The organism is Brevibacillus laterosporus (assembly GCF_030489605.1).
GTDB lineage: Bacteria > Bacillota > Bacilli > Brevibacillales > Brevibacillaceae > Brevibacillus_B > Brevibacillus_B laterosporus_E.
Map to the genome: position 1 here is coordinate 1 of NZ_JAUKFY010000003.1, position 230,686 is coordinate 230,686.

At 42.4% G+C, this 230,686-nt stretch carries 201 protein-coding genes, 2 tRNA genes and 1 riboswitch (1 of these 204 cut by a window edge); of the genes, 27 read left to right on the forward strand and 176 right to left on the reverse strand.

Annotated features, from left to right (window positions below):
- Positions 1-355 precede the first annotated feature (355 nt).
- From hisIE to uvrB, 12 genes are all read right to left on the reverse strand, one after another.
- Entirely contained in the window at positions 356-1,009 is a 654-nt protein-coding gene (gene hisIE, locus QZ995_RS03695; protein WP_301803223.1) for a bifunctional phosphoribosyl-AMP cyclohydrolase/phosphoribosyl-ATP diphosphatase HisIE, read from the reverse strand.
- Complete coding sequence (hisF, locus tag QZ995_RS03700) at positions 972-1,763, reverse strand: imidazole glycerol phosphate synthase subunit HisF (RefSeq protein WP_301803226.1); 792 nt, start codon at positions 1,761-1,763, stop codon at positions 972-974. Before hisF ends, hisIE begins: the two co-directional genes overlap by 38 nt.
- Entirely contained in the window at positions 1,757-2,503 is a 747-nt protein-coding gene (hisA, locus tag QZ995_RS03705; protein ID WP_301803228.1) for a 1-(5-phosphoribosyl)-5-[(5-phosphoribosylamino)methylideneamino]imidazole-4-carboxamide isomerase, read from the reverse strand. Before hisA ends, hisF begins: the two co-directional genes overlap by 7 nt.
- On the reverse strand, positions 2,500-3,120 hold the full coding sequence (gene hisH, locus QZ995_RS03710) for an imidazole glycerol phosphate synthase subunit HisH (protein ID WP_301803230.1): 621 nt from the start codon (positions 3,118-3,120) through the stop codon (positions 2,500-2,502). The genes hisA and hisH overlap by 4 nt, the downstream gene beginning before the upstream one ends.
- Before the next feature lie 4 nt (positions 3,121-3,124).
- Positions 3,125-3,724 (reverse strand): imidazoleglycerol-phosphate dehydratase HisB, encoded by a 600-nt coding sequence (gene hisB, locus QZ995_RS03715; RefSeq protein WP_437124710.1) that lies wholly within the window; start codon positions 3,722-3,724, stop codon positions 3,125-3,127.
- Positions 3,725-3,785: 61 nt separating this feature from the next.
- Complete coding sequence (hisD, locus tag QZ995_RS03720) at positions 3,786-5,057, reverse strand: histidinol dehydrogenase (RefSeq protein WP_301803232.1); 1,272 nt, start codon at positions 5,055-5,057, stop codon at positions 3,786-3,788.
- Positions 5,058-5,079: 22 nt separating this feature from the next.
- Complete coding sequence (gene hisG, locus QZ995_RS03725) at positions 5,080-5,697, reverse strand: ATP phosphoribosyltransferase (protein WP_437124716.1); 618 nt, start codon at positions 5,695-5,697, stop codon at positions 5,080-5,082.
- 35 nt (positions 5,698-5,732) lie between these two features.
- Positions 5,733-6,905, reverse strand: a complete 1,173-nt coding sequence (locus tag QZ995_RS03730; RefSeq protein WP_301804075.1) for an ATP phosphoribosyltransferase regulatory subunit — start codon at positions 6,903-6,905, stop codon at positions 5,733-5,735.
- A gap of 244 nt (positions 6,906-7,149) precedes the next feature.
- A complete protein-coding gene (locus QZ995_RS03735) occupies positions 7,150-7,632 on the reverse strand; it encodes an acyltransferase (RefSeq protein WP_301803235.1) in 483 nt (160 codons plus the stop codon).
- Between the two features lie 47 nt (positions 7,633-7,679).
- Positions 7,680-8,612, reverse strand: a complete 933-nt coding sequence (gene hprK / locus QZ995_RS03740) for an HPr(Ser) kinase/phosphatase (RefSeq protein ID WP_301804077.1) — start codon at positions 8,610-8,612, stop codon at positions 7,680-7,682.
- A gap of 182 nt (positions 8,613-8,794) precedes the next feature.
- Complete coding sequence (gene uvrA, locus QZ995_RS03745) at positions 8,795-11,683, reverse strand: excinuclease ABC subunit UvrA (protein ID WP_301803238.1); 2,889 nt, start codon at positions 11,681-11,683, stop codon at positions 8,795-8,797.
- Between the two features lie 12 nt (positions 11,684-11,695).
- The gene (gene uvrB / locus QZ995_RS03750; RefSeq protein WP_301803240.1) at positions 11,696-13,672 is read right to left on the reverse strand and encodes an excinuclease ABC subunit UvrB; all 1,977 of its coding nucleotides are present in this window, start codon (positions 13,670-13,672) and stop codon (positions 11,696-11,698) included.
- Between the two features lie 174 nt (positions 13,673-13,846).
- On the opposite strand from uvrB, the gene QZ995_RS03755 reads away from it, so the two are divergent.
- Positions 13,847-14,812 (forward strand): flagellar hook assembly protein FlgD, encoded by a 966-nt coding sequence (locus QZ995_RS03755; protein WP_301803241.1) that lies wholly within the window; start codon positions 13,847-13,849, stop codon positions 14,810-14,812.
- A 122-nt stretch (positions 14,813-14,934) separates the two neighbouring features.
- On the opposite strand, the gene QZ995_RS03760 is transcribed toward QZ995_RS03755, so the two are convergent.
- The 17 genes from QZ995_RS03760 to prfB all read right to left on the reverse strand — a co-directional run bounded on the left by QZ995_RS03760 (position 14,935) and on the right by prfB (position 34,803).
- Positions 14,935-16,218, reverse strand: coding sequence for a PDZ domain-containing protein (locus tag QZ995_RS03760; protein WP_301803244.1), 1,284 nt, complete (start codon positions 16,216-16,218; stop codon positions 14,935-14,937).
- 191 nt (positions 16,219-16,409) lie between these two features.
- Positions 16,410-17,891: a S41 family peptidase gene (locus tag QZ995_RS03765; protein WP_301803246.1), complete on the reverse strand. Its 1,482-nt coding sequence runs from the start codon at positions 17,889-17,891 to the stop codon at positions 16,410-16,412.
- An 82-nt stretch (positions 17,892-17,973) separates the two neighbouring features.
- Positions 17,974-19,161 carry a murein hydrolase activator EnvC family protein gene (locus QZ995_RS03770; RefSeq protein ID WP_301803249.1) on the reverse strand — a complete coding sequence of 396 codons (1,188 nt, stop codon included), beginning with the start codon at positions 19,159-19,161 and terminating at the stop codon, positions 17,974-17,976.
- A gap of 45 nt (positions 19,162-19,206) precedes the next feature.
- Entirely contained in the window at positions 19,207-20,100 is an 894-nt protein-coding gene (ftsX, locus tag QZ995_RS03775; protein ID WP_301803253.1) for a permease-like cell division protein FtsX, read from the reverse strand.
- The gene (ftsE, locus tag QZ995_RS03780) at positions 20,090-20,776 is read right to left on the reverse strand and encodes a cell division ATP-binding protein FtsE (protein ID WP_031413001.1); all 687 of its coding nucleotides are present in this window, start codon (positions 20,774-20,776) and stop codon (positions 20,090-20,092) included. The genes ftsX and ftsE overlap by 11 nt, the downstream gene beginning before the upstream one ends.
- A gap of 382 nt (positions 20,777-21,158) precedes the next feature.
- The gene (gene argH / locus QZ995_RS03785; protein ID WP_301803266.1) at positions 21,159-22,607 is read right to left on the reverse strand and encodes an argininosuccinate lyase; all 1,449 of its coding nucleotides are present in this window, start codon (positions 22,605-22,607) and stop codon (positions 21,159-21,161) included.
- Positions 22,604-23,893 (reverse strand): argininosuccinate synthase, encoded by a 1,290-nt coding sequence (locus QZ995_RS03790; RefSeq protein WP_301803267.1) that lies wholly within the window; start codon positions 23,891-23,893, stop codon positions 22,604-22,606. Before QZ995_RS03790 ends, argH begins: the two co-directional genes overlap by 4 nt.
- Positions 23,894-23,984: 91 nt before the next feature.
- Positions 23,985-24,956, reverse strand: coding sequence for an ornithine carbamoyltransferase (gene argF / locus QZ995_RS03795; protein ID WP_301803269.1), 972 nt, complete (start codon positions 24,954-24,956; stop codon positions 23,985-23,987).
- Positions 24,901-28,140: a carbamoyl-phosphate synthase (glutamine-hydrolyzing) large subunit gene (carB, locus tag QZ995_RS03800; RefSeq protein ID WP_301803272.1), complete on the reverse strand. Its 3,240-nt coding sequence runs from the start codon at positions 28,138-28,140 to the stop codon at positions 24,901-24,903. Before carB ends, argF begins: the two co-directional genes overlap by 56 nt.
- Positions 28,133-29,239: a carbamoyl phosphate synthase small subunit gene (locus QZ995_RS03805; RefSeq protein WP_301803275.1), complete on the reverse strand. Its 1,107-nt coding sequence runs from the start codon at positions 29,237-29,239 to the stop codon at positions 28,133-28,135. Before QZ995_RS03805 ends, carB begins: the two co-directional genes overlap by 8 nt.
- Positions 29,240-29,398: 159 nt before the next feature.
- Entirely contained in the window at positions 29,399-30,586 is a 1,188-nt protein-coding gene (locus QZ995_RS03810; RefSeq protein ID WP_301803277.1) for an aspartate aminotransferase family protein, read from the reverse strand.
- A gap of 24 nt (positions 30,587-30,610) precedes the next feature.
- Positions 30,611-31,447: an acetylglutamate kinase gene (argB, locus tag QZ995_RS03815; protein ID WP_301803279.1), complete on the reverse strand. Its 837-nt coding sequence runs from the start codon at positions 31,445-31,447 to the stop codon at positions 30,611-30,613.
- Positions 31,448-31,517: 70 nt separating this feature from the next.
- Positions 31,518-32,570, reverse strand: a complete 1,053-nt coding sequence (gene argC / locus QZ995_RS03820) for an N-acetyl-gamma-glutamyl-phosphate reductase (RefSeq protein ID WP_301803280.1) — start codon at positions 32,568-32,570, stop codon at positions 31,518-31,520.
- Between the two features lie 123 nt (positions 32,571-32,693).
- Complete coding sequence (gene cccB / locus QZ995_RS03825; RefSeq protein WP_301803283.1) at positions 32,694-33,044, reverse strand: cytochrome c551; 351 nt, start codon at positions 33,042-33,044, stop codon at positions 32,694-32,696.
- Between the two features lie 324 nt (positions 33,045-33,368).
- Positions 33,369-33,455: transfer RNA gene (locus QZ995_RS03830), tRNA-Leu, on the reverse strand.
- A gap of 7 nt (positions 33,456-33,462) precedes the next feature.
- Positions 33,463-33,545, reverse strand: a tRNA-Leu gene (locus tag QZ995_RS03835).
- Positions 33,546-33,692: 147 nt separating this feature from the next.
- A protein-coding gene (gene prfB / locus QZ995_RS03840) for a peptide chain release factor 2 (protein ID WP_301803286.1) occupies positions 33,693-34,803 on the reverse strand; the annotation gives its coding sequence in 2 pieces (ribosomal slippage) (positions 33,693-34,721 and positions 34,723-34,803; 1,110 coding nt in all).
- 187 nt (positions 34,804-34,990) lie between these two features.
- Here prfB and QZ995_RS03845 point away from each other — a divergent pair.
- Together QZ995_RS03845 and QZ995_RS03850 are read left to right on the forward strand one after the other, a co-directional pair.
- Positions 34,991-35,731 carry a response regulator transcription factor gene (locus QZ995_RS03845; RefSeq protein WP_301803288.1) on the forward strand — a complete coding sequence of 247 codons (741 nt, stop codon included), beginning with the start codon at positions 34,991-34,993 and terminating at the stop codon, positions 35,729-35,731.
- The gene (locus QZ995_RS03850; RefSeq protein WP_301803290.1) at positions 35,721-37,139 is read left to right on the forward strand and encodes a HAMP domain-containing sensor histidine kinase; all 1,419 of its coding nucleotides are present in this window, start codon (positions 35,721-35,723) and stop codon (positions 37,137-37,139) included. Before QZ995_RS03845 ends, QZ995_RS03850 begins: the two co-directional genes overlap by 11 nt.
- A gap of 12 nt (positions 37,140-37,151) precedes the next feature.
- On the opposite strand, the gene cls (QZ995_RS03855) is transcribed toward QZ995_RS03850, so the two are convergent.
- The 7 genes from cls (QZ995_RS03855) to QZ995_RS03885 form a co-directional block, all read right to left on the reverse strand.
- Entirely contained in the window at positions 37,152-38,606 is a 1,455-nt protein-coding gene (gene cls, locus QZ995_RS03855) for a cardiolipin synthase (protein WP_301803296.1), read from the reverse strand.
- A gap of 88 nt (positions 38,607-38,694) precedes the next feature.
- The gene (secA2, locus tag QZ995_RS03860) at positions 38,695-41,169 is read right to left on the reverse strand and encodes an accessory Sec system translocase SecA2 (RefSeq protein ID WP_301803299.1); all 2,475 of its coding nucleotides are present in this window, start codon (positions 41,167-41,169) and stop codon (positions 38,695-38,697) included.
- Positions 41,170-41,322: 153 nt separating this feature from the next.
- Complete coding sequence (hpf, locus tag QZ995_RS03865) at positions 41,323-41,874, reverse strand: ribosome hibernation-promoting factor, HPF/YfiA family (RefSeq protein ID WP_301803302.1); 552 nt, start codon at positions 41,872-41,874, stop codon at positions 41,323-41,325.
- A gap of 268 nt (positions 41,875-42,142) precedes the next feature.
- Positions 42,143-42,340, reverse strand: coding sequence for a cold shock domain-containing protein (locus QZ995_RS03870; protein ID WP_003334330.1), 198 nt, complete (start codon positions 42,338-42,340; stop codon positions 42,143-42,145).
- An 852-nt stretch (positions 42,341-43,192) separates the two neighbouring features.
- A complete protein-coding gene (locus QZ995_RS03875) occupies positions 43,193-43,948 on the reverse strand; it encodes an OmpA/MotB family protein (protein WP_301803323.1) in 756 nt (251 codons plus the stop codon).
- Entirely contained in the window at positions 43,938-44,768 is an 831-nt protein-coding gene (locus tag QZ995_RS03880) for a motility protein A (protein ID WP_301803326.1), read from the reverse strand. The genes QZ995_RS03875 and QZ995_RS03880 overlap by 11 nt, the downstream gene beginning before the upstream one ends.
- 160 nt (positions 44,769-44,928) lie before the next feature.
- Positions 44,929-46,047 carry a DegT/DnrJ/EryC1/StrS family aminotransferase gene (locus tag QZ995_RS03885; protein WP_301803328.1) on the reverse strand — a complete coding sequence of 373 codons (1,119 nt, stop codon included), beginning with the start codon at positions 46,045-46,047 and terminating at the stop codon, positions 44,929-44,931.
- A gap of 139 nt (positions 46,048-46,186) precedes the next feature.
- Here QZ995_RS03885 and QZ995_RS03890 point away from each other — a divergent pair, with 139 nt between their 5' ends.
- Positions 46,187-46,747 carry an acyltransferase gene (locus QZ995_RS03890; RefSeq protein WP_301803331.1) on the forward strand — a complete coding sequence of 187 codons (561 nt, stop codon included), beginning with the start codon at positions 46,187-46,189 and terminating at the stop codon, positions 46,745-46,747.
- An 85-nt stretch (positions 46,748-46,832) separates the two neighbouring features.
- On the opposite strand, the gene QZ995_RS03895 is transcribed toward QZ995_RS03890, so the two are convergent.
- The 14 genes from QZ995_RS03895 to QZ995_RS03960 form a co-directional block, all read right to left on the reverse strand.
- Complete coding sequence (locus tag QZ995_RS03895) at positions 46,833-47,201, reverse strand: flagellar protein FliT (protein ID WP_301803333.1); 369 nt, start codon at positions 47,199-47,201, stop codon at positions 46,833-46,835.
- Positions 47,201-47,593, reverse strand: a complete 393-nt coding sequence (fliS, locus tag QZ995_RS03900; RefSeq protein ID WP_031412974.1) for a flagellar export chaperone FliS — start codon at positions 47,591-47,593, stop codon at positions 47,201-47,203. Before fliS ends, QZ995_RS03895 begins: the two co-directional genes overlap by 1 nt.
- A 28-nt stretch (positions 47,594-47,621) precedes the next feature.
- The gene (fliD, locus tag QZ995_RS03905; protein ID WP_301803336.1) at positions 47,622-49,244 is read right to left on the reverse strand and encodes a flagellar filament capping protein FliD; all 1,623 of its coding nucleotides are present in this window, start codon (positions 49,242-49,244) and stop codon (positions 47,622-47,624) included.
- A 12-nt stretch (positions 49,245-49,256) separates the two neighbouring features.
- A complete protein-coding gene (gene flaG, locus QZ995_RS03910; protein ID WP_003334318.1) occupies positions 49,257-49,613 on the reverse strand; it encodes a flagellar protein FlaG in 357 nt (118 codons plus the stop codon).
- Positions 49,614-49,850: 237 nt separating this feature from the next.
- Positions 49,851-51,095, reverse strand: coding sequence for a flagellin lysine-N-methylase (gene fliB / locus QZ995_RS03915; RefSeq protein ID WP_301803341.1), 1,245 nt, complete (start codon positions 51,093-51,095; stop codon positions 49,851-49,853).
- A 55-nt stretch (positions 51,096-51,150) separates the two neighbouring features.
- On the reverse strand, positions 51,151-51,522 hold the full coding sequence (locus QZ995_RS03920; RefSeq protein ID WP_301803344.1) for a hypothetical protein: 372 nt from the start codon (positions 51,520-51,522) through the stop codon (positions 51,151-51,153).
- A 200-nt stretch (positions 51,523-51,722) separates the two neighbouring features.
- Positions 51,723-51,968: a carbon storage regulator CsrA gene (gene csrA, locus QZ995_RS03925; protein WP_301803346.1), complete on the reverse strand. Its 246-nt coding sequence runs from the start codon at positions 51,966-51,968 to the stop codon at positions 51,723-51,725.
- Between the two features lie 10 nt (positions 51,969-51,978).
- Positions 51,979-52,398, reverse strand: a complete 420-nt coding sequence (locus QZ995_RS03930) for a flagellar assembly protein FliW (protein WP_301803350.1) — start codon at positions 52,396-52,398, stop codon at positions 51,979-51,981.
- A gap of 13 nt (positions 52,399-52,411) precedes the next feature.
- Positions 52,412-52,990, reverse strand: coding sequence for a DUF6470 family protein (locus tag QZ995_RS03935; RefSeq protein WP_301803353.1), 579 nt, complete (start codon positions 52,988-52,990; stop codon positions 52,412-52,414).
- Positions 52,991-53,011: 21 nt separating this feature from the next.
- Positions 53,012-53,920: a flagellar hook-associated protein FlgL gene (flgL, locus tag QZ995_RS03940; protein ID WP_301803355.1), complete on the reverse strand. Its 909-nt coding sequence runs from the start codon at positions 53,918-53,920 to the stop codon at positions 53,012-53,014.
- A gap of 157 nt (positions 53,921-54,077) precedes the next feature.
- Positions 54,078-55,559, reverse strand: coding sequence for a flagellar hook-associated protein FlgK (flgK, locus tag QZ995_RS03945; RefSeq protein ID WP_301803357.1), 1,482 nt, complete (start codon positions 55,557-55,559; stop codon positions 54,078-54,080).
- A 14-nt stretch (positions 55,560-55,573) separates the two neighbouring features.
- Positions 55,574-56,077, reverse strand: coding sequence for a flagellar protein FlgN (locus tag QZ995_RS03950; RefSeq protein WP_301803359.1), 504 nt, complete (start codon positions 56,075-56,077; stop codon positions 55,574-55,576).
- Between the two features lie 18 nt (positions 56,078-56,095).
- Positions 56,096-56,374 carry a flagellar biosynthesis anti-sigma factor FlgM gene (gene flgM / locus QZ995_RS03955; protein WP_301803361.1) on the reverse strand — a complete coding sequence of 93 codons (279 nt, stop codon included), beginning with the start codon at positions 56,372-56,374 and terminating at the stop codon, positions 56,096-56,098.
- Between the two features lie 190 nt (positions 56,375-56,564).
- Positions 56,565-56,978, reverse strand: coding sequence for a TIGR03826 family flagellar region protein (locus QZ995_RS03960; protein ID WP_301803363.1), 414 nt, complete (start codon positions 56,976-56,978; stop codon positions 56,565-56,567).
- Between the two features lie 156 nt (positions 56,979-57,134).
- Here QZ995_RS03960 and map point away from each other — a divergent pair, with 156 nt between their 5' ends.
- On the forward strand, positions 57,135-57,884 hold the full coding sequence (map, locus tag QZ995_RS03965) for a type I methionyl aminopeptidase (RefSeq protein ID WP_301803365.1): 750 nt from the start codon (positions 57,135-57,137) through the stop codon (positions 57,882-57,884).
- An 87-nt stretch (positions 57,885-57,971) separates the two neighbouring features.
- On the opposite strand, the gene QZ995_RS03970 is transcribed toward map, so the two are convergent.
- From QZ995_RS03970 to QZ995_RS04035, 14 genes are all read right to left on the reverse strand, one after another.
- Complete coding sequence (locus tag QZ995_RS03970; RefSeq protein WP_301803367.1) at positions 57,972-58,523, reverse strand: ComF family protein; 552 nt, start codon at positions 58,521-58,523, stop codon at positions 57,972-57,974.
- A 264-nt stretch (positions 58,524-58,787) separates the two neighbouring features.
- Positions 58,788-60,734 carry a DEAD/DEAH box helicase gene (locus QZ995_RS03975; protein WP_301803369.1) on the reverse strand — a complete coding sequence of 649 codons (1,947 nt, stop codon included), beginning with the start codon at positions 60,732-60,734 and terminating at the stop codon, positions 58,788-58,790.
- Positions 60,735-60,811: 77 nt separating this feature from the next.
- Positions 60,812-61,192, reverse strand: coding sequence for a hypothetical protein (locus QZ995_RS03980; RefSeq protein WP_301804079.1), 381 nt, complete (start codon positions 61,190-61,192; stop codon positions 60,812-60,814).
- Positions 61,193-61,284: 92 nt separating this feature from the next.
- Positions 61,285-61,992: a response regulator gene (locus QZ995_RS03985; RefSeq protein ID WP_003334302.1), complete on the reverse strand. Its 708-nt coding sequence runs from the start codon at positions 61,990-61,992 to the stop codon at positions 61,285-61,287.
- Positions 61,993-61,997: 5 nt separating this feature from the next.
- Positions 61,998-63,176, reverse strand: a complete 1,179-nt coding sequence (locus QZ995_RS03990; RefSeq protein ID WP_301803378.1) for a sensor histidine kinase — start codon at positions 63,174-63,176, stop codon at positions 61,998-62,000.
- Positions 63,177-63,187: 11 nt separating this feature from the next.
- Complete coding sequence (locus tag QZ995_RS03995) at positions 63,188-64,198, reverse strand: polysaccharide deacetylase family protein (protein WP_301803381.1); 1,011 nt, start codon at positions 64,196-64,198, stop codon at positions 63,188-63,190.
- A gap of 161 nt (positions 64,199-64,359) precedes the next feature.
- Positions 64,360-65,565 carry a methionine adenosyltransferase gene (gene metK, locus QZ995_RS04000; protein WP_301803383.1) on the reverse strand — a complete coding sequence of 402 codons (1,206 nt, stop codon included), beginning with the start codon at positions 65,563-65,565 and terminating at the stop codon, positions 64,360-64,362.
- A 130-nt stretch (positions 65,566-65,695) separates the two neighbouring features.
- Positions 65,696-65,816: riboswitch (SAM riboswitch) on the reverse strand.
- A gap of 73 nt (positions 65,817-65,889) precedes the next feature.
- Positions 65,890-68,442: a S8 family peptidase gene (locus QZ995_RS04005; protein ID WP_301803385.1), complete on the reverse strand. Its 2,553-nt coding sequence runs from the start codon at positions 68,440-68,442 to the stop codon at positions 65,890-65,892.
- A 186-nt stretch (positions 68,443-68,628) separates the two neighbouring features.
- Entirely contained in the window at positions 68,629-69,633 is a 1,005-nt protein-coding gene (locus QZ995_RS04010; protein WP_301803389.1) for an SLAP domain-containing protein, read from the reverse strand.
- A gap of 67 nt (positions 69,634-69,700) precedes the next feature.
- Complete coding sequence (locus QZ995_RS04015) at positions 69,701-70,633, reverse strand: SLAP domain-containing protein (protein WP_301803392.1); 933 nt, start codon at positions 70,631-70,633, stop codon at positions 69,701-69,703.
- Positions 70,634-70,739: 106 nt separating this feature from the next.
- Positions 70,740-71,711: an accessory Sec system S-layer assembly protein gene (locus QZ995_RS04020; protein ID WP_301803394.1), complete on the reverse strand. Its 972-nt coding sequence runs from the start codon at positions 71,709-71,711 to the stop codon at positions 70,740-70,742.
- A gap of 98 nt (positions 71,712-71,809) precedes the next feature.
- Positions 71,810-72,775, reverse strand: a complete 966-nt coding sequence (locus QZ995_RS04025) for an NAD-dependent epimerase/dehydratase family protein (protein ID WP_301803396.1) — start codon at positions 72,773-72,775, stop codon at positions 71,810-71,812.
- A 188-nt stretch (positions 72,776-72,963) separates the two neighbouring features.
- Entirely contained in the window at positions 72,964-73,572 is a 609-nt protein-coding gene (locus QZ995_RS04030; protein WP_301803398.1) for a TetR/AcrR family transcriptional regulator, read from the reverse strand.
- A gap of 271 nt (positions 73,573-73,843) precedes the next feature.
- Entirely contained in the window at positions 73,844-75,214 is a 1,371-nt protein-coding gene (locus QZ995_RS04035) for an MATE family efflux transporter (RefSeq protein WP_301803401.1), read from the reverse strand.
- 457 nt (positions 75,215-75,671) lie between these two features.
- On the opposite strand from QZ995_RS04035, the gene QZ995_RS04040 reads away from it, so the two are divergent.
- The 3 genes from QZ995_RS04040 to QZ995_RS04050 all read left to right on the forward strand — a co-directional run bounded on the left by QZ995_RS04040 (position 75,672) and on the right by QZ995_RS04050 (position 79,446).
- The gene (locus QZ995_RS04040; protein ID WP_301803403.1) at positions 75,672-77,282 is read left to right on the forward strand and encodes an Ig-like domain-containing protein; all 1,611 of its coding nucleotides are present in this window, start codon (positions 75,672-75,674) and stop codon (positions 77,280-77,282) included.
- Between the two features lie 414 nt (positions 77,283-77,696).
- Positions 77,697-78,560, forward strand: coding sequence for a site-specific tyrosine recombinase/integron integrase (gene xerA / locus QZ995_RS04045; RefSeq protein WP_301803405.1), 864 nt, complete (start codon positions 77,697-77,699; stop codon positions 78,558-78,560).
- Positions 78,561-78,624: 64 nt separating this feature from the next.
- Positions 78,625-79,446 carry a hypothetical protein gene (locus QZ995_RS04050; RefSeq protein WP_301803407.1) on the forward strand — a complete coding sequence of 274 codons (822 nt, stop codon included), beginning with the start codon at positions 78,625-78,627 and terminating at the stop codon, positions 79,444-79,446.
- 244 nt (positions 79,447-79,690) lie between these two features.
- Here the strand turns inward: QZ995_RS04050 and QZ995_RS04055 are convergent, their stop codons facing one another.
- The 3 genes from QZ995_RS04055 to QZ995_RS04065 all read right to left on the reverse strand — a co-directional run bounded on the left by QZ995_RS04055 (position 79,691) and on the right by QZ995_RS04065 (position 88,523).
- Positions 79,691-83,560, reverse strand: coding sequence for a sugar-binding domain protein (locus QZ995_RS04055; RefSeq protein ID WP_301803410.1), 3,870 nt, complete (start codon positions 83,558-83,560; stop codon positions 79,691-79,693).
- Positions 83,561-83,695: 135 nt separating this feature from the next.
- A complete protein-coding gene (locus QZ995_RS04060; RefSeq protein ID WP_301803413.1) occupies positions 83,696-86,845 on the reverse strand; it encodes an S-layer homology domain-containing protein in 3,150 nt (1,049 codons plus the stop codon).
- Between the two features lie 511 nt (positions 86,846-87,356).
- Positions 87,357-88,523 carry a TolC family protein gene (locus QZ995_RS04065; RefSeq protein ID WP_301803416.1) on the reverse strand — a complete coding sequence of 389 codons (1,167 nt, stop codon included), beginning with the start codon at positions 88,521-88,523 and terminating at the stop codon, positions 87,357-87,359.
- Between the two features lie 314 nt (positions 88,524-88,837).
- On the opposite strand from QZ995_RS04065, the gene QZ995_RS04070 reads away from it, so the two are divergent.
- On the forward strand, positions 88,838-89,494 hold the full coding sequence (locus QZ995_RS04070; RefSeq protein ID WP_003334286.1) for a YigZ family protein: 657 nt from the start codon (positions 88,838-88,840) through the stop codon (positions 89,492-89,494).
- A gap of 479 nt (positions 89,495-89,973) precedes the next feature.
- On the opposite strand, the gene QZ995_RS04075 is transcribed toward QZ995_RS04070, so the two are convergent.
- From QZ995_RS04075 to speE, 79 genes are all read right to left on the reverse strand, one after another.
- Complete coding sequence (locus QZ995_RS04075; RefSeq protein WP_064016383.1) at positions 89,974-91,089, reverse strand: glycosyltransferase family 4 protein; 1,116 nt, start codon at positions 91,087-91,089, stop codon at positions 89,974-89,976.
- 14 nt (positions 91,090-91,103) lie between these two features.
- On the reverse strand, positions 91,104-91,844 hold the full coding sequence (locus tag QZ995_RS04080) for a WecB/TagA/CpsF family glycosyltransferase (protein WP_301803427.1): 741 nt from the start codon (positions 91,842-91,844) through the stop codon (positions 91,104-91,106).
- A 133-nt stretch (positions 91,845-91,977) separates the two neighbouring features.
- Positions 91,978-92,406 carry a 3-hydroxyacyl-ACP dehydratase FabZ gene (fabZ, locus tag QZ995_RS04085; protein ID WP_301804081.1) on the reverse strand — a complete coding sequence of 143 codons (429 nt, stop codon included), beginning with the start codon at positions 92,404-92,406 and terminating at the stop codon, positions 91,978-91,980.
- Positions 92,407-92,552: 146 nt separating this feature from the next.
- A complete protein-coding gene (locus QZ995_RS04090) occupies positions 92,553-93,080 on the reverse strand; it encodes a CDP-alcohol phosphatidyltransferase family protein (RefSeq protein ID WP_301803431.1) in 528 nt (175 codons plus the stop codon).
- A 234-nt stretch (positions 93,081-93,314) separates the two neighbouring features.
- Positions 93,315-93,557 (reverse strand): DNA-directed RNA polymerase subunit beta, encoded by a 243-nt coding sequence (locus tag QZ995_RS04095; RefSeq protein ID WP_301803434.1) that lies wholly within the window; start codon positions 93,555-93,557, stop codon positions 93,315-93,317.
- Between the two features lie 26 nt (positions 93,558-93,583).
- Positions 93,584-94,438 carry a flagellar hook-basal body protein gene (locus QZ995_RS04100; protein WP_301803437.1) on the reverse strand — a complete coding sequence of 285 codons (855 nt, stop codon included), beginning with the start codon at positions 94,436-94,438 and terminating at the stop codon, positions 93,584-93,586.
- Between the two features lie 18 nt (positions 94,439-94,456).
- Entirely contained in the window at positions 94,457-95,359 is a 903-nt protein-coding gene (locus tag QZ995_RS04105) for a flagellar hook-basal body protein (RefSeq protein ID WP_301803440.1), read from the reverse strand.
- Between the two features lie 12 nt (positions 95,360-95,371).
- Positions 95,372-96,379: a rod shape-determining protein gene (locus QZ995_RS04110; RefSeq protein ID WP_018669762.1), complete on the reverse strand. Its 1,008-nt coding sequence runs from the start codon at positions 96,377-96,379 to the stop codon at positions 95,372-95,374.
- 96 nt (positions 96,380-96,475) lie between these two features.
- Positions 96,476-96,760 (reverse strand): sporulation transcriptional regulator SpoIIID, encoded by a 285-nt coding sequence (gene spoIIID, locus QZ995_RS04115; protein WP_003334276.1) that lies wholly within the window; start codon positions 96,758-96,760, stop codon positions 96,476-96,478.
- 261 nt (positions 96,761-97,021) lie between these two features.
- A complete protein-coding gene (locus QZ995_RS04120) occupies positions 97,022-97,741 on the reverse strand; it encodes a M23 family metallopeptidase (RefSeq protein ID WP_301803466.1) in 720 nt (239 codons plus the stop codon).
- An 86-nt stretch (positions 97,742-97,827) separates the two neighbouring features.
- Entirely contained in the window at positions 97,828-98,826 is a 999-nt protein-coding gene (gene spoIID, locus QZ995_RS04125) for a stage II sporulation protein D (RefSeq protein WP_301803468.1), read from the reverse strand.
- A 100-nt stretch (positions 98,827-98,926) separates the two neighbouring features.
- Entirely contained in the window at positions 98,927-100,102 is a 1,176-nt protein-coding gene (locus tag QZ995_RS04130; protein WP_301803471.1) for an aminotransferase, read from the reverse strand.
- Positions 100,099-100,599 (reverse strand): Lrp/AsnC family transcriptional regulator, encoded by a 501-nt coding sequence (locus tag QZ995_RS04135; protein ID WP_003334271.1) that lies wholly within the window; start codon positions 100,597-100,599, stop codon positions 100,099-100,101. The genes QZ995_RS04130 and QZ995_RS04135 overlap by 4 nt, the downstream gene beginning before the upstream one ends.
- Before the next feature lie 157 nt (positions 100,600-100,756).
- The gene (gene murA / locus QZ995_RS04140; protein WP_301803477.1) at positions 100,757-102,091 is read right to left on the reverse strand and encodes a UDP-N-acetylglucosamine 1-carboxyvinyltransferase; all 1,335 of its coding nucleotides are present in this window, start codon (positions 102,089-102,091) and stop codon (positions 100,757-100,759) included.
- A 20-nt stretch (positions 102,092-102,111) separates the two neighbouring features.
- Positions 102,112-102,861, reverse strand: a complete 750-nt coding sequence (locus QZ995_RS04145; RefSeq protein ID WP_301803479.1) for a YwmB family TATA-box binding protein — start codon at positions 102,859-102,861, stop codon at positions 102,112-102,114.
- A gap of 75 nt (positions 102,862-102,936) precedes the next feature.
- Positions 102,937-103,176: a DUF1146 family protein gene (locus QZ995_RS04150; protein WP_003342326.1), complete on the reverse strand. Its 240-nt coding sequence runs from the start codon at positions 103,174-103,176 to the stop codon at positions 102,937-102,939.
- 271 nt (positions 103,177-103,447) lie between these two features.
- Positions 103,448-104,968 carry an NADH-quinone oxidoreductase subunit NuoN gene (nuoN, locus tag QZ995_RS04155; RefSeq protein WP_301803482.1) on the reverse strand — a complete coding sequence of 507 codons (1,521 nt, stop codon included), beginning with the start codon at positions 104,966-104,968 and terminating at the stop codon, positions 103,448-103,450.
- A 3-nt stretch (positions 104,969-104,971) separates the two neighbouring features.
- Entirely contained in the window at positions 104,972-106,525 is a 1,554-nt protein-coding gene (locus QZ995_RS04160) for a complex I subunit 4 family protein (RefSeq protein WP_301803485.1), read from the reverse strand.
- On the reverse strand, positions 106,515-108,431 hold the full coding sequence (gene nuoL / locus QZ995_RS04165; RefSeq protein ID WP_301803488.1) for an NADH-quinone oxidoreductase subunit L: 1,917 nt from the start codon (positions 108,429-108,431) through the stop codon (positions 106,515-106,517). Before nuoL ends, QZ995_RS04160 begins: the two co-directional genes overlap by 11 nt.
- A gap of 24 nt (positions 108,432-108,455) precedes the next feature.
- Positions 108,456-108,767: an NADH-quinone oxidoreductase subunit NuoK gene (nuoK, locus tag QZ995_RS04170; RefSeq protein ID WP_003334264.1), complete on the reverse strand. Its 312-nt coding sequence runs from the start codon at positions 108,765-108,767 to the stop codon at positions 108,456-108,458.
- 5 nt (positions 108,768-108,772) lie between these two features.
- On the reverse strand, positions 108,773-109,279 hold the full coding sequence (locus tag QZ995_RS04175) for an NADH-quinone oxidoreductase subunit J (protein WP_301804086.1): 507 nt from the start codon (positions 109,277-109,279) through the stop codon (positions 108,773-108,775).
- A gap of 3 nt (positions 109,280-109,282) precedes the next feature.
- The gene (gene nuoI, locus QZ995_RS04180) at positions 109,283-109,696 is read right to left on the reverse strand and encodes an NADH-quinone oxidoreductase subunit NuoI (protein ID WP_301803495.1); all 414 of its coding nucleotides are present in this window, start codon (positions 109,694-109,696) and stop codon (positions 109,283-109,285) included.
- Positions 109,697-109,742: 46 nt separating this feature from the next.
- The gene (gene nuoH / locus QZ995_RS04185; protein WP_301803497.1) at positions 109,743-110,750 is read right to left on the reverse strand and encodes an NADH-quinone oxidoreductase subunit NuoH; all 1,008 of its coding nucleotides are present in this window, start codon (positions 110,748-110,750) and stop codon (positions 109,743-109,745) included.
- On the reverse strand, positions 110,751-111,872 hold the full coding sequence (locus tag QZ995_RS04190; protein WP_301803500.1) for an NADH-quinone oxidoreductase subunit D: 1,122 nt from the start codon (positions 111,870-111,872) through the stop codon (positions 110,751-110,753).
- Between the two features lie 2 nt (positions 111,873-111,874).
- Positions 111,875-112,831: an NADH-quinone oxidoreductase subunit C gene (locus QZ995_RS04195; RefSeq protein WP_301803503.1), complete on the reverse strand. Its 957-nt coding sequence runs from the start codon at positions 112,829-112,831 to the stop codon at positions 111,875-111,877.
- Positions 112,828-113,346: a NuoB/complex I 20 kDa subunit family protein gene (locus QZ995_RS04200; protein ID WP_301803505.1), complete on the reverse strand. Its 519-nt coding sequence runs from the start codon at positions 113,344-113,346 to the stop codon at positions 112,828-112,830. Before QZ995_RS04200 ends, QZ995_RS04195 begins: the two co-directional genes overlap by 4 nt.
- Positions 113,337-113,708 (reverse strand): NADH-quinone oxidoreductase subunit A, encoded by a 372-nt coding sequence (locus tag QZ995_RS04205; protein WP_104031375.1) that lies wholly within the window; start codon positions 113,706-113,708, stop codon positions 113,337-113,339. The genes QZ995_RS04200 and QZ995_RS04205 overlap by 10 nt, the downstream gene beginning before the upstream one ends.
- A gap of 260 nt (positions 113,709-113,968) precedes the next feature.
- Positions 113,969-117,274 carry a S8 family serine peptidase gene (locus tag QZ995_RS04210; RefSeq protein WP_301803509.1) on the reverse strand — a complete coding sequence of 1,102 codons (3,306 nt, stop codon included), beginning with the start codon at positions 117,272-117,274 and terminating at the stop codon, positions 113,969-113,971.
- A gap of 222 nt (positions 117,275-117,496) precedes the next feature.
- Positions 117,497-118,243, reverse strand: coding sequence for a DUF6042 family protein (locus QZ995_RS04215; RefSeq protein ID WP_301803510.1), 747 nt, complete (start codon positions 118,241-118,243; stop codon positions 117,497-117,499).
- A gap of 150 nt (positions 118,244-118,393) precedes the next feature.
- Positions 118,394-118,798 carry a F0F1 ATP synthase subunit epsilon gene (locus QZ995_RS04220; RefSeq protein WP_301803512.1) on the reverse strand — a complete coding sequence of 135 codons (405 nt, stop codon included), beginning with the start codon at positions 118,796-118,798 and terminating at the stop codon, positions 118,394-118,396.
- A gap of 25 nt (positions 118,799-118,823) precedes the next feature.
- The gene (atpD, locus tag QZ995_RS04225) at positions 118,824-120,233 is read right to left on the reverse strand and encodes a F0F1 ATP synthase subunit beta (RefSeq protein ID WP_181747571.1); all 1,410 of its coding nucleotides are present in this window, start codon (positions 120,231-120,233) and stop codon (positions 118,824-118,826) included.
- Positions 120,234-120,284: 51 nt separating this feature from the next.
- A complete protein-coding gene (atpG, locus tag QZ995_RS04230) occupies positions 120,285-121,151 on the reverse strand; it encodes an ATP synthase F1 subunit gamma (protein ID WP_301803516.1) in 867 nt (288 codons plus the stop codon).
- Positions 121,152-121,227: 76 nt separating this feature from the next.
- A complete protein-coding gene (gene atpA, locus QZ995_RS04235; protein WP_301803517.1) occupies positions 121,228-122,739 on the reverse strand; it encodes a F0F1 ATP synthase subunit alpha in 1,512 nt (503 codons plus the stop codon).
- A 29-nt stretch (positions 122,740-122,768) separates the two neighbouring features.
- Positions 122,769-123,296, reverse strand: a complete 528-nt coding sequence (locus QZ995_RS04240; RefSeq protein WP_301803518.1) for a F0F1 ATP synthase subunit delta — start codon at positions 123,294-123,296, stop codon at positions 122,769-122,771.
- A complete protein-coding gene (gene atpF, locus QZ995_RS04245) occupies positions 123,293-123,796 on the reverse strand; it encodes a F0F1 ATP synthase subunit B (protein WP_301803520.1) in 504 nt (167 codons plus the stop codon). The genes QZ995_RS04240 and atpF overlap by 4 nt, the downstream gene beginning before the upstream one ends.
- Positions 123,797-123,911: 115 nt before the next feature.
- Positions 123,912-124,133, reverse strand: coding sequence for a F0F1 ATP synthase subunit C (gene atpE, locus QZ995_RS04250; RefSeq protein WP_003334246.1), 222 nt, complete (start codon positions 124,131-124,133; stop codon positions 123,912-123,914).
- Between the two features lie 35 nt (positions 124,134-124,168).
- Positions 124,169-125,011 carry a F0F1 ATP synthase subunit A gene (gene atpB / locus QZ995_RS04255; protein ID WP_301803521.1) on the reverse strand — a complete coding sequence of 281 codons (843 nt, stop codon included), beginning with the start codon at positions 125,009-125,011 and terminating at the stop codon, positions 124,169-124,171.
- A gap of 87 nt (positions 125,012-125,098) precedes the next feature.
- Positions 125,099-125,461, reverse strand: coding sequence for an ATP synthase subunit I (locus QZ995_RS04260; protein ID WP_022586153.1), 363 nt, complete (start codon positions 125,459-125,461; stop codon positions 125,099-125,101).
- A gap of 11 nt (positions 125,462-125,472) precedes the next feature.
- Entirely contained in the window at positions 125,473-125,685 is a 213-nt protein-coding gene (locus QZ995_RS04265; protein WP_301803525.1) for an AtpZ/AtpI family protein, read from the reverse strand.
- 121 nt (positions 125,686-125,806) lie between these two features.
- A complete protein-coding gene (locus tag QZ995_RS04270) occupies positions 125,807-126,997 on the reverse strand; it encodes an acetyl-CoA C-acetyltransferase (protein WP_301803526.1) in 1,191 nt (396 codons plus the stop codon).
- Between the two features lie 282 nt (positions 126,998-127,279).
- Positions 127,280-130,012 carry an S-layer homology domain-containing protein gene (locus QZ995_RS04275; protein ID WP_301803528.1) on the reverse strand — a complete coding sequence of 911 codons (2,733 nt, stop codon included), beginning with the start codon at positions 130,010-130,012 and terminating at the stop codon, positions 127,280-127,282.
- A 160-nt stretch (positions 130,013-130,172) separates the two neighbouring features.
- Positions 130,173-131,339 carry a non-hydrolyzing UDP-N-acetylglucosamine 2-epimerase gene (gene wecB, locus QZ995_RS04280; RefSeq protein ID WP_301803530.1) on the reverse strand — a complete coding sequence of 389 codons (1,167 nt, stop codon included), beginning with the start codon at positions 131,337-131,339 and terminating at the stop codon, positions 130,173-130,175.
- Between the two features lie 14 nt (positions 131,340-131,353).
- Positions 131,354-131,983 carry a uracil phosphoribosyltransferase gene (upp, locus tag QZ995_RS04285; protein WP_003334238.1) on the reverse strand — a complete coding sequence of 210 codons (630 nt, stop codon included), beginning with the start codon at positions 131,981-131,983 and terminating at the stop codon, positions 131,354-131,356.
- Positions 131,984-132,272: 289 nt separating this feature from the next.
- Entirely contained in the window at positions 132,273-133,523 is a 1,251-nt protein-coding gene (glyA, locus tag QZ995_RS04290) for a serine hydroxymethyltransferase (protein WP_301803533.1), read from the reverse strand.
- A gap of 72 nt (positions 133,524-133,595) precedes the next feature.
- Positions 133,596-134,162 carry a TIGR01440 family protein gene (locus tag QZ995_RS04295; RefSeq protein ID WP_437124711.1) on the reverse strand — a complete coding sequence of 189 codons (567 nt, stop codon included), beginning with the start codon at positions 134,160-134,162 and terminating at the stop codon, positions 133,596-133,598.
- A 1-nt stretch (position 134,163) separates the two neighbouring features.
- Positions 134,164-134,619, reverse strand: coding sequence for a ribose 5-phosphate isomerase B (rpiB, locus tag QZ995_RS04300; protein ID WP_301803535.1), 456 nt, complete (start codon positions 134,617-134,619; stop codon positions 134,164-134,166).
- A 183-nt stretch (positions 134,620-134,802) separates the two neighbouring features.
- Positions 134,803-135,282 carry a low molecular weight protein arginine phosphatase gene (locus QZ995_RS04305; protein WP_301803536.1) on the reverse strand — a complete coding sequence of 160 codons (480 nt, stop codon included), beginning with the start codon at positions 135,280-135,282 and terminating at the stop codon, positions 134,803-134,805.
- Positions 135,283-135,311: 29 nt separating this feature from the next.
- On the reverse strand, positions 135,312-135,872 hold the full coding sequence (locus tag QZ995_RS04310; RefSeq protein ID WP_301803537.1) for a manganese efflux pump MntP: 561 nt from the start codon (positions 135,870-135,872) through the stop codon (positions 135,312-135,314).
- A gap of 82 nt (positions 135,873-135,954) precedes the next feature.
- Positions 135,955-137,034 (reverse strand): L-threonylcarbamoyladenylate synthase, encoded by a 1,080-nt coding sequence (locus tag QZ995_RS04315; protein WP_301803539.1) that lies wholly within the window; start codon positions 137,032-137,034, stop codon positions 135,955-135,957.
- A gap of 186 nt (positions 137,035-137,220) precedes the next feature.
- Positions 137,221-137,988: a stage II sporulation protein R gene (spoIIR, locus tag QZ995_RS04320; protein WP_301803540.1), complete on the reverse strand. Its 768-nt coding sequence runs from the start codon at positions 137,986-137,988 to the stop codon at positions 137,221-137,223.
- An 86-nt stretch (positions 137,989-138,074) separates the two neighbouring features.
- Positions 138,075-138,974 (reverse strand): peptide chain release factor N(5)-glutamine methyltransferase, encoded by a 900-nt coding sequence (prmC, locus tag QZ995_RS04325; RefSeq protein WP_301803541.1) that lies wholly within the window; start codon positions 138,972-138,974, stop codon positions 138,075-138,077.
- Positions 138,961-140,034, reverse strand: coding sequence for a peptide chain release factor 1 (gene prfA, locus QZ995_RS04330; RefSeq protein ID WP_301803543.1), 1,074 nt, complete (start codon positions 140,032-140,034; stop codon positions 138,961-138,963). Before prfA ends, prmC begins: the two co-directional genes overlap by 14 nt.
- Positions 140,035-140,213: 179 nt before the next feature.
- The gene (locus QZ995_RS04335) at positions 140,214-140,657 is read right to left on the reverse strand and encodes a YhcN/YlaJ family sporulation lipoprotein (RefSeq protein ID WP_301803546.1); all 444 of its coding nucleotides are present in this window, start codon (positions 140,655-140,657) and stop codon (positions 140,214-140,216) included.
- Between the two features lie 77 nt (positions 140,658-140,734).
- On the reverse strand, positions 140,735-141,352 hold the full coding sequence (locus tag QZ995_RS04340) for a thymidine kinase (RefSeq protein WP_301804090.1): 618 nt from the start codon (positions 141,350-141,352) through the stop codon (positions 140,735-140,737).
- Between the two features lie 215 nt (positions 141,353-141,567).
- Positions 141,568-141,768, reverse strand: coding sequence for a 50S ribosomal protein L31 (gene rpmE, locus QZ995_RS04345; RefSeq protein WP_301803549.1), 201 nt, complete (start codon positions 141,766-141,768; stop codon positions 141,568-141,570).
- 129 nt (positions 141,769-141,897) lie between these two features.
- Positions 141,898-143,157, reverse strand: a complete 1,260-nt coding sequence (locus QZ995_RS04350; protein WP_301803553.1) for a radical SAM protein — start codon at positions 143,155-143,157, stop codon at positions 141,898-141,900.
- Between the two features lie 71 nt (positions 143,158-143,228).
- The gene (locus tag QZ995_RS04355; RefSeq protein ID WP_301803555.1) at positions 143,229-144,137 is read right to left on the reverse strand and encodes a M23 family metallopeptidase; all 909 of its coding nucleotides are present in this window, start codon (positions 144,135-144,137) and stop codon (positions 143,229-143,231) included.
- A 66-nt stretch (positions 144,138-144,203) separates the two neighbouring features.
- Positions 144,204-145,496: a transcription termination factor Rho gene (gene rho, locus QZ995_RS04360; protein ID WP_301803557.1), complete on the reverse strand. Its 1,293-nt coding sequence runs from the start codon at positions 145,494-145,496 to the stop codon at positions 144,204-144,206.
- A gap of 54 nt (positions 145,497-145,550) precedes the next feature.
- Positions 145,551-146,513 (reverse strand): class II fructose-bisphosphatase, encoded by a 963-nt coding sequence (gene glpX, locus QZ995_RS04365; protein ID WP_301803560.1) that lies wholly within the window; start codon positions 146,511-146,513, stop codon positions 145,551-145,553.
- Between the two features lie 14 nt (positions 146,514-146,527).
- On the reverse strand, positions 146,528-147,799 hold the full coding sequence (locus tag QZ995_RS04370) for a UDP-N-acetylglucosamine 1-carboxyvinyltransferase (protein WP_301803563.1): 1,272 nt from the start codon (positions 147,797-147,799) through the stop codon (positions 146,528-146,530).
- 203 nt (positions 147,800-148,002) lie between these two features.
- Positions 148,003-148,647 carry a fructose-6-phosphate aldolase gene (fsa, locus tag QZ995_RS04375; RefSeq protein WP_003334218.1) on the reverse strand — a complete coding sequence of 215 codons (645 nt, stop codon included), beginning with the start codon at positions 148,645-148,647 and terminating at the stop codon, positions 148,003-148,005.
- A 15-nt stretch (positions 148,648-148,662) separates the two neighbouring features.
- Positions 148,663-149,517: a class II fructose-1,6-bisphosphate aldolase gene (gene fba / locus QZ995_RS04380; protein ID WP_301803573.1), complete on the reverse strand. Its 855-nt coding sequence runs from the start codon at positions 149,515-149,517 to the stop codon at positions 148,663-148,665.
- Positions 149,518-149,615: 98 nt separating this feature from the next.
- On the reverse strand, positions 149,616-149,981 hold the full coding sequence (locus tag QZ995_RS04385) for a response regulator (RefSeq protein WP_003334216.1): 366 nt from the start codon (positions 149,979-149,981) through the stop codon (positions 149,616-149,618).
- A 276-nt stretch (positions 149,982-150,257) separates the two neighbouring features.
- Positions 150,258-151,859: a CTP synthase gene (locus QZ995_RS04390; protein ID WP_301803578.1), complete on the reverse strand. Its 1,602-nt coding sequence runs from the start codon at positions 151,857-151,859 to the stop codon at positions 150,258-150,260.
- A gap of 236 nt (positions 151,860-152,095) precedes the next feature.
- Positions 152,096-152,656, reverse strand: coding sequence for a DNA-directed RNA polymerase subunit delta (rpoE, locus tag QZ995_RS04395; protein ID WP_301803581.1), 561 nt, complete (start codon positions 152,654-152,656; stop codon positions 152,096-152,098).
- A 311-nt stretch (positions 152,657-152,967) separates the two neighbouring features.
- The gene (gene icmF / locus QZ995_RS04400; protein ID WP_301803584.1) at positions 152,968-156,213 is read right to left on the reverse strand and encodes a fused isobutyryl-CoA mutase/GTPase IcmF; all 3,246 of its coding nucleotides are present in this window, start codon (positions 156,211-156,213) and stop codon (positions 152,968-152,970) included.
- Between the two features lie 32 nt (positions 156,214-156,245).
- Entirely contained in the window at positions 156,246-156,878 is a 633-nt protein-coding gene (locus QZ995_RS04405; protein WP_003334210.1) for a TetR/AcrR family transcriptional regulator, read from the reverse strand.
- Between the two features lie 132 nt (positions 156,879-157,010).
- Entirely contained in the window at positions 157,011-157,952 is a 942-nt protein-coding gene (meaB, locus tag QZ995_RS04410; RefSeq protein ID WP_301803590.1) for a methylmalonyl Co-A mutase-associated GTPase MeaB, read from the reverse strand.
- A 12-nt stretch (positions 157,953-157,964) separates the two neighbouring features.
- A complete protein-coding gene (locus tag QZ995_RS04415; protein WP_301803592.1) occupies positions 157,965-159,107 on the reverse strand; it encodes an acyl-CoA dehydrogenase in 1,143 nt (380 codons plus the stop codon).
- 29 nt (positions 159,108-159,136) lie between these two features.
- Positions 159,137-160,279: an acyl-CoA dehydrogenase gene (locus QZ995_RS04420; RefSeq protein WP_301803598.1), complete on the reverse strand. Its 1,143-nt coding sequence runs from the start codon at positions 160,277-160,279 to the stop codon at positions 159,137-159,139.
- Positions 160,280-160,347: 68 nt separating this feature from the next.
- Positions 160,348-161,199 (reverse strand): 3-hydroxybutyryl-CoA dehydrogenase, encoded by an 852-nt coding sequence (locus tag QZ995_RS04425; RefSeq protein WP_301803601.1) that lies wholly within the window; start codon positions 161,197-161,199, stop codon positions 160,348-160,350.
- 78 nt (positions 161,200-161,277) lie between these two features.
- Entirely contained in the window at positions 161,278-162,465 is a 1,188-nt protein-coding gene (locus QZ995_RS04430) for an acetyl-CoA C-acetyltransferase (RefSeq protein WP_301803605.1), read from the reverse strand.
- A gap of 165 nt (positions 162,466-162,630) precedes the next feature.
- Positions 162,631-164,715 carry a (Fe-S)-binding protein gene (locus QZ995_RS04435; protein WP_301803608.1) on the reverse strand — a complete coding sequence of 695 codons (2,085 nt, stop codon included), beginning with the start codon at positions 164,713-164,715 and terminating at the stop codon, positions 162,631-162,633.
- A 343-nt stretch (positions 164,716-165,058) separates the two neighbouring features.
- Positions 165,059-166,423: a lysine 2,3-aminomutase gene (gene ablA / locus QZ995_RS04440; protein ID WP_301803611.1), complete on the reverse strand. Its 1,365-nt coding sequence runs from the start codon at positions 166,421-166,423 to the stop codon at positions 165,059-165,061.
- A 241-nt stretch (positions 166,424-166,664) separates the two neighbouring features.
- Positions 166,665-168,098 (reverse strand): sigma-54 interaction domain-containing protein, encoded by a 1,434-nt coding sequence (locus tag QZ995_RS04445; protein ID WP_301804092.1) that lies wholly within the window; start codon positions 168,096-168,098, stop codon positions 166,665-166,667.
- A 112-nt stretch (positions 168,099-168,210) separates the two neighbouring features.
- On the reverse strand, positions 168,211-168,600 hold the full coding sequence (locus QZ995_RS04450; protein ID WP_301803613.1) for a hypothetical protein: 390 nt from the start codon (positions 168,598-168,600) through the stop codon (positions 168,211-168,213).
- Positions 168,601-168,615: 15 nt separating this feature from the next.
- Positions 168,616-169,032 (reverse strand): DUF1934 domain-containing protein, encoded by a 417-nt coding sequence (locus QZ995_RS04455; RefSeq protein ID WP_301803617.1) that lies wholly within the window; start codon positions 169,030-169,032, stop codon positions 168,616-168,618.
- 199 nt (positions 169,033-169,231) lie between these two features.
- Complete coding sequence (speB, locus tag QZ995_RS04460) at positions 169,232-170,101, reverse strand: agmatinase (RefSeq protein WP_301803620.1); 870 nt, start codon at positions 170,099-170,101, stop codon at positions 169,232-169,234.
- 11 nt (positions 170,102-170,112) lie between these two features.
- Entirely contained in the window at positions 170,113-170,946 is an 834-nt protein-coding gene (gene speE / locus QZ995_RS04465) for a polyamine aminopropyltransferase (protein ID WP_003342247.1), read from the reverse strand.
- A 330-nt stretch (positions 170,947-171,276) separates the two neighbouring features.
- On the opposite strand from speE, the gene QZ995_RS04470 reads away from it, so the two are divergent.
- Entirely contained in the window at positions 171,277-173,319 is a 2,043-nt protein-coding gene (locus tag QZ995_RS04470; protein ID WP_301803622.1) for a transglycosylase domain-containing protein, read from the forward strand.
- Between the two features lie 148 nt (positions 173,320-173,467).
- Here QZ995_RS04470 and QZ995_RS04475 read toward each other — a convergent pair whose 3' ends face one another.
- From QZ995_RS04475 to QZ995_RS04500, 6 genes are all read right to left on the reverse strand, one after another.
- Positions 173,468-173,743, reverse strand: a complete 276-nt coding sequence (locus QZ995_RS04475; protein ID WP_437124712.1) for a hypothetical protein — start codon at positions 173,741-173,743, stop codon at positions 173,468-173,470.
- A 205-nt stretch (positions 173,744-173,948) separates the two neighbouring features.
- Positions 173,949-174,464: a YwhD family protein gene (locus QZ995_RS04480; protein ID WP_301803627.1), complete on the reverse strand. Its 516-nt coding sequence runs from the start codon at positions 174,462-174,464 to the stop codon at positions 173,949-173,951.
- A 180-nt stretch (positions 174,465-174,644) separates the two neighbouring features.
- The gene (locus QZ995_RS04485; RefSeq protein ID WP_301803631.1) at positions 174,645-175,154 is read right to left on the reverse strand and encodes a YwgA family protein; all 510 of its coding nucleotides are present in this window, start codon (positions 175,152-175,154) and stop codon (positions 174,645-174,647) included.
- The gene (locus QZ995_RS04490) at positions 175,147-176,445 is read right to left on the reverse strand and encodes an HD domain-containing protein (protein ID WP_301803633.1); all 1,299 of its coding nucleotides are present in this window, start codon (positions 176,443-176,445) and stop codon (positions 175,147-175,149) included. The genes QZ995_RS04485 and QZ995_RS04490 overlap by 8 nt, the downstream gene beginning before the upstream one ends.
- Before the next feature lie 52 nt (positions 176,446-176,497).
- Positions 176,498-177,436: an RluA family pseudouridine synthase gene (locus QZ995_RS04495; RefSeq protein WP_301803636.1), complete on the reverse strand. Its 939-nt coding sequence runs from the start codon at positions 177,434-177,436 to the stop codon at positions 176,498-176,500.
- A 211-nt stretch (positions 177,437-177,647) separates the two neighbouring features.
- Positions 177,648-178,760, reverse strand: a complete 1,113-nt coding sequence (locus tag QZ995_RS04500) for an aminopeptidase (RefSeq protein WP_301803639.1) — start codon at positions 178,758-178,760, stop codon at positions 177,648-177,650.
- Between the two features lie 208 nt (positions 178,761-178,968).
- Between QZ995_RS04500 and QZ995_RS04505 the strand changes: the two genes are divergently transcribed.
- The gene (locus QZ995_RS04505) at positions 178,969-179,451 is read left to right on the forward strand and encodes a TspO/MBR family protein (protein WP_301803641.1); all 483 of its coding nucleotides are present in this window, start codon (positions 178,969-178,971) and stop codon (positions 179,449-179,451) included.
- Between the two features lie 402 nt (positions 179,452-179,853).
- Positions 179,854-181,104 (forward strand): MDR family MFS transporter, encoded by a 1,251-nt coding sequence (locus QZ995_RS04510; protein ID WP_301803642.1) that lies wholly within the window; start codon positions 179,854-179,856, stop codon positions 181,102-181,104.
- A gap of 99 nt (positions 181,105-181,203) precedes the next feature.
- Here the strand turns inward: QZ995_RS04510 and QZ995_RS04515 are convergent, their stop codons facing one another.
- Together QZ995_RS04515 and QZ995_RS04520 are read right to left on the reverse strand one after the other, a co-directional pair.
- Positions 181,204-184,131 (reverse strand): DUF4855 domain-containing protein, encoded by a 2,928-nt coding sequence (locus QZ995_RS04515; RefSeq protein ID WP_301803645.1) that lies wholly within the window; start codon positions 184,129-184,131, stop codon positions 181,204-181,206.
- A gap of 64 nt (positions 184,132-184,195) precedes the next feature.
- Positions 184,196-185,371 carry a THUMP domain-containing class I SAM-dependent RNA methyltransferase gene (locus QZ995_RS04520; RefSeq protein WP_301803648.1) on the reverse strand — a complete coding sequence of 392 codons (1,176 nt, stop codon included), beginning with the start codon at positions 185,369-185,371 and terminating at the stop codon, positions 184,196-184,198.
- Between the two features lie 227 nt (positions 185,372-185,598).
- Between QZ995_RS04520 and mutM the strand changes: the two genes are divergently transcribed.
- A complete protein-coding gene (gene mutM / locus QZ995_RS04525) occupies positions 185,599-186,408 on the forward strand; it encodes a bifunctional DNA-formamidopyrimidine glycosylase/DNA-(apurinic or apyrimidinic site) lyase (protein WP_301803651.1) in 810 nt (269 codons plus the stop codon).
- A 61-nt stretch (positions 186,409-186,469) separates the two neighbouring features.
- Here the strand turns inward: mutM and QZ995_RS04530 are convergent, their stop codons facing one another.
- On the reverse strand, positions 186,470-187,474 hold the full coding sequence (locus tag QZ995_RS04530) for an ABC transporter substrate-binding protein (RefSeq protein ID WP_301803654.1): 1,005 nt from the start codon (positions 187,472-187,474) through the stop codon (positions 186,470-186,472).
- Positions 187,475-187,658: 184 nt separating this feature from the next.
- Between QZ995_RS04530 and QZ995_RS04535 the strand changes: the two genes are divergently transcribed.
- From QZ995_RS04535 to QZ995_RS04565, 7 genes are all read left to right on the forward strand, one after another.
- Positions 187,659-188,672: a FecCD family ABC transporter permease gene (locus tag QZ995_RS04535; RefSeq protein ID WP_301803657.1), complete on the forward strand. Its 1,014-nt coding sequence runs from the start codon at positions 187,659-187,661 to the stop codon at positions 188,670-188,672.
- Complete coding sequence (locus QZ995_RS04540) at positions 188,669-189,706, forward strand: FecCD family ABC transporter permease (protein ID WP_301803659.1); 1,038 nt, start codon at positions 188,669-188,671, stop codon at positions 189,704-189,706. Before QZ995_RS04535 ends, QZ995_RS04540 begins: the two co-directional genes overlap by 4 nt.
- A 14-nt stretch (positions 189,707-189,720) precedes the next feature.
- Positions 189,721-190,560, forward strand: coding sequence for an ABC transporter ATP-binding protein (locus QZ995_RS04545; RefSeq protein ID WP_301803660.1), 840 nt, complete (start codon positions 189,721-189,723; stop codon positions 190,558-190,560).
- A 389-nt stretch (positions 190,561-190,949) separates the two neighbouring features.
- Positions 190,950-191,924, forward strand: a complete 975-nt coding sequence (locus tag QZ995_RS04550) for an ABC transporter ATP-binding protein (RefSeq protein WP_301803662.1) — start codon at positions 190,950-190,952, stop codon at positions 191,922-191,924.
- Positions 191,921-192,769, forward strand: a complete 849-nt coding sequence (locus QZ995_RS04555) for an ABC transporter permease (RefSeq protein ID WP_366919676.1) — start codon at positions 191,921-191,923, stop codon at positions 192,767-192,769. The genes QZ995_RS04550 and QZ995_RS04555 overlap by 4 nt, the downstream gene beginning before the upstream one ends.
- 10 nt (positions 192,770-192,779) lie before the next feature.
- On the forward strand, positions 192,780-193,568 hold the full coding sequence (locus QZ995_RS04560) for an ABC transporter permease (protein ID WP_437124717.1): 789 nt from the start codon (positions 192,780-192,782) through the stop codon (positions 193,566-193,568).
- Between the two features lie 29 nt (positions 193,569-193,597).
- Positions 193,598-194,647, forward strand: coding sequence for an ABC transporter substrate-binding protein (locus tag QZ995_RS04565; RefSeq protein ID WP_301803665.1), 1,050 nt, complete (start codon positions 193,598-193,600; stop codon positions 194,645-194,647).
- A gap of 114 nt (positions 194,648-194,761) precedes the next feature.
- On the opposite strand, the gene QZ995_RS04570 is transcribed toward QZ995_RS04565, so the two are convergent.
- The 5 genes from QZ995_RS04570 to QZ995_RS04590 all read right to left on the reverse strand — a co-directional run bounded on the left by QZ995_RS04570 (position 194,762) and on the right by QZ995_RS04590 (position 201,136).
- Complete coding sequence (locus tag QZ995_RS04570; protein ID WP_301803668.1) at positions 194,762-195,574, reverse strand: class I SAM-dependent methyltransferase; 813 nt, start codon at positions 195,572-195,574, stop codon at positions 194,762-194,764.
- Positions 195,575-195,685: 111 nt separating this feature from the next.
- A complete protein-coding gene (locus QZ995_RS04575; protein WP_003342206.1) occupies positions 195,686-195,958 on the reverse strand; it encodes a hypothetical protein in 273 nt (90 codons plus the stop codon).
- A gap of 179 nt (positions 195,959-196,137) precedes the next feature.
- Positions 196,138-197,514 (reverse strand): aspartate kinase, encoded by a 1,377-nt coding sequence (locus QZ995_RS04580; protein ID WP_301803669.1) that lies wholly within the window; start codon positions 197,512-197,514, stop codon positions 196,138-196,140.
- Between the two features lie 277 nt (positions 197,515-197,791).
- Entirely contained in the window at positions 197,792-199,294 is a 1,503-nt protein-coding gene (gene cls / locus QZ995_RS04585; protein ID WP_301803670.1) for a cardiolipin synthase, read from the reverse strand.
- 153 nt (positions 199,295-199,447) lie between these two features.
- Positions 199,448-201,136, reverse strand: a complete 1,689-nt coding sequence (locus QZ995_RS04590) for a methyl-accepting chemotaxis protein (RefSeq protein WP_301803673.1) — start codon at positions 201,134-201,136, stop codon at positions 199,448-199,450.
- A gap of 247 nt (positions 201,137-201,383) precedes the next feature.
- Between QZ995_RS04590 and QZ995_RS04595 the strand changes: the two genes are divergently transcribed.
- The gene (locus QZ995_RS04595) at positions 201,384-202,838 is read left to right on the forward strand and encodes a catalase (RefSeq protein ID WP_301803677.1); all 1,455 of its coding nucleotides are present in this window, start codon (positions 201,384-201,386) and stop codon (positions 202,836-202,838) included.
- Positions 202,839-202,895: 57 nt separating this feature from the next.
- Here QZ995_RS04595 and QZ995_RS04600 read toward each other — a convergent pair whose 3' ends face one another.
- The 4 genes from QZ995_RS04600 to QZ995_RS04615 are packed head-to-tail and all read right to left on the reverse strand — an operon-like array spanning position 202,896 to position 208,391.
- Positions 202,896-203,543, reverse strand: a complete 648-nt coding sequence (locus QZ995_RS04600) for a sterol desaturase family protein (RefSeq protein WP_437124713.1) — start codon at positions 203,541-203,543, stop codon at positions 202,896-202,898.
- A 24-nt stretch (positions 203,544-203,567) separates the two neighbouring features.
- Positions 203,568-204,590 carry a DUF2804 domain-containing protein gene (locus tag QZ995_RS04605; protein ID WP_301803680.1) on the reverse strand — a complete coding sequence of 341 codons (1,023 nt, stop codon included), beginning with the start codon at positions 204,588-204,590 and terminating at the stop codon, positions 203,568-203,570.
- Between the two features lie 22 nt (positions 204,591-204,612).
- Positions 204,613-206,634, reverse strand: a complete 2,022-nt coding sequence (locus tag QZ995_RS04610) for an ABC transporter ATP-binding protein (protein WP_301803683.1) — start codon at positions 206,632-206,634, stop codon at positions 204,613-204,615.
- Positions 206,635-206,639: 5 nt separating this feature from the next.
- Entirely contained in the window at positions 206,640-208,391 is a 1,752-nt protein-coding gene (locus QZ995_RS04615) for an ABC transporter ATP-binding protein (RefSeq protein WP_301803685.1), read from the reverse strand.
- 432 nt (positions 208,392-208,823) lie between these two features.
- On the opposite strand from QZ995_RS04615, the gene QZ995_RS04620 reads away from it, so the two are divergent.
- Positions 208,824-210,191, forward strand: a complete 1,368-nt coding sequence (locus QZ995_RS04620; RefSeq protein ID WP_301803688.1) for an aldehyde dehydrogenase — start codon at positions 208,824-208,826, stop codon at positions 210,189-210,191.
- Positions 210,192-210,244: 53 nt separating this feature from the next.
- Here the strand turns inward: QZ995_RS04620 and QZ995_RS04625 are convergent, their stop codons facing one another.
- From QZ995_RS04625 to QZ995_RS04665, 9 genes are all read right to left on the reverse strand, one after another.
- A complete protein-coding gene (locus tag QZ995_RS04625) occupies positions 210,245-210,604 on the reverse strand; it encodes a PqqD family protein (protein ID WP_301803690.1) in 360 nt (119 codons plus the stop codon).
- A 65-nt stretch (positions 210,605-210,669) separates the two neighbouring features.
- Positions 210,670-212,562, reverse strand: coding sequence for an OPT family oligopeptide transporter (locus QZ995_RS04630; protein WP_301803693.1), 1,893 nt, complete (start codon positions 212,560-212,562; stop codon positions 210,670-210,672).
- A gap of 290 nt (positions 212,563-212,852) precedes the next feature.
- Positions 212,853-213,884, reverse strand: a complete 1,032-nt coding sequence (gene moaA / locus QZ995_RS04635) for a GTP 3',8-cyclase MoaA (protein WP_301803695.1) — start codon at positions 213,882-213,884, stop codon at positions 212,853-212,855.
- A gap of 18 nt (positions 213,885-213,902) precedes the next feature.
- Positions 213,903-215,165 (reverse strand): molybdopterin molybdotransferase MoeA, encoded by a 1,263-nt coding sequence (locus QZ995_RS04640; RefSeq protein ID WP_301803698.1) that lies wholly within the window; start codon positions 215,163-215,165, stop codon positions 213,903-213,905.
- A gap of 69 nt (positions 215,166-215,234) precedes the next feature.
- Positions 215,235-216,056, reverse strand: a complete 822-nt coding sequence (fdhD, locus tag QZ995_RS04645) for a formate dehydrogenase accessory sulfurtransferase FdhD (protein ID WP_301803701.1) — start codon at positions 216,054-216,056, stop codon at positions 215,235-215,237.
- 163 nt (positions 216,057-216,219) lie between these two features.
- Positions 216,220-216,585: a DUF2294 domain-containing protein gene (locus QZ995_RS04650; protein ID WP_003334154.1), complete on the reverse strand. Its 366-nt coding sequence runs from the start codon at positions 216,583-216,585 to the stop codon at positions 216,220-216,222.
- A 129-nt stretch (positions 216,586-216,714) separates the two neighbouring features.
- Positions 216,715-217,392 carry a uracil-DNA glycosylase gene (locus tag QZ995_RS04655; protein WP_301803706.1) on the reverse strand — a complete coding sequence of 226 codons (678 nt, stop codon included), beginning with the start codon at positions 217,390-217,392 and terminating at the stop codon, positions 216,715-216,717.
- 185 nt (positions 217,393-217,577) lie between these two features.
- Entirely contained in the window at positions 217,578-218,831 is a 1,254-nt protein-coding gene (locus QZ995_RS04660; RefSeq protein ID WP_301803707.1) for a cation:dicarboxylate symporter family transporter, read from the reverse strand.
- 456 nt (positions 218,832-219,287) lie between these two features.
- On the reverse strand, positions 219,288-220,805 hold the full coding sequence (locus QZ995_RS04665; RefSeq protein WP_301803709.1) for an exosporium glycoprotein BclB-related protein: 1,518 nt from the start codon (positions 220,803-220,805) through the stop codon (positions 219,288-219,290).
- 634 nt (positions 220,806-221,439) lie between these two features.
- On the opposite strand from QZ995_RS04665, the gene QZ995_RS04670 reads away from it, so the two are divergent.
- From QZ995_RS04670 to QZ995_RS04685, 4 genes are all read left to right on the forward strand, one after another.
- Positions 221,440-222,378 (forward strand): DUF11 domain-containing protein, encoded by a 939-nt coding sequence (locus tag QZ995_RS04670; RefSeq protein WP_301803711.1) that lies wholly within the window; start codon positions 221,440-221,442, stop codon positions 222,376-222,378.
- 237 nt (positions 222,379-222,615) lie between these two features.
- Positions 222,616-223,224: an acetate uptake transporter gene (locus QZ995_RS04675; protein ID WP_301803712.1), complete on the forward strand. Its 609-nt coding sequence runs from the start codon at positions 222,616-222,618 to the stop codon at positions 223,222-223,224.
- 521 nt (positions 223,225-223,745) lie between these two features.
- Positions 223,746-224,660 carry an ABC transporter ATP-binding protein gene (locus tag QZ995_RS04680; RefSeq protein ID WP_301803714.1) on the forward strand — a complete coding sequence of 305 codons (915 nt, stop codon included), beginning with the start codon at positions 223,746-223,748 and terminating at the stop codon, positions 224,658-224,660.
- Between the two features lie 2 nt (positions 224,661-224,662).
- On the forward strand, positions 224,663-225,442 hold the full coding sequence (locus tag QZ995_RS04685) for a DUF2705 family protein (RefSeq protein WP_301803715.1): 780 nt from the start codon (positions 224,663-224,665) through the stop codon (positions 225,440-225,442).
- Between the two features lie 88 nt (positions 225,443-225,530).
- On the opposite strand, the gene QZ995_RS04690 is transcribed toward QZ995_RS04685, so the two are convergent.
- Both QZ995_RS04690 and QZ995_RS04695 read right to left on the reverse strand, forming a co-directional pair.
- Positions 225,531-227,201 carry a glutamine--tRNA ligase/YqeY domain fusion protein gene (locus tag QZ995_RS04690; protein WP_301803717.1) on the reverse strand — a complete coding sequence of 557 codons (1,671 nt, stop codon included), beginning with the start codon at positions 227,199-227,201 and terminating at the stop codon, positions 225,531-225,533.
- 176 nt (positions 227,202-227,377) lie between these two features.
- Positions 227,378-228,178, reverse strand: a complete 801-nt coding sequence (locus QZ995_RS04695; RefSeq protein WP_301803719.1) for a TatD family hydrolase — start codon at positions 228,176-228,178, stop codon at positions 227,378-227,380.
- A 236-nt stretch (positions 228,179-228,414) separates the two neighbouring features.
- Here QZ995_RS04695 and QZ995_RS04700 point away from each other — a divergent pair, with 236 nt between their 5' ends.
- On the forward strand, positions 228,415-229,845 hold the full coding sequence (locus QZ995_RS04700) for an alanine/glycine:cation symporter family protein (protein ID WP_301803721.1): 1,431 nt from the start codon (positions 228,415-228,417) through the stop codon (positions 229,843-229,845).
- A gap of 558 nt (positions 229,846-230,403) precedes the next feature.
- Here the strand turns inward: QZ995_RS04700 and QZ995_RS04705 are convergent.
- A protein-coding gene (locus tag QZ995_RS04705; RefSeq protein WP_301803725.1) for an FMN-binding protein crosses the window boundary here: on the reverse strand, positions 230,404-230,686 show its 3' portion. 74 nt of this gene lie beyond the right edge of the window; the window shows 283 of its 357 coding nt (coding positions 75-357); its start codon lies off the right edge, out of view; it ends in the stop codon at positions 230,404-230,406.

Here is a 230,686-nt window from a genome sequence, read left to right on the forward strand (position 1 = left end):
AGATCATATTTTGTCGAACATTTGCTAGTATATCATCTCTATCAGAATGAGTCAAGCATTTTTTCGACTTATACCGAAGCCTTTCGACCTCATTTGTTGTTGCCAGTGCAATGTTCCCTGGCGACATGTATTAATCTATCACATTTACATATTTAAAGTCAATAGTTTTTATAAAAAATATCTTTTTTTCTTGAAAAATATTGTTGAATCTACTATTGCAGACATCTAACTATACATCAAATCTCTTAAAAAACCTAGTAAGAAACATATAATCTAGCGTAATTTTCTTTACTAAATTATATGCTTCTCTACCCTTTTATCATATTTTCCGCTTTTTCATTCCAACATAAATTTCTTATCTATTTTTATTTTGTCGATTCTGTAATTCTAATAATACCTGTTCGAGCGGTAGATTTTGCTCACGTAATAACACAAGAAGATGGTAAAGTAGATCGGCCGTTTCATAACGTAATTCATCTTGATTACGATTCTTTGCTGCTAGTAAAACTTCTGCTGCTTCTTCCCCTACTTTTTTCAAAATTTTATCTATTCCGTTTTCAAAAAGATACGTAGTGTAGGCTCCCACAGGCATTTCCTTTTGACGAGTAGCAATTAACGCTTCCAGCTCTTTAAGAATGAAGAAATGGTTATTTTCTCTGCTTCTTTCAGCAATCTCGCCTCCTTCTTCCTCTCGTGAAAAACAGGAATAGCTCCCGGTATGACAAGCCGGACCAGCAGGTAAAACTTTTAACAACACAGCATCTCCATCACAGTCTGCGGAGATAGAAATAAGCTTCTGACGATTCCCTGATGTCGCCCCTTTATTCCATAATTCTTGTCTGGAACGACTCCAAAGCCATGTTTCGTTTGTTTCATAGGTCTTTTCCAACGCTTCCCTATTCATGTATGCCAATGTAAGAACTTCTTTCGTCAAAGCATGCTGAATAACAACTGGCAATAAACCTTGATCATCAAATCTCAGCTGCTCTATGATTCGGTTCTTCCTCATATCGTACAGGCACCCCCTTGGTTGTTAAAAAAGACTTCACTGCAGGAATAGATGTTTCATCATAATGAAAGATAGAAGCTGCCAGTGCTGCATCTGCCATTCCCACTGTCAGTACATTCCAAAAATGTTCTACACGTCCAGCACCACCAGACGCAATCACCGGAATTCCCACCGAAGTGGAGACTGCACTGGTTAATTCGAGTCCAAAACCCGACTTCTCACCATCATCGTCCATGGAGGTAAGCAAAAGCTCACCAGCACCTAGCTTCTCCACTTCCCTAGCCCACTCCAGCACATGTAAACCCGTTGCCTTTCGACCACCGTGTGTAAATACCTCCCACCTGCCAGAATCGGTTTGTTTCGCATCAATCGCAACGACTATACATTGACTTCCAAAAAAAGAGGCTCCTTCTTGAATTAGCTTGGGGTTTAATACTGCGGCTGTATTAAGCGATATCTTGTCTGCGCCAGCTCGCAAAATTCGTTTCATATCTTCAATAGAATGAATACCACCTCCCACTGTAAAAGGAATTGTTATATGCGCGGCAGTCCTTTCTATAACATCTATCATTATTTTTCGTCCTTCATGAGAGGCTGATATATCCAAAAACACCAGCTCATCAGCACTCTCACGGCAGTATTTTTTGGCGAGTTCAACTGGATCACCTGCATCTCGCAGGCCTACAAACTGAACCCCTTTCACTACCCGGCCCTCTTTAACATCCAAACAAGGAATAATACGCTTGGTTAACATAATCGTGTGGCCTCCCTTACTTTATCTAAGGCTTCGGAAAGGGAAATAGCTTTCGTGTAAAGTGCCTTGCCAACAATAGCACCCGCTACGCCACACTCTATTTGATTGGCTAAAGAAAGCAAGTCATTTATATGACCAACTCCTCCTGAAGCAATGACTTTTTTGCCAGTAGTCCTTCCTATGTGAACAATCTCTTTTATATTGGGTCCTGTAAGCGTTCCATCCCTCCCGATATCTGTATAAATAAACAATTCGGCTCCAAGCTCTACCAAATGTTTAGCTATTTCTGTTGCCTGCACTTGGGTTGTGGATAGCCATCCTCTGGTCGCTACGTATCCATTTCGGCAGTCCAAGCCAATAGCGATACAAGGACCGTAGCGACGTAATGCCTCTTTTGCAAAGCTACGATCCTCTAAAGCCGCTGTCCCTAGGATAATTCTTGCGATCCCACACTCCATATATGCTTCAATATCGTGTAAAGTCCGAATTCCACCTCCGACTTGAATAGGGACAGATATCGATTTAGCCATTTCACCAATCAGCTCAAAATGTACAGGGGCTCCTTCTTTTGCTCCATCCAAATCCACCACATGCACCCAAGCTGCTCCCGATTCTGACCACATTTGTGCTACATCATAAGGTGACTCCCCATATACTGTTTCTTGATTGAAATCCCCTTGAAATAAGCGGACGCACTTCCCTCCACGTATATCAATAGCAGGATAGATAGTGAATGTCATGCCAGCCCCTCCTTGCATTGCTGTACAAAATTAGCTAATAAGGTCATGCCCGTTGACCCGCTTTTCTCTGGATGAAACTGCATGCCGGTAACTTTTCCAGACGAGACGATCGCCGCTACATCTTGATCGTAATCCGTGGTGGCAAGCAAATGAGCCGAGTTTTGCACCTGTACATAATAAGAATGCACAAAGTACACATACTCTCCATCTACGATTCCCTTTACTAAAGGATGCTCGCGATTTCCCAGCGTAAGTTCATTCCAGCCCATATGAGGAATTTTAAAATCTCCCTGAAAGCGCACAGCTCTCCCCGGGAGCAAATCCAACCCCTTATGCATCCCATGCTCTTCACTTTCGCTAAACAAAAGCTGCATCCCTAAGCATATCCCCAACAGCGGACGATCTGTCTGCACATATTCCCGGATCGCTTGATCTAAGCCGATTGCTCGGATATATCTCATGGCGTCACCAAAAGCACCCACACCCGGCAGCAATAAACCGCTATAGCTATCTAACTGCTCTGGTTGACTGACAATCTCATGTTCCGTCCCTAAACGTTCCAATGCTTTGCGTAAACTAAACAAATTTCCCATCCCATAGTCGATAATTCCAATCATATTTCTACAGCATTCCTTTCGTAGAAGGGACTCCTTTTACTCGCGGATCGAGTTGGGTAGCTTCATCAAGCGCACGTCCTAATGCTTTAAATATTCCTTCAATCATGTGATGGGTATTTTGACCATAATGCAAAATGACATGAACGTTCATACGTGATTCTAAAGCAAATTTCCATAAAAATTCATGCACCAGCTCAGTAGGAAATTGTCCAACCTGACATGAAGGGAAAGCAGCTCGATATTCCAAATGAGGCCGATTACTTATATCAACCACCACCTGAGCCAAGGCATCATCCATAGGGACAAATGCATTCCCATAGCGTTTAATCCCTGTTTTACCACCTAATGCCTCATGTACGGCCTGGCCTAAACAAATCCCGATATCCTCAACCGTATGATGATAGTCAATCTCGATGTCCCCTTCTGCTTCCACTTGCAATTGAAAATGGCCATGACGTGTAAATAAATCAAGCATATGCGACAAAAAAGGGACACCTGTATTCAGCTTGCTCTCTCCATTTCCGTCCACTGTAAACTGCAAAGCCACGTTTGTCTCGTTGGTCTTACGCTTTATAGTCGCTGTTCTACTCATAGCCTGTTCCATCGCTTTCTTCCTTTCAGCTGGTTTGACAGCAGTCTGTCATCCTATTTATCAGGATTTATCGCTAACACTCTTCTAATCTGACTTGAATGGCTTTGGCATGAGCCGTTAGCCCTTCTGTCTCCGCCAATCTCATAATTTTTTCTCCATGCTCAACAAGATCGGTCTTACTATATGAAATAACACTCATTTTTTTAATAAAATCATCAACCGATAAAGGAGACGAAAAACGTGCTGTTCCGTTTGTCGGTAAAACATGATTCGGTCCGGCAAAATAATCGCCTACAGTCTCAGAGCTGTAAGGGCCTAAAAACACAGCTCCAGCATTTTTGATTTTTCCTATATGACTGTGTGCATCTTCTACAAGCAGCTCTAGATGCTCAGGGGCTAAACGATTAACCACTGCAAAGCCTTCTTCTAAATCAGCCACAACACAGATAGCTCCATGAGAGCGCAGAGAAGCTTCCGCAATCTTTTTTCTTGGCAGGTTTATTATTTGCCGCTCTATTTCTAAAGCTACTTCCTCAGCTACTTTTGGTGAGGTCGTAATCAAGATAGCTGACGCCAGCGGGTCATGTTCCGCTTGAGATAGGAGGTCGGCAGCAATGTAGCGGGGCGAGGCTGTTTCATCCGCTAACACTACGATTTCACTAGGACCTGCTATCATATCAATGCTGACCGCTCCAAACACCTCACGTTTGGCTAGGGCTACATAGATATTACCCGGCCCAACAATCTTGTCTACAGCAGGAATCGTTTGCGTTCCATACGTAAGTGCACCAATTGCTTGTGCTCCACCAACCTTATAAATCTCGGTCACACCAGCGATTTCAGCAGCAACTGTAACAGCTGGAGCAATCTTCCCTTTTCGATCTGGCGGGGTGACCATCACAATTTTCTCCACCCCTGCGACTTGTGCCGGAATGGCATTCATGAGAACAGAGGAGGGATAAGAAGCGGAACCGCCCGGAACATAAAGCCCCACTCTTTGCAGGGGCCGAATCATTTGTCCCAGCATAGTTCCAGACTCTCTTGTCATAAACCAAGAGGTACGCGCCTGATGCTGATGGTATGCACGAATATTGTCAGCCGCTTCTTGCAAAGCGCTCTGTACCTCAATGGGAACGTGTGCCTTGGCAGCCAGAAATTCTTCTTCTGTTACGCGAAGCTTTTCGATGGTTACTCCATCATATTTTTGGGTAAAGGCACGAACTGCTTTATCCCCACTCTCTTTTACCGCTGCTAAAATCTCTCTGACAACACATTGCTGTTCTTTGGTTCCGCGGTCAATACTTCGTGAAATAGTAAGCTTGTGCGCATTTGTAATCCTTAGCATGCTGTCTAGTACCTCCTATTCTTCATCTGATTGCCCCTGCTTTTGGAATGACCTGCATAAATTTTTGGGCAATGCTTTCTACAGCCTTACTTTTCATTCGATAACTGGAGCGATTGGCAATTAACCTTGTAGTAATATCGCAAATATGTTCAATCTCTATCAGACCATTCTCCCGTAACGTCTGCCCTGTGGAGACAATATCAACAATCCGTTCTGCCAGTCCGATTAAAGGAGCTAATTCGACAGAACCATTTAGCTTAATGACCTCGACCTGCTGGCCTTGTTCTCGAAAATAACGCGATGCAATCGCAGGATATTTGGTCGCTACTCTAGGCTGAACCATTGACTGATACTCAGCTAAACCGGCAACCACCATGCGGCATCTGCCAATTTCAAGATCAAGCAATTCGTAGACATCCCTGTTTTCTTCCAATAAAACATCTTTGCCTACCACACCAACATCTGCTACGCCATACTCCACATAAGTCGGTACGTCAGTTGGCTTTGCCAAAATAAATTCCATCTGAAAATGAGGAACAGGAATAATCAATCTGCGGGAATCTTTCAAATTTTCACTAACCACGATGCCTGATTCCTGTAAAAAGACTAGTGACTCTTCAAATATACGCCCCTTTGGCATCGCTATCGTCAGCTTTTGCAACGATTCCGTTTCCTTCACGGTCCCTCGCCTCCCCAGATAACAACATGATTGTGTTTGCAATTTCCAAAAGCATGCTCTGCCTCTGCTGACCATCTTGCTGTAATAACGACATTTTGTTCATCACGTTTTTTCTGTGCATAGCAAAGTGCTTCTGCTCGTTGATGCTGCTTATATAAAATGACATATCGTTTTTTAGAAAATGAGGCTTCTATCTTTGCTACCTGTAATAAACAGTCAATTTCAAGCGCAAAACCTGTAGCCGCTGCTGGACGACCAAATTGCTCTAACAACCGATCATATCGTCCGCCGCTTAATAAAGACGAACCCAGTTCTGCTGCATATCCTTCAAAAACGATGCCTGTATAATAATCAAAACGGCCAATGAGCGTTAAGTCTAATAGGATATGCTCCTCTACCCCATAAGCCTCCAACGCATCCCACAATGTTGAGACGGTTTGCATAGCTTCCACCGATTTTGAATTTCGCAAGAGCTGCATGCCTTCCCCAACGATCTCTCTACCGCCGCGCAATTGAAGCAAGGAAAGCAGCTTCTCTTTTTCTCTCTCTGTGACAGATAGTCTGCCCACAACTTGGCGATATCCTACATAATCTCTGTGCTGGAGGCATTTCTCCAGGCTTTGTCTCTCCTGCTGATCACCTATGATTTCTTCTAACAGACCTGTTGCCGCATCTACATGACCAATTGTTAGTTTAAAGGCAGATACTCCAGCCTCCTGCAAGCATGAAATCGCTAAAGCAATTACCTCAGCATCCGCATCTACACTAGCATCCCCGATCAGCTCTACTCCTGTCTGATAAAATTCAGCAGGACGACCAGCTTCTTTCTCTTGCGCTCGAAATACATTCGCTTGATAAAATAACCGGATAGGACAAGGTACGTGCTTATACAAGGAGGAGACAACACGGGCTATGGGCGCCGTTACCTCAGGACGTAAAATGACAGTATGCCCCTGTTTATCTAACAGCTTGAACATACGGTCGGTCAGAGTCGCACTTGCTACCCCCACCGTTTCAAAGTACTCCAGTGCAGGTGTGGCAATTTCGTCATATCCCCACCTTGAAATGCATTGACGCAACATTCGTTCAATTACACGTTGCTTTTGTAATACCTCAGGCAAAATATCTCGCATGCCTAAAGGCTTTTCAAAAACCAAGGGTGTAGCCATCATCGTTCCCTCCTACTCCGCTGAACACTTTACTCTGCTAATAAACTAAAGCGCATGAATTAGTAGAAAATATACTACTAAATATCAAAGAGGTCAACACCTTTTTATGTCAGCATGTCCGCGTATCATGTCTTTACCTGCTTAACCTAGCAGCAAAAATTTTTTGGCACTTTCACCATCAGAGCTTTATTTTCCCGCAAAAAAACCTTTGTCTCCTGACGAGACAAAGGTCCTCTGCCTTTCTTTACTGTCGAATGGTTTGTAACGGATTTCCACCCACAAATGCTCCTGCTGGTACATCGCGGTGAACAACACTTCCTGCTGCAACCACGGCATTATCACCAATGACTACTCCTGGCAAAATCGTGGTATTGGCCCCAATTAAAACACGATCGCCAATAATAACTTCCCCAAGGCGATACTCGTCCACTAAATATTCATGGGCTAAAATAGTAGTATTATAGCCAATTACGCAATTTCGTCCAATCGTAATGAGTTCAGGATACATAATATCCATCATGACCATCAATGCTACAGCAGATTGATCGCCTACCTTGATTCCCAGAAAGGTACGATACATCCAATTCTTCATAAACACAAACGGACAATAACGCGCCAGTTGAATAACAACAAAGTTTCTGCAAACCTTCCCAAAACTCACGGTTTTATACATATGCCAAAGCGGGTTGACTCCTCCCGCTACGGGATATCGTCTGGTGTTACGCATAAGCGTCAGATTGCTCCTTTATCTCTCCCCATAGGGATCGCATCATCTTAGATAAATGAATCATGATCTTCAATTGTATCTGTCAAACGCTTGGAGAAATGTACAGCAGCATTGTAGCCCATGCGTTTTAGGCGATAGTTCATAGCTGCTACCTCGATAATTACAGCTAAATTTCGACCCGGACGAACAGGGACAGTAATGACTGGCACATCAGTATCCATTACTTTCATTTTTTCTTCATCTAGTCCCAAACGCTCGTAGTGCTTATGCTGATCCCACAGCTCCAGCTTCACGACCATATCAATGTTTTTCGTATTGCGCACAGCTCCTGCGCCAAACATCGTCATGACATTGATAATACCTACTCCGCGGATTTCTAATAAATGCTGGATTAAATCAGGCGCCATCCCTGTCAAGTGACCTTCTTGGGTTTGACGAATCTCTACAGCGTCATCGGCTACAAGACGATGACCACGCTTCACCAGTTCCAGAGCTGTCTCACTTTTCCCGATACCGCTAGCACCAAGAATAAAGACACCAACCCCGTATACATCCGTAAGAACCCCATGAATCGTAGCTGTTGGAGCGAGACGATCCTCCAGATAATTTGTCAGCTTGCTCACCAAGCTGGTCGTTGGTAAAGGAGATTGAATGACCGGTACCCCTCTGCTGTTAGATATGTCCAGCACTTCTTGCGGCAATTCCAAATTACGCGCTACACATAAGCAAGGTGTCTCCTCACTCATTAAGAAGCTGAGTCTATCAACTATGGTTTCATTAGGCAATGTATGTAAAAATTCCATTTCAGTCATGCCGAGAATTTGAATGCGTTCTCCAGGATAATGGGATTTATATCCCGCTAGCTGTAATCCAGGTCGACTTAAATCTGTAACGCTGATCGGGCGACTTAATCCCTTTTCGCCACTTACTATTTTCAGTTGAAAATGTTCGACAAGATGACTGACATTTACCATTTGTATCAAACACCACTTTCCCAGCAGAGATCGCTGTTTTCCGTTATTTCTTACCCCTATTGTAACGAACCCACCTTGCGCAAACAACTCTCTTCATGAATTGGCTTGTAACAATCATACTTAAGTAAATGAAAAGGCATCCCGAAAATTAGGATGCCTTTTCATTGTTGTACAGTAAAGCTTTTACATTAGGTTTGATTAACTAAATCTTGAATCCGTTCTTGAGTACGCTTGCGATCACGCTCAAGGATAGGTCCTAAAAACTCTCCTGTATACGATCCCTTAACCTTGGCTACCTCTTCTGGAGTGCCCGTAGCTACAATGCTGCCTCCGCGTGTTCCGCCTTCTGGGCCAAGGTCGATTATATGGTCTGCAGTCTTAATAACATCCAGATTATGTTCAATAACCAAAACCGTATCCCCATTTTCTACTAATCGTTGCAAGACTTTTAGCAAGCGATCAATGTCATAGGTATGCAATCCTGTAGTCGGTTCATCCAGGATGTACATGGTCCGCCCCGTACTGCGGCGGTGTAATTCTGAAGCTAATTTCACGCGTTGGGCTTCTCCGCCTGATAAAGTAGTGGCCGGTTGTCCTAACTTCATGTAGCCTAAACCAACATCAAGCAGCGTTTGAATTTTTCTTTGGATTTTCGGTACATTTTTGAAAAACTCAACTGCATCTTCCACTGTTGTTTCCAAAATATCTGAAATGCTTTTGCCTTTATATTTTACCTCTAAGGTCTCGCGATTGTAGCGTTTTCCATTACAAACCTCGCAGGGTACGTACACATCCGGCAGGAAATGCATCTCAATCTTAATAATACCGTCTCCTGTGCAGGCTTCACAACGCCCGCCTTTTACGTTAAAGCTAAAACGCCCTTTCTTGTACCCACGCACTTTTGCTTCATTTGTGGAGGCAAACAGGTCACGAATATCATCAAACACACCCGTATACGTAGCTGGGTTGGAACGAGGCGTACGCCCAATTGGCGATTGATCAATATCAACTACCTTGTCCAAATGCTCCAGGCCATTAATTCGTTTAAATTCTCCGGGCTTAGCCTTTGCCCGATTTAATTCACGAGCCAAAGCCTTGTGCAGGATTTCGTTAATTAGAGTACTTTTTCCGGAACCAGAGACACCCGTTACAGCAACGAATACGCCTAATGGAATCTTGACATTCACATTTTTTAGGTTGTTTTCTTTTGCCCCTTCAATCACTATCCATTTATCGCAGGCTTCTCCATTTTGAGCAGGCTTACGTCTTTCAAGAGGCACAGGGATGAATTTACGCCCGCTTAAATAGGCTCCTGTCAGAGAGTTGGGATTTTCCATTACTTCCTGCGGAGTTCCTTCCGCCACTATCTGTCCACCGTGAATCCCTGCTCCAGGACCAATGTCGATAATGTAATCGCAGGCTAGCATCGTATCCTCGTCATGCTCTACAACGATCAGTGTATTTCCTAAGCTTGTCATATGCTCCAGCGTCTTAATCAAGCGAGCATTATCACGCTGATGTAGACCAATGCTTGGCTCGTCCAAAATATATAAGACTCCCATTAAACTAGAGCCAATCTGTGTAGCTAATCTTATGCGTTGCGCTTCTCCACCTGATAATGTTCCTGCCGCCCGGCTTAATGTCAGGTAATCAAGCCCCACATCAATAAGGAAATTCAATCTTGCTTTGATCTCCTTTAAAATCATATGAGCGATCTTTATCTCTTTTTCACTTAATTCTACCTGATCAAAAAATTGATGGGCGTCTACAATAGATAGGCTGGTTAGCTCTGAAATATTACGTTTGCCGATCAAAACGGCAAGGCTCTCTTGGCGCAAACGCTGTCCTTTACAAACCGGGCAGGCTTTTTGCCCCATGAAGCCTTCAATTTGTTCACGTATATAATCAGAGCTGGTTTCCAGGTGGCGTCTTTGCAGATTCGGGATTACACCTTCAAATGCGACTGTAGCCTCACGAACTTGACCAAATTCATTCTCATAACGGAATTGAATTTTCTCGCCTTTGCTGCCATATAAAACGATTTGTAATTGCTCATCATCTAGCTCTTCCACCGGCACATCTGTAGGAATGCTAAAATGGCGGCAAGCTGATTCTAATAGTTGAGTGTAGTAGGTGGAAGACTTCGGCTCCCAGGCTGCTATAGCCCCCTCTGATAATGTCTTAGAGGAATCCGGAACAACCAGATCCGGGTCGACCTCCATCCTCACTCCCAATCCATCACACTCTGAGCAAGCTCCGTACGGACTATTAAATGAGAAGATTCGCGGCTCTAGCTCGCCAATTGAGAATCCACAGAGCGGACAAGCATGCTTTTCGCTAAATAGCAGTTCTTCCTGATCAATAACATCGACAATTACCTTACCATCCGCTAAACGCAAAGCTGTTTCTAAGGAATCAGCAATGCGCGTCTGAGAATCAGGTTTGACAACGATCCGGTCAATGACAACCTCAATGCTGTGCTTTTTGTTTTTTTCCAGACGAATCTCTTCCGATAAATCCCGGACTTCACCATCAACCCGAACCCGAACATACCCTTGTTTACGAATATCTTCTAACAGCTTGACGTGCTCTCCTTTACGTCCCTGGACTAGTGGAGCCAGAATTTGCATACGGGTACGTTCCGGAAATTCCATAATACGATCTACCATTTGTTCGATCGTTTGGGAACTGATCTCTATCCCATGAGTCGGGCAAACAGCCTTTCCGATACGTGCAAACAACAAACGCAAATAATCATAGATTTCTGTCACGGTTCCTACGGTAGAACGTGGATTGCGACTAGTGGTCTTCTGATCAATCGAAATAGCTGGAGAGAGACCATCAATGGAATCTACATCAGGCTTATCCATTTGTCCAAGAAATTGACGAGCATAGGCAGACAGCGATTCTACATAACGACGCTGTCCTTCCGCATAAATCGTATCAAAAGCAAGAGACGATTTCCCTGAACCGGATAGTCCCGTTAAAACAACAAATTTATCTCGCGGGATGACGACATCTATGTTTTTTAAATTATGAGCGCGTGCACCCTTCACCACGATTCGATCTAATGGCATGTATTTCACTCCCTACAAGTCAGCTTTCAACTCCAATATCAAATCACGAAGCTCTGCTGCACGCTCGAACATGAGATTGCGTGCGGCTTCCTTCATTTCCTCTTCCATTCGCTCGATGACTACTATGCGATCTTTTTTCGGCATCTTCTTTACATCTAAGTGCGGTAGATAATCAGCTTTCTCCTCCGCCACTTTTGTTGCTTCAATAACTCCGCGAACGGCTTTTTGAATCGTTTGCGGCGTGATGCCGTGCTTTTCATTGTAAGCAAGCTGGATACTACGGCGCCGTTCCGTTTCTTGTATGGCTTTCGACATGGAATCAGTCATTTTGTCAGCGTACATAATTACGCGACCCTCTGCATTCCTCGCAGCACGTCCGATGGTTTGAATTAATGACCGCTCATTGCGCAGGAAGCCTTCTTTATCTGCATCTAAAATGGCAACTAGAGATACTTCCGGTAAATCCAGCCCTTCCCGCAACAAGTTAATCCCGACCAAAACATCAAATTCGCCCAAACGAAGGGCACGTAAAATCTGCATGCGCTCTATGGTCTTAATATCAGAATGCAGATAACGTACTTTAATGCCAATCTCCTTCAGGTAATCGGTTAGGTCTTCTGACATTTTCTTGGTAAGAGTCGTTACTAAAACACGCTCGTCTTTAGCAATGGTTGCCTGAATTTCCCCGATTAAATCATCAATTTGTCCTTTTATTGGACGAACTGTGATGGTTGGATCCACTAAACCCGTTGGACGAATGACCTGCTCTGCCATTTTAGGCGTATGCTTCAGTTCGTATTCTCCCGGGGTGGCTGAAATATAGACAGCTTGCTTCACTTTCTTTTCAAATTCCTCAAACCTAAGCGGACGGTTATCGCGCGCAGACGGTAAGCGGAAGCCATGCTCCACCAGCACATCCTTGCGGGCTCTATCTCCATTGTACATTCCGCGAATTTGCGGGAGGGTCATGTGGGACTCGTCTATCACCATCAAAAAATCATCCGGAAAATAATCAAGCAGCGTGTATGGAGGATGTCCCTCTGGTAACCCAGTCAAATGACGGGAGTAGTTCTCAATTCCTGAGCAAAAGCCCATTTCCAGCATCATCTCTATATCGTATCTCGTACGCTGTTCTAGCCGTTGCGCTTCCAATAACTTGCCTGCTGCTTGCAATTCTAACAGCCTTAGTTCTAGCTCCTGTTCAATATTTTCAACAGCCCTCTTCATTTTTTCTTCGCGGGTAACGAAGTGAGAGGCGGGAAAAATCGCTACGTGGTCTCTGCTTCCCAGAATCTCCCCGGTTAATACATCAATTTCAGTAATGCGCTCAATCTCATCGCCAAAAAACTCTACTCGGATTGCCTGTTCACTGCGCGACGCCGGGAATATTTCCAGTACGTCTCCTCGAACACGAAACGTCCCACGAGTAAAGTTAATATCATTGCGGTCATATTGAATATCAACTAGGCGATGCAAAACCTCGTCTCTGCTTTTTTCCATGCCTGTACGCAAGGAAAGCACCATCTCTCTATATTCAATCGGGGAACCTAAACCGTATATGCAAGAAACGGATGCTACAATGATGACATCCCGTCTCTCTAATAGCGCACTAGTTGCTGAGTGACGCAATTTATCAATCTCATCATTAACGCTTGAATCCTTTTCAATATAAGTATCCGAATGAGGAATGTAGGCTTCCGGTTGATAGTAATCGTAGTAACTAACGAAGTATTCTACCGCGTTATTTGGGAAAAACTCACGAAATTCTGCTGCCAACTGAGCAGCTAAGGTCTTGTTATGCGCCATGACCAGTGTAGGTTTGTTCACCTGAGCTATCATATGAGCAGCAGTAAAGGTCTTACCTGTTCCGGTAGCACCCAGCAGAGTTTGGTGGCGTTTACCAGCCTTTATCCCTTCTACCAGCTCTGCAATTGCAATAGGCTGATCACCCGAAGGCGTATACTCCGAAACTAACTCAAAACGATCCACGGTCCCCTCATCCTCCTTTTTATATCCTATCCTTCATTATAGCACAATTATTTAAAATTTAAGCAAAAACTCGAACGTTTGTTTGTCTATTCGATATAAGTGATTTTACCGATAATAAAGAAAGATAGCAAGTCTATCTGTCTGATAATTTTTACCCATTTGGGAGGAAAATGAATGCCGACCAACAGCATACAAAAATCACTTGGAGCAGCAAGAGCAGCAGCCAAAGCGACATTACAAAGCACAACGCCGAAAACAAAGTCTTCCGTACAATCAGAATATAGCTATGCTAATACAAAAGAATTTTCAACGGGCTTGGATAGCGAATCTTTTATGAAGCTAATGATTGCCCAGATAAAGAATCAAGACCCGATGTCACCGATGGACAACTCTCAATTTATGATGCAAACCGCTATGATGACCATGGTAGAAAAAGTGACGAATATCGAGCTTCTGATGAGGGAGTCAAATAGCAGTCTGTTAAACGTAAAAGAGTACGAGGAAATCATCGGTAAAAAAGCTACCTATGAAGTGGCTCGCAAGGATGACTCCGGTCAAATTTATGTAACAACAGCTTCTGGTACCGTTGACGGTGTAAAAATGGTTGATGGTAGAATCTGGTTTATCGTAGGTAAAGATATTATCTCTCAACAGCAAATTCATGGTTTAGAATCTCTTGCGTCTCAAACCGGTGTGGACCAAACACTAAAATACGCCAATATGATTGGTTATAAAGTAACGTATACAGAGCAAGGAAAAGGCGAGGACGGCAAACCAACCTCAACTGAGTTAACTGGTATCATTCAAGCAGTCAGCATGAAAAATGGTTTGGTGGAATTTGTTCTAGCTGACGGTAAAAAGATTAAATCTACAGATATCGTTGGACTTGAGGTAGTAAAGCCTGAAGAAGAGGAAGAAGCTCCTACTAAGCCTGACGGTTCTGAAGGCACCGGCGATAGCGGCGGCACCGATGGTTCTGAAGGCACTGGCGAAAGCGGCGGCACTGACGGTTCTGAGGGTGCCGGCGATAGCGAAAATCCCGACTCTCAAAAGCCTGATGAATCAGGAAACTCTGGAGATTCCCAAACGCCTGGTGACAAGGAAAAGTCTGAGGGTAACACAGATAAACCTTCTGCATAAGTAACAAGAAGAGCAGTCCATAACCGTTCTTCTCTAACAAAAAAGATGACCTCATACAAGCATGAGGTCATCTTTTTGCTGTTTCAATGCTTTTTTCTCGGGTAAACGCAGGGTTTTCCTTGCTACATTCCCAGCTCGTGCTCGCCTTTCGGTTTATGCTTCCTTACTCCAAGGAAACCAATTTCTTGCATAGACACAAAATGCGTTGTCCGTTCATCCGGCACCACAATAATGCCAAGCTGATGATGCTGTCCCGCATAGATAGCACTCTGCGTAAATTTTATTTCTTGATCCAGTGTCAAAACTTCCATTTTACAGAAAGCTGGATTGGCTTGTAACGCCGGATATAAATCTTCCTTTACCGAGATCGGATATCCATTTACCTTAACAATTACCTCACCGCTCCTAATCCCCATTACATCGGCTGGCGTCCCTGGGAGTACAGCAAACACTTTCAGTCCCTTACCAGCAGGAACGTAGTAGGGAGGCAATTTCTCCTCTTGGCGCGAGCTTAACCAGCCTAACCATTCATGCCCGAAAAATGCAAAGAGAGCAGCTACATAAACAAGAGAAGGGACAATGACTGCTGCATAGCTTATTCCAAGCAAAATGAATGAATAGAGAAACAAATGCTTGGATAAAGAGCTCGCTTTTTCCTGTGGTGTTTTTGTTTTCGTGATAGCAGAAAAACCTGTAATTGCCGGTAAAAGCAGCATCCCAAGCGTAGCCATCGACCAATCCGGAGAAAACAACGGCCATCCCTGAAATAGAGCGGGTACCTGAAATGCCCCTTCTGTAACAGGGGTTAGTACAATGACAGGCGTTAGCCAAAAGGAATGAAGCTGGTATGCACCTATGACTCTTCCCCGTTTTCCTTCTATAAATAACGGAGATGCATGTCTGCCTCCATGACTTCTAATAAACCATGCTTCTACCATATGCAATAGGGCTACTAAAGCCAGCAGCGGCGCTGGATTAGCATGAGCAAACCACCCCCATGCTTTAGCGACACCAGATACCTCTTCGGCTACTGGAAATAGTTTGGCAAGCCCGTGTAAGCAGGTAAAAATAGCCGTTCCATAGGCCAAGCATAGAAAGCGAAATCTTACAAAGGCAAGTAATAATGCAATTGCCCAAGCAATCCACATGTCAGATACCTGAATAAAGATACCTAATAACCCGGCTGCAAGGCTGACGAACAAACCGCCTACTATCCCCAGACCGACGGAACGCAGCGTTTGTGCTAATGGCGAATGGATTCGTACGGAAAACAGTTGACGCTCCCATCGCATTTGTTTGCGATAATGCAGGTAAATAAGTATGAGAAACGCATATAGGAGCGGATTTAACAGAAAATGAACCAATGCGTACAAATAGTTGCTTATCAGGTTCCAGAGCACACTCAATTTTCTCTCCCCCTCTAAAAATATAAAAGAGAGCTTGGCAACTGCCAAACCTCTAGTGCCGGCAAAACTTATTGCACTTTTACGATCCTCTCAAACATTTAGCTTCTTAAACAAAAAAGAACCACGACCGTTTTGTTCGTGGTTCTTACTTTCTACAGAATAGAAAGGATTCCCTGCTTTTTTTGCTTGGATTATTTTACCTGAGACTGTGCAGTGATTTCCAATGCACGTTGCAATTGGCGATCGTTTTTCGGATCTCTCATTTCTTTAATTAAAGCAGTTTGCATCGCTAGACCCGTTTTTTGATCTACTTTTCCCGTCACTTCAAGCTTGTGAGCCTGTTGGAACTTTTTCACTGCCGCTTCAGTAGAAGCATCATAATAGCCATCCAAACGATCCGGCTTCAATTGCAGGCCTTCAAGAATTAATTGGAGGTTCTTTACTTCTATCCCGTTCATATCTCGTGATAATACCTTATCATGCGGGAGCTGCGTTGCCTTAAAATAATCTGGCTGCGTCACAACCACATCCGGTTGGATTCCTTTTTTATGAATCCATTCCCCTTTAGGTGTTAACCATTTAGCAATTGTCAGCTTTAATTGGCTTTTATCCTTCATTTCCATCGTGTTCTGAACGGTACCCTTGCCGAAGGTTTTTTCGCCAACCAATTTTGCGCCTGCACTCTCGGACAAGGCGCCTGCTAAAATTTCGGAGGCACTGGCAGATCCTCCATCAATTAAAACAGTGATTGGATACGGTTTTCCCTTATCCGCTTTGGAATAAAACGTCTCTACCTGTTCATTGTTGTTTCCATAGGAGATTTCAACAATTTTAGCCTTGTTAGGGATTAAGCCCTCGCTGATGCTTGTCGTCGCTTTTAGATAGCCGCCTGGGTTACCGCGAACATCAATGATTAATCCTTGAATGCCTTTTTTCTCCAGTTCGTCTAATTCTCTGTTAAAATCGTCAGCCGTAGCACTAGCGAAGGAGGTCATTTCTAATTTCCCGATCTTTTTACCGTTGCTCTCCAGGATGGAGCTATGGACGGTCTCAATCGGAATATCATCTCGAACAATCACAACAGTAATCGGTTCGGGATTTCCCGCACGCAAAATTTTCAGAGTAGCCTTCGTTCCTTTAGGACCACGAATTTTACCTACCGCTTTATGCAAATCTAAGCCTTCCAAAGATTCGCCATTAACGCTAAGCACCTGATCGTTTGGACGAAGCCCCGCTTTTTCCGCCGGGGAGGTTTTTATCGGTGATACGATGGTAAGCTTACCATCCTTCATTGTTACTTCTGCCCCAATTCCTTCAAATGAAGAATTAAGGGATGCATTAAATTCTGCTGCTGCCTCAGGATCCATATAGTCTGAATACGGATCATCCAACGCAGAGATCATGCCGTTGATGGCTCCCTCCATGAGCTTGTCATCAGCTACCTCATGCACGTAACGCGATTTGATTATTTTATATACTTCCTGTAGCTTAGCAAAGTCTTTGGGCGAACCTTGTCCACCGCCGAGAGAGAAAAGACCGTTGCTCCCGCCAGCCACTACTGCATTTGTTGCAGAGCTTAACGGAACTGTTTTCACAGCAATCACAGTTAAAAGACTGCTGGTCAACATACCGGCTAGCACAAGGGCAAGCACCTTGCGTCCGTTCCATTTCATACTATACACCATCCTTTTTGTCTGCCATGGAAAAGCTATGCAACTAGTGTATGCAAAGTGGAGCTACAATATTTGCGAGAATCTAGCGGATGTAAGGTGCCGGATCAACAGGTCGATTGTTTTTATACACGGTGAAATGCAGATGGTTACCAGTTGAGCGTCCGGTGGAACCTACCTCGGCAATCTTTTCACCACGTTTTACAGCTTGTCCGACACGAACCTTAATCCCGCCTTCGCGAATATGTCCATATAACGTACTGATTTCTTTATTATGCTGTATAACAACTGCGTTACCATATCCCCGCATCGTTGAAGCAAAAATAACGATACCATCCTCGGCTGCTTTAATCGTCGTTCCTCTTGGTGCTGCCATGTCTAATCCATCGTGCCCTGCGGCTCTGCCCGTGAATGGATCGGCCCGATATCCAAATGAGGAAGTAAGAACGAACGAGTCAAGCGGAACTCCCAATTTTCCACCTTTGTAATTACTTACACTGCTTAAATTGCGCTTTTCCAATAGCTTAGCAGATTCTGCTTGAATCACCGCTCTCATGGCTTCTTGTGCCTCTGCTTCGATTTCTATGAGATTGTTTTCTTTCTTCTTAAGCTCGGCTTTTATAACCACACTGCGATTATATTGTCGATCAAGCTCTTCTTTTAAATCTTCACTTTTTGAGAACATTGTTTTATAGGAAGCAAGTAAATTATCCACGTCTTTCTTCCGTTTTTCAATGGTTTGTTTATCCTTTTTGTTCTCCTCCAAAATCCGATTATCCTGTTCCACGATCAGCTTCATGCCGTGCATGCGCGTTAACAAATCGCCAAAATCAGAGGAGCCCATCAGCACATCCAGATAGGATACCTTGCCTCGCTTATACATTGCCTTGACACGTGTTTTTAATAGCTCATCACGCTTAGCCACTCGATCTATGGCGGAATCTAAATCTTCCTGTGCAATCACAGCCTTTTTAGCTGTCAGGTGAATTTCTTTATCCAGCTTGTCCAGCTTCTGCTGAGTTTCTTCTCGCTTTAGATCGATGGCAAATAGTTCATGATCCAAATTTTTCTGCTCATTTCTCACTGTATTAATTTGATTCTTAATATTGGTTACCTGTTGCTGTTGCTTCTTTTTCTGCGACCGAATTTGTTCTAACTCTCGATTAATCGTTTGGAGAGATTTCTTGCTGGCATACCCCGCAGGAGCTGGCGCTAGTCCCCATGCCAGCATACTGGTCGCTAAAACAGAAAGAATGAGGTTATTCTTTTTCATTTCCACGTGCCCTCCCATAGCCTTATTCTATCAATTGCTCATCAACTACACCTTCAAGAATTTGCGAACGGAAAGCATACTCCCCCAAATACCAATAAAAGCACCGATCCCTACCAATAACAGCCCTACCTGATAGGCAAAAGGATTCATTGGCAATAACGGAAGCATAGAGCTATACATACTAGCGTGTATTTGTTGCAATAAATAGTAGTAACCTACTGTAAGGATGGTAATAGGGATAATCGCTCCCAAGACACCCATAAACAGACCTTCAATAAAGAAAGGCCAACGAATAAACCAGTTGGTTGCTCCTACTAACTTCATAATTTCAATTTCACGACGGCGTGCAACAATTGTTAGTTTAATGGTGTTAGCAATAAGGAACATCGCTGTAAAAGCCAATCCAATAATGAAGAAAATGCCTACATTACGCAAAATATTGGTCGCAGCAAACAAATTGTTTACCGTGTCCGCTCCGTAGTCGACATCTTCAATGTGTTCCATCTCTTTGACCTGCTTAGCGACAAAATCTACATCTTTTGGTTCTTTGGTTTTCACCACCAATGCATCTGGCAGTGGATTTTCCTTTTCCAAGCCATCCAAAAGCTTTCCATTTTCACCCAGCTGTTCCCGCAAATCCTTTAACCCTTGAGCTTTTGGAACATAGGTAACGGTCTCTACAGCTGGCAATGCCTTCACTTGCTTTTGCAAGCTCTCCGCTACCGCCTTATCTGAGGCAACGTCCATAAAAACACGTATTTCAACCTGATTTTCCACCAATTTTGCCATGTGATTAACATTTAGTGCGAGCAGTAAAAATACACCTAAGATCAATAATGTAATGGTTACGGCACTAACTGAAGCAAAAGTCATCCAGCCATTCCGTCCCAGATTTTTTACACCTTCCCGCACATGGCGTCCGTATGTACTAATCTTCATAACCGTATTCCCCTCTCTGTTCATCGCGGGCAATTTCACCAGCTTCAATCGCGATGACACGACGGCGAATCGTATTAACAATCTCACGGTTATGTGTTGCCATCACAACGGTCGTTCCACGCTGATTGATCTCTTCAAACAAGCGCATAATATCCCAAGAAGTTTCGGGATCAAGGTTACCCGTAGGCTCGTCCGCAATAATGATACTTGGATTGTTAACGATAGCCCGCGCCAAAGCGACTCGTTGTTGCTCCCCACCCGACAATTCTCCTGGCAGCATTTTTGCTTTATGCTTTAATTTGACAAGATTAAGCACATCTAAAACACGAGGCTTGATGCTCTTCTTATTCGCCTCAATAACTTCCATTGCAAATGCAACATTTTCAAATACCGTTAAAGTTGGCAATAGTTTAAAATCCTGAAAAACAACTCCGATACTTCGGCGAACATTTGGTATTTGTCTTTCCTTAATGCGACTGACATTAAATCCGTTTAAAAAGATTTGTCCCTTGGTGGGTCTTTCTTCCCGATACATTAATTTAATAAAGGTGGATTTACCAGCGCCACTTGGACCTACAACATAAACAAATTCACCCTTATCGATTTTTACATTAATCCCCTTTAGCGCATTGGTGCCATTGGGATATGTTTTCCAGACATCATACATCTCGATCAAAAAAATCACACCCTACTATCGCTTATGTTCTTGAGGCATCAGAAAAAGACAAAAAATACTAGCATCTGATCACTTTTTCTATTATACCACTGAGTTTCTGTGTTGTTATCCCCTAATTATCGCATTTCTTGTCGGGAAAATGGAAAAAAACAACAAAAAATTGTGATCTTGTACCCACTTTTTCCTATTGACAACTATTTTCTTACTTTTTTTACATAAGTTCTTTATTTAAAGAAATCCAGTATCTAGCCCATGATTGCATGAACTAATTTACATACAATTCCCCACGCATAGATATTTATAACTGGAGAGTCACAGCAAAAAGGACCAGCTTACGATTAGCTGATCCTTAAAACGCTTGCAAGTTTGCCCTCTATTTTATCTATACCACAGGCGACTTAATGTCTACCAGCGCCTCCACCATCACCTTTTGACTATGTGTTGCCACCCAAGCTTTGTTTTCTTTACCTTTCTCTTGATAAAATTGAATCTGCTGTTCAACCTGTTGTTTCGCCGTTCCCCCTAACACATTCCGTGCATTCACTACCGTATCAATATCTAGCGCTTGGTAGACATCTCGGTCGATGAGTGGGGAAAACTCACGGAACTCGTCTAAGGAAAGGTCAAGTAAATATTTGTGACGTTCTATGCAATAGAGAACCGCCTTTCCTACGATTTCATGCGCCTTCCTAAACGGAATTTGTTTTGTGACCAGATAATCTGCCAGGTCTGTTGCATTGGAGAAATCCTGGGTGACCGCTTTTCGCATCTGCTCCGTTTTTACCTGCATAGTAGAAATCATCGGCGTTAACAAAGCCAATGCCCCATGCAGCGTCTCCACAGTATCGAACATGCCCTCTTTATCCTCTTGCATGTCTTTGTTATAGGCCAGCGGTAAGCCTTTTAGCACCGTCAGCATTCCGATTAGATTCCCGTATACACGCCCTGTCTTACCACGCACAAGCTCTGCAACATCCGGATTCTTCTTCTGTGGCATGATGCTGGAACCAGTGCAAAATGCATCGTCTAATTCAATGAAGGAAAATTCCTGACTGCTCCAGATCACTAGTTCTTCGCACAAACGGGAGAGATGAGTCATTAATAAGGAAGCATTAGATAAAAACTCAACAATAAAATCTCGATCGCTGACCGCATCCATGCTATTTTGATAAATTCCGTCAAATTGAAGCATAGAGGCAACGAACTGCCGATCTATCGGAAACGTAGTCCCAGCAAGTGCCCCTGCTCCCAAAGGCAAGATATTTACCCTTTTAAACGAATCCTGCATCCGTTCCAAATCGCGTTGGAGCATAGATACATACGCTATCAAATGATAGCCAAAAAGCACTGGCTGAGCCCTTTGCAAATGCGTATACCCGGGCATAACCGTTTCCAAATGATTCTGGGCTTGCTCTAATAAAGCCTGCTGCAGATACATGGTTAATTCGATAATTTCCATCAGTTTTTCACGCAGATATAAATGCATATCTAGCGCCACCTGATCATTTCTGCTTCTGCCCGTGTGAAGTTTACCGCCTAAAGGTCCTATTTCTTCAATTAGTAGCTTCTCAATGTTCATATGAATATCTTCATGAGCGATTTCAAATTGAACCTGCTTCCGTTCAATTTTTTCTTTGACTTTTTTCAAACCAGCAATGATTTGACGCACCTCATCCATCGAAAGAATTCCACATTTTCCGAGCATTGCGACATGCGCCGAGCTGCCCACAATATCCTGACGCCACAATCTTTGGTCAAACGAAATAGAAGCTGTATATTCATCTACGAGTTGATTGGTTGGTTTAGTAAAACGTCCTCCCCAAAGTTTCATGGTTTGATCGCTTCCTTTTCTGTTTTACTTGTAGAAGGAGAAGCCGCTGAACCAGAGTTGCTTTCAAGCTCGGCTTGGTTTTCTTGTACAGAATTGTTATTCACCTGTGAATACACCTTGGTAGGCAAGCCCCACAATTTAATAAAGCCAAGTGCCGCCTTATGATCAAATTGATCTCCGGCATTATAGGTAGCCAACTCATGACTGTACAAAGACGCATCTGATTTACGTCCGACTACAATGGCCTGACCCTTATGAAGCTTAACACGAACAGTACCTGTTACATTTGCCTGAGTCTCTTCTATAAATGCTTGCAGAGCAGAACGAATTGGGGAATACCAGAGACCCTCATAAATCACCTGAGCTATTTTTTGTTCCACGATTGGTTTAAATTGAGCGACTTCACGAGGCTGTGTCAAAAACTCTAGCTCCCGATGCGCTAAAATGAGTGTAGTAGCCGCCGGCGTTTCATATACCTCACGAGATTTAATACCTACTAACCGATTTTCCACATGGTCAATCCGTCCAACTCCGTGTTTGCCTGCTGTTTTATTTAGAGCTAGAATGAGCTCAGCAAGCGTCATTGCTTCCCCATTTAAAGCAGTCGGAACACCTTTGGTAAAGCTAATCTCGATCTCTTCCGCTTGATCGGGGGCATTTTCAATCGAGGCCGTTAACTCATATGCTCCCTCAGGCGGCGCAGCCCACGGATCTTCGAGAACACCGCACTCGCAGCTTCTTCCCCAAAGATTCTGGTCAATTGAATATGGATTATCAAGGTTAATCGGGATTGGAATATTATTTTTCTTCGCATACTCAATCTCTTCATCACGTGTCCAGCCCCACTCACGAACTGGCGCAACAATTTGAATATTTGGATTTAGAGCGGTGAATGAAAGATCAAAGCGGACCTGATCGTTTCCTTTACCCGTGCATCCATGAGCAACAGCTACTGCCCCTTCCTGATTCGCAACCTCAATCAAAATTTTAGAAATCAAGTAGCGAGATAAAGCGGATACCAATGGATATTTTCCCTCATACATGGCATTGGCCTGTAGAGCTGGCAAAACATATTCATTCGCGTAAGCTTCCTTCGCATCTATAACGATGGATTTATATGCACCAACTTGCATCGCTTTTTTTTGGATGAAATCCAAATCCTTTCCTTCCCCCACATCGAGGGCGACCGCGATTACGTCGTAGTTATAGGTATCTTGCAACCATTTAATTGCTACAGAAGTATCTAAACCACCAGAATACGCTAATACAATTTTATCTTTTTTCATCGTTGTCTCTCCATTTCGTAGTATTTTTTCTGGGTAATTATTCATATTGTACTATAAAATGACATTGATTCCATAATAATTAAGAAGGGATTTACATTACAGATGCCAACAATGCTTTTTGTGCATGGAGACGATTCTCCGCTTCTTCAAACACCACAGAATGAGGTCCGTCGATAATCTCTGCTGTCACCTCTTCACCACGGTGCACAGGGAGACAATGCATAAAGATATAATCTGAATCGGCTCTGGATACCAGTTTTTCATTTACCTGATAGGCGGTGAAATCTTTTAAACGTTGCTCATTCTCTTCTTCAAAGCCCATGCTGGTCCATACATCGGTATAAATAACGTCTGCTTGATCAACAGCTTCATTTGCATCATGGGTCATCAGAAATTTTCCACCATATTGAGTAGCGTATTCCACTGCCTTTGCAGCAATAGCTTTTTGCATCTCATATCCTGGAGGCGTAGCAATCCGTACGTCTAATCCGAGAATCAAGGCCCCTAGGGCAAGCGAATTTGCCACATTATTGCCGTCTCCGATGAAGGCTAGCTTAATTCCCTGCAATCTGCCCTTGTGTTCTTGTATCGTTAAAAGATCAGCCAAAGCCTGGCAAGGATGATACAAATCAGTTAGCCCGTTAATAACCGGTACACTAGCGTGCTTTGCTAGCTCTACAACATTTTCGTGAGCATGAGTTCGTATCATAATCCCGTCTACATAACTTGACAGAATTTTAGCTGTATCTGAAATGGTTTCACCGCGTCCGAGCTGTAGGTCTTTATCCGTCAGAAACAAACTGCTTCCCCCTAATTGATACATCCCTACTTCAAAAGAAACACGAGTACGCGTGGAGGATTTGGTAAAGATCATCGCTAATGTTTTTCCGGCTAATGGCTGGTAGACCGCGCCGCTTTTTTGCATCGACTTTATTTGACTAGCATACTGCAGCAGTTGGAGCATCTCCTCCCTGCTCCACTCATCAATTTGCAATGTATTTTTTCCTCTATATAGAGAGGGTTGAATGTCTGCATAGAGATCCAAGTTCTTCACAGGCTTCATTACTTTCGCTCTCCTTTTCTTGACAGATTTGTAAATAGGCCGCAAATGTCTCGACAACAGTGAACAACGTAATGCCATGCTGAACAGATAAGCTACGCAGTTGAAACCCTGTACGTTCTGCCTGATTTCCTTTTGTAGCGGTAATTAATGACGCTTGAATGAATCCAGCTTTAACCAACGATGTATAGTCAGGTAATCCTTTACATATTTGCGTAATTTCAATGCCGTGATTATTCAAAAACTGCGCCGTGCCTTCTGTTGCATAGATACGTATCCCCCATTCTTTTCTTTCCAGAAGGTAGGGTAATACGCTTTTTTTGTCAGCATCGTTTAGTGAAAGAAATAAACCGTCTCCGCTAGCTAGCCGTTTATTCGCTCCCTGCTTGTAGGCAAAAGCTTTACTGAATGCTTCTGTTACAGTTCGACCAAGTCCTAGAATCTCACCCGTAGATTTCATTTCAGGTCCTAATAAAGGGTCTACACCCACTAGCTTAGTGGAAGAAAACACAGGAGCTTTTACTACAAAAAAATGAATGTCTTCTGAAAGCCCTAATTCATAACCCATATCCGCTAAACGCTCCCCTAGAGAGACTCGCACTGCCAATTCCACCATCGGGATATTGGTCACCTTACTCGTAATTGGCACTGTACGAGAAGCACGCGGATTTACCTCTAACACATAAACATTTGAATCCTGTAGGACGAACTGGAGATTCATAATCCCGATTGCTTGCATTTCCTTAGCGATTTTCTTGGTATAGTGAACGATTAGCCGCTTCTGCTGTTCCGTGAGATGCTGGGCAGGAAACAAGGCAATACTATCTCCTGAATGTATTCCCGCTTTCTCCACATGTTCAAAAATTCCGGGAATTAAAACATCACAGCTATCCGTTATCGCATCTAGCTCGACTTCCATACCCGATATAAATTGATCGATCAGCAATGGAAAACAACTGGTGTCAACCTGTTCATCAATCCAGCCTTGCATAGCTGCACGCAGCTCGGCCTCGTCATGCACAACCGTCATGCCTTGGCCTCCAATAACGTAGGAGGGGCGCAGCAATACCGGGTAGCCAATGCTAGCAGCAACTTGAATCGCCTCTTCTGTAGAATAGACTCCCCTCCCTGGTATGTGGGGAATATTTAGCTTTTGGAGCATCTGATAAAACAGTTCTCGATCCTCGACCCGTTTCATTTGCTCTAAAGCTGTTCCCAAGACGGTCAGACCCGCTTCTTGGATAGCACCAGCCAGGTTAATCGCAGTCTGCCCACCGAATTGAACGAATACCCCAGCCACTTCTTCTTGCCTGGCTACATGCAGCACATCTTCAATATGCAAAGGCTCAAAATAAAGATGATCGGCCGTCTCGTAATCGGTACTCACTGTCTCTGGGTTATTGTTAATCACGATGGCTTTCAGCTTCTGTTTTTGCAAAGCCTTAGCTGCATGCACAGAACAATAGTCAAATTCAATCCCCTGCCCAATACGGATGGGCCCCGAGCCTAGCACCAATATTTTTTTTGCAGATAAAGATACCACCTCATTCTTGCCTTGCCATGTGGAATAATAATAGGCTGTCTTTGCATCAAACTCTCCCGCACATGTATCGACCATGTTATAGACCGGCATGAGACCCCATTTCTGACGCATTTTCCAAATTTCACTTACAGGAAGCTTCATCATCCAGGCAATCGTCTGATCCGTAATGCCAATTTCCTTACAAGCTCTCAATTCTTCCATACGTAACGTGTCTTTGCATGATGCTTTCAACCTTTTCTCCCACTGGATAATGGACTTAATATGATCTAAATAGAAAGGGTCAATTTCTGTTTTCATGTGAAGCTCTTGTATACTAATACCCCGGCGCAACGCTTCTGCTACAGCAAATAAACGAAGGTCCGTCGCAATCTTTAATAGTTTCTCCAACTCCTCCAAAGATAGAGACGCAATATCCTTTCGGTAGAGATAATGACAGCCAATTTCTAAAGAACGGAGAGCTTTTAACAAAGCAGCCTCAAAAGTTCGAGCAATGGCCATTACCTCGCCTGTTGCTTTCATTTGTGTTCCTAGATTGCGGTCAGCTAATGGGAATTTATCAAAGGGCCAACGTGGAATTTTCACAACTACATAATCTAATGCTGGTTCAAAGCTAGCATAGGTATAACCGGTGATAGGGTTGAGCACCTCGTCCAAGTGATAGCCCAATGCTAATTTTGCAGCGATCCTTGCGATCGGATAGCCTGTTGCTTTGGAAGCTAAGGCTGAGGAACGACTAACCCTCGGATTTACTTCAATGAGGTAATAGCGATCTGATTGCGGGTCTAAGGCAAATTGAATATTACAACCACCCACTACACCTAACGCTCGAATCACTTTGGTAGAAACACTGCGCAGCATTTGATATTGACGATCTGTTAAGGTTTGAGAAGGCGCTACAACGATGCTATCTCCCGTATGAACACCGACTGGGTCTATATTTTCCATGTTGCAAACGATAATGCAGGTATCATTTGCATCTCGCATGACTTCGTACTCAATTTCCTTCCAACCCTTTACACTTCTTTCCACTAGCACCTGTTGAATCGGACTTGCCGCCAGTCCTTGTTCAGCGATCTGTTCGAGAGCCTGTTGATCAGAAGCAATTCCTCCCCCTGCTCCTCCCAGAGTATAAGCTGGACGAACAATCACGGGATAACCAATCTGATTCGCAAAATGCAGAGCTTCCTGTATAGTACTCACTGTTATGCTCTCAGGAACAGGTTCATGAATGTTATTCATCATTCGTTTAAATAACTCGCGATCCTCACCGTTCTGAATAGCAGTCAAGGGAGTCCCCAGCAAAGCTACTCCATAGCGCTCTAATACGCCTGCCTCAGCTAATTCTACAGCCAAATTAAGTCCTGTCTGACCGCCTAGTGTCGGCAGCAATCCATCCGGTCGTTCCTTTTGAATAATTTTGGTGATAGAAGTGACGGTCAATGGTTCCAGATACACCTTATCTGCAATCTGCTCATCGGTCATGATAGTAGCTGGATTGTTATTCACCAGCACAACTTCCACGCCTTCCTCCTTAAGTGAAAGACAAGCTTGTGCTCCGGAATAATCAAACTCCGCCGCCTGCCCAATCACAATCGGACCCGAACCGATTACCAGCACTTTATGAATGTGTTGTTGTTTAGGCATAATGCTTCGCTCCTATCGTTTGTACCGACTCCAGGAAGGTCGCAATAATATGCGAGGTATCATCTGGTCCCGGATGTGCTTCTGGATGGAATTGCACGCTCATAATTGGCAGATACATATGTCGCAGCCCTTCCACACTGCCATCATTTACATTTCGGTAGGTGACCATTAGGTTTTGCTTATCTAATCCCTCCTCCTTCACCACATAGCTATGATTCTGCGAAGTTATATATACTTTACCAGTGTTCAGCTCTTTTACAGGATGGTTGCTTCCGCGATGCCCAAAGGGAAGTCGTTCTGTCTGTCCCCCAAACATCAATGACAATACCTGATGCCCTAAGCAAATTCCTAGTGTCGGAAATGCTTCGGCTAATTTACGCCATTGCGGACAATATTTTCGCAATTGTTCAGGGTTACCGGGCCCATTGGAGAAGACGATACCATCTGGCTGTAGAGCCCTAATTTCCTCCATACGCGTCTGATAAGGTACAACCGTTACCTTGCAGCCAAGCTTTAACAAGGCTTGCAAAATAGAGTGCTTCATACCAAAATCAATGACTACAATATGCTCCCCTTCTCCCCGATAGGTGATGGAGCGGGTTCTGGAAACCTGCTCTACAAAAATACGTTCTTCCTGACGAAGCTTATGCAAGGCGATCTCCTCTGCTGTCATGGGCTGATCAGCTAGAACACCGTAAAGCAGACCACCCTGCCGGACCTTTTGTGTAATCGACCGCGTGTCTACTCCAGCTAAAACAGGGAAGCCGAACTGCTTTGCAGCCGTATCTAAAGATACCCGGGAACGAAAATGGCTAGGGTTTTGACAAAGCTGACTAACAACCATTCCAGAAATAGCAGGCTGAGTTGATTCATAGTCGATTTCATTAACACCATAATTCCCAATCAACGGATAGGTGAAGGTGACGATCTGACCATAAAAGGAAGGATCGCTCATCACTTCCTGATATCCAGTCATTCCTGTATGAAAAACCACCTCTCCGCATGAGGTAAGTGGTGCTCCATATAGCTTGCCTGTAAATACTTCTCCGCTCTCTAACGTAAGAAACCCTGTATTGTTGCTCTGTAAATACTTATCCAACGCAACCAGCTCCTATCGGCAAAAAATTCCCAACACTCCACTTTATGAATATATATTCGTTATTTTTGTATAATAATACATTCACTCTAAAAAAAATGCAACGATTTTTCTGAATAAAATCAAAAATCGTTGCATGATTATTTCTGATATCTGGCTATATTACTTCTCTCCTGACTGCAAAATCTCTTTTAGCACTAGCACTAATTGGTCGATCTCTGACTTTTGTATGATGAGCGCCGGCAATAATCGAATAACATTCGGACCTGCCTGTAGCAATAATACGCCTTTTTGCTGAGCCGCTTTTAGATACCCGCTTACCTCGCCAGTCATTTCTAAGCCAACCATCAAGCCGAGCCCGCGTACCCCTTTTATTTGATCGGGATATTGCTTGGTTATGTCTTTTAACGCATCAAGCAGGTATTCGCTCATAGCTTTTACATGCGATAGTATATCCTGTTGCTCCATCTCCAAAAGTGTTGCCATGCCTGCAGTTGCAGCTAATTGATTCCCTCCAAAGGTGGTCCCGTGTGAGCCTGGAGAAAAGACCGCGGCTACCGCCTCAGTCGCAAGCATTGCTCCTATCGGAAAACCACTGCCTAACCCTTTAGCCAGCGTAATCACATCAGGTACGATTCCGTAGTGCTGATAGCTAAACCATTCACCCGTTCGGCCAATACCTGTCTGCACCTCATCTATCATCAATAAAATATCATTTGATTTGCACCACTCGTATAACTTGGTCACGAACTCCGTTGATGCCGGATGAACGCCGCCTTCTCCTTGTACAAGCTCTAGCAATACGGCGCACGTTTGGCTTGTCGTCACTTTCTTTACTGCTTCTACATCTCCGTATGGCACAGTGATAAATCCGGCAGGCAAAGGATTAAAGCCCTCTTTTACCTTTTGCTGACCTGTGGCTGTTAACGTGGCTAGGGTTCTGCCATGGAAGGACTGCTCAAACGTAATAATTTCGAAACGATCCTCATTCTTGGTTTTTTGAGCATAACGTCGCGCTATTTTGATCGCCGCTTCGTTCGCTTCTGCCCCGCTGTTGCAAAAGAACACTTGATCCAAACCAGACAATTCAGTCAGTTTTTTTCCTAATCCCTCCTGCAGCGGATGTTGCGTTAAATTGGAGCTATGCCATAAGGTATCCAGCTGCTGATGCAGTTTAGCTGATACGGCAGGAGGACAATGCCCCAGCGATGTCACACCGATACCAGATGTGCAGTCTAAATACGCTTTCCCTGTATGATCCCAGACCGTGGTGCCGCTCCCTTTGACAATCGTAACATCCCAACGTGCATAAGTATTCATCACATGCATTTTTTCTGTATAAACAGTCATGAGCGATCTCTCTCTCCTTTTTCCCTAATCAATTTCTGTTGCAACGAAAGCCTGTGAGTCCTGTCCATGCGGCATCCCGGTCGAAATAGAAGTACCTACAGCCCTTCCTTTTACCAAACCGTCAAGCGTTTCTGCCGCTCCCTTACAAATAACAACCTCCTGAACTCCCTGGGCCAGTGCATCTAAAGCTGCTTGAACCTTCGGAATCATTCCACCCGTAATCATTTGGTTCTGAATCATCATTTGGATTTCCTCAATCGTAACGCGTGGCAGCAATTGTTTTTCCCCTAACTCATTCTCCTCCCAAATTCCCGGCACATCTGTAAGCATCAGCATTTGTTTCGCGCCCAGAGCAGATGCAATCGCCCCTGCTGCTGTATCTGCGTTGCAGTTAAATCGTGTGTTACCATCCTCCGATACGGCAATAGGTGAGACGACTGGAATATAGCCATTCGCAAGCAACAATTGAAGAGGTGCTGGATTCACTGCTGCAATCTTTCCTACCAGTCCTAATCCATCCATTTTCTCTACCGCTTGCAACAGGGAACCATCTACTCCGCTTAATCCCCATGCTTTTCCCCCTGCATGCAATAGCTTTCGAACGACCAGTTTATTGATTGGACCGCTTAACACCATTTCCACGGCTTGCATGGTAGCCTCATCCGTAACTCGCAATCCGTTAGAAAAGATAGGCTCGATCTCCAATTGATCTAGCATTTGATTGATCGCCGGGCCGCCACCATGAACAATTACAATAGATTTTCCTTCCGCTTGTAGAGTAGCAAGCTTGTTGTAGAAAGATTCAGGCAATTGCTCCAGCATGCTTCCACCGCATTTGATTACCATAACCTCATGTAGCATGTTACAAGTCTCCCATTCATAAGTAGTTGACCCAAAAATACCTTGCTTCTCGTAAAAACGTCACATATCCCTACGGATAAAGAGCATGTATAGGTAACCCCAGCGTCTCTTCAAATCCAAACAACAAATTCATATTTTGGATTGCCTGACCGGCCGCACCTTTAACCATGTTATCAATAACGGATAAGATGATAATACGGCTCGTTCTTTCATCAAAATGAAGAGCGATATCGCAGTAATTTGTCCCAAGCACCTCTTTCGTGCGGGGATAGGACCCAAATGGTCTTACACGGACAAAAGGAGCATCCTGATATGCATGTTCATACAGCTTTTGCAAGCCTTCAACGGTAAAGCCTGCATCCTTGCTTTTATCTATACGAATATAACTAGTGGTCAAAATCCCTCTGGTCATCGGCACCAGATGAGGGGTGAACTGAATAGCTATCTCTTTCTTCGCCATTTGTAAAATTCCCTGCTCGATCTCTGGGGTATGCTGATGCTGCCCTACTTTATAAGCGTGAAAGCTATCATTTAATTCGCTGTAATGAACACCAAGCGATGCTCCACGCCCAGCGCCCGAGACTCCTGATTTAGCGTCAACAATGATACTGTCAGGCTTGATCCACTCTGTTTGGAGCAACGGTAACAGGGAAAGCAGGGTAGCAGTTGGGTAGCAGCCTGGATTAGCAACCACCGAAGCTTCTCTTACTTTAGGTTTGTTCCATTCAGGCAAGCCATAGACAGCCTGCTGCAATACTTCCTTCGTTGCTGGTGACTTCTTATACCATTCCTGATAAGCCTCAGGAGATCGGAGCCTAAGATCACCAGATAAGTCGATAATCTTCACTCCCCCCTTTATTAAAGCAGGCGTTATTTCAGCACTCACCCCAGCCGGTGTCGCTAAGAACACGACATCATTCTCCTGCGCAATTTTCTCGGGCTGAATGCCCTGCAGCATGGGTAAATCTGCACTCTGCAAATGGGGGAAGAATTCAGCCAATGATTTGCCTTCTGCTGAGCTAGAATAAAGGCTGTGTATGTATATCTCAGGATGCTGCAATAAGATACGAATGAGTTCAATACCGCTATATCCGGTGGCTCCAATAATCCCAATACGTTTCATCGCTCTCACTCCTAGATTTTATGCATAAATATACATTTATAATAATAAAAATTCTAATTGATTACAAATATTATTTTGGTTAAAAAGGATGAGATCCCAAGGACCTCACCCTATTCGTTCGTTCTATTTCTTTTCTGCCAGCCAAGCCGCAATTGTTTCTGCATCTTCGCCTTTAGACATGTTGGCTGGCATGGTGCCTTTTCCATTTTTAATGATCTCTAAAATTTCATCTTTATTGTATTTACTACCTATTGTTTCTAGGGAAGGACCGGTCGCTCCCTTCAAGTCCACACCATGACAGCCAACACAACTGCTTTGTTTGAATTTTTCTTCTCCCGCTGATGCAGTCGCTGTATCTCCACTTGCCTCTGCCGCCGGCTTCTCTTCCGGTGCAGGTTGTGATTGTTGTCCACCACAGGCTGTTAATCCCACAGTAAGCGCTCCTACCATCAATACAGTTGCTAAACGTTTCATTTTTTGAAAGCCTCCCTTTCTTTGCAACTAAAAATAGGTACAAACGAGCAGTAGACTATATAGCCATTACCGTTTGTACCTGTGCTACTTCACTTCACTTGCTTCTCTGTTTTTACCATTAGCTAAGCTACACCTGAACTGGTGTAATTTGCTAAATGTAGTATATCATAGTAGTATGCGTTTTCTCAGCTTCTGTATCAGTGTTCATAAGATTGTAAAACATTTTAGAAAAGAGCAATATATCAAAACTATCAAACTTAAAAAGCTGCACAAAAAACGAAAAAGCACTTTTGCATAATTGCAAAAGCGCTCACTGTTCTTATATGGTGCCGAAGACCGGACTTGAACCGGTACGGGATTACTCCCGACAGATTTTAAGTCTGTTGCGTCTGCCTATTCCGCCACTCCGGCAGATAAATGGTGCGGGTGGAGGGACTTGAACCCCCACGGTCGCCCGCCAGAACCTAAATCTGGTGCGTCTGCCAATTCCGCCACACCCGCATCGTGTTGACTTCTATAGTCTAACATAGCAATCTAGGAAATGCAATACTTTTTCTATTTTTTATTTCTAAATTCTTTTCTAGTAAAAAAGAGGCTGAGAGAACCAGCATTCTTCAGCCTCTTCTTCTGCCAACATGCACGGGAAGCCTATTGTAATTGGGAGCGTAAATAAGCATCAATAAATGGATCAAGTTCTCCATCCATCACTGCCTGCACATTTCCGACCTCCATATTGGTCCGGTGATCCTTCACCATGCTGTACGGGTGGAATACATACGAACGAATTTGACTGCCCCAAGCAATGTCCTTTTGTTCTCCCTGAATCGAAGCTAGTGTTTTCTCTTGCTCCTGCTTTTGTAGTTCGAACAGCTTGCCTAATAGCATCTTCATAGCCCGATCGCGGTTTTTAATCTGAGAACGCTCGGTTTGGCACGTCACAACTATACCAGTTGGCAAATGAGTAATGCGAACGGCAGAATCTGTCGTGTTGATATGCTGTCCCCCTGCACCACTGGAACGGTACGTATCAATCTTTAAATCCTCAGTTCGAATATCTACTTCTTTATCGTTTTCAATCTCTGGCAGGACGTTGCACGATACGAAGGAGGTATGACGGCGTCCTGAAGCATCAAACGGCGAGATACGCACTAATCTGTGAACCCCTTTTTCCGCCTTTAAGTATCCGTACGCATTGTGTCCTTTAATTAACAGCGTAACACTTTTAATCCCTGCTTCATCACCTGGCAGATAATCCAGCGTCTCTACTTTGAAGCCCTTGCTTTCAGCCCAGCGTGTATACATTCGCAGTAGCATAGAACCCCAATCCTGCGACTCCGTTCCACCAGCTCCTGGATGCAATTCCAAAATCGCATTATTTTTATCGTATTGATCGCTCAATAACAATTCCAGCTCAAAGTCCTCAAAGTTCTTTTTCAACTCCTGCGTACTCTGATACAGATCGGAAATAAGAGAACTATCGCCTTCTTCAATCACTAGCTCCAGCATCATCTGCAAATCGTCATAAGAGGCATCCAGACGTCCCATCGTATCTGTCAGGCTTTTGATCCCATTAAGCTCTCCAATGGTTCTTTGCGCAGCATCATTATCATCCCAAAAATCTGGAGCTAACATCCGCTCTTCCAATTCACCAATGCGCTCTAGCTTTTCTGGGAGGTCAAAGAGACCCCCTAATATCCGCCAGTCGTTTGGACAGACTAGCCATTTCTTGCTTTACATCAGCCACGTCGATCAATGCCATTTTATCTACTCCTTTAAAACTCATTTTCTTACTGTTTATTGTAGCTGAAAATAAGACAGGTGCAAACTTTCTAGGTTTTGTTGAAGATGAATTTTTATCTATTTCCTAAAAATATCACCACGTTTTTCCAAAACGTGTAGAATAGTGAGTAGTGTTTTACTTATAGATGTAGCGGAGGGAAAAGAGAATGAATCGGACAATCCTGGTTGCCGATGATGAGCAGGAGATAGTCGAGCTACTGCGGCTATATTTAGAAAAAGAAAACTTGCGAGTCATTGAAGCCTCAGACGGAGAAGAAGCCCTTCTCTGTATCCAGAATCAATCAATAGATCTAGTTTTAATTGATATTATGATGCCTAAGCTAAATGGTTTGCACCTGCTTACGCAAATACGTCAGGACTACACGCTCCCCGTCATTTTCCTGTCAGCTCGCAGTCAAGATCACGACATTATTTTAGGATTAGGCATGGGGGCAGACGATTATATTACCAAGCCGTTTAATCCCTTAGAGGTCGTAGCACGAATCAAGGCACAACTCCGACGTTCCTATCATCTGAATCCATGGAACGATGAGACAACACAGGCCCTATCCGTTCTTACTGTAGGCGATTTAACTTTACATAAGCAGCAATGCATCCTATGCAGGAATCAGGTGGAAATTCCTTTAACATCAACGGAATATAAAATGCTTGAGATGTTTATGGAGCAGCCTAATCGTGTTTTTACCAAACGCCAGATTTTTGAAAAGGTATGGGGGGATCCCTTTTACAGTGACGATAACACCATCATGGTTCATATTAGTAAATTGCGGGATAAAATAGAGCCGGACCCTAAAAAACCGCTTTATGTAAAAACAGTTCGAGGTCTAGGCTATAAGCTGGTTCATTTTTCGTCCAATCAAAGAGGGTCAACTCACGATGAAACATAAAAAAATACACTCTACATTATTATGGAATTATAGCATCTTTATATTTATTATTAGCTCCATTTTAACGATAGCGCTCGGTTATCTCGTCTATCAAATCAACTCAAGCGTTGAACAAGGTTTATCTCCCGTTTACCGGGCGAAGGACATCGTATCGGATGACTACGAAAATATTAGGGCAAATGCCATTTTGGATAACGGGGGCTGGGTAGAAATCCTTAATTCTAACCACCAAGTCATCCATGTTATCGGGGTGAAAATGGACTCCATTTACCATTATACGGAGGAACAGCTCTATCAGTTTTTAGACAATACGGAGGAGCAGCTCTATTACTACTCCATTGCGCCATTTACTACCAAAAGTAATAAGAAATATATTTGCTTGGTCAAAATTCCCCGAGACAGCATTAACATTGACATTCAATACTTTAAAAATTTTGATCATACGGTATCTCAGGTCAGCAAGATTATCCTTAAATCATGTTTGCTCTTATTTGTCCCAATCATTATTATCATCTTCTTATATAGTCGGTGGACAGCCCGCAAAATTAGTGTTCCACTTCATACGATCACCGTTGCTATTAAAAAAATGATCGATGGAGACTATCAAGCTCGGATTCATCTAAAAGCGGAAAGTGAATTTGGAAAAATTCGCGATGCATTTAACTTTTTGGCAGATAAACTAGAAGCTACTCGCGCTGAGAAGGAAAAATTGGAAGAAAGCAAGCAACGTATGCTCATGGATATATCTCATGATCTTAAAACACCGATCACAAGCATTCAGGGATACGCCTCTGCCTTACAGGATGATATGGTGGTGGATGAAGAAAAGAAAAGGCGTTATTTGCAGCTTATTTATAATAAATCGCAGAGTGTAAATGCTTTGATTAATTCGTTATTTGACTTTTTAACACTAGATGATGGTCAATATCCTCTCTCCATTCGTACTTATGATCTATGTGAATTCATCAGAGAGATTACAGTCGATTTTTTAGATGACATGGAAGAAAAACAATTTAAATTACATATTCAGGTGCCCGAACACGAAATTTTGTGCGATTTTGATTACCGGCATATGAGCAGAGTAATAAGCAATCTTATTTCCAATGCGATTAAATATAATCCGACAGGAACGAACGTACGAATTGCTGTTCAGGAGCAGAGTGATTCCATCATCATTGAGATTGCAGACAATGGTACCGGCATTCCTGCCCATGTACAGCGTCATATATTTGATCCCTTCGTCAGAGGAGATCATTCTCGACAAACCGATGGCGGAACAGGCTTAGGTCTGTCAATCGCTCATAAGATTGTTAAATTGCACGGAGGTCTGCTTGAATTGGATGAAAATCCTTTAGAAAAAACCGTTTTTCGTATTACTCTTATCAAACAAAAAAGGAGCCCAGAGTAACATGGTGGGCTCCTATAAAATGGCTGACAATAGCCGCGAGACAGATTCTTTTATTCGAATAGATAATGGGCGTTGTCTATATTTTTCCAGTGTTAATTCAGATGAAAGCTCTATATCAGCTAAGAAATGTTTAGCCAATTGTTTAGCCGTATGGGAATGGTAGAGAAATGCATTCACTTCAAAATTTAAGCGAAAGCTCCTCACATCGATATTAGCAGTTCCTACTGTGGAAAGCTTATCGTCTACAACAATCGTTTTAGCGTGCATAAAGCCATTCTCATAGGTGTATATCTTTGCCCCAGCTCGTAACAGCTCACCTGCATTTGAATAAGTAGCCCAATAAACAAAGGGATGATCCGGTTTATTCGGAATCATAATTTTGACATCGACACCAGATAACGCTGCAATCCGCAACGCATCCAAAATACTGTCATCAGGGATTAGATACGGGGTCTGGATATAGACATATTCTTTTGCTGTTACGATTAATTTCATGTACCCATTTTTAATTTGCTCCCATTGTGAATCGGGGCCACTTGAAACAATTTGTAGGGGAACGTTTCCACGGGGAGCAGACACAGCTTGATAATAATTTCGAAAGGCCATGTCTCGCCCAGATGCTTGCTTCCAATCCAGCATAAAGCGTGATTGCAAATCATTAACCGCTGAGCCTTGTATTCGTAGATGGGTATCTCTCCAATAACCGAAGGCAGGATTTTTGCCCAGATACTCATCTCCAATGTTAAAGCCCCCAATATAGCCAATTTCTCCGTCAATAACAACTATCTTTCGGTGATTACGGTTATTGGCTCGCAGATTGAGTAATGGAATTTTGGAAGGAAAGAAAGGCTCAATCTGTCCGCCTGCTTGCCTGATTCGCCGGATAAATTCCTTAGACAGCCAGCGTGATCCGCTCTCATCGTACAGGACTCGAACCTCTATTCCCTCCCGTGATTTTTCACATAATAGATCAGCAAGTCGCTTGCCAAGCTCGTCGCTTTTGATGATGTAATACAGCAAATGGACATGTTTGCTCGCACGGCGAATGTCCTTAAACAAGCGTTCAAATTTATCCAAGCCATCCGTAATAATCTCTACCTGATTATCTTGGGTCAGTAGAGCTTCATCATTATTCAGATGTAAATACACTAGGTCCTGATACTCATTGCCAACAGGGTCATGGAAAGGGAGCTTCTTGGCTTTGAGCTGCTCCATCTGTTTAACTACCTCTCGCTTCATGTAAGCATAGACATGCTTATCCCACTTAAAAATTTTCTTTCGACTTAGATTTTGTCCCAGCATAAGATATAAAACAAATCCAAGAACCGGAATAAACCATAAGATCATTAACCATGCCCATGTAGAAACAGGGGTACGTCTCTCTAAAAAAACAACCACGATGGCAAACAAAAAGTTTAATAAGAATAAAATTTTTAAGAACCATGAGGTTATCTCCGCTGTTACCATTGTCTCCCCCATTTCAGTCTTATTGCTCTTATTATATGCGAAAAAAGCTGCCATTCAACGGAACAGCAGCTTTCTTCTCAGGCCTGTTTTATTTTTTCTTTTTATCTGCACGGCGTTGTGCCCTGTTTTTCGGCTCTGGCTCAGATGCTCCAGCCTCATCAGATGGTCCGGACGTTTTTAACTTCTCAGCATCAATTACTTCCTGACGCTCGAGATTTTGTCCAACTTCCGATTTCATGATATACAAGGATACTTCCTCTTCAATGCTTGCAATCATGCCTTGGAACATCTCATATCCCTCAAATTGGTACTCACGCAATGGATCAGTTTGAGCATAGGCGCGTAGGTGGATACCTTGACGCAATTGTTCCATTGCATCAATGTGATCCATCCACTTGCTGTCAACAGCACGCAGAACAACCACTTTTTCGAATTCGGCCATCATATCGCCAATTTCTTCCTGACGTTGTTTCAATTGCTTATCAGCAATCTCTTTCAACATCTCCTCAATCTCTTCCGCTTCTTTTCCTTTCAGATTAGAAACCGTAATCGCATCCTCGAACAAGAATGTGCTTAAGCATGTTTCCAGCAGCCCTTCTAGATCCCATTCCTCTGGAATCTGTTCTTTCGGGCAATAAGCCTGAACTATACGCTCAATCACGCTATTTATCATGCCCTCAACGATATCATGCAGGTTATCACGTTCAAGAATCTCTTTACGCTGCTTATAAATGACTTCACGTTGCTTATTCATTACGTCGTCATATTGCAAGACAACTTTACGTGCATCAAAGTTGCTACCCTCTACTCGTTTTTGAGCAGATTCAACAGCACGAGACACAAGACGGCTTTCAATCGGCATATCTTCTTCCATTCCAAGCCTGTCCATCATATTCATGATGTTGTCAGCCCCGAAACGGCGCATGAGCTCATCCTGTAGGGACAAGAAGAATTGAGAGGAACCCGGGTCCCCTTGACGACCTGCACGACCACGTAGCTGGTTATCAATACGACGGCTCTCATGGCGCTCTGTACCGATGATATGCAGACCACCTATTTCAGGTACTCCTTCACCCAACTGAATGTCTGTACCGCGACCAGCCATGTTTGTAGCGATGGTTACTGCACCGTACTGACCCGCGCGAGCAACAATCTCTGCTTCGCGTTCATGCTGCTTCGCATTGAGTACATTATGCGGCACACCTTTTTGACGCAATAGGTGAGATAGTTTCTCCGAATTTTCGATGGAAATGGTACCAACCAAAACAGGTTGTCCTTTTTTATGGCGCTCCACGATCTCTTTTACTACCGCACGATATTTAGCATCCTCGGATTTATATATTGCATCCGCCATATCTATACGTTGAATTGGGCGGTTTGTAGGAATCACAACTACGTCCAATCCATAGATTTTTTTGAATTCCTCTTCCTCAGTCTTAGCCGTACCGGTCATACCGCTCAACTTTTGATACATACGGAAGTAGTTTTGCAGCGTAATTGTTGCCAAGGTCATGCTTTCGCTCTGTACTTTTAGCCCTTCCTTCGCTTCAATCGCCTGATGCAAACCATCACTGTAACGACGACCCACCATCAAACGCCCTGTGAACTCGTCTACGATCACAACCTCGCCATCCTGCACAACATAATCAACGTCACGTTTAAACAGAACCTGAGCCTTCAAAGCCGATGTAATATGGTGGTTAAGCGTAACATGGTTGGTATCGTACAAATTGTCCACGTTAAACGCTTTTTCAACCTTGCTCACGCCTTCATCGGTTAAAGTAGCGATTTTTAGTTTTTCATCAATACTAAAATCGGTTTCAGGCTCCAGTCTTTTTACAAAATGGGAGCAAATATAATAAAGTTCAGTAGATTTATTAGCTGATCCGGAAATGATCAGTGGAGTACGTGCTTCGTCGACCAGGATACTATCCACTTCGTCAATGATTGCATAGTGCAAAGGACGTTGTGTCATTTGCTCTTTGTAAAGCACCATGTTGTCACGCAGATAGTCAAACCCAAACTCATTGTTTGTACCATACGTAATGTCACAGTTGTAAGCCTCACGTTTTTGTTCAGCACTCATACCGTTTATGTTCAACCCTACTGTCAAGCCAAGAAATTGGTACAGCTCACCCATAATCTTGGAGTCACGCTCAGCTAAGTATTCGTTAACTGTTACAATGTGAACCCCTTTACCAACCAAGGCATTTAAGTACGTAGCTAAGGTCGCTACAAGGGTTTTACCTTCACCAGTCTTCATTTCAGCAATGCGTCCTTCTTGCAGGACCATACCGCCAATTAGCTGTACGTCAAAGTGACGCATCCCCAATACACGTTTGGACGCTTCACGCACTACAGCAAAAGCTTCGTTTAATATATCATTCAGCGTTTCTCCCTTTTCCAAACGGGCACGGAATTCCGCCGTTTTTTCCTTTAATTGGTCATCAGTAAGCAATGCTACTTGGGGTTCTAACGCATTAATTTTTTCTACACGCTTAACTAATTTCTTTAATTCACGTTCATTTGTATCGCCAAAAAGCTTCTTAACAAGCCCTAACATAGGGACACCCCTTCCACCGTTCCCCTAAGGGTACTTTCTAACAATCTATTTTACCAAATCTCTAACAGTAAACACAAGTAAAGGAGTTGCCAATCGACAACCCCCTTACCACTTTTTGTATATATTTTTAAATTTTTTAATGATTGTATACGTTTATTTTGGTTCTATTAACCCGTATCGTCCATCATTTCGACGATAGACTACATTTACATCATTGCTTTCACTGTTTTCAAAGACGAAGAAGTTGTGGCCCAGAAGTTCCATTTGCATAACGGCCTCTTCTGTATCCATCGGTTTTAAGTTGAATCGCTTCGTTCTTACGATATCAAACTGTACATCATCCTCTTCATCAGCTACAGCTACAGAGGAAGCTTCCATATTCGGCATCGCTTTAGCCCCTGATTCATGACGCTGTTTACGGTTGATTTTTGTTTTGTACTTACGCATTTGACGCTCTAATTTTTCGACAACCAAATCAATTGCTGCGTACATATCATCGTGAGTTTCCTCAGCTCGGAGAATAACGCCAGTCATCGGAATGGTTACCTCAATGGTTCCTTCTCCGCGAAGCACGCGCATTGTCACATGTACCTCTACATGACCTAGATTGTCAAAATAGCGTTCGAGACGGTTTATCTTTTTCTCTACATACTCCCGAAGAGCTTCTGTAACTTGAATGTTTTCGCCACGAATATTGTAGTTCATGGACACAACCTCCTTCCGTCTATGCTATTTGTATTCTACATAGACGTAATTAAAACCTGCTGTTTCTTCTTTTTGTTTTAACAAAATTCGTGAAAAAAAGACAAAATGTTTAAAAATTTTCACTTGATTTTAATCTTTCGTCAACACAGCAAGTAAGGCTTGTCTCTATTTTAAACCTATTTTGATTTTTTTGAAACAGAGAATTTAATGGAAATGAACACCAAAAACCCCCTAAGTTGCCCTAGGGGGTATTGATTATTAAAATCAATTAGATTTTAGTTACGTTAGCCGCTTGAGGACCACGGTCGCCTTCAACGATATCAAACTCTACAGTTTGACCTTCATCCAAGCTTTTGAAACCTTCGGATTGGATAGCGGAGAAATGTACGAATACATCGTCGCCTCCATCGCGCTCGATGAAACCAAAACCTTTTTCTGCATTAAACCATTTTACTTTTCCTTGCATGTATTAAACATTCCTTTCATAAGAAAACTGTGGACTATTTGTTAATCCATGATCTGACTATACACCTTGCCTATGGTAAAGTCAAATGCTGGATTATCGACAAATTTCAACGCGGACTTTATTTTTTTGCTAAACAGCTCACGGCAGCCTTAGAAAGGCTTAATGTAACAAGCAAATAAGCCACTACTACCGTAGTAAAAGCAGGAAAGCGCTCCCACAAATTTTTGGCTAAACACATTTCCATATATGTGATTTTGGCAAAAAATAGGGCGGCAAAAGAGACTCGACCTAGCGTTGAGAGACGTGGTCTTTGCCCTATAAACGAGGGAATCGCGACACATTTTTAGCTATAATTACCAGTTAGGAGCATGAAATTTATTCAGCTTTAGAAAACAAGAAACCCCATCTACAGATATTGTCGATTAATTGTATTCTAGCTCGAAAAATTTCTTCAATATATATAATAAAATCATGTCACACATTGGACACATAAGATTTTTTTGCTTTTTTATTCTTTATCCGCAGTTATAGCAGTAATCTAGGTTCGGCATTCGCTCACACAGTTGTCCTGTTCACTTCATTTCTTAAATAATTTATGGTCTAGCTTTACCACCTGTGGGTAACCTGCCCCATAATTGCGCATTTCCACAAAGTTGTCCACATTATCCACAAGAAGTTGTGCACAAGAACTCTATTTTTGTGCATAACTCTGAAAAAGCATTTCTCTCTTGTTCAGCATAGCTTTTTTGTCTCCTTTATAAATAAAAAAGACCTCCTAATGTTCAACTCAAAAGGAGGTCTTATAAAGAAGCGTATATCATTCACTTATATGCATATTATGCTGATTCACTATCATTCAGTCTGCTCACTTAATACAGTAATTTCCACACGGCGATTTTGTTGGCGATTCTTTTCTGTTGCATTCTCTACAAGAGGCTTTGTTTCTCCATAGCCTGCGACAATGAAGCGTGCTGGAGATAACCCTCGTTCTTGTACAAATTCCTGCATAACAGCCTTTGCACGAGCAAGAGATAGGTCCCAGTTAGCGACATACTGGCTTTTTGTAATGGGACTGTCATCGGTGTGTCCCTCAATTCGCACTTGATGAGGGAATTTTTGTAATACATCAGCTAGCCTGTCTATGACCTTTTGACCATCTGGAGCTAAATCGGCTGATCCGCTAGCAAACAGCAAATTTTCCGGTAAACGGATCATCACTCCATCGCTTTGCTCCACAAAAGGGATATGGAACTCATGCAAGGCCTCTCCCACTTTTTCCTTCACTACCTGCATATTACTCTCTACTGGTTCGTCTTGTTGCCCGGCGCCAATCGCCATGACATCACGCTTTGCAGACAGCTCGCGGATTTCTGCTTCCAATGCTTTCTTTTTCATTTCAGCTACGGCTTGCTCAGCTTTTGCTATCTCGGCCTTTTCCGTCGTTTGAGATGCCTTCTGCTGAAGCTCTTGCTGTTGCTGCTTTACCTGAGCCGTGTACATCGCCGCAATGATTATGACGATTATAAACAGCAAGGTAATTAAATCACTGTAGCTTAATAGCCAGCTTTTCTCTAGCTCCTTTTCATCATACAGACGATCATCCTGCATATTCGCTCTGCCTTTCAATAATTCCTTTCATGCTGCCAGGCATTTTTAAGAGCACTAGCTTTTGATCAGCAGGTAAAAAGGAATTTAGTTTTTCAAACAAAATTCGTGGGGTTTCCGCGCGCTGTAAACCTACGCATCCTTCAATATAAAGCCGCTTTTCAAACATTTCCTGATCATGAATATCCATTAATCGATAGTAACATGGCAAAGCCAATAGATTGGCTAGCAAGGCTCCATACAAGGTAGCTACCACCGCTGTGCTTAGATTCTGGCCTGTCTGCGCAAAATCAGACAGGGTTTGTAATACTCCTGTCATCCCCAATAACGTTCCAACAAGCCCCATCCCAGGTGCCAACAGGGCAACCAATCGAAACATTCCGCCCATTTGCTGGTAGCGATGCTGTTCACCCTTACACTCGTTTTCTAAAATCATACGAAGTTCTTGCTCCGATACACCCTCGATCGCCAGCAACGCCCCTCGCTGAACAAATGAATCAGGCTCGTCCATCAATTCTTTTTCCAAGGAAATGTAGCCTTTCTCTTTTAAAACAACCGAGTATTGATAAAACCGTTTGATCGTCTCTTCAATGTTACTTTCTCTCCCGTGGACCAATAACCGAAATACATGTTTGATTTTAATATGTTTACGCTTAATAGCGTACGAGATAATGACTGATAACCCTACTAATTCAATTGCCGCCGGATGAAGCAGTTGACTTACACTTCCATTTAAATAAATGGTATGTATTAAAATTAACACAATAAATAGAACAAGTAACAACGAACGATTTCTTCCCGCAAAAAATGTTTTTACATTCATGTTAGTAACCTCACTTGCCGAAGCATGTATTTCTGAACGAATTCATTATAGCAAATGAATATCCAGAGTTAGATGAAAAAGCAAAAAATATTTCTGCTGTCAAAAAAACAAAGAAAAAAAGCGAACCCCTGCTTTTCACCAGCAAGTTTCGCCCTTTGCCCTATCCTACTTTAGCCATGAAGCTCTGTATTGCATGTACTACCCTCTGTTGTATTTCTAAGGTAATACGCGGCCACATCGGCAAACTTAACGCCTCGGCTGCCATTTGCTCTGTAACAGCTAGCTTAGGCTGTTGCGTTGCTTGGTATACTGGCAGTCGATGCACAGGAGTAGGATAATATAACATTGCACCAATTCCTTGTTGATGCAGATAACGGTGCAATTCATCGCGTAAGCCTTGTTTCACCCGTATCGTGTATTGATGATACACATGCTTGGCATATCCCGCTACCTTTGGCGTCACAATTCCTGGTACGTCTTTTAGCATCTGATTGTATTGCTGGGCAGCTTCTCTTCTTGCTTCGTTCCATTGGTTAATATAAGGTAGCTTCACACGTAAAATACAGGCTTGCAACTCATCTAAACGTGAATTGTAACCTGTAAGTTCATTTTGATAAGGAATCAACGAGCCATGGGTACGTAATTTGCGAGCTATCTCTGCCAGTTCATCGTTATCTGTTGTTAACATACCTCCATCACCATAAGCCCCCAGATTCTTGGTGGGATAAAAGGAAAAACATCCAAAATGCCCAAAGGTTCCAAGCTTCTTGCCACAGTACTCTCCACCAAATGCCTGTGCGGTATCTTCGATAAGCCCTAGTCCGTATTGTTGTGCAATCGTAATCATCGGTTCCATTTTAGCCGCATGTCCATATAGATGAACAGGAATAATTGCTCTGGTCCGCTCGGTAATTTTGGACTCTATATCAGCAGGCTCTACATTGAATGTATCTGGATTAATTTCAGCAAACACCGGCGTCGCTCCGACTAGCTCAACAGCTTCAGCCGTAGCATAAAAGGTAAAGGAGGGAACGATCACTTCATCTCCTGCTCCAATTCCCAAAGCCCTCAACGCGATAAATAACGCATCCGTACCTGAATTTAACGTGATCGCATGCTTGCACCCCAAATAGTCAGCTACTTCCTTCTCAAACGCTTTTCCCTCGTTACCAAGGACGAAATGGCCCGAACGTAGCACTTCCTGGACAGCACTGTTAATCTCATCCCAAAGCAATTCTACTTCGTCCGTCAAATCAATGATGGGTATCCTCACGTTCATTCCCCCTCGTATCCGTAATGAAATCCCTCTATTAGTAATACGTTAAGAAGAGGAGCATCGTGCAACATCTGAGTAATTTGCGGAAGGAAAAAATAATCCTTTTCCAAAAAGGGAAACTGACCGACGAGGGGGGCAATCTATGTCTCACCAGACACATGAGAATGTCTTTATTCATCCAACAGCAGAAGTGTCTAAGCAAGCCATTATTGGAGCTGGAACAAAAATCTGGAACAATGCACAAGTCCGAGAACAAAGTACAATCGGCAGCCAATGTATCATTAGTAAGGATGTTTACATCGATCAAGGGGTAAAAATCGGGAATAACGTCAAAATTCAGAATGGTGTTTCTGTCTATCATGGGGTCGAGATTGAAGATAATGTATTTCTCGGACCCCATATGACATTTACGAACGATTTGTTCCCACGCGCATGCAATAGCGCTTGGAAAGTGGTACCGACTAAAGTCGAGATAGGAGCGTCCATAGGAGCGAACGCCACAATCGTATGTGGAACAACCATCGGTGCCTATTCTATGGTAGGAGCAGGCTCTGTGGTCATCCGGGATGTAGGGGCCCATCAGCTTGTGGTAGGAAACCCCGCTCGTATGATTGGTCTTGTTTGTTATTGCGGTGAGAGAATTGAATACCACAAGCCTTGCCAGGCCTGCGGTCAAAGTATTCCAGCAGATGTGATGCCATAAATTCTTACTGGCTCACCAAGAGCTTTTGCAAGAAACAAAATGGTCGATTTCTCGACCATTTTTTCGTGTAAAAACTAGCTATATCTTAATTTTTCTTGTCAAAGAAAGCTCCATAGGCAACATGAGTCGTTTCACCAGCATACTGTTTGTTTGCTACTTTCGCCTTGTTTACCTGTTGTAGCTGTTCTTCAATTTTTGCTTGTTGCTGCTTCATCAGAGAAAGGATTTCTTGATCAAGCTGATAGCTTTTCTGCAATAATTCCTTTTCCTGTGCTTGTAGGTCCATGCCTAGTGTTTGCAGTTTGCCAAGGTGCGTAATTTGCTCTTCTCGCTGTTCAAGGACGGAGTTCCATTCATCGGGATTCGGCTCTTCATCATGCTTCAGGATTTCCATTAGTTTTTCAGTAAGGATAAGGATATTGCTCGCTACATCCATCGCAGAAACATTCGTCATTATATCTGATTTCCTTCTGGCTGTCTTCTCGCAATCAGCATTGCCTGTTTCCATGTATCGCGGAATTGCACAAAAAACTCTTCTACCTCCGTGATAATGGCGCCGTCTTTTTTCAAATTCGCTTCAATTGTACGATTATACATATAATCATACATCAGCATAAACTGCTCAGAAATTGGTACTTTTTGATCTAACGTAACCATTAATTCTCGAATAATGTCCTGTACCTTAATAATGCTCTGATGAGCTTTTTGAACGTCCTGTTTCTCCAAAGCCATCTTTGCTTCTTTACTAAAACGGATGCCTCCATTGTACAGCATTAACGTAAGCTCGCCTGGCGAGGCTGTTTTCACTTGGTTCTGTTGATAGATCTGTGCAGCCGTCTGATTCATGCATTCCCCTCCTTATTCCTCAAAACCACTACGCGCCGAATTTAGATAACAGGTTCGCGCCTTGGGCATTAAGCTTATTAATCGCTTGCTCCATGGCAGAGAATTTTTTCCACAGATTCGTTTCTTTATCTTTTAGTTTCTTCTCCCAAACATTAATGCGAGCGTTGATATCTCGAATATCCTTTGAAATTAGACTATTATCACTGGTTGTACCTGTCCGACCTGCTTTTTCCCCAATTTTTTTCATAGCAGCATTCGTCTGACTATAAATACGTTGAGCAAGACCTTGGGATTTAAATGCCTCGGATCCTGAAGAAATCCCGCTACCATTTGTGAAGAGAGCAATTACTCTATCCTGATCATTCAACAAGGCATCTTTAAGCTTTTCTTCATCAATGTAGATCTTACCGTTTTCCATGTAATCAAACTTACTGCCCAGACCATCGGATTTCTTTGGACCGATTCCAATGCTAGCAAGTGTATTTTTTGGCGGTTCTACTCCTTCTACAGGAGAATAGAACGAGCTGCGCATCTGTGTGAGCACATTAGATAAAATACTGTCGCTTTTTAACAGACCGCTTTTCGCTTTCTCTTCCCATTTATCGATTTGTTTTTCTTTCATTGCTTCTTTTTCTTCATCAATAAGCGGATAGAAATCACGGTACACTTTTTCTGTCAGCTTGTTATTAAATTGATCGATTACCTTGTTGTAGGAATCGACGAACTCTTTGATAGCAGTCATAACTGACTCCGTATCTTTGGCTGTAGTAATGACTACTTTTTTATCACCGACACCGATATTATCTTTAAAAGTAAAGCTCATACCATCAAAATCAAGTGTGTTTTTGGAATCTAGAGCAAATTCAATACCATTTACAGTTGCTTTTCCGGCTTGTTTTACGATGCCTTTAAAATCTTGTGCACCTGTAAATCCTGTCTTCGTATAATTGGATTCAGGTGTTCCTGTAGAATCAACTTTAGTAAAGTTTTGTTTTATCTCGCCAGCAGTAATATTAAGCTTATTACCTCCACCGCTAGTTGTAATTTTAATAGCAGATTCCTGAGCAGTATTTTCCTCAGTCGGCGGTACCTGAGATGTGAAAACGATAGATTTGTCCGTATTAGAATAAAAAGCTTTAACGCCAGTCTTACTGGACTCACTGTTAATTTTATTTAAAACCGACTCAATTGTGTCTTTTTCTCCTACTGAAATGGTGACTTCATCTGAGCCAGCATTGCCCTTCAGTGTAAAATCAAAGGAACTATTTATTTCTGTATTACTATCCTTGATGTCATCGCTAACCTTAAACTTCACGGAAACACCAGTACCTGGTTTCGCAAGCTGAACATTAGATACATCGTACTGGGTTGTAGAATTCTTCTTTGTAATACTTGCTGTTACTTTAGCGTCATCGGAAGAAGATACTTTTTGCTTTGTAAAATCTGAAGTCAGACGCAATTTACTTACTTTATTATTTAGATCTAGCAATAATGCGTTTTGCTCACGATAGCTGTCGCGCTTCCATTCTTCTTTTTGACGCTTACGAAGCAATTTCTCCATTGGAGATCTTTCTGCTTTCATTAATTTTTGAATCATTGTTTCAGTATCAATACCTGAAGCTATACCAGATAATCTCAAAGGACCTGCCATTTTGAACCCCTCCTAAATTTTTCGATCAACCATAATTCCAATTAGTTCGTACATTTGGGCAACTGTATCCATCATCTTTTTAGATGGGATCTCTCTGACGACTTCATCCGTCTGATTGTCAATCACCTGTACATAGTACTCACCTAATTTTTCATGTAGATTGAATTTTAAATGTGTTTCTTTAGCTTGCATAAATTTATTTAAAGCTGATATTTCCTTTTGTAATTCTTTTTGAAAAGCATCCTTATGCTCAATAGCTTGCACCACATCTTTTTCTGTCGAAGGCTTCGGTTTTATAGTAGCATCTAATGGTGGCTTGGTTAGCTCTTGAGGATTCGAACCTGCATTTCCATTTTGACGAATTTCCACAGTAATCCCTCCGTCATCTTCATCTTCTATCTAAAGTATCGGCATATTGCTGGTAGAAATTGAGCGGTAGCGCTCTTTTCCTCATTAAAATAAAAAAAGAGACCCCATCAAATCAGGGGCCTCTTTCGTTCAGGTAGTTATGGTTGTTAAAATAATAACGAACAGCCATTGAGCAAACTGATTGGTTTCTACTATTTGGATAGAGCTACAGCTCTGTATGACTTTTGATTCTATGTTTTAATTTTTGATTAAAATGGACATATACCCCATTGTTGTGAACCCATTTTCCTCCAACAAGCCTTTCATTTTCGTTAAATAGGATTGATTATGCTCGACAGCTCGTCCAAATGATTGAATAAGCTTCACAACATGGTCTGTAGAAAACGCTGTTTTATGGTGTCTGGCCATTCCAATTAACTGTAATTTAATCAATGCATAACGAATAACGAGCATAACATATTCTTCAAAAATATCCTTATCAAGAGCAGATGGAAAGAGCTTGGAAAACACATGATTTACCAAATAATTTTCTAAAATATACTCATGATTCTGCATGAATGGTTGGTAGTGGTTTTCATACGCATCTACATACCTAGAAAGGGTACCTTCCTCTTCTATACCCTCCAAATGCTCAAGTCCCAGCAAGCACTCCGTATAACACTCTGTATAGCGGCCATGAACTCCGCCTTGGAAGAAACGCTGATCCGTTAACTTTTTTAACAATTTCATTTGAATGGTATGGTTAACAGGCACATCGGCAAACATTTGATCAATGGTACCGCTTTGCAGCATATTAGTATAGGAGCCTATAAGCTGTAAAACTTGATCTACCTCAGAATTGTTCACATATTCTTGAACCTTTTGAAAGAATAACCCTAAAAATAGTAAGCGATCCTCAAACTTATATTGTCGGTATTGCAAGACTTGAATCGTAAAAATTCGCAGTTCCCAGAAGTATTTTTGGAGTTTCTTCCCTTTTATTTGCTTGGAGGTATTAATATGGCCAGAGAAGTGCAAACCTGTCTCAACACTCTCTAATTGCTCTTGAAATCCAATTCCTTCTGGGTTAAGAAGTGCTAATCTCGCTATTTCTGGGCAGGAGATGGTTGCAGCTCGCTCGACAACATCATTCACATTATTCCAAGTGCGAGGGTAGGTTTTACAGGTGTTACAGAGATAATCTTCCCCTTTTTTTAGTTGAATGCTACATAATTTCTGTTCGTTCAGAAACACACAGCTATTTGAAGAATCCATCATAATTTTGGCATAATTACTCGATGAGGCCTTAGAGCGAACCCGTTTTATATTCCGATCTATAATTGGTGACAATTCTTCATCTTTCAAACGCTTATATTTCTTGTACGTATCCTGGTCAACTGTGACCTTCCATCCAGCGCAACAGGTATCCTCGCACTCTGAACCGATGCATTGGAATGATAGCATATACTCCGGCACAAGCGTTTTCTTAGTTGTTGTCGACATTTGCAGATTCCCCCATATTCCTTACTTTTTTTATCAAAATTTGTTAAAAGACATACTATGAGAGTACGTGAGGGACTACATAACTTGTCATTTCCTCTTGCCACTCTTTTTGTAATGGGATCATTTGGGACGATAATACTTGAATTGCCAGCACCTGATCCGATTGTTCAAAAGCACCTACCAACTTCTCTAGTATTTCAGTTCTGAATTTTGTTAACTCTTCCAGACGGTTGTCACTTAGAAGAAAAGATGAAATCATCCCTGTTGACTTTTCTAATTGATTGCATGCATCAGCGATATCTGCCATTAAATAGGCCATTTCATGGATCTGATTCTGATGCAGGCGCTCATGTAGTAATTCGATTGCCTCTCCACAAGTCGTTGACAGTCCAATCATTCCTCGCATAACATCCCAATATTTTTCCATGATAATCAAATATTTCCTTTCCAAGACAATAATTCATTGATGGCTCAGCTCAGCAAATTTCTAATCGCATGTAACATTATCTTACTAACTTCTCATACTACATATATCGGTAATTCGTTATACCTTTCATAGCATTTTTAACAAAACTATTTATTTACAAATAAAAGGAACAAAAAATGGCCAAAAAAAAAACTTGAAGCTTATTTATCTTCAAGTTTTTTTTCAGTTCCTAACCATTGGGCTAGTTGGGCCCAATCTACTTTTGTTTGTACAGCTAATTGATTCTCTTCTTGAATGGCCACGTATACTTCTTTTCGATGAACGTTAATATCGCGTGGAGCCGAAATGCCGATACGGACAAAGTCTTTCTCAACTGCAATCACTTTTATCTCTATCTGATCGCCAATCATGATGGACTCATTTTTTTTACGCGCTAATACCAACAATATTTATCACCTACTTTGTCACTGGCTTCTCTTTTTGTAAAAGGAGGGGCTGCCGCAAATTGTAATGATCTCCTTGAAGAATAAATTGTGTAGCTTTTCTGTTTTCCACATTAATGACAAGAGGTGATTTCAAATTAACTGTGATTTGGTCTTTTCCTCGTATTGTCATGACTGACAAAATCACCACCTGAGATTCTTCCGTAATCTCCAAGGCTTCTCTCACCGAACGAGGCAGATCAAATTCATAATCCTTAAAGAAAAGAAACGGATCTACCACCCAAAAACTAATTCCCTGTTCTTCCAATGACTGAAGAGACAAAAAAGGCATTTCTGGATTTTCTTGCACTAATTGATACTCATGCAAATTCGAAAAACCAATCATACCCTCTACAATATAAAGTTTTCCCATTTTTTTCTGTTGATACATCATCAGACAACACCTCTTATCTAGCTACGTCCACATTTAAACCTACGACTTCGATATCCAGCCGATTCCACTGTTTTACGTACGCCTCTACCTTGGCAGGCGTATATTTGTGAACAGGTGGATTGACGGTTGTCTCAATTTTTGCCCCTCTTGGTGTAAATTTAATCTCTACCGGCTTGGCTTCATAACGTATCTCAACACCATCACCAATTAGAGAACCCGCAGCTACGACTCCTTCACCTGAAAACATGATACTTTTTTCAAAAGCGATATCAGCGATGGCGTTACCTCCGCGTTCAAAAGCACGCAGTTGATCTCCTTCAACTCCAGCTTGCTCAATCGCTTCCATTACTTTGTTATAGCCATACTCGGCATTATCACTAGATCGCCGCAGCGGACCTCTCATATCGATATTTTCACGTGCTTCATTGGCATCAATCTGCAATTCCCCTTGAGGCTGGCGAATTTCAAGAATAGCCGCTTCCTGTTTTATTTCCATACTTGCTCTTGGCTGCTCAATCTCTTGCTCCCCACGCGGACTTCGCAAGTTTAGCAAGAGAGGAGTAGATCTCATGGATAAAGAAGCTAGTTGCATTCTACTACTCCCCTTCCGCCTTTATCTTAGAAAATCAAGTAATGATGGTTGAATAATTCGTGCACCTGCTCCTAAAGCAGCTCGGTGTACATTTTCTTGCATTTTTAAGTTCGTAATTACTTCTGCCTCATCTGCATCTTCATTACTAGACATCATGGAAGTAATGCTGACACTATCAGCATCAAGTCGATCAGTCATTAATTCTAGGCGATTAGAACGCGCCCCTAAAGCAGCTCGCTCTAACAGCAAGTTATTAATGTGATTGTCCATTCTATCTAAATAATCCGCTGCAGATTTCCCTGCGTTTAGATCTCCTACGATGTCTTCTAAGGTTTTAAAGATATTTTCACCTGCTGGCGAATCAAAAATGTTTTTCCCACTTATGTTTACTTGGAAGAAGACTCCTTGACTCATTTCCATTTCTACTTTGCCTTCGTTGGATGTAAAAACGAACTCTTCTTTACCAGTACCAGGTTGCTTTTTAATTTCAAACGGCGGCTTATTATTATTGTCGCCCCCGTAAATATACTTCCCATTCACGGTCTGGTTAGCCAAATCACCCAAATGTTTTTTTAATTCGTCAATCTCAGCAGCAATACTCTTTGTTTCTTCTTTTGAATACGTGCCATTACCTGAACCAGTTAATAGATCACGAATCCGGCCAAATACTTTTCCAACCTCGTCCATAGATGTATCATAAGATTCCATCCATGTTTTGGCTTGTCCAGCATTGCGCAGAAATTGCTCATTTTCCACTAGAGAAGTTCGATAATACATCCCTCTAGCGGCAACAATTGGATCATCAGACGGACGGGACACTAGTTTCCCTGTAGAAAGTTGCTGATAAGATTTACTCATCCGTCCCATGGAGTTATTAATATTGCGTACCATGTTGTTACTCATCATACCTTGTGTAATACGTACTGCCATTTGGTTAGCCTCCTTGTACAGTGTCTAGCTTAATTTTTATTATTTCGTAATGCTCCCGTGTGTTAGAACCAAAAGCTATTCCTTTTAATCTCTTCCTGTTTTACAAAATACCGTTTTAAAAAAAGCGTCGCAACTTACGACGCTTTTCTCAAGTAACCTACAAGCCTACACGCCCCATACCATTAATGATTTTGTCTAAGATCTCATCCATGCTGGTCATGACGCGAGCCGCTGCGCTATATGCCTTCTCAAACTTGATAATGTTCGCCATTTCTTCATCGGGATCAACTTCTGATACAGATTTACGGTTCATCAAAATCATGTCTGAAGTTGTATCTGCATTATTAAAATTACGGATAGCTTCTTGACCATCTACACCCAATTGAGCGATTGTATGACGATAAAAGTCGTCAATGGTTGAGGATTGCGGAAAATCATTCGGATTGTTGCCTGTCCCTGCAGGAATTAATTTATTTTTAATTTTGGAGATCTCCAGTGCATTTTGGTTATTTCCATCATTAACTTTCCCTGTTTCATCAGCTCTAGCTGCTGCAATTTTATCTAAGCTTTTTAAAATCTCAGGATTTACTTTAATATTTGCTGCACTTGTCGGATTGTCTTTTCCCCCGTCAATGACAAAGAAATTAAGGCCTTCCTGAGTGCCATTTTTAATATCATCAAGGTTATAACCTGTTTTATGAACTTCATTTATCTCGCGAGCTAAATTAACAGCAAGAGAATTCAGCTTTTGTATCATATTTGCCGTAGTTTCATCTCTTCCTTCAATTGCTGCTGACAATGTTCCTGTTCCCTTAAGCGGTTTAAACTCTCCTCCACCCAAGGTAACATGAAACTTTCCTGTTTCGGTGTTTTTTGTGGCTTTCACTTCAACAGATGTAGCATTGTTCACCAGTGGTTGACCACCTATTGTAATATTTACCATGCCGCGTTCTGTTGGCGTAACCTTAACCTCAACCATCGAAGAAAGCTTATCAATGAGAACATCGCGTTGGTCATATAAATCATTCGGCTGGTAACCATGCGGTACAACATCACCGATTTGCTTATTAATAGACGCGATTTGCTTGGCAATGGAATCAATAGAATCGGCTTGTACAGCCACCTCATTATTTAAATCATCTTGTAGTTGTGTAAGACGGTTGTGCATATGATTAAATGTGTCGGCTACTGCTGCCGCACGTTCCCGTAAAACAGAACGAACGGATTGGTTCCTTGGGTCTCCGGATAAGTCCTCCCACCCTTGCCACATTTGATCCATAACCTTCTGCAGGCTATTTTCGGACGGTTCATTCATGATATCCTCTATGTTATTAATCGTTTTAACCATGTCATTCCAATAGCCTGTATTTTTAGCCGCGGCCCGATATTGACCATCTATGTAATCTTCTCGAATGCGCTGAATATCTGTTGCATACACCCCTGTGCCAAGCAACCCCGGTGCACGGTCTGCATTCATCCCAGGTCCCGGGATTGGAGTCGAAGCAGCCATATTTACGCGTTGACGAGTATAGCCTTCGGTATTAGTATTTGCAACGTTGTGTCCTGTTACGTTTAAAGCGGCCTGTTGTGCCAACAACGCTCTCTTACTTACTTCAAGAAGATGGAAGGTTGATCTCATATGGACACTCCTTTCTATGCCTTGTGGTTAAAAATAGAACGATTCATTGACGAGTGCATCTGTTGATTCCCTGGGTTTTTATAAATAAAGTCCTCTTCCGGTCGATCAGTGAACAAGTCGAGGCTCATATTGACAAAATCAAGGGAGTACTGCAGTAATTGCTGATTTTGCTCGTTCTCTTCCTTCAATTTTCCAATGACTCTGAGTAATTCTTCCCGACGCTGAGCTAACTGATTTTTCGTCTCTACATCCGTACACAATCTAATAACGTCTTGCAGGGTACCATCCGTAACAGCTACACCTTTTTCATTAAAGATCGTGTTGGTCATGTCTTTACGTAATAACTCAGTTTTCTGAACAGCTTTTAACAACTGTTGCTCTTTTTTTATAAGGTCAGTTAATTGTTGCATATCGTTTTTTACCAAAACTTCTCGCTTCTCCAACGCTAGTGTGTACAGCGCTTGGTGAAGTTCCGTCAAATTGTCCAACACGGCAAAGAGTTCGTTTACATGCGTCATGAGCTCCCTGTCGCTCCTCTACGATTTTTTCCAAAAAGCAATGAACTTCTCAGCGATTTGATCGCTAGGTACTTGATATGTACCGTTTTCAACCTTGCTTTTTAGTTCAGAAATTTTAGCTAGACGAGCTGCGTCCATTTCTTGTTCTTCCCCTAGCTTCAGAAGTTCCATTCCCTCAGTAGAAATTGAAACTTCATCTTTTCCCCATTTATGCTTTAATTGGCTATTCTGCTGCACCTTATTAGCCTTGTTATAGGCTTGTATCATTCCTGTGCGATTGGTTTCATTAATACGCATATTATCACCTCGATCATTGAGACTTGCGCTAGAAAGAACTTTCGGCTACCCCATATGTAAAGAAGCGGACCGCATTGTTCTTAGCTACAGGATAGAAAATCACCGTTTGCTTGCTCTAGTAGTAACATCGGCTTTTCTTATGAAAACGATTAATGTTTCTAATCATCCAAAATCGTTTGGTTGGATAGTCCTATTCTTTTCTAAACTTATAGACCTGATTTGTTTTTCGCTCATCATCCGTAAGACGACGTTCAACGTCAATTTGTTGTGTAATTTCACGTTGTAGCTTACCTGAGCAATTTGTACACAAAGCCCCTGATTGAATAATTTCCCCACAGCTTTCACATGGATACCCCAAGTTCGGGTTGCTTTGAACCGAAATCCGTCCTTCACGAATAAATCGAGTAATCTCTTTCACCTCGACACCCGTACCTTCGCTCAATTGATAAATGGTGGCACCGCGATTTTCCCTTTTTCTCAGGAAGCTAGCACATAATTCGTATTGCTTCTCTTGTTCTTTATAGCATGATGGACATACATCTCTTATTCCTTTCACAAAAAGCACATCACATATTGGACAGTTTGCTAGTTGTCCTAATCCCATAATTTATTCCTCCCTAATTCACTTTGTTTTTGGCATGAAAAATATATGTTATCATTACTTATACTTATGTTTATTGCTTGAATTCAGCGCCGTTTACAGTTTTTCCAGTCGACTGAATAAACTTTAGGCAAATATCAAGTACATGGAGGTCTTACCATGATCGTTATTAAAACCAAGGAAGAAATTGAACTCATGCGTCAGGCTGGCATCATTTTGGCTAGTATTCACCAAAAAATTGCTACCATGATTCAACCAGGTATTACGACTTGGGAAATTGATCAATTCGTAGAACGTTATCTAAAAGAACATGGTGCCACACCTGAGCAAAAAGGTTATCATGGCTATCCCTATGCCACATGCGCATCAGTTAACGAAGTCATTTGCCACGGATTCCCTTCTAAAAAGGAATTAAAAAATGGTGACATCGTAACGATTGACATGGTTGTTAATCTTAACGGATGGTTGGCCGACTCTGCTTGGTCATATGGGGTAGGACAAATCTCAGAGGAAGCTGATCGTCTGTTAACTACCACCAAAGAGGCTCTGTATCTAGGGATTGAGCAAGCAGTTGTTGGCAATCGTATCGGCGATATCTCCCATGCTATACAAACATTCGCCGAAGAGCGCGGATACTCCGTCGTCCGCGATTTTACCGGCCATGGAATTGGCCAAAAAATGCATGAGGATCCATATGTTCCACACTATGGGCCTGCTGGTAAAGGGGTTCGCTTAAAGGAAGGCATGGTTCTCACCATTGAGCCCATGCTGAATGTAGGAACTTATCATGCAGTCGTAGATGAAGAGGATGGGTGGACAGCACGTACACGTGACGGGAAATTATCAGCTCAGTACGAACACACTCTTGCTATTACGGCAGATGGGCCACTAATCCTAACTCAATTATAAGTCTTCTGTACCAGAAAAAATGATTCCTTATTATTTTCATCGGCAAATTTGCATTAATAGATTTGCCGTTTTTCTTTTTCCCATAATTTAACGAGCCAATGTCAGACTACAGACGGATAACTGAAGATTTTGTTTTTTTGCATAGTACGAAAGTACCTTAGTACATGCTTCAATTGTTGCTCCTGTTGTAAAAATATCATCTACTATCAGTACTCGCCAACTGGTTTTTTTTGGTGAGAAAGAAAACAGATGAGAACAATGAGATGTAGAATGCAGGCTCGGATGAATTACAAATGCATCCTGCATACTTTCAAAACGTGCTGTCCGTCCTTTTTGCTTACTTTGCTTTTCTGTTTCCTTTTGACGCTCCCATAGCGGAACACAAGGAATTTTCTGATGATAACCCACATATTCGGCTAGCTTCCGCGCTTGATTAAATCCTCGTTCTTGTAACCTATTCCCGTGCATTGGAACGTAACTTATAAGATCAATCCTCCTCAGACCGTAATGAAACCGATAACCTATTAATATCAAAGTTGCACAGATGGAATACAATCGCTCGTCGCCCTGATACTTCCACTGCTTTATTAATTCTTTCGCCCATTCATTATACTGGATTACACTTCGATTTCCATTCAATCCTTCCCTGTGTCGACTACAATCTCGGCATAGCTCAGAATGTCCTGCACATGATCTGCCACACATTTTACAAATATGCTTCAGCAAAAGTATAGCATTTGAAACACATTTCTCACATAAACGCAGCTGCATTAGCTGATAGAAACAACTTGGATAAAAGAAAGCAGGCACATTCCTTGATAGATGCTGAATTACTAGTCTTGTTTTTCTAGCAATTTGAATCGTATTTTTACAGACCAGACAATACTTCATAATTTACTCCCCTCATTCTATCATTGTTGCAGTCTCTTCTGCCAAGCGATTCATTCGTTTAATATGCCTGATAGCATGAGCAGGCCCAGAAGCATTCTTATTCATGAGATAGAGAATCTGTCCCTTTGGAGAATCGCTGGAACGTCCTACTCTTCCTGCTATCTGGACTAGTGAAGCTTCGTCGAAGATAGGAGCATCTGCCTCCAGCACAATGCAATCACTACGTGGAATGGTCACTCCGCGTTCCAGAATCGTAGTGGTTACTAAGATCATGTACTCCTTTTCTCGAAAAGCATGCACCTTATGTTCGCGTGCAGGATCTGAAGCATGTACCCCTTCCACTTTATCTCTCACATCCGTAAAAAAGTGCTGAACATAAGCCACTACAAAGGGGATCTCCTCAATTCGCGGCACAAATATAAAAACCTGTCTTTGAGCCTGTAAACTATTTCGTAAAAATAATAACAGGGGAGTAATGGGCTGTAATACATGAATACTTTGATGCAAGTGGGTTGTAATAAGCTTTGTTGGAATAGGAAGTGGATGTCCATGAAATCTGGCTGGCAGAATAGCATGCGTAGAGGAAGTAAGAGACAGCTTTTTGTAAAAAGGGAACAGTTGATTATCCACTCGTTTTTTTACCAGTTCCTGCTGAAGGTAGCGTGGGGGTGTAGCGCTAAGATATAAAATCTTGCCATGCGGTACTAACGAGCGCTTCACAGCATGATACAAAGTCATATTTTTGTGATAAGGAAAAGAATCTACTTCGTCAACTACTATCAGAGAGTAACGCTGGTAACAACGTAACATCTGGTGTGTAGTCGAAATCATCAGTTGACTTTGCTCCCATTTTTGCCGACTGTTCCCGTGAATAGCCACGACTGAAATGGAAGGGAATACCTTTTGTATACGCGGTGCCAGTTCTAACACTACATCTTTTCGGGGAGTAGCGATACACACAGCTCCTCCACGAGCCAATTCTGCATCTACCGCTGGAAACACAAGCTCTGTTTTCCCTGCCCCACAAACCGCCCAGATAAGAAATCTCCGTTCTTTGGAAAAAACGAATTCTCTTACCTTTTTGGCTACGATTGCTTGCCTTTTAGAGAATTGTCCATTCCATTGCAGGACGGTTGCTGAAGAAATGCAATGTTGAGCACCTTCATCTAAATGACCGGACAGACTGGCAGGCACAAATATAAGAGGTACACAACTCTTGCATCTCCCCATCGAAAGGCAATTATAGCAGTAGGCGCAGGGTTGTTGACAGCTATAGCAGCTTGTTTGTTCAATCTCCCTGAAACTATTGCACCGCTCACAATGATAAGACAGTTGATCCCGCCACCAACAACGATGTAGTTCAAGACTAACACTTGGGCGCCACTCTGCTTTTCCCTGTAAAACAAGCCAATGCAATGACATGATAAGGTGGTCGGAATTATTTAGGTTTACATAGGGGGATTCCTGAAAAACCAACCTCTTAACTTCCTCTAATAATAACGCCCTGCCCTGTAGCATAAGATAAAGCTGATGCGTCTGCTGCTTTTTTATGTAAATAAATTCCGGAAAGCTTTGTTTTTCAAGCACTTGAGATTCACAAGCCCTTTCTTCCCTCTCCAATTCTTCAAAACTAAAGGCGCAGGATCGCCCGTAGGAATAATTTTCACCTGCCTCCCTTACGGATAGACGATTTACCTCTTTCGTGTAGCCTTGAGCCACCAGACGTGCCTGCTTGAGTGTTTGGGGTGTAACTTGATCATCGGCAACTTGCTGGGTAATTTTTCTGTTCACCCTGTCTCTTATCCCGAAAAGTAAGGCAAGTGATTTGCTTTTTCCAATAATGTGCAATCTTTGCCCGTTCTGCTCATTCCAAAATTGCTTGTCTACCTGGAAACACGGAGTAATATATGCTAAGACAGAATGTCCATCTTCTTTTAAATAAAGAACATATTCACGCATTACTATCATTCCCCCCTTGTCCTTATTGTTAAAAAAGACAATGGGAGCATGCAAGAAAAAAGAGACCAGCCTGTGACTTAGCTAGCCTCTTTTCCAACTGTTCGTAAATCGATGACAACGACCGGTTCTCTTCCTGCTTGTTGTTCTCTTATGGTATCTGGATGGACTCGGTATAATATCTCCGTCATCCGCGGCGTATCGTCAGAAGAGCCTTCATCCACAAAACTAATACTAATTGGCTGTCCATATAAACCAGATTGAAACATCAGGGTGCGTACAGCCTCTTCAACTCGATGCTCTGAATTATGCAAAAGTAGTTGATAATGTGTCAAGGTCAAAGGTTCCATAATAGAAGTGGCCCTGCCTGACTCCATCCAGATATAGAACATTTTCAGCAAAAGAGCGGAGCAGCCGTATGCTGCAAACAACCAGATCATAAAATCAGCCAACACGGTCATCCCCTCCTGTAATAAGGTATGCCGTACTGCTTGACTTGGTTGCTTTCTCCACACTCATTTTTCATAAATGTTGTATGATCTGTTTAAAAAACTTACAGCTTTACCCAGCCATTCTTGATGGATATAACCACAGCTTGGGTACGATCCTGTACGTTTAGCTTTTGCAAAATACTGCTTACATGGTTTTTAACTGTCTTTTCACTGATGAATAAATATTCACCGATCATTCTGTTGCTTTTTCCTTCTGCCATTAATTGCAAAACTTCACGTTCACGACGCGTTAAGGATTCAATAATGCGCGGGTCCATCACTGGTGACTCTTCGAACGTAATACTACGATCCATCGACTCTTCCTGCTCGCTTAAACGACGGAATTCGTCGATTAACTTACCGGTCACTTTTGGATGAATATACGCTCCACCTTGGGCAACTACGCGTACCGCTTCTACCAATTCAGAAGTCCCCATATCCTTTAATAAATAACCGGATGCTCCTGAACGAAGCGTGCGGTAGACATATCCTTCATCATCATGAATGGATAAAATGATTACTTTTGTTTCTGGACTAATTTTTACTACCTCTTCTGCAGCCGAAACACCGTTTACATTTGGCATATTAATATCCATCAATAAAACATCTGGTCTGTATTCAGCTACTAGCTTGGGAGCTTCCATTCCATCAGAACCTTCTCCCACCACTTTGAAACCAGATTCCATATCGAGAATTCTCTTTACGCCTTCACGAAACAATTGATGATCGTCCACTAACACGATTTTAATTTCATCCAACAATTTTTCCACCGTTATTAACCTCCCTGTTTGCCGGTACTTTTGAATACTGACGCGGGCTGCAGCGGTATTTGAAACACCACTCTAGTCCCTTCTTGGTTATTGGACGTAATGCCGATTCTGCCATTCAGTAATTGGCAACGTTCCTTCATTCCCATAATTCCGAACGATTGTCCCTTTTTGCTAACCTCACTCACATTAAATCCAATTCCATCATCTTTTACGACAATAAACATGTTTTCCAGCTGAAACTCAACCTTTATTTGGACAAAATTAGCTTTCGCATGCTTGTACACATTGTTTAGGCATTCCTGAACTAAGCGAAAAGCTGCTGCCTTAAATGAACTTTCCAGCTTCTGTTCTTTACCAAAAACAATCAGATCAATATGTAATTTACTACGATCCTCAAAGGTTTGTATATACTTTTGCAAAGTTGGTATGAGTCCTAAGTCATCTAAAGCCATTGGTCTCAAGTCAAAAATAATTTTTCTAACATCTGCTAAGCTCATTCTTACAATTTCCTTTAAGCTGCCTAATTCCTGTTGTGCGTCCTCGATTGCGTCATTTTTCAACATTTTTTCTACGATTTCTGTACGCAATACTACATTGGCCATGGATTGTGCAGGTCCATCATGGATTTCTCTGGCTACCCGCTTACGCTCTTCTTCCTGGGCCTGAATAATTTTGAGTCCCATAAGCTGATGCTGCTTGGCAGACTCCAATGCTTCTTCCACTTTGGACAAGTCCCCTGCTAAAAAGCTGTGAACCACGCTGATCTGACTTAGTAACCCTTCTGCTCTAGTAATTGTCTCTAAAATATTCCGCAAACGAAATTCCAGCTCGTCACGGCGTTTTTTTAGGTTATTTTCCCGCTCGCGCATTAAGGAAAGCTCTATCTGAACATTATGAGCTTCCTCGTAAGCTGCGCGAATATCGTTTTCAGTAAAGCTTTGAAAATTGCGGCTTACTTGTACCAATCTCGATCTAGATCGGCGGGACTGTAACTCTAGATTATCAACATTCTGGATCACTTCTGCCAATATTTGCCGTATTTCAACAATCTCTTTTTTGATTGCGTTACTTTCCGAACGAGCGCCTTCTGCTATTTGAAAAATTTGCTCTTTACTCATTTCAACCGTTCGAATCGTTTTTTTTATGACCCCATCTAGAAGGCTGATATCAATGCCTTTATCCATGGGTTTCCCCCTTATTGTTCCATTTTTACTTTGGTAAATAGTTCAAGGAGCTGGGGTGCACCTATCTTGCGTATCCCTACATCAAATCTCGGAATGGAATACGGATCTTCATTTGGCTTCACAACGTCTCTTCTAGATGTAAAGACATACTGATATCCTGCTTCCTTTGCCGAGTCAATCACAATCTTGCTTTTATAGCCTTGGGGTAAGGAGAGAGAGGCTATAGGCTTTTTCACAAGTTGCTCTAAGCCTATTTTCGACATCTTAAAATCAACAAATAAACGACTTCGGTACTCTTCCTCATTTTCTGCACGCTGGAATTCTTCTAGATATACAGGCTCCGTTCCCGCTTTCTGTACTCCCCACTCATCCAGCTCTTTGTGTTCATGTAAACTGAATGTGTGCGAGCCAATATCAACTAAGCCGGAAGCCAGCATTTCGTCAATTTGTTGATAAGCTAAAGGAACGGTCATATTTTCTCGCTTTCGATCCATGGTATCCCGCAATCTACCTGCAATGACAAAAGCTGCAGATGGATACCCATATTCGGAAAGCAACGGATATGCTTGTGTGTAATAACTTTCATAGCCGTCATCAAACGTAAATAAAACTGCATTCTCCTTGGCAGTTACACCTGTTTGCATAAAAGTAAAAAACTCTTTTAGGCTAATAGGATGAAAGTTATGTTCCTTTATAAATTGTAAATGCTCACCAAACTGCTCTGGTGTTATTACAAATGGCTTATTACTGTCACGATCAATGTGATGATAATTCAAGATGACAACCTTGTCTTTATACCATCTCTCGTTTGATAGCTTTTCCTCTGATTTACTATTTCTAGAAGGAATTTGCCCTACGTCTGACCCTTTAGGTTCTAATGAATGAGACGTATGATCCCCCGTCTTTTGTTGCACATAATCCGTATTTTCTACCCCTACATTCTCTGGTCTAAACCAATACGCAAGGCTAGAAAACAGCAGAAGAAGAAGGAAAAAGACGAGAAAGAAAGGTTTTTTCTTCATGATGCGCCATGTTCCTTTCGATCTTATTATAGTGCTTTTCGACAAAGATTTACAGAATCCTCTACGTAGTCTACCCCATTGAAGTTGTAATTGCCTAGCCTTTTTCGCAATTTTCATAAGAAAAAAGAAGCCCAGGAAAATCCTAGGCTTCTCTGTATTTTTTACAGGTTAGCAGCGTCTTTTTTCAGATCTTCTGCTTTATCTGTACGCTCCCATGGTACATTCAGATCATTACGTCCGAAATGACCATATGCTGCGGTTTGTTTATAGATCGGACGGCGTAGGTCTAATTGCTTAATAATACCTGCTGGGCGCAGATCAAAGTGCTTGCGAACCAATGCTACCAAATCAGATTCTGCAATTTTTCCTGTTCCAAATGTGTTTACAGCGATAGATACCGGTTGAGCTACCCCGATTGCATAAGCTACCTGTACTTCGCAATGCTCAGCAAGACCTGCAGCTACAATGTTTTTCGCTACATAGCGAGCTGCATAAGCACCAGAACGGTCTACTTTTGTAGGATCCTTACCGGAGAATGCACCGCCGCCATGACGAGCATAACCGCCATACGTATCTACGATGATTTTACGACCAGTTAAACCAGCATCCCCTTGAGGACCACCGATAACGAAACGCCCAGTTGGGTTAATGAAGTATTTCGTTTGATCGTCTAACAGGTTTGCAGGAACGATCGGTTTAATTACTTGCTCCATTAGATCCTTTTTAATCTGATCTAGCTCTACTTCTGGAGCATGTTGAGTGGAAATAACAATTGTATCGATGCGAACTGGCTTATCGCCATCGTATTCAACAGTTACTTGAGTTTTGCCGTCTGGGCGAAGGTATTCAAGCGTACCATTTTTACGCACTTCTGTCAGACGACGCGCCAACTGGTGAGCCATGCTGATTGGAAGAGGCATTAATTCTGGAGTTTCGTTGCAAGCATAACCAAACATTAGCCCCTGGTCACCTGCGCCGATTGCTTCGATTTCAGCATCAGTCATGCTGCCTTCACGTGCTTCCAAAGCCTGGTCAACACCTAGTGCGATATCTGCTGATTGCTCGCCGATTGCAGTAATAACACCGCATGTATCTGCATCAAAACCATATTTTGCACGATCGTAACCAATTTCACGAATCGTATCTCTTACTAGCTTTTGGATATCTACATACGTAGAAGTTGTGATTTCACCTGCCACAAGTACTAATCCGGTGGTAACAGATGTCTCGCATGCTACACGAGCATTCGGATCTTTAGATAAGATCGCATCAAGAATAGAATCAGAAACTTGGTCACAAATCTTGTCTGGATGTCCTTCAGTAACGGACTCAGATGTAAACAAGCGACGCCCTTTTTGCAATTCCATACTTAAAAACCTCCTTCAACTGGAAACATGATATATAGTATGTTTGCCGAGCCAGGTTTCCATCACGACAAAAAGAAAAACCTTTCCCTCCGCTGAGGAAAAGGTTGCTTTTCTAATGCGTTCCTTAACCCTCTTATCGGCCAGAGTGAGTCTAACTATTTAGATAGTTATCCTTTCTCTGCTGGTTAGCACCGCTCAAAACGGTTGCCGGGCTTCATTGGGCCAGTCCCTCCGCCTACTCTGGATAAGAGTAATATCCATGATTTATAGAATAATCTTTTTTTAGAAGGGTGTCAATGTACTTTTGTAAAAAAAACCGGTATTTTACAATTGGAAGGATTTGGCTAATACAGTGACCATTTCCCCGCGTTTCACAGGACGATCCGGCTTAAAGGTTCCATCCTGATAGCCATGTAACCAGCCATAGTGTGAAAGTGTCTCGATCGCAGCCACCGCCCAATGTGAATGAGGCACATCACGATAAGAAATATTGGACGAACTTGACACGTTTATTTTCTTAGCACGCGCAATCATCAAAGCCATTTCTGCTCGATTAACAGGCCGATCCGGTTCAATTTTTCCATTGAACCCGCTCATAATACCCAATTGAGAAGCCTGCAATAAGCTCTCATATGCCCAATGCTTTTTGTTTAAATCCTTATAGGTATTAGTACCTATTTTGCCAGTTGGAAGCTTTTTGGCCTTCATCGAGCGAAGGAGCATGTCAGCGAATTCAGCTCGTGTCATATTAGCATCTGGACGGAAGCTATACGTATTAGGTATGGTAATGACTCCACGTTGAGTTAAACGCCCTATATCATTTCTAGCCCAATGCCCATGTATGTCTCGAAAGCCGCCATACATTTCCTGACGAGTTAATGTCAATCGATACGAATCATAGCGGAATGGTGTAGTACTGGTCAGCTTTATATAGTATGTCCCTGCAGCTAATTTTTTTTCAAAGAAAATACTGTTATCCTGTCCTAAAACCTTTTCAGCTCGAATTGCATATTTCATATCGCGACTGTCATAAATACTCATCATGATTTTCACCTGCGGCGGTACATAAGGTGCTCGAATGGTAACATACGTTTCTTTTGGAATCGAAAATGTAAACCAATCGTTATCTGCTTCTGAAGAAATTGTGCCTGTAATCAGACTGTTATCCCCTAGTTTAGTAGCTAAACGATAGGTATCGTTTGGCTCATTTGGGTCTTTTCGTTCAGGCATATAGTTTAGCTGAAAAAAGTACTCGCCGCTCACAGCAGCAGGATAGCTGTTCTGAATTTGGAACAAATAGCGACCTGGCGTGACGTTCATCTCCAGGCTTTTTAATGGATCAGTGACCGAGCTGCTATCAAGGAAAATTCCGCCTGATGTCTTATCGCGTTCTTTACGCACCTTAATTTGCGGGTCTAATCGCAGAGTATCTGTATCCACTCGCAGATAAAGCTTGCCTGGATCACGCACAAAATAGGAAAACCAATCAACGTCCTGTGCTGTATGAAAATTCCCCTTGATCTCAATATTATTACCCGGAGGCAAGGGGCGGACTTGATCAATACTATTATTTGGCTCATACCGATCAGGTGCAATGGCAAAACGATTGGTAATGGTATAGCGTAAAGTGCTAGATACTGCAGACCGCTGGAAGTGAATGTGAACCTTGCCCGGCTTAACTGCAATTGTTGCAGTGGCTTTATTACCAAGATAATACGTATCTTGAGGTTTTCCATCCTGATAAACGCTGGCCGCCAATGGAGCAGGGGTATCCACCGATACGTCTGCTGTTAATTCTAAGGTTCCCTCATATGGAATATCGGTGTAAAACCAATCGCTCTTATCTTTATCGCTCAGAGTGCCGCGTATCTGACTTTCCATGGGGAATGCCGCTGCTGTACGCTGTGTATTGTTGGGTTCATTTATATCATCAGGCAGTCTGCTCATTACTGCCTTCTGAATATTTAAAAGTCCATATCCTGTCTGCCTATCCCATCTAACCCCATGTAATTTTGTTGCTGAATGGTACAGAAGCTGGCGTACTTCCAACGGTTTCATATTTGGGTTCCTAGCTAGAATTAATGCCGCCGCACCAGCAACCTGAGGAGCCGCTGCAGAGGTGCCCTTCATCGAATCATATCCGCCGCCTCTGGTTGTTGTATACACATTCACGCCCGGGGCCACTAGGTTAATTTCTGGCCCAAAATTAGAACGGCTATGGATGGTATTAGAGTTAGTAACAGCGCCAACCGCGATTACCGTTGGAAAAGCAGCAGGATAGTTAACACGACTCCCCTCATTTCCAGTAGCCGCTACAACAACAACTCCTCTGTCCTCTGCAAAATCTATTGCATCCTCCAGCGCCTTCGAATAATATAGTGCGCTAGCCGACATCAAAACAACTTTGGCCCCTTCATTAACTGCTCGTCTAATTCCCGCTGCTAAACGATCAGATGATGAAAATCCTTTTTTATCCAAAATTTTGATGGGCAATATTTTAGCATTCCATAAAACCCCTGTTACACCTAAACCGTTGTTTCCTTTAGCTCCCAATATCCCGATCACATTGGTGCCATGCCCATTTAGATCTGACGGACTTTCTTCTTTCACCAAATTTATAGTAGGCAGCAGATTATCCTTTAAATCAGGATGGGAAGAGTCTACCCCGGAATCAAGCACTGCAATTTTAATAGCTGTATTGCTGTTGACGATCCCCCAAGCCTCCATCGCCTTAATCTGCGTTAAATGAAGCTGTTTTGAAAAGTAGGGATCGTTTGGCATAGCGGCTGCTTGGGCAGGCTTTTCACCAACCGTAAAAGCAAGCAAAGCAACCACCGCCGGAATAATCATTCTTTTTGTCAACTGTGAATATAGCATATGGTGCCCTTTCCTCCTTCTCCTGTAAAGAAGTAAATCAGGAAAGATTAGCGTTCTTAATCTTTCAATTGTTCTTTATATAGCATAGTATAGGCTTGCTCAAGAGACAACCATTTCATGCGCCTAAATATTTCCAAACCAAAAAAATCAAAGACCCCTCTCATCACGAAAGGGGTCCTAAAAGGATTACTGAATGAATCCCTTGTTATTTTCATGTAATTCTAGCTTCTGAGCTTTTACATCTTTATCCTGTTTTGCATCTGGTACATAAGCTTTGCATTTAGACAAATCCAGATTTTTGCCTTCTAGTGAACTTGCTGGAATATAAAATCCCCAAACGCGTTGAGTTTTAGGTTTAATATAGAGGCTATGCAGGCCAAAATGCATGCGTGCAACGTCTCTTCCAATCTCGTCACGGATATACACAGGTACTTCTGTGAATTCTACACGTTTATCTAAACCATTCATGAAAGCTACAATCACTTTTAGGCCGCCGTCTGGAACCTGAACTAAATCAATAGCTGTCAGCTCTACTTGACCGTCTCGGATCGGGAACAGGTCTTTTACCTTTTGAGTATAAGACTCTTCCTCTTCATCTGTTAAGCCGTTGTGTTTCTCCACTAGCTTTTCTTCCATTTTATATTGATCCAGTCTTTCTTTATCATAAACCATAAATAATTGCGTATCATCCTCAGGCATGAACAAGAAATCATCCCATGTGAAAAGGAATTCGCACGGACTTGCAGACATATCTTGCAAACCACCCATTGTTAGCATCTCAAAGGATTTGCGTGCCACTACCTTACCATCAGAGGTCACTAAAGCAAGAGGTAATTTATTTAACATAATATCTTGATTTGTGGCATTCCGAACAAATGTCATCACCAAGAAACCGGTATTTAATACGTTAGTAAAGAACGGAAAAATCCCTACCTCATCACGGACAACCGGTGGCAACTCATCGTGAATGAACTGCAACAACTCCATGTCCATCTCTTCCAAATTCTTGGAGGCTAAACTATTCAAGTTTAGGAACAATTCCTTGGAAGGGATGCGGTTTGATGATTGTTCAGGCTGTTCAATTCCAGATACACCTAGGTAAAACTCTTTTTGTAGAAACTCATGAATATCCTCACGGGCTTGTTCTAACCCCTGCTTAGAACCAAACCAATTCTCTAATTGCCAACTCATCCTATAACCTCCTGTGCATAAGGCAAGGCGACATGCTTTTCAGCAGTCACCTCGCTTGTTCTTCTCTCTATAATACTTCTACATCCAATTCCCAATTTGTTTTATTGAACGCTTTATCAGCTTTAACAACATTTGGAGGGAATACTAATATCCAAGGTTTGCTATAGCCACTCTTCAGACTGATTTTACTTCCATCAACAATCCCTTGAGCTATAACCTTCTCAGTAAGTGCGTTACGAACTGTAACTTTCAAGGCCTTTGGTTCAAAGGTATTTTCCAAAGAACTCCGAATTAGCACTGCTACAACCAAGCGTCCATCTTCTTTGAACCCTATATCAAAGCCAGTGAAACTAACTGTACCCGGAGATAGGAAAGGAAGGAAATGCACCATATTTTCTAGACGATCCTTTTGGGTATCGGTCAAACGTTTTTCCATCTCTGGATCGATCTCTAGGTTATTCGGCCAGACAAACTCACGATGCGGCAACCCAATAATCAGCTTCCAACGTCTAACGTCCATAGATCTTCTATTAGTTACTAGTTCTTCAGGGAAAGTAATCTCCCATGGACGACTACTCATTGGAGGAATCGTACCAACTGGGCTCAGGTCAAACTCCCCTTTAGCAAATAATCGACCTTCAACAGCAATTGCTAGGTCTAATTTACCCATTTCTACCGGTATTGATGAGGCATTACGGATAAATAAAGCTACGGTAACCCCTTCTTCACGAGGAATCAAGCTAAAACCCGTAAGTCCTAATGTTCCCTCAGGGATATCCGGCAAGCTATCATTTAAGAAGCGCAAGGTATACTTTTTCTCTTGATCCAGCATTTCGTTCCATGCTGGGTTGAAAGAAACTTCCAGATCGCTTGATTTTAACATTTTTTCTGTCGCTTCTTCAATCCGATTATGCGTAGTCTGAGAAAGGTCCTTCTTCAGATCCTCAGGGCTCCGCATTTCATTATCGTTAGTAAACCAATTCTTTAAAAAGTTAAACATAAGATCCCCCTCTTTGCTGTGATACAACATTCCTATATGATCAATTCCGTTATTAACGCAGTACGATCTCTAGTCAGTGACCAGAAGTTATTCGCCGGGAAAAAGATTAATTTTGAGCAAGCTGCACTTTCCACTGGGATAAATCAACATTTTCCTTTAGGATGCTCTCTTTTGGAAAAATAAACATCCAAGGCTTGCTTGTTTGGGCATTTACAACGAAATCCTTCAGCTGGAATACACCCTCTGCTACCTTATCACCTGTGGCATCATAGAGAGCCAGTGGCAATTGTTCAAAAGAAAGATTTTGAGTCGATCCATTCCGAATTAAGAGAATCGCTCGAATTACGCCTTCATCGTTTTGCTTCGCCTGAACGCTCTGAACATTTACTTCCCCTTCTTTTAACTCAGGAAGACTTTTTGCAAGCTCAATAAAGTATTTCTTTTGATCGTCAGTTAACGATTTTACCCAAGATTCTTCCAGCTCCAAATTTTTCGGCAGGACCATTTTATCTTGAGCCAATTCAAAGGCAAGTTTCCAGTTTTGCAACAAAACATTTGTCGTGATAAAGTGTTCTCTCGTAAATACAAAATTCCACGGTCGAGCATGGAACGCCGGAATTTCCCCGAGCTCGCTCAGATCAAATTCCTGTCGGGTAAATAGCTTATCGCCGTCAAACAGGATAAGCAACGTCATTTTCCCCAACGCAACAGGCTGATCGCTTGCATTTCGTACAAAGGCCGCTATTTCAACGCCGTCCTCATGAGGCACCATATTAAATCCGGAGATAGCAATATTGCCCTCTTCCAAAGGCTCCAATTGGTTAGCCATAAAGGACAAAGAATATTTCTGCATATTATCTAGCTCACGTTCCCATAACGGGTGAAGGGACAGCGCTGTTACGCGTGTAGCGACGTCAGTTGATTTTTGTTTCGTAGTCTTCTTAGCCTTGTCTTTCTTCTTATCCGAAGCTTGTTTATCCGTGTTTGTAACAGGCAACACAGACTGTTCCTTACTTTTAGGCAAAGTAGAGGTGTCTTTTTCATCACCTGACAATATATTTTTCAAAAAGGAAAACATGATTTGTCCGCTCCCACATGTATAGTATTGTCTACCTATATTCTTATCTTTTCATATTATCATAAGTAACCTTCAAAACACAAAAGCCCATATTTTCCTTAACTTAATCGTTTCAGGCATTCTATTATACCCTGTTCATAAGGAGTATGTACGATACGCCCTAGCTCGCGTTCACATTTACTGCCGTCTAGCTGAATGGTAGATTCTGTGACATACATCATCTCCACCATTTCCCTCATAAAGGGCTGGAACCAGCCTAACGCTGTCATTACTTTCCTGCCAATTGGGAGCATGAAATTTTTTCTTCCATTATATAGACGCGCTATCTCCCTGATTTGTTTTGCTGAGATCGTCCCCGAACCTGGAATATTCCAGGTCGTTCCATACGTATTCGGACGTTTAGCCAATCGAATAATCGCTTTGGCTGCATCTGGTGTATAGATATATTCACGTTGAACAGCAGGATCGCCAATAAAGATACTGGGCTTCCCTTTAGCCAAAGACTCCAGCGTGACATGTAAAAACGTATTCGTTGCGTGTGGGCCATAAAAGTCAGGTAAATGAACAAGCATACATGGGGTACCCGACTCGTGGGCTTTCCACACAAGCTGTTCCAGTTGTAACCGAATCTTACCCTTTGTCGTATGTGGTTCTTTGGAGTGCTGTTCATTTACCAACGGTGTTTTGGCTCTGCCATATGCATAGATGTTGTCGATCACGACCACTTTTGCTCCATGATGCGTGGCAGCAGTTAGAACATTATTCATCAAAGCAGGGTGGCCTGTTTTCCATTCCGGATAAGGAACACTGACACAATGAAAAATCACATCCACACCCTTAGCGGCTTGTAGCAAATCTTCCAGGCTGTAGGCATCTCCTGTGTATAGGGACAAAGCTGGAGAGTAGTCTGGTTTCTTTGCCTCCAATTCCCATTCTGCTTGTAATTTCGTCAGCTTTGTAGTAGAGCGCGCAAAAGCTACCGTATGAATCCCGTTGCGAAGTAATTCTAAAACTAATTCCGTTCCAATGCTGCCTGTAGCTCCAAATACCAATGCTTTATTCATGATCCTTCTCTCCTTTTTAACCAATGGTCAATTAATGTTTGAGAAAAAACTCGACTACTGACTACTGCCGAGCTTTTTTTGATGATTTCTTGATTCTTGTCTCTGGATTCTTGTTCCATCTATTATTTTATTTTCAGCTTTCTTTTGGTATTGAATAACGTTGCTTATTTATTAATTCGCTTCAAGCTTCAAGCCTCGCGCTCGCCAGACAATTGGTTAGCCAGAAATCTCACATGCACCTTAACAAGCGCTTCCACATCTTCATACGTTTGCTTCGTTTGAATATAATGGACGACAAACCCATGTAAAGAAAGGAATATGACCCATGGTATTGTGAACATATTTCCAATCCTTTGTAACGTATCTCCCGCCTCTTCCCTGACAAGGCTTGCAAACGTTTCGTAACAACTGTCCTGTTCCGGTCGAGCGTACTCCAGTGTCTCCGGCTCATTCGAACAAAACATCATTTCATAATGATGCGGATGGCTCAGGCCAAAATGGATAAAGGTCTCCATTAACGATTCCAATTTATGCTGGGGCTGGCTCGCAGCATCCGTCTGTTCCATTGATTTTTTCATTTGTTCCTGCAAGGTACGATAATCCTCTTGCACAATAGCGTTAAATAGCTCAGCCTTTTCTTTAAAATGATAATAAAGTGATCCGTGGCTATAGCCTAGTTTTTGTGCAATACTTCGCATGGAAACCGCTCGATAGCCTTGTGTTGCAAACAGTTCCCGAGCTGCTTTTACAATCTGTTCACGGCTCAGTTCCTTGGCTACCGCCCTTCTTGCCGCCATCTCGATTCACTCCCAACCAATTTACGTCAGTTTATTTAACCTATGGTCAATTAATAATTTCAGTATATCTTTAATTTCTTTACCTGTCAAAGGGCACTACCGTTATTTACCTCATCGTCTCTCAAATAACAGGACAACCTATTCAAATTGCTTCCTTATTATATAGTGCTTTAGGCAGTCGAATCTTATTATCTATACTCCACTATGTCTTTGTACAAAAAAACGAGCGTAAAGCTCGCTCGTCCCTTTTGTCATGTATGATGCTGTATTTTTATTCCGTATTACCCTCGCTGACCATTCTCGCCGTTTTCCTCTGCAAATGCAACAACCGCCACATTAGGAAAATAGCCCCAACAGCAAGACCTACAATTAAACCAATCCAATAACCGAATGCGCCTAAATCAGTAATTTGTACCAATAAAAATCCGAGCGGCAAACCAATTACCCAATAAGAAATCAAGGCAACAATAAAAGTAATGTTTACGTCCTTATAGCCGCGCAGCGCTCCTTGAATAGGTGCGGCAACGGCATCAGACAACTGAAAAAAGATGGCATATAATAAGAAATGCTGTGCCAGCTCAAATACTTCAATGTCATTCGTGTAAAGGGAAGCCACTTCTTTGTTGAAGATAACCAAAGCTGCTGAAAATAATAGTCCCAGTGTTACAGCAATGCTGATCCCTAAAAAACTGTACTGGCGAGCATCCTTGATTCGTTTTGCCCCTACCTCATGACCAACCACAATCGTTAATGCCATGGCGATACTCATCGGTATCATATATAGGAAGGAAGCAAAATTCATTGCCACCTGATGGGCAGCAATCGTAATGGTATCAAATCGGCTCATCAGCAGGGTAACAGCCGCAAAAATACTGGTCTCAAAGAAAATGGAAAAACCAATCGGCAAGCCTAATTTTAAAATTTCTCCCCATGTCTTAAAGGAGAGCTTATAAAGCTTACTAAACAATCCATACTCTCTAAAATTCCCAACGCGTAAAATAACAAAATAAGTGATTACCAAAATAATCCAATAGGTAATAGCCGTCGCTACCCCTGCACCAACCCCCCCTAATCGTGGCAAGCCAAATTTACCGAAGATTAACAAGTAATTCAGCACAACATTAATCGGTAAAGAGATGAGGGAGATAAACATAGTTACTCTAGTCTCGCCCAAAGCATCGATAAAGCAGCGTAAAACGGTGTAGACAAAAAGCGGAATGATACCAAAAGCAAGTGCCAATAAAAAGTTCTGAGCCACCCGGTGCACCTCTGGTTCCAGCTTCATGCCGCCCAGGATGGTAGGAATGGCAAATATACCAATCACAATGACAGAGAGCGCGATTGCCACGCCCAGGTAGATTCCTTGAAAAACAATATAAGGAACCTTCTCCTTCTTCTGCGCCCCAATCATTTGAGCAACGATTGGAGTGACCGCTAACAAAATACCGTTTAACCCGGTGAAAACAGGCGCCCATATACTAGTCGCAATTGCTACGCCCGCTAAATCATTTGCCCCCGCATGTCCTGACATGATCGTATCAAAAAAGGACATTGCAAAAAGAGCCACCTGTGTAACCATGATTGGCAACAAAATGAGTAAAAAATGTTTCGATTTTTGAGATAAGTTGTAAGTTTGATTCATAATTGACCCCTGTATTTTTTTGGATAATTACAAAGTCTAATTATAGCATAGTTTGGATTTTTTATTGGTAGTTTATGTGAAGGTAAAAAAGCATTTCTAATAAAGAAACCACTCTCGATTTACATTTTAAGCAATTTATTACATTTCTGTCTATTACATTCACTATATTTTGCTTATTGTAAACATAATATTTGTATATACAGTTTATGGTAAACTAATGAATTACCAATGGATATCCAAGTAATGGATTTCTTTATTTCTATATTGTGAGTATATCCCTTCCTTAGGAATCCGTTACAGCCATATTCCTTTTTTCTACAAATGAAGAAGTAACATGATACTGCTAAAGCTTGGTAATGAATAGAGTTTTTCAATTTACAGTATATTACAAATTGTTGTGAAGGTATGTGCTATTACCTCTACAATCGCTCAAGGTACAGTAACAGAACCTCAATTCTTGCAAGTAACAGTGAATGAAGGTCAAAAAGTAACTGTTGCTGATCTTCAAAAAGCTGGTTACACTGTGGAGTTCCAAGCAACAAAAGCTGTATTTGCTAATAACGACACAACTTCTGCTACCGGTGAGCTTAAAAACAACCTAACTGGTGCAGATAACTTTAAGTATAAAGTAGTTGTTTCAAAAGACAATGAAAAGTTTGAATCTGCTCTAGTATCCGTTACTGTTTTGGATGCTCAAGTAGTTATCGAACCAACTGAAGTTAAAATGATGGAAAACGGTGCTGCAATTGACAAAACATACGCAACACTTGGTCAAAGCCTAAGCATCGCTATCACAAAAGGTAAAAACTTCGCTGGTGAAGTTCTAGAAGCAGAAGCTGGTTTCCAAGCTGATAAACTAGCTGATACAGCTGAATTCGCTTCTAGCCAACCTTCTGTAGCTCTTGTGAGCAAAGATGGTAAACTAAACCTTCTAAAAGAAGGAACTTCTACAATTACTGTAAAAGTTGGCGAAAAAATAATCTCTTTTGACTTGGTAGTTAAAGCTGCTCCTGCAGTAAACGCTATCCAAGAAACAACTGCGAAATTGAAATCCGATGAGAAAAAATTGGAAGTAACTGTGATGGATCAACACGGTGCTGAATTCAAACTAGCAGATGTTGCTGGACTTTCTGTAGCAACTCAATCTGGTAATGATACTGTAGTAGCTCTACCAGCAACTGATGCACTTAAAGCTGAGAACGGCAAGCTTGTTGTTAACTTCGCAAAACTTGCTGAAGGTACTGACACTCTTGTTATCAAAAACGGAGACAAACAAATCGGTACAGTTGCAGTTACTGTTGTAAACCTAACTGATAAAGAAGTAGATTCCTACAAACTAGTTCCTGAGAACAAAGATGCTGATCTTACTTTGGACATCTTCAAAGCAGATGACAACAAAGTAAATCTTAAAGTTCAAAAATTCGTTGGAGATGTATTGAAAGGTGAAAGCACAGATGCAGATGCTGGCTTCAGCTTCAAGTCCTCCGATGATAAAGTAGCAACTGTTGATGCAAGAACAGGTGAAGTTACTGCAGTAGCTGCAGGTAAAGCTGTAATCTCTTATCTTGAAGGTAGCGTAGTGGTTGGTACAGTAGAAGTTACTGTTGAAAACTCTACTCCGCAAATTACAGACGTGAAGCTACAAGAAGGCAAAACTGCTGTTGTAGTTGATGCTTCTAAAACAGATGCAGCGCTTCTAGCTGACCTGTTTGACGAGCTAGACGTATTCGCTGGTGAGAAAAAACTTCCAGTAACTATCGATATGCTAGCAAGCATCGCTGACTCTGAGAACGCAATTGCGATCGCTGGAGACAAAGTAACAATCAAAGCTGATGCAGCTAAAGATGGTAAAATCGTAATCACTTTCTCTGATTCTTATGGCAAGCTTACTAAAGACTTCGATCTTAAAGTAACTAAGTCCGAACAACCTGCTCAACCTGGTGAAGGACAAGAGCAACAGCAACAAGAGCAAAAACAACAAGAACAACAAGAACAACAAGAACAACAGCAACAAGAACAACAACAGCAAGAACAACAACAGCAAGAACAACAACAGCAAGAAGGATAATTAATCACCTATAGCTATCTAGTTTGCACATCCATTATTATATGGATAAGACATAAAGAGAGAAACCCTCATGGTTCAAGGAGACTTCTCCTTAAGCCCTTGAGGGTTTTTCTTTACATACATAACACACCTCCTTATCACAGGAGGGCTACCCTATCATAAACGAGTGGGTAAGAACTGCATGAACACAGCTAGGACGACACGCATTGAGACCACTCTATGTATGTCGTCTTTTCCCTATTTTTTGGTAAAACGTTACTTTTTTGTTCAGAATATTAAAATATAGAATTTTTATACATAACGTTATAAAGCAGGAATAATGGCAACAATGATTACTACACTTCAAGAATGTTTCTAATGAAGATCACTTCCATACATGAAGCCTATTCTCTAAATAAAAGGTGGTTCTCTGTAATGTTATTGATGAATACCATAGAAATCTTTCTAGAATATATGTCATCTATCGGTCGAAGTGAAGAAACCATCTCAGGTTACGGAAAAGACTTAGTGCATTTTACACGCTTTCTTGATAGCAAATATAACTGTGAATCTTACATTGAAGAAATAACTGTAACCGATTTAGAAGAATATTTGCATTACTTAAAGGAAGAGCGCGGTTATGCTCCTGCTAGCAGGCTACGTAATCTTCATACGCTCCGGTCCTTTTTTGCTTACGCCTATAAAAAAGAGCTAGTCGTCCGTAACATCGCCCTGTCTGTTGAGAAAATCAAAGTACAGCAGAAGGAGCGAACATACTTAACGGAAGACGAAGTGGAACGGCTCGTCCATGCCATTGATCATCCTCTCATTCGTCTAGTAGTCATTGTCTTGTATATGACAGGTTTACGTATCTCAGAGTGCCTGAATCTTACAGTAGACGATGTGAATTTAGAAGATAAGGTAATTCATGTAGTAGCCGGTAAGGGTAACAAGGATCGTCTAATTCCCATCTCACTCCGATTACTCCCGTTACTACAGGAATACGTTCAGGAGAAGCGACCAACTACAGCCTCTCCTCTCTTCTTTTGCACCAAAAAGACAGGGATGCTATCTCCTGTCTACGTAAATAAGGAAATCACCGAAGCAGTAAAAAGGTTAGGATGGAAAAAGAAGGTAACAGCTCATATACTGCGCCATAGTTTTGCCAGCCAGCTTGTAAAAAATGATGTTAATCTCGTACAAATTCAAAAGCTACTGGGACACTCTTCGCTAAACGTCACCAGTATCTATACGCACACCAATCTAGATCAACTCAGCGATGCCATTAACACCCTGTAAGGCCTAGATACAGAAACAAACACGTCACATTACATTTCATCAAACATACCTGGGAGTGTTGAAAATGGAATTATCAACAGAGAAAAAACCTATCTATGATGAACGCGTAAATGAAATACTGCGTGGACTGGTAGAGGGGAAGTCCAGAGACCTTTTAGCTAAGGAATTGGGACATAAAAACTACAAAACATTAGACATCTATATGCGCCGGAAGAACTTTGTCTGGGATCGAGATAAACAAACCTATGTGCCAGCCTATAATCGAATCGAGAAATGGGATTCCAGCAAAGACCTTGTCAGCTCATCTAAAATATCTACGATCATCTCGCTGTTTCAAAAAGAAGGCGCTGATGCGAAAACCATTGCAAAACGCTTAGGATTTAGCGATCACCGCGAGCTAGCTACATATATGAAATCCAAAGGTTATAAGTGGTCGTCGGATAAAAAGAATTACGAGAAGCTGACGGGTAAATTTACAGAAGAAGCATTGTCCATTCCATTCTCTGCTACAACACAAGGAGAGGAACGGTCCGTAGAGGCTTCAGAAGCCCTTCAGAGCGTTGCAAAAACTAACCGTATGGATAAGGGGAAACCAGGACAATTAGAGACCTATCTGCCTATTTTGGAGCTTCTCGCCCGAAATAAGGATCGGTTAATTGATCTCATAGTGCCAGGATCGGAATCAGGTAAGGTACCTCGCTATGCTGTGCCTGGGATTTTTGTCACGAAATCCGTGCATATGACTAATACATTAGATCAAATGGTCAGGGAATATAGTAAAGAGAAGAATATTAGTCAACGCGATATTTTTGCGGTGGCATTGATTGAGTTTTTTCAGAGGTACGGGTATGAGAGGGAGATTGAGACGTTGTTGGGGAGGATGTAGGGGATTGGTGGTTATGGGTTTCACTTTAAAAAGTATCCAACTTTTGCTGGTTGAAAATATTCAACAGAGATTAAAATCATATAAATAAATTGCTTTCTAGTAGATAAAAGTTTCAGCTTCAATAAGTTTATGTTAATAGTATCTGATAGTTAGAGAGCCCCCTAGACTCAGCAGTAATGCTTTGTCATAGGGGGCTCTTTTCTTTTTTTACTTCAACGAATTAATGAAGATATACGTTCTTTAATTAAGGATTTACTGTGCCTTCAAAAGTAGTCGTAGCTGCATCAAGAGCTGCTTTAGCTGCTTCTAACTCATCTTTCTTAGCATCCACATTGTTAAATACTGCTTCTGCTTTTTGGATTTCAGCATCATAAGCATCTTTAGCTGCTTGAGGATATTCCCCTTTAGCAGATCCAGCTACTGCAGCATTATTTTGTGCTTTCGCTTCTGTAATCGCTTGTTCAAGAGCATCTTTAGCTGCTTTCAATTCAGCTGCTTCTTTTGCTACTTTATCAAACTCAGTACGAGCATCTGTAACTGTTTTCTTAGCAGTAGTTACTTTTCCTTCAAGTTCTGTTTTTTCAGCACCAGCAGCCACTTTAGCTACAGCAGTCTCTGCAGCTGCAACAGCTGTTTCAGCTGCAGTTAGGTTAGTTTCTACTGTTAAATCTGCTTTAGCTGCAGTTTCTAGAGCTTCTACAGCTGCTTTAGCATCTTTTAGTGCAGTTGCAGCGTCGCCATCAAATTTTGCGCGAGCATCTGTAACTGTTTTTTCTGCAAGTGTTACTTTTGCCTCAAGAAGTTTCTTCTCGTTAGCATCTGCAACCAATGCTACTTTTTCTTTAGCTGTTTTCAAGGCAGCTTCTGCAGCTAAAAGATCTGCTTCTTTAGTTAGATCTTTACCTGCTCCGATTGCAGTTTCCAAATCAGTCACTGCAGTTTTAGCTGCTGCTAGATTAGCTGCAACATCGCCAGCAGCTTTTTTCAGCTCAGCCATTTTCTTTTCTGCAGCTTCTAGAACTTTAAGATTTTTTACAGCTTTTTGTTGAATTGCAGTTAAAGCATTGTATTGAGTACGTACATTAACAAGTGTTGCTTCGTCTGATAGAGTAAGTTTGTCAACTGATGGAAGGTTAGAAATTGCCTCAGCTACAGCATCAGCAACTTTTGCTTCATCAGGAGTTATACCTGCTTCAGGAACGAAAGTAATTGCATACTCACCAGTTAATTTTGCACCTTTATAAGACTCTAAGCTCTTAGAAACAGTAATCAGATTTGAACCTTTAGAGGTTTCCAACGTTCCATCAGGTAGTGAAATAATGACAGTATCATAACCATTTTCAGGATTATCATCTGAGTCTGAAACTGTAAGAATAGATCCTTTTGGTAGGTTTTCACCATCAAGTGTGTAGTTTGCAGGGTTTACAGCATTTTTCTCGCTACCTGTATACTGAACACCTGAAGTAAACGTCAATGTAATTGTATCAGGACCTTTACCATTCTCGGCTCCAACTACTCCATTGTAAAGTGTATTATCTGAACGTTTGCCTTTAACCATGAACACTTCATCAGCCACTACAGCATTAGGTTTAATTTCAAAGACTTTAGTCAAGGTTTCGGCTGTATTTCCTACATCATCAGAGATAGAACGAACCACAAGTGTCCAGTGGATATCTCCGCCATTGTTTACAATAGTCTGTGGAAGGTCTTCAGGTTTGTCTGGTGTTGGTACTACTTCAAATTGTTTATCTGCACGGTTTTTATCAGTGTAGTCTACAACTTTTCCCTTGATAGTCTTAGTATTACCATCTTTATCTTTACCTAAGAACTCAATAATTGGTTCTGGAACTTTTGGTTGACTTTGAGAAGGTGTATCAAGGTCTTTACCAGGAAGCTTAACAGGTTTACTCATTTCAACATTATAACGACCCGTACTAATTTGAGTAATGTCTTTAATTGTTGGACTAACAGTATCAGGCGTAGTCATAATAGTACCATTCAATAACATTTCAATGTCAGCATTTTGTTTTCCATTTGCTGGATTAGTTACAGAGTTAGCTGGGATGAATAAACGATACTTATCATTGTAATAGTTCTTGGTAGTTACTTTGGTATCGTAAATTTCAGTCCAGTCATTTTTCAACTCAAACACGTACTCATTTTTATTTTCAGCTGTGTGATCCATAGCTAATTCAGGAGTTACTGTATATTTGCCAGCCGCATCAGCTACATTTACCCAACTCTCAGTACCATCAACATTCTTAACAGCAACTTGAAGTTTTACTTTGTCAGCTGTTAAACCGTCAACTAACTTGTTGAATGTTACACGGAACTGCTCTGGAGATTCAACACTTACAGTAGAAGATGGAATTGCGTTATCAGCTTTTACTTTAAAGTCTAGAGTCTGGCTGGTAGAAATGTTTTTATCATCTGTTAAACCAGCAAAGTCGAAAATGGAAGACAGCTGTACCGAATGAACTCCAGCTTTTAGATAGTCAACTGTTTCGATAGTCACTATGTCACGAGTATCTTTTAACGTTGTTTGGTCAAATTCACCAAACTTTATTTTGCTAATTTTAGTTAGACCACCATCAATTGAAACATCAGCTTTAGCGATTGATTCTGAGAACTTAACTGCTACTTCTTTCAATCCTTGTGCAGTTACAGATGTAGCTTCAGGTTTGCGTGCATCAGCCAAAATAAAATCAGCTTTAGTTGTTTGGGGTCCCACTTTACTATCTTGAACAAATTCTACTTCTACTGCCTTGTTATCGGCTAAAATTTGTGTTGGAATACCGTTGGAATCTACTTCATTTCTATCCAAAATAACTTCAAGTGCTTTTTTATTACCATCGACTGGCTTCAAACCACGAACTTTTTTAGCGACTTTATCTTGGATAATATTGATTTTAGTTCCATTTTTAAGCAATGCATTTCCGTCTGAATCCACTTTGTACAACCCTGTAGTTTCATCTTTTTGTACAAAATCTTCTACTGAAACGTTTTTACTGAAGTTAACAGTTACACGATCTGCCTGATTAGACCCCGCAGAAACTACTGCTGGCAATTGCTCAATTTCTCCTGGTCCATCAGGATTTACTTTAAAAAATACTTCTTTTGTTCCGATAACTTTACCAATTAGATGTTTGTAGTCACCAGATGCTTCAATAACTTGTGCATCTACCTTAGCTACAAGATCCTTTTGGCTGAATTCAGATCTTAATGTAACAGTCGCAATACCTTTTTGAACAGTTACTCGTGTATTTGCTAAGTTACCATAAGTCGTGCTGAATGAAATTACGACGTTATCAGCATTTTCATCAACTACACCAGTTACTTTGTCTAACAATTTAGCAGTAATTACAAGGGTATCTACTCCGTCAGATTTAAGCTGATCGCCTGCTGCGTCAGTAGTTAGTTCAAGCTTGTACAAATCTGTAATTACAGGAGTTTTGAACTTGCTTTCTTTCAAAGTAATCGGTTTGCCATCAACTAATACATCTTTGGCAACAATTGTATACTCAGTATCGTAATTAAGACCAGAAACAGTTAAAGTAGCTGTTTTCTTATCTTCACTCAAAGAAGCTACTTCTACCGTAGCTCCTGCGATAGTGAAGTTTTTAGCATCGATGGAATCAATTGCTTTATTAAATTTCACTTCGACTTTTGTTTTTGTAATAGCACTTACGCTTTCAACTACCAAATCACCAGGAGTAACTGGTTTTTGCTCAGGTTGCATTTCTTTTTCAGTAGAAACTTTACCTTGAGCATCTACAGCGTAGAAACCTTCTTCGCCACCGATTTTTTCGAAGTCTTCGCTAGTTACTGTTTTGTATTCAACTTCTTTACCAGCTAGTTTAGCATCCATCATTTCTTGCAATGTAGCTGCTTTACCATCCCAGTTTACATAAAGAACGCTGTTTTCAACATTCTCTAGACCGGAATCATATAAATCTGCGATTAGCATTGCATTTTGTTTAATGAATGCTTCGTCAGAATAGAATCTGTCCACTTTTCCACCAATATAAATTCCGCCAGATGCTGCGAAAGCAGAAGTAGCCATGCTAGTCACTAGTGCTGTAGATAGCACTGATAGGATTACTTTTTTATTCACTTACTACCCCTCCAAATATCGTATATTGAAGTATCTAATTTGCTTGTTTACATAACATTTATGTATTAGATAGATTAGAGACCTAAGTCTCTAATCTATCCATACATTTTAGCTTATATGATTGACGACTGTAACTTATTTGAATTTGATTTTTAGATCAAATTTTTCTTTGCCTACTTTTACATAAGCTTCGTCTACTTTTTTGTAGCTCTTAGTGAATTCAAATTTACCATCTTTAACTTCTGCAGTAAATTCTTTGTCGCCAAGAACGATTGTTACTTCTTTTTCGTCTTTCAAATCACCAGTTAATTTACCAGCGATCTCATAACCATAAACACCTGGAAGTACTTCAGAAGCTGCTTGTTTAGTGATGTCTAGATCACCGTCTTCACTTGGATCTGGTTTTTCACCATTCCATTTTTGTTTTAGGAATTGATCCATTAGAGTTTCTTTGTTTTCATCTTTTTTCAAGTAACCTTGTTCTTTTGCTTCCTCATGGCTGATTACATACAATACATAATCGATATCGTCAGAGTTATCGTCTGTATCAACTAGTACTACGTAATCTTCATCAGAAGGTTCGTCTACTTGTTTACCATCTTTATCGAAGTAAACAACGTCTTTGTTAAGCTTCGTGCTTAGTTTCTTCTCAGTTGCAGTACTGAAGTAGATTTTTTTGGATTCTACTTTGTCAACGATAGCAGGAGCTACAAAGTGTACACCAGCATCTTCGTAATCTTTTTCTTTAATAGTTTTGTATTCATACTCGTCACCACGAGCGTCAACGATTACGCGGATATCATCTTCTTCGATAAGATCGCTGCTATCTGCGCTGTAACGGATGAATGTTTTCTCAAGCTTCTCTTTACCGTCACCATCGTATTTGTATGGAGTTTCAACCCATTTACCATCTTTATCGCGGTGTTTGATTTTTAGGTAATCAGAACCGGAAGATTTGTAAGCTTCAACAACCACACCGTATTCAGAGCCAGAAGCAAGACCTTTAGAATCTACAACGAATACCGCTTCGATATCGCTGCCATCTAGAGTGAAGTATACTTCAGCGTCTTTCTCAGCGATTTTGCTCCATTTGATAACTTTAGGGCTCTTAAGTGATGTAACTTCACCACTTTCGATACCTTTAGATCCATCAAACGCTACAGAGCTGGAACCGAAATCATAAGATTTTCCGTTGTATCTAACAGTTTCATCACTCTTATCAGTGTTTTTGTTCCACTGTTCTTTAGTCATGTGTTTAGCTTTAGAAGTATCTTTCAAGTTAACTTTCTCAATATCACCGTTTGCATCCAATTCAACTTCTGCAAGGATGAATTTTTTGTCATTAGTCAACGTTAGATAATCTTTAGCAAGTTGGCTTTCGGTCTTAGAACCTTTCAATTCGCTGAACTTTTTACCATCTTCGTTTTTAATGTATTTACCTTCAAGTTTAGCAGTTTTACCTGAGTCTTTTTCTGTCCAAACTTTGAAGATGTATCTGTCAGTAGAAGCCTCGTAGCTAGCAGAACGAGAGATGATAGCTAATTGCTTGCGATCGTTAGCTTCATAACCTTCGATGTGACGAATACGGCCTACAGCGTCAAGGTAAATCTTAACTTTAGTACCTTCTAGGCTATCGATTTCATCAGTAGTGATGTTATCTTGAATTTCTTTGTCTTTGTCTTTTGCAAAGGAAGCATTTCTGAAACGATACTCTTTGCCATCGATAACGATGCGGAAGTCTTTTTCAGACTTAGAACGTACTTTTTCAACTTTACCTTCTTTTGTAGTACGGTTAGCAAAGATCAAAAGTTTGTCTTTGTTACCGTCTGCACGGTATGCATGGTAAACGTCCATTTCTTTAAGGTCAGCCAATTTAGCTGGTTTACCATCCAAGAATACTAGGTAGTCAACGCCTTCTTTTTTACCATCAAGGGATAGATCTTGACCAACCAAAGTAGTGATCTTTTTCTCAGATACTTTTTTGATTAGCTCAGAACCGAAGTGATTGTTTACCCATTTTTGGTCGCCGCTGCGATCGTCAACGATGCTTAGGTAACGAATTTCATTCTTAGTGTTAAGAACTAGCTTAACAGAATAAGCATCGTCAGCTTCTAGCAATCTTTGTAGAGCATCTTGTACATCAGATGCTTTTGTAGCGCGCTCAAAGTTGAACGTTACAGTTACATCTTCAGCGAAATCGTATTTTTTCTCGCTATCAAGTTCTAGAGTAAGTTTCTCGAACTTGTCTTTTTTGATTTGGTCTTTGTCTTTAGTAGGAGACAATTTTTTACCATTAACATGGATAGCTTTGTATTTATCGAAAACAACTGTTTCGTCTTCGGAACCTTCCATCCATACTACAGTGTTGTCTCTGTCTTTGATCCATACTTGTACGCGTTGACCAGCGTAGTCGTTAGCATTGATGCTGTCAGCAACTTTGTACTTCACTTTGTTGAAGAAAGATTTGCTGTCAGAAGTCAATTCTACTTCGTTGTATTTCAAAGATCCAAGACCGATTACTGGTACGTTAGAAACTGAAGGAAGATCTTCAGGTCTGTTACGATCAGTCATAGTCCATTTTGTATCGTAAACATGTACGTGTAGGTATTCAGTTAGAAGGTTCTTACCAGGAAGAACTTCGTGGTTGTTTTGAGATCCAACAGTTGTTTGTTTCATTAGGTCAACGCGAAGAGAGTTGTCTAACATCTTCATTACGTCGCCACGAACAGCTGGTTTGTCTGGATCAATAGTTACGCCATCAGTAATTTTCAAAGTAGACGCTTGTGAGATGAAGTTGTTTGGCCAAGTACCATTTTGAAGTGCCAATGGCTCATAACCTAGTGCACGCACTAACATAGTAGCTGCTTCAGCATATGTTACTAGTTTGTCTGGACGGAAAGTTTTGTCAGGGTAGCCTATTGTTAAATCTTGGCTAACTGCGATGCTAACCCAACCTTTGAACCAGTCAGAAGCAGTAACGTCTTTAAAGAATGGATTGAAAGTTGCAGTGTTTGCAGCTTGCTCTAGTCCACGAGCACGTACCATCAAAGTAGCGAACTCAGAACGTTTGATTGGTTGGTCAAGGTTAAGGTTACCCTTTTCATCCCCTGTAGCCAAACCAAGTGCTTTCAAACGTTGGATAACTTTCTCCATGCTTGGATCTAATTGTGGTGCAGTAGTTTTTGTTTCTTCTGTAGTTTTTGCTGCTTCTTCTGCTCCTGCAACAACAGGAACTACGGATAGTGCTAGTGCACTTGCCAATAAGCTATTAACAACCTTTTTCATAACCTTAGGTTCTCCTCCTCTAGTATATAACAATTGATTTTGGGATATCTTATTACTAGTTGTCTCTTTCTTTTTCCAGCCCGAATCCTGCAAGCGCGTTTCACCCCCTTTCGCAGGATCGCATATAGAAAGAACAAAATCCTTCATAAATTACGCAAAACTAGCGAATCATGTCATAAAAGTGCAACAGTCATTAGTGTATCATAGTTGCTAGACTTCGTGAATCCTTTTTTAGGAATCTAACCGTAATTACTTCGACATACTATTAAACGCATAGGATTTTAAAAAGTTGCGGTCGTTGCGTACATTTTTTAAAAAAATTTTTCGTAAGTTGATAATTCTGGGTAATTTGAGTCACAAAGGTAATTATAATTATCGAATTTCCAATTGTCACCTACAATCTTTTTCCATTTTTGCTACCGCATACCAAAAATAAAAGGGGGATAGAATGATCTATCCCCCTTTCCCCTTATACCTGATCTTTTTACGGATAACTAACCCATATTATTCATTATTGACCACTAGTTGGTTGCAAAATCGCATTTTCGTATACCATCACAGCCAGGTTTAACTGATACAAATTCTTTTGATAATTGTTTTCCGCCTTAGCAAGCTCTTCCTCTGCTCCAACTACCTCGATAGCTGTTGCCAGACCATTCTCAAAACGCAGCTTGGTTAAGCGATAGTTCTCTGATGCAGCGTCTGTTCCCTTTTTTAATGCCTCTAACGCTGTTTTAATTGAGTTTAGATTGTAGTATGCCTGCATAAGGTCCATTTTTACTTGGTTCTGAGTTTGCGTTAAATTTAATTTATTTTTTTCGGCAGTATTTTTCGCTGCTTGGCCTTGGAATCCGGATAGGATGGAGTATTTCTCAATAACTTCCAGTTCCTTTTCTGAGTTCTTTATGTCTTGTTCAATTGTTAGTATGTCAACGCGTTCTTTTAATGCTTTCGCAATTGCTTTCTCAACATCCATCACTTCTACATTTTCACTTGTTTGTTTTGTCAGCAGGTTCCATTTTTTATTCAGGTCCACACCCATGAATTTATTAAGAGCTAGTCTGGCAATTTCCTTTGCAGACTCAGCTTGGGCAACTGCAGCCTTAGCTTGAGCTACACCTGCTTCAGCCTGTAATACATCAGTCTTTGCTCGTGTCCCAACCCCAAATGCTGCATTGGCTATTTTCAGTTGAGATTCTGAGCGTTCCAAGCTTTGCTTCTTTAATACCAAATCATCCTCTGCATTTAATAAATCGTAATATAGCTTCTCTGTATTCAGCTTAAAGCTTCCCTCTGAACGCTGCAAGGAAAGTCTTCCCATCTCCTTCTGTCCCTCAGCACGGACAGTTGCTACATATTTCCCCTCAGCAGTTCCAAGGTCTTCAATCATGCCTTCCTTGATTTTATTACTGGTATAATTGGCTGAGCTAGCTTTAATCATCGCATTATCTACATCAATCTTTGCTTTTTTGTAGTCCAGATTATTTTCTAATGTAAGCTTTACGGCTTTTTCAATAGTAAGATCATTAGCTCCTACTTCTTGTTCCTTCTTAACGGTCACTTGCTGAGTTGTTGCTGGTGCTGTTGTAGTGGCTGCCGCAGCAAGTCCGCTGCCTGAGGTCATAACCATCGCTGCTACTGTTAGAGCAACCCATTTTTTTGAATAAGGAAAATTCATATCTGTACACTCCTTCTCAATTACCATTCGATTTATGAAACTTTCACGTCTATCTACATTAGTACCATACCATATTTGGCGTAAATTGGTCTCTGGCAAATCATTCGTATTTTGTTACAGATTTGCTCAGACTTTGATTTGCCATGCATTCTAAGTCTTGCATGCAATATTCAGGTCTCTTATCCAGATCACTTGTATTGCAAGTGCATTTTTCCTTGTACTCATTTACAATACGTCTGCTATCTGCAAAAAATTACACAACGTTTGCAACGATCCCTGTTTCTCCGTTATGCTGGTAGCATGAGGTGATGCAAATGTTACAACATTATAAAACCCTGGCTGGCTACGGAGAAGATGAGATCGTTATTGAACGATCCCGCTTCATTGGTTACGCACAGCGTGTAACTACAGAAGAAGAAGCGACTGCTTTCATCGCTATGATTAAGAAAAAGCATTGGGACGCAACCCATAACTGTTCTGCATTCGTCATAGGGGAGAATGACCAAATCCAGCGTTCCAGCGACGATGGTGAACCAAGCGGCACAGCTGGAAAGCCCATATTAGAATGCATCAAGAAAAACGGGGTAAAAGATACGGTTGTTGTCGTTACTCGCTACTTTGGTGGCATCAAATTAGGGGCAGGCGGGCTGGTACGCGCTTATACAGCAGGTACGGTCACTGCATTGAAAGCAGCCGGCATCGTTGCCCACATTCTTCACCAAGAAGTAATCATTTCATTAGATTATCATTGGTGGGGGAAGGTGGAAAACGAGCTGCGACTTGGAAACCACCGGGTAGCAGGTATTGATTATGCCGATTCCGTAACCGTTCGGGTACAGTTGCCACAGGGAGAGGAAACAGCCTTTATCGAACGAATCACAGATCTTACAAATGGTAAGGCTACACTGACCCTCGGAAATAAAGAGTATGTAGAGCTGCCTGTCGAAGCCATTCAGGAAGATACCGAATAAAAAAGGTATGACATCTTGAAAGATTATACAAAACCAGTATCTAATTACTATACGCATAGAACCATTTGAAGGTTGCACCTTCCTGTTAGACAAATGGTTTCCTATACAACTATATAAGGATTATTTGTGAAATACCAGACCTTACTCGTATAAACAAGCACTTGCCAAATTACGGCAGGTGTTTTTTATTTCTAACTTTGCATCTATATTAATGAAGGAAAATTTACAAGCAAAGATTTACTTCTCAAAAAAATCAAACACTGGACAGTTCATTTCTCGCTTATTTTCAGCCTTACTGCATACATAACCCGTTTTTGTCTGTCCGCTTTTCTCTCCCAATGTCTAGGAGATGATAGATGATCCATCAATTTTGTGTCACTGCCTGCTAAAGCTTGGGGACCATGTTTATCAAGCGTAATTTTTTACACTCGTGTCTCATACGAAAAAAAGAGCCGCTCTTCAATCAGCGGCTCTTACTTTTATTGACCTCGACGCATCGAGTTGCTTACTTTTAATTTTAAACGTTCATAAGCATTGAGGATTGGACGGTGCTTGCGGCCAACCAAGCCTACAATTTCGGTCACCATATGAATGACAAACCCTAAAACAGCCAAAATAATAAGCGTCATCCAAATGGTATGCTGTGCGTTGGTTACCTTTGTAAGCAGGATAGCTGCTCCACCAAAAAACGCACTCATTCCGTAGATTGTGATAACTGTTGTTCGATGGGAGAGCCCCATATTCAGCAAGCAGTGATGCAAGTGCCCTTTATCCGCACTGGAAATTGGTTTGTTATTCAGAATACGGCGTACAATCGCAAAGAACGTATCCCACAACGGAACCCCCAGAACCACAATTGGAATGATAAAGGAAACAAATACCGCTTCTTTAAAGCCCATAATGGACAGAGCCGCTAAATTAAATCCTAAGAATAACGCTCCTGTATCACCCATAAAAATTTTGGCCGGATGGAAGTTAAAATAAAGGAAGCCAATGATTGCTCCAAGCAAAATGAAGCAATACATCGCAACACCAGTGTCCTTCATGATAATAGCCATAACACCCATAGTAGCTGTGGCAATGCCAGACACACCAGCAGACAGTCCGTCTAATCCATCAATCAGGTTAATGGCATTAGTGACTCCAATAATCCATATCATCGTAATAGGAACGGCTAGTACAGCTAACCAGCCTGTGGAGAAGTCTAAGCCTACATCCCCGAAAGGTAGATTCACTACTCCAATCTTCAAGCCAAACCCTATTACAACAACCGCTGTTCCGATGATTTGTCCAAGCAGCTTCCACTTAGGGGACAACTGATACTTATCATCAAGAATCCCGGTGATTAGTACAATCGTTCCACCTATAAAGATTCCCAGCATTTCATTTGTTAAAGGCTTTAAGAAAATAAACAGCGCAACTACAAATCCTATAAAAATCGCAAGTCCGCCCATGCGCGGCATAATTTTGGTGTGTACTTTTCTATCGTTGGGAGCGTCAACTGCTCCAATTTTTATTGCTAGTTTTTTGACATATGGTGTAGCGATAAAAGCCACAACCATGGCGGTCAACAGTCCGAAGACATAACCAGACATGATGTTTCCCCTCTCTACTGAGACTCGGAACGTTTTTTCAAACGGCTCCACAGCACTGTGGCGACAAAGTGTGGTATTGCCAGTTGTCTTCTCCATCTCGATGGATCTTTTAGTAAGCGATACAGCCATTCCAAGTGTAGTTGCTGCCACATTTGTGGTGCACGTTTTACTTTACCAGAAATGACATCTAAGCATCCTCCAACTCCCATAGCAAGTGAAACAGGAAGTGCATCCCAGTATTTTGCTATCCATTCATCTTGTTTTGGTGCACCCATGGCTACAAATAGTAAATTTGGTTTCTTTTCTTGTATATCCGCGACAATTCTCGCCTCTTCCTCAGGCTTAAAATATCCATGTTGCCGGCCAACAATGTTTGCTTGTGGAAAACGTTCCTGCAGAACTTCAGCCGCTTTTTCATTTACATCCGGCGAAGCCCCTAATAAATAAACCCCCCAATGATTTTCATTGGCTTGTATCATGAGATGCTCTAGTAATTCAACACCTGTAACACGTTCGCGTATCGGGGCGTTTAACCACCGAGCTGCATAAATAATTCCAATGCCATCTGGCACTACATAGGCTTGTTCCATCAAGCTTGCCAGGTTTTTATTTCCTTGAGATAGCATCACGATTTCCGGATTGGCGGTAACGACATGTGTACGCTCCCCAAGTCTGACAAGATCGGTCAAATGCTGCACCGTATCCTGCAAACCTTTAGTAGAAAACGGAACCCCCAGGATTCGCGCGACTTTCATAATATATGCCCCCACTAATTCTATTATGTAGGCCTTAAAGAGACAGGTTGCACGTAGCCAATTTTACTCTAAAAGAAAGGCACATTCAAGATCAATTCCAGAATGTGCCCATGTTCTTCTTTGTCTAATTTGCTTATTTATTGGCGATGGCAAACATAATTTCGCCTTCTGCCACTACTTTTTCGCCAACTTTTGCTACTGCATTTCCTTTTCCAAAAGTACCGCGGACCCTTGTCATCACTACTTCTAACAGCAATGTGTCACCTGGCGTTACTTGTTCTTTAAAACGGAAATTGTCAATACCTGCAAAGAAAGCTAATTTCCCTTTATTCTCTTCTTTACCCAAAATTGCTACTGCACCGACTTGAGCAAGTGCCTCCACAATTAATACGCCTGGCATAACAGGATAGCCGGGAAAATGCCCTTGAAAAAAAGGTTCATTCATCGTTACATTTTTCAATCCAACCGAACGTTTCCCATATTCGACCTCTATAATTCGATCCACTAAAAGAAATGGATAGCGATGAGGGATGATCTCCTGAATTTGTACAGCATCTAAGATTGTTGGATATTCCACGCGTCTTTCCTCCACTTCCATATTTTCACTAGCTACGCTATGTATGTGAGTTGTTCGATCTACTTACAATATAAGTACTCCCTTGTCTTGTCCCAATCAGGATGAGGGTTTCCTATAAAGGGGCACTTCGATTACGGAGTGCTCTTTTCTCCTAGATCCTTGTTTAACAATAATACCTTCATTAAATAAATAGCACTGGTCAAAATGGAGAACAAAATAACGATCCATAAAAATAATTCACCATATGTGTATTGAAACATGATGGAAGTAAACACGATATAAAATAACACGGTGGTTACCTTCCCATAAATATTAGCCGATACGAGCTTCTTTCCGCGAAAATGAAAGAATGCAGAAAGAATAATCATTAACAAATCTCGTAAAAAGAATACGGATGCAGCCCAAATGCTGATACGACCGGACAGCAAAAATGAAAAGATAACGGCTAACATCATCAATTTATCAGCTAGTGGATCGAGCATTTCACCTGTCGCAGTAGTCATTTTATAAGTACGTGCTATATATCCATCCACCACATCTGTAAGGCCTGCGAAGATAAGAATAAAATAGGCCCAAATAATATGGTCGGAAAAGAACACAATTAGGTAGATCGGGACCAATGCGATGCGTAAAAGAGTTAACGCATTAGGAACATTCACCGAGCATACCTCCGTTTATTCCGGCTCTACAGCAAGAGCGAGAAGAGTATTTTCCAGAGAAAATGGTTCATCTTATGTTCACACAAGCAATTCTCATTATACCCTTTTCAGCGAACAAACAGCAACTAGGGAGTAAGGAAGGAATCAAATCCCTTCCTTTTTGTACCCTTATTATGAAAAAAGAAGCCCTCTTCCCCTACAGAAAAGGACTTCTATCGATCACGCTTGTCTTTATTAATTTGAAAACATCAAATCGTAAATATGCTTGTACGTCTCAAACTGAAATGCTTGGGATAGAGGCATCTTTCCCACGACAGAAAACCCGATAGCAAGGCCTATCGCAAGAGAGATAAATAACAGGATAGGCACCATGGCTACTTTTACAAGCACTCTTGGGAGGCTCCTACCTTTTTTCGACTTTACCTCTTTTGCATCCAACTCTTCACGTTGTGCGTTACGTCCTCTCACCTGGTTCACTGCTTGGGGTCCTCCTTACTAATTTCCTATCGGCTACGCAGCATATTTGCTGTACTCATCATCTGATCGCTAATTGATAGCGCACGTGCATTAAATTGGTAGGCCCGTTGAGCTAGCATAAGCTGAGTCATTTCGTGATTCAGCTCTACGTTTGAAGTCTCCAGCATGCCTTGGCGTAATTTACCTTCACCAGCAGCATAATCAATTCTGGTCATACCTGCCAAATCAGCGGCGTTATTCGTAATACGTAGATTATTTTGACCTACTCGCTCATATCGATCTTGGTTTTTAATCTTAAATAGAGGAATTGTACTGATAGATGCTGACTTTCCATTAACTAAGATTTCACCGTGATCGTTGACAGTAATTTGCCCGCCTTCCGGGTCATCAATGTCAATTTCAATTCCTGAAGTGTCGACAAGCACTTCACCAGTAGCCGTTAGCAGATTATACCGCTCATTTGCATTCTTTTGCAAATGGAAATTACCATTACGTGTGGCATAATACTCTTCAACAGGGCGTCCGTTGCGGAAAATGACTTGTCCGTTTTCATCCAGCATTTGCTTACGGACCATAAACATGCCGTCGCCTTCAATCATAAGGTCAGTGGGAACTTCTGTCGTTAGCACTGCACCTTGCTTTAGATTGGTGCGGGTCATGCCCAGCTTCACACCGCTCCCAATGGAGATGCCCGCTGGTGTATTGCGATTGACTTGATCCTTAACGGGCTGTTTGTCCATGGTGTCTGACAACAACTCGGAAAAATCTGCGCTGCTTCCCTTAAAGCCTACAGTGTTCACATTAGCAATGTTATTTGATGTAACGTCAAGCACCTGTTGGACAGCACGCAGGGCAGATGTAGAAATATTTAATGATTGCATGCAGGCTCCCCTTTTCTATTAGGTTACTCGTCCAACTTCATTTACGGCCTTATCCATCGTACCGTCCAATGTGGTAATTACGCGCTGATTTGCTTCATACGCTCTCATTACCGTCATCATGTCAGTCATTGTACGGGTTGGATCAACATTGGCACGCTCAATCCATCCTTGACGGATAGCGTAGCGTCCAGTGTCAGTGCCTTCAAGAGCTTGTACATCCTCAGGATTTTGCGGACGAAATACATTGTTTCCCTCGCGCACCATTTGATAAGGATTGTTTGCTTTTACAAGTCCTAATTGACGTGTCGTACCGTCTGACAGGTGAATGAGTCCATCAGCATCAATCGTTATTTTCCCATCTAAAAGACCTGTGTCATCACTAATCTGAATAGGACGATTATCATTTCCTAACAGATAGTAGCCATCAGAATTCACCAGATATCCTTGGGGATTTACATTCCAATTCCCATTGCGTCCATAGCGAATTTGTTCCGCTGTTGCCGCCCCGTTTGCGTTTTCCAATTTAGCTACACTAACAAATAGCTTAGGCTGAACTGGTTTCCGATTAAAGAGAGGGGCATTTTCCGGGATTGGCAGGTTATCCGTCAAAGCAACATCATACGGATTATTGCTCTCAGCGATATCCCCTTGAATAAAGTTAGAAATTGATTCAGACATATAGACACCTTGATGCAGTCTGCCGATTTGTACGGCATGCCTGTCGATCTTCGGGTAGCCCTTTACCTCAGGACCTTCCTCATCATTCATACGCATCAACAGCTCTTCAGGAAACGCGCGCAGCACGCCTTCATTCTGTTTGTATCCTGGTGTATTTATGTTGGCCAAATTATTAGCCAACGCCTCTTGACGGTTCTGCAATGCCACCATGCCGGAGCCGGCCGTGTATAGCCCTCTAATCAAGAGAACTCCTCCTTATCCAAAAAACTTTTTACGACTAGGAAGCTTATCCAGATAATCAAGCATCAAGCCTGTTCCCTTAGCTACGCAGTTCATTGGCTCTTCTGCGACCAATACAGGTACCTTCAGCTCGTCCATCAGCATTTGATCTAAACCGTGCAGAAGCGCGCCTCCACCGGTCAGGAAAACTCCCTTATCAATAATATCGGCAGAAAGCTCTGGAGGTGTTCGTTCTAAAACATTTTTTGAAGCTTGTACAATCTGACTCACTGATTCAGCCAGGGAAGTCTGTACCTCCTGCGAACGAATCGTGATGGTTTGCGGCAAGCCACTTACCATATCACGTCCGCGGATGTCCATTTCATCCTGGCGTGAACCATAAACAGTTCCGATCTGTACTTTGATGTCTTCAGCCGTCCGTTCTCCGATTAACATTTTATATTTACTCTTTATGTACCTCATAATGGCTAGATCGAATTTATCACCAGCTACTTTGATCGATGAGGCGGTGACGATATCTCCCATGGATAGAACCGCTACATCCGTGGTTCCACCGCCTATATCAACTACCATATTGCCAGATGGTTGGTAAATATCCATTCCAGCTCCGATAGCTGCCACCTTTGGTTCTTCTTCAATGAACACTTCACGTGCCCCTCCACTTCGCTCAGCAGCCTCACGGATTGCTTTTTGCTCAACAGATGTAATATTGGTTGGGCAGCAGATAAGAATACGAGGACGCGCGAAAAAGCTTTTTGCTCCGATTTTAGCCATAAAGTGTTTTAACATTGCTTCTGTAATCTCAAAATCAGCTATAACCCCATCACGCAAAGGACGAATCGCAATAATGTTTCCTGGTGTACGGCCGACCATACGATGTGCTTCGTTCCCGACAGCCAAAACCTTTTTGGTATGATCATCTATTGCTACTACGGACGGTTCATCTAAAACAATGCCTCTGCCTTTTACATAAATTAACACATTGGCAGTTCCTAAGTCGATTCCAATATCTTTACTCAACATGAAAGGGCCTCCCTGTACTTACTAACCTTGCTACCTAATACTATAGGAATTATTTCGGAAATGTACAAGGAAAACCTTCATTAGATGAAATATTTCTTACACGCTCTCTTCCTGCTCTCTGCGAGCCTTTTTATTCTTCCGCTTATACTTGATTTTGGTAGCCTCTCCACCTCGTAAATGACGAATCGCTTTATGATATTCTAAAATCTCTTTTACTTGGTTAGCCAGTTCGGGATTGATCTCTGGCAGCCTTTCCGTCAAATCCTTGTGTACCGTACTTTTGGATACTCCAAACTCCTTGGCGATCATGCGAACCGTATTGCGTGTTTCCACAATATATCTACCTATTTTAATGGTTCGCTCTTTGATGTAATCGTGCACGCCCCTCGCCTCCCAGCATCAAATTGTCTGATACAATATATGGGTTGAGGGGGACACATATTCTACATATCCTCATGTGACAAGCCAACAAGTACCCATCTTTTTTTGGGGGGTTGTACACTAACTAGGCAATCATCCGCGCCACATCTAGGGTTTGGCGGCTTTTAAACAACAACAGACAAGCGATAAAAAAAGAGCTGAGATTTCTCCCAACCCTTTTTTCTTGAGGATATGCGACAGCTTTGCTTAAGCATCTTCCGTTTATTGCGGTTGTACTTCTTTTAAGAACTTGTGTGGATCAACGGAGTTTCCATCCATGCGAACTTCGAAGTGCAGATGTGCTTTTGCATCCTTCTCAAATACATTTCGCCCTGCTGTACCGATGATCTGCCCTTGCTTAACTTCATCATTTTCCTTCACGGTAACTTTCTCCAAGCTCTGATATACACTTACCAGCTTATTGGCATGCTCGATTTCCACTAAATTGCCTACCAATTGATCATTGTAAACTTTCACAACTTTCCCGTCGCCAGCAGCTGCTACATCAAATCCTTTACCGTTCGCAGAGATTAAATCAATCCCTGTATGCGGTACGAAAGAATCGTTAAATTTGACTAATGACTTAGATTGTTCATCAGCGTTCGCTTCTTCATTGAAGAAACCCATGCCAATTTCGTACATGACTTCTTTTGCTACCGGCCACGCCAGTGTCGGTGCCGTGTTGTTTACCGCAACAGCTTCCTCGTTCTCATGAACAGTAGCCGGTTTGTTTTCGCCATTGACTACCGTCACTTTGTCAATTTGTTGTGGAGTCTTGGTTGCTTGATTTAGTAAGCTTCCTTGATACCACATCACGAATGCTAGGATAATTGCTGCTGTACCGATGTAGATAGCTGGGAATGCCCATTTTTTGCCTAGGATACTTCTCCATGTTGACTTTTTCATAGAAACAGGTTGTTTTTGATTTCTTTTATCTTCCATTTTGATCACCTCATCCCTCAGTATCGCCAGTTTTTTGACGTATAAACCTGAGAAACAAGGGAAAACTAAAAAAATTTTCTCACACCTTATACTTTCATAACCTTCTGATAATCTTGCAGGGCAATTCCTTTATAGTAGTATTTCACGATCTGCTCTGCTGATTTGCCGGCTTTTGCCATACCATTGGCTCCCCATTGACTCATGCCTACTCCGTGACCGTAGCCTTTTGTGGTGATCACTACATTTCCTTGTTGGATTTTCATAGAAAATGAACTAGAGGATAAACGCAGCTTTTCCCTTATTTCCTTCCCACTGAACTCCTTTTCCCCTACCTTAATACGTCCAATCCGGTTACCGGCTGTTCGCTCCTCAATGGAATACCAATTGCCATCAGAAGCAGTCGCCACAATCATTACACCTAGCCTTTGTTGAAATTGTTCAATGGGAATCTGAACGCTTTGTTCATATCTGGGAGAATCAATATCCCAAGGACTGGCTACACTCCGCAAATAGGGAATGCGGGATGACCAGTAATCCTCTGCATTCTCGGTAAATCCATTACTGGTTGAAAAAAAGGTAGCTTCAATTGGCTTACCTTCATAGGTTAGTACTTTGCCAAGAGTGCCTTTAACAGCTTGATGAATCCGATTCTGCTTCCACTCATACTGCTTTCCCCACATTTTCTTTCGCTCTGCTTCTCCTAAGAAGGCTTGGTGCTTCACTGTATCAAGAACATGCGCCCCCTTAGGCACGTCTTTAAAATCACCCTCCGCCAATCGCCGGACAATATAGGTTCTCGCTGCCATTGCTTGGGCTTTCAGTGCCTCTAACTCAAATTCGGCTGGCATTTCCGCCGCAACCACACCCTCGATATACGTCTCTAGCGGCATTTTTTCAATCTTATTTGATTTGCTACGAAAGACATTTATCTGAGGCTGGTTGTCCGAATAGGATTCACCCTGCTGTTCCACCATTACAACAGGAGCTACTGCTGGATCGGGTGTGTGATACATGACTAGAGCCGCTGGTACAAAAACAAGGAGAATCGGTAGAGCGAAGATTAGAAAAAGAAAGTAACGCCTCATAAAAAATCCCCCTGCCTTTTCAACTAGACAACCTGCTGCTGTACTAGTCTATGAATGAAGGCAAGAGGATAGAACGATTTACAAGATTAGAAAAAGCAAGTTAAGAGAGACGTTCTACGAAGCGACTCATACGCTCTAACGCCTTCTCCAATTGTTCAAAGGATGTGGCATATGAACAACGAATATATCCCTCTCCGCTAGTACCAAATACATCGCCTGGAACAACTGCTACCTTTTCTTCCATAAGCAAACGCTCTGCAAATTCAGCGGATGCTAATCCAGTAGAAGCGATAGATGGAAAGGCATAGAAGGCTCCCGCTGGTCTATGGCATGAAAGTCCCATTTCAGAGAAGCTATTTACAACAAAATTACGGCGTTGGCAATAGCTCTCTACCATGCGATCTACATCGTCACGCCCTCCACGCAAGGCTTCCAAAGCTCCCATCTGTCCAGTGATCGGGGCGCAAAGCATCGTATATTGATGGATTTTTAACATACCCTGCAATAAATCTTCCGGAGCACAGACATAACCGAGACGCCAGCCTGTCATAGCAAAAGATTTAGAGAATCCAGAAATCAGAATCGTACGCTCCTTCATTCCTGGTAAGCTCACAATACTCTCATGCTTTTGGTCAAAGGTTAGCTCAGCATAAATTTCATCAGAGAGGACGAGTAAATCATGCTTAGTTAAAATCGGCTCTAATTCCTTCCATTCCTCCAAGCTCATAATGCTGCCAGTCGGATTGTTCGGATAACAAAAAATAATCGCGCGAGTTTTCTCCGTAATTTTGGCTTCTAGTTCCTGTGGTGTCAGTTTAAATTGATTTTCTGCATACGTGTGCAAAAAGACAGGCACCCCGCCAGCCAAACGAATGACAGGCTCGTAGGAAACATAGCATGGCTCAACAATCAGCACCTCGTCACCTGGATTAATAATGGCTCGAAGCGCAATATCAATCGCTTCACTTGCCCCTACTGTCACCATAATTTCTTTGGCAGGGTCGTAGGAAACACCGATTAGCTCCTCTGTGTAGCGCTGGATCTCTTTTCGCAAATCCATGAGTCCTGCATTGGAGGTATAAGCCGTATAGCCGCATTCCAAAGAGGAGATAGATGCCTCACGAATACGCCAAGGCGTCACGAAGTCAGGCTCTCCTACCCCTAGAGAAATGACACCTTCCATAGAAGCTGCCAAATCAAAAAAGCGGCGAATGCCAGAAGGTTTAAGTTCTCCTACGATGGCTGACAAACGGCTTTTATTCGTCACCTGACTCATGGCGTTACCACCATCCTGCGATCGTCATCATTATCTTCTAAAATGGTACCATCGTGCTTGTAGCGCTTCAAAATAAAATGAGTCGCTGTAGAAACAACGTTATCTAAAACAGCTAATTTCTTCGTAACAAAGTTAGCAACCTCATGCATTGTTTTGCCTTCTAATACTACTGAAATATCATATCCAGCTCCTGACATCAGGTATACGGCCTTTACTTCAGGAAAACGCGAGATGCGCTCTGCCACCTTTTCAAAACCAACCTCGCGAATCGGTGTTACTTTTACATCAATCATGGCTGTTACATTATGATTATCCTCTACACGATCCCAATTGATCAGTGCTGGATATTTCACAATAATCTTCTCAGATTGCAGACGCTTAATTTCTGCTTCAATCTCTTCTTCTGTACTATCCAACAAGAGTGCAAGTTGCTTATTGCTCAGTCGGCAATTTTCTTCCAGGAGCATTAGCAGTTTTTTGCTTTTCACAGTCTCCATGATCTTCTTCTCCCATCCATTATATGCTGATTTTGTTATCAGTTTTTTTGCTTATCCATCATCTTACCACGGGTTTCGAACTCATCCCAGTACAAATGTAGAAAATCCCTTACCATAAGGCAAGGGATCCCCAGACTTATCCAGCCTAATTTATACGTTACGCAAAATTAGGAGATAGATTTACTTTCAAGGATTTCGCTGTTACTTTTTCAGAGCTTGGAGCTACTTGCTCTTCTACCTTCACACGCTTTACATTTGCACCTAGCATTTGCAATTTTTCAGTGAAGTTCACATAGCCTCGGTCAAGGTGATGCAAGCCGCCTACTTCTGTCTCACCTTCAGCAATCAGTCCAGCCAAAATCAGTGCAGCACCGGCACGCAGGTCAGTAGCACTCACTTTAGCACCAGTGAGTGGCACATTCCCTTCGACAATTGCACTGCGACCTTCAATTTTAATATTAGCACTCATGCGTCTAAATTCCTCGACATGCATGAAACGATTTTCAAAGACAGTTTCCGTAATAATGCTTGTCCCTTCTGAAGCAAGCTGTAACGCCATCATTTGCGACTGCATATCAGTTGGAAACCCTGGATGCGGTAATGTTTTCAAGTCTACTGCTTTCAATGGACCCTTGCGAGTAACACGAATGCCGTTTTCTTGTTCATCTACAGTAACACCCATTTCACGAAGCTTAGCCGTTACAGATTTGACATGATCGGAAATAACTCCTTCAATAAACACGTCTCCACCTGTAATAGCTGCTGCCACCATGAAGGTTCCGGCTTCAATGCGGTCAGGGATCACACAATGTGTGCAGCCCTTCATGCTCTCTACACCCTCAATTCGAATGGAACCTGTACCAGCTCCACGAATTTTAGCGCCCATGCTGTTTAAGAAGTTTGCCAAATCAACAATCTCTGGCTCTTCCGCTGCATTTTCAATAATCGTTGTTCCTTCAGCTAGACATGCAGCCATCATAATATTTTCAGTAGCCCCTACACTCGCAACATCCAGATAGATTTTTGCTCCTTGCAGGCGACCATTAACATTCGCTTCAATAAATCCTTGGCCAATCTCAATTTTAGCACCCATCGCTTCAAAACCTTTAAGGTGCTGATCAATTGGACGCGTACCAATCGCACATCCACCAGGCAACGCAATACGAGCTTTTCCTTTACGCGCAAGCAAAGGTCCCATTACAAGGAATGATGCTCTCATTTTGCGCACCAATTCATAAGGCGCTTCCACACCCTTTAAATCAGTCGCATTAATGGTTAACATTTCATTTTGATATGTAATGTCAATTTGCAGGGTTTTAAGCAATTCACAAATTGTATGGACATCATCCAATCCAGGAACGTCATGAATGATAGATATTCCTTCTTCTGCCAAAATAGATGCAGCAATAATCGGTAGAACCGCATTCTTCGCACCAGAAACCTTTACGTTTCCTGCTAATGCCTTACCACCGCGGACAATAATTTTTTCCAATGTTATACCCCTCCGCGTGCTTAGTATTCCGCTGTGATGATAGGTGTCCCTAACGTGATCCTAGTCAATTGGTTCAACGAATCTACATGTGTCGCTACTTGCACATTCATTTTCTGATCGTTGGTTATTATATACGGCTTCCATTGCGCGGTAAAGCCCGAAATACTAGTCACAGATTCATCCTGTAATCGCTCAACTTCTTTTGCTTGGAGGAGGGCAAAAACCTTATTAATTCTAGCCTCCTGCCAACCATCACTCAGTGTATCACTGTATATTCCGCGAATACAAGTGCTAAATTGCGGAATCAGACCCCTTCTTTTGGTCTCAGCCACAACTTTTTCATACGCCCTCTCAATATCTTGCGCATGAATCCGCTTCCCTTCCAACGAGATCACCAAATATACGCTGATGTTATGGGGTTCAGGTAATCCTATCAAGCGAATATGAAGCTTGGTTTGACCCACTTTTCCTTCGGTTTGATAGATGAGCTGTTTTCCCTCTGCGGTTACTGCTTGTGCAGAAGGTATCCCCAGAATACCGCTCCATTCATGACCGAGAGAAAGAAACTCTGTAGCAGTGCTAAGAGGTGCAAGCCGTATACTGGTCCGATGCTCAATGTCGGTTATGGTAGCCTCAGTGGCTTCGGCAGCTTCTATTAACTGCGTTGCCACAGATGCTTCGGTTACTTGTGTCCAATAGGAAAATCCACTTGCAACAAACAGTCCAATAAGCGACAAGACAACATAGACCATAGATATGTGCTTTTTCATTCTTTCCCTCTCCCCGTACACTTTTTCTATATCTTACTAGTCATTGTGTACGTAAAATTGGAGGGTTATACCAATCTACTGAAACAATTGATTCAGTAACAGAGAATAACCTAAATAGTCCATGAAAAAACGTGCTACTCCATGTCCGATAACAATGGAAAGCAAGATTTGTAATAGCTTGGTCTGGGCACTATCTGCACGTTTTACAAATAGATCAAAGCGAAAAGCTTGTATAGCCCACCAGCTAATACCTATACAGATGACAGAAATAAGAATCATCATCAAGGAGTAAAGTCCATTTGAACCGAGCAACAAAACTCTCACTTCTTTCTATAAACTCATTTTCCATTTTTGTAATGTTTCCCTGCGTGAATTCTTTTACTACTTTACCATAGACCTGTTGGCATTGAAAGGAAAAGGCGCTAGATATCATAGAGATGTTAGAAACTTTACAGGCATTAAAAAAATTAACGATTTCTCCGCCTCTGATCCATTAGTAGGACAGAACAAACATACGCCTTTTCTAATAAAAAGAGGACAGCCGATAGCCATCCTCTGTGTTTTCTCTATTCCCTGACATTCTTGCTTACAGCATATCGCCCCAATTAAACATTGGATTAAAGTGAGTATGGATGTACTGGATGAGAACCTCCGGCACAACTCCGAAGACAAAGGTTCCAAGCGCCGCCAGCACTACAATGATTGTTACTCCTATCGGCAACCGCAATGCCTCCTCCGTCTCCCCTGCTCTCATATACATCTGTCGAATGATTCCAAAGTAGTAATAATAAGAAACGACACTCGTCACCAGCATGATTCCTGCAAGCCAGAAGCTGCCGCTGCCAATTGCGCTTAGGAAAATATAAAACTTCCCAAAGAAGCCTGCGGAAATAGGAATCCCTGCTAATGAAAGCAAGAATAGTGTCATAGCCACTGCCGCCAACGGAGAACGATGGTATAAACCGGCAAAGGCTTTAATATCCTGTGTTTTTCTATCCTCTGTCACCACCATAATGAGTGCAAAAGCACCAAAAGCCATCATCAGGTAGGCAACTAGATAGAAAATGATTTGCTCAAAGAAAAAGGTCTGATGCAAAATAACCAGTGGTACTAGCAGGTAGCCTGCTTGGGCTATCCCAGAGTATGCCATGAGACGCTTCACATTTTTTTGTCGTAGCGCCAGCGTATTTCCGACAATCATAGACAAGCCGGCTACGATAGATAGAAGCCATAGCATCCCACCAAAGACGCTTTGATTGGTTTCTTGATTAAATAGACCGGCAAAACTTAAAATCATTACGCGAATGAGAAGCGCAAAACCAGCTCCCTTGGAAACGACCGCCAAAAAAGCGGTAACTGGCGTAGCGGCTCCCTGATACACGTCAGGTGCCCACATATGATTAGGAACCGCTGAGATTTTAAACGTCAAACCTGCCGCGAGAAAGACAAAACCGATCAAAATCATTGGACCGAATCCACTTTGGTATGCTTCTGACAAACGTTGGGTCATTTCGTACAGATTGGTTGTACCGCTAAATCCGTATAGATAGGACATTCCAAACAGCGTAACGGCTGTAGCAATCCCCCCTGCTACTACGTATTTAAAGGCAGATTCGTTGCTGTCGGTCCGTTTTTTCCGCATGCCAACCATGATATACGATGCCAAGGAGAGCAGCTCTAGCCCTACGAATAATGTGATTAAGTCAGCCGAAGAGGCCATCACCATGCAGCCAACCAGTCCCATTAGCATTAAATAGTAGAACTCTCCGGAATGGACAACCTCATCTGTTTTTTTGATATAGCTGATCGACATTAGTAAAGCAAACGCAACCCCTGCTAACAATATCAGTTTAAATGCACTGCCAAAATGATCAACACGCATCATGTCTGCCATATATATGACAGGTTCTTTGAGCGAAGTTACATTAGATACAATAAAGTACCCAGCGATAAGCACGCCAAGCAGTGATAGCCAACCCATGATAGTCCGATTCAGACGCTTACCTGCAATCAAGTCAACTATGGACAGGACAGTGGCAAAACCAAGAATCGTAAACTCGGGCAGGAGATAGCTCCAGTTATAGGAAAAAATATCTTTTACGTCCATCGTTTACCCTCCTATTCCCGTCACATGGATGACAATCGTTTTAAGCGTTTCTTGCAAGGGATTGCTTAACATCGCTGGATAAACACCGATCAGAATGATAAATCCAAGCAATACAACAATTGGAATTACCTCCAGAGGCTGTGCATCGGCCAAATCCAGATGCTTCTCCTTTGTCGGTCCATAGGTTATCGCCAGCACGGCACGCAACACATAGACTGCAGTAAAGATAATACCTAAGGAACCAATCGCCGCTAACACAGGCTGACTCGCAAACAGACCTAGGAAAGCAAAAAACTCACTGACAAAGCCCGACATCCCCGGCAATCCTAAGGAAGCCATCCCAGCCGCTAAGAAAACACCACTTACAAAAGGCATTGACTTAGCTAATCCACCTAGCTGATCTAGCTTGGAAGTACCCGTGCGGTCCCAAATGATTCCCACTAAAAAAAACATGAGCGCTGAAATAAAGCCATGTGATATCACTTGGAATAAAGCTCCTTGAAAACCAAACTGATTCATAGAAGCAAATCCTAATAAGATAATACCCATGTGGCTAATACTGGAGTAGGCTAGCACCATTTTCAAATCCTTTTGGACAAAGGCAAGCGCTGCCCCGTACAAAATATTAACTAACCCCAAAATTGCCATTCCTGTCGCAAAATATTGAACTGTCTCGGGAAAAAATCCAATCCCCATGCGTAACAGCCCGTATGCACCCATTTTTAAGAGGATACCAGAGTGAATCATGACGATAGCCGGCGGAGCCTGAACATGCACTCTTAGCATCCACGTATGGAAAGGAAAGATCGGAAGCTTAATTCCAAAAGCGATAAATAGTATCAGGAACAATCCCCAGCGGAATGTCTCTGGAACATGTTCAATAAATGCATTGTTCGGCTGGGTTAGTGCTTCTGTCAGCGCGGGAATGCTCATAGTCGGTTCTTGTGTCACGATTGCACTCACAAAAAACAAGGTGATAAATCCGACCAACATGAGAGCTGAACCGATCCCGTTATATAGAAGAAACCGATTTGCCGCTTTTTCTCGATCTGTGTAACCCCAAATCCCAATGAGGAAGTACATAGCTACCAGAGTGATCTCAAAGAACAAGAAGAACAAAAGCAAATTCTGAGCAGCAAAAACCCCAAACATCCCGATCAATAACAGGTGAAAGAATATAAAATACTCTTTCGCCCTCTTTTTTACCCCCCACGATGCTACAGCCGCTAGTGTTCCAATAATAGCTGTCATCAGGATTAAAGGCATGGAAATTCCATCTACACCCATTTCATAATCAATATGCAAATTGTATAATTGTTGATCGGCTGTGATGGAAGCAGGTATTTGAATCCATGTTGCATGTTCCTCAAATTGACTGCCTCTCTGTTGATAGTCAAAGGCACCAAACATCATGAATGCCAAAATCAACGGCACCAACGTTCCCAGAACCCCAATTTGCTTAACAATGCTAACCTGCTGCTTGGGAACGAACAATAAGATCAAGAGAGCCAGAATAGGCGAAAACGTCAGGAGTGATAACAGATAGCTATTTAACAAAAGGAACACCTCCCAGCGCCGTAAGACTGACCATGAGAACTACGAGCCCCAGCAAGACTACAAAGCCATAGGTCTGCATCTGACCAGACTGTAAGCGGCTTAGTAACCTTCCAACCATGTTGGTCAATCTGCCAATGCTTCTAACCAGACCTCCAATGATGTAGTAATCCAGCCAGTTAAAAGCAAGACCAATGCCTTTTAGCGGACGAATAAATACAAAGGTATAGAGCTCATCGATGTAAAATTTACGGTACGAAAGCTGATAAAGCCATGGCAGTTGTTCGGATATAATATCGGTTGGCAGATTTTTTTTGCCATACATCAGATAAGCGAGTCCTATTCCAAACAACGAAATAAGTACAGCTACAATCTGCAACCATAGTGCACTATGCCCAGATTCCTCTCCATATTTATCGATAATGAACTGACCCACAGAGCCACTCATCATCCACTCCCCTAGCACAGGTGCATTTGGTAGATTAATAAACCCGGCACCAATTGCCAACAAAGCTAGCAGAAGCATTGGAATCGTCATGACACTTGGTGATTCATATGCTTTTTTAGCCCCTTCAGAAGCAGGCGCTCCTCTAAACGTAAGAAAATACAAACGGAACATATAAAAAGCGGTAAAGAATGCAGCTACAATCGCAATGATTAATAAGTCATATCGACCGGCTATATACACCGCACCGAGAATCTCTTCCTTCGACCAGAAGCCCGAGAAGGGAGGGATGCCAGCTATAGCAAGACAACCGATCAAAAAAACAACGGATGTAACCGGCATACGCTTCGATAAACCACCCATTTTAAACACGTCCTGGGTGTGCACCGCATGTATCACGCTACCTGCGGCAAGGAATAATAACGCTTTAAAAAAAGCATGCGTCATCAGATGAAAGGTTCCTGCCACATAACCGGCAGCCCCCGCTACTCCCAATGCCATCATCATAAAGCCAAGCTGACTGACTGTAGAGTAGGCAAGAACCCGTTTAATATCACGCTGCGTCAGTCCAATAGAGGCGGCAAAAATGGCAGTGAATCCACCAACGTATGCCACTACGTCTAAGGCGATTGGCGACTCAATAAATAGTGGAAATGTTGTCGCAACCAGATATACCCCAGCGGCTACCATTGTGGCCGCATGAATTAAAGCAGACACAGGCGTTGGGCCTTCCATCGCATCAGGCAACCATGTATGGAGCGGAAATTGACCTGATTTTCCTACCGCTCCGACAAAAATGAGAATAGCAGCTAAGGTAATGACAAACGGTTCTACTTTCCCGCCCTGAATAGCTGTAAAAATATCGTCGAATTCAAAGCGTCCTGTTTGCCAAAACAGCAGGCAAATGGCAATGAATAATCCAACATCGCCTATTCGTGTGACGATAAAAGCTTTTTTCGCCGCCGCCTTAGCCTCTGGTTTAAAGTAGTAATACCCTACCAAAAGGAAAGAACAAACGCCCACCAACTCCCAAAAAATGTAGAGTTGCAGGAGATTTGGTGAGATCACCAAACCAAGCATGGAGAAGGTAAATAGCGCTAAATATTGATAAAACACTGGAAAACGCTGATCTCCTTGCATATATCCACGCGAATAAATTTGTACTAACAAGCTCACAACAGAAACGATCACCAGCATCATAGCGTTTAATTGATTGACTTCAAAGCCTACAGGAATCACATAATCCCCTACTTGGAGCCATTTAATGCTGAGTACGTAATCCTGTGCCCCTTCCTGAAAACGAGCCACGAACGTAATACAAGCCAACACCAGAGATGCCGCCGTCAATAGAATGCTTATGTACCCCGCTCCCTCTTTTAATTGCCGTCCGAACGAGAGGATGATGGCAAAAGCGATCAGAGGAAAAAGCGGTACGAGCCAAGCGTACTGCATACTTGTTTCCATATTTTCACCTATCCTTTTTCCTGGTTAATCTTTTAATTTATCCATCTCGTCAACGTTCACCGTATCACGATTACGATAGAGAGCGATCAATACTGCAATCCCAACAGCCACCTCTGCCGCAGCTACCGTCATGGTAAACAAAGTGAATATTTGACCAGTAACAGCCGCATGCAAACCATATTTCGAGAATGCTACTAAATTAATATTTACAGCATTCAGCATAAGCTCAATGGAGAGCAAGACGATAATGGCATTTCGTTTGGTCAATGCTCCGAACAGCCCAACACAAAATAAAATGAGGGCAACAAGCAAATAAGAAGAGATATGAATATCCATCTGTGTTACTCCTCCTCTTTCTTAGCCAACACGATTGCGCCTACCAAAGCTACTAGTAACAGCACAGACAGCAATTCAAACGGAATTACGAACTTTGTAAATACTTCGATTCCGATTTCCTTGACGTTACTAACAGATGGATTAGGGGTTCTTGCCGGCACAGAAGACCAGTTTGTGTATTGAATGGCCGTAAAAATCGTTGTAAACAACGTCACAACTCCTGCCAAGCTAAACCAAAACCGTGCTCTTCGTTTTTTCCCTTCTTCTGTCGCATTGTGCTTTGTCAGCATGATTCCGAATAACATCAGAATCGAGATCGCCCCTGAATAGACCAATATTTGGGAAACAGCAACGAATTCAGCACCCAGCAGTACAAACAAGCCTGCAATACTAATAAACGTTACCCCAATAGAGATCACCATATGAACTACTCGGTTAAAGTTAATCATAAAAATCGCCCCACCAATGGTCAGAAGGCCCAGTATAAAGAACACGGCATACGACCCGCTTATCAATTAGTTTTCCTCCCTCACATTGGTATTGTTATCGTCCAACCATTTTAAATCCTTGTACAATTCATCTCGACTATACACTGCAAGCTCAAAATTATTAGTCATGACGATTGCATTTGTTGGACAGACCTCCGTACATAGATCGCATAAAATACAAATTTCAAAATTAATATCATACGTATCAATGATTTTACCTTTTTTCTCGGGATCAGGATGCGGCTTCCCGGTTAGCTGAATGCACTCAGTCGGACAGATCCTGGCGCACTGATTGCAAACGATACATTTTTCCGGAGAGAAATGCTGGATTCCCCGAAATCGAGGCGGCATCTGGAAGGGTACATCTGGGTACATCGTCGTTAACTTCTTCTCAGATAGCTTTTTGAGCGTGTATCCTAGGCCTTTGGCAAATCCTAGCACGTAAATTCCTCCTCATTATCAAAATAGATAGCTTATAGCTAAAACTCTACATAAAACCTTTTTGAAATGAGATGACTACAGCCGTAAGCAAGATATTCAATAGAGCGATTGGTAGAAGCCCTTTCCAAGCAAAGCCCATTAATTGGTCTGCACGGAATCGAGGCATCGTAGCCCTAATCCAGAACTGCAAAAATACGTAGCACATAAATTTAAGGATAAACCAAATAACCGGCGGAATAAAGCTCAGGCTGGGATGAACAGGCAACCATCCACCCAAAAACAGAATCGTAATCAATGCCCCCATGCCAAACATGTACACGTACTCTGATAACATAAACATGGCAAAACGGAAGCCAGAGTATTCCACATGATACCCTGCGACAAGCTCCGACTCAGCTTCTGGCAAATCAAACGGGGAACGATTCAATTCCGCCTGTGCTGCAATTAAGAATACACCAAATCCTAATATTTGCGGAATAATATTCCACATGTCCTGCTGTGCATAGACGATATCTTTTAGATTAAGGCTGCCAGTCATTAAAACAACACCCACAACTGACATAACCAGCGGCACCTCATAACTAATCATCTGCGCTGCCGAACGCATGCCGCCAATTAAGGAATATTTATTATTAGAAGCCCATCCAGCCGTAATGACACCCATGACTGATATACCAGACAAGGCAATGTAATACAAAACCCCAATCCCTAAGTCGGCAAATTGCAGTTTATCCGTAAATGGCATAACCGCCAATACCGCAAACGCAGGAGCATATGCCAAAATAGGAGCCAGCGTAAACAGGGCACGGTCTGCATTTTTTGGCCGAGTATCTTCTTTAATAAGCAATTTGACAACATCAGATACCGTTTGTAAAAGCCCTAGTGGACCTACACGATTAGGACCATAGCGCAATTGCATCCAGCCAATTACTTTTCGTTCAAAATAGATCGCATATGTAACAAAAGCAAGCACCACCAACAGTAACACTATTGCTGCCATGGAGAACAGTAAAACATTGGTAAATGATGGGGTCTGTTGAAGCCAACTAGTCATTTATGCATCTACCTCCCCGACCACAATATCAATGCTACCCAAAATGGCCACCATATTGGACATATTAACACCTTTCAATAAGGAAGGTAAAATCTGCAAATTTACAAAGGATGGTCTTCGCAGTTTCATTCTCCATGGCTTATCCTTACCCTGACTAGCAATATACACACCTAATTCTCCACGCGGTGCTTCAATTCGTACGTATGCTTCTCCTGCCGGCGGCCGAATCACTCGAGGAACTTTGCCGATAACCTCTCCTTCTGAGGGAAATTGATCTAGAGCTTGCTCTAAAATTCGCAGTGATTGCTCAATTTCTTGGAGCCGCAAATGATAGCGAGCCATGCAGTCTCCATCTGTAGATACAGGAACATCAAATTCAAACCGATCGTAAATGGAGTATGGCTCATTTTTACGAATATCCCAATTCTCTCCTGTACAGCGAAGCATGACACCGGACAGAGAATAATCAAGAGCCGTTTGACGATCATAAGTACCAATACCGGTCAATCGGCTAATAAAAATTTCATTCCCGCTCACCAAAAGGTGGTAATTAGCCAATTCCTTTTTCAGATATTGAACAAATGCCTTTGCTTTATCAATCCATCCAGGAGGGGCATCCCATTTTACTCCGCCAATTCTCATATAATTGTACGTCAAACGTGCCCCAGAAATCTCGTTAAACAAATTAATAATGGTTTCTCGATCGCGGAACGCATACAAAAATGGCCCCATCGCCCCGATGTCCAAAAGATAGGTGCCCCACCAAACCAAATGGCTGGCAACACGATTTAGCTCCATTACAATTACACGTAAATACTCAGCCTTTTCCGGAATTTCTAGTCCCATCATCGTTTCAACGGCATGACACAACACATAATTATTGGTCATAGACGAGAGATAGTCCAGTCGATCTGTATAGGGAATGATTTGCGTGTATGTCAGATTCTCAGCTAGCTTTTCTGTGCCACGATGCAAATAGCCCATTACAGGAATGGCTTCTTTAATGGTTTCCCCGTCTATCTTTACAATTAAACGAAATACTCCATGGGTACTTGGATGCTGAGGTCCAACATTCAGGATCATTTCTTCTGTGCGAATACTAGTCGTCACTGGAGTACTCAAGGTTATACCCCCTCATCAAAAGGCTCATAATCTTTACGCAACGGATGTCCAACCCACTCATCCGGCATCATGATTCTAACCAGATTGGGATGTCCAATAAAGTCGATTCCTAACAAATCATATGTTTCTCGCTCATTCCAATCTGCTCCTCGCCACACATCTACAACAGAAGCCACAGACGGTGCTTCACGCGTAGTTTTCACCTTAATGGCCAGGCTTTGCTGATGCGCATACGAATACAGATGATAGTAGACTTCCATCCGGTCTTCATAATCGACGCCGTGCAGATTGGAAAGGTAATCAAATTGTAAGCTAGGCTCCTGCTTTAAAAAGAGTGCAATTTCATGCCAAAGCTGATTTTTTATCGTCATGGTGGGAACTTCTTTTGATAAAACGTTAACGTAGGATTCTTCGATGCTTTCTTTGCCAAATCTCTCTGTAATGATTTGTACAAAACGATCTAGGTAGGGTTGATTCTTCGAGGGGGGAACTTCTGCTGTTACAGTTTCTTCGCTTGATTTCGCCTTTGCCGCCGCGGCTGCTACTGCTTTCGCTTTTTCTGCTGCTTTAGCCTTGGCATCTGTATCAGCCTCTGTAGGTAGTCCTGTGGTTACTTCTTCACTTGCTTGTGTATTTTTTTCTTGAGCAGACTGCGCAGGGTTTTCTGTAGTCGTGGCGCCACTTTCTAGCTTTGCTTTGGCCGCCGCTGCCGCCTTTGCCTTTGCTGCTGCCGCTGCCTTGGCTTTCGCTATCGCTTGTTCATCGGGTACGGAAGAGCTAGAAGAAGGCTCATCTTGTGTCATTGTTTGTGTTGAGTGTTTATTTGTTTCTTCATCAGCTGCATTAGCTTGTGCTTGCCGTGCCAATTTAGCTTTTACAGCCGCGGCCGCTTTTGCCTTCGCTTCCGCCACTGCTGCTGCCTTTTCTTCAGGTGTAGGCTTTCTTTTTTCTTCACTCATTGCTGATCCACCCGCTTTCCGGTCTTTGCTTCATAGCGGATTTTTTCTTGTAATTTATTAATACCATAGATCAACGCAACTGGACTTGGCGGGCAACCTGGAATATAAACATCCACAGGGCATATTTGATCAACACCCTTTACTACACTATACGATTTGATGTAGGGACCACCCGCCGTAGCACAGGAACCCATGGCAATAACCCATTTTGGTTCAGGCATCTGATCATACAAGCGTCTTAATAATGGCGCCATTTTTTTGGTGACTGTTCCAGCTACAATCATCACATCCGACTGTCTAGGAGAAGGGCGAAAAATGACGCCGAATCGATCTAGATCATAGTGAGAACCGCCTGTCCCCATCATTTCAATCCCGCAACAGGCTAATCCAAACGTAAGCGGCCATAGCGAGTTGCTTCTTACCCATCCCTTTAATGTCTCTAAACTCGTAAGCAGAACATTCCGATTTAATTCTTCCTGTAAATCTGGTTCGATGCTTTTCAAATCTAATTCCATTCAAGCACCTTCTTTCTCCATGCGTACAACAGGCCAATAATCAGAAGAACAATGAAGATACACATTTCCACGAGAGCAAAAAGCCCTAATTCATTAAAAGCGACTGCCCACGGATACAAAAACAACGTTTCAACATCAAAAATAACGAACAGTAGAGCAAAAATATAATACTTTACGTTAAAACGAACCCAACTGTCTCCAATCGGGATATTTCCGCTCTCGTATGTTGTTTGCTTTTCAGCATTCGGTTTATTTGGACGTAATAGAGGCCCAATGATGCTTACCGTGGCAACTGGAAGCAACACACCAAGAAGCAGAAAGATGGCAACAATCACATAATTGTTTGCATAAATAGCATCCATCTTATTTCCCTCCATTGTGCTGTAGGTCTTCGAATTTCTTCATAATTATAGCAAATCAGTACATTTCTGTACAACGAAAGCCCTTACAAACACTCAGACTTTTATTAGCCTACGTACATTTATATACTTATTTTATCAGATTTTTGTTTATTTTATGAAAAAATATTGCACTAATAAAATATAAGGGTCTTACCCGCAACAGAGATGTGCAGGTAAGACCCTTGGTTACTTGGCGTTAGTACCTTCTAAAAATGCAAATCCTACTGAACAGTAGGTTCGGCTACTTGCTGCTCAGTTTGTTGGGTTTGCTGTTCAGGTTGTTGCTCAACTTGTTGTTCAACTTGTTGTTCAACTTGTTCTTCTACTTCGCTTGGAGCAGGAAGTCTGCCCTTTCCTTCTCCCTTACCTTTATTCGGTTGCAGCAATACGTCTACAACAACTGCCTTTTTAATCGAAGGCACCTTTACAGAAGATACATAAACGGTAAGATACACTGGTTTTTTCTGTTTTTTCTTTGGCAATTTTACTAGGAAGCCATCGTTGTCGATCAAATCAGGGTTAGAGCTTTCTACTACTTTATAAGTAATTTCATCTGTTTCATTCGGTAGCTTTAACACTTGCTTATTCAATTCGCTTACATTGACGATCTTTGCAGAGAAATCTTCGGCTGCTTCGTTAACTAATTCCCTGATATCTTCACGGCCTTCTTCATCAACTGCACCTTGAATCGAAATAGCGCTCCAAGCCTCATATTTAATTTTTATATCGTCCTCTTTTTCAACTGGGTTTTCTGGATCATACTGATATCCAAAGATTCTTACTTTATATTTCCCGTTTTCCGGCTTTGTCAGTTTACCAGTTTTTGCACTTACATATTCCCCAGTTAGATTTTTAAAGGAAAGCTTTCCTGGTTTCAACAACTGAAGATTTCCTTTTTTGTCTGTCTTTTTCTCTACAGCCATTGTACCTAGCTTCTCGTCATTTAGACCCCAAAGCTGTAGCTCAATGAGATTAATATCCTTTGCCTGCAAGTCGGCAGATGCAGAGAAAGTGAGTGAATCGGGATTAATCTGAGTGCTGGAGAGCTTAAAGCTATCAAAGCCGAATTTATTTTCTTCTCTTTCGTCACCTACATGAATAACAAACGGCAGATGCAAGTCAGGGTGTCCATCCTTGCTCTTCAGACGAACTTCGCCTTCATATACGCCGTCCTTTACTTTTTTCTTAGCCTCTACCTGCAAATTAAATTGTACGGACTTTCCAGGTTTTACGGTAAAGTCATCCTCTGACAGCTTCACTTTCAGGTTGTCCGTATTAGTAGTTGTCTCTGGTTTTCCTGGTACAGACGTTACCTTCTCGTGCATAATAACTTCTGCTTCATATTCAACCTCTTCATCAGAAGTATTTTTTAATTGAAGGGTTCTAACTAACGGTTTTTTCATGTCTCTGGAAACTAAGCCAAAGCTGACATTTGTTCCGTAGTTGGTAACATACTTTTCATTCATGTTTTTATCTAGGATTTTGGTCTTTTCAACTGTTTGTAGCAGAGCTGGTGTTTTTAGCGCTGCCAAACCATCTACACGACCAGAGCCTTGGGAATACACATCATATAGAACACCATTGCCATCCTTGATCTCAACAGCAGTATTAGCCATAGCCGCCTTTACATCAAATGGCGTCCAATCTGGATGAGCCTGTTTTAAAAGCAACACCAGACCTGCCACATGCGGTGTAGCCATACTTGTACCGTTTAGGCGCTGGTATGCATGATCGTAATTCGCATCTGGGAAATCCTTTTTCCATGTTGGCTTAGCTGACAAGATGCTTACCCCTGGAGCCGAAACATCTGGCTTAATCGAGTACTCATCATCCATAGCCGGTCCACGCGAACTAAAGTCAGCCATTAGATCGCCTTTTTCTACAGTCTTAGGATACTCGCTGCTAAATGTAATGGTAGCTTTGCTTGGATCAGCTTGAATTTGCTTCACCAATTCACGGCCTTCTTTTCCTTTCATATCAAAGGTAGGAATTGCATCCATTTGATCGCCAAGATAGGAATTAAAGTAATCGTCACGACCTACTGGATCCGGATCCGCAATGCCGTCTCCATTTGCATCATTGCCATTATAAATAATAATAGCTTTTGCTCCCGCCTTTTTCGCGTTGGAAATCTTGTCCACAAAGGCTATTCCACCACGTGAAACTAAAACCACTTTGCCCCTCACATCTACTTTAGCAAAATCAGCATTCAGTCCTAGGTTAGCAAATACAAGCGGGAGGGTTTCTGTACCCACTATCTTCGCAAAATCATTTAGACCTGTTTCATAACTTGCTACTTTAAACTCATAGTTTTTACCGAAGGAGGTAGTAGCTGTACTGGTATACAACTCTACAGGCGGTGTAGTTGCTCCTACAGAAATAACTAATTTGGCTCCTGCTGGAGATCCGGCTGTGTAATAATATTGATTTGGATTATTATTAGCAGCATTTCCGTTAGCTACTACTGGAATAACCCCAGCCAATACAGCATTATTTAATGCGATAGCATCAGGTGAGTCAGAGTTCTTTTCCAAATCAGAGCCTAGCGACAAATTGATAACATCCATGCCATCTTTAACAGCACGTTCAATACCATCAATTACTTGAGCCGAGCTTCCACCATGTCGTCCTAATACACGGTATGAATAAAGGTCAGCCTCATAGGCAATTCCACGAACATGAACGTCGGATGTTTTATTGGAAGCTCGCCCCACAATTGTGCCGGCTACGTGAGTACCGTGATGTGAGCCTTTATAACCTTTCCCCTCTGGATCTTCTTCCACTGGGATTGGCTTTTGCTCGTATGGGTCATCATCATCATCGTAGGAGTCATAGCCACCTTTATAGGCATCCTTTAAGTCAGGGTGCAAATAGTCTACACCGGTATCAATAACACCTACTTTTAAGCCTTTGCCAGTGTAGCCTAGCTTCCACATCTCAGGTATTTTCATTGCTTTCAGAGGGTTCGCGTCATAATTTCCCGGCGGTAGGTCGGCAGTCTCCGATACAACCTCTACCTCTGGTTGGGAATAGTAGTTAATGTTGTTATAAACGGCTTTTACATTAGGCAGTTCAGCCAGCTTAGGGATTTCATTTGCAGGCAGAGTCACTACCATTCCATTAAATACTTCTTCAAACTTCTTCTCGATATCTACATCAAGGCCCTTATCTTCAATAAGTCCTTCAAAATCATCCTGATCATCAGATACGAGTGAACGAGCTTCTCTTTCAGAACTTTTCGACTTTCCTTTTGTTACAACAACTGGGTCAGCTTTTAACTGGACGATAACCGTCACCATTTTAGAAGACTTGGTGTCCAAAGCAGGAGATATGTACGCAGGGCCAGTAGAAACTTCCTCATCAGTTTCTCCCGTTACCTTTGCCTTTGTTAACTCGTTAACGTCTAATAAGGCGTCCAATTCTAGACCTTCTTTTGGAGTTGCCGCCATAACATTATACGGGATAACTCCTAGCAACAAGCTAGTAGCTAGTGCTATTGACGTAATCTTTTTAGGTTTTCGTAACAACTATGATCCCTCCTAAAAATAATCAATTAAAAAAATATAATAGCATACTGAGTTTTCTAAAAAATCAGTAGATATTAATTTCTCTATATTTTTCTTTATTCCTTTAGGTCTAAAGTCATGTTTTTACAAAATTAAAAAAAACTGCCCTTCCGTATAATTGTCTATACGTTAAGAGCAGCCATTTTTAATTTTTTATGGTTAAATTTGTATATTGACTAACGTTTATTGAAGAGCTTGTGGATTATCTGTACCCAAGAAATCCTCGTAAATACGCTCCCATACCACTTTGAATTCCATTTTTTCATTATCTGGGATCTCTTGGAAATGTTCAATTGGCTCTTCCAGATATGGTGTTAATTTGATCAAGACTTCTATTAGCATATTATCGTTAATGCCTCCTAGAATTTCCTTGATCTCATTTTTGGATAACGCGAATTCATTCTCTTCTTTTTCATGCAGATACATTACTAACTGGCTGAACACTGGATGAATTAACGACTCCAAACGAATGTGATACAAAGCAAACATCTCATCATCACGAAGCTCGAATGTATCTGCTACTTCTGGGAAAGGATCTACTGGTACATCTAGGCTAGTTCCTTTATCAATTACTAGTCCCCACTTAATGAACATATCTAACGCTTCCTGAGCTGTTGCCGGATACTCATAGTTAGAGCGCTTCAAAAAGTTAGCATACTTCTCCAATAGAGCCACATAGTTTTCATAGTTCTCTTCGTCATGGAATTTATTTTTATCCAATGTATCGAAAGTTCCTTCCAATGCTCTGGTAGAATAGATGGACTCTAACATTTCTTCTTTTGTCTCTAGCTTGCTCACCGCATAGCAAACGGCTTTAAACAATACGTTCATCTCATGAGAGAACACGGTGCTCCAGCCATGCATGTCATAGCCTTTCGGAATAATAATATCATCGCTACCTTTTGTGCGAAGATCTTGTATCGTTTGCATATTACACTCTCCTTATCCACAACTGCGTTTCACAGAGTACCTCTTAGTAATCTTAGAGTACATTAGGTTTATTATACACATAACTAGAGGCAGATTTCCAACTTCCAAAGGAAAATCCCCAAGCATATTAAAATGCCTGGGGATTTTCGCTTACTTGTGGCGTGCCACATCTAAACGTACGATTGCGCGTTGTAGGGCATACTCAGCGCGATGAACGTCAAGATCTGGAAACTTCTCATTGAGACGTTTTTCGGCACGTTGTTTTGCTAATTCTGCACGAGCTGTATCAATGTCGGTTGATTGCTCTGCTGCTTCTGCTAAAATCGTTACCTTTTGGCCGCGAACTTCCATGAAGCCGCCGCTAACTGCGATTACAGTCTCTTTGTCGCCTTCTTGCTTAATCCGAACAGGAGCAATTTTTAACGGAGTCACTAGCGGCGTATGGTTAGGGAGAATACCCAACTCACCTTCGACGCCTCGTGCAATTACCATTGTGGCTTCTCCGCTATAGACAACCCGTTCAGGAGTAACGATCTCTATTACCATTTTGCTCATTACCGTCTCCCCTTTCAGGGTTGTCTTACTTCATGTTCTTTGCTTTTTCAACTGCTTCTTCAATCGTACCTACGAATAGGAAAGCTGACTCTGGCAAATCATCATGTTTACCATCAAGAATTTCTTTAAAGCTACGTACAGTCTCCTTAACTGGTACATATTTACCAGGGAATCCAGTAAATTGTTCAGCAACGTGGAAAGGCTGGGACAAGAAACGTTGTACACGACGTGCGCGCGCTACGGTTTGTTTGTCCTCATCGCTTAACTCGTCCATACCTAGGATCGCGATGATATCTTGCAATTCCTTATAACGTTGTAGGATTGTCTGTACGCCGCGAGCTACTTCATAGTGTTCTTGACCTACAATGTCAGGTGCTAGTGCACGAGAAGTAGAAGCTAACGGGTCAACCGCTGGATAGATACCCAACTCGGAAATACCACGATCCAGGTTAGTTGTTGCATCCAAGTGAGCAAACGTAGTAGCAGGTGCTGGGTCAGTATAGTCATCCGCTGGTACGTAGATCGCTTGAATAGAAGTAACAGAACCTTTTTTCGTGGAAGTGATACGCTCTTGCAAGCTACCCATTTCAGAAGCAAGTGTTGGTTGGTAACCTACCGCAGATGGCATACGTCCAAGTAGGGCGGATACCTCAGAACCAGCTTGCGTGAAACGGAAAATGTTATCGATGAACAGAAGTACGTCACGGCCTTCTTCATCACGGAAATACTCAGCCATTGTAAGACCAGTCAGTGCGATACGTAGACGTGCACCTGGTGGTTCGTTCATTTGTCCAAATACCATCGCTGTTTTAGCGATAACACCGGAATCCTTCATTTCGTGGTAAAGGTCATTACCTTCGCGAGTACGTTCACCTACACCAGCGAATACAGAGATACCGCCGTGCTCTTGCGCGATGTTGTTGATCAATTCCTGAATTAGTACGGTTTTACCTACACCCGCACCACCAAACAGACCAATTTTACCACCTTTTACGTATGGGGCTAGCAAGTCAACAACCTTGATACCTGTTTCTAGGATTTCAGTAGAAGTTGCTTGGTCTTCATAAGCAGGTGCTGGACGGTGAATCGGATCACGACGAGGAACATCGTTCATTTCTACTTCGTCAATAGGATCGCCTAATACGTTAAATACGCGGCCCAATGTAACTTCACCTACAGGTACAGAAATTGGTGCACCTGTGTCGATTGCTTCGATGCCGCGGATTAAACCGTCTGTAGAAGACATCGCAACTGTACGAACTTGGTTATCTCCCAAATGAAGCGCAACTTCACATACTAGATCAATGTCGCGTTCTCCGGAGCTTTGTGCTTTATAAGAAATTTTGATCGCATTATAGATAGCAGGCAGATGACCATTGTCGAATTCAATGTCAACAACCGGTCCCATTACCTGAACTACGCGCCCTTTCGCCATCTTAAATCTTCCCTCCTAAAAGCTAATTGGAAGCCTTTATAACTGTCTTTGTTATACTTGTGAGTTCGCACCCGCAACAATCTCGGAGATTTCTTGCGTGATGGCTGCCTGACGAGCACGGTTATAGAAGAGTGTCAAACGATCGATAATATCAGATGCATTATCAGTCGCATTACCCATCGAGGTCATACGCGCTCCGTGCTCTGAAGCTTTCGCATCCAATACAGCACTATAGATTAGCGTTTCCGCATATTTTGGCAAAAGCACTGCGAGAACCTCTTCTGCAGAAGGCTCATAATCATAGTTAACTGTAGAGGCCTGTGAATCCGATTCAATTGATTGAAGTGGCAACAGGCGTTTCACCTGTGGAACTTGCGAGATAGCAGATTCAAATTCGTTATAGCAAAGATAAAGTTCGTCGATCTTCTCTTCCGCATATAATTTAACTGCTGTGTACGCAATTTGCTTAATGTCAGAAAAACTAGGGTTTTCCGGCATTCCAACTACCTCTTCAATAACAGGATAGTTACGTTTCACAAAGAAATCGCGGCCTTTGCGTCCGATAACAAAGATCGCATACTCATCTTTAGATTTATGCTTTTCGTTAACCGCCTGAAGAACCTTACGGATGATATTCCCGTTATATCCTCCTGCGAGTCCACGGTCAGAAGTAATTACGATATATCCTGTCTTCTTCACCGGACGGGTTTGAAGCATCGGATGTTTAAAGCTAGTGCTTCCTGAAGCAATACTTGCTACTACCTCCTGAACCTTTTGAGCATACGGGCGAGCCGCTTGCGCTTGGTCTTGGGCACGGCGAAGTTTTGCAGTAGACACCATCTTCATCGCTTTCGTGATCTGACGCGTGTTTTTAACGCTTTTTATACGTCGTTTTACTTCACGAATACCTTGAGCCACTCATTTTCACCACCTTGGGAAATGCATGCTGAATTCATTTGAACCCAGCATGCACAAAATCTATCGATGCCGAAGATTAACGGCTTGAAGCAAAGCCTTTTTTAAACTCTTCGATCGCCGCTCCTAATTCTTTTTCATCCGGTAATTCGTTTGTTGTACGGATATGTTCGAACAACTGTGGTTTATTGGAGTCGATGAAGGCAAGCAATTCTTTTTCGAAACGGCGAACGTCTTCCACAGCAATTTCGTCCAGGAAGCCTTTTGTCGCAGCGAAGATAGAGATAACTTGCTTTTCAACAGGCATTGGTTGGTATGAAGGTTGTTTTAGGATTTCAACAACACGCTCACCACGAGTCAAACGAGCTTGCGTTGCTTTATCCAAATCGGAACCGAACTGCGCAAATGCAGCCAACTCACGATATTGTGCCAAGTCCAAACGAAGTGGACCAGCTACTTTTTTCATTGCTTTAATCTGTGCGGAACCACCTACGCGGGATACAGAGATACCTGCGTTAACCGCTGGACGTTGACCTGCGTTAAACAAATCGGTTTCCAAGAAGATCTGTCCGTCTGTGATGGAGATAACGTTCGTTGGAATGTACGCAGATACGTCAGAACCTTGCGTCTCGATGAAAGGAAGTGCTGTTAGAGAACCAGCTCCTAGTTCATCAGATAATTTGGCTGCACGTTCTAACAAGCGGGAATGCAAGTAGAATACGTCACCAGGGTATGCCTCACGACCTGGAGGACGGCGAAGCAATAGGGACAACTCACGATAAGCTGCCGCTTGTTTAGATAAGTCATCATAAATACATAGGACATGTCCGCCCTTGTACATGAAGTACTCACCCATTGTTACACCCGCATAAGGAGCTAAATACAGCAATGGAGCTGGATCAGAAGCTGTAGCGGAAACAACGATTGTATAATCAAGAGCACCATGCTTGCGAAGTGTTTCAACTACGCCAGCAACTGTTGATTGCTTTTGACCAATGGCAACGTAGATACAAATCATGCCGTTACCCTTTTGATTGATGATGGTATCCAAAGCAACAGATGTTTTACCTGTTTGACGGTCACCGATGATCAACTCACGCTGACCTCGACCGATCGGTACCATGGAGTCAATAGCTTTAATACCTGTTTGCAATGGCTCATGAACGGATTTACGCGCCATTACACCAGGAGCATTGTTTTCGATAGGACGGAATTCCGTAGTCGCAATTGGACCCAATCCGTCAATCGGTTGACCAAGCGGGTTAACTACGCGACCTAATAGCGCTTCCCCTACTGGCACTTCCATTACACGGCCGGTACGTTTAACCGTGTCACCTTCTTTAATGTCACGGAAAGCTCCAAGGATAATTACCCCTACGTTATCGCTTTCCAAGTTGAGTACCATACCCATAACGCCGTTTTGGAACTCAAGAAGCTCACCGGCCATTGCTTTTTCCAAACCATGTACGCGCGCAATACCGTCACCAACAGTGATAACCGTACCTACGTCAGCGATTTCGATCTCAGCTTTATAATTAGCGATGCGCTCTTTGATGAGCGAGCTAATTTCTTCAGGTCTGATTGCACTCACTTACGATTCACCCCATTCAACCCAGCGTCTTATATTTGATGCGCAAAATGCTCTAATTTCGTTTTCAAGCTACCGTCATATAAACGATCGCCAATCTTTACAACGACTCCTCCAATAATAGTAGGGTCTATTACGCTTTCGAAGCGCAGCTTTTTATTCAGCATTTGACCAAACTGAGCAGCAAGCTCTTCTAATTCTTCCTGGCTCAGCGGTTTAGCTGTAGTAACAACGGCATCCGCAAGGCCACGTTTATCGTTGGCCATTTCTACGTATGCTCTGGTTATTTCTTCGAATTCACTTTCACGTTTGTTGTCTACTAACGCAAAAAGAAAGTTGATTACTTCCTGCGAAGCTTTTCCCTTGAAAAGCTCCTCCAGCAACTCTTTCTTAGAAGCAACGGCAATACGAGGATGCGTAAATAATTTATGGAAGTCAGGTACCTGTTTTAATGCTTCAGCAAGGTCTTTTAACTCACCCTCGATTTGATCAATGAGTCCACGCTCTTCTGCAATCTCAAACAGAGCACGCGCGTAACGTTTTGCTAATGCTCCACTCATAAGCGATCCCCTACTTGTTTCAGGAACTGATCAATCGTGGATTTTTGTGTCGCTTCGTCCAATTCTTTTTCAATAATTTTAGAAGCCAACATAACAGATAGACTTGCCATTTGCGTACGTAATTCTTCTTTAGCTTTCTCTGTCTCGCGGGCAATTTCTGCACTTGCTTCCGCTTTCAGACGAGCCGCTGTTTCTTCTGCCTCTTTCTTAATACGCGCTTCTTCTTCTTGTGCTTGACGAGTTGCACGCTCAATTAGAGCTTTTGTTTCCTGACGAGCTTCATCTAACAAGCGGCGCTGTTCAGCTAGTAGTCCTTCCGCTTCTTTACGGTTACGTTCTGCTGCTTCAATTTCTGATGCAACGTATTGACGACGTTTTTCCATGATTTGTGTTATAGGGCCAACTGCAAATTTCCTAACAACTAAAAGAAGTATCAGGAATGCGAGTACTTGAAAGAGCATCGTGCCCCCTTCAAGGGTTACCGCTCCAAACTCTAGCATGCTATTCACTCCTTCCTGGTTCAGAAGAGTATTTTGGTAAAGATAAAAAACATTGATCTTTTACTGTTGCATAAACAAGGCGAAGGCCTAGCCTGCTAGCCTTCGCCCCGTAAAATTACATTTGGGAATAAAGAATGAAACCAACCGCAACCGCGATGATAGGCACCGCTTCAACAAGACCTACCCCTAGAAGCATAAGACCCATCAAGCTACCACGAGCTTCTGGTTGACGTGCAACACCTTCAATTGTGCGAGAGATAACTAGTGAGTTACCGATAGCTCCACCTAATGCAGCTAAACCAAAGATAATACCGATTGCTAAAGCCAAAGTATTCATTAAAATAATCCTCCTCAGTTTCTGTTGATTAAAAATTAGTGACCATCATTCGTTTTCTGCGAAATATATATGATTGTAAGGGTCGTGAAGATATAAGCTTGAACTGCCCCTACGAAGACGGAATAACCAAGCCACGCTAATAATGGGATACTACCAATAAAGACACCGGTGCTCATTAAGAAGGCAATCAAAACTTCCCCGGCAAAAATATTACCAAATAGACGAAGTGGAAGTGTTAATGGCTTAATGACCAGTTCTTCAAGGATATGGAGTGGGTTAAGAAAATGCTTCAGGTACGTACCTACCCCATGACGACGAATATCCACGTATTGAGAGTAAAGAAGGATAGTAAGCGCCAGCGAGAAGGTCACACTTGCAGCAGCCGTTGGAGATTTCCACCATGCGATGTGTATACCATGGCCACCTGGTTCAAGTGAATGTTCCACTTTTTCGATTTTCTTAGCCTGAGCCTCAGGAGTCCCAGAAATCGTCAACATCTCAACAACTTGTTCGCTAACTACCTTATTTTGAGCAGGGTCGTTGTGATGCAGTGTGACTACGTTAAGACCTAGCCCTAACCAGTTCCCCAGAATAATATAGAGAAAAACTGTTACAGCAAGTGTAATAAACCTTGCAGCCGTTTTTGCATCCATAACCGATCTTGCCAAGTTATTGATGAAATCGACAATCCACTCTAGAAGGTTTTGCCTTCCACCTGGAACACCTGTCGTTAATTGGCGAGATAAAACAACCAGTAGGACAAAAACCAAAATAGCTGTCAACGTAATCATAAGCATGGTCGGAATATCGAATACAAGTCCACCGAGCTTAAATTTTAATGACCAATGATCCAAAATTTGTTCACCCCTTTCCCTCAAAAAATACTTCCTTGTCAACCTTTTAAGAGCTTACTCTTTATTCTACCTCTTAACTTGTTGAAAAACAGTTAACAAATATTGAACTAATTATCTATTTTTAAGATTGTAATACACAAAAATAATCGAAAACACTTGAAATACTAGCAGTCCAATAATAACTCCCATAATTTGAAACAATTCTGGAAATCTTAGGGCTATAAAAACTGCTATAATTGTAACTGCAAACCTCTGCACCATTCCTATTCCCTTGGTTTTTCCTATATTACCAGTAATTTTCCATACTTTCAGATAGAGGAGAAGTCCATTGATAAGACTTGCAAAGCTACCCAACAGTAATGACTGAAAAAACAATCTATAATCAGGCAGGAGAAACCATAGAACCCCGATAAGGGCGATAGACCATAAAACACAGCGGATGATATTACGTACGGCAGTATAGAATGTTTGCATGCTACATCTCCCTACAGATAAGGACGTATCATTCGGTATACGCTTACAATACCCACGCCCAACCCTAGAAACAGCCCGACAATCATGAGCCAAGGAGCTGTATGTAACCATTCATCTAAATACTTTCCAAATAAGACTCCGGCTATGATACATATTGCTAAATCTGCTCCAATCATACTTACTAATCCGATAGCTTTCCATGGGTTATTTACCTTTTTTGACAAGTTCGCTTCTCCCTTCAAACCAGAAATGGAAGAGCTTGGTTGACACCTTAACATATTAACGAAGATTTATCTACATTGTCAACTTGTCGAACTGTAGGACACAAATCTTTCACAAATTTGTCTATATTATTTTGATTATTGTTGAAATTCCTTGACCCCCACCTATGCATAAGGTAGCTAGACCATAGCGAGAATCGCTTCGTTTCAACATTTCATGGACAAGACTAACCAGAATGCGAGCCCCGCTTGCTCCAATTGGATGACCAAGGGCAATCGCTCCTCCGTTCACATTTAGCTTCTCTCGATCAAGACCTAATTCCTTCCCAACCGCTATTGCTTGTGCCGCAAAAGCCTCATTGGCTTCAATCAGGTCTATTTGATCTATAGAAAGTCCCGCCTTCTTTAGAGCCTTTTCTGTAGCCGGCACAGGGCCTAGTCCCATTACTTGCGGATTGACACCAGCGCTTGCATTGGCAACTATTGTAGCTAAAGGCTTAATCCCCAGATCTTCTGCCTTTGCATAAGACATTAAAACTAGTGCTGCTGCCCCATCATTAATTCCCGAGGCATTTCCTGCTGTGACGCTTCCGTCCTTTTTAAAAGCAGGTCGCAGTTTGGCTAATGCATCCACCGTTGCACCTGCTCGCGGGAACTCGTCTTGCTCAAACAATATAGTCTCTCCCTTTTTTTGCGGGATAGTGACAGGGACGATCTCATCTAAAAAACGTCCTTCTTGAATAGCTTTGTTCGCCTTTTGTTGACTCCAAGCCGCAAATTCATCCTGTTCTTCTCGGCTTATCTGATAACGTTCGCAAAGATTCTCAGCTGTTATTCCCATATGATAGTCATTGAAGGCACACCAAAGCCCATCGCGGATCATAGAGTCTACGACCTTCTGATCACCCATGCGATACCCGTCTCTGGCCCCTTCTAATAAATAAGAAGCCTGACTCATATTTTCCATACCACCTGCAACTACCACATCTGCTTCTCCAGACACGATAGCCTGATAAGCTATATGTACAGCTTTTAATCCTGACCCGCAGACTTTATTAATGGTCAATGAGGGTTTCTCCTCACCAATGCCTGCCAGCATGGCCGCCTGACGTGTTGGGTTTTGCCCGAGTCCCGCCTGTAATACGTTCCCCATCACGACCTCGTCTACATGCTGTTTATCAAGGCCTGCTTTGGCAAGTGCCGCTTCAATCACTACTGCTCCTAATCTGGTTGCGCTTACAGAAGATAACTTCCCTTGAAAACTACCGATGGCAGTGCGCACAGCACTGACAATAACTACATCGCTACCTTTCATCATATCCACTCCTTAAAAACATCAGATCGTAAGCTTTAGTTAGTTAATTTTGCCACTTGTGAATCTTCAGTCTTTTACTAACAATAATTAGTAACTAAGCTATATATTACCATATTTTTAAGGAGACAGATATCCCTTAGATCATCCTATTTATAAGTTTCCCATTATTACTATAGTAGAAATAGCCAGAAAGTAAACAGGTAATTTTCGGAATTAAATCGCATATTACAGTTTAATAGAAAAAGCCGTCTTTGCATAGCAATAGACGGCTAAGCCCTCCCTTTATCGTTGAATTAAACGATACAAGGCGGCAACACAAACAGCGCGTGTGGTCGGGCTGTCAGGTTTAAAATTTCCTTGAATTGGATCAATTAATCCTAGTCCTACTATATTGGAAACAGAGGTTGATGCCCACGAAGCAATTTGCTTTTGGTCCTTGAGTTTCACTTTCGGAGTAGCTGGCTGTTGCAGGATTCGATCCAGTATGATAGCTGCTTCTGCTCGTGTAACAGGCTGATTTGGACGGAAAGTATTGTCCTTATACCCTTTCACCAATTCCATGGACACCGCTACCTGTACCGCACCTTGCGCATATGAAGGCACCTGATCTTTGAAGTTCAATTTAGGTTGTTTTGGCAGATCCCAATTAAATACTCTGGCTAATAGCGCAACATATTGAGCGCGTGTTAATGGGACGTCTGGGCCAAATTTGTTAGCAGACAGCCCTTTTACAAACTCCTGTTCCGCCATATAAAGAATCTCTTTTTTATATGGATGGTTGGCAATATCGCTAAACTGTTGACCGTATGGTACCAACAGTGTCGCATCATCCATATAGATGCTTCCTTTTTCCGGACGCGATTCAGAGCCTTCAGGCAAATTAGCAATATAGATACTCTTCAGTTGTAGAGGATAAGCCGCATTCGATGGGAAGTAGCCTCTAAGCTGTTTCCAACCAGTCCAGTCTATCTCCTTGGCAAGATCAACATAATGGGTTTTACCCTTGCTATCTATTACTTCAGCGCGAAGCCAGTGATTACTGTTATCCCCATAAACCCACAACCCCATACCAATAGGCTGTCCCGGTATTGCTATAGGAGCTGCCCCCATTTTTCCATAGGCGAAACGGGTATTGGCAGATGATGCTCCGCTGAAATCATATGTTAATTTAGCAGATTTACCAGAGTTATGCACTTGTTCACTTTGGAGCAAGAAGGAGCCCTTTGAAGTTAACCCTTCTGGATTTCCTGCAAACGAAATGCCGGCAACATTATCAAAATTGATCCATTGCTGCTCTGTAGCTCCTACTGTAATCGGCACCGTAGTTGCTTTACCGTCATAAGATACAGTCAAGGTAGCTTGCCCTGTTTGTTCTCCAGCAACCAACTGCATTTGTTCATTAATGTGTACAAGCTCATTGCTTACAGTGGTTGTAACAGATAATGGCGTTGCTGGGACCAACTGTCCTTTTTTCGTTTTGATTTTAATATCGAGTGGCAATGTTTGACCCGGCATTACGGTAAGCGGAGATGGCGAGACCATCACTTGCTCTACCTCAGCACCGCTAACGACATGAATGTTTTTCTTCGTCTGAATTCCATTGACACTAGCAGTAACGACAGAAGTACCTGATTGACGAGCGATAAACGAGCTTCCTTCAAATGATCCAGAATCCCCCTCTACTCCCCACGAAATCTGGTTAGCATCAATCTTATAAGGCAAATAGTGGTTATCATATGCTTTGGTTCCAAATTGGATAGCCTGTCCAATTAGCGTTTCAGTAGGGCCCGTTAATTGGAACCCAGCCAAATCTCCGGCAGGTGCCGTATTAAATACACCTAATCCCGTTGGAACACGACGTTCTACTCCCTGCATAGGGCGATTGGCCAATTTGGCTTCTGTTTCCCCTAACATGCGAACGGCTAATGTTTGTGAACCACCGCCATCAAAATTGGCCGCCATATAAGAGCCAGCTTCAACCATGATCTGAGCAAATTCGGCCAATGTTACCCCACGGCTGGCACTGCCTTGCTCGACACTTACAATGTAGAGTGTCTTTCCGTCCTTAGAGACTCCGACACCAGTCCGGGCTGTTTTCCCCATAACTGCTTTGTCAGCGGAAATATTAGCTACTTTTCCCTGATTAACTAGCAAAGCATGACCCCCCACTGCTTGGGCCCACTCTTTTGAATTAGGAGTAGTTTGTGAATCTACAGTCACAGAAGAGCCTACAGGAAACTCTTGTTGTAAAAATTGAGCGGCTGTCCCGTGTCCCCATAAAACAAAGCCATCTGCAGGAATTGCCGCTCCTGGCTGATCCACTCGCACCTCAGCAGCTATGCCATTGCGAAAGACTACCTCGACCACGCCTTTATAGCCTTTAATTGTTCCTAGACTGGTCTTCCCAAAGGCTGGTGTATACATATTAAGCTGATTCTCATGACTTTTGCCTGCTGAAGAAGAGTATTCTTCCTTATTAATTCCGCGCAGGCTCATGTTTTTACCGTTTTGTGAGGTTACATGTCCCGTAAACCCAAATCGCTCAATAGCCGCTGTCTTATCGGCTGTGATCCCTAAGCTGTAGTAATACGGTAAATGTCCCATCGAAGAAATCGTTTGTCCATCTTTTACAACAATTCCGAATGGTGCGCCGCGCAGAGACATATTGAAAAAGTCAGCATTTACACCAACAATTGCTCCTGCTTCATTTGTCATTTTCGTAATGCTTTGTTTTTCCGTTACATGTCCATTTGTCCCGTAAATGGGCTTCACTTCTACGTATTCATTATTCAGATCAACTTTCGTTATGTAGATTTTGCTTTTCTGGTTTCCATAAACCTTTTCATAATGCGTTAAGATTGTACCTTCCCCAATTGGCGTTTGCCAAACCATTGTTAACGGTCCTACAGTCGCAGCTTCTACTACATAAGCAGGCAGCACAACAGGAATAATTGCCCCGCATGCTACAGTTGTAGCCAGCATTAACGACAGAAACCGAGCTGGCTTCTTTTTCATTATCGTTGAAACCCCTCTCCATTGGCTAAACTTTCTCTTTTTTCTTATCCGTTACAATGTTTAGACGTAGCGAATCGCCCACAAGTTTCAGTTTTTTTTCGCGATTTTTATTTGCCGCAAAAGGAAAAGAGACGTTCAAAAAACGCCTCTTTTATATGCTTTATTTAGATAATAACTTCTCTTGACTTGGTTGAAAAGAGACTGGACGATCTGAAATGTAGCCAAAATGGTACAGGATTGCTTTCACAATTCTTTCCGATGCCTTTCCGTCTCCATATGGGTTTGCTGCTTGGGCCATTTGTTCATATGCCGCTGGATTGGTTAACAATTCATTTGCCATCTCATATACCTGCTGCTCATCTGTGCCTGCCAATTTCAACGTACCAGCCGCGATTCCTTCTGGACGCTCTGTGGTGTCACGCAAGACAAGTACCGGTACCCCAAGAGAAGGAGCTTCTTCCTGCACTCCGCCTGAATCGGTCAGAATCAAGTGAGCATGACGAGCGAAGTTGTGGAAGTCAAATGCATCTAATGGATCAATTAAATGGATACGATCATGGTTCCCCAAGAACTCCTGTGCCACTTCCTGCACCGCTGGGTTTAGATGCACAGGGTAAACCACGGCGATCTCTTCATGCTCATCTACCAATCTGCGCACAGCTCGGAAGATGCGGCGCATTGGATCACCTAGATTTTCACGGCGATGCGCTGTCATCAATACCATCTTTTTGCCTGCTACCTTTTCTAAGACAGGATGCTGATAGTCAGACTTCACAGTTGTCTGCAACGCATCAATCGCCGTATTCCCCGTAATATAAATGGATTGCTCTGGCTTATTCTCGCGGCGTAAATTATCTGCCGATCCTTCAGTTGGTGCAAAATGAAGATCAGCCATAACTCCTGTCAGCTGGCGATTCATCTCTTCCGGGAATGGAGAATACTTGTCCCACGTACGAAGACCAGCTTCAACATGTCCGATCGCTACCTGATTGTAGAAGGAAGCCAAGCTTGCAACGAAGGTTGTCGTGGTGTCGCCATGTACGAGTACGATATCTGGTTGTGCCTCTTTGATCGCTTTATCCAAGCTTTCCAATGCACGGGTGGTGATGTCGATCAAAGTCTGACGATCCTTCATAATATTTAAATCCATGTCAGGCGTGATCTGGAAAATTTCCAGAACCTGATCCAACATTTGTCGATGTTGTGCTGTCACGCATACGATAGATTCAATCTGTTCTTTATGTTTTTTTAACTCGTGAACAAGCGGAGCCATCTTGATCGCTTCCGGTCTTGTCCCGAATACCGTCATTACTTTTATCTTTTTCATCAGAAAGACACCCCCTATTTCGTTCCGTATAAACGATCTCCGGCATCTCCTAGTCCCGGAATAATATAGCCATGATCGTCCAGATATTCGTCTACTTTCGCTACGAAGATATCTACATCTGGATGTTCGTCTTGGATGACCTTAATTCCTTCGGGAGCAGCGATTAAACACATTAATTTGAGGTTCTTAGCACCACGTTTTTTCAGAGCTTCAATAGCAGCCACAGCCGAACCCCCTGTTGCTAGCATAGGGTCAATAACAATCAACTCACGCTCGGCAACATCGGATGGTAATTTTACATAGTATTCTACTGGTTGCAATGTTTCCGGATCACGATACAGCCCTACATGCCCTACTTTTGCGGCAGGAATTAATTTCAGTACACCGTCAACCATGCCTAATCCAGCACGCAAAATCGGTACTAGCCCTACTTTTTTACCTGCAATTACATTGGATTTACAAGTTGCTACTGGTGTTTGGATTTCTACCTCTTCTAAAGGCATATCTCTGGTAATCTCATACGCCATAAGAGTTGCTACTTCATCTACCAACTCGCGGAATTCTTTTGTTCCTGTATTTTTATCGCGAATAAACGTCAACTTATGCTGAATCAAAGGATGGTCAAATACATATACACGGCTCATGTTAGTACCTCCGTTTCATTATTAGCAAATCCATTATGTACACGAAGCCCATGGCTCCTTGAAATAAGCTTTTCTTATCATAAAGGAGCAAAGCTATCACGTCAATTTGCCTGAAAATATTGACTTATATCTGATATGATTGTCGTGCGTTTGCTACTCCCCTCTAGTTTTCCCCTGCCTATATTGAAATATAAATAGGAAGAAACACACAGAAAAACAGGCCCTCTCCTCGTAAGGCAGGTGGACCTGTTTATTATTTATGGCTGTTTAAAAATAGTTTGCTGAAAGATTAGATAGTCAATCCTTCATACAGCGGGAACTTCTTGCTTAATGCGGCAACACGTTCACGAGCTTCTGCATGCTTAGCTTGATCCTCTGGATTCTTCAGGGTCAAAGCAATGATGCTCGCTACTTCCTTCATTGCCTCCTCATCGAATCCACGACTAGTGACCGCCGGCGTACCCATGCGTACACCGCTTGTTACAAACGGGCTGGCTGGATCAAATGGAATTGTATTTTTGTTTGTCGTAATACCTACTTCATCAAGAAGATGCTCTGCAACCTTACCTGTAAGCTCTAGGTTTCGTACGTCTACTAATACCAGATGATTATCCGTACCACCAGACACTAGCTGTAATCCTTCCGCCTGCAATGCCGCAGCAAAAGCACGTGCATTGTTGACTACACGCTGAGAGTATTCTTTGAATTCTGGTTGTAGTGCTTCACCGAAGGCTACCGCCTTTGCCGCAATGATATGCATCAACGGTCCACCCTGTACCCCTGGGAATACAGATTTGTCGATTGCTTTGGCAAACTCTTCTTTGCAAAGGATTAAGCCGCCGCGTGGACCGCGCAATGTTTTATGCGTAGTGGATGTAACAAAATGAGCATGAGGGACTGGATTTTGATGTAAGCCTGCTGCGACAAGGCCCGCGATATGCGCCATATCAACCATGAGATAGGCTCCAACCTCATCCGCAATTTCACGGAACTTAGCAAAATCGATCTCACGCGGATATGCACTTGCACCAGCTACAATCAACTTTGGTTTGTGTTCTAATGCTTTTGCTCGAACGATGTCATAGTTAATCAAATGCGTCTCTTCATCTACACCATATTCAACAAAATTATAGAGAGTGCCTGAGAAGTTAACGCTACTACCATGAGTTAAATGACCGCCATGGGATAAGTTCATGCCCAATACAGTATCTCCCGGCTGTAGAATGGCAAAGTAAACCGCCATGTTAGCTTGAGCGCCGGAATGCGGCTGTACGTTGGCATGTTCTGCGCCGAAAATTTCCTTGACGCGATCACGTGCGATGTTTTCTGCAATATCAACATATTCACAACCACCATAATAACGGCGACCCGGATAACCCTCTGCATACTTGTTAGTAAGTACAGTCCCCATCGCTTCCATAACGGTGCGGCTCACAAAGTTTTCTGATGCAATCAGCTCAATCTTGTCACGCTGGCGACCTAATTCCAAACGAATAGCTTCTGTAATTTGCGGATCTTTTTCTTTTAAGATATCAAACATAATCTTATCCCTCCCTGGTAATTTGCACTTCTATTTCGTTCATCATTGTATGTCAGCCCAAGTTGCTTTTCTCTAGGTACAAGTTAATTGATCAATACGTTCATAAACCGCTCGTGCTCCGCCAATCATCTTTGGTCGTGTATAGGCTGCTGTGAGATGAGCCTCTCCTATTTGTTTGCGATTAAGTCTGACTGGAACTACCACATGCTTCAGATGCATGCCGATGAAGGTATCTCCAATATCAAGGCCAGCATCTGCTTTTATATGCTCTACCACAACCGGCATTTGCATTTGCTGATAGGCATAGGCTGCCATCGATCCTCCTGCACGCGGTACCGGAATAACACTTACTTCTTCAAGTCCATATTGTCTTAGAATAGAATGCTCTACAACAAGGGCACGATTTAAATGCTCACAGCATTGAAAAGCCAACTGAAAGCCTGTTTCCTGCCGAGCTTCTTCAATTCCCTTCCAGATAGCCCCAGCTACTTCTTCACTACCGGCTTTGCCAATATGCTGACCAATTACCTCGCTCGTACTGCAACCGATCACCAGAAGCTGGTCAGCATGCAGCTTTGCTACTTTAACTAATTCCAGCACACAGTCCCTGATCTCTTGCTTGAGACGAGCAATTTCCACTTTACTTCACTCCCGAATATTTAGCCTCAATATCCATTACTTTCTTAACGCGATTCTCATGGCGGCCACCTTCAAAATCAGTTCCTAGCCAAATTTTCACAATATCAAGAGCTAGCCCAGGTCCAATTACTCGCTCTCCCATAGCTAGCATATTCGTATCATTATGCTCGCGAGTTGCTTTGGCAGAGAATGTATCATGAACTAATGCACAACGAATTCCACGTACCTTATTAGCCGCAATGGACATCCCAATACCTGTCCCACATACTAAAATACCTCTGTCAAACTCTCCAGAAGCCACTTTTTCCGCAACAGGCAAGGCATAGTCTGGGTAATCAACAGAGGTCTCGCAATTACAACCAAAATCTTCGAACTCAATCTGCATGGATGTTAAAAGCTTTTTGATCTCTTCTTTTAGATGTACTCCGCCGTGATCGGCTGCTAATGCTACTTTCATTGTGCAATCCCTCACTTTTGTCGTCATATGATGTATTATACATGATTATCCTAACGAAATACAGTATAGAAACAACGAAAAGCTTGTTTTATCAACAAAACACAAACATTAATTAATAAAACAAACCAATCGTTCGTATTTTAAATAAATAAGGTCCTGGGAATGTTCCAGCACCTTTTTAACTCATTCCATATCCTGACGATACTCGTTATTCTTCTCATTTACAGTCTTGAGTAGTTTCTCCCGCACGGCTTGCAGATCCTTTTCTAATTCCTGCGCTGTAGCCCGATACACCTCTAAGCTTCCGCCGTAAGGATCCGTAATATCGCCTTGCTCTCCGTACGCATACTCCTTTAACGAGTATACCTTTGCTGTCGCTTCAGGAAAATGACTCAAAATTGCTATTTTATGCCCTTGCGTCATCGTAATGATAAGGTCAGCCTGATTTATTTGGTCATTCGTTATCTGTTGCGAAACATGCTCATGTGCTAGTCCCTTTTCCTTCAGCACCTGTTGGGCATGCAAGGAAGCAGGCTGCCCCTCAAACACAGCAACTCCCGCTGAGGCAATTTCCATTTGTAAATCCTTTACTTGTTCACGGAAAAGAACTTCTGCCATGGGACTTCTGCAAGTATTGCCCGTACAAACAAATAAAATTCGCATGTTCTGGTGCCCCTTTCTGTCTACACTACTTACAAAATAAATTTTAAACCAAAAATCAGCAGTATAACACCGCCAATAATTTCACTATATTCACCCATCCAGCCTCCGACGCTTCTCCCCAGCAGTAACCCAGCACAGGACATCATCCCTCCAATGACACCAAACATGCTAACTGCCAGCCATTTGTTAACTGTCATCAAACCAAGCGAGAAGCCTACTGATAGGGCATCCAGACTAACACTAAAAGCAAATAAAATCAGTCCAAGACCTGATGTTTTAACTATACTCCCCTCATTTTCTCCAAAAAAGACACTCCATAACATATGGACGCCAAGGAGAATCAAGATACTGCCTCCAATGAAAATAGCGATATCACCTACTATATCAGAGAGATAGGAGCCGATTGCAATGCCTAATAGAGGCATTGCAACATGAAAGCATCCAATCATCATGCTGATGTTCACAATTTTGCGCAACCGCAGACCTACCATACCAAGCCCAATACCCAGTGAGAACGCATCCATCCCCAACGCGATCGCAATCAGTAGCAATGTTAGAAATTGTCCCCAAAGAAATACTGTAGCGTCCACACTCTCCCCCCCTGTCTTTTTCACCTTATGCGGACAGGGGGGTAAACATTCTTTTTCTATAACAGGTTGTTTCTTTAGATGTTTAGGCCTTTATAATTCGATGAGATGCTGCCTTTTCCAAACGATTCATTACAGCTAGCCCAAGACCCTCACGCGGATACGTTTCTGCTAAAATAAACTGAATCTGCTCCTCATCAAACCGGCGTAAGTCCGTATACAAATCCTGAGCTACTTCCTCCAATGATGCCAATGAACCACATTGAAGCGTTACATCTACTAGAGCATGATTATCCCAGTGATTCAAATGTTCCCTAGGTACCATAACCCCTGTTGTTAATCCTTGTTCTTTTGCTTCTTTTAAAAGCTCCAGCATTTTTGCTCTCACTTTATCTTCTTCACCAGATACTAACCATAAATCTCCTTTAGGAGCATAATGCTTATATTTCATTCCAGGAGAGATTGGTTGTTCCTTTTCCTCCGTTAAGAAAGCTGGATCAATTGCCACCTCTCCGATTACACGCTCAATCTGCTCCACAGTAATACCGCCTGGCCGATGAATCATCGGCGGTTCCACTGTCATGTCTATTGTCGTAGATTCCACACCTACACCTGTGCTTCCTCCGTCCACAATCCCCGAGATTCTTCCAGCTAAATCCTCTAGGACATGCTGAGCCGTAGTAGGGCTTGGACGGCCAGAGCGGTTTGCACTTGGTGCTGCTATTGGAACGTGCGCCTGTTTAATTAATTCTAACGCGACAGGATGATCTGGCATGCGTACTCCCACTGTAGATAATCCAGCCGTTACTTTGGAGGCGATTCCTGCTTTCTTAGGTAGAAACATTGTAAGTGGACCTGGCCAAAATACCTCCATCAACTGTCTTGCTTTTATAGGGATGTCAGTGGCCACAGTGTCTAGTTGTGATTTTTCGCCAATATGGACGATCAGTGGATTATCACTCGGTCTTCCCTTAGCAACGAAGATTTTTTCCACAGCCTCATCAGATAAAGCGTTCGCCCCTAGCCCATAAACCGTTTCGGTAGGAAACGCAACAAGCTCTCCTGATTCGACAAGTTTTGCTGCATCCACAAGATGTGCACAACTTTTTTGTTCTTCCACATTCTTATCCACAACCCAAACTTTTGTCAGTATATTCTGTTCCATCCGATAAACCCTTTCTTATTCGTTATTCGTGCTCGCTTCGCTTCCATAGTATATGTTTTTCGAAAAAAGTTTTCAACAGGCTGTGGGTAACCTGTGGATAAAACTATTGATTTTTGTGACTTTTCTATTAAAAAAAAGCCTATCCGCATAAGACAGGCTTGAGGGGGAGCAATGTTATTTCCCAGTTTAAAACCAGGAGCGAAGTTTGTCCCATAGAAAGGAGCGCACTTCGACTTCAGGAGCATGTTTATTAGGTAAAATAGCCGGTGTATCAATATTCTCCGTCATTTCTTTCTGTACAATACCTGTATAGGTTCCGTTGTAATAATCAGAATTTTCTTTGTTTAACTGAGGTTGCAAGTCTTTATTTCCCACTGCATCGTGTTTAGGTTCTTCCATTTGTACCGCTTCTTCCACAGCACCTGAAAAGTTATCCACAGCATCTTCCCTTTTCGCAATTCCGTCCCCATTCGATAGATCAATAAAGCATAGAGGAGGAAATAAGACACACCACCAATTTTGTCCTTCTGCTTTCCCAATGCGTACACGCAGAGCTTCATAATCACCCGCAGGATAAATATAGGAACCGTATTGCTTGGTAGGAAATTCAACTCGGCCAAAATATACCTCTGCCGGATAGGAATAGCCTCGATCAGCGATTGTTTTATCCACAATTTTTTTAATCTCATTCATATGATCAGCTACAAGCAGACGAGCTTGGTCATAGCTATGAATCTCTTTTATCCATTTGTTCATTTCAGCAATAATCGCATCACGCACTTCACGTTTCAGCCATTGATCCTCGATGGAGTCACTATTTGCCAATATACGCAGGCGAATAGATTCTTGTGGAATCGGACCATTGTTATGTATATTTGCTGATGCCATTTGCCCTTCCCAGCTCATTAACGCGATTGCTAAGCCAAATAAGATAAAAAAGAACCGTTTCATCATAACCAACTCTCCCCTCATGTACTGTTTCTCTAGTAAACAGTATGGACACAAAGAGCCTGTGATAAACCCGGTTCTATAAACTATTTTTAATCGTGTACTCGATAGCCGACAATAATCCGATCAATCCCTGCCAAATCAGGATAAATGAATACTTCATCAATGGCGCCTGATTCCTTCATCAATTGAGCTACCGTATCCGCCTGATATATCCCTACTTCAAAAGCAACCAGTCCTGTAGGTGCCAGCAATTGCGGTAATGCTTCACATATTCTGCGATAGAAAATATAGCCGTCCGCTCCACCATCAAGAGCTAAACGCGGTTCATAGCCAAGAACCTCCCTGTCCAATTCGTCTACATCCGCACTTGGAATATAAGGCGGGTTAGACACGATGATATCGGCACGCTCACCCGTTTTCAGGATTGGCTCTACTAAATCCCCCTGTATAAAACGAACTCTTTTTTCTACGGCTAATCGCTGAGCATTTTGCTTGGCAATCGCAATGGCATCCAAAGAAATATCCACGGTCGTTAGTTGCCAATTTGGCTTCTCCGCTGCCAGCGTTAACGTAATTGCTCCACTGCCCGTCCCAAAATCTACAACAGATAAGGGCTGTTCTGCACTCCAAATTCGTTGGGAATGCAAGAGAACCTGTTCTATTAATAATTCTGTTTCTGGACGCGGAATCAATACACCTGGAGCTACAATAAAATCACGTCCATAAAAATTTTGTTCCCCCAAGATGTACTGAATCGGTTCATGAGCAGCTCTTCGCTGAAGTAACACTCGAATAGAAGCTATCTCCTCATCTTTAATCGGATCAGGCATAGATGCTAAGAAGCTCGCCCGATTCATCTTGAGTACATGTCGAATCATTAATTCAGCTTCAAACCGCGGGTCCTTCGTTCCGGCTTCTTCTAAAAAGGAAGAAGCCCAAAGCAGGGCTTCTCTTATATTATTTATCGAATCCATCTTATGCGCTGGCATCGTTTTTCATTAGCTCCGTTTGCTCGTGCATAATGAGATTATCAATGATTTCATCCATATCTCCATCGAGGATGCTTTCCAGACGATGAAGCGTCAAACCAATGCGGTGATCCGTTACGCGACTTTGCGGGAAGTTATAGGTACGAATACGCTCACTGCGGTCACCAGTACCCACTAAGGATTTACGGTTCGCATCAATTTCAGCGTTCGCTTGTTGACGATAGAAATCAGACAAACGAGCACGGAGAATTTTCAATGCTTTATCCTTATTGGAATGCTGAGACTTCTCATCCTGACAAGATACCATGATACCAGTCGGTAAGTGAGTAACACGCACCGCTGATTTCGTAGTATTAACAGACTGTCCGCCCGCACCGCTAGAACAGAACGTGTCAATGCGGATATCTTTATCACTAATTTCCACGTCTACTTCTTCAACCTCAGGTAATACCAGAACGGTAGCTGTGGACGTATGAATACGACCGCCAGACTCTGTAGACGGAATGCGTTGCACACGATGTGCGCCGCTCTCAAATTTAAGCTTGCTGTAAGCACCTCTGCCGTTTACAGCAAACACGATTTCTTTAAAGCCACCAATATCCGTTTCATTCGCTTCCATCACGTCAATTTTAAAGCCATGACGCTCTGCAAAACGAGTGTACATTCGATATAAGCTTGAAGCAAATAAAGCCGCTTCATCTCCACCTGCCGCACCACGAATTTCAACAATAACGTTTTTATCATCATTCGGGTCTTTTGGCAGCAGTAAGATTTTCAGACGATTTTCCAGCTCTTCCTTGCTTTTGGACAGCTCAGCGATTTCTATTTTAACCATTTCACGCATCTCATCGTCCAATTTTTCTTCAAACATAGCCTTGGAATCATCAAGTTGAGTAAGAACAGATTTATATTCACGGTACGCGGTGACCATATCTTCCAAAGAGGATTGTTCTTTGGAGAGTTCACGTAGCTTTTTTGTATCACTAATTACGTCGGGGTCACACAAAAGGTTTGTAACTTCTTCGTAACGCTCTTCAACAGCAGATAGGCGTTTAAACATAGCTTCTCACCCCATTTTTCCCAATTTCCTGTAAGCTTTTTATATACAAGCTATAAATCAATGCATAACATCAAAATTATAGTAGATTTCGCCTTGAAAGTCAAAGGATTTACCTATTCATTATATGCATCACAGAAAGAAAAACTCGGCTTGCATACCGAGTTTTTACCCCTTCCCTATCAATGATGTCCATCGTAGGAAGTTACATGAAAATCGTAGCGTCTGCTCTTTTTATGTAGGGCATCTATCACATGATGCTCAATCTTTCGAGCTTCTCCTGCTGTTACATTCGGCTTAAGATCAAGCGTGACATACACGTCTTTTTCGCGGATCGAAACACGCGCATTTTCTACGCCTTGAACCTTCTTCGCTTCTTTTTCCATTTCCTTAAGCAACTGAGGAGTTGCCTTTTGTTCGTCCATAGCCTTGTAAGGCTTTTGCTCTTCGGGAACACGCTTAAGCTTCTGCTGCTGTCGCATCGCTTGATGAATAGCTTGCTTTTGTTCCTGCTGCTGTACCTTAGGCTGAGAAGTTGAAGCACACCCGCCTATGATCATCCCTAAAGCGACAGCAAGTAAGATTTTACTTGAGAACAGACTTGTCCCGCTTTTGTTTTTTTGCATCAAAAAAGCCACCTCCCGCTTTGCCTAGTGTGTGCAAGCACTCTCACACCCATGCAAAAAAAGAGATAGCTCTCCTATCATTTGTTGTTACTTACCTTATCGCAATCAACAGACAAGGTTTTAGGAATTCCAGGCGGCTTATAGTAGTGTCTACGGCAGACGCTACTATAGGTTTCCTCTCCACCTATTTGAATGGTTTCCCCCGTGTATACTGGTTTACCTTGCTGAAATTTTAAAATATGTGTCGCCTTTTTATTACAGAAAACACAGACCGTTTTAATTTCCTCAATCTTATCGGCTTCACAGAGCAAAGCTTGACTGCCAGCAAATAATTGATTTTTAAAGTCTTTTAGCAGTCCATACACGATTACAGGGATATTTAATTCATCCACAATTCTCGCCAGCTGTCTCACGTGTTCTTCCGCTAAAAACTGCCCCTCATCTACTAGCACACAGTGAGGCTTCTCTTGCTCTTCCCCCACAACCCGATACAGATCAGTGGTATTCTGAATCGGAAATGCCTCTCGTGAAATCCCGACTCTGGACGCTACCATCCCTACACCATAACGGTCATCAATTTCCGGTGTGAATACCATTACTTTCTTGCCGGATTGTTCATAGTTATGTGCTACTGTAAGCAATTGAATAGACTTGGATGCGTTCATTGCACCATATCGAAAATACAATTGAGCCACTCCGCATTCTCCCTCTGTCGCCATTCTTTTCTTCATTTCCGTTCCAAGCAACTGTAACATCATATCACTTTATGAGAGGAACGCCAATGGAGAGTCACCCAATTTATGAAAATCAACCTCGAAAGTCACAAGGCTCCTCTCGTGAATAAATGCCCGATAGTAACAACAAGACCAGGTAGAATGCTTTCCACCTGGTCTTTGTCTTTTTCCTATAATTAGGAAAGATTGTATTTGCGTTTGAAACGATCTACACGGCCGCCAGCATCGATAAACTTTTGTTTACCAGTGTAAAACGGATGGCAAGCGGAGCAAACCTCTACGCGAAGGACATCTTTTACAGAGCCGGATTCGAACTCATTGCCACATGCGCAAGTTACTTTAACCGTTTTGTAGTTTGGATGAATACCTGGTTTCATCTCTATGCACCTCTTTCCGCCCTGAATCGTTTGCCGAATCAGAGTTATATAAACACATAAGTGAATAGTATCACGTCTATGTGTCTATTGCAACCATCCTAACCTTGATTGGAAGGAAAAGTCCAATTCCTATTTTTTCTGCCTGCGCTGGTTCTCAGGCGGGACATGCGTAAATGATCCAATCACCACATCAGGTAATTCCTGTTGATAGATTTCAATCGCCTGCTTCATACCAAATATTTCGCCTTGGGCTTTTGGAATCATAGCTAAATAGCTTTCCGGATCAATATTTAGATTACGCAATTGAATTAACTTAATACCCGTTCGCTTGATAAATTCAATCATTGCTTCCATCTCTTCTTCCCTGTCAAATACACCCGGGAAGCACAGATAGTTAATGGATGTGTAAACACCCTGACTTGCAGCGTACTCAGCAGAGCGCGTTACATTTTCAAGCGAGTAGCCACGCGGCCGGTAATAAGCGTTGTAATGCTCCTCAATTGCACTGATGGTGCTTATTCGCATAAGATCAAGTCCTGCATCAACAATTCCTTTGATATGATCGGTTAATCCAGCATTTGTATTAATATTGATGTAGCCCATGTTCGTATGCTCACGAACTCGTCGCATTGCAGGTATAATAATCGACGCCATAGTAGAAGGCTCCCCTTCGCACCCTTGTCCAAAACTAATGATGCTGTCTGGGGTCTGCAGGTGGTGTAACATTACCTCTACTAGCTCGTCCTCCGTCGGCCTGAAGTTCATACGGGTCTGAGGAGAAGGGAAGCCACTGTCATCAGGTTGCTCCGAAATACAGCCGTAGCAACCAGCATTACAGGTTTTAGAAACGGGTAAGCTGCCTTCCCACCGATGGAAAAAGTTGTTGGACGCAGTCAAACACTCATATTCTAGTGCACAGTGAGATAGGTGCTGCAAAATTCTATTTTCCGGAAATTGCTTCAGAGTAGCATCCACTTTACCGCGGAGCTCTTCCATCGGAAAATTATCTGGATTCCAATTATGTGGTTCATCACTTTTTCGGGCAGCCACCCAAAAAGCATCGTCTTTCCATACGACCGCCGTGTAACCAAATAGAGGAAACTTACTTTCTTTGTTGGTTTTGATGTAACCAGGAAGTAATAAGCGTGTAAAACCTTGCGGGATCAACGCCCCTACCGCAGTATAACCATCCAGCTTAATCATTTCGCCCGTGTCCTCATCCATACCCACTGGTACCGTATCAGGCAAACTAACCAATGTTGAGCCCTCCGGCAGAGGAATCAATTCTTCCTCAAGAATTTCCGTCAGGATGTCACCGTTTCTAGCAATCGCCAGAACAGCATGATGGTCATACACCTGGCCTTTTTTATCCGCATACACCAAATACATGAATTACATCCGCCTCTCTTTTCTGCTGGAGACAATTGTAGCGTATTGAGAGAGCATTGTAAACGTGGAGACTACTTCCGTAAATAGCGCATTGGATTAAGAGGAATGTCGTCTTGTCTTACTTCAAAATGAAGATGGTAGTCAGTAGAATCCCCTGTTTTGCCCATAAAGCCAAGTACATCACCTTGATGCACATATTGCCCGGCTACAACATTAATCTTGCGCATATGCGCGTAAAAGGTTTGCAATCCATTACCATGATCCAACACTACCATTCGTCCGTATCCGCTACGAATTGCCCCCGCCTCTGCTACGAATCCCTCTTTTGCTGCCATAATAGGTGTATTGCCTCGCCGTTCATTCCATAAATCTATACCTTTATGCATTTTACCCCACCGCGATCCAAAATCGCTTGTTACAGTCGGTGCTGGAATCGGCCACTCCATTACTCGGTTTAGATTTACGCTTCTACTAGCTACCTGCGCCATTTGTCTTCGCATATCAACCGTTCCTGCTACTGCAGATCCACTAGCTTCTACCGGGATCCTTAAGCGCTGTCCTTGATACAGACAATCTGGAATCGCCTTGAGCAAGGGATTATGATTTATAATTTCATCTTTAGATACCTGATATCTGCGGGCAATGAGTTCTAACGATTCACCAGCTTCTACCGTGTGGGTCATCTCTTTGGTATTGATCACTAGCTTCATCCCAATTCCCACCATATTAGGATTCCTCAGTTTATTATCCTGAATCAATTGTTGTAACGTAATCCCAAATTGTTCTGATATACGCGAGAGCGTGTCCCCTTTTTGAACGGTGTACGAAGCGATGGCACGCTTGCTTTTAGCTACTTTATTATTCATATCAATTGACGAGTACGGATTAAACACCTCAAACAAAGCCTGCTCCACGACAGCCTGTTTTGCTTCTCCACTAGTTTTCCACTCTGTAATAAGTGCTGGGTGATTGGCATCCATCCGGGTAACCTCCCCTCATGTGCATATAACTATCCTATGCGCCAATCTAAAAAAAATGACGGGGGATTAACCCGCCGTCGTCGATGTTGTATATGTTTTTCCCTTTGATGTCTTCGAAGGGCTGATGCTGTCAAGACCTTGCAAGAATTCCTCGTTTGTTTTAGAATCACCTAATTTTTTCAAGAAAGTTTCCACAAAATCATGACTTTCGTTCATGTTCTTACGAATTAGCCACAGCTTATCCAATTCTTCTTTGGACAAAAGCATTTCCTCTCGGCGCGTACCAGATCGTCTAATATCAATAGCTGGGAATATCCGGCGCTCTGCCAATTTACGATCCAAATGCAGCTCCATATTGCCTGTCCCTTTAAATTCTTCATAAATAACATCGTCCATACGCGATCCCGTCTCTACCAAAGCCGTAGCCAAAATAGTTAAGCTGCCACCCTCTTCAACATTGCGCGCGGAACCAAAGAATCGTTTCGGACGATGGAAGGCGGCTGGATCAATACCCCCTGACAGCGTACGACCACTTGGCGGAATAACCAGATTATAAGCACGGGCCAAACGGGTAATGGAATCTAGGAGAATGACAACATCCTTCTTATGCTCTACTAAGCGTTTTGCTCGTTCCAAAACCAGCTCTGCAACTTTAATGTGGTTCTCCGGCACCTCGTCAAAGGTAGAAGCAATAACCTCGCCTTTAACAGAGCGTTGCATATCTGTTACTTCCTCTGGACGTTCATCAATAAGCAACACAAATAGATGAATATCTGGGTTATTAGCAGAAATGCTATTGGCGATTTCTTTAAGCAACATTGTTTTACCAGCCTTAGGAGGCGCTACAATCAATCCGCGCTGTCCAAGACCAACAGGTGCTATCATATCCATCAATCGAACAGAAAGCTTAGTAGGTGACGTTTCCAACGCAAGTTTTTCTTGAGGATACAGCGGTGTTAAGGCGGGGAAATGTAGTCTTTCGGATGCCATCTCAGGGTCCTGACCGTTAACAGCTTCTACTTGCAATAATCCGAAGTAACGTTCTGTTTCCTTCGGCGCTCTCGCCTTTCCTGATACTAAATCTCCATTCCTTAGATCAAAACGTCGAATTTGGGACTGGGAAATATAAATATCTTCAGGGCTAGGTAAATAATTGATAGGGCGAAGGAAACCAAACCCTTCCGGTAAGATTTCCAACACTCCTTCCATAAACATAAGCCCATCTCTCTCAGCCTGAGCTCGTAATATGGCAAAAATTAATTCTTTCTTCTTAAGTTGTGAGTAATAAGGAATTTGAAAGTCTTTTGCCAACTTATACAAATCGGTTAATTTCTTTTCTTCTAATTCTGATAAAAGCACGTATTATTCCACCACTCTTTGCACTTTCTACTATTATTATTTCCTAAAAATTACCTATAATACTAACCCAGGTTTCTTTTCTAAGCGGTGGTTACCTTCAATGAAACGAATTGTTCCTGTTTTGGCCCTCATTACCACAGAATGTGTAGTCGCTCTCGTTCCCTGAAAACGAACACCTCGCAGCAATTCCCCATCCGTAACACCCGTAGCTGCAAAAATGGCATCGTCTCCTTTAACCAACTGATCCATATGCAAAACCTGGTGCGGGTTGGTCAGGCCCATTTTCAAACATCGTTGCAATTCTTCATCATTTTGAGGCAATAACTTGCCCTGAATTTCTCCACCTAAACACTTTAGAGCTACGGCTGCTAAAACTCCTTCAGGCGCTCCACCTGATCCAAAAAGAATATCCACACCTGTATCAGGAAAGGCAGTATTAATTGCCGCCGCTACATCTCCATCAGGAATTAATTTTATACGGGCTCCGGCTGCACGAATCTCTTCAATAATGCGACTATGCCGATCCCTATCCAGCACACAGGCGACCAAATCGCTCATGTCTTTTCCATTTGCCAGAGCAACAGCTTTTAAATTATCACGTATTGGCGCATCAATGTCTACTTTTCCTACTGCATTGGGGCCTACTGCAATTTTTTCCATGTACATGTCAGGTGCATGCAACAAATTCCCTCTATCGGCAATCGCAATGACAGAGATAGCATTCCATGTACCTTTAGCTACAATATTAGTCCCCTCAAGCGGATCCACTGCAACATCTACGAAAGGCGGGACACCCTGCCCTAATTCCTCCCCAATGTAGAGCATAGGCGCTTCATCCATTTCGCCTTCCCCAATTACTACAACACCATCCATAGGTATATTCTCAAATTCAGATCGCATCGCCTGTGTTGCTGCCCCATCTGCTTCATCCTTTTTACCTGTCCCCATCCATCTTGCGGAAGCCAAGGCCGCCGCTTCCGTTACACGAACCAATTCAAGTGTGAGACTGCGCTCCATCTCGATTGTCCTCCTCATTTTTGTTCGGCTTTATACAGCTTTTCCCGCGTAACTCTGGCGCCAAGATTTTGAAGTTTCTGTACCAGATTTTCATAACCTCTATCAATATGTTCAAGTCCTTCAACTTCTGTCGTTCCTTGTGCAAGTAAGCCTGCTATCACTAAAGCGGCTCCCGCGCGCAAATCAGAAGCTACTACTTTTGCGCCCATTAATGTAGAAGGCCCCTCCAGAACAGCGGATCGCCCTTCAATCTTTAGTGTTGCTCCCATGCGTCTTAATTCATCGGCATGACGGAACCTAGCACTATATATATTATCAGTGACAATACTTGTTCCTTTTGATTGTGTTAACAGTGTGGTCATAGGTTGTTGTAAGTCAGTAGGAAATCCAGGATATGGACTTGTTTTAATGTCGACTGCACGATAGTTTTTATGTCCGATAACCCGGATCGTATCGTCACCTTCGATTATTTCCACTCCTATTTCACGAAGCTTGGCTGTAACAGGCTCCATATGCTTCGATATAACATTTTCTAGCGTCACATCTCCACCGGTTGCAGCAGCAGCAATCATATATGTTCCGGCTTCGATACGGTCTGGTATTATAGTATGTCGGCAACCGCGCAATTTGTCTACACCCTGAATACGAATTACATCTGTTCCCGCACCAGAAATCTTCGCACCCATATTGTTTAATAATGTGGCAACATCCACGATCTCTGGCTCATGGGCAGCGTTTTCAATTGTTGTGATTCCTTCCGCATAAACCGCAGCCAGCATGATGTTAATGGTAGCGCCTACGCTTACTAAATCCATATAAATACGTGCGCCCTTCAACCTCTTTGCACGAATAATCATAACACCTTTTCGATTTTCAACAACTGCACCAAGGGCTTCAAAACCTTTTATATGCAAATCAACCGGTCTTGGTCCTAAATCACAGCCACCGGGCAATCCAATTTGAGCTTCCTTAAACTTGCCTAGTAGTGCGCCCCATAAGTAATAAGAAGCACGTAATTTTTTTACCTTGCCATTAGGCATGAATGTTTCTCTAATAGGACGTCCATCAATTTCGATCCAATCGTCCTCAAACAAAACATCTGCGCCCATCTCCCGAAGGAGCTCTACATATACTTCCACATCCTCAATATGCGGTAAATTTTCAATGACAACTGGTCCATCAGCGAGAATCGCAGCGGGAATTAACGCCACAGCACTATTTTTCGCACCGCTAATCCCTACTCTTCCACACAGTGGGACTCCACCCTGTATTAGCAATTTATCCATACATTTAATCTCCCTAAATGATGTTCTTGCACCTATTCAGAATATACCCTCTATTGCAGTTAGTCTAGTCTTTCATGCTTTACAGTCTGTAACCAACCTTATGATTATTAAGATTCAATGGGCAAAAAGAGAAAACGAGGATGGAAGAGGTCATTACGGTAAAGAAGCACCTTCTCCACTGGAAAAGGTGCTCTTCGGTTTGGTTACTTTTGCATACTTTCCCAATCAGCAAGGAATTTCTCAATTCCGCTGCTTGTTAAGGGATGCTGCAAAAGCTGTTTAAATACTTTATGAGGAATGGTGGCAATATCCGCCCCAAGCTTTGCAGCCTCCGTCACATGTAGAGGGTGACGAATACTTGCTGCAATAATTTCCGTTTCTATGTCATGGACAGCAAAGATTTCTGTGATGTCTGCGATGAGTTGCATGCCGTCGTAACCAATATCATCCAATCTGCCAAGGAACGGAGACACATAGGTAGCTCCTGCTCTTGCAGCCATCAATGCTTGGTTCGCGTTAAAAACTAATGTTACATTGGTTTTAATTTTGCGTTTTGAGAAAATCTTTACGGCTTTAAGTCCTTCTTCTGTCATCGGCACCTTAATGACGATGTTTTTTGATAGACTGGCCAGCTTTTCTCCTTCTTCGATCATACCTTTTGCATCAATGCTAATAACCTCTGCACTGATAGGACCATCTACAATATCAAGAATCTCTTTTAATGTTTCGATGAAATCGCGGCCTTCTTTAGCTACCAGAGATGGATTGGTGGTTACGCCGGAAACGACTCCCCATTCATGAATCTCTCGAATTTCATCAACATTCGCTGTGTCTATGAAGAAACGCATGGGTACCCTCCTGAATTAGACGCGGTTATTACTTCCGAACAAACGAATTTTCTCGATAACAGTTTGTTTGATTGCCTCACGAGCAGGACCCATGTATTTACGAGGATCGATTTCGTTAGGTTTTTCAGCTAGCACTTTACGGATTGCTTCTGTGCAAGCCACTTGGTTTTCAGTGTTTACGTTGATTTTACCAACACCGCGCGCGATAGCTTGACGAATCGCTTCGTCTGGTACACCAGATCCACCGTGCAATACGACTGGAGCACCAATGTTTTTCACTACTTCTTCGATAATATCGAAATGGATTTTTGGTTCACCTTTGTACATACCATGAGCAGTACCTACAGCAATAGCTAGGTAGTCAACTTTAGTCTCTTCCCAGAAACGAATAGCTTCTTCTGGTTTTGCCAAGCTAGCATCTTCTTCAGCTACTTGTAGATCGTCTTCTACTCCGCCAATTGTACCTAGCTCACCCTCAACAGATACGCCTACAGCGTGGGCAGCTTCTACAACTTGTTTAGTCAAACGGATGTTATCTTCGAAGGAATGATGGGAACCATCGAACATAACAGAAGAGAATCCAGCTTGGATACATTTCATAACAACATCAAAGCTGCTACCGTGATCCAAGTGTAGCGCAATTGGTACGCCAGCAGTTTTAGCAGCGGCTTTAGCCATTGCTACTGTATACTCAATACCCATATAACGCATAGCACCTTCGGAAACTCCGAAAATTACAGGGGATTTCTCCTCTTTTGCTGCTTCGGTAATTGCTTGCGTAAATTCTAGGTTGTTCAAATTGAATTGTCCAACAGCATACTTATTTTTCTTTGCGTCCTCAATAAAGGCGGTCATAGGTACTAATTGCATTTCGGTATGTCCTCCTAATCCTAACTCTCTGTATTTCACTACTTGCAATACGGGGTTATTATACCACAACGACGCCTTTATTAACAGAGAACTTGTGACTAACTGACTAATTGTTGATTGACTACACAGCGCAACTCATCAATATCAAAAGGTTTGGTAAAATGAGTAAGCGCTCCCAGTTGTGTGGCTTCCTTGATCATATCTAATTCTCCATACGCGGTCATCATAATGACTTTAATATCTTTGTTTATCTTTTTAATGTGTTTTAAAATTTCTATACCGTCCATTCCGGGAATCTTCATATCTAAAATAACGAGATCTGGAGACTCATTTTCGACGATTTCGAGTGCTTGCTTGCCGTTAGCCGCTTGGAAAGTGCAGTATCCTTCCTTACCCAATACCTCATACAGTAGGATGCGGATGCCGTACTGGTCATCCACGACTAGTACCTTCTTGTCCTGCATATTGCTTCCCCCTCGTTCCTTTGCTTGTATTTACTAAAATACGCCTTGCCGATCGGAAATCCTGCCACATTCCATCTTTATTTTTCCAGTAGCTTGTAGCAAGGTTCTAAATTACATAAATTCCCATAATTTCGTTACTTTTAACATTGTTTACGGTTTTGTCATGCTGGAAGCTCTTCTCTTGCCACAGCAGGCTTTCTAGCTTGTAACAAAAAAAGACTGTCGAGAAATTCGACAGCCTTTGGCTATTTTTAAGCAATTGGTATTCTTTCTTTATTATTGATGAGAGTGCAAAGCAGCTTTCACAAACTCACGGAATAACGGCTGAGGACGATTCGGACGTGAAGTAAATTCTGGATGGAACTGCGCAGCTAAGAACCATGGATGATCCTTTAACTCAACCATCTCTACTAATTTACCGTCTGGTGTCGTACCAGAAATCACCAAGCCTGCTTTTTCCAGTTGATCACGGTATTCATTATTTACTTCATAACGATGGCGGTGGCGCTCATAAATCAACGTGCTGCCATAAGCTTGTGCTGCCATTGTGCCTTCTTTTGCTTTTGTTGGTCCAAGGCCAAGACGCATAGTGCCGCCTTTATCCTCAATATCCTTCTGTTCAGGCAACAAATCAATAACAGGATAGCTAGTGGAAGGATCAATTTCTGAGCTGTTGGCACCAGCTAGGTTGAGCATATGACGAGCGTATTCAATAACTGCCACTTGCATCCCTAAGCAAATTCCAAAGAATGGAACCTTATTCTCACGTGCGAAGCGAGTCGCAGCAATCTTTCCTTCAATTCCACGATCCCCAAAACCACCTGGAACTAAGATACCATGAACATCTCCTAAAAATTCAGCTACATTTTCATCTGTAACCTCTTCAGAATTAACCCATTTGATTTCAATATCGGTATCATTAGCAAATCCGGCATGGTAAAGCGCTTCAGCTACTGACAAGTAAGCGTCATGCAGCTCAACATATTTACCTACAATCGCAATACGGGTGCTGTGCTGTAAGCTCTTCACCTTTTCAACAAGAGCACTCCACTCCGTCATATCCGCCTGAGGGCAAGACAATCCAAAGTGTTTGCATACATAATCGTCTAAGCCCTGCTCTTGAAGCATTAGTGGCACTTCATACAACGTATCTGCATCACGGCATTCAATTACAGCATTTTTATCAATATCGCAGAATAGAGCAAGCTTGTCCTTCATATCTTGAGACAGCGGCTGTTCTGTTCTCGTAACGATCACGTTTGGCTGAATTCCTAAGCTGCGTAATTCTTTTACGCTATGCTGCGTCGGCTTTGTCTTCATTTCACCGGCTGCGCGAATGTACGGAATCAAGGTTACGTGGATATACATGACGTTAGAGACGCCTACATCACTCTTGATTTGGCGAATTGCTTCAAGGAAAGGTAGGCTCTCGATGTCCCCTACTGTTCCGCCAATTTCCGTGATAACAACATCTGCATTCGTTTCACGACCAGCACGGAATACACGCTCTTTAATTTCATTTGTGATATGCGGAATAACTTGTACAGTTCCACCCAAGTAATCTCCGCGACGTTCTTTACTAATAACACTAGAATAAATCTTACCGGTTGTTACATTGGAATTAGCGCTTAGGTTAATATCAATAAAACGCTCATAGTGACCAAGATCCAAATCGGTTTCTGCACCATCATCCGTTACAAAAACCTCACCATGTTGAAATGGACTCATTGTTCCTGGGTCAACATTGATATATGGATCAAATTTTTGAATAGTAACCTTGCATCCTCTGTTTTTTAGCAACCGTCCTAGTGAAGCAGCTGTAATCCCTTTACCTAGCGAGGAAACGACCCCACCTGTAACAAATATATACTTCGCCATATCGCCTACGTCCCCTCTTTTCCCTTATTTCAACATTTTTGATGAACAGTTATTAAGTAGGGTGCTACAAAAAGAAAAAACAAAAGCGGGGTCCTATCTCAACATCTCTGCTGAATAGGGGCGCTTTTGTTTGTTATTCTTTCATATATGACAAATCTTCATGTGAAGCCCAAAAAGTATTTTATAATGGGCTGAAATGAAAGTCAAGGACAAAAGTCGATAAAGTCGATAGATCCTTACTTATCAAAATCCAGATTTTCTTCGTCTTCTTCCTCGGTTTCTTCGTCATCTTCAAAAAGATCCTCATCTGCTAGATCTTCATCTTCTTCATCGATGTCTTCGAGGTCATCGTCTGAATCCACATCGTCCTCATCAACAAAGTCTTCCTCTTCTTCTTCTTCTTCATACAGGGAGATATCATCTTCCTCTTCAAATACTTCAGCAACATCATCGTCTTCCATATCGAAGTCTTCAAAGTCATCAACAACAGCAGCTTTTTTCTTTTTAACTCCGCCTTCTTGGCTCTCTTCAACTGCTTCCGTTGCATACCAACGTTTTAATCCCCATGTATTCTCACCGATACATACAAAACGGCCATCAATATTTACTTCTGTATACACTTGAGCAATGACAGCCATCAATTGCTCTTCTGTCAGGTTACGCAAGATAGCAATTTCATTCATAAGTTCACGGAAATTATAAGGGCGGTTTGTTTCTCTTAGGATTTCATAAGCGATATCAACCATCGCCATCTCTTGCAACTTCTCTTCATTATATTGCTGAAGTAATTTACTCAAGCAAGGCACGTCCTTTCAAACAAAACTTGGCTATCATACAGTATTCCCTATTTTATCCGAAAATGCAAGTGATTCAAACCCTGCAGAAAGAAAAGCTTTTTTCAGCTCTCTATCTTATCTGTAACCCTTGTATTGCTGGCATTATGTTTCACACTGCGATTCTTCTCAAGCTGCCTTGTTGAGAGCTTACAAAAAAGCATAAATTGCTTGGGCTTTTGTCACAAGTAGGCTCTATAAAATCGCAAATGAATGAAGCAACAGAAATAACCCCAGAGGGTAAATGTTTCCTACCTGCTGGGGTATAATCCGTCTTACATATTACGTCGATATTGTCCTCCTACTTCATACAGCGCTGCCGTAATTTGACCAAGAGAAGCCACTTTAACCGTCTCCATCAATTCGGCAAATATATTCCCGCCTGTTAACGCAACCTCCTGTAGCTTCTTCAATGCTTCAGGAATCTGTTGGGCATGTCTTTGCTGGAAGGCACGCACATTATCGATTTGCTGTTGCTTTTCTGCATCTGTAGCCCTTGCTAGCTCAATTTCATAGTCATCCTCAGAAGCGTTTGGATTTAAGAAGGTGTTGACTCCAATGATCGGCAAATCTCCAGAATGTTTCCTCATCTCATAATACATCGACTCATCCTGAATTTTCCCTCGTTGATATTGTGTCTCCATGGCTCCGAGGACTCCGCCACGTATACTTAACCGTTCAAATTCCTGCAATACAGCTTCTTCTACTAAATCAGTCAGCTCTTCAATAATAAAAGCACCTTGCAATGGGTTTTCATTTTTGGCCAACCCTAATTCTTTATTAATAATCATTTGGATGGCCATTGCCCTGCGGACTGAATTTTCGGTAGGTGTGGTGATGGCTTCATCATAAGCATTAGTGTGCAAAGAATTACAGTTATCGTAAATGGCAATTAGGGCTTGTAGCGTAGTTCGTATATCATTAAAGTCCATTTCTTGGGCATGAAGAGAGCGCCCGGATGTCTGGATGTGATACTTTAGCTTTTGGCTACGCTCATTAGCACCATAACGATTCTTCATAGTGATTGCCCAAATCCTGCGTGCTACCCGTCCAATTACGGTATATTCAGGATCAAGTCCGTTAGAGAAGAAGAAGGACAAATTATGCGCAAATTCGTCAATTTTCATGCCACGGCTTAAATAATATTCTACATAAGTAAATCCATTAGCTAGGGTAAAAGCTAATTGTGTAATCGGATTCGCTCCTGCTTCAGCTATATGGTAGCCTGAGATCGAAACCGAATAGTAATTACGCACTTTATTTTCAATAAAATAGGCCTGGATATCCCCCATCATGCGAAGTGCGAACTCCGTAGAGAAAATGCAGGTATTTTGCCCCTGATCTTCTTTTAAAATATCGGCTTGCACTGTTCCCCGTACGTTTGATAAAGTATAGGCTTTAATTTGCAAATATTCTTCTTTAGAAGGTTGACGCCCTTCTCTTTCTGCGAATTTCTCTACCTGCTGTTCGATAGCCGTATTTAAAAACATAGCCAAAATCATTGGTGCAGGTCCGTTGATTGTCATGGAAACCGAAGTGGAAGGGGCACAAAGATCAAATCCCGCATACAGCTTTTTCATATCATCCAACGTACATACACTGACTCCGCTGGTTCCGATCTTCCCATAAATGTCAGGCCGCTCGTGAGGGTCTTGACCATATAGAGTCACACTATCAAATGCTGTGCTTAATCGTTTTGCATCATCATTTTTAGATAGGAAATGGAATCGTTTGTTAGTGCGCTCTGGCGATCCTTCTCCTGCAAACTGTCTGCGCGGATCTTCTCCCTCCCTTTTAAATGGAAAAACACCCGCCGTATAAGGAAATTCCCCTGGGACATTCTCTTTCATCGCCCAAGATAGTAAATCTCCCCACTCATGGAAGGTTGGTGTGCTAATCTTGGGAATCCGTGAACCGGCAAGTGATATTGAGAATAGCTTTGTCACTATTTCTTTATCGCGAATCTTCGTGATGAACTGATCCTGTTTATACAATTCCTTCTGTTTAGGCCAGTTTTCCAACCATTTTTTTAATTCGGGATGCAATTTTTCTTCAAATTCTGCAATTTGAGAGGTTAAGTGAGCAAGCACTGCTTCATCTGCACCCTGCTCTGCTAATACTTTATATGCTCCATTCAGCTGATACAGTTTGCGGGCATAACCTGCCTGCTCTTCGCTAAACCTGTGATAATTTCGCACCGTGTTAGCTATGTCCTGAAGATACGTAATTTTTTCAGACGGGATAAGCGGCGGTTTATGGGCTAAAATGGGTGTCGGGTCTAGATGTTCAACGTCCCAATCAAGCTGTTTCTTCTGAACGGCCGCTCGAATCAAAGCCGCAAAAAGAGCATTGGTTCCCGGATCGTTAAATTGACTTGCAATCGTGCCATAAATCGGTAGCTGTTCATCTTCTACGTCAAATAATTGATGATTACGACGGTACTGCTTTCTCACTTCTCGTAAAGCATCCTCTGAGCCTTTACGCTCAAATTTATTAATGGACACCAAATCAGCAAAATCAAGCATATCAATTTTTTCTAGCTGAGAAGGTGCACCGAATTCACTAGTCATTACATACAGTGACAAATCACAAAGCTCACTAATGCGGGCATCCCCTTGTCCAATCCCGCTTGTTTCCACGATGACTAAATCAAAGCATGCTGCCTTAGCTACCTGAATCGCATCTTGCAAGGCAAGAGACAACTCTGATCCAGATTGTCTAGTCGCTAAACTGCGCATATAAACACGGGATGTGTTATTTGCGTTCATTCGGATTCGGTCGCCCAGAAGAGCACCCCCCGTTTTCTGTTTAGACGGATCTATCGACAGAATAGCAATGGTTTTGTCAGGGTACGTATATAAAAAACGACGAACTAATTCATCTGTTAACGAGCTTTTACCTGCTCCACCTGTACCTGTAATACCCACGACAGGGACATTGCTGGTAAAACCAGCCAGCGTATCTCTTACCTGAGTGAACCATTTTTTATCAGTCACATCATACTCTGCCAGTGTAATCAGACGAGCAACCGCTTGAATATTCTTTTCCTGTAACAACTCCACTTCCGCTTGCAGGGAAGCTACTGTCGGAAAGTCACATTCTCGAATCATCAGGTTAATCATGCCTTGGAGCCCTAGTTCCCTGCCGTCATCTGGCGAAAACAGCTTAGCTACACCATATTCCTCCAATTCGCGAATTTCACGGGGGACGATAACGCCTCCGCCTCCGCCATACACGCGAATATGATCGGCACCACGTTCTTTTAGCAAATCAATGATATATTTAAAAAACTCGACATGCCCGCCTTGATATGAGCTAATGGCAATTCCCTGCACATCCTCCTGAATGGCAGCATCGACAATCTCCATGACAGAGCGGTTGTGACCTAGATGAATCACTTCCGCTCCGGAGGATTGCAAAATTCGACGCATAATATTTATGGAAGCATCATGTCCGTCATAGAGACTCGCTGCTGTTACAAAACGTACTTTATTTGTCGGACGATAGACCTCTGTTATCACCTTGACAGCCTCCCCTTATCTATGGGATGGCTCTATTCGTGTCCGCTGATATCCCGCAGAAGCAATTCGGTCTGTTTCTCGATGTATTCGTCCAGGGTATAGCTTTTGCCAAGTGTCCAGCGTCGGAACACCCACATTTCCGCTAGTACCATGATGTTGTTAGCCATAAGCTTCACATAGCGCTCATCAGTCCGAATGGAACCATCTTCCATCCCTTTATGCAGAATTTCTTCAAAAATCCCTGTGATGGACTCTTCTCGACGTAACACATACGTCATCGCTTCATGTGGCAACGACTTGGTTTCTTGATAGATTAACAGCACGCGATCGTTCACCTGATCCATAACGCGAATTAGGCTTTTCAACGCGAGCTTAAGGCTTTTGAGACCAGAACCATTGTAGGTAATCGCTTCACGCAGTCTTTCTTCCATTTCATTATGAATAGAGTCGCAAACCAAATATAAGATATCCTCTTTGGACTCAATGTACTCATATAGCGTTCCAATGCTAAAGCCGGAGGCACGAGCAATTTCCCGCGTAGTCGTTTTGTGGAAACCTTTGTGTATAAATAGGTCAACGGCCGCTTCGATAATTTGTTCACGCCGTTTTTCGATTAGTTTTGGGTCCTTCACCAAGGACGGGATTACTTTCTTACGTTCTTGCACGAAATAAGCCACCTTTCACCAATTTGACTAAACGTCTCTGGTTTCTCCCCATTATACTAATCCACAATTTATGCTACAATCCTCTTTTTGCGGCTAATCGTGCCAGACTTGTAACAAAAACGGCCCCATAAGTTATCGTTGTAAAAAAATACGTACCATTTTTTCAGCTGCGTGATAAGGGTCTACCCTTCTGTTCGCTACCTCAACTAACTCGTCAGCAAATGCCCCCTGTTCCATTCTTTGCAGCATGACACGATAAAGATTTTGGTTCACTAACTCGATTACCTCTTCGTGCAAATGATATGATCTGCGCTTCTCCCCTTCACCCGATTCCGTCAGAAACCTCTCATGTGCAAGGATAGCTTGCCACAAATCAGTTATTCCCACTCGGTCAGTTGCAATTGTACGAATAAGAGGAGGTTGCCAGCTTGCATCATGCTTTACAATCTCTATCATTTGTTCAATCTCTGTGAGAAGTTTATCCAGACCAGGTAAATCTGCTTTGTTAATGACAAAAAGATCAGCAATCTCCATAATGCCAGCCTTAAATGCCTGAACAGTATCCCCGCTTCCGGGATTTAGTACAACAGCGACTGTATCAACGATTTTCATAATGTCCAGCTCAGACTGTCCAACCCCTACTGTCTCAACAATAATGACCTCGCAGCCATATGCGTCCAAAACACGTACAGCTTCTTTGGTATTGCGTGATAAACCTCCTAAATTTCCTCGAGTTCCCATACTTCTGATAAAGACACCTCGGTCAGGAGCATGATGCTGCATCCGAATGCGATCCCCGAGCAAGGCCCCGCCGGTAAACGGACTAGTGGGGTCTACCGCAATGACCCCGACAGATATTTGCTGTGAACGTAAATAAGTAATCAATGCATCTACTAATGAACTCTTACCTGCTCCTGGGGAACCTGTTAACCCAATCAGCCGTGCCTTACCAGTATGGGGGAAAATTTCCTGTAGCACCTGCCCCTTTTCAGGAAAGCCATCTTCAATCCAGGTAATTGCTCTGGCAGCCGCGCGAACATCTCCTGCCAGTATTCGCTTGGTTATCGGATGCACGTAGGTCAGCTCCTACTCTTTTAACAGCAGGTTGCTGATAACCACACGCTGTATTTCATTTGTTCCTTCATAAATCTGCGTAATTTTTGCATCACGCATAAATCTTTCTACTGGATATTCGCGCGTATAGCCATATCCTCCAAACACCTGCACCGCTTCTGTCGTTACTTGCATGGCAATGTCGCCGGCAAACACCTTGGACATAGCTGACGCTTTTCCGTACGGCAGGCCTTTATCTTCTAACCAAGCCGCTTGGTACGTTAGCAATCGCGCCGCCTCAATCTGGGTAGCCATATCTGCCAATTTGAACTGAATAGCCTGCAATGCAGCAATCGGTTTACCAAATTGAATGCGTTCCTTCGCGTAGCTTAGGGCGTGTTCAAACGCACCCTGAGCAATTCCTAGCGCCTGAGCGGCAATTCCATTTCGTCCACCGTCTAGTGTCATCATCGCAATTTTAAAGCCTTGCCCTTCCTCGCCTAAACGATTAGCTACCGGTACGCGTACATCCTCCATAATCACTTCTAGTGTGAGGGAGGAACGAATTCCCAGCTTCTTCTCCTTTTTCCCCATTGAGAAGCCAGGCATATCTTTTTCTAAAATGAAGGCTGTTACACCCTTATGTTTTAAGTCAGGATTCGTTACCGCAAAAACGATATAAATTTCAGCTTCGCCAGCATTTGTGATAAAAATTTTATTTCCATTTAGGATATAATGATCCCCATCCCGTACAGCGGTTGTACGCATTCCTGCTGAATCAGAGCCGGACCCCGCTTCAGTCAGACAGTATGCGCCCAGTTTCTTACCTTCTGCAAGCGGACGTAGGAAGGTTTGTTTTTGTTCTTCTGTGCCAAACTTATAGATCGGCCAGCTCGCTAAGGAGACATGTGCCGAGAGGGTGACGCCAATAGATGCATCTACTCTTGATAGCTCTTCAACAGCAAGAACATAGCTTAAATAGTCAGCTCCAGCCCCACCATATTTTTCATCCCACGGAATTCCCGCAAGCCCTAGCTCTGCCATTTGTTCGAAGATAGAGCGGTCAAATCGCTCTTCTTCATCCCGTTCCGCCGCAGTTGGCGCTATGTGCTCCTCAGCGAATTCTCGAATCATTTTACGCAGCATTTCCTGTTCTTCATTTAGACGAAAGTCCATCTGTTCCACTCTCCCTGCTTGTTGTTGTTCTATTTAGTAAGCAAATGCTTAGAAATGACGAGTTGTTGAATTTCTGATGTTCCTTCATAAATTTGCGTGATTTTAGCATCTCTGAACAAACGCTCTACCGGATATTCCCTTGTGTAGCCGTATCCTCCAAAAATCTGCACTGCCTCTATCGCAGCTTCCATAGCAACATCCGAGGCAAACTTTTTCGCGATGGATGCTTCCAGCCCGCATGGTTGACCCTCCTGGCGCAAAAAGGCTGCGTGATATACAAGCAGTCGAGCCGCCTCCGCCTGCGTAGCCATATCTGCCAGCTTAAAGGCCACCGCTTGCTGATTACCAATCGGGGAGCCAAATTGCTTACGTTCTCTCGCATATTGAATGGAATACTCTAAAGCAGCTTCAGCAATACCCAAAGCTTGGGCCGCAATACCGATTCGCCCCACGTCCAGATTAGACAGAGCTATGGCGAAGCCTTTTCCTTCCTCGCCTAGTAAATTTTCAATCGGAACCATTGCATTCTCGAAAATGAGTTCCGTTGTATTGGAGCCATGAAGTCCCATCTTCTTTTCCTTTTTTCCCACCGTAAAGCCTGGTGTATTTTTTTCTACAATAAAAGCAGAAATTCCGCGGGTGTCTTGAGTAGCATCCGTCACGGCAAATGTTATGTACGTATCTGCTTCGCCGCCATTGGTTATAAAAATTTTGCTGCCATTTAAAACGTAATGATCCCCTTGACGTATAGCAGAGGTACGAATGCGAGCGGCATCAGAGCCTGCTTGGGGCTCTGTCAGAGCAAATGCCCCCAAATATTCTCCACTTGCCAGCTTCGGAACATATTTTTTCTTCTGCTCCTCATTTCCGTAGTACAAAATAGGCGTCGTGCCTACTGAAGTGTGAACCGAGAGAATTACCCCTAGAGTCGCACTTATTTTCGAAATCTCATGAATCGCAATTACATACGAAATAAAATCAGAATCAGAGCCGCCCCACTCTTCAGGTATTGGAATCCCCATTAAGCCTAGCTGTGCCATTTTTGTTAGTAATGGACGCGGAAATTCTTCCGTTTCTTCCATATGAGCAACAAATGGAGCAATTTCTTTTTTGGCAAAATCACTTACCATCTTTCTCATCATGAGCTGTTCTTCTGTTAAATGAAGCTCCATACACAAAATCCTTCCTTTAGTAATTTTCTCGTTGCCCCTACATATATGGCGCTCCATGCACAATCAGGTTAGGTGTACACATAGAATCCTCTTCCTGACTTGCGGCCTAACCAGCCAGCCTTCACATATTGGCGTAATAACGGACAAGGGCGATATTTGGAATCTCCAAATCCTTCATAAAGTACTTCCATAATGTAGAGACATGTATCCAATCCAATAAAATCGGCTAAGGTAATAGGTCCCATCGGGTGATTCATGCCTAGCTTCATAATGTCATCCACCGCTTTTGGAGTAGCTACTCCTTCATACACGCAGTAAATAGCTTCATTAATCATTGGCATTAAAACACGATTTGAGATAAAACCAGGGAAGTCTTTGCAGCTAACCGGTATTTTATCCAGACGTTTTGCCAGTTCTTCAATCGTTTGATAGACCTCGTCTGATGTTTGTAAGCCACGAATCATCTCCACTAGCTTCATCACAGGTACAGGATTCATAAAATGCATGCCGATAACCTGCTCAGGACGATTTGTAGCCGCTGCAAGCTCTGTAATAGGCAAGGAGGAGGTGTTGCTGGCTAGGATGGTATAAGGCTGACAAATCTCATCCAATTTTTTAAAAATTTCGGTTTTTACCTGCATATTTTCTACTACAGCTTCTATAACCACATCCGCATCCCTAGCATTTGTAAGCTCTGTGGAAGTGGTTATCCGGGAGAGAATTTTTTTCTTGGTTTCTTCAGTCAGCTTGCCCTTTTCCACTTGCCTATTTAAATTTTTGCCAATATTGCCTAAACCACGTTCAAGAAAAGACATAGATTGGTCATGTAAAATCACCTGAAATCCAGCATGTGCCGCCACCTGAGCAATACCGCTCCCCATCTGCCCTGCGCCTATAACCATAATTGTTTGAATGCTCATGTACCCTGCTCCTTTTTCTTTTGAAAAATGATGACAGCTTCATTTAGAAAATCCTAAAACCCATCAAATTCAAGTAGATCATCTGATTGGCTCAACGCGCAATAAGATAGCATCTCCCTGAGCAGCTCCACTGCAAATAGCAGCTACGCCTAATCCACCGCCGCGTCGTTGCAATTCATGAATAAGCGTCATGATAATCCTTGCACCGCTTGCGCCGATAGGATGACCAAGTGCAATTGCACCGCCATTTACGTTCACCTTCTCTTCATCCCAGCCAACGATTTTTCCACTTGTAAGCGTGACCGCAGCGAATGCCTCGTTTACTTCAAATAAATCTATTTCTTCAAGGCTTTTTCCAGTCTTTCGCAGTAATTTCTGAATAGCAAGCCCAGGTGTAGTCGCAATATAAGGAGCCTCTGCCGCAACCTCCGCATGCCCTAGAATCGTAGCTAAAGGCTTAACCCCCAGTTCCTTAGCTTTATGCTCTGACATAAGCACTAGCGCCCCCGCACCATCATTAAGTCCGGGTGCATTACCGGCTGTAATGGTTCCATCCTTTTTGTATACCGGTGCTAATTTAGCCAAGCCCTCCAAGGTTGTTTCCGCTCGTATCGCTTCATCCTCGGTTACGAGCAGCGGGTCTGCTTTTCGTTGGGAAACTGGAACTGGAACAATTTCCTCAGCAAAATATCCTGCTTCTCTCGCTTTAGCCGCACGTTGCTGGCTGCGATAGGCCCATGCATCCTGTTCTGCCCGTGTAATGCCGTATTCTTCAGCCACATTGCTCCCATGCACAGCCATAGGGACTTGATCAAATGCACATGTTAGCCCGTCGTACAACACTAAATCCTTCACAAGATTATCGCCCATCCGAAAGCCGTTTCTAGCTTGCGGCATTGCATAAGGAGCATTACTCATGCTCTCCATTCCGCCAGCAACTATGATCTCTGCATCCTGACAACGAATAATTTGATCCGCCATGGCAACGGAACGCATGCCGGAAGCACATACCTTATTGATTGTCTCGCTTGTTACTTCCCATGGGAGGCCCGCTTTTCTGGCAGCTTGCCTTGATGGAATTTGTCCGGTACCCGCTTGCACGACCATCCCCATGATGACTTTATCAACTGATAAGGGATCAACCTTGGCTCTGCTCAGCGCTTCTCTAATTGCCAATGCTCCCAGTTCTACAGCAGGGACCTCCTTTAATGCGCCATTGAACTTTCCAAAAGGTGTTCGAGCCGATCCAACTATAACTGTGTTCAAAGCAATTCCTCCCTTTTCTCATGTACCTAATCAGTTAAAACAAGCATCGATTGATTGAGCGGTCGCTCACTTTATTATCTTTATTTTGCACATTCTATTCGCATTAGTCAATTTATTATGACAATAAGCGGCGGCCCTTTGACCACCGCTCATCTTTGTTCCTTCTTACAAAGCATCGGCTAAGATTTCAGCGATATCTCTCGCTTTCACTTGTTCCTCCGCCTCTTTCATTTTTAATCCATCATCCATCATCGTTAGACAGTATGGACAAGCACTTGCAATTGCTGTTGGGTTAACCTCTAAAGCCTGCTCTGTGCGTGCGACATTAACACGGGTACCTTCATGTTCTTCCATCCACATCAATCCGCCACCAGCTCCACAGCACATGCTGTCACATTGGCTTCGTTTCATCTCTACGATCTCTACACCCGGAATTTGTTGCAAAATCTGGCGCGGCATATCATAGATATTGTTATATCGGCCCAAATAGCATGAATCATGATACGTAATGCGTTCCTTCACTTCTTTCTTCGGTGTAAGTCGCCCCTCCTCGATCCATTGAACTAATAGCTCAGAATGATGATATACCTCTGCTTGCAAACCAAACTCAGGATACTCATTCTTAAAGGTATTAAAAGCATGCGGATCACAGGTCACAATTTTCTTAACATCGTAGCCTTCAAATAAAGCAATGTTTTCTTGCGCTAATTGTTGAAATAAAAATTCATTACCGATACGGCGAGCTGTGTCGCCTGAATTTTTTTCTTCATTGCCAAGAATAGCGAACTTAATACCTGCTTCGTGCATCAGCTTAATAAATGCATGCGTAATTTTCATACTGCGGTTATCAAAGGACCCCATAGCTCCTACCCAAAACAGGTATTCAAACTCCTCTGCCGTTTTTACAGTAGGTACTGTATAGGCTTCATCCAGACCCTCCATCCATTTCATGCGGTCTTTACGGTTAATCCCCCACGGGTTACCCTGCCGTTCGATATTATTTAATGCACGCTGAGCTTCTTGCGGCATACTCCCTTCTGTCATCACTAGATAGCGGCGCATGTCAATGATTTTGTCAACATGCTCGTTCATCACGGGACACTGGTCTTCACAGTTGCGACAGGTTGTACACGCCCACAGTTCCTGCTCGGTAATCACATCGCCTATCAATGCCTTATCATATACATTTTCTACAGCTGCGGCCCCTTCAGAAGTCGCTGCTACTTCACCAGCCTGCAGTGCAATTTGGTTAGCCTTTGTATTAGGAAAAGCAAAAGTAGGCATCCAAGGTGTGCGTGAAGTAACACTTGCCCCTTTCTCAGTCAGATGGTCGCGCATTTTCACGATTATATCCATAGGAGAGAGCATTTTTCCCGTTCCAGAGGCCGGACACATATTGGTACAGCGTCCACACTCGACACAGGCATATAAGTCAATCAGTTGCGTTTGGGTAAAGTCCTCAATCTTCCCATTTCCGAAAACTTCCTGGGTTTCATCTTCAAAGTTAATGGTAGAAAGCTTACCGGGCGAATCCAGTTTTTTATACCAAACGTTTAAGGGAGCAAAGATTAAGTGGGCATGCTTGGATTGCGGTACATAGACAGCAAAGCTCAGCAAAACGAGCAGATGCGCCCACCAGAAGAAGAAGAATAAAGCGGCTGCCGCTGTTTCACCAATCCCTGAAAATACAAAGGCGATAGCTGACGAGAAGGGAGCAAAGATAGAGCCCTCATGACCTAGCCATATCTGTTCGAAAGCCAGTGAACCAAGAACGGTCACCATTAGCGAACTGATAAAGATAATAACTAAACCTGATTTCAAGCCTCGCTTTAAACGTTTTAGTTTTTCAATATAACGCCGATAATAAGCATAACCAATAGCTATCAGGATCAGGATGGCAGTGATTTCTTGCATCAGGCTAAAGTACTTGTGGGCGCTTCCAAACGGTAATTCATAACCAATAATAAGCCCCTTTAAAATAAGTTCGATGGCTCCAAATTGCAAAATAATAAAGCCATAAAAGAGAACAACGTGCATAATACCGCTCTTTTTATCCTTTAAGAGCTTCTTTTGCAAAAAAACGTTCTGGAGAATCAAGTTCAGGCGGGTCTTAAAGTCATCCTTGATATCCGGCTTTTTTCCCAACTTGATAAACAGATACCTGCTGTACAACAAATGCGCTACAAGATATAGCCCATAAGCCAGCACAAGGAAGAAGGCAATTAAATTTAATAGTGGTAGGATTTCCATATCTTCCAGCTCCCTTTCTCTTACTTATTGTGGTTATATTTGATTGTAAATTTTTTCTTTTGTTTTATCTTATCAGAAGTATCAGAAAAAATGAATGACTATTCATTCAAAATTTACATTTCTACCCCAAAATTTTTATAAAAAACAATCGCGCCGCTCTTCTGAGCGGTCGCTCACTTTTTCTTTCTGATCATATCATACTCATTTGTCTACCGTAAAGAATGAGTAATCAGTTAGCTGGAAGAATAAAAAAGGGGCCTTCTCGCGCTCCGTCATAAGTAACACTTCCATTCCCGAAGTCCTACTTAATCACCGAAAGGCGAAAGGCCCTGCTCAGACATTCCTATGCTTCTTTTTCACTTATCCTGGCACGCTCTTTTTGCTTTTTCTGCTCGCTTTGCTCCTTACGCACATCTGCAAGTGACTTGACCTTGGTGGCTTTAATCCGTTTATTACGCTGCAGCCCTGCTGGCTCCAAATTGTCTGCCAAATCTTCCATTAAGGCTGCAATACCTACTGCTTTTCCTCTCTCTGCCTGATAGTATTCGTTCCTTGATAGATCGGGTGCCTTGTAATTTTGCGGTTCAGGGTAAGCAGTAATGACGCCTTCAAAATTACGCAGAATCACTTTGTCAGCCGATTGGGAAATGATATAGTTTGGCATAACCGGAATCTTGCCGCCACCATGCGGGGCGTCTACCACAAAAGTAGGTACTGCATAGCCTGAGGTATGACCGCGTAAGTATTCCATGATTTCTAAGCCCTTAGATATTGGCGCTCGGAAATGACCGATGCCTTCTGAGAGGTCACACTGATAGATATAATATGGACGCACGCGGATTTTAACCAGATCCTGCATTAATTGCTTCATCGTATACGGATCGTCATTGACTCCAGCAAGAATAACCGACTGATTACCTAGCGGGACACCGGCATAGGAAAGCATTTCACAAGCTCTTTTTGCTTCCTCGGTAATTTCTTTGGGATGATTAAAATGCGTATTGAGCCAAACAGGATGATATTTTTTCAGAATCTCGCACAAATTCTCCGTGATGCGTTGCGGGAAAACGACAGGTGCTCGTGTTCCAATCCGAATGATCTCCACATGGGGAATCTCTCGCAGACTTTTTATTACATATTCCAATACACGGTCATTAATTAGTAGGGCATCTCCGCCGGACAAAAGCACATCGCGTACCTCTGGAGTGTTACGAATATAATCTAAACAGGCATCTAATTGTTTTTTAGGCACCCCCATGCCGATTTGTCCGGAAAAACGACGGCGCGTACAGTAACGACAATACATAGAGCATTGATTCGTTACTAAAAATAAAACGCGATCGGGGTAGCGATGAGTCAGGCCAGGAACAGGTGAATCCTCATCCTCATGTAACGGGTCTTCCATATCGTACTGAGTGCGAACCATTTCGTGAGATAAAGGGACAGATTGTAAACGAACTGGGTCCTTTGGATCGTTCTCATCCATTAGCAAAGCATAGTAAGGTGTGATATTTAACGGAATGGTCTGGTTGGAAATTCGCACTCCCTCTTCTTCCTCAGGAGTTAGATTGATTACCTTTTTTAAGTCATCTACGTTTTTAATCGTGTGGGTTAACTGCCACATCCAATCGTTCCATTGTTCCTCGGTCACGTCTTTCCATAATTCCACGTCCCGCCAATCACGCAATTTACGAACTGCTAATGTCATTTATAATCCCCCCTGCTTATTTACATGAACAAAACCTCTTGAAGCTTCATTATTTACATCATGCAAGGAGGATGCCAATTTCGATAGAATATTTCATATTTTCAGAATTAGGTGAGATTTACAATGTATTTGCAGGATTTTAAGCGTTTTGTACACACTTGGTTTGCCAACAGTTTACTTTACGGGATTGTTAGTTGTGCCAGCTTTTCGGCAATGCCGGTTGAATGATTTGTAACCTAAGTCAATATGACTTCTTATCGTCTGGTTTCTCTTTTTGTTGGGCTAATTTATACTGCAGGGTTTGTCGAGGGATTCCTAATTGTTTGGCGGCTTGCAGAATATTTCCTTTCGTATGCTCCAGTGCCATTTGAATGAAATGCTTCTCTGTTTGTCTGAGAACATCTCGTAAGGTCCCATCTATAGGGATTAAGGTTTTCATAGTGGACCTGTGTTCGCTTTCCTGAGATACCGCTCCCAACTCATTCATTCTTTTCAGAAAGGATAAAGGAAGATCTTCAACAGTAATCCATTCGCCTTCAGTAACATTCATGGCAGCTTCAATCATATGCTCCAGCTCCCGAATGTTACCCGGCCATGTACATCGCTTGAATAAAGTCCATACCTCTTGGTCCAGGCCTTTCACCTGTAAATCAAACATGTTGTTATACTTCTGTACAAAATGCTCTACTAGAAGGGGCAAATCCTCTGGGCGTTTGTGCAATGGCGGAAGCCAAAAGGAAACAACATTTAAGCGGTAATATAGGTCAGCTCGCAATCCCTTGCTTTCCACCACTTTTTCTGGCACTTCATTGGTAGCCGCAATCACTCTCACATCCACCTGCATTGATCCCGTTCCGCCTACTCTTCGTATCTGACCATCCTGTAATACACGCAATAATTTAGCTTGCAGCTCAAGTGGCATACTGTTTATTTCATCCAGGAATAACGTTCCCCCATTCGCTACTTCAAACAGCCCTGGACGATCATCTGCTCCGGTAAAGCTCCCCTTAGTTGTACCGAAGAGAATTCCTTCTAACAGAGAGGCAGGTAGGGCAGCACAGTTTTGGGCAATAAACGGACGCTTCCTTCGCGGGGATGCTTGATGGATCGATTGCACCAGCAACTCTTTACCCGTCCCTGTTTCTCCATAAATCAGTATGGGAGAGGTGGTTCTCGCAGCTTTTAACGCTATCTGTTTCACCCGCTTCAGCTCAGGATTATTGGTTAAGATATCCGAGAATTCATAAAACACCTGATCGGACACAAGTGGCTTCACTTGCTTTTTGCGTCTACTTTGGACTTGAACCTGCAGGTCCACTAGCTGCTCTGACAGCTCCCTTAGTTTCTTCATATCTTTAGCTACCTCAACTGCGCCGACGAGCCGATCGTCTACACGAACAGGTAACGTCGTGTTGATTGTTTCCACCTGTACGCCTCGCCAATTGGTATAGCGTTGCGTTCGATTATACATGGGCTTTCCGGTTTGGATGACATTTAACAAGGTGCTGGATTCGCTATCTAAAGAAGGAAAGACTTGCAACAACGGTTTACCCAGCACCTCCTCTTGCGTTAACCCATCCAGTCTGGCAGCGATGTGATTGTACATGATCGTAATACCCTGAGCGTCAACCACATGGATGCCTTCATCAATTGCTCCTAAAATTGCGCTTAACATCTCCACTGTTTCCGATTTTGGTAATGTACTCACAACATCCCTCCTAAACAAACTGCCAAAAACTAGTCACTGTGCTAAAAAACCGGCACTACGCATCTACAAAATCTTCTCCCTACCGCTCAATTTGATACGTTAAAAATACCGTATACAACAAATGACCAAAAAACCACAACAAGATATTACTTGCTGAATAAACACCTTGGCTTAGATACGTAAAGGGAAAGAATAAAATAAGAAATGCCGCATTCCACAGAGTTACATAGATGACGATCTTTTTCCCGTTCCCCTTCGGATAAAAGTAAATAAACGCAAAGGCAACAATAACTGAAATCACTAAATGAATGAGATAGGCTAGTAAGGGAGGGGTATTTTCCATCCCTGGAATATAAGTAATATCTAATAATACCTGAAATGTGCTTGTTTGAAACAATCCATCTCCAATTGCCAGAAAAGCTGATAATAACAAGCCAGAAAATAGCCCATTAATGAGGGAAAAAACCATACACACTGCCCCTTTCTAATCCCATGCAATTTTCATGTCCCATTCGAATTCCCCAACATATTGTCCACTTAGCCACAATTGATAGGCAATAAACACATGAATGGGCTTCTCACTTTGATACGTGACTTTATATGTTCGAGTGTGGGTATGCATATGCATATTTCCATAGGGACTGCTGTATAAGCTATCTGTCCCTTTTCCCTTTTCAAATATTTGCTTCATTTGCAAGCTGCCTTGACGTAGTAATTGTGTGCTATCAGGGTTAATCCGAACAATATTGGAGACCTCACCCGCTCCCTCTATCTCTTCTTTATAATGCAGAAACCAAGAAGAATTACGCAGCGAAGCTTTTCCCGACATTTGTAAATCTGTCTTGTCGGTTTGCCCTTCTGCCTTTTGTATGATTGATAACGATAATTGAACCTCTTGCATTCCGAGACCTCACTTTTATTTGTCACTGTAGTATTTGTTAGTTTACCTTCCCTTTATTATAGGATAGTTTACCTTCTCGCTTCCAATTTTTCTTGCCAACCGAGAGCCGTTTTGCATAGAAAATGAAAAAGGCAAGAAAGCACTCTGCCTCCTTGCCTTTTTCTTTGCAATATCGGGTATTACAAAATGATAATAGCAACTATTTTACAAAGCTTAATATCATTTCGCGAAGTATTTTAGAAGCAACAATCTGTGTCATCTCACTATGATCGTACACAGGCGCTACTTCCACTAAATCAAATCCGACCACATTGGCTCCGTTGTTGGCCATAAAATGAATCGTATCCAGCAATTCACGAGATGTGATGCCGCCAGCCTCTGTTGTACCTGTACCAGGAGCAGCAGAAGGGTCTAGCACGTCAATATCAATCGTTAAGTAGATAGGGCGATTTCCAATGGTAGGAAGCACCTGTTTAACAGGCTCCAAAACATCGTACTTATATAAATTCATATTTTCCTTCGCCCAATCAAACTCTTCCTTCATTCCGCTACGGATTCCAAACGAATAAACGTTTTTGCCTCCAAGCAAATTGCATGCCTTTTTAATTGGCGTTGAATGGGAGTATTCGTAGCCCTCATAGTTATCTCGAAGATCGGTATGGGCGTCAAAGTGGAAGATAACTAAGTCCTTGTACTTGTCATGCATGGCTTGAATCACTGGCCATGTCACCAAGTGTTCGCCGCCCAGACCAACAGGGACTTTATTATCCGCTAATACTTTCGCAACGAACTCGCGAATCGCTTGGAGACTGCCTTCTACATTTCCAAAAGGTAATGGAATGTCCCCTGCATCAAAATACTTCACTTCCTCTAATAGCCTGTCCAAATAAGGACTGTATTCTTCTAAGCCAATGGAGACCTCGCGAATACGTGAAGGGCCGAAACGGGAGCCTGGACGAAAGCTTACTGTCCAATCCATAGGCATGCCATAAATGACTGCTTGGCTCTCCTCATAGTTTTGATGGCTGCGAATAAACACATTGCCAGAATAAGCTTCATCAAAACGCATCTCACTACCCCCTAGTCGCGAGTCAGTTCAGCTACAAAGTTAGGAAGCTGGAACACTGCTTTATGAATATCTTTGTTATAGTATTTGGTATCCATATCTTTAATTGTTGATGGATCTACTTCCAATGGATCATACTTTTTGGAAGCAATTGTAAAGCTCCACAGACCTGATGGGTATGTTGGAATGCTTGCTGTATACAAACGAGTCACTGGGAAAATAGAAGATAGGTCTTTAAATACTCGTTTGATCAATTCACGGTTGAACCAAGGCGATTCCGTCTGAGCAACCATGATTCCGTCTGGTTTTAGCGCATCGGCGATACCTTGATAGAAGCCTTTTTCAAAAAGTCCCACTGCTGGACCAACTGGTTCTGTAGAGTCAACCATGATTACATCATATTCACCCTTGTGATCATGAATATGTTTAATTCCATCGATTACTTGCACATCGACACGCGGATTTCCCATTAAATCCTTCGCAATCTCTGGGAAATATTTTTTGGAGGCTTCAATAACTCCGCCGTCAATCTCAGCCAGTACTGCTTTTTCTACGGAAGCATGCTTAACGATTTCACGAATGGCTCCTCCGTCTCCTCCGCCCACAACTAATACTTTTTTAGGATTAGGGTGGGTGTTAAGAGCAATGTGAGTAATCATTTCATGGTAAACAAACTCATCAACATCGGTAGTCATGACCATACCGTCAAGTACAAGCATACGTCCAAATTGATTGGTATGGATAATATCCAACTGTTGAAAATCCGTTTTCTCACTATATAGAGTCTCGGAGATTTTTGTAGTAATCCCGTGATTTTCCGTTTGCTTCTCAGTGTACCATAGTTCCATGTTCATAATGTAATGAAGCCTCCTTTTTAACCGAATCATTTCATGTTGATGGGCAATGTAATATAGATCACATAATCATCAACAAAATGAATTATAGAGGGTACCCCCCAAAAAGCAAGTATTTTTTGTCTTTTTATCCGATATTTTTCTTACTTCACTGCTTTTTCAGAACAGATTGCATTTTTGTAAAAGGAATTCCAGTGATATGCAAAACCTTAATAGAACAGGTGATACCGACTTCATATAGTATGAAAATATGCTGATTTACCTATACTATCTATTAGGATTTTTCCTAGTATTACCAAACTATACAGAAAGGACGTGTCTTTCATGGAAGTCATCCGCGAGCATCCATTACTTCGTTGGCTTAGGCGGGTCAGGCTTTTTATAAAAATTCTGGGTCTGACTATGCTGGCGGCTGCATTATCCATTCTATTTCTGGTCTTATATTTACGTTCTCAGCCTATGCCCGCCGCAGTTATTCACCAAACCTCAACCATCTACGCAGGCAACGGAGAAGTTATAGATAGTATTCACAGAGGAGAAAATCGTTATGTCGTCACACTGGACAGTATTTCCCCTTATTTAGTGCAAGCTACTCTTTCCATCGAGGATCGTTATTTTTATCATCATATGGGCATCGATCTAAAACGGACCGCAAAAGCAGCTTATGTCAACATTGTCGAAATGAACAAAGCTCAAGGGGCCAGCACAATTACACAACAGCTAGCCCGCAATCTATATTTGAGTCATGAGAAAACATGGACTCGAAAGGCAAAAGAAGCCTTACTCACCCTACAGCTAGAGCTTAATTATTCAAAAGATGAAATTTTAGCAATGTACATGAATCAAATCTATTATGGACATTCTGCCTATGGTGCAGAGGCCGCCGCGGGAACCTATTTCGGCAAAAAAGCAAAGGATTTGACGCTCGCAGAAAGCTCTATGCTAGCAGGGATTCCAAAGGGGCCTACCTATTATTCTCCGATTACTAATTTTGATAATGCGAAAAAGCGTCAAAAATTAATCTTAGCGGCTATGCACCGTGACGGTTATATTTCTGAAAAACAAATGCGGGAGGCTTACGAGCAGAAATTAACATTTCGTTCACCCAAAGAAGTACAAAAAGCTTCTATAGCCCCATATTTTCGGGACTATATTCTCGCTTTAGCCAAAGATAAATATGGAATCAGCGAAGAGGCTGTTCAGAACGGCGGATTAAAAATTTACACTACCTTAGATGTTGCAATCCAAAAGAAAGCGGAAGAAGCTATTCGTAAACACATGCCTAAAAATAATCAAGAGTTACAGGTAGCCTTAGTAGCCATTGATCCTAAAACGGGCTTTATTAAAGCAATGGTAGGCGGCCGCGATTATAAAAAAAGCCAATTCAATCGTGTATTGAGTAAACGACAGCCTGGTTCTACCTTTAAACCAATTATGTATTTATCAGCTTTAGATAATGGGTTTACTCCTTTAACGTTGATGAAAAGTGAGCCAACTGTCTTCACTTATGAAAATGGAAAGGAATACGTTCCTAGTAACTATGGTAATAAATTTACGAATACCTTTATTACCATGCAAGAAGCCATCGCTACATCAGATAATATTTATGCTGTTAAAACAATTAACCAATTAACACCGCAAAAAACAGTAGATGAAGCCAGAAAATTAGGGATAACCAGCCCTCTACAGGCTGTACCTTCTCTAGCTTTGGGAACATCGCCTATCTCCCCCTTGGAATTGACAGCAGCTTACAGTACCATCGCAAATAATGGGTCGTACATTACACCAGTAGCTATTTTAAAAATCATGGATAACACAGGTGCCATTTTAGCTGAGGATTCCTCTGCCCATGTCCCTGCCGCAGATCCAAGTAGCTCATATGTGTTAAATCAGATGATGCAGACTGTTTTTAGCGATACACGTGGCACAGCTCACCGTGTTGCAGGCCAATTAAACCGTCCCGTTGCTGGGAAAACAGGCTCCACGGACTATGACTCCTGGATAAGCGGTTTTACACCCCAGCTCGTAACCAGCGTTTGGACAGGCTATGATGAAGGGAAGAAGATTGACCCGATCAAGGATGCCCGTCTAGCGGCTCCTCTTTGGGCGGAATTCATGGAAAGTGCTCTGTATAATCAACCCCCTAGCCAATTTAATGCTCCTACCGGTGTCGTATCAGTTTACATCGACCCGGTCACCAAAAAATTGGCTACCCAGAACTGTCCGCATGCGCAAGTTATGTATTTTAAGGCAGGAACAGAGCCTCAGGATTACTGTGCCGAGCATATTCCTGAGCAAGCAATACCCGACACCAAACCACCTGAAAAAGAAAAGAAATCGTTGTGGAACAAATTATGGGGCGGATAACATGTAAGCTTTATGAAAAAGGGCTACCTTAGATCACCATGTGATTAGGTACCCCTTTTTTTTACGCTTATTGCAATTTATGCAGTTTGTTATTACCTCTGGAAATTATCTCTGTGCCGAGCTTTGACATATTTCTATTTCGTTATCCTTATTGCTCCCCGCCGCCAACAACACCATTTCCATCGGTAAAAATGTGGTCATTATAAATTGTAATGAGCCCGTTTTTTTCCAATTTATCCAGCACTTCAAAAAGACTTTCCCGCTTTCCTGCCGGTAGCCTATTAATAAATTTATTAATCTCTTGCGGCGGTACATTATTGCGGAAATGCACTCCACCATGTTTGACAAAATGATCATTCTGATGATCCAAGGCATTCTCCCCCTCTGAGCAGATAAAGTATTGATATGCCTTCTTAGTGTGCATCCCTATGGCTAATTCATAACCTGCAAATTAAGACAAACAGGGAGTGACATACTGTCGCTCCCTGTTTGCTGACCTAGTGCTTTTTATATACAAATCTAAGTTTACTCTTTTTTTGTTTCTTCGTACAATTCTTTTGCGAGTTGTTCACACAGCGTTCATTTTTTCCTAATAAAAACCAGATTTTCAACTGGCGCCCATGTACAAACTATGCTTGTGTTTCCAAGCCTTGCTTCAGCTCTTCAGAGGAGTTTGCCCACATGTCAGCATTGTGTTCCATCAGCAATTTGCGCAATGCTGCTTTTTCGGCTTCTCCCAGCTCACTTACCATGATTTTGCGCTTCATAGCAGCATCCATACGGTTAACGTGATCTACCAATAGCTTGTATCCACGGCGAGCTTCACGGTCAACCTCCATATAACAAGCAGTTACACCGGCATAGTAAGATCCCTCTTCTTTACGGTCAATGGTAACCCACACAATCCAGTACGGCTTTCCGTTTGGAACATCTTCCTTATTCGTAGAAAATTTAATGCCTCTCTCAACAGCACTCTTGGCATGCATCGCTCCCATGTCAATGTAGGCATCATTTTCTTCAACATCAATAATGACAGAGGAAACATGGCTTAAATCAAGCACTCCTTGACCAAATCCGCCATGAACATCTGTCTTTTTACTCACAATAGTAAAGCCGTTATTTTTTTTATTATCAAATAAACTCATATTATCACCAACCCCTAAAAAGATCTTCTGTCTATTCTACCCTGAAAGCTTATACTCGTGCAATTTTTGGGGCGCATGGACAAGACATAGTGAAATAGATAATGTGGGACAAAAAAATCTCGTTCACACATAAGCGTGTACGAGATGGTAATGCTAGCAGACTCAAGAATGTTATACCCTTTATTGCTGCAAGCTAATTTGTCTGCATTCATCGAGAAAAGCAAGTCCCTTTTGTACTTCCTCTTCTGTATAGCGCTGTTTGCTTTTTAATGTAAAGACTTTGACCAGCATTTCCTCATAGGATAAGTGCTCAAAATAAAGAATGGTGGACACTAATTCAAGAAACCGGGAATTTTCTTCATTTAAGCGTTTAATCAGATGCTCTCCTATCCCTAGGTCTACATCATGATAACGTAAAAATTCCTTTCCCAATTCGTTTAAGGAGTAACGATATACTTCGATCGCTCCCTTGCTTTCATGTTGTTCGTTCAACAGCCCAAAGCTGCACAACTCGTCTACGCGCAATGTCAGTTCTTCGGAATAAGGCCCGAACATATGAAACTCAAATCTTTCCTCGAAATCCACCTGCATTTTTTTAGAGATATACACCATTTTTTGCAGTTTCTTTCTTCCTGTTACTTCACCAAGGACCTCCACTAGCCGCATTATTTTGGCGTGCCCTCTATGCATCCGACATCACTACTCCTAGTCGTTCTTTAATCTTTTGGGCAAGTTCAGCAGGCAGCGATTCTATCAGATCGGCAGGATAATAAAGCTTATAATCAAATCTCCGCTTCCCGCAAACCGCTTCTACAATCTCTGACATCGTTGATAATTCCGCTTGCTCACCGTTTGGTTTGACTAACATGATAGAAATCCGTTCTTGTTCTTTCCCAGGGCGATAATAATCATAGGGCAAATCGGATGTAGAATCAACTTCTACATAATAGTCGGGATCAATTCCCGCTTCTTGAAACAATTCCCTGATCTCATATTCCGTTCGGAAATTTCTAGGATTATATTCGACGTATTGCAGGAGATTCCTGTCTAAAAATCGTGAGCACAAATCAGATAATATAGAATCTCGCTCATGTCGCCACTGATGCATGTAGAAATAAACAATAGATTCATCCAGCATGAGATAGTCTTTCAATTGGATACGATCACAGAAAAACGGCAGGAAATGTGTCGGCTCTAATTGAAAACGGTAATCGCGATGAAATAATTCCTTCGCACGTTTGAAAATTTTATGTAGAACAACCTCTGCACTCCGAGTCACCGGGTGAAAATATACCTGCCAGTACATTTGATAGCGTGACATAATATAGTCTTCCACCGCATGCATCCCGCTTGCTTTAATCACTACTCCATCCTCAGAGGGTCGCATCACACGCAGAATGCGCTCTATGTCAAAATTGCCGTAATTGACTCCGGTATAATAAGCATCTCTCAACAAATAATCCATTCGGTCCGCATCTATCTGACTGGAAATAAGCGAGACAATCAACTTGTTCTCATACGTTTTCGCGATCACCTCCGCAACCTTTCTAGGAAAGGTATCGCTAACCGTACGTAAAATTTGATTAATGCCTGTCCTGCCCATAATGATTTTTCTCGTCCATTCCTCATGGTCAAACCGAAATACCTTTTCAAAGGAGTGTGAAAAAGGACCATGTCCAACATCGTGCAGTAAAGCCGCACAAAGGCACAGGAGCTTTTCTTCGTAAGGAAGATTAACTCTACCCTCAAAGGTCTCCAGAATGCGTCTCATAATTTCATAGACGCCCAGCGAGTGATTGAATCTGCTATGTTCACCGCCATGGAAGGTAAAATAACTGGTTCCAAGCTGTCTGATGCGCCTTAGTCGTTGGAATTCAGGTGAATCAATTAGCTCCCAAATGACCTTCTCCCTGACATGCACATAACGATGAACAGGATCTTTAAACACCTTTTCCTCATCTAACAGCCTCTGCACTACCATGCTCTACACCTCCACCCTTCCCCATAGTATTTATTTTGCACATGCATAATCTTTATAGCATAAAATTTGGCACAAAAAACCTATCTTCCACAAAACGCTTCATCTTTTGCGGCATAGGTGCCTTAGTCTCAAGGAGCTTTTCTGTCACTGGATGCTTAAAACAAAGCTGATAGGCATGCAGCGCTTGAGTGGAAAAGCCCATTCGAGAACCCCGGTATAGCGTATCCCCGACCAATGGATGTCCCATGTATTCAAAATGCACGCGAATTTGGTGCGTTCTTCCTGTGTCTAATGTAATATCGACTAAGCTAACCTCGTCGTTGGAAGCCAAAACCTTGTAATGAGTAACTGCTTCTTCACCCTTTGGATGCACCTGACGCTTTACTTTATGCATAGGATCGCGCTTGATCGGTTCTGCTATTGTTCCCGATTCTTGTTGCATGCGCCCAGTTGCAAGAGCAACGTAATTACGCTCTACGCTTCCCTCTCTTATCAGCTTATCTGCTAGCTGATGAGCATAGGAGCTCTTCGCGATTAAAATAGTGCCCGAAGTCTCGCGATCCAGGCGATGAACGGTATGGGGCATAATCGACTTGCCTTGTTTATGCCAATAAAGTACAAGCTGGTTTAGTAAAGTATCGTGCTGGTCCTCACGAATAGGATGCGTAGTCATACCTGTTGGTTTATTAACAACAATAAAATACTCGTCCTCAAACAAAATTTCCAACTGAATCTCAAATGGTGCTGGCGGTAACATGACTAACGCTTCCTGCTCACGTTTATCATCAAAAATGCGCACAGAAATCACATCTCCAGCCTTGACCTGCCTTTTAAGAAAAGGGACTTTGCGATTTACCAGTATTCCTTTACTCCGTGTCAGACGCTGCAGCATACGTCCAGAGACCGACATTTTTTGTCGTACGATCTCCTCAACAGTCATTCCTTTCTCCTGATCGTCTACAATGTGATCCAACCATCTTTTCATTGTCATAGCTAGTTTTTTCTCCGTTCTACAGTTTCTACGCTTCATTGTAACGAAAAGCGAGACCGGATGCCACTTTAGAGACGAGAAGCTGGTTCTATCAGGGAATATTGCTTATGGGTTGTCTTCATTCGTCCCAACCAAAAAAAGCCTGGCATCACCAGACTTTTTTTGTATGCTCTATCTTTGAATATGGGTTTCTTTCGATTTTTGATTGCGGTTAGGATTTTAAAGCATCTGGATTAAGACCTTGTAATATATCCAGCACAAATAGTCCATCTTTGCGGATTAACACGTCATCAAACCAAATTTCACCGCCTCCGTATTCTGGACGTTGAATGGTTACCATATCCCAATGTACGATGCTTCGATTGCCATTATCAGCATCCTCATAGGCCTGACCCGGGGTAAAGTGGAAGCTACCTGAGATTTTCTCGTCAAATAGGATATCATTCATCGGATGCAGCACATACGGATTTACACCGATGGCAAATTCTCCAATATAGCGAGCTCCTTCGTCAGTATCAAGAATTTCATTGAGCTTCTTGGTATTATTTGAGGTCGCTTCTACAATTTTTCCGTTTTCAAAACGCAAGGTAATATTTTCAAATTTAGTCCCCATATATTGGGTCGTCGCATTGTGAGTAAGTACACCGTTTACAGAGTCACGCACAGGAGCAGTAAAAATCTCTCCGTCTGGAATATTATTTTCTCCCGCACAGATCACGTTTGGAATTCCTTTGATGGAAAAGGTCAAATCAGTTCCCGGCCCGACTAGTCGTACTTTATCCGTCCTATTCATCAGTTGTTGCAGGGGCAGGAATGCATCATGCATCTTTCGGTAATCTGTTATACAGACATCAAAGAAGAAATCTTCAAATGCCTCTGTCGACATATTCGCATTTTGTGCCATAGAGGGGGTAGGATAATTAAGCAGAACCCAACGTGTATTAGCAATCATGTAATCACTAAGCGGTTTTAGCACCCTGTAATGCTCCTGGCGCTTATCATTTGGCACATCAGACATCTCGCTGTCATTATCAACCCCGTTAATAATGATGTTTGCATGCTGATCCTTGGTGCGTTCTTCAGACCATTTCCTCAAATATTCTGCCCGCTCGGCGCTAGCATTCATCATTAACTCCCGCTGAATACGCGTATCCATTATCTCCACATAAGGATAGGCCCCGATAGCGTATGCCTCTTTTATCAGCTCCCGAGCTAAATCATGCCCGTTTCCACGGACTTCAATATTTAAAACTTCCTTTTCCTTCAAACCAACAGAATAGTGCAACAAATTATAAGCCAATTTTTTTAATCGCGGATCTTGCACGACGAGACTCCTCCAGTCCGTTCCCATTGGGATTTATTACAAATTGTAGCATAGACACTTCTCTCTTTGTGTTTTTGATTAAAAATATTTTATCAAAATGTCCCAGACTATCTTATGCTGTACATCTTGGAATCAGAAATAATAAGCATGGACGACAAAATCAATAATAAACTAAGTACTAGCTTATAAGAAAAGGGGGTAGTTTTACATGACGCAGCAAAAGCCAAGTCTATTATCCTCCATCATATTATTCCTTGTCATAATAGCTCTTTTTTCGTTGTCAGGTATTCTTTTTCCAATTGACCTAATCTGGTATAACACCCTTGCAGAGCCTGATTGGCTTTTCTCAAATAACGTGATTGCTATCATATGGTTTGTATTATACGCACTGATTGCTCTCACAGTCGTTGTATTACAAAAAACCATTGGGTTAGATAACCTAAACCACTCCTGGTATCTGTTATTTGCGATTAACTACGTGATCAATCAGGCTTATACCTTTCTCCTGTCTATTCAGAAGGATTTGTCGTTAGCCTTTTATGACTGTCTGGCAGCCTCAATATCGACCCTACTCTTGCTATTGTACACAGGCAAATACTCTCGCTGGGCAGCACTGTTACTTTTTCCGTATCTTGTTTGGTCTTGCCTAACCGCGTATATGTCATGGGTTATTTATCAAGTCAATCTCTAAAAACCTACCCTTGCACATCCTTATAAAACCTGATAGAATTTCATTTATCAAAAAATACCGAAAATAAAGGGGCATGTAACCAATGAAATCCATCAGTAAAGAAATTTCAGCCATCTAATTGAATCCAGCAAAGACAAAAGGATAATCTATTCTATTTGTCATGCTTGATTTAGGTCGGCTTTCTTCTTTACTGATTGGAATTTATGGTTATCGGCCCCGTTTCTTTTCAAAGAAGCGGCATTTATGCGATAAAGCTTGTATGTTGAGCAGCTTTTGAGCGTATCGTCGTTTTTTTTATGAAAAACAACACCCTAACAGGACCAAAAACCGCTTCCTATTCGCACGGGAAAGAAGAAAGCCAGCAATGTATGTAAGTCAGAAAACACGTTGGAGGTGCAGCGCATGAGCTGGCTATCTTGGAATGTAAATTTAAAGGTTCGTCTGATTGGAGAAACCTTATTTTCTATCTTTTTGTGGATGTTCTTACCCTTCATGGCTCTGTTTTTCAGTGAAACGTTTGGTAAGAGCACTGCTGGAGTATTATTAATCATTCCCCCGTTGCTTAGTGTTGTCATAAGCTTAATTGGTGGTCGTATTTCTGATAAACTGGGGCGTCGTCCCGTTATGCTTTTTTCTGTGGCGTTTGAGGCTCTCATGTTCCTGTTATTTTTTCTGTCCTCTTCACCTTGGATGATGTACCTTGCTTTTGTCGGTCTGAATCTGAGTGCCTCTTTATACCAACCAGCTAGCGAAGCTATGATCGCAGATTTGACCAACGAGGAAGACCGGAATTTTGTTTTTGCCATGTTTTACACAGCTATGAATTTAGGGGTTGTTATCGGTCCTCTGCTGGGAGCCTTTTTCTTTGTAAATTACCGTAATGAGCTTATGCTAGCCTGTATGGTTGTGACTGTTATCCTATTTGTTGTCTACTTTTTCGTCTTAAAAGAGACTAAGCCATCAGCACCTCAGAATAGCTCAGATGTAGTCGATCCAGCACCAAGTTGGAAAAAAGAATTGCAATCCTTTCAGGTTATTTTTCGTGACAAGGTTTTTTCTCTTTACCTGCTAGCGGGAGTGTTTGTGTTTATTGCTTTTTCCCAAATGGATCTTTACATGGCGATTTATATAAAGGAACATGTGGTACAACAACCGTTAATATGGTGGGGAGATTGGACCTATTCTCTAGGCGGAACATCCTTTTTTGGCTGGATGATGGCCTTAAATGGATTCATGGTAGTGATGCTCACGGCAGCGATGACACGCTGGATTAGTGCGTGGAGCGATCAAAAGGCATTTGTGATTGCATCTTTTCTGGGCGGGATCGGCTTTTTCATGATGGCTTTTAGTAAAAATATCTGGTTCTTGCTCTTCTGTATGGCTGTTCTCACAATTGGAGAGCTGATCCGCACTCCAATCGCTCTAGGCTTCGTCAGTAAACTAGCCCCTGAACATCAACGCGGGCAGTATATGGGTGCCTCCACGCTACAATTTACGATTGGGCGCATCCTAGCGCCACTGCTCGTTACTTTATCGAATTGGTTTGGTCCGCTAGTCATTTTCGGAATTATTTTTGGTGTAACAATTCTTAGTATCCTCTGCTATCAAAAAATGTTCACCATAATGGAGCGTTCAAAATCGGTTCAGGCCTAAATGATTTGTCCTGGAACCTTGCCCAAAAAATCAGGCCCCTGCTTCTCAACTTACGTGAGCGGCAGGGGCCTGTCAGCGTCTACATTTCAACACATGTCGCTATTCTTTTTTTTCAGCCTTTTGATCAGCTTTTTCCCCAGATTCATCCTTAGTAGCAGGATTTGCATCCCCAGTCGTTTGCTTTTGATCCTCCGGCTTAGTAGCAGGAGTTGGCGCTACCTCAGGAACCAGAAATTCTTTCCTATCAAACTTGCCCTTCATCCACTTGTACGTATCATCATAAATCTTTCTGGATTGTTCATCTGTTCTGCGGTAAGCCTTCAAGAGAATTTTATCACTGAAATAATACGCATGGATTTTGTCCTTATCAATTCCGATTTTATGACCGGCAATGAGTTGATTGTAATAGGTACGATAGAAACGCATATCGTATAAGAATTTGATGCTTCCCTCGATTTCTACACCCATTCCGTACTTATTAGCTACATCTAAGGTAAGCTGAACCCGTTCTATAGGTACTTCATTTACTGAGTAATAGTTCGGTTGAAGGAAAGCATAATCAAATCCGAGATTTTTCCATTCTTCTAAACCTGGAGCGCCATAATACGGTATCCAGTAGAAACGGTATCCATGATAATGAACCATATCAGCAGCATTGCGAATCAACTCGCGTTCTTTCGGCACCGCGTCGTCTACAAGCTCTTGGGACCAGTAGATTCCTTCTAGCTTCAAATACTTATATTCGGATTGGTACCAGCGATTAATTAGCTTATCCTTGTACCAGGTAATGGCTGCTAAGCGGTTTTTATAAGCTTGCTCTTCCCCTACCTTAGCAGAATCAAAGGATAGAGACGGCCCATTTTCCTCCAGCTTGCCCCAATCGTTCACTTTTGGAGAAGGATAAGGCAAGGTTAATACCACCTTTTCCTTCTTAGTATTGAGTACAAGAGAATTACGTCGTTTATTCATTTCTAGCATAGCTAAGTTTAAGGCATCCAATTGGCGACCTGGTTCGAATAGATTGTCCATATACTTCTCCCAGTCAGCCTTTGTTTCCGTCATGTTCGGAAACGGAAGGAACAACATGGTATCAAACATTTGATCAGGAATGGAACCATCAGGCTCAATATAGCCCGCCATTGGTAAAAAGTCGTGTTTCGACCAGCTGCCACGGTCGTCATATGCCCCATGGTATACCAATAGCATATCTTTTACCCGGTCATCTGCCTTATTATCTTCTATAGGTGTGCTCGTTTTGCTTAAAGGAAAGGAGATGAGCTTAGCCCGAGCAGGCTCTGCTTCATGTCCATATACCTTCAGTTGTTTAGCAAATGTGAATACTTTTACGGGAAAACGCAGTCGAACATACTGCGCATCCACTTCCGGTAAACTAATGCGCAGAGTGCGATCCAGCTTTTGTAATTCCCCTGGGGAAACAGCATGCGTAGCTTTACCCGCATAACCCCAAATTTTACCGTCCCGCGATACTTCTACCTCTAGCTCGGAAGGCAGTGTAATCCCGCTTGTTTTCTCTTGTCTAAAGGTCAGCTCTACCATATCCAGCGTCTGTACCTTATGTAGATCAAGCGTTACTTCACGTCCCATTTGACGAAGGTAGCCTGTCCAAACATCTGCCGGATCGGTCAATCCGCCAGCCGGACCAGGGTATTTTTTCTCTGACTCATTAAATAAAGGGTCAGCAGGATCGATTGATTTTACGGTTACCTGACTGTTTCGGGCATAATTAATCCAGCCATCTACTAGCTCTTCCTCTTTTTGTTCCTGATCCTGCTTCTCTACCTTAGCTGCTTTGCGATTGTCAGTTTCTGTGGCAGATGCTACAGACTGGCTCTGCAATTTTTGTTCGGAAGAAGCTTGATCCGTTGATGGTTTTTGCTCAGCGTTTTGTTTCTTTTCATCTGTTTGCTTCTTATCGTCGGTTTGTTGTTTGTTATCAGCTTGCTTCGTATCTTCAGCTTTAGACTCAGCCGGATTTGTCTTGGATTCGTCCATATTTGTCTTGGATTCGTCCGTTTTTGCTTGATCCTCCGCTTTTTCATCCTCAGCTATACCATGAGTTGTTACCTCTACAGGTATTTGGATGCTTTGATAACCGACCGTTACCGTTATTACTCCTTTACCTGCTACTGTACCCGCTACAAATGTACCGTCCGCAGAAATATAGCCTAGCGCTTTACCGTCAAATGCGAAAATCGGCGTAAATGGCAGCGGCTGATCTCCCTTGGGCTTGACCTTGATTTGCTCCGTCATTCCAGTCATGATCTTAATGCTGGAGTGATTAACAGTAAAGCCTGTTACATCAGCTTGTTTTTTTCGAAGCTCTACTAGGCGATCCACTAACACAACCGCATCGCCGCGCGTTAACAATTTATCAGGCTGAAATGCTCCTTTATAAGCCGTCAGCCATCCTTGCCGAACCGCTTCATAACTTGCCTCTTGTGCAAAGCCGGCTATCTTTTGTTCATCCAAAAAAGTAGCAGGCTTCGCCTTTTTCTCGGTTGCTCCAATTGAAAGGTGCTGATTAACTCTCTCTAGCAGCACAGCTAGCTCCTGGCGGGAAAGCGGGTCTTTGCCTCCCATACTGCCGTCGGCTTTTCCTTTCATAATTCCATTATCAGCCAATGTAGAAGCATATGCTTGATACACACTATCTTTTGCGAGATCAGAGAATGTGCTTTCTGCCTGCTCGCTTGGGAGCACTCCTAATGCACGGGACAATAGCACAATAAAATCCTGGCGGGATATTTGAGCATTGGGCCGAAATTCGGTAGCCGTCACCCCATTAATAACCTGCATGCCGGCAAGATTCTTAATTGCTTTTTCTGCATAGTGACCTTTCGTATCCTGAAACTCACCATTCCCTAGATAAGCAGAAGAGGATACCGGGATAGAAGCATTCCCCTCTTTTGCCGCAAAAGCTTGGGATGGCACAAATCCTGAGGTCAACAGCAAGGCAGTAGCTGTTGCCACACTCATCAGCCTAAGAGTAAAACCGTTTTTCCACATAAAAAACAACCTCTCTCCTTACCTGAATCGATCTTCTCTATCTATTCAACCATGTATATGACGTTTATCTCTCTTGTTCTGTTACATCCCCGGAATTAGCCCGCGGACGCGGTGGACGCGGCCCAAAGAATTGATAGTAATCCACACGCATGTTTCCATTAAACAGCTTGCGTTTTTTGCTAGCTTTCTTGCCAAAATATGACTCAAAATTCTCATCAGAGGTAATCACGTAAGAAGACCATGTATCTAACTTGCCAAATACCTGCCCCATGTCACGGTACAATCTTTCTACCGTGCGATAGTCGCTTAGACGCTCTCCATATGGCGGATTGCAAATCAGATAGCCATATTTCTTTTTGGAACTTAAATCTCTCATATCCATGCGTTGAAAGTGGATCGTGTCATCTACTCCGGCTTCCTCTGCATTCCGTCTCGCTATTTTAATAACCTCTTCGTCAATATCGGTTCCTATAATCTCCAGTTGCCGATCGTATTGAGCCAAATCATGCGTCTCAGCACGCGCTTGACGCCATGCTGTCCGCGGAATAATCGGCCAGTTCTCCGAAACGAATTCTCTGTTTATACCCGGGGCAATATTTCTGCCAATCATAGCGGCTTCAATCGGAATCGTACCAGAGCCACAGAACGGATCGATCAATACACGATCTGGCTTCCAACGCGAAAGGAGGATTAACGAAGCAGCCATCGTTTCCTTAATAGGAGCTGCCCCGATCCAATCGCGATAGCCACGTTTATGTAAGCCTGCTCCACTGGTATCAATGGTTAGAGTCGCAATATCTTTTAATAACGCTACTTCAATTTTAAAAGTAGGGCCATCCTCGTTAAACCAGCTTGTATGGTAGGTTCTCTTTAAGCTTTCTACAACTGCTTTCTTTACGATTGCCTGACAATCAGAGACACTAAACAACTCCGACTTTACTGATTTCCCCTCCACAGGAAAGTGTCCATTCTCTGGAATAAAATCAGACCAAGGCAATGCCTTTGTTTTTTCAAATAATTCATCAAAACTGGTCGCTTTGAATTCTCCAATTTTCAATCGGATGCGATCTGCTGTACGCAGCCATAAATTTGAACGCGGAATATCCGAAATATCAGCACGAAACATGACCTTTCCGTTCTCTACCGTAACATTCTCATACCCCATCCCGCGTACTTCTTCCGCTACTACTGCTTCTAAGCCAAATGCAGCGGTTGCGATCAAATCTACTTGATGTTTCATGTTTATTCTCCTGTCTTTATGCATCTATTCACGAACTCGATATTTTGAAGTCAACTCGTCTCATTATAGTATATTTTTCCCCGAAAAACGAAAGGTTCTCCCCATTTTCCTGATTTTTCTCATGAAATTGAAACAGACTATTACTGCTGAAGGCTTCACGGTATGGAGAAGGTAAACAGAGATTATCGATCTAGTATTGTCACTCTTGTAAAATAGGAGGAACTTCTATGCCAGAACTTCCAGAGATGGAGCATTATAGGGGCATGTTAAATCGCTATATCTTAGATAAACCGATTCGACATGTCGAGATAACACGGGAGAAAACCATCAATTATCCTGTCACTTCCTTCCAGCACGCGCTGCTGAATCAAACAATCACAACTGTTAAGCGCCGTGGCAAGTATCTATTATTTCATCTAAGCAACAAGCAGGTTCTGTTGCTCCACCTGATGTTATCTGGATTTATGTACTGGGGCAGCGATTCTGATAAATTGGATCGGACAGCCCAGGTTACCCTCGCTTTTGATCAAAATAAGCTTTTTTTCCACGGCTTGCGGCTAGGCTACTTACATCTATACAAAGACGAGGATATTTCTCAGCAGCTTGCTACAATCGGGCCTGAGCCGCTTATGCCGTTATTTACCGCAGCCGACCTGGCAAACCTGTTGAAAAAGAAACGAACCGTGTTAAAAAAAGCCCTTACCGACCAGCATGTTATTGCAGGCATTGGTAATTGTTACTCTGATGAAATTTGCTTTCAAGCAAGGCAGTTGCCTCTTAAAAATTGTCAGGAATTATCGCAAGCAGATATTCAGGCATTATCCCAAGCACTTCGCGAGGTGTTGACACGCGCCTTACAGCTAGGGGGTTATATGGAGTACCGATTTTATAAGAATGATCGTCTTACCGGAGGATATAATCATCATTGCTTGGTCTATGACCGTCCCCAAGAGCCTTGTTTACGTTGTCAGACACCTATCGTTCTGACACATTTGGCTTCCCGCAAGGTATTTTACTGCCCAAACTGCCAGCATTAGAAAAAAGACTGATCATAAGCCCTTCAGGCTACTAGATCAGTCCTCTTTCTTTTACAATATGTTATTGTTTACCTTCTACCAGATACTTATCAAATTCATCTAACAGCAGATTAGCTGCACGCACACCGCCTGCTATATTCCAGATGACATCGTTTACTTTAAATACTTTGTTGTTCTTTGTTACAGTAAGGTTTTTCCATAATGGATCATTTGTCCATTCTTGTTCCAGCTTGCTACCGCTATTATCATTTACACCTTTATTGTACGTATAGTAGAACAAGATATCGCCATCTAATTCAGGCATTCGTTCTTTGGTAATTTCGGCTGCAAAATCATCTTTTTGCTGTGCTTTTGGTCGCGCAAAGCCTACTTCATTCAATAGCATTCCTGCAAAGGTTTGACTGTAGTAAATGCGAGTTTTCCCAGGCATAAAACGTACCAGCGATACTTCTGTTTTTAATTTATCGCCGGCTTTTGCACGCAGATCTGCTACCTTTTTATCAAAATCGGCAATTACCTTATCGCCTTCTGCTTTCTTATGTAACGCTTCCGCATACAATTTAAAGTTGTTTTTCCATTCACCGCGCAATGTTTCTGCCAAGACAGTTGGGGCAACGGCACTTAGTTGATCATAAATCTTTTCATGACGCATTTTTACACCAAGAATGAGATCGGGTTTTAGAGCCGCAATTGCTTCAATATTCGGCTGTAGCTCATCACCGACATCTTTTACACCCTCCATATCGGCTTTGATATGATCATAGAAGGGTTGGTCCTTTTTATCCCAGGATTGTACAGCGCCAACCGGTTTAACACCTAGTTCCAGAACAGCTTCTGTACCCTCACGTGTCAAAACTACCACACGTTGGGGAGTTCCATTTACATTCGTTTCTCCCATTGCATGCTTCACCTTATAAGCTGTATCCTCTTGCTTTGTCTCATTAGGTTTAGCTTCTGTTGCGGTATTCTGCTGTTGACCGCAACCTACGGCAAGCATCATAAGCAGCAAAACTGGCGCAGCAATCTTCATGAGGCGTGAATGTTGCACGATTTGTGAAATTTTCATCTGTTGTTCCCCCTAGAACTCTTGATAACGATTATCAATGTCGGATATAATCGTATATGCCAGAATACAATGTGTCAACAAGGGAAAACATTTCCTTATACATTTTTTGAACTTTCGAAAAATGATCATGTTGAACACCTGTCATCTGCTACTGAAAGAATGCAAAAAATAGGAGAACACTGAAATGGGAAAGAGCATCTTAGAACGGCCTTTTGTCAAGGCAACAGGTCTACTACTCGGATTGTTAGTATTGCTAGCTTGTATGCTCGTCAGTGTCGTTTACGGTGTCATTAATACTGATGTACACACTCTGATAGAAGCTTATACGCATTTTAACGGAAGCAACGAACATATTGTCATCCTTGAAACGAGAGTTCCGCGCAGTATTATTGCAGCGGCCATAGGGATTAATTTAGGTATAGCAGGTTCCATTCTGCAAGCTTTGACACGTAATCCGATTGGGGATGTAGGCATCTTTGGAATAAATGGGGCCGCCTCATTTGCTATTGTTTGTTCTGTCGGTTTCTTAGGAGCAAACTCTATGCAAGCCTTAACCTGGGCTGGTTTTACGGGAGCCCTGCTAGGCGGGATTGCTGTTTATATATTAGGCTCTATTGGTCGCGATGGGATGACTCCCTTAAAAATGACACTGGCAGGTGCGGCATTAACCGCTCTGTTCTCGTCCTTCACAAATGGAATTTTAGTTACAAATGAACAAGCCTTAGAGGAGGTATTATTCTGGTTAGCCGGCTCTGTAGCTGATCGTAAGCTCTCCTATTTAATCGAAGTGTTACCGTTCATGATCGCAGCATGGGTAGTAGCACTGCTGTTAGCCCCAGCCATTAATACGTTCATGCTAGGAGAAGACGTAGCAAAGGGCTTAGGACAACGAACTCTATTGTTAAAGATCGGAATGGGTGCAGTTGTGATTATTTTATCTGGCTGTTCCGTGGCTGTAGCAGGACCAATAGGCTTTGTAGGTTTGTTCACTCCCCATTTGGCTCGTTTCCTGACTGGAAACGATATGAAGTGGACAATATTGTACAGCGGATTACTTGGCGGAATTTTACTGGTTATCTCTGATATCCTAGCCAGGGCCATAGCGATGCCTCAGGAATTGCCAATTGGTGTAATGACTGCCTTACTTGGAGCTCCCTTCTTCATTTATGTCATTCGAAAGGGGATGCTTCGTTCATGAATAAACTGTTTGTTTTTCGTCTTAAAAAACTAAACATTTCCTATTTAATGGAAAGACGTGTGCTGTGGGTCGTGCTTACTATTCTGCTCCTAACGATTATGGCAATGGTATGCAGCGTCGGAGTAGGTGAATATCCGATTTCTCCCTGGAATGTTATGAAAGTGTTTCTTGGATTAGGAAGTGACCAAGAAAATTTGATTGTCATGAAATTCCGCATGCCTCGTCTTTTGACAGGAATGCTCGTTGGAATGGGGCTTGGTGTATCAGGGGCAATCCTTCAAAGCATCATTCGCAATCCACTCGCTTCTCCTGACATCATTGGTATTACCAGTGGTGCTAGCGTTGCGGCAGTCGTCTTCATTGTTTTGTTTGAGACAGCGAGTATTTTCTGGCTTCCTTTGTTTGCTATTGTAGGAGCTGGTATTGCAGGCTTACTAATTTATGTTTTAGCTTGGAAAAAAGGCGTAACTCCTGTTCGACTGGTATTGATAGGAGTTGGTGTGAAAGAGATTTTAGCCGCTCTTACCACCTTAATTACCGTTGCAAGCCCGCTGTATTTGACGCCTAAGGCTAAAATTTGGCTAACAGGCAGTGTCTATGGAACATCATGGGATACCGTATCCATGTTAGCTCCTTGGATCGCTTGCTTTATGTTACTCGCCTTCATATGCGGTCGCAGTGTCAACCTGCTGCAATTAGGAGATGATGTGGCCCAAGGAGCTGGCTCTGCTGTTGAAAAACATCGACTCATCCTATTGTCCCTCTCCGTGGCATTGGCAGGCGCTGCTGTGGCCATCGGCGGGGCAATCAGCTTTGTCGGACTGCTAGCTCCTCATATTGCAAAAAAGGTAGTAGGTCCCGTTTTTGGAGCTTTATTGCCCGCATCCGCACTGCTGGGTGCCATTATCGTCTTAGTCTCTGATCTCGCAGCTCGCACTGTTTTTGCGCCGCTTGATCTGCCTGTAGGAATCTTCACCTCCCTCATCGGAGCGCCGTTCTTTATATTTCTATTGGTTAAAAATCGCAATAAGTAAGGAGATGAGATGCAATGTCTGCTCTAGAAACAAAAGGACTTACCCTGCAATACGGGGATTCCATTATAATTGAAAATCTTGGCCTGCGTATTCCCAAGGGTGAAATTACTGTGTTAATTGGAAGCAATGGTTGTGGGAAATCCACTCTTCTTCGCTCCTTGGCTCGATTATTAAAACCTGCATCGGGACATATATTATTAAATGGCAAAGCTATTGCAGAACAAACAACAAAAGAAATCGCCAAGCAAATGGCTATTCTGCCACAGGGACCGATTGCACCAGAAGGATTAACTGTCTTGCAACTAGTGAAACAAGGACGTTATCCGCACCAAAACTGGCTCAAGCAATGGACTGATGAGGATGAGGAAAAGGTTGCCTTTGCTCTGGAAGTGACGCAATTAACAGAGCTGGCTCACCGTCCTATTGATTCGCTTTCCGGCGGTCAGCGCCAACGTGCTTGGATCGCTCTTACACTGGCTCAAGATACAGATATTATTTTGCTGGATGAGCCTACTACCTACTTAGATATGACTCACCAAATTGAAGTGCTTGATATTTTATTTGAATTAAATCAGACACGTGCATCTACAATTGTCATGGTGCTGCATGATCTTAATTTAGCATCTCGGTATGCGCATCATTTAGTTGCTGTTCAAGATAAACAAATTTATGCTCAAGGCAGTCCGGAAACCGTGCTGACCGAAAAAATGGTCGAACATGTTTTCCGCATGCAATCTAAAATTATTGCCGATCCTTTGTATGGGACACCGATGTGCATCCCTGTAGGAAATAGCCGCAGGTTACTGTCATCTCCAAAAGATGAGATTTTGCCGGCACAACGACTTGCTACGTAAAACGATAACGGCATGTATTTGAAGCATAAATGATCTCCATAAAAGTCATCATGCAAATGTAGATTATTTTGTGGATATTTGGCTCTAGAACTCGACAAACGATTGTCTTTCACGTTACAATCCTCGTGTGATAGTTTTTGCCATTCGTAATGGCTTTGTGTCTGACAGACAATCTATCTAGAATACATATTGCTCTTATAACTGTTACGAGGCTACTTGCACGCTTACTATGAACATGTCTCCGTCGCTAGTTGATGGAGATTTTTTCTTGCTTTTTTATTTGTGATTTCATTGAATTTATTGGCCCAATGATATATCTTAATATTTAGCGTTTTTTTAAGAAAATTGGGTGAGTACTACTAAATTTAAATAGAGATGGGAAATGATAAATGAAAACGATCATACACTTGGATTCAGTGGAAAAAAGCTTTAATGATCACGTGGTCATTCCCGCATTTTCACTGTCAATCCAGGAAGGTGAATTCATCACTTTGCTCGGTCCCAGCGGATGCGGAAAAACGACGCTGATGCGCATGATTTCTGGGTTTGAAGAGCCTACTTCTGGACATATCTACCTGGATGGAAAGGATGTAACCAAAATCCCTCCTTACCAACGAGATATGAACATGGTATTTCAACATTACGCTCTGTTCCCACACATGACCGTTGCTGAAAACATTCTTTTTGGTTTAAAAATGAAAAAAGTGCCGCAGGCCGAACAAAAGACTCGTTTGGAAGAAGTGCTGCATTTTACACAACTGACCGAATATCAGAAACGTAAACCAAAACAGCTATCTGGTGGACAGCAGCAACGTGTTGCAATTGCCCGTGCGATCATTAACAATCCAAGGGTATTATTATTGGACGAGCCGCTTGGCGCTCTCGACTACCAACTGCGCAAAAACCTTCAGGTTGAACTTAAAAATATTCAGCGGAATCTGGGCATTACCTTTATCTATGTGACGCACGATCAGGATGAAGCTATGTCTATGTCAGACCGAATCGCGGTTGTGAACCAAGGTCGGATTGAGCAATTGGGCACACCAGAAGAAATTTATTACAAGCCAAACAGTTTGTTTGTTGCAACCTTTATTGGCGAAAACAATATCTTAAATACAAAAGCAGGTCTTTTAGGAGTACGTCCTGAAAAGATTCGTTTATATAAAGAAAACGAAGAAGTAGCTCGACACAAGAGAAAGGGAATCATTGAAGATATTATTTTCTTAGGTAATATCTTTAAGGTGTTTGTCCGCGCCGAGGACGACATTGTTATTACTGCACATCTTTATGAAAAAGGCTCTTGGTACAAAGGCGAGAGAGTTGGTGTATTCTGGGCAGAAGAAGATGAGGTGATTCTGCGTTGAAAAATAAAGGAAAGCTACTCGCTCTCCCAGGAATCCTCTGGTTAACGATCTTCTTCTTAGTGCCAATGCTGTTTGTGGTCATACTTTCCTTTTTGAAGAGGGGAGTATACGGGCAAATCGTCTACGAATTTACACTAGCTAACTATGCTAGATTCTTTGAATCGTTATATGTACAAATTTTTATCGAAACCTTGCTAGTATCCGTGGGAACGACCATCATTTGTCTGTTGTTGGGTTATCCTTTAGCTTATATGATTACCCGACTAGATCGTAAGTGGCAAAACTTGTGGCTCTTATTAGTGATGATTCCATTTTGGATTAATTTTCTGGTTCGCTCTTATGCTTGGGTCATTATTTTGCGTACACAAGGTCTTGTAAATACTGTTTTGCAATCGCTTGGCCTTATCGACCAACCGCTCACGCTCTTGTATACACCAGGAGCTGTTTTGCTCGGGATGGTCTATGCGTTGTTGCCGTTTATTATCTTGCCGATCTATGTCTCCTTGGAACAATTGGATCGTAAAAAGCTGGAGGCAGCCTATGATTTAGGAGCTACACCAGCCAAAACATTTTGGCACATTACCCTGCCTCTAACTATGCCGGGAGTTGTAAGCGGCTGTATTTTAGTCTTCGTTTCTTCACTGGGCATGTTCGTTGTTCCAGATGTAATGGGCGGTGCTAAATCTTCACTGTTTGGTAATGTCATCCAAAACCAATTCCTGTCTGCACGTGATTGGCCGTTTGGTTCAGCATTATCTATGGTGATTGTACTCTTCTCGATCATCATGATTTATTTATACTATCGCGCAACTAAAATGCAAGAGAAACAAGAAGGGAGAGGATGAGGCTATGAAAATGCGTAAAAATCTCCTGTTTGCTTACTCCTTGGCGATTATCGCGTTTTTATATTTGCCGATCGCCGTACTCATCCTCTATTCTTTTAATGATTCGAGGATCAATGCCACTTGGTCAGGATTCACCCTAAAGTGGTACGCTTCTCTGTTTGAAAATGATCGTGTGCTTGATGCATTGATGAATAGCTTGATTATCGCCGTAGTTACAACCGTGGTCACTACCATTCTGGCAGCCTTTCTGTCATTGGCCCTCCATCGTTATAAATTTCGCTTTAAGCAAGCATTCAATGGATTAATTTATTTGCCAATCCTAATTCCCGATATTCTAATGGGATTATCCTTGCTGGTCATGTTCAGCCAATTGTATATGCCGTTGGGTAAACTAACGATCATTATTGCCCATATCACCTTCAGCTTGTCTTTTGCGGTGGTCATCATTACCGCTCGTCTGGCTGGTATGGGGCAGGAATTGGAGGAAGCAGCCCAAGATTTAGGAGCCTCCTCGTTTCATACGTTCCGTTATATTACTTTGCCAATTATTTCCCCGGGGCTGATCGCGGCTGCTTTAATGACGTTCACGATGTCTCTGGATGATTTCGTAATCAGCTTCTTTGTAGCAGGACCAGATTCTACGACATTGCCACTATATATTTATGGCATGGTCAAACGTGGTGTCTCTCCTGAGCTAAATGCCCTATCTACAATAATGATTCTCGTGATTGTAGTATTAATTGTCCTTGCAGAATCACTTGCTTTTAAAGGTACCGGAAATAAAACCACTCAAGAATAAACTTTTTTCTCACAGGAGGAGGATATGCTATGCGTTTACTTAAGGCCATTGTGCCAATCGTTATGACTACTGTACTTGCCCTGACTGGATGTTCATCTAATAGCGGAAAAGAAGAAAGAGTATTAAACATCTATAGCTGGGCAGATAACTTTAATATGGATGTTATTAAGGATTTCGAGCAAAAATTCGATGCTAAAGTCAATTATGCGATTTTCTCCAGCAACGAAGATATGCTAGCAAAGGTTCAGGCTGGCGGCGCCCAATTTGACCTTATTCAGCCTTCCGATTACATGGTTGATACAATGATCAAATTAAACCTGCTGGAAGAACTGGATAAATCAGCGATTCCTAATCTGCAGAATCTGGTGTCTACCTTTAAAACACCTCCGTATGATCCGGACAACAAATACTCTGTCGTATATACATGGGGTGTAACTGGAATTGCCTATAATAAGAAATATGTAACAGAGCCACCAACAAGCTGGAGCGATCTATGGGATCCGAAATATAAAGGTCGCGTTGTAGTATTAAATGACTCTCGTGAAGCTTTGGGCATGTCCCTGAAAAAAAATGGCTTCTCCAACAGTACAATCAGTGAAAAAGAATTGGATATTGCCAATGCTGACCTGAAGAAACTGTTGCCGAACCTATTAGCATTTGATACAGACACCATCAAACAAAAATTCATTGCCGAAGAGGCTTGGATTGGTACTGTTTGGTCTGGTGATGCAGCCTTTATTTATCCGGAAAACAACAACATTGGCTACGTTGTTCCAAAAGAAGGCGGAACCATTTTTGCTGATACCTTTGCCATTCCAAAGGGTGCTAAGCACAAAAAACTAGCCGAAGAATTCATCAATTACATGATGGACCCAGCGGTATCTGTGAAAAACTATGAAAAAATCGGCTATAGCAATCCAAATGAAAAAGCGCATCCGCTGCATAGCGAAGAGTATCGCAACAATAAAATGATTTTCCTGTCTCCTGAAGAGATGAGCCGTACAGAGTGGTTAAAAGATGTCGGCGAAACCTTGCAAGTATACGATCGTCTTTGGACGGAGCTAAAAAGCGGTCGTTAAGATATTGAAACAAAAAAACCTGTTGTCTGCAAAATACGTTGACAACAGGTTTTTATTTTGCCTATGTACCATGGCTAGCTAGGCTATTATTTGTTCTGATTGATTCATACTATTTTAATCGGATTGAACCTCTAGCCAGCAAGAGCATCCCTCACAAATCGGATTCGTGCTAAGAACACCCAGCTTGATATACAGTGGCTCTAACATACCAAATAATTCGCGATCCTCCGCTACATAAAAATTAGGTAATAACATCTTCAATTTAGAGCCGCCTAATAAATAAGACGCTAATAAATATTGCTCCGAATAGAATAAGTTCATATATTCATGCGGATAATCATATGGTAAGAAAATATCGTGAACTTGTACGATTACCCCTGGCTTTAAAATTGGCAGAATCTCTAAAAAGGCAACTGTTACATCAGAATTAGTAAATGAACGATGCGAGCTATCGATAAACAGAATATCCCCCGGTTCTAACTGTTGGAAGAAATGAATCGGGATCGTTTCCAGCGTTTGTCGAATAACCTCATCACATAAAGAATCAATCTCTGCTCTCGGTTGCGGATCAATCGAAACGATCTTGGTTGACAAATGAAGATCACGAATAGCCCTACGTGCAAACTTCGTGGAATTACCTGACCCTACTTCTACATATCTAGCCGGCTTATGCTTTGCTAAGAAAGTGTATATGGCTACACCATCTATTAAAGGAAGCCAATTATTGCGATAAAACGGCTCTTGATCACTCTGCGGATAATCTAACGATATCGCAGCTAGCGCATCAACATGCTTCATGGTCTCCTCAAGATATTCCTTATACGTACTACGTTGGAGATCCATTTTTTGTTGTAGTTGTGTATGCGGGGGTTTTCCATACCCATGCCGTGGTTGAGGAAATACAGGATATTCAAGAAAAATATTCAAAACAAAGCCACCTCATTTCATACTGGATAGAAGAAGATCTTCTTCTTTTCCTAATGTATGAATGGGTGGCTTTTCTGTTGCTCATATTCCGCTTAAATCCAAGGTAAATAATTAAGCAGTAATTGCTTCGTTCAACGGCATCAGAATTTCAAAAACTTCTCCATGCTGCAGAATTGTGATGTTTTGTTTTTTAATTCTCATAACAGCAACTTCTGGCTTTTGCTTCATCATTTCGATATATTCATCAGGTACTTCCCCTGCGTCACTGATGGTAACGCCCTCAACTTCTTTTTCCTCATCCTCAGCCAAAGGCGTGTTAAGCACAACCTGATAAATTTCAGAAAACACGCTGTAATTGTTTGTAAATACAGTGATACATCTCATTGTCGACATGTTTCCTCACCCTTTCTTTTACATGTTGAATATCCGTGCCTGTTTTGTTGTCTGTTCTACCTTTATAAGATATCCAAATCATGTACGATCTATCAACCTTGAAATAGGGGTATCTCTGTTACACGTAGGAAATCATGTCCAGACAACGGACAGCCTTGCACTTATCTATTTTAGCATATTCCTAGAGAAAGCTCTTCTTCTTTATAAAACTCTTGGTACAAAGCTATGACAGCATTATCTGCATCCCCTGCTCTTACTCCAAACATTAAATTAACTTCTGATGAACCTTGGTTAATCATTTCGATATTAATGTCGGCGATAGCTAGCGCTGTGGCCGCTCGAGCAGAAATACCTACAGAAGACCGCATTCCCTCTCCTACCAGCATAACAAGAGCCATATTATATTGTACATGGACATCGTCTACATGCAACTCATTTTTTATGCGAGATACAATTCGAGCCTCTTTTTCCTTTGTAAGCTGATGTTGACGAAGAATGACCGTAATATCGTCAATTCCAGACGGACTATGCTCGTAGGACAGGTGCTCTTCTTCAAGAATCTGCAAAAGCCTTCTGCCAAAGCCGATCTCTTTATTCATCAAGTATTTACTTACATATATGCGACAAAACCCCACATCACTGGCAATGCCAGCTACAATGCGAGAAGAATTATCTCGTCTTGTCACAATTTTTGTACCTGGCGCTGATGGATTATTCGTATTCTTTATGCAAACAGGAATTTCAGCACGAAAAGCGGGTATTAACGCTTCCTCATGAAAAACAGAAAAACCGGCGTATGATAACTCCCGCATTTCTCGATACGTTATTTCCTTTATCTTACACGGATTCGGAACTAAATTTGGATTTACTGCGTACACCGAATCAACATCAGTAAAGTTTTCATACAGCTCTGCTCTAACGGCAGCGGCCAAAATAGAGCCGGTCACATCAGAGCCTCCACGTGAAAAGGTGGTTAGCTTCCCCTCCTGTGTATAACCAAAAAAGCCCGGAAAGATGAGCAATCCTTCTTTCTCTTTTAATAGAGCTAATTTTTCATAAGCCTCTGGAAGTACTTGAGCATTGCCGTATTCACCACTGACCAGAAGACCTGCGTCTCTTGGATTAATGTACGTAGCTGGGACTCCCAGCGTTCTTAGATATTCAGCAACCACTCTGGCACAATTATCTTCTCCTGAGGACTTTACAACATCCATAAAGCCTTCTGAGTCTTTTCCATCCCATTGCAATAATTTTTGAAGATTAACAATGATTTCCCCTATGCATGTTGGTGGTAATTGTAACTCTGAACAAATTTCCTGATAGCGGTCGACAACCGCCTGCCATTCCGCTTGAGCTTGACCGTGTTCAATTAATTTTCTCCCAAATGTAATCAGTAAATCAGTGACCTTGATATCTTCCTTATAACGCTTTCCAGGAGCCGAGACCACAATAAGCCTACGAGTCTCATCATTCAGAATGATCTGACATACCTTGCGAATCTGTTCGGCGTTAGCCAAGGAAGTACCACCAAATTTACATACTTTCATGTCGTTCCCTCCACCATTCCGTATTGCTTCTCTTTAGGTTGTACACTATCCTACCTCTTGCTTTTTCATATGTCTATTACACAAACTCAAAATTCCTCATTTTTTACAGTTTTAACATAAAATAAGGAGGAATGGTGATACTACCAATCTGCAAAAACAGATAGCATCACCTTATCCGACCCTCTACTTTTTACACTCTACCACATAATCCATTCCATGAAAACTATTGTCCTCCCCATGTGTACATTTCACCCAAAAAATTTTGATTGAGCTATCGTTAAAGAAGAGGTGAGAATAGCCGCGCTGCAGATTCTACATATTTACGGCTAATGGATTTAGGCTCTTCGCTGCTTACTCTACTATTGCTTAGATCCTGCTCAAATTGTGCTGTTAACTCCTGAATGAACCGTGACCTTCCATAAAACAGGGCGTTAACTTCAAAATTAAGATAAAAGCTTCGGAAATCCCAATTGCTCGTTCCCACCAGTGCTTGATTATCATCGACTACTAACACCTTAGCATGCAGGAATCCCTTGTCGTATAAATAAATGCTAACCCCCGCTTTTCTTAACTCGTCGAGGAAGCTTTGAGAAGCATAGTAGACCAGCTTGCTGTCAGGAATGCCCGGCAGCATAAGCTTTACCTCTACCCCTGCCTGTGCAATCGTGCACAAGGCTACCCGCAGCACCTCATCAGGGATAAAATAGGGGGAAGTAATTTTTACCGATTTTTCTGCCCGCATGATCATTTGCAGGAAGGCTTGGCTAATTGGCTCCCAGTGTTTTCGCGGATCAGTCGCTACCACCTGAATCATATGCTTATTCTCATGCTCACCATTCGGTTCAACAGTTGGTTTGCCCATCTCTTCATCAAGCTTCTTCGTCTGGGCAGGGCTAGCTTCAAGCACAGAATTGGAAATATTTATGGTAAGACCGGATACCATCTTCCAGTCTTTTATAAAGATTTTTTGAAGCTCGCAGGCAGCTTCTCCAGTCACCTGTATATGAGTATCTCGCCAAAATCCCAGCTTAGGGTCTTCCCCTACATATTCTTTTCCAATATTGCATCCTCCAAAGAATCCAATAGCATTATCAATCACAACGATCTTGCGGTGATTGCGATAATTAAGTCGTATAAAAGTTCGTAAATGCATGCGTGGACTAAATCTGTAGAACTGCCCCCCAGCTTGGCGTAATTCATCAGCCCAAGCATCAGGAAAGTTTTTGCTTCCTATGTCGTCCACAATAACGCGTACCTCGCAGCCTTGCTCGGCCTTTTTCTTCAATAAATCAAGCAGAGATCGTCCCACATAATCTCCTTCAATTGTATAAAACAATACGTGAATCTGATACATAGCTTTGTCTATTTTTTCCCATAAAGCACTGTAAAAAGGAGCCGCTTTATGAAATAACTCCACGCGATTTTCCTGTGTTAGCTCCGCACCCGCATTAGCTTGAATAAATCTGATCAGCTTTCTAGCAGTCGAATCCAAGCTGCTTGCCGCCTCTAATAAAGAGTCTTCATTTGAACATCGGAATGCTAATCCTTGCTGAGTGTTGGTAATGTTTTGATGCTTGTTATGCTGTCGGTCCTTCTCTTCTGTGCCCCAATGTCTCCCCACAAAGAAATATAAGCAAATTCCAATCACCGGAAAGCTATACACTGCAAAAATCCATGCTAGTGTGCGCTCCGGCATACGGTTTTCTGTAATAATAAAACCTGTAAAAAGGAGCGCAATGCTAAGATGGATAATGGTTGAAATAAAAAAGAAATATAGCATAAAACCACCCTCACTTTTAAGCCGGTCTTGCAGGGAAAATAATTCATTGGTATGTAGGTTTCCTACTTTCTTTCCAAATCATGAGTAGTAATCACAGGGAATTAAAAAAACCAGCAGGACTATTGCCTGCTGGCTTGATTTGCACTTCTATTTTCATAATGTAAAGCGTTGCAACCGTCCCTGCATTTCATCGGCTAGATAAGATAGAGCCTGCGAGGATGTTGTTATTTCTTCCATGGAAGCAAGTTGTTCCTCACTAGCTGCTGCATTTTCTTGACTTGCACTTGCTCCTTCCATCGCTTTTGCATGAACCACTTCAACAGCAGTCATAATACGTTGACTACCCTGCCAAACTCCTTCTACCGAATTAACTACTCCTTTCACCTTCGCAACCACTTCTTCTACGGCAACATGAATTTCCTGAAAAGCACCCTGTACTTCCTCTGATTTACGCAGCCCTTCCTCTACCTTACCGGTCCCCTTTTTCATGGAATCTACAGCTAGCTTGACCTGAAGCTGTACATTTTTGATCAGCTCTGTAATTTGATGAGCTGAACCTTCAGACTGTTCAGCCAGCTTGCGCACCTCATCCGCCACAACTGCAAAGCCTCTTCCTTGTTCACCAGCACGCGCTGCTTCAATAGCAGCATTCAGTGCTAGCAGATTTGTTTGATTAGCAATGCCAGCTATAATTCCAACGATATTATCAATCTCTTTCGATTGGTCATTCAGCTTCTCTATAATGTGTGAGGAATCAGTCACAGTGTGATGTATCTCATTCATTTGCTCCACAACAGCGGCTACCGCATGTAAGCCTTTTTGAGCCGATTCAGAAGCCTTCTGAGTCAATGTTACCGTCTCTTCACCGGTCACAAATACCTGCTCGATTTTGCCAAACATTTGGGTACTCTCTTCAGTAGTTTGCTGTACCTGAACCAGCTGATCCTCTGAACCAGCAGCGATTACCTGATTGTGGCTTGCAATCTGTTCAGTTGCTTTGGCACACTGAACCGCACTCGCATGCAATTGTTCAGAAGCAGCCGCTACCTGAACAGAATCTTCTCTAATGCCTTGCAGGAGCTGTTGCAAGCTTGCCCGCATTTGATTAAAGGCTATAGCTAAATCACCAATTTCATCATTACTCTTAACCTCAATCGCATCCATCTGTAAATTTCCTTCCGCTATCTGATTAGCTGATTGAGATATGGCTTGCAGGGGTAAAGAAATCTTACGGCTGATAAAAGAAGCGATTGCGATGCCAATAATGGTAGCTACAAGACAAATACTAATCATGATATTTTTCGACTTCGACATACTTTGCTCCGTGTCAGCTATTTCTTGATTTAGTGCCTCCATCTGCAACGTCTTAAATTTATCACCTGCAACCGAAAGGCTACCACTAGTCGGTTGTAATTCTGTACGAATCAGGCGTAGCATTTCTTCTTCGTTATTCTGTTTAAACAAAACAAAAACCTTATCAATAAGGGTCACGTATTTATCATGCTTTTCCTTCATTGCGGCTAATAACTCCCTGCCCTCTGATCGTTTTGCAGAGTCGAGGCTGTTCCACAGGAGATCAAAGCCTTTTCTGTTTGCTAGGGATAGTTTTTTTAACTCCTCATTTCCAGTTAAGACATAACTCAGAGCTAATTCCTGTTCTCTCTTTGCACCCTCGATCATTTCTTGCATATCGATTACCGTTTTCGCTCGATTAGACATTACATCTGTATAATGCTCCGTCATATACTGCATGGTGGAATACCCCATGTAGCCAACGCAACCGATCAACAACAGCATAATAAAAAAACCAAACAACAGCTTCTTGTGCAGAGTAACTCTCATACTACTCCTCCCGATCATTCAAAATATTCCCCCGGATCAAAACCAACAATCTAATTTAAATATCGGAGTCATTGTTGAAAAGAATAAGTATGTTCAAACAGTTTTTATATAAATATTCCGGTCAAGCAGAAGCCGTTGCTTAACATTTTTCATTGACAAAAGTTATTTTCATTTTATAATAATTATAAATTAGTAATTAATATATTTTTCTTGTGATAATAACTCTAATTAAGGGAGAGGTTTATAGATGGATAAGAAACCACGTTTAACTACCAATCAAGGTGTTCCTGTAGGCGATAATCAAAATTCTCGCACTGCGGGGAAAAGAGGACCTGCGGCATTAGAGGATTATCATTTAATTGAAAAGCTAGCTCATTTTGATCGAGAAAGAATTCCTGAGCGTGTCGTCCATGCTAGAGGTTCAGGTGCACATGGGGTTTTCGTAGTGACGAACAGTATGCGTCCATATACGAAAGCAGCCTTCCTACAGGAAGTAGGACAACAAACGCCTGTCTTTGTTCGGTTCTCCACCGTTATTCACGGGCAGGGTTCTCCAGAGACTTTGCGCGATCCACGTGGCTTTGCTACCAAATTTTATACAGAAGAAGGCAATTATGACCTTGTCGGCAACCATCTTCCTGTGTTTTTTATTCGTGATGCCCTGAAATTTCCTGACATGGTTCACTCCCTAAAGCCATCTCCTGATACAAATCTCCAAACTCCAGACCGTTATTGGGATTTCATGACTCTGACTCCTGAATCAACGCATATGCTTACCTGGCTATTCTCTGACTATGGTACACCTGCTAACTATCGCCAAATGGAGGGTTTTGGTGTCCATGCATTTAAATGGGTCAATGCTGAAGGCCAAGTCGTATATGTAAAATATCATTGGAAACCAGCCCAAGGTGTTAAAAATTTAACTGCTCAGGAGACTTCAGAGATTCAGGCAAGGGATTTTAACCACGCTACTCGAGATTTATATGATCATATTGAAGCCGGTGATTTCCCTAAGTGGACGCTCTATGTTCAAATTATGCCAGTCGATGAGCTGGATTCGCTGGATTACGATCCGCTCGACCCTACAAAGATTTGGGATGAACAAAGCTATCCACTGCAAGAAGTGGGTGTGATGACTCTGAATCGTAACCCGCAAAACTTTTTCGCGGAAGTAGAGCAGGTTGCCTTCTCTCCAAGTGCAACCGTTCCAGGTATTGAGCCATCAGAAGATAAGCTTTTGCAGGGACGCTTGTTCTCCTATCCTGATACACAGCGCTATCGGTTAGGGGCTAACTACTTGCAACTCCCGATCAATTGTCCGTATGCTCCTGTCCATAATCAGCAACGCGATGGTGCAATGCAATTCAAGCAACAAAACTCTCCTGTTAATTATGAACCAAGCCGGCATGCGGAAAATCCTGTAGAAGATCCTGCATACAAGGAGTCTGAGACACCACTGGTTGGGTATGTTAGTCGTGAAAAAATTGATAAGCCGAATGATTTTGCCCAAGCTGGCGAGCGTTATCGCAGCTATAGTCCAGAGGAACAAGCCAATTTGATTGCTAATCTGGCTAACGATTTGGCTACTGTACATGAGCGGACAAAAATGCTTGCTATTTGCAACTTCTTCCGTGCAGATCGAGATTTCGGCATGCGCCTCGCTAGTGCCCTGAATGTAGACATTAGCTCCTATGTAAAATAACAAAGTAAAACATATAATAAGCCCATCTCAGACAATTTAGAGATGGGCTTACTGCTTTTATTTCATATCGCTTTGTTCCAAATTACGGGCTGTAGAGCTACGGTCAACTTGTTTCTCATTCTTATAGGTACCGAATAATACATCAAGGGCAGGATTGGTTACGCCGTACCAATAGTTTTCGTTTTTATAGTGATGCCAAAGATGCATTCTCTTCATCCATCTTCCCCATGGAGTGATAGGCTGCACAGGCTGATGTGCAATATAATGGGTCCATTCATAATAAAGCAGATAACCCATAATCCCTGTTACAAATGCAACCATGAGAGAAAAATCCTTTGTGATGAAAAAAGCCGCACTCCCTGCGATCATGATCAGAGGCAGGCTATACCAGACTGGTAGAAATAATAGGTTTAATTGATCGGGGGATACATGGTGATCGTAGTGTAATCGTTTCAGCATTGTCAAAAGCCAACGTATTTTAGGGGGGTTCATATGAAAGATAAATCGATGGATGAGGTATTCGCTGACCGCGTAGGAAAGCATTCCGATCGCCAACGCCATCCAAATATGAATGCGTTCCATATCAGGAATTAACCATAAAAAGCCGAAAGCAAACAAAATGCTAATCACTAGCACATCAAATTGGCTAAAATATTGTTTAACATACCCCTTCAACAGATTAAACCCCCTGTTTTTTCTTATCATTCCAACTAAATTGTTACCTGCCTGTTACCACTTTGCCTGTTGATCTTCACAGATTCCCCAGACATCATCTATCCTGATTATTTCGTTGTTCTTTGTTTGAAGCGTCCCACTATACTTTCCAATATATTGTTGTAAATGAGTGGATAATGCCAAATAATTTTCGCGCTTCTCCTGATAATAAATAGGGGTAAATTTGAGTTGAACGCGGTCGCTACCAATGGTCATTATGCGCCATGGTTTCATAGGAGAGGTTTTATCATATGCAAATTGAATCGGTTCTGCTATTTTTTCAGCTCGCTGTTGAATCAACAGGCCATTTTCAGTCATTCCCGTTCCATCCGTCCAACCAGCCCCTAGGTTACACCCACACAAACTCCCCCTCCATTGAAAGCTGCAAGTCATCCAATTCCATTGGGTTAGATAAGGCCACACACCACGGCCAAAATCCAGGCTCGCTGATGTCGTCTCCTCTGTAAGATTGTAACGTTTACTGCCTATGCGTACCTTGCCTGCGGCCGCTCTCCCCGGTTGTTTTTTGGTATATTGAAATCTTCTATTACTCCAAGGAATGACCATATGCAAGGCTTCCGCAGTCTCTGAGATACTAATTTCTATTGAAAAAGGCATCCCTTCCCTATTCATCCCATCAACCAAGATCATTGTAGTCGTCTGCTGATACGTAAAAGAAATCTGAAGATGCTTATGCTGAAAATGAACATCGCCATGAACAGAATCAGGCAAATAGATTCCCCTCGCAAAGGGTACCTTTGCCGTTTGCTCCATCTTCTGACCCGATTGAAGATCAATCAAATGAAAAAAGGCTGCTCCGATATAATCCAAATGACAAACAGCTACCGTTATAATAACTTGATCATTTGCAATAAACCAAAAATTCCACTTCTTTTTTCGCCCCAAATGCCCCGGTATCTGACAATCGTGCAAGGGATAGCGCGACCAGCCAATGGCCTCTGGTCGCAAATTTCCCCGTCTGTCACAAAGAATGGTATGCTCTGTAATCTCTTTTTCAACATTAGCAGGAAACGCCATAGTGTCCTCCCCCTAATAAGTCCTATACTCCTATCTTCTGTGTTTCGCCTTGCTGCAGCTGGTACATTTGATAATACTTGCCTTTGATTTGCATCAATTCATCATGGTTACCGCGTTCTACAATTTCCCCTCTATCAAGGACCAAAATACAATCTGCCTGACGAATCGTAGAGAGGCGATGTGCAATAATAAAGGTAGTACGTCCCCTCTTCACTACATCCAATGCCTTTTGAATGATGGACTCCGTCTCGGTATCAATAGAGGCTGTTGCTTCATCCAAAATTAAAATAGCCGGGTCAAAGGCAAGGGCACGAGCAAATGACACGATTTGACGTTGTCCCGCTGATAGCGTACTTCCTTTCTCCACAACAGGCTCGTCATAGCCTTTGCTCAGATGGGCGAACAACTGTCTGGCCCCTACATCATCTAGAGCTTTCTCAACCCTTTCCCGAGAAATAGATGGGTCGCCCAGACTGACATTGCTAGCAATCGTTCCCGTAAACAAGAACGGTTCCTGAAGTACGATTCCCATATGCTGGCGGACGTATTGCTTGGGCCATTCTTGAATCTCCTTGCCATCAATGGTTACTTTCCCTTTGTCAAAATCATAAAATCGAAATAGGATATTCATGATGGAGCTCTTGCCTGACCCTGTATGACCAACCAATGCAATGGTTTGACCTTCCTTGGCCTCAAAGGAGATATTTTTCAGAACGTATTCCTCATCCTTGTAAGCAAACCATACATTTTCGAATTTCACATTTCCCCTATATCGGTCCATTTTACCGTCAGTTACTGGAATACCAGGTTCATTCATTAATTCAAATACACGTTCGGCTGCCACCAATGCTTGTTCTAATTGTGGTAACTGGTTAACAATCCCACTTATCGGATTGAAGAGCCGAACGATATATTCCAAAAAGGCATACATCATTCCAAGGGACAATGCGTTGCCCAGCGTTAAAGACTGTGCTCCAAAATACCACAATAACAGGGCAAATCCTATGATCCGCAGGAAGTTGGTTAGGTTGTGGGAAGTAAGTGAGTTTAGCAACAGCAATTTATTTTGGTATTTAAAATGATCATAATTCAATTCCTCGAACTCTTCCTTTGTCTCCTTTTGACGACGGAAAGCCTGAATGATCGCCATCCCTTGAATCGATTCATTAATCATCCCGTTAATATCACTGATTCTTGCCCGAATCACATGGTTAAAACGAGAAGCAAAGTATCGATAGACGTAAATCCACACCAATAAAATAGGAATGATCACAAGACAAATGGCACCTAGCATAGGATCTAGCAAGAACATAGCCACCAAGATACCAGTGATATAGATAATTCCCGTAAAAAAGTTCGAGAGCACGGTTAGATAGAGGTCTCGGATGGCCTCTGTATCATTGGTCACTCGTGCAACCACTTTTCCTGCTGGTAAATTGTCAAAATACCGAATCGGAAGCCGCTGTATATGGTCAAAGACGTCTACACGCATCTTTTGAATAATCTGGTTCGCGGAGATTTGTAACCAATACTTTTTCACATATAACAAGAGGGAGATCACAGCCAATAAGCCAAAGTAAATCAAACAAAGAGCAATAAGCGGCTGTACTTCCGGTTTATATAATGCAAACACCTCCGTTGACGTTAGTTTTTCAGCAGGGTACACCGCTTTGTCCGCACCCTTTTGAATCAAAAGAACTCCGTTTTCAATGGTCTTTTCCCCATCAAATGCAATGGGTTGATCAATGAAGTAATATTCCCGCCCGACCTGTAAGATGCGTACTTCTTTTCCTTTTTGCTCATCAGGCCCCCAATGATCACTTCGTTTAATATACTGGCCTCGATAAGCAACAGCTTCACTCCCCTGTTCACTCTGATACCAGCTATACTCGATTCCTCGTATATGCACATCAATCATCTGTTTGACCAATATCGGTCCCATCAGGTCGGCTACAACCGCCAATGATAGCATGGTTAAAGCCAAGATGAGGGTTTTCTTAAACTGCAAGGCATATTGCCATAACCTTTTAGAAGGCCTATCCATGTCTCTCACTCTCCATCTGTTAAAGTTGCCTCGATTTGCTGGCGTTCATATTGTTGTTTATACCAGCCATCCTGTTTCATAAGCTGATCATGAGTTCCACGTTCAACAATGGTTCCATCATCCATTACGAGAATTAAATCGGCATGCTGAACTGCTGACAGGCGGTGCGTGGTAATCCACGTGGTCTTACCCGCTCGGTCCCCACGAATATGAGTGATAATTTCCGTCTCTGTTTTAGCATCTACCGCAGAAAGAGCGTCATCTAACAAAAGAATCTCTGGGTCTGCTATTAGAGCACGGGCTATCGAGACACGTTGTTTCTGGCCCCCGGACAAGGAGACACCCTTTTCTCCAACCATCGTATCCAATCCCTCTGGCAAGTAGGCGATGTCCTTTTGAAAAGCCGACATCACCAACGCATGCTTGACTTCAGCCATCGAGCTGGTCGGTTTACCAAATCGAATGTTTTGTAAAATGGTCTTCGAAAATAAAATTTGACCTTGCGGAACATACCCTAGCCAGCCCACTGCCTGCTCGATCGCAATTTTTTGCATGGGAATCCCTGAAATCAGGATTTCTCCTTTGCCTAACGGATACTCACGCAGAAGCTGACGCATCAAGGTTGTTTTGCCGCTGCCTGTACGTCCAACAATTCCCAAGGTTTGCCCTCGGCTCAGTTCAAACGTTATATCTTTTAAATTATCTACTTCAGATGAAGGGTAACGGAAAGTGACATTCTGAAATGAAATGGTAGCCGGTGTCGGCACATCCACTAGATCCGACCTATTCTGAACATCCGGTTCATAAGCAAGCGTTTCGTTCACACGATCTAACGAAGCATTACCCCGCTGCATAATATTGACGAGCTCCCCAATCGCGTACATCGGCCAAGACAGCATGGCTAAATAAATGTTAAATGAAATCATATCGCCTATTGTAATTTCTTGATGGTAAACATAATACGCACCAAACCCAATGCCTAATAAAAAACTTATACCATTTAACAATTTCATCGTAGGCTCAAATAGTGAGTCGATACGGGCAACGGACAGGTTTTTCTTATACGTTTCCTCAGAGATTTCTCGAAAGCTCTTCCGGCTTGCCGCTTCCTGTACATAAGCACGGACTACCCGGACACCTGAAATATTCTCCAGCACCTGATCATTCATTTTTCCGAAAACATCCTGTGCTTCCGTAAATCTTTTATGAAGCATCTTTCCATACTTACTTAATATGTAAGCTGCCAGCGGCATTGGCAAAATACAAATGAGGGTAAGCTTCCAACTAATAACAACCGTCATTGTGAGAAGAATAACCCCCAGATAGACAGTCGCATCCACTAAGGTAAGAATGCCAAACCCGGCGGTTAGCGATACTGCTTGAATATCGTTCGTCGCCCTGGCCATCAAATCTCCCGTCCGATTTTTTTCATAAAAGGTTGGGGTCATCTTTAAAAATTGTCCCATTAAATTAGAGCGTAATTTCCTGCTAACCAAAAAAGAGCCGCCGAACAAATTTCTCATCCAAATAAAAGTGACCCCGTAATTAAGTAAAGCGATTGCCAGCAATAAGCCAATCATGATGAACAATCTCGCGGTTGTCATAGAGCCAGCAAAAATTTGGTCAATCGATGTCCCCATTAGCTTTGGAGGCAAGACTTCCAATACCCCATTGATCACTAAAAAAACGACTGCAATGGAGTATCTTTTCCACTCTTCACGAAAAAACCAGCCTAACTTTTGAAACACAGCTATCATGCATTCTCTCTCCCTTCTCGCATGAACCCAATATCTGACAGAATCAAAAAAGACACGTCACTTTGTGCGACATGTCTTTACATCTGTTCTGTCAATAAAAAGCGCACGTTACAAACTGCCGTAACCTACACTCTTAATTTTTTCCCTACGCTTAATCAAGACAGTGATGCCTTGGACATAAGAGACAGATTACAGGAGATATGAAATTGTATTTGCATTGCATTGGGAAACAACATCATTCTCACGTTACTCATCTCCTTTTCCTTTTGGACTCACTTTCGTATTTACAGATTCTACCTCACAACCTCAGGTTCGTCAATCTATTTTTCAGAATATTTTACATTTAATTATCTAAGTATTCGTGCAATATTTGATTCGACATTTTGCCAATGATAAACTCATGATACGTTGGGAAAATGAAAGGAGGCGCTTATGAACCCTATTCAAGAATTATTAACCAAGCAGCATCAATTCTTTCACACGCAGCAAACAAAACATGCTGCATTCCGAATAGAAGCACTCCAAAAATTACGCAAGGCCATTATCTTGCACGAACAAGAAATCTATGAAGCTCTACAGGCCGATTTGCATAAATCACAATTTGAATCCTACTCAACTGAAATCGGAATCGTGCTAGAGGAGATTCGTTATGTCTGTAAACATTTACAGGGCTGGGTAAAGCCGAAACGAGTCAAGACAGCACTTACACACTTCGGTTCCAAGGGCTACATTTATTCTGAACCCTATGGCGTCACATTGATTATTGCCCCGTGGAACTATCCATTTCAACTCGCCTTGTTACCGTTAATCGGGTCTATTGCTGCCGGGAATTGTGCCGTTGTCAAGCCGTCAGAGCTTACACCTAGAACCTCCAATCTTATTCGGCGGTTAATCGAACAGACCTTCCCTGCAGAATTTATACGTGTAGTAGAGGGCGGGATTGAAGTCAGTAATCAGTTGCTAGCAGAGAAGTTTGATTATATCTTTTTTACAGGCAGTGTTCCTGTTGGCCGTATGATAATGGAAGCTGCCTCCAAGCATCTAACTCCGATAACACTCGAATTAGGCGGAAAAAGTCCGTGCATCGTACATCGAGATGCTAACCTGCGTTTGGCTGCTAAGCGAATTGTTTGGGGAAAATTTTTAAATGCTGGCCAAACCTGTGTAGCACCCGATTATTTACTCGTGGACTCCTCAGTAAAACAGGAACTCATAAGACAGCTCAAAATCTTTATTCAAGAGCTTTATCCCGATGCCTTACAGAACTCTGATTATACTCACATTGTGAATAACCGACATTTTGAGCGATTGCTTTCGTATCTGGATCAGAAAAAGGTCATCCATGGGGGAAATGCAAACCCCAGTACGTTAGCGATTGAGCCTACTCTTATAGATAACGTAACTTGGCAGGATCCGGTCATGCAGGACGAGATTTTTGGACCTATTCTCCCCATCCTAACCTACGATGAGCTGACTGAAGCGATTTCTAAGGTAAATGCGCAGCCGAAGCCACTCGCTCTTTATCTTTTCACAGAAAATAAAGAGACAAAGAAACAGGTCCTGTCCCATCTCTCCTTTGGTGGCGGTTGTATTAATGATACGGTCTTTCATATTGCTACTCCCTATTTACCATTTGGAGGGGTTGGCAATAGCGGTATCGGTAGCTATCATGGAAAAAGAAGCTTCGAAATTTTCTCCCACCAAAAAAGTGTGCTGAAGCAAACTACGCTCTTTGATATTCCTGTTCGCTATCATACAACCAAGCAAGCTTTAAAAAAGCTGAAATGGTTTTTTAAATAAATCATAAAATGAGCCAATGATTGATCTCATCTGATCAGTCATTGGCTCTGCTTTTACTCGCGCTCTCTCCACGTTACCCATTGATTCGAGTCAATCATTTGCAAAAATTGGCTTAGCCTTGGTAGCACGGGCTCTGCTTGTTCCCCAAATTCATGTCTAATTTCCTCGGCAATTTCTGCTACCGTATGCGAACCTGTACATCTAGCAATAACGTAACTTCCAAGCGTATCTAGCTTAATACGGAAAACGGCAGGCTGTCCCAAATACCGCACAGACAATCGTTCCAACCAGCTATCGCGAGGGATAATCACGGTAGAAATGCCCTCTTCTGTTTTCTCCAGCGTAATTCGTTTTGCCAAAATAGGCCTCATCGTCAATAGATTGCGATGCTGTTTCTTTGCAAAAATCCGCATGCTGCTCTCACCTACACTTTAGTAATAAGCAAGTTCCATAGGAATTGACACCTGATATAAGGGTATTAAAGGCTGCTGTTCCGCTCTTTGGCACGCATGGACACCCAGAAAAGGACAACTGCTACTATTGCAAAAATAACCGTGCTGACCAAGCCGCTTTCAAACATAACATGCTCGGGCATCGTTATTTTCGCTGAAATGAGCATGGCAATAACTACCCCTAAAAGCGACTCACCAGCAATTAGACCAGATGCAAACAGCGTTCCTCTTTCCAAACGCAGATTTCTGCGGCTTTTATCCTTTGAGCAATATTCCACTAGCCAACGAACCAAGCCTCCCACCATAATCGGGGCACTGGTGTGAATCGGTAAATAAATTCCTACTGCTACAGTCAAGGAATGAAGGCCTAAGAATTCAACACAAATTGCGGTAGCCGCTCCAATAAAGATTAAATCCCACGGCAAGTTATTATCCATAAGCCCTTCAATTACCATTTTCATTAGAACTGCCTTTGGCGCCGCTAAATCCTTGGTCCCCATTCCATATGTTTCATGTAAAATAACAAGGACATAACCTATGACCAGACCAGAGATCAACACCCCGAGCATCATAGCCATCTGTTGTTTCCACGGAGTAGCTCCGACCAAATAGCCTGTTTTTAAATCTTGAGAAATATCACCGGCGACAGCAAGTGCAGTACACACGATCGCTCCGACAATTAAAGCAGTGACCATTCCTGTTTGACCCGTTACACCCATTGATTTAAATACCACTGTAACAATTAGTAAGGTAGCAATCGTCATTCCTGAGACAGGTGAGGAGGAGCTACCTATCAGCCCAACGATACGCGAAGCCACTGTAACGAACAAAAATCCAAAAACGGCAATAGCTATAGCCCCTATCATCCCTACTTCGGTAAACGGTGAAAAGGCAATTAATAAGATGATTGCTATTATCCCGAGTAAGAGCCATGTCTTCGAAATATCACGATCGGTACGCTCCACTAGCGATTGTTTATTGCTTTTGTCTAAACCTGCAAGTGTATCACGCAATGAATAATATAAGATTGGTAACGTTTTGATTAAGCTAATTAAACCGCCTGTAGCCACAGCACCCGCACCAATATAACGAATATAGTCTCCCCAGATAGCCCATGCATCCATGGAAGCAATCATACCGGAAGCTGGCTGAATTGCCTCGGAATTATGCATACCAAAAAAGCTAATCATTGGTATCATTACAACCCACGCAAGTATTCCGCCCGCCATCATCTCTCCAGACACTTTGGGGCCAATAATATATCCCACGCCAAGCAGAGCTGGATATGTATCCAATCCAATCAATGCATTTTTAAAATTGGCAATGCCTGTCTCAACTTCGGTTTTAAATAGCTTAAATCCATCGCCTAATGCTTTTACTAAAGCACCTAGTCCGAATCCCGTAAAGACCAGCTTAGCGCTGTTGCCCCCTTTTTCACCAGAAATCAGAACTTCCGCGCAGGCAGTACCTTCCGGGTATGGCAGTGTTTGATGCTCGTTTACAATCAACAGACGACGTAACGGTATCATCATTAATACGCCTAAAAAACCACCTGTTAACACAATAAAGCTGATGGTTAATTGACTAGGCACAGCATTCCATAGAAACAAAGCCGGCAACGTAAAAATAGCACCTGCCGCAACCGCTTCACCAGCAGTTGTCATTGTTTGCACAATATTGTTCTCTAAGATAGACTCGCGACGCAAAATACCACGTAAAATCGCCATTGAAATAACAGCAGCCGGGATAGATGCACTGACTGTTAAACCAATTTTAAGGCCTAAATAGGCATTGGCTGCTCCAAAAACAACAGCTAAGATTAATCCCAATACGACTGCAACCACAGTAAGCTCTGGCAAAGAACGTGATGCAGGAACATACGGGACGAATGAGGAAGAATTAGATTTTCCACCATTCATAAAAGGTCCCCCTAACTTTAAATGGATTCGACAGTTCTTAATTTTTTGATTTTTAAGAACAATGGCAACAAAATAAAATATAATACATCTTATTATTTACACCAAAACCATTTATTGGTCAAACTGTAAAGTGTTCCGCTCTGTTATTTCAGGTCTGCTAGTTTCTTATGCTAACACATAGCTTCTAGCTCCTTTATTGAGGCCAAAAAAGAAAAAGGATACTGATTTCCTCCACTAGGAAGTCCTTGTATCCTCTTTCTGATTGTCTTTTTTAGATTGAATACGTCTATTTAACCACCTATATGAGACATTTCCACCTTTTTCCGCGGTAACCCCTGTGTAGCTGACAGACGTTCTTCCGAATAGCGATCCTTGCGATCTGACCATAGCTGTTGAATATAGCGCGTCAATTCTTCATCCGTGGTTCCATCGCGGAGGCGACTTCTTAAATCTATTCCTTCTGTAGCAAATAAACACATATATATATAACCTTCGGCAGACAGGCGGGCTCTTGTACAGGAGGAGCAGAAGGCTTGTGTGACCGAAGAGATAAATCCAATCTCTGTTTGGGTTCCTACATAGCGGTAACGTTTGGCAACCTCCCCAAAATAATCAGCCTCTACTGGTTCTACCGGCATTTCCTGATTAATCATCTCTAGAATATATCGGCTCGGTACCACCTGTCTCAGTTCCCAGCCATTTGCATTTCCGACATCCATAAACTCAATAAATCGCAGTGTGATCCCAGCTTCCTTAAAATAGCGAGCCATAGGAAGTATATCCTGATCTGTTGCTCCTTTTTGCACTACCATGTTTACCTTGATCCCGAGCCCTGCTTTTTGTGCGGCCTCGATGCCTTTTAACACCGTACTTACTTTAATTCCCCGCCCATTCATATAGCCAAACCGATCATCATCAAGACTGTCCAAGCTTACCGATACTCGATCAAGTCCTGCTTCCTTTAGAGGGAGGGCAAACTTTTCTAGCAGCGAACCGTTAGTTGTCAGTGCGATATCCTTTACGCCTTCAATCTGCCTGATGTTTTGGATCAAGATTGTTACATCCTTACGCAATAAGGGTTCCCCGCCGGTTAATCGGATTTTTTCAACACCCATACCTACAAAAATGCGAGTTAGCCGTTCTATTTCTTCGAACGAGAGCAGCTTCTCTTTGGGAAGGAACTGAAAATCCTTGTGGAAAATTTCCTCTGGCATGCAATAACGGCACCTAAAATTGCACTTATCGGTAACAGAAATGCGTAGATCTCGCAATGGACGTTGCAATTGGTCAGTTACTTTTGTATGTGAAATCTTCTGGTCCATTGGCCACAGCTCCCTTCCTTAGGTGACATCGTACTGAAGTGGGATTACCTGAATTAAATCTCCTTTAGCTGCTCCTGATTTACCTGAAGGGATCTTAAGAAGACAATCGGCATCCTGTATAGATAGCATGTGGCTTGATTTAGTCACACCAATCGACTTTACCTTAGCTATTCCCTTTTCTATCCATAATTTGCCACGTTCGTAACGCACATGGGGAGAGCCTTTCTCATAATCAGTAGCTAAAAAGGCTTCCATTACAGCAGGAAGGGACTCTTTAGCACCCAGCATGGCCCGAATAGCCGGCTTAACAAACAATTCAAAACCAACAAAACATGCCCCCGGATTCCCGGACAAGCCAAATAGTAATTTGTTATGAATGACTGCTGCTGAGGTAGGACTGCCAGGTCTCATGGATACCCGGTTAAACAGCATCTCTTCCCTTTGTTCGCGAAAGATTTCTGCCATAATATCATAATCACCAACTGATACGCCACCTGTGGTAATAACAATATCCATCTCTTGAAAAGCTTCTTCCAATAAAGCCTTTGCTTGTTCCTTGTTGTCTGGAATAATTCCGTATAGACAAGGGGTTGCACCAGAGGCTTCCACCAATGCTTGGATCATATAGCTGTTGCTATTGCGAATTTTGCCAGGCTGCAGAGGTTCATCAATTGGCAGCAATTCCGTCCCTGTAGCAAAAATACCTACTTTAGGCTGGGCAAATACCTTTACACGATGATAGCCAAATGTAGACAGCAATGCCATTTGACCCGGCTGAATGATTCTCCCAGACTCAATGATGATCTGCCCCTCTTGGATTTCTTCTCCTACCTGTGCAATATTCTGATCTTGTCCCACATTATGTTTGACCTGTACAAAAGCTTGTTCATTTTGTTCGTATTCCTGTGTTTGTTCAAACATAACCACTGCATTAGCACCTTCAGGAACGCTAGCGCCGGTCATAATTCGAACAGCTTCCCCCTTGTTCAGCTTCATAGCGGGGGCACTCCCTGCTGCAATATCTCCCACAATTCGATAGGTAAGCGGCTCTGCTGGTGTAGCCTTCTCAATTCCTTCACACCTAATAGCATACCCATCCATACCTGCCCTTGGGAAAGCGGGAATATTATTAGTGGCATATATAGGCTCGGCTAATCTTCTTCCTATACTGTCAACTAATGAAATCTCTTCTGTATTCATGATTGTTATGCGGGAAAGAATGCGCTTTTGTGCTTCTTCAACCGGAAGAGCTTTTCGTTGAAATCGGTGAGTTCTATTCATAATATGTCACACTTTCCTTTAGTGTACAGGTTCTTTATAAACGCCCATTATGTTTGTCCTTACAACATATTATACATCATAAGAGCTTTCACATTTTACAGGCTGTGTCTCGATGATTCGTTTTGGATGCGTGTATACATTAAGTGTATTCCCCCTGATAAACCCCACTGTTGTAATACCCAGCTCTTCTGCAAGATCAAGTGCAAGATCTGTAGGTGCTGATTTGGAGAGAACAATTCCTACACCAATTTTCGCCACCTTTAACAATACCTCTGAGGATATCCTTCCACTAAAGGCAATAACCTTATCCGATAAACCAATCCGATTCTGCAAGCAAAATCCATAGATCTTGTCCAGGGCATTGTGTCTCCCAATATCGGTTCTTGTCACCACGACTCCTTCTTTATTGCATAAGGCAGCATTATGGACACCGCCTGTTTGCTTAAAAAAAGAGGAATGCTCTTGCATATGCTTAATCATCGTCTGGCAATCTTGAACGCTAATTTGCTGCTTTGACATGATGGTTTTAGCGGTTCGAACATCATTTTGCAAATAAAACTGCCGGCTTTTACCGCAGCAGGAGCCGATAAAACGCTTGGAATGCTGGGGTGAAAGCTTGCCTTTATTTTTTACCTCTACATAAGCAAAACCTGTTCCCTGATTGATGGAAAATGACTCTACATCATCTGGAAATCTAATAATCCCTTCTGATGCGAGGAACCCAAGAAGAAGCTCCTCCATATGCTCGGGCGTACATACCATAGTTGCAAATTCCATTCCATTTACCATGATGGTTAATGGATATTCACAGGCAATTTCATCGTCTATGTCCTGGAAAACCTCTCCATCGTATCTCATGATGGCACGTAAGGTTGATACTTTCTTGCTCATAGCCCTCTTCCCTCCATCCATGTAATAGACCTTTTAACCAAATAAAAAATGCCACAAGCTAAACCTACCTTGATATACAAGGAGGCAACTTGCGGCGGTTAGTCTTTAGCAGGTACGCTACCAAGTTCCAACTGCTCTTAATGAAATATAAGTAAGCTTATGATTAGCGATCCGATCCAAATTTGCGCTCAATATCTTGGTCAAAAACAAAAATGGACATCCCAAAGTCACTTTCAATATCAATATCTACGAATAGGTCTATAAACTTGGCTCCAAGAAGCTCTTCCATCTCCACAGGACGCGTTTTCTGGTACATCTCCTTGACCATTTCAGTCCTAGCTGAACGAAGCATTTGCTTACCTGTATCTGCCGTTGCAATAAATTTTTCTACGGGAGAAAGATTCCCTTGCATTTCACAGATCGCCCAGTTTTTGCAAAATGTAGTTTTTATTTGACTAGGTCCCTTACCCATATGACGTTTGCGAAATGTCCTGACCAAATTGCTAAATTCAGCTTCATAGTTCGTCATGTTATCCAACTCACTTATTCAAATATATACCTATTTCATAAATTCTAACAGTATCGATCTGATTAGGCAATTGCAATCATCTGTATAAAAACGACTAGCTGCATAGAAAACAATTCCTTCCGTTCGCATCTAGCTTAACGGGGGAATTTGCCAATCAATTGGTTCTTCTCCTATTTTTACAAGAAATTGATTCGCTTTTGAGAACGGTTTAGTACCGAAAAATCCCCTACTCGCAGATAACGGACTTGGATGAACAGATTCCAAAATATAATGTCTATTGGTATCAATCATACTTTTTTTATCTTGAGCATGTCTTCCCCATAAAATAAAGACCACTGGCTTATCTCGCTTGTTTATCTCTTCAATCACGCGATTAGTGAAAAGCTCCCAGCCTCTCCCCTTATGAGAATTGGCTTCTCCATCTCTAACTGTAAGTACTGTGTTTAACAAAAGAACGCCTTGCTTTGCCCAGGAGACTAAATATCCATGATTCGGAATGATACACCCTAGGTCGTCTCGCAATTCTTTATAAATATTTACGAGAGAAGGAGGTATTTTCGTGCCTGGATTAACTGAAAAGCTTAATCCATGTGCTTGATTGGGACCATGATAAGGGTCTTGTCCTAAAATAACTACCTTCGTCTGTTGATAAGGCGTATGATGCAAAGCATTAAAAATATCATATTTATCTGGATATATCGTTTTCGTAGCATATTCGTTTCGCAAAAACTCTCGCAATCGTAAATAGTAAGGTTTCTGAAATTCATCCTCTAACAACGGAGCCCAGTCGTTTTTTAAAATAGCCATATATCTTACCTCCCCGCTTTTTTACTTCTTAAGCATAAAGTAAAAGTAAAAAATCGCCAAGTCTCTGCCCTTACCCTAGCAATCATGGTTTGACGCAATAGATTCCCCATGCCATGCGTACCATATACAACAAAAGGTTGCCGACTTCTGCCGACAACCTTTTTGTTCTTATTCAATTTATCCCTTTAGAGAGTAGCAACATATTGCTTTCCTTTTTCGGGATCGTATTCTTTTTCCCATTTCGAAATAACTACAACAGCTAAGGCATTACCAATTACGTTAACAACAGTTCGTGCCATATCTAGCAAACGGTCAATCCCTGCGATAAACGCTAAGCCCTCCAACGGAATTCCTACGGTTCCCAGCGTAGCAAGCAATACAACAAAGGATACCCCCGGTACACCTGCAATTCCTTTAGATGTTACCATCAGAACCAGCATTAGTGTAATCTGTTGATAGAGAGATAGGTCCATACCGTACATTTGGGCGATGAAAATAGCTGCGATTGCTTGATAGAGTGTGGAGCCATCTAGATTGAAGGAATATCCAGTCGGAACCACAAAGGAAGTAATTGCCTTTGGACAGCCGAATTTCTCCATCTTCTCCATAATCTTAGGCAATACAGTCTCTGAGCTAGCTGTTGTATAAGCCAGCAGCATTTCATCTTTTAATATTTTCATTATCGTAAAGATGCGAATTCCACTAATTCTGGCTACAATACCTAGCACCACGATAATAAAGAAGAACATCGCTCCATATACCAAAATCATGAGCTTGGCCAATGGGACAAGCGATTGCAAGCCAAACTTAGATACTGTAATTCCAATTAAAGCGAACACACCAAACGGAGCAAATTTCATAATCTGATTCGTTACCCAGAACATGGCGTCTGCCACACCTTGGAAGAACTGTAATACTGGTTTGCCTTTTTCTCCAATTGCTGCTACACCTAGTCCAAACAAAACAGAGAAGAAAATAATCGCCAGCATGTCCCCTTTACCCATAGCCTCAAACACATTTGTAGGGACAATATTGACAAAAGTATCTATAAAGCTATGATGAGTGGCTTGATCTGCCGTTTGAACATATTTGTTGATATCAGTCTTAGTCAACTCAGCCATGTTAACCCCGATACCAGGCTTGAAGACGTTAGCTGCAAGTAAACCTACGACAATAGCAATTGTAGTAATGATCTCGAAATACAAGATTGTCTTACCGCCAATTTTTCCTAGTTTCTTTATGTCGCCTACACCTGCTACGCCGACAATTAAGCTAGCAATTACAATTGGGACTACGATCATTTTAATCAAGTGTAGAAAAATATCCCCAATGGGCTTTAGATAACTTTCTATAACAGGATTATTATAAAAAATTGCACCAACTGTAATACCTAATACAAGACCAATAAGGATTTGCACTGCTAAACCATATTTTTTCATTCCTGCACCTCGCTAACAAAAACTTAAAATATTTACAAAAAATGTACGGTGATTGAGAAAAAGTAACCTACGATCATTGGGGAAAAAATTCGATTACACTAAGTGAAAAAAGTTATAAAACAGGGGTATACCATTATTCGTATAAATATGAATGTACTTGTTATTTAATTTTGTTGAAATGTGATCGCTTACTTATCTTATCAATCCTCTAGCGAGTAGACAATATATTTTCACAACTGAGCGCATATTCAGTTCCAATATGTAACAAGTTTAATTGACAATGAATCATTCTCTATGCAGTAAAGTAAAAGCGATAATTAGCGATTTATAGGGCTGTATTACCTTTGGATTATTTATTCCCCATTCATTCTGGATACATCCATTTAACAAAAAATTGCCTATTATGAAACAAAAAAATATCCCTCAAGCTTCGAGGGATATTTCATCCATATTGAATTATACGATAGTCACACCTGCACTTGCATAACCTGAGACAGCAGTGGCTACTGTTAAACCAGTAGAAGTGATGGAATACACCATTAATAGACGCGTTTCTGCTGTTACTGGTATTGCTAAGCCTGTGGTAAGGCCATTACTTATCGTACCAATCGAGATAACCCCTGTAAGAGGAGGCGCTAAGGTCACAATCGCTCCTGGAATTGGGGTGAAGATGTTATTAGGAGTAGGTGAACTGAAGAGCTGAGCTGTGATCGTTACTGAACCTCCAAGTATAGTAAGAGCTAATGTGGTACTAAAGTATGCTGAGATAGACGTAATAATACCGTCACGTGGCACAGAATAAGCAAAGTTGAGAAGTGTACCTGCTGCTCCGGTTAAATCGATAGTGTTTCCAAGGGCAAATACTGTTGGGGCTGAACTACCAAAACCAACTAATCCAACTGTTCCAGCAAGGCCACCGGCAAGCGTAGTTAATGCAAGAGGAAGACCGGATGCGAATGGAATGATTGAACCTCCGCCGGCTGGGCCTGTTGGACCGGTTGGACCGGTTGGGCCTGTTGGACCGGTTGGGCCGGTGGCTCCTGTGGCTCCCGTGGCTCCCGTGGCTCCTGTCGCTCCTGTCGCTCCTGTGGCTCCCGTGGCTCCTGTGGCTCCTGTGGCTCCTGTCGCTCCCGTGGCTCCTGTCGCTCCCGTGGCTCCTGTCGCTCCTGTCGCTCCTGTCGCTCCTGTGGCTCCCGTGGCTCCTGTCGCTCCCGTGGCTCCTGTCGCTCCTGTCGCTCCTGTGGCTCCTGTGGCTCCCGTGGCTCCTGTCGCTCCCGTGGCTCCTGTGGCTCCCGTGGCTCCTGTCGCTCCCGTGGCTCCTGTCGCTCCTGTCGCTCCCGTGGCTCCCGTGGCTCCCGTGGCTCCTGGGTCTCCTGTCGCTCCCGTAGCTCCTGTGGCTCCTGTGGCTCCTGTGGCTCCTGTCGCTCCCGTGGCTCCTGTCGCTCCTGTCGCTCCTGTGGCTCCCGTGGCTCCTGTCGCTCCCGTGGCTCCTGTCGCTCCTGTCGCTCCTGTGGCTCCCGTGGCTCCTGTCGCTCCCGTGGCTCCTGTCGCTCCTGTCGCTCCTGTGGCTCCTGTGGCTCCTGTCGCTCCTGTGGCTCCTGTGGCTCCCGTGGCTCCCGTAGCTCCTGTTGCTCCCGTGGCTCCTGTCGCTCCCGTAGCTCCTGTCGCTCCTGTTGGTCCCGTAGCTCCTGTGGCTCCTGTTGCTCCCGTAGCTCCTGTTGGACCTGTCGGACCTGTCGGACCTGTCGGACCTGTCGGACCTGTCGGACCTGTCGGACCTGTCGGACCTGTCGGACCTGTTATCGGACAAAAAGTGGTGAAATGTGTGCATGTAGATGTAGAAAAGCTGGACGTACAATGTCGAGCGTGCATTTTGTGTTTGTCTGTTGGATTTCGACGCATAAAGTGAAATAATTCAGATTCAATCAATCCATCTTTAATCTTTTGCAAATCATCAAGATTATCGTATCGCAAAAAAATCACACCTCCATTAAGTAAGATGTAATATCTTATGGAAAAACCAAAGACTCGGTTATCATTAATTTTCAAAATGTTTATTCGCTTGCAAAAAATAGGCCTTACAATCATCTTTTTACGATATCACTAGACTACTATCCCTATTACATATGACCATTTTTAACCTAAACCAAGTTTGATCGTGACCCTTCTACCATAACGACACATATACATAACTATCTTAGTTAAAGGAGGTACCATATTTGCGTTTACATCCCTACACCCTTCCTCCTGTCTCCTATGTTCTCCCTTTAGCTATGGCTACGGAAAACTTCATCTGGCTAAAGAGGCGATCTGCACACAGTATATTTTCCTTCTTTGAAAAATGTAGGGAAAGCAAATGTGGTTTCGCTCCTATCATGTAATTCCTAATACCACCCGCACCGATTACCAGATTTACCCACAAGCAATTCTTAGCTTCACTCTGTATATATCATCTTTTTCCTTTTAAAAGATGATAAGCATTATGGGTAACCAGTTAATAAGAATACCAGGTTGCCTCATGTGAGTAGCCCGGATTATTACTCTACAATCGTCGACTAAAGCTCGGGCTACCCCATTTTTTAATAATCCTGGAGGTGAACAAATTACCGTGAATATCTCATCACGCGATTGTGACCATCATCCCGACAAAAAAATTATTGTTAAATTCTCAGCTAATACCTCATTTGTCGCAGTTGGGAGCATCATTACATTCACAGCTCGAATACTTAATAAAAAAAGTAAGGGGATTTTGACTAACGCCTTTTTGTTTAATGAAACTCCTGCAGGCACTGTGTTTGTACCAAATAGCGTCACTGTAAATGGATTCCCTCAACCCGGTGCTTCACCCGTAACTGGCATCAGTCTTGGAACCATTCCTGAAAAAGTAAAATCCGTAAGTGTTACTTATCAATTCCGGGTAGTCTCTGTTCCATCACCAGCCAAAATCATCAGTCAAGCAAGATTAACGGGTACACTAATCTTTTCAAAAAGGCACCGAGTTCCTATTACTGTCCTGTCCAATGTAGTGGCGATTCCTTTCCAAGGAGCCTGCATTCCACTACAAGCAGCAAATAACGGAATCATCGTTTGTAAAGGCGAAGGAGTTAAATCATTTATTAGAATTGCTAATCCAAGCCGAAACACTCTCTTATTTAAACTTCTGTCCTCCCCAAAACACGGTTGTCTTAAACTCTTAATCGATGGTCGATACGCTTATAAACCAAAACACGATTTTACTGGAAAAGATATTTTTACAGTCTTGGTAATAGATCCGATTTGCCATTCGACAGCGATTGTGCGAGTCCTTGTTCTAGTGAGGAAAAAGTGCCATCACCACCATCACAAATCTAGTTCGAGCTGCTCACATTCCCACTCTCATTCTTGTGACTCCTCCTTCAGTCATTCTGATACGTGTAAAACCTCGTCTAGCCGTTCTAGCTATACTAGTCATTCTAGTCATTCCAGTCACTCTAGCCATTCCAGCTATTCCAGCCGTTCCAGCAGTTGTTTTGAATCCAGCACTAGTAAAACATGCACTGAGGAGTAGTTTATCTTCTTTATCTAAAAAAGCAGACCTGACAATCAACAGGGCTGCTTTCTTTGTGTTTACCCCTATATGAAAAACAGCTTTTCTAAGAAAAAAGCCGGTTGTTGTTTTTTGAATATAACAAATATATCGATGTAACACATTTGTTAGAATTTACAATAGCAAATTCCCTTATCCTTGCCTTAGAATAAGTAAGTATTTTTTCGCAGCAAGATATATAGGGAGGAACACACTAGGATGAATACTCAATCCGTGAAGATTACCAACTGCGATCCATCAGCATTAGGTTTGTTTGGTTTAGCGATGGTAACATTGGTAGCTTCTATGCAAAAACTCGGCTTCACTGAAGGCCTATCCATGGTTGTACCGTGGGCTATTTTCTTAGGAGCATTTGCACAGTTATTTGCTTGCATCAATGATTCGAAACGCAATAATATTTTTGGTACTACCGCTTTCGGTGCTTTTGCTTTTTTCTGGTTTGCTATGGCATTATCTTGGATGATTCAGATGGGGGTTTTCGGGGCGGAAATGGCTGCCAAGGTAGATGGAAAACATCTAGGAATGGCTTTCCTTGGATATCTCATCTTTAGCATATTCATGACAATTGGTGCCACTGAAACAAATAAAGTCCTGTTCATCATCTTTGTTTTCATTGATCTCTTATTTATTGGGCTTACTTTCAGTAGTCTTGGCATCGCTAAAGGTCCAATGCATACTCTTGCTGGAGTATCAGAGCTACTTATTTCTATATCATCATTCTATGGTTCTGCTGCTTGTGTACTTAATGCACATTTCGGCCGTGAATTCTTGCCAGTCGGCAAACCAATGGGCATCTTTAAAAAATAAAAAACTGGTTACTTAGTTCTTATATAGCCGCTTGTGCATCGCGCAGGCGGCTTTTAAACATGCATTACCCTTTAGAATAGAGTTCATAGACAATTTGGATTAGGGGTACCTCAACCGTTTCGTTACAATGCGCCCATGCCCAATAAAAAGAGGTCCTGCACCCGTTGCAGTTTCCCTTTCACCGGGAAAGGAATTACACGAAGTTACGTAATCTTCCCTTGCCCAAATAACCGCTCACTTGTTGATCTAGAGGATATTTCCTGGTGGTCATCTACACTCTACCTTCCTTTTCTGATGTAACGTCTAACCTTAATATCGTTTTGCTAATTTTTCAGATAAAATCAACAAATAAAAACGCCTTTGAAATGGTAACATTCACTTATTTAAGGTAAGTTTAAGAGTAGGTTAAGTCCAATGAAAGGTTTTTCAACTATAATAGTCTAGTAAAAGCAAAAAAAGGGTGTTCTATGTCTATTTCTTTTGGCAATAGAAGAATATTAAAAAATGTGGGAGGAAAATGAATGTCTAACCAACCAGTGGTGAAATTGGAAAACGTGACAAAAAGAGTCGCGGGGAAAACACTTGTAAAAGACCTGACATTCTCCGTACAACGTGGAGAGGTATACGGTTTTCTTGGTCCCAATGGTTCTGGTAAAACTACCACCATTCGCATGATTGTTGGTCTCTCTTCCATTACGGAAGGCGAAATATATGTGGAGGGTTACAATATAAAAAAAGATCGGTCAAAAGCAATGGCTCATGTCGGTGCTATTGTTGAGAACCCTGAACTCTATGGCTATATGACCGGGATGCAGAACATGATCCACTTCGCCCGGATGGCTGTTCAGCCAGTATCGAAGGAACGCATTCATCAAATTATTGACCTTGTAGAGCTGACAAGTGCTATCAATCAAAAGGTAAAAACCTATTCGCTAGGGATGCGTCAGCGCTTAGGAATTGCTCAAGCTCTGCTACACAATCCGTCCATTTTGATTCTAGATGAACCAACAAACGGCCTTGACCCGGCAGGGATTCGCCAGCTCCGCGACTATCTGCGGGAGTTAGCCAAACGTGAAAATATCGCCATTCTAGTCTCCAGTCACCTACTCTCTGAAGTGGAGCTTATGTGTGACCGGGCTCTTGTTATCCAAGAAGGTCGATTTATTGAAGAAATGATTGTTAACAATCAGGCAACAGAAGTTAAAGGACTGTCTGTTGAATTTGAAGTAGAAAGCAGTCAGCAAGCAGCAGACGTTCTGCACGATTGGACAGTTGAAGTAATGAGCGACAAGCTTCTTCTGCTTCAGATCGAAAAATCGGACATTCCGGTAATTGTACAACGCTTAGTAGAGAGCAATTGCCCTATCTATCAGATTAAAATTAGAACCAAGTCGCTGGAAGATCGCTTCTTAGCCCTGACAAAAGGAGGAAAATAGCGATGAAATTTTTCCATCTCATACAAAATGAAATTATGAAGCTCAATGCGAAAAGACAAACCGTGCTATTCTTCTCTTTACTGGCCGTTCTTGTTTTATTAGCAGGACTTATAGGTAAATTTTATGCGACAGACATGACTTCTAGCATTGGCTATGCTGGATTCTCGGTCTTCATGCAAATTGGTCTTGGCTTTTTAATTACTCTATTTGGCCTTGTTATAGGTGCCCAAATCCTGACGGACGAATATAAAGAAGGCACTATTAAACAGCTATTGATTCGTCCTAGCAGCCGTACAACCATTTTGCTTTCTAAATATGTGACAGTTCTTATCATGTTAGTTGCTGCTACTTTATTTTTGATGCTATTTAGCAGTCTGGTAGGAGTAGTCTTTTTCGGAACAGAATCAATGGCCGATTTAGATTTTACAACGTTACTACAAGCGTATTTCTACAACATTCCAGCATTATTATTTTTAGCTACACTATCTTTTTTCACTGCAACTATATTTAAAACAAATGCACTTGCGATTAGTGTAGCCATCATTGCATACTTTTCCGGTTCCATCGTTAGTATGTTTACCAAGAAATATGTATGGGGTAAGTTTCTGATTTTCAATCATCTGGACTTGCAAGCGTATTCTGACAATCCGTTGGTCTCTCGTTTGTCTGTACCTGCCTATCCCGATTTAGGCATCTGGTTCTCCTTGATGATAATCGCTATTTATATTGCCCTGATGGTTTTTTTATCCATCCTGATCTTCAAAAACCGGGATGTGCAATAAGCCTCTCAAAAATAAATCGTACAAGATACAAAAAGCTGGCTCTTCGAACGGAAGAACCAGCTTTTTTGATTATCTTGATCGGGCTTGCTTATTTTTTCGTTGGGTCAAATGAACTTTTCAGTGACACAATCAAGTTAAATACCAGTTTATCAACGGTTGTGTGCTTCGGATCAACATTGAAGTACCCATGGCGGAAAAATTGGAATTTATCTTGAGGTTTTGCCTCTGCCATATTCGGCTCTACAAATCCTTGCAGAATCTCTAACGATGACGGATTTATATAATCAAGGAAGGTTTTGCCCTCTTCTTCCTCTTCATCTAAAATCAATGGTTCATAGAGACGGAACTCAGCAGGAATAGCATGCGTTGCATCTACCCAGTGAAGCGTCCCTTTTACCTTACGTCCTGTAAAACCAGAGCCACTCTTTGTTTCAGGATCATAGGTGCAGTGAAGCTCTACAACATTGCCGTTCTCATCCTTAATGACCTCGTTGCATTTAATGAAATAAGCATGCTTGAGTCGAACTTCATTTCCCGGGAATAGTCGGAAATACTTACTTGGCGGGTTTTCCATGAAATCGTCTTGCTCTACATAAATTTCACGAGTAAACGGAATCAAGCGAGAGCCCATCTCTGGGTTTTCCGGATTAATTTCAGCTTCGAGCCACTCCACTTGTCCCTCTGGATAGTTCGTGATTACCACTTTAAGCGGTTTTACTACTCCCATTGTGCGCGGTGCTTTTAGCTTTAGATCTTCACGAATAAAATGATCCAGCATCTTAGAATCTACTACGCTGTAGCTGCGAGCAACACCGATCTCTCTAGCAAAGGTTCGGATAGATTCCGGGGTAAATCCTCTGCGGCGCAATCCTGAGATCGTTGGCATTCGCGGATCATCCCATCCATCCACAATGTTTTCATCAACGAGCTGCTTTAATTTACGCTTGCTCATTACTGTATGCGTTAGATTCAAACGTGCAAATTCGTATTGGTGCGGTACATGCTTCATTTCTGTTTCAGCGACCACCCAGTCATACAAAGGGCGATGGTCTTCAAACTCAAGAGTACAGATAGAGTGTGTAACCCCTTCAATTGCATCCTCTAATGGATGAGCATAGTCATACATCGGGTAAATGCACCAGGTATCACCCGTGTTATGGTGAGTAGCGTGCGAGATACGGTAAAGAACCGGGTCACGCAAGTTGATGTTCGGGGAAGTCATGTCAATCTTGGCCCGCAACACCTTTTCTCCATCCGCAAATTCACCCTTACGCATGCGCTCGAACAAATCCAGATTCTCCTCGATACTGCGATTGCGATACGGGCTTTCCTTGCCTGGCTGTGTTAGCGTACCGCGATATTCTCTCATTTGCTCCGCGGATAAATCACAAACATACGCTTTACCCTTTTTAATCAGCAATACAGCACGTTCATACATTTCCTCGAAATAATTAGATGCAAAATACAGTTCATTCCACTCAAAACCGAGCCACTTTACGTCTTCCTTGATGGATTCTACATATTCCTGATCCTCTTTCGTAGGATTCGTGTCATCAAAACGTAAAAATGCTTTGCCGTTAAATTCCTTCGCCAACTCAAAGTTTAAGCAAATAGATTTGGCATGTCCTATATGCAAGTAGCCGTTTGGTTCTGGAGGAAACCTTGTCACGACCTCATCTACCTTTTTTGATTCAAGATCATCAATAATTATGTTACGAATGAAATTTGATGATGCCGAAGTGTTTTCCACTAAAATCAACCTTTCTCCACCAAGTTAACGTGTACCTTGTACCATTTTGTATAAGTAAAATAATACAGTTTACTACTTTCTAGTTCAACCTACCTTCGCTTATAAGCCGATCTTTTTTAGTTTAGCCGTAAACAGGAAAAAACTACACCGGCTTCTGACCAAATGATATGACAGAAACCAGAATCTTATATCTTGTAAAAACGCTTTGTATTTTGATACAGGATAGAGGCTGTCTCCTCGACTGACAGACCTTTTAAACGGGCAATAGCTTGACAGCTCTCCCTCATCATAGCAGGATGGGTAAGCCGGCCTGCAAACGGTCCCTCAAACGGCCAGGGGCCATCCGTCTCTATCATAATTTGTTCCAAGGGGTATTGTAGAATCAGTTGCTGTATCTCGTCCTCATAGACAACATCTGGTGTAACAGAAATATAGTAGCCATTCCTACTCATTCTTAAAGCAACAGCCTTACTGCCTTTAAACCAATGAAAGTGGGCTTTCGTCACATGATGTTTTTCGAGCAGCTCACAGGCTATTTCAGCATCCTCATAAACAGCGTGCAGGATAATCGGTTTATCATAGCGACTGGCTGTCTTGATAAACCGTTCCAGTAAGTGAATATATGGCTCTTGGGTAAAAGCCTGTCCATTCTTGCCGGCCTCTAATTGGGTATAGTAAGGCAAGCCTACCTCCCCAATAGCTGCCATCTCCGTTTGGTGCTGGTCGATCCAATCAAATAATCGCTGCATTTCCTCTTCTGTCGGCAATTTCTGTTCAGGGTGAAAACCGTATGCTACGTGAACCTGCCCCGGATACCGCAGTAACCATTCTCGATTTACAAGACATGATGATAGATTCATAGAAACAGAAATCACCTTTTCAATCCCGTATGACTGACACTCAGCCATGATCCGCTGGGCATCAGCAGGATGATACGAATCTACATGTATATGCGCATCAATCATAGGATAGGAACCATTTGGCAAGAGAATTCCTCCTTTATCGGCTCTTGATCTTCATTGTAGCAATTTTTTACACATTCCGGTTAAAACAAAAATAGGCAGAAAAAACCCTATAACAACAGCATTCTAAGTTTTTAATATATAATTCATAATTTTTCACAAAAGTAAATAATCAGCTTTTACTAATTTTATTTACGCGTATATATGTTAAAATAGATAAAATATGATAGGAAGGTTATGGAGAAAGGAGGCTCTTTCATTTGACATCAATAGAAAGAGTATTATCTGTTAGCAATGATTTCCTATGGACTTACATTCTCATTTTCATTCTCATTGCAGTCGGAATTTATTTTACGATTCGTACCAGATTTGTGCAGATTCGCCTAATTGGTGAAATGTTTAGACTGCTCGGTGATGGTGCTAATCGTAATTCACAGGAGAAAAAAGGGGTATCCTCTTTCCAAGCCTTTTGTATGAGTGCAGCCTCCCGCGTGGGTACGGGAAATTTAGCTGGGGTAGCTATTGCCATCGCAGTTGGTGGCCCTGGAGCAGTCTTCTGGATGTGGCTGCTGGCTACAATCGGAGCGGCTTCAAGCTTTGTGGAATGCACACTTGCGCAGATTTATAAAGTACATGATAAGCATGGATTTAGAGGCGGTCCTGCTTATTACATGGAGAAAGCTTTAAATCAGCGCTGGATGGGTATTACCTTCGCTGTTCTAATTACGCTTTGCTTCGGGTTTGTTTTTAATGCCGTACAGGCTAATACCATTACGGCAGCTATGCAAACGGCTTTCGGGGTGGATAAAGTGACAATGGGTATCATTTTATGTATCCTCACTGCTATTGTTGTATTTGGTGGAGTAAAACGCGTAGCGGCTATCTCAAAATGGATTGTACCGATCATGGCAACTCTTTATATTGGTATTGCCTTATTTGTAATGCTTATGAATTATCAGCACATTCCTGCTGTCTTCATGAGCATAGTAAGCCATGCGTTTGGTCTGCAAGAAGCATTTGGTGGCGGTATTGGTATGGCTCTTAGCATGGGAATCAAGCGTGGACTATTCTCCAACGAAGCCGGGATGGGTAGCGCTCCTAATGCAGCGGCTACTGCTGATATTACGCATCCTGTTAAACAAGGCTTGTTACAAACGCTGGGAGTATATGTAGATACTTTGTTGGTATGCAGTGCGACTGCGTTTATTATTCTTACCTCTGGCATTTATGTGGATAGCGGCTTGGGTGGAATTGAATTGACACAAGCGGCGCTAAGCACTCAGCTCGGCTATTGGGCAGTTTACTTTATTGCCGTAATTGTTTTCTTTTTTGCGTATAGTTCCATTATTGGTAACTACTATTATGGTGAGACTAACATCGATTTTATTCGCAGTGAATCTCGGATGTGGGTTCTTCTCTATCGACTTTGCGTTATTGGGATGGTAATGTTTGGATCTCTAGCGCAAAACGATATCGTCTGGACATTAGCTGATTTATTTATGGGTATGATGGCGCTCCTTAACCTGATTGCTATTTTCCTGCTTGGAAAATATGCATTTGCTGCTCTGACCGATTATGTCCAACAGCGAAAAGCAGGCCAAGACCCAGTCTTTTATTCAGACTCTATCCCGGGTCTAGTTAATACAGAATGCTGGGAACGTGATCCTAATAAAGTAAAAGAGGTCTCCTAGCAATAAGAATTGAAAAACATGAGAATATACACAAGAAGAGGATACTACAGGCAGTAGTGTCCTCTTTTATTAACTTATTTATCTTTTTACCAAACATTTGGATTAGTAAATATCCCCATAAACCACTGGCGGAATTCCTCTACTCGAATCTCCAAGCATACTATAGCATTCGCTTGCTTTTGATATGGCTCTTCAGATCAACGATAGTCGCTCCAGCAGTATAGTTCCCATTGACTTCTACATCTACAAAGCATACCGTTTCCGAATATTATTGTAAGGATGGGCCAGCTGGTTCGTCAATTAGAAGGAAAACGAGATACGACATAGACCAGCACTGCGAATGTTATATTTTTATAAAGAAAAGCCGCTCCCTGCAGGAACGGCTTACATTCTTCTATATTCTTTGTAAGAGTTTTACTCCAAAAAAACTCTTATTTGCGTATCGAAATATAATAATGCTCCGAACAATAAGGTCATTCGTGCTGATCTGATAACTCACTGGTTCATACCGGATACTGCTACTGGTCTAACCCTTCTCTTATCTTTTATCTCTCTATTTTACTTTTTTGCTTTTTCCAAGGCTTGATTAACAGCCTCTTTTACAGCACTGCTAGATTTAGATGCACCGGAGATAGCCTCTACACCCTCTGTGCCTTGTTTTTCAATGATCTCAGGGATCGTGTTCTCCATAACAGCTTCAATCAGGTTTTGGGTTTCTTCATGCTCTAGGATCTTAATGCCGTCGATTTTACCTGCCTTCACTTCTACAGATACTTTAATATCGCTACTAGCACCGCGAGCCACACCTTCGTATGTACCGTCCTTAAATTTACCGGCATCA

Bases quoted from the DNA above. Each gene is read 5' to 3' on its own strand.
- hisIE (WP_301803223.1), bottom strand. From the start codon at position 1,009: ATGAGGAAGAACCGAATCATAGAGCAGCTGAGATTTGATGATCAAGGT.
- hisF (WP_301803226.1), bottom strand. From the start codon at position 1,763: ATGTTAACCAAGCGTATTATTCCTTGTTTGGATGTTAAAGAGGGCCGG.
- hisA (WP_301803228.1), bottom strand. From the start codon at position 2,503: ATGACATTCACTATCTATCCTGCTATTGATATACGTGGAGGGAAGTGC.
- hisH (WP_301803230.1), bottom strand. From the start codon at position 3,120: ATGATTGGAATTATCGACTATGGGATGGGAAATTTGTTTAGTTTACGC.
- hisB (WP_437124710.1), bottom strand. From the start codon at position 3,724: ATGGAACAGGCTATGAGTAGAACAGCGACTATAAAGCGTAAGACCAAC.
- hisD (WP_301803232.1), bottom strand. From the start codon at position 5,057: ATGCTAAGGATTACAAATGCGCACAAGCTTACTATTTCACGAAGTATT.
- hisG (WP_437124716.1), bottom strand. From the start codon at position 5,697: ATGCCAAAGGGGCGTATATTTGAAGAGTCACTAGTCTTTTTACAGGAA.
- QZ995_RS03730 (WP_301804075.1), bottom strand. From the start codon at position 6,905: ATGGCTACACCCTTGGTTTTTGAAAAGCCTTTAGGCATGCGAGATATT.
- QZ995_RS03735 (WP_301803235.1), bottom strand. From the start codon at position 7,632: ATGCGTAACACCAGACGATATCCCGTAGCGGGAGGAGTCAACCCGCTT.
- uvrA (WP_301803238.1), bottom strand. From the start codon at position 11,683: ATGCCATTAGATCGAATCGTGGTGAAGGGTGCACGCGCTCATAATTTA.
- QZ995_RS03755 (WP_301803241.1), top strand. From the start codon at position 13,847: ATGCCGACCAACAGCATACAAAAATCACTTGGAGCAGCAAGAGCAGCA.
- QZ995_RS03765 (WP_301803246.1), bottom strand. From the start codon at position 17,891: ATGAAATGGAACGGACGCAAGGTGCTTGCCCTTGTGCTAGCCGGTATG.
- QZ995_RS03770 (WP_301803249.1), bottom strand. From the start codon at position 19,161: ATGAAAAAGAATAACCTCATTCTTTCTGTTTTAGCGACCAGTATGCTG.
- ftsX (WP_301803253.1), bottom strand. From the start codon at position 20,100: ATGAAGATTAGTACATACGGACGCCATGTGCGGGAAGGTGTAAAAAAT.
- argH (WP_301803266.1), bottom strand. From the start codon at position 22,607: ATGAAACTTTGGGGAGGACGTTTTACTAAACCAACCAATCAACTCGTA.
- QZ995_RS03790 (WP_301803267.1), bottom strand. From the start codon at position 23,893: ATGAAAAAAGATAAAATTGTATTAGCGTATTCTGGTGGTTTAGATACT.
- argF (WP_301803269.1), bottom strand. From the start codon at position 24,956: ATGAAGCCTGTGAAGAACTTGGATCTCTATGCAGACATTCAACCCTCT.
- carB (WP_301803272.1), bottom strand. From the start codon at position 28,140: ATGCCTAAACAACAACACATTCATAAAGTGCTGGTAATCGGTTCGGGT.
- QZ995_RS03810 (WP_301803277.1), bottom strand. From the start codon at position 30,586: ATGACTGTTTATACAGAAAAAATGCATGTGATGAATACTTATGCACGT.
- argB (WP_301803279.1), bottom strand. From the start codon at position 31,447: ATGCTACATGAGGTTATGGTAATCAAATGCGGTGGAAGCATGCTGGAG.
- argC (WP_301803280.1), bottom strand. From the start codon at position 32,570: ATGAAACGTATTGGGATTATTGGAGCCACCGGATATAGCGGTATTGAA.
- cccB (WP_301803283.1), bottom strand. From the start codon at position 33,044: ATGAAACGTTTAGCAACTGTATTGATGGTAGGAGCGCTTACTGTGGGA.
- QZ995_RS03845 (WP_301803288.1), top strand. From the start codon at position 34,991: ATGAATCGGACAATCCTGGTTGCCGATGATGAGCAGGAGATAGTCGAG.
- QZ995_RS03850 (WP_301803290.1), top strand. From the start codon at position 35,721: ATGAAACATAAAAAAATACACTCTACATTATTATGGAATTATAGCATC.
- cls (WP_301803296.1), bottom strand. From the start codon at position 38,606: ATGGTAACAGCGGAGATAACCTCATGGTTCTTAAAAATTTTATTCTTA.
- secA2 (WP_301803299.1), bottom strand. From the start codon at position 41,169: ATGTTAGGGCTTGTTAAGAAGCTTTTTGGCGATACAAATGAACGTGAA.
- hpf (WP_301803302.1), bottom strand. From the start codon at position 41,874: ATGAACTACAATATTCGTGGCGAAAACATTCAAGTTACAGAAGCTCTT.
- QZ995_RS03870 (WP_003334330.1), bottom strand. From the start codon at position 42,340: ATGCAAGGAAAAGTAAAATGGTTTAATGCAGAAAAAGGTTTTGGTTTC.
- QZ995_RS03875 (WP_301803323.1), bottom strand. From the start codon at position 43,948: ATGCAGGATGATCGTCTGTATGATGAAAAGGAGCTAGAGAAAAGCTGG.
- QZ995_RS03880 (WP_301803326.1), bottom strand. From the start codon at position 44,768: ATGAATGTAAAAACATTTTTTGCGGGAAGAAATCGTTCGTTGTTACTT.
- QZ995_RS03885 (WP_301803328.1), bottom strand. From the start codon at position 46,047: ATGAACGTGAGGATACCCATCATTGATTTGACGGACGAAGTAGAATTG.
- QZ995_RS03890 (WP_301803331.1), top strand. From the start codon at position 46,187: ATGTCTCACCAGACACATGAGAATGTCTTTATTCATCCAACAGCAGAA.
- QZ995_RS03895 (WP_301803333.1), bottom strand. From the start codon at position 47,201: ATGACGAATGTTTCTGCGATGGATGTAGCGAGCAATATCCTTATCCTT.
- fliS (WP_031412974.1), bottom strand. From the start codon at position 47,593: ATGAATCAGACGGCTGCACAGATCTATCAACAGAACCAAGTGAAAACA.
- fliD (WP_301803336.1), bottom strand. From the start codon at position 49,244: ATGGCAGGTCCTTTGAGATTATCTGGTATAGCTTCAGGTATTGATACT.
- fliB (WP_301803341.1), bottom strand. From the start codon at position 51,095: ATGTCGACAACAACTAAGAAAACGCTTGTGCCGGAGTATATGCTATCA.
- QZ995_RS03920 (WP_301803344.1), bottom strand. From the start codon at position 51,522: ATGGAAAAATATTGGGATGTTATGCGAGGAATGATTGGACTGTCAACG.
- QZ995_RS03930 (WP_301803350.1), bottom strand. From the start codon at position 52,398: ATGATGTATCAACAGAAAAAAATGGGAAAACTTTATATTGTAGAGGGT.
- QZ995_RS03935 (WP_301803353.1), bottom strand. From the start codon at position 52,990: ATGCAACTAGCTTCTTTATCCATGAGATCTACTCCTCTCTTGCTAAAC.
- flgL (WP_301803355.1), bottom strand. From the start codon at position 53,920: ATGGCAGTACGTATTACACAAGGTATGATGAGTAACAACATGGTACGC.
- flgK (WP_301803357.1), bottom strand. From the start codon at position 55,559: ATGAGATCAACCTTCCATCTTCTTGAAGTAAGTAAGAGAGCGTTGTTG.
- QZ995_RS03950 (WP_301803359.1), bottom strand. From the start codon at position 56,077: ATGACGCATGTAAACGAACTCTTTGCCGTGTTGGACAATTTGACGGAA.
- flgM (WP_301803361.1), bottom strand. From the start codon at position 56,374: ATGCGTATTAATGAAACCAATCGCACAGGAATGATACAAGCCTATAAC.
- QZ995_RS03960 (WP_301803363.1), bottom strand. From the start codon at position 56,978: ATGGGATTAGGACAACTAGCAAACTGTCCAATATGTGATGTGCTTTTT.
- map (WP_301803365.1), top strand. From the start codon at position 57,135: ATGATCGTTATTAAAACCAAGGAAGAAATTGAACTCATGCGTCAGGCT.
- QZ995_RS03975 (WP_301803369.1), bottom strand. From the start codon at position 60,734: ATGCGTGAATATGTTCTTTATTTAAAAGAAGATGGACATTCTGTCTTA.
- QZ995_RS03980 (WP_301804079.1), bottom strand. From the start codon at position 61,192: ATGACCGTGTTGGCTGATTTTATGATCTGGTTGTTTGCAGCATACGGC.
- QZ995_RS03990 (WP_301803378.1), bottom strand. From the start codon at position 63,176: ATGGATAAAGGCATTGATATCAGCCTTCTAGATGGGGTCATAAAAAAA.
- QZ995_RS03995 (WP_301803381.1), bottom strand. From the start codon at position 64,198: ATGAAGAAAAAACCTTTCTTTCTCGTCTTTTTCCTTCTTCTTCTGCTG.
- metK (WP_301803383.1), bottom strand. From the start codon at position 65,565: ATGGAATTGCAAAAAGGGCGTCGCTTGTTTACATCTGAGTCCGTTACT.
- QZ995_RS04005 (WP_301803385.1), bottom strand. From the start codon at position 68,442: ATGCTATATTCACAGTTGACAAAAAGAATGATTATTCCGGCGGTGGTT.
- QZ995_RS04010 (WP_301803389.1), bottom strand. From the start codon at position 69,633: ATGAGTTGGCAATTAGAGAATTGGTTTGGTTCTAAGCAGGGGTTAGAA.
- QZ995_RS04015 (WP_301803392.1), bottom strand. From the start codon at position 70,633: ATGTTTAACTTTTTAAAGAATTGGTTTACTAACGATAATGAAATGCGG.
- QZ995_RS04020 (WP_301803394.1), bottom strand. From the start codon at position 71,711: ATGTTTTCCTTTTTGAAAAATATATTGTCAGGTGATGAAAAAGACACC.
- QZ995_RS04025 (WP_301803396.1), bottom strand. From the start codon at position 72,775: ATGAATAAAGCATTGGTATTTGGAGCTACAGGCAGCATTGGAACGGAA.
- QZ995_RS04030 (WP_301803398.1), bottom strand. From the start codon at position 73,572: ATGGCGGCAAGAAGGGCGGTAGCCAAGGAACTGAGCCGTGAACAGATT.
- QZ995_RS04035 (WP_301803401.1), bottom strand. From the start codon at position 75,214: ATGAATCAAACTTACAACTTATCTCAAAAATCGAAACATTTTTTACTC.
- xerA (WP_301803405.1), top strand. From the start codon at position 77,697: ATGTTATTGATGAATACCATAGAAATCTTTCTAGAATATATGTCATCT.
- QZ995_RS04050 (WP_301803407.1), top strand. From the start codon at position 78,625: ATGGAATTATCAACAGAGAAAAAACCTATCTATGATGAACGCGTAAAT.
- QZ995_RS04060 (WP_301803413.1), bottom strand. From the start codon at position 86,845: ATGAAAAAGGTTGTTAATAGCTTATTGGCAAGTGCACTAGCACTATCC.
- QZ995_RS04065 (WP_301803416.1), bottom strand. From the start codon at position 88,523: ATGAATTTTCCTTATTCAAAAAAATGGGTTGCTCTAACAGTAGCAGCG.
- QZ995_RS04070 (WP_003334286.1), top strand. From the start codon at position 88,838: ATGTTACAACATTATAAAACCCTGGCTGGCTACGGAGAAGATGAGATC.
- QZ995_RS04075 (WP_064016383.1), bottom strand. From the start codon at position 91,089: ATGTCTGGTTATGTCTTCGGACTGTTGACCGCCATGGTTGTGGCTTTT.
- QZ995_RS04080 (WP_301803427.1), bottom strand. From the start codon at position 91,844: ATGAAAGTCGCGCGAATCCTGGGGGTTCCGTTTTCTACTAAAGGTTTG.
- QZ995_RS04100 (WP_301803437.1), bottom strand. From the start codon at position 94,438: ATGCAATCATTAAATATTTCTACATCTGCCCTGCGTGCTGTCCAACAG.
- QZ995_RS04110 (WP_018669762.1), bottom strand. From the start codon at position 96,379: ATGTTGAGTAAAGATATTGGAATCGACTTAGGAACTGCCAATGTGTTA.
- QZ995_RS04120 (WP_301803466.1), bottom strand. From the start codon at position 97,741: ATGGAAGATAAAAGAAATCAAAAACAACCTGTTTCTATGAAAAAGTCA.
- spoIID (WP_301803468.1), bottom strand. From the start codon at position 98,826: ATGAGGCGTTACTTTCTTTTTCTAATCTTCGCTCTACCGATTCTCCTT.
- QZ995_RS04130 (WP_301803471.1), bottom strand. From the start codon at position 100,102: ATGAGTCAGGTGACGAATAAAAGCCGTTTGTCAGCCATCGTAGGAGAA.
- QZ995_RS04135 (WP_003334271.1), bottom strand. From the start codon at position 100,599: ATGGAGACTGTGAAAAGCAAAAAACTGCTAATGCTCCTGGAAGAAAAT.
- QZ995_RS04145 (WP_301803479.1), bottom strand. From the start codon at position 102,861: ATGAAAAAGCACATATCTATGGTCTATGTTGTCTTGTCGCTTATTGGA.
- nuoN (WP_301803482.1), bottom strand. From the start codon at position 104,968: ATGGACGTAAAAGATATTTTTTCCTATAACTGGAGCTATCTCCTGCCC.
- nuoL (WP_301803488.1), bottom strand. From the start codon at position 108,431: ATGGAAACAAGTATGCAGTACGCTTGGCTCGTACCGCTTTTTCCTCTG.
- nuoK (WP_003334264.1), bottom strand. From the start codon at position 108,767: ATGGATATTCATATCTCTTCTTATTTGCTTGTTGCCCTCATTTTATTT.
- nuoH (WP_301803497.1), bottom strand. From the start codon at position 110,750: ATGACTAGTTGGCTTCAACAGACCCCATCATTTACCAATGTTTTACTG.
- QZ995_RS04195 (WP_301803503.1), bottom strand. From the start codon at position 112,831: ATGAGTGAAGAAAAAAGAAAGCCTACACCTGAAGAAAAGGCAGCAGCA.
- QZ995_RS04200 (WP_301803505.1), bottom strand. From the start codon at position 113,346: ATGGAATTAGATTTGAAAAGCATCGAACCAGATTTACAGGAAGAATTA.
- QZ995_RS04205 (WP_104031375.1), bottom strand. From the start codon at position 113,708: ATGGATGCTATTTATGCAAACAATTATGTGATTGTTGCCATCTTTCTG.
- QZ995_RS04215 (WP_301803510.1), bottom strand. From the start codon at position 118,243: ATGCAAACGATACAAGATCTTCGCACAAAAGGTAGCGATGATATTATT.
- QZ995_RS04220 (WP_301803512.1), bottom strand. From the start codon at position 118,798: ATGAGCAAAATGGTAATAGAGATCGTTACTCCTGAACGGGTTGTCTAT.
- atpD (WP_181747571.1), bottom strand. From the start codon at position 120,233: ATGGCGAAAGGGCGCGTAGTTCAGGTAATGGGACCGGTTGTTGACATT.
- QZ995_RS04240 (WP_301803518.1), bottom strand. From the start codon at position 123,296: ATGAGTGGAGCATTAGCAAAACGTTACGCGCGTGCTCTGTTTGAGATT.
- atpF (WP_301803520.1), bottom strand. From the start codon at position 123,796: ATGCTAGAGTTTGGAGCGGTAACCCTTGAAGGGGGCACGATGCTCTTT.
- atpE (WP_003334246.1), bottom strand. From the start codon at position 124,133: ATGAATACTTTGGCTTTAGCAATCGGTATTATCTTTGGTTTAGCTGCA.
- QZ995_RS04260 (WP_022586153.1), bottom strand. From the start codon at position 125,461: ATGCAAACATTCTATACTGCCGTACGTAATATCATCCGCTGTGTTTTA.
- QZ995_RS04270 (WP_301803526.1), bottom strand. From the start codon at position 126,997: ATGAAAGGTAGCGATGTAGTTATTGTCAGTGCTGTGCGCACTGCCATC.
- QZ995_RS04275 (WP_301803528.1), bottom strand. From the start codon at position 130,012: ATGAAAAAGAAGCCAGCTCGGTTTCTGTCGTTAATGCTGGCTACAACT.
- wecB (WP_301803530.1), bottom strand. From the start codon at position 131,339: ATGAAAAAGATAAAAGTAATGACGGTATTCGGGACAAGACCGGAAGCG.
- upp (WP_003334238.1), bottom strand. From the start codon at position 131,983: ATGAGCCGTGTATATGTATTTGACCATCCTTTGATTCAGCATAAGTTG.
- glyA (WP_301803533.1), bottom strand. From the start codon at position 133,523: ATGTTTGATATCTTAAAAGAAAAAGATCCGCAAATTACAGAAGCTATT.
- rpiB (WP_301803535.1), bottom strand. From the start codon at position 134,619: ATGAAAGTAGCATTAGCAGCCGATCACGGCGGAGTACATCTAAAAGAA.
- QZ995_RS04305 (WP_301803536.1), bottom strand. From the start codon at position 135,282: ATGCGAATTTTATTTGTTTGTACGGGCAATACTTGCAGAAGTCCCATG.
- QZ995_RS04315 (WP_301803539.1), bottom strand. From the start codon at position 137,034: ATGGAACAGAATATACTGACAAAAGTTTGGGTTGTGGATAAGAATGTG.
- spoIIR (WP_301803540.1), bottom strand. From the start codon at position 137,988: ATGATGAAACGGTTCTTTTTTATCTTATTTGGCTTAGCAATCGCGTTA.
- prmC (WP_301803541.1), bottom strand. From the start codon at position 138,974: ATGCCAGCGCATAAGATGGATTCGATAAATAATATAAGAGAAGCCCTG.
- prfA (WP_301803543.1), bottom strand. From the start codon at position 140,034: ATGTTTAAACGCCTATCTGCTGTTGAAGAGCGTTACGAAGAAGTTACA.
- QZ995_RS04335 (WP_301803546.1), bottom strand. From the start codon at position 140,657: ATGCAAAAAAACAAAAGCGGGACAAGTCTGTTCTCAAGTAAAATCTTA.
- rpmE (WP_301803549.1), bottom strand. From the start codon at position 141,768: ATGAAACCAGGTATTCATCCAAACTACAAAACGGTTAAAGTAACTTGC.
- QZ995_RS04350 (WP_301803553.1), bottom strand. From the start codon at position 143,157: ATGTATTTGGTGTATGCGGATAAAAAAGGCCAGGTGTATGACCATCAT.
- QZ995_RS04355 (WP_301803555.1), bottom strand. From the start codon at position 144,137: ATGGATGCCAATCACCCAGCACTTATTACAGAGTGGAAAACTAGTGGA.
- glpX (WP_301803560.1), bottom strand. From the start codon at position 146,513: ATGGAGCGCAGTCTCACACTTGAATTGGTTCGTGTAACGGAAGCGGCG.
- QZ995_RS04370 (WP_301803563.1), bottom strand. From the start codon at position 147,799: ATGGATAAATTGCTAATACAGGGTGGAGTCCCACTGTGTGGAAGAGTA.
- fsa (WP_003334218.1), bottom strand. From the start codon at position 148,647: ATGCGTTTCTTCATAGACACAGCGAATGTTGATGAAATTCGAGAGATT.
- fba (WP_301803573.1), bottom strand. From the start codon at position 149,517: ATGCAATTAGTACCTATGACCGCCTTTATTGAGGACGCAAAGAAAAAT.
- QZ995_RS04385 (WP_003334216.1), bottom strand. From the start codon at position 149,981: ATGCAGGACAAGAAGGTACTAGTCGTGGATGACCAGTACGGCATCCGC.
- QZ995_RS04390 (WP_301803578.1), bottom strand. From the start codon at position 151,859: ATGGCGAAGTATATATTTGTTACAGGTGGGGTCGTTTCCTCGCTAGGT.
- QZ995_RS04415 (WP_301803592.1), bottom strand. From the start codon at position 159,107: ATGGACTTTCGTCTAAATGAAGAACAGGAAATGCTGCGTAAAATGATT.
- QZ995_RS04420 (WP_301803598.1), bottom strand. From the start codon at position 160,279: ATGGAGCTTCATTTAACAGAAGAACAGCTCATGATGAGAAAGATGGTA.
- QZ995_RS04425 (WP_301803601.1), bottom strand. From the start codon at position 161,199: ATGAGCATTCAAACAATTATGGTTATAGGCGCAGGGCAGATGGGGAGC.
- QZ995_RS04435 (WP_301803608.1), bottom strand. From the start codon at position 164,715: ATGGAAATCCTACCACTATTAAATTTAATTGCCTTCTTCCTTGTGCTG.
- ablA (WP_301803611.1), bottom strand. From the start codon at position 166,423: ATGACATTAGCAGTTCGTAAATTGCGTGATTGGCGGGACGTGGAATTA.
- QZ995_RS04445 (WP_301804092.1), bottom strand. From the start codon at position 168,098: ATGTTAAGCGCAATTTTAGGAGCAATTGATGAAGGCATCCATGTGGTT.
- QZ995_RS04450 (WP_301803613.1), bottom strand. From the start codon at position 168,600: ATGGTTTTTTCCCTCATTAATGGGCTATTTTCTGGCTTGTTATTATCA.
- QZ995_RS04455 (WP_301803617.1), bottom strand. From the start codon at position 169,032: ATGCAAGAGGTTCAATTATCGTTATCAATCATACAAAAGGCAGAAGGG.
- speB (WP_301803620.1), bottom strand. From the start codon at position 170,101: ATGCGTTTTGATGAAGCTTATTCTGGCAATGTGTTTATTCGCAGCCAT.
- speE (WP_003342247.1), bottom strand. From the start codon at position 170,946: ATGGAACTATGGTACACTGAGAAGCAAACGGAAAATCACGGGATTACT.
- QZ995_RS04470 (WP_301803622.1), top strand. From the start codon at position 171,277: ATGGAAGTCATCCGCGAGCATCCATTACTTCGTTGGCTTAGGCGGGTC.
- QZ995_RS04475 (WP_437124712.1), bottom strand. From the start codon at position 173,743: ATGCACACTAAGAAGGCATATCAATACTTTATCTGCTCAGAGGGGGAG.
- QZ995_RS04480 (WP_301803627.1), bottom strand. From the start codon at position 174,464: ATGAGTTTATTTGATAATAAAAAAAATAACGGCTTTACTATTGTGAGT.
- QZ995_RS04485 (WP_301803631.1), bottom strand. From the start codon at position 175,154: ATGCATAGAGGGCACGCCAAAATAATGCGGCTAGTGGAGGTCCTTGGT.
- QZ995_RS04490 (WP_301803633.1), bottom strand. From the start codon at position 176,445: ATGGTAGTGCAGAGGCTGTTAGATGAGGAAAAGGTGTTTAAAGATCCT.
- QZ995_RS04495 (WP_301803636.1), bottom strand. From the start codon at position 177,436: ATGACAATGAAAAGATGGTTGGATCACATTGTAGACGATCAGGAGAAA.
- QZ995_RS04505 (WP_301803641.1), top strand. From the start codon at position 178,969: ATGACGCAGCAAAAGCCAAGTCTATTATCCTCCATCATATTATTCCTT.
- QZ995_RS04510 (WP_301803642.1), top strand. From the start codon at position 179,854: ATGAGCTGGCTATCTTGGAATGTAAATTTAAAGGTTCGTCTGATTGGA.
- QZ995_RS04515 (WP_301803645.1), bottom strand. From the start codon at position 184,131: ATGTGGAAAAACGGTTTTACTCTTAGGCTGATGAGTGTGGCAACAGCT.
- QZ995_RS04520 (WP_301803648.1), bottom strand. From the start codon at position 185,371: ATGAAACATCAAGTAGATTTGATCGCAACCGCTGCATTTGGCTTAGAA.
- mutM (WP_301803651.1), top strand. From the start codon at position 185,599: ATGCCAGAACTTCCAGAGATGGAGCATTATAGGGGCATGTTAAATCGC.
- QZ995_RS04530 (WP_301803654.1), bottom strand. From the start codon at position 187,474: ATGAAAATTTCACAAATCGTGCAACATTCACGCCTCATGAAGATTGCT.
- QZ995_RS04535 (WP_301803657.1), top strand. From the start codon at position 187,659: ATGGGAAAGAGCATCTTAGAACGGCCTTTTGTCAAGGCAACAGGTCTA.
- QZ995_RS04540 (WP_301803659.1), top strand. From the start codon at position 188,669: ATGAATAAACTGTTTGTTTTTCGTCTTAAAAAACTAAACATTTCCTAT.
- QZ995_RS04545 (WP_301803660.1), top strand. From the start codon at position 189,721: ATGTCTGCTCTAGAAACAAAAGGACTTACCCTGCAATACGGGGATTCC.
- QZ995_RS04550 (WP_301803662.1), top strand. From the start codon at position 190,950: ATGAAAACGATCATACACTTGGATTCAGTGGAAAAAAGCTTTAATGAT.
- QZ995_RS04560 (WP_437124717.1), top strand. From the start codon at position 192,780: ATGCGTAAAAATCTCCTGTTTGCTTACTCCTTGGCGATTATCGCGTTT.
- QZ995_RS04565 (WP_301803665.1), top strand. From the start codon at position 193,598: ATGCGTTTACTTAAGGCCATTGTGCCAATCGTTATGACTACTGTACTT.
- QZ995_RS04575 (WP_003342206.1), bottom strand. From the start codon at position 195,958: ATGAGATGTATCACTGTATTTACAAACAATTACAGCGTGTTTTCTGAA.
- QZ995_RS04580 (WP_301803669.1), bottom strand. From the start codon at position 197,514: ATGAAAGTATGTAAATTTGGTGGTACTTCCTTGGCTAACGCCGAACAG.
- cls (WP_301803670.1), bottom strand. From the start codon at position 199,294: ATGCTATATTTCTTTTTTATTTCAACCATTATCCATCTTAGCATTGCG.
- QZ995_RS04590 (WP_301803673.1), bottom strand. From the start codon at position 201,136: ATGAGAGTTACTCTGCACAAGAAGCTGTTGTTTGGTTTTTTTATTATG.
- QZ995_RS04595 (WP_301803677.1), top strand. From the start codon at position 201,384: ATGGATAAGAAACCACGTTTAACTACCAATCAAGGTGTTCCTGTAGGC.
- QZ995_RS04600 (WP_437124713.1), bottom strand. From the start codon at position 203,543: ATGATAAGAAAAAACAGGGGGTTTAATCTGTTGAAGGGGTATGTTAAA.
- QZ995_RS04605 (WP_301803680.1), bottom strand. From the start codon at position 204,590: ATGGCGTTTCCTGCTAATGTTGAAAAAGAGATTACAGAGCATACCATT.
- QZ995_RS04610 (WP_301803683.1), bottom strand. From the start codon at position 206,634: ATGGATAGGCCTTCTAAAAGGTTATGGCAATATGCCTTGCAGTTTAAG.
- QZ995_RS04615 (WP_301803685.1), bottom strand. From the start codon at position 208,391: ATGATAGCTGTGTTTCAAAAGTTAGGCTGGTTTTTTCGTGAAGAGTGG.
- QZ995_RS04620 (WP_301803688.1), top strand. From the start codon at position 208,824: ATGAACCCTATTCAAGAATTATTAACCAAGCAGCATCAATTCTTTCAC.
- QZ995_RS04625 (WP_301803690.1), bottom strand. From the start codon at position 210,604: ATGCGGATTTTTGCAAAGAAACAGCATCGCAATCTATTGACGATGAGG.
- QZ995_RS04630 (WP_301803693.1), bottom strand. From the start codon at position 212,562: ATGAATGGTGGAAAATCTAATTCTTCCTCATTCGTCCCGTATGTTCCT.
- moaA (WP_301803695.1), bottom strand. From the start codon at position 213,884: ATGGACCAGAAGATTTCACATACAAAAGTAACTGACCAATTGCAACGT.
- QZ995_RS04640 (WP_301803698.1), bottom strand. From the start codon at position 215,165: ATGAATAGAACTCACCGATTTCAACGAAAAGCTCTTCCGGTTGAAGAA.
- fdhD (WP_301803701.1), bottom strand. From the start codon at position 216,056: ATGAGCAAGAAAGTATCAACCTTACGTGCCATCATGAGATACGATGGA.
- QZ995_RS04650 (WP_003334154.1), bottom strand. From the start codon at position 216,585: ATGACGAACTATGAAGCTGAATTTAGCAATTTGGTCAGGACATTTCGC.
- QZ995_RS04655 (WP_301803706.1), bottom strand. From the start codon at position 217,392: ATGGCTATTTTAAAAAACGACTGGGCTCCGTTGTTAGAGGATGAATTT.
- QZ995_RS04660 (WP_301803707.1), bottom strand. From the start codon at position 218,831: ATGAAAAAATATGGTTTAGCAGTGCAAATCCTTATTGGTCTTGTATTA.
- QZ995_RS04675 (WP_301803712.1), top strand. From the start codon at position 222,616: ATGAATACTCAATCCGTGAAGATTACCAACTGCGATCCATCAGCATTA.
- QZ995_RS04680 (WP_301803714.1), top strand. From the start codon at position 223,746: ATGTCTAACCAACCAGTGGTGAAATTGGAAAACGTGACAAAAAGAGTC.
- QZ995_RS04685 (WP_301803715.1), top strand. From the start codon at position 224,663: ATGAAATTTTTCCATCTCATACAAAATGAAATTATGAAGCTCAATGCG.